Raw genomic sequence first — 227393 nt, 5'->3', positions numbered from 1 at the left:
CTTGTAGGCCGGCGACGGCACGATGCCGCCGGTCTCGCCGATCAGGTCGATGCCGGTCGGACTGCCGAAACCATAGCGGGTCATGTACTGGTCGACCTTGGTAATGCCCATGTCGACGGCCAGCTTGTAGTAGTAGGTATTCACCGATTGGGCGATCGACTTGCGCAGGTCGGTCCAACCGTGCCCACCCCGATGCGAGTCGCCCCAGCCACGGCTGACCCCTGGCAGATAGAACATGCCGGTGGACAATATCTTGTCCTCCGGGCGGCGGGTACCGCTATCCAGGCCCGCCAGACCCATGAACGGTTTGATCGTCGAACCCGGGGCCACGCCCCCCAACACCAGCCGGTTGAATTGCGGCCGCGACGGATCGCTGTTGAGCGCCTGGAAATCCGCGTGGGAAATGCCGTTGACGAATAGATTCGGGTCGTAAGCCGGCAGGCTGACCATCGCCAGGATTTCACCCGTGCGCGGATCGAGGGCGATCGCCGACCCCTGATAGTCGCCGAACGCGGCCACCATGGCGCGCTGCAGATCGGCGTCGATGGAAAGCCGCAGATCGGCACCGGACTGCGCCGGCACCCGGCCGACGGTACGAATCGCACGCCCCTGCACGTTGGTCTCGACCTGCTCGTAACCGATCTTGCCGCGCAGTTGCTCCTCGTAATACCGCTCCAACCCCGATTTACCGATATGGGTCAGCGCCGCATTGCCCTCGCCCAGCGTCTCCAGATCCTTCTCATCGATACGACCGACATAGCCGATGATGTGCGCAAACAGGTCGCCATAGGGATAGTGGCGCGTCAGATACGGCTCCAGCTCCACGCCCGGGAAGCGCCAGCGATCCACCGCGAAACGCGCGCGCTCCTCTTCGCTGACACGCAGTTTCAATGTGATCGGAAGAAAGCTGCGGCTCACCTTGCGCGCGGCCTTGAAGTGCTCGATGTCCTCGGGCGACAGTGCGATGACCTTGCTCAAGGCGGCCAACAGCGCGTCCATGTCCGTCACCTTGTCCGGGGTCACGTCGAGCCTGAACGCGGGGAGATTCTCCGCCAACAGGCGGCCGTTGCGGTCGTAGATCATGCCGCGCCCGGGCACCACCGGCCGCGGCTTGATCCGGTTGGAGTCCGAACGCGTGGCGTAGACATCGTGGTCAAGCACCTGCAGCTTGAAGTACCAACCACCCAAGCCCAGTAATGCCAGCAACACACCCAGGAAACCCAGAGCCGCACGGCGCCGGAACTGCTCGGCCTCGGCATGTGGATTCTTTTGCGCGTGGCGCGTGTTCAGAGCCATGCTACTTGCCCCGACGGCCCAGCCGCAGCCTATCCAGCAACACGAACAACGGCGGCCATAGCAGCATGCCCAACAGCGGCGCCCACCAATAGTTCCAAGGCAGGATCGGCTCGCCGACCGACAAATGCACCGCCGCAGCGACGATACGATCGTTGAGCAGCAACCCGCCGATCACCAGTGCCTGCTGCGACATCGGAAAGAAACGGATACGCGCGCGGAACCGCTGCAGGATGAAACTCAGGATCACCAGCCGCAAGGCCTGTTCGCCCAGCACTCCACCATAAAGTAGATCGGCAAGTACACCAACCACAAACGCGAAACCCAGGCCGATCTTGTCCGGTGTCTCGATCACCCAATACGCCAGCGCCAACGCCAACCAGTATGGCCGTAGCGGCTGTAACGCCAGCGGCAGCGGCATCAGGCCCAGCAGCAAGGCCACAATCACGCTGACCGGCAGAACCCAGCCTCTGGTGCGTAGACGGCTCATGGCTGCGACTCCTGCTGTGCAGGGACTGGCACTGCCGCGGGAGTTGGAGGTTGAGTGCGAACGGGGACCACGGGATGCGGAACGTTGCTTGAGCCTGCGGACTGCAGATTGCCCGTGGAGGACGGAGACAGCGCCGGAGCACGAGAGGAATCTGCTCGCGGAGCATTGCTCGCCGAGACATGGGCCTGGGCCTCAATCGGGGGATTCGCCGCAGCGGCGGATTGAGACTCAGAGGCATGCGTCGCTGGCACCGCGACGCGCCCCGCGTCCTGCTGCCCAGCCGGCATCAACGCAGCTCCCAGCCTCGGCTTGTCAACGAGTCCGGGCTTGAGCAACAACACATCCCGCCCACGATCAAGCTTCGCCGCAGGCTTCAACTCACCGACCAAGAAGGCATGGGTGTCGTCGGGACGCAACGCGGAGATGGTGCCCACCGGGAAACCCGCCGGAAAGCGCCCACCCAGGCCGGAAGTGACGATCTCATCGCCCACTTCGACCCCAGCACTGAGCGGAATGTCACGCAGCTCCAAGCTATTACCGCGGCCGTAGACGATCAGGCGCACACCGTTGCGCGCCACCGTCACCGGCACCGCATGGTCCGGATCGGTCAATAACAACACGGTGGAATGCAACGGGGTCACCGCGATCACCTGCCCCATCAGACCACCAGCATCGATCACCGACTGACCGAGGCGCACGCCATCGCGGCTGCCAGCGTCGAGCACTAGGCGTTGACGGGTCGGATCCAGGTCGATGTCCAGAATCGGTGCCAGTTGCACGTCCAGGCCGCGGTGTTCAGCCACCCCGAGCAGCTCGCGCAATTGCGCGTTGTCCAACGCTGCGGTCTGCAGACGGGTCAGACGCGCCTTGGCGATCAACAACTGGTTACGCAGCGCAGTATTCTCCCTGACTAACTGGGCATGACTGGCGGCATTTTCCTGCACCTGCGTGCCCAACCGCCCGGGCAGGCCGGCCAATGCCCAGATCGGCTGTACCAGCACCGTCGCCTGCCCCCGCAAACGCGCCAGCCAATCGACACGCGTGCCGAGCACAATCAGCACCAGCGCCATCGCCAAGTACGCCAACAGACGCGGTGTACTCGGAGATTCGCCAGAACGGGCAGTGACTGGAGGACCGGCGTAAGGAGGCACGGATCAGAGCCGGAAGTCGAAAAAAAGAAAATCGGAACAACACACCAAGTCAGCGCAACGCGGGCACATGGCCCGGCCAGGATCAGGTGCGCACAGACACGGGACAGTCGGCGGCATCTCTGGGCGAGCACCCAGGACACCCACGCCATGCCATCCTCGCCGATCGCCCATTTCCAGCCTCGGCCATCACTCCGGGGCGAAGAACTCGTTGCCGTGCATGTCCACCAGCTCCAGCGCCCGGCCACCACCACGCGCGACGCAGGTGAGCGGATCGTCGGCGACCTGCACGTGCAATCCGGTTTCTTCGGAAATCAGGCGATCCATATCACGCAGCAGCGCGCCACCGCCCGTCAGCACGATGCCGCGTTCGGCGACGTCGGCACACAATTCCGGCGGGGTCTGTTCCAGCGCCAGCTTGACCGCAGAAACGATACCCGACAGCGGCTCGTGCAAGGCCTCGAGCACCTCGTTGGAGTTGATCTTGATCATCTTCGGCACGCCCTCGGCGAGGTTGCGGCCGGAGATCTCCATCTCCTGCACCACCGACTGCGGGTAGGCGCAGCCGATCTCCAGCTTGATGCGTTCGGCAGTGGCTTCGCCGATCAGCATGCCGTGGTTGCGGCGCACGTAGTTGGTGATCGACTCGTCGAAACGGTCCCCACCAATGCGCACCGACTGCGAGTAGACGATCCCATTCAGCGAGATAACCGCCACTTCGGTGGTACCGCCGCCGATATCGATGACCATCGAACCGCGCGCTTCGGTGACCGGCATACCGGCACCGATCGCCGCCGCCATCGGCTCCTCGATCAGATACACATCACGGGCACCGGCCTCCTCGGCCGACTCCTTGATCGCACGACGCTCGACCTGAGTCGAACCGGCAGGCACACACACCAGCACGCGCGGGCTGGGACGCAAAAAGCGCGACTTGTGCACTTTCTTGATGAAATGCTTGAGCATCGCCTCGGTATAGGTGAAATCGGCGATAACGCCATCTTTCATCGGGCGAATGGTGGTGATGTGCCCCGGCGTGCGGCCCAGCATCTGCTTGGCCTCGGCACCGACTGCCGCCACAGAGCGGGTCCCGCCGATCGCGCGATCCTGGCGCACCGACACCACCGATGGCTCGTTCAGCACGATGCCCTGGCCACGCACGTAGATAAGGGTGTTCGCCGTGCCCAAGTCGATGGACAGGTCGTTGGAGAACATGCCACGGAGTTTTTTGAACATCTGGAAATTGTGTCCTGGGGCCCGCGCCGTCGCCGAATGGCGAAAAAATGGGCAGAAAACTGAAGTCCGCTAGCCTAGCAACCCCCCACGGACCGGGCAAGGAAATTCTGCGGCAAACCGCATACCTAGCAGGCCCTGCAAGGAACACCCCCTCGCGATGGTGGCCCTGCCAAGCCGCAGCCGTTACCCTTTGCGCCGGGGCGATGCCGCGCCTCGCCCGTCTGAATACGGGTTCACCCCCTTCGCCAAGGCCTACCCGATGTCCGTATTGATCTGTGGTTCTCTTGCTTTCGACACCATCATGGTGTTTCCGGACCAGTTCAAGAACCACATTTTGCCGGACAAGGTACACATCCTGAATGTGTCGTTTCTGGTCCCCCGGATGCGACGCGAGTTCGGCGGCTGCGCCGGCAATATCGCCTACAACCTGCATCTGCTCGGCGGCCACCCAATCCCGATGGGCACGGTAGGCGAGGATTTCGGTCCCTATCGGGAGCATTTCCAGTCGCTGGGCATCGACTTGTCTCGGGTCAAAGTGATCGACGGGCTGTTCACCCCGCAAGCCTTCATCACCACCGACCACGACAACAATCAGATCACTGCATTCCACCCAGGCGCGATGATGCGCAGCTACGAAAACCACGTCAAAGACGTGCCAGGGGTGACCCTGGGCCTGGTCGGTCCCGATGGGCGCGAAGGCATGATCCAAAATGCCGAGGAGTTCGCCGCTAGCGGCATCCCCTTCATCTTCGACCCAGGCCAGGCCATGCCGCTGTTCAACGGTGCGGAACTGCGCACCTTCATCGAACAGTCCGACTACGTCGTGGTCAACGACTACGAGTCCAATCTCCTGCAGGAGCGCACCGGCTGGAACGAACGTGACATCGTCTCGCGCGTGCATGCTTACATCACCACGCAAGGCCCGCAGGGTGCGTTGGTGCGCACCCCAGAGAAAACCTACGACATCCCACCGGCACACGAACGCCGCGTGGTCGACCCGACCGGTTGCGGCGACGCCTTCCGCGCAGGAATGATCTTCGGCCTGCAACGCGGCTGCGACTGGCTGACCATCGGGCGCATCGGCAATCTGATGGGCGCGTTGAAAGTGGAACACCCAGGCACACAGAACCAGCGCTTCGACTTCAACGATTTCAACGACCAGTTCAAACAGCAATTCGGCTATACGCTGTAGTCCCACGACGGCAGCGACAGCGGCCATTCACCCAGGACTACCGAACCAAGGCCGAGCACCCTGAGCCATTACATGAGCCATCAAATAATCCAGCATGACAATGCTGACGATCAGAGATAGCTCGCGCAACACATCATGCTACGCCTATTAGATATGGAAATTTAAAATGCAAGGCACAGCATGCTTTGATACTTGATGCCAACACATGTATCAAACATCCACAATAGTCAGTGCTGACACATCTAGCGAGCCAGGGTGCTGAACCACGAGCCACCCTGGCCGCCCCGAAGGTGACTCACCACCATTCGGAGCCACCCAGCATCACATCCAGCGCCACTCCATGACAGGACAACTGGGTAGAACCTCATGTTCAGCCAAGCAAATCCTGGCCAATTCAAGCTCAGCTTTTGACCATTCTGATCACCCAGAAATCGGCTGCCAACTGAGGGTTAAGCAGATAATCATAGGGTATTAAAAAATACCCCTTATCCCCAAGCTCACCCCCCCATGAGTTACGGATACGGAACAGCTGTTTGCTGTCGTCATATCCGACACACAGGACCGCATGCCCCCCCCGACCAGCTTATCTTTCTTCGTTGGCATTGGGATCTGCGTGGCGGGAGGCAGAGCACTATGCAGCCAGTTGTCGTAGAGCTGGAATCCGAACACAAAGGGAGCACCACTGGCAATACATGCTTTCAGGTGAGAAATATCTTGATGGATGCGCTCATAGCGGGTAATGACATACCTGGACGCCTCCTTATAGCATGCCGCATTGGGCATCTCTCTTGCCGGAGCACCCGGAGGGAACACGCCTCCGTCATGCGCAGGCCGCGTATCGTTATACGGCCATTCCGTCTCCTGGCAGACACCGAGTTTATGCAGCACTTTTATCCCGTCGCGCAGCATAGCTCCGGAATCACAATCCACACTACCCTCAATGACGCGCTCGTTGTAGTAAATAAATAGGCGTGATGGAATAAAATCGGGCAACTCATCATGAGCAGCCCTTTCATACTGCACAGCACCTGCCAGGGCATTTGCCGTACAGGAACCAATCCGGCCTTGATCATAAACTGGAAAATCCGGCGCCAGGTCGACAGCAGGTGGTAGCTTACGTATCAAATTCTCATCCGGACTGTAATGAAAGTCGCGAATGTCCGGGATGTCAGCCACATACCCAAGCCGAGATTTTATTCTTCTGGTGAGTTTTTCCACAATTTCCTCGTCATGTTGGCGACGCAAGTAAAATGGTTAGAAATATCTTCCACGAGTTCAGCGATCAGCACCCGCATCATCAGACCCTTCATTCTTCACACTTTCTGAAGAATGCTTTGCATACCGACTTTATGCATAGGTTTTGACAAGTTGAAAGTACACTGCGAACGAGATTAAGACAGGACGGTTAGATCCGAAATTCATTTGCGGTTCTAACCGATCGCAACGATTTTTCGCTTCCCAGGCAGACGTTTTTTCACCAAAGCCAGCGAGCGTCGCAAAGCTTTCCTGCTACGCATCGCGCAGCCTTCTGACTAAAATGCAGATCTGACCAATCCAGACTATGCTTTGCGCCGAAGGCGTCGATTAACGTTCATGCGGAATGTTCCGCCACCCCGCATGACAAACCCATCGCTGCAAGCCTTTCGGACTTTCCGCTGTAAGCCATTGTCTGTGCGAGCGACGCCAGCGCGCACCCGATAGCGCACCTCCGCGACTCCTACAACGTTTTGTGGCCAACAAGTTCTTTTTAAAATCAGCGCTCACACTCAGCGACGCTGCGTTGACGCCGACTGGTCAAGGCCCTGCGATGCTCGCCGATGCAATAGGTCCAACCTAGACGGAGAGCGGTAACATTTCGGTCGCGACTCCTCCGGTATCGACGTGACCAAGCATGACTCGCGGCCGGCATCGGCAAGGCAGAATTTCAGCTCCGGGATCTACGCGCGAAAGCCGGTAAGGACAAGGTCGATTCGAGCGGGGACATGCAGCAGGCGCAGCTTGGACACAAGAACATCCGATGACCGAGCACTACGTGCGGAAGCGCAAGGGCGCACGGACCACGCCTCCGCGGTAATTGCGGAGCGTTCTCCAAATTGCGGAGCGCTGGATTTTGCTGAGAGCCTTGCTCTGTATGGTGGCCGTGATGGATTCGAACCATCGACCAAAAGATTAAAAGCCCCATATTTCAGATTCACCGGGGTCCAGTGAAGTGCGCCACGGAACCTCAAATCGTTGCAGCGCTTGGACTTTCGGTGCACCTGAGTGCATAGTCGTCTGCCGCGTTCCAGCGCGAAGTAGGCACCGAGTAGGCACCCATGGCACAAGGAAGGCAACAACTCACGGCGCGCGGTTTGACTGCGCTCAAGCCCGGCGAATGGGCCAACGATACACGTCCGCACGGCGGCGGGCAGTTGCAGGCACGAAAGCTGGCATCCGGTGCCATTGCCTTCTATTTCCGGTATACGGCCCCTGGCCGCGTACAGGAGCGGCTACCACTCGGCACCGAGTTGACCCTGGCCGAGGCGCGAGCGCGGGCATCGGAGTTGTCTAAACGCTACCAGGCCGGCGACCGCGACCTGCGTGGCGCACTTGAGACGGAACAGCGCGAGACCGAACGCCAGCGTGGTGCAGCGGAAGCAGCACGCGCTGCGAAGTCGTCGGCGACGCTCGGCGCGCTACTGGGCGCATACGTGCAGTGGCTGAAAGACGACGGCAAAATCAGCGCACGCAACACCGAGAACGCAATCCAGCTACATGTGAAAGAGCCATGGCCTGTGCTGTGGAACATGCCAGCCAGCGATGTGAGCCTGGACGACCTGCTGCCGGTGCTCGCTCGCGTTGCCGACACCGGCAAGCTGCGCGAGGCCAGCAAGATTCGATCCTACCTCCGCGCCGCATATGCGGCAGCGATACGAGCGCGCCAGGACGCCCGCGCGCCGGCTGCGCTGCGCGCTTTGGCCGTGTCCAGCAACCCTGCCCGCGACTTGGCGACAATCGAAAGCAGCAGCGCAGCCAGGGATCGCGCGCTATCGGTCGCCGAACTGCGGGCCTACTGGAAGCGCATCGTGAAGCTGCCGGGCGCGCCGGGTGCGCTCCTGCGCTTCCACTTACTGACCGGGGGGCAGCGCATCGCGCAGTTGGCGAGGATGGAAATAGGCGGCCTGGACATTGATACGAGCACGGTCAAGATCCTTGACGGCAAGGGACGCAGGAAGAAGCCGCGGGCGCACTACGTGCCGTTGCTCCCGGATGCTGCGAAAGCGCTGCAGGTCATGCGGGGGGGCGAGCCACTTGGCCCATACCTGTTCACTCTCAGCGAAGGAGCTGCGCCGGCAACCTACGATATGCTGCGCAACCACTTGGATCATGTGGTGGATGCAATGATGGACGCAAAGGAGCTGGGAGGCGGTCGCTTCACACCGGGCGACCTACGGCGCACGATAGAGACAAGGCTGGCTGCAGCCGGACAGAGCCAGGAGGTGCGCGGGCAACTGCAATCACACGGCCTTGGCGGAGTCCAGAACCGGCACTACGACCGCCATGACTACGCCGCTGAGAAGCTGGCCGCGCTTAAGGCATTGCACAAACTACTCACTGGCAAGCCAACGAAGGTGGCGCAGAGGCAGCACAAGGTCGGATGATCCCGGCACCGGCACCGCCCGCATCAACAGGCGGCCAGAGTTGCGTCCAAATATTCCATGGCAGCTTTATATAAAAGCCTATCATGGCAATAAGTAGCTAAAAATACACGTAACTCTTCAATCTTACCGCATGATGGAGATTGTTTTTCTAGAAAAAATGAATCAATAAGCCGCTTTGCCTCTCGCTCAGACTCAATTAAAAAAGTCTGGATTTCACAAAATTCATTTTCCACGATAAACCCCAGGAATTAAACGAGGATAAATAATGCAATTCCCATCATGAACAAATGATGATGTTATAGCAATGTGCGCGGAAAGTTATAGCAATGTGCGCAATAATATATGCGCTAGAATACAGCCTATTAAACACAGAAAATACTGAGCCGGCCCGACGCTGCTCAAGCGCCACGCGGGGTGAGCGGCCATCTATGGCTCCGCGTCCGGCATGGGTAGATTGGCCCAGGTGGCTGGCCGGCTCAATCAGTGGTCACCGCGTCGTGGCGTAAGGATTACCCTACCGCGCCGGCAATGCGCGGTGATCGACTTGTCAGTTTCGTGCCAGGAAAAGGCACATATCCCTATGCAAACAACGACTTGATGGCGGCGATCAAGATCCGGAATCCAAACTGAGTCACTGCCGGCCAGCGCGGCCCTGGATGGCAATTGCGGGCTGCGTCCCAAGCGCTCGGCATAACTCGCCAGGGCTCGGCATGTCCGGGAAGCCCTGCGGCGGATGCCAGCCGGCCCACTGCATCCAGCGGGCGGCAAAGGTGCTGCACACCATCTCGCGATCATCCTCACTTCCAGTTTTGCAACCAACACTGAGGCGCAGCGCGATCTTCAAAATGTCTACCAGGCTGTACTGGATGGGCATGGCCGTGGCGCGATCAAACTGCGCGGGCATGGCTGGGGCCACCGGGCAGCGGTACACATCCACCTCGTAGCCGGCTGCAATGTGCTGCGAGAGCGGTCGCAGCACATTGTGTCGCCCATCCATCTCCACCGAGTACAACCGCCCCTCAACCCACCAGGCAATCCCGATATGCGTGATGGGCGAAAGCCCACCCAGTCCGCCAAACCGCTGGAAGAGGCGTATGGAAAAAGGGAATGCGCCGCGCCCACGCACTCCGAGCACATCGCCTGTGTTGATTTGCGTCCGAACGTTCTGGTAGTTCATGGACTGTCATCTCATTGGGCTGGCTGCATCAATTCGGAAAAAGCGGCTTCGGCCTGGGCCTTCATGCTGTCCAGCACCGCGGCAACCTCATCGGGCGTTTCGGCGGCAGTAACGGAGTCCAGTGCCTTGCGCTTCAAGCCATCGACCAACCCTGCCGCGTGGGCGAAGAAACCAGCATTCTTCAAGACCTTCTGGACGAAGGTGTCAAGCGTTTCACCCTGGATGCCGCGCACCGCTATTTCGGCTTGGAACGCCGCTTTCTCGGCATCGCTGGCCGTCCCCGCGACAATGGACTGTGCAATGCGTAGTTTGTTGCTCCAGCCTGCAATTTCCGCGTCGTCCGGGGTTCCCGCAATCAGCGCACGCTTGGACTTTGCAAAAGCGTTGATGCGATCGACCGCATCGGTCTTTGCTGCCGCCAGCACCGCAACGGGATCGGAGGCTGGGGCCGGGACGACAACCATCTTGCCCTTCACAACGTCGAGCGTTTCACCCGGTGCACGGTTCATCGCATTGGTGAATTCATCCTGCGCGACCTCGATCAGGTCATCGGGCAGTTTTTCGTAGTTGATTTCATCCGGGTAGAAGCATCCGGTTTTTTTGCTGAATCTCATTTCCGCTCCTTAATAGCCAATGGCGATGTAATTCGCCTGAGTTGTGCCAGATGTATATCCACCCAGAACTAAAGTGACATCGCATTGGTGAATTCATCCTGCGCGACCTCGATCAGGTCATCGGGCAGTTTTTCGTAGTTGATTTCATCCGGGTAGAAGCATCCGGTTTTTTTGCTGAATCTCATTTCCGCTCCTTAATAGCCAATGGCGATGTAATTCGCCTGAGTTGTGCCAGATGTATATCCACCCAGAACTAAAGTGAAACAACCTGTTGCGGAAGCACTTGATGCGAATATGCTAGTTGGATAATTACCACTAGATTGCTCTCGCAATTGAGGCGTGCAAGCCAACAATACATTAGGGAAAGCAATAGGAAATGAAACCGCGACGCTTGAAGCAGAAGAGACAACAAAACCCCACTGAATAATAATTCCCCCAGGAAATTTAATATAACCACTTGAAGTCTTCAGGGCCATCCCTGCGCCATTAACAACCTTCCAATTTGCACCATCTGAAACGAAATCCACTGAAACACCAGGCTGCAATACAAAAGTCGATGTCCCAACAGAATTGTTTGGCCCATAAAACGAACCCAAGGCACTGGATACAGTTAGCGCATTTCCCGACTGTGCGTTGTAAAGCGTAATAACCCCACCTGGACATGCTGCAACAGAAGGAAGCTGACAAGTCAGAGAAGACGATCCACTGGACTCAAAGACCCCACCAAAAGCCGAATTTCCAAGTATTTGGTTGGTGTTGAAAATGACATATCCGCTGCGATTACCGATTGCACGCTGCACGAATGCCGTGGTCGCTGAGTTGGTGCTGTTGTCGAACTGTGCAGGGGTCGGAGAAGTAGGGATCGTCGTAAAAGACGGAGCAAGACCCAGCAGCGTCGAATTGACGAATGGCGCACCACTGGCGGTCGAAATATTGGCCGCCGTGATCGCGGTCTGACCATAGGCAACAGTCACAACAAACAGCGCGGTGCAACCAGCGTCGGCGGCAGGCGTAAGTTGCGTACCAGTCGTGGCCGCGATGCCTATCTTCAGCGACACAGCGCAGACGCCCTTGCGCACCGTGTTCTGCGATGTGCCACTGTTGTTGGGGCCGGCATACGCCTGCGGAGGATTGCTGGCGTTGTAGTACGGCAACACGACCGCATTGGTGTCCACGTCCTGATAAGCCGCTTGCACCAGATAGTTGATGCTCTGGCCGCTGGTGGCAGGTGCTGGGCAGCTCAGTGTCAGCGCATCCATGAGCAGACCCTGCTTGAGGAACTGGTGTGTGGTGTCGGCAGACAGCGAGCTATAGGCGGTGCTGTCCAGGTTCTGCAGGCTGTAAATCTCGCCGGGTGCGACTTGCACCTGCATTGAGGTGGGCGCGGTCGGCGTGCAGGCGAGGCCATTCACGAGCGTGGAGGTGCCAAGCGCCGCCGCCGCGAGTTTGCCTAGGCCGATCATGGCAAATCGGTTGGTATCCAGCACGTCAGTCTCCAGTGGAATCTGACCCGGATAAATCATCTTTCTGTCCATTGATGCTCCAGAAGTAAAAAGCCCGCTCAAGGCGGGCTGATGGTCGAAAAGGAAGGTGGAAAATCAGTTGGAGATGCGTGTCCAGATGGTGGTGCCGACCGGCTTCACGCTGTCGATGGCGGCATAGATGTCGCTGTCCGTCACAGCCCCCTGAATCATGTTCATGGAAGCAATCTCGGCTTGTGACGCTCGGCGGTAAGCGCCAGTCGAGATGCCATAACCCGCTACGTTTGGAATGCCTGTGCTTGATGGACGAAAGACCGTCACGAATGCCTGATATGGCAGCAACATGGAACCGTAGCCTCCGGCAACGCCGTACCCGATCAACGGGCCACGGTAGCTACCGGTATCGATCGGTCGCTGCGGCTCGAACACCACCGGGGCGCGACCTGTCAGGTCGGTCAGCACTTTCACCAGTCCGTTTCGGGTCGCCCGCTCACGGAACAGGTTGATGATGATGCGGTTCCGGAACGATGCGTCGGACTGGCCGGACTTGCGCAACAGCGACGAGCCGAAGAAGTCAGCCGCGATCATGTCCAGCCAGCCATCGGTCGCCGTCTTGATGCGGGTTTGCAGCGCCGCATAGACGATCAGCCCGTAGACGAACGACTTGGCATAAGCGAAACCGCGCAGCAGCGAATCGAAGACTGGCGTGCTATCGCTGAACCAGCGGGGGATCAGCGCCTTGATGCGCCCGAAAACATCGCTTTGGTCACCTGTTGCCATATCAAGCCACCGAAACCGTTGCGGCCTTCACAACTTGCTTCGGCGTGGTGGCGATGTCCGCCGTGCCGCCGTTGAGCAGCACCGCCGACACGTTCGTGACACCTGGCGATGCGTCGTAGGCCACCTGCGCCAGCCGTGACCACGCCAGCGGCGTGCCCAGGGGCAGCGAGTTGATGTAGTTGGTCAGCGCCGTGGACACCAGCGAGGCCGTGGCGACGTGGTCATAGCCTGCAGCCGTCGCGATGGTCATACCAACGCTCGCCGGCACCACCACTGGCGCGAACACGCCGAAGGTGCTGGTCAATGGGCGCACTGCGTCGATTGCGTTGTAGACCGTCGCCAAGAGCGTCGATGACGGGTAGCCCGTGCCGTCATCCACGACGAGATAAAAGTACCCGTTCTGCGCGGTGCCGTTGTACTGCTGGTTCTCCACCAGCGCGTAGGTCAGCCCCTGCTTGGGCGACGTGGCCGCATAACCTACCGCCCCCTTCGTCGCCTTCGACAAGCTGGCAACATAGGCGATAAACCGCGTGCGCAGTGCGGCGTCTGACTCGGCGTTCGCGCCGTTGGTGAAGGCTGCCGCGTTTGTCACCGTGTCCACGCCGGGGATGGCTTGGCCCAGGGTGTTGATGCCATTCACCGATGCATTGCCCCCCGTCCCCACCGAGACCGCCACAACAGGGGCATTCACCGAGACATTGCCTGCGGGAATCAAATAGCCCCCCTGTGAAGCGCTGTACGCAGGATTGGTAGTGTCCACGGTCACGGCGTACTGCTGCGTGCCGTCGGCTGTCTGCACGATGGCACCCACCGGCACAACGGCCTGATTCGTTGGCGTGAAGCGCGAGAACGTCACCACACCGCTGGCGGCGTTGGCCGGTTGGCGCTTCAGCCCATAGTCGGCCATCCACGAATCCAGATCGGTGCCTCCGGACGTCGCTGCCCGCGTCGTCGCCAGCAATTGAAGTATCAGGCCCTGCAACCACATGGCCACGGCGCTGTATGCCTCTACAACCGCCCGCAGGATGCTGCCGACGGACAGATCCACCAGCACCTTGCTGGTGCCGCCCTGAATCGCGGCAACTTGCTCCCGCACGAGAGTCTGGAAATCCTTGGACTGCATATCACTTGCTCATGTCGAAATTGAGATTTACCGGCTGGCCGCTGGCCGCGTCGTGGTACTTGATCGAAACCGCGAAGCCGCCGCCACCGCTCACCTGGATGGGTGCCACGGTGATGTCCGGCGCAGGCGACTTGGCGACCGCATCCTCCAAGAGGATCTGGCCCCGAATCAGAGCGCGAATCTTGGGGATGTCAGCAGGCTGGCCTACATACTGGGGAAGCCCAGCGCCGTAGTCCGAGTGGAAAAGGTAGTCGCCGGGGTTCGTCAGCAACCGGCGCAGCACACGCTGCTGTCCGCGCAGCGTGCCGTTGGCCGCTTGCAGGTCGCCGGTGCCGGACGGGGACAGATCGCCTCCCACGTAATGGCTGAGGTCACTCAGGTTCATTGCGGTTTTCCCGTATTGCCGCTACCTGGCTGGACGCCGGCATGCGTGTGGGTCTTGAGGCCAATGCCGTCGGCGGTGACATTGCCCCCGGTCACAGCCACATTGCCCGTGATGTTCACTGGCCCGGAGTGATTCCACTGCGCCGCGCTGCTGGTGATGTTGCCGGTGACGGCCACATTCGCGTTCCCGGCCACCGTCGCATTGAGATCGGCAGCGGTGCGCAGCTCGACGCTGCCGTCGTTGTGGAACTTGAGCAGCGAGCCGGATTTGTGTACCAGCCAGAACTCCCCAGACGGGCACGGCAGTGGACGATCGACATCATTGAAGAACCGCAGGCCGACGCTGCCGACGCCGGCATCGTCCTCCTGAAAATCCACCTCAACCGCATCACCGATCGAAGGCGGGCAGAAAAGCCCCCACCCGTTTCCGACCCACGCCGACTTGAGCGGAATCCAGCCGCTGAGCACGTTGTCCGGTTGCAGCATGACCTTGACCGCGTAGGCGTTCGGGTCGTAGCTGGAAACCACACCTTGCCGCGTGGAAGCCCTGCCCTGCGTAGCCTGCTGCGCTGCTGCTTTCTGTGCGTTGAGCAGGTCGTGCATCATTGCGTCGCCTCAAGTTCAGGTCCCGTGTTCTTCGCCCGGATGTTCATCCGGTAGCCCTCGGTCAAGCTCATGGAGCGCATCACGCTCTCCGGGTAATAGACCTGGTCGAAAGCCGTACCTGTGCCTCGCACCAGCAACGTCTTGGTGCAATCCAGCACGTTGTCGGCGGGTAAGTAGCCCGTCAGCCGCATTTCGTGCGCGATGATCTGCTTGTAGATGCTCTGCGCCCGCTGTAGCGCTTTGTCCTGCGTCAGCCCTGCGATGTTGTAGCGGTACACCTGTGTCTCGGCCCCAGACTGACCCGGCTTCACCGCCTTGGCCGCCCTTGGCCACGATGCCGTGAAGCCCTTCTTCTGCTTGATGTTCCAACTATGCACTTCGACGGTGATGCCCTTGGCGATCGTCAAGGCGCGGGAAAACTGCAGGTCAACAACGTTGGCGACTGAGTGCCCGCGGCCTGCATTCGGGCCATCCCAGGCGATGACATAGTGGTCGGCCTGTTCGCTCGGACGCGCCTCAAAGTGCAGTTCCCGCCCTTTCACGTAGAGTACAAAGTCCTCCACGTTCGCCAGGAACGTCAGTAACTCCCACTCGCTTTGCTGCTGCGTGGTGCTGGCGTGGTCGTCCTTGTAATAGTCGCCCGCCAGTGTCTTGGTGGTCGTGACCACCGGCTTGAGGTTGTGTCGTTTCGCAAGGGTCGTGGCGATCTGGCTGGCGGTCTGGTTGGCAAAGTGCTCGCTGGTCTTGGTGTCGATCAGCGCCGCCGTCAGATCGCGACCAGATAGCTCAATGGTTCCCTTCGTCGGGTCGAAAAACACCTCGTCGGTTTGCCCGTAGATCATGCTGTCCAGTTCGGACGCCGCGAAGTTCTGCGGGTCTGTCGGGATTCCGGCCAGGATCTCGACCAACATGCTCGACTGCGCCGCAAACCAAGCCGCGTCGCGTGTGGCCGGGAGCATCGAGACGACGAACACGACACGGAAGGTGTCCGCACTGCGGTAGGCGTTGTTATCCACCTCCCATGACTCCCATCCGGAAACCAGTTCGCCATTCAACTTCACCTCGCCACGAGGCTGCCGCACGCTCGGCAGCACCGGCAAGGTGTTGAGGTCAGACATTCAGCACTCCGTCGTTCTGGTTACCGTCAGGCGGGATAGTCAGTTGCATCACGCCGTTGATCTGCGGATCTTTCATGCCGTTGGCCTGGGCGATGGCGGTCCACCCCATCGCGTCGCCGTACTCGCTGGCCGCCACCGAGTAGAGGTTCCCGCCTGCTACGACCACCTGCCGGGTGCCGCTGTTGATCGTCCCGATGTTCGTTGCCATGCGGCCAAGCACACGATCAAGGTTGATCAGGTGCGACGACTGGTTCACCGCATTGATCTGGCCGAGCAGCTTGTTGGCCTGCTGCGCGATCGAACTACCAGGCAGGATGCCGCCCAGGGTGGTCACGTTCTGGATCACTGCATTGGTCGATTGCATGAGGATGCCTACCTGCGCCCGCACCCCCGCAATTGGCTGAAGCACACTGTTGCTCGCGCTCTGCGCCGCATGTGCGAAGCTGCTGACTGTGGAAATGGCACTGTTCAAGGTGCCCATCAGCGAGGACAGCGTGCCGTCACCCACCGAGGACGCCAGCCCATTAGCCGCGGTCATGTCATCCGCGATCAACTGGTCAATGCTCGGCGAGGCGATGTAATCCACCGGAGTGGTCAGGTCTTCAACGACCTCGCAGGTGAGGCGATACGGCAGTCGGTAGAACCGTTTGAACTCGCAGTGGAACGACGCTATGACCACCGTGAACGCCAGTTCGTGCCACGAAAGTTGGAGTGGCTTGCCAGCCTTGCGCAAACCGTCAATGTAGAGCGCTCGCTCCATGGCCGTGTCGCCGACGAAGTGCCCGGACCACTCGATGGGCAAAGGCGCTGCGCCCATCGCGTCGATCACGCGCACGCCACCGACCAGTTCATGCACGACCAACCGCTGTTCTCCCCCGAAGGGGATCACCTCCGGAATCTCAAAGCGTGCGAACTGGAAAACGTCTCCCGTGTCCGGCGATTGCAGTGTCAGCGTGGTGTCTGGCTTCATCGTGCATATCCAAGTCCAACCGGCATGGGTGCCCGCGTCGGATCAAACGTCGGCGCACTCGTGCCTGGGCGGTTGGCTTCGCGTGCCTGATACATGCTCGTGCTACGTGCAACCTCACGCCCATCAAGCTGCGAAACCACGGTGACCTGCATCGGCCTCTCGTTTCGAGTGGCAATGTAGGGACTACCCGTCGTTGGCGTTGCTGCGCCGCGCCCATCGCTGGAGTACAGCGGCTTGCTGTTCTCGGCCACCGCCCAGGAATAGGCACCGTTTAAGCCGCTAGACACGGCTTGACCAGCCTTGTCGACCATCCACCCGATGGCCTTGCCGATCGGCGAGTTCGCAATCCAGCCAACAAGCTTCCCGAGCCAGCCGGTGATCGTGTTGTAGATGCCACCGAACTTGTCGGCCACAACATGACCGACGGCTGTGAGGATGACCATACAGAAATCCAATTTCGGCTTCACAGATGCCCACATCTCTTCCATGCGCGATATCAGCCATCGGGCCGAGGCGTGGAACACCGCTTTGATGACTTCCCACACCTTCGTGATGTACGGCCCCACCGTGCTCCAGTTGCGGTACAGCAAATAGGCCGCCAAGGCGATCCCGGCCACGACCAGGCCGATCGGATTCATCAACAGCGCTCGACCAAGGGAAAGCACGGCCTGCCCCACAATGCGCAGACCGATGCCCACGCCTGACATGAGGCCGCGAAACACCAAGCCGACCTGTGTGAATTTCCAGACCACGGAGATAGCCCGCAAAGCCGATGCGAACAGCAACATGCCACCGGCAACCACGGCAAACCCGGACAGTGCCGCAAACCCGACCACCAGCACCTTGGTCAGCGTCGGCCACTCCCGCGCAAACGCAGTCACACGGTCAAGTACACGGATCAGCTTTTCGAGTCCGTTAACCGCCAACGGCAGAATCTTCTCGCCCAGCACCAGCTTGAGGTTCGCAAGCTTCGCTTCATAGTCGATTTCCTTGCCCGCCATACCGCGAGCACCGATCTTCGCCAGATCGTCAATGCCGGCAGCCTGAGTACCGGCTGCCATGTGCTTGTGGATGTTCGCCCGCTCCCTGTACATCGTGTTGAGCAGGTTGCCCCACGTGCGGTTCGAGTACAGCTTGTCGAGGTAGTTGGTCATCTGCTGACCGTCTTGCACGCCTTTACTGCGCGCCTGCGGCAGGACGACCTTTTCCAGATACTCGAACGGGTTCTCGCGGAACATTTGCGCTTGCTGAAGCGCCCCAGGCAGAACTTTTGTGATGTGCCCAGTTTTGCCGTACTTGACCTGGGAACGGTCAATCAGCCCGGACGAAGCCATTTCCTCGGCCACCTGCTGCGTGGTGCGTCCGAGTACCCAGTTCTGGTAGCCGGACATGAGGGAGGTGCCGACCCGCCTGCCGCCCATCTCCTGCATCATGTGCATCATCGTGAAGAAGAAGCCGCTGTCAGACAGCCCCTTGGCCGACACGCCACCTGTCCGGATCAGGCCCAGGTACTCGGACGGCTTCACCAGGCCGTTGGTCGCCGTGTAAGCCTTTGTCATCAGATTCAGCGTCTGGTGGAACCTCTCTTCACTGAATTTCCCGGTAATCGGATCGTTCAGAGCACCGCGCAATTCAGCCACCTTCAGCGCATCCATGAACATGCGCTGCGCATTCTCGCCGTGACCACTGCCGTGGCCGCCCTGGGCCATCACCGACTCAATCCCGAACTTCATGCGCAGCAGCAGGGGCGTCACCTCCTTGGCGTGCTCGAAGTCGCGCAGCACGGACTGGGATTCGGCCAGCATCTTGAGGCTGTCGGTCGCGCTGGCCCCGATGACCTTCTGCGCCTTGGCGTACTTGTCGGCCTGCGCAAGGGCAGCATCACCTACGCCCTGTGCCTGCAGCTTCTGCATTTCGGCCTGATACCTCTTGGCCTCATCAAGCGGAATCTGCAGCAACTTTAGGCCGAAAGCCCCTGCAGCCATAGCGCCGCCGCCCAACAGCGCCATCTTTCCGATGCTCGTCAGCCGGGTTTGCAGTTCTTCCGCGCTCTTGTTGGTTGCGATAAAGTGGCGGGACATGACAGCAAGACCTGCCACGACATTCTCAAGCAATGAGATTCTTACCGCGATTTTATAGGCTTCGATATTCATGAATTTCCTTTACCGCGCACAAGAATGGCTTGCTGACCGAGTGAGTTGGGTGCAATACCCGAGGTTGCGGAGGATCGTGCGCAAACCCGACTGGCAGTCGTACAAAGACAGCGCCATGGTCCAGGTGGACCGAAATAGCTACAAAACCCGACTGTCCTTTGGCGGTGCCGTGCTGCTGTTGATGTACGCAGCACTTGCCATCGTCATTGCCGTCCCGATCATCGTGGTCGGCGGCATCATCGTGTGGTCGGCGATCGTCAGCCTGATCTAAATTTCGTGGTCATATTCGAGTTCTGCTGGGATTGACCCACCACCCAGCAATCCGACCACCAATGCGCCGCCGACGATCTTCCTGATCGACTCGTGGTTGTACTCGACTGCCGGGCCAAGGAACGGACGCGGCGGAATTGTCTCCGTGCCCATTTCCTGATAGACCGCAATGTCGGAGTCGGAGCCGATCGCGGCCTCCAATCCCTTCGTCTCGTGGCTGATGGAGTCGCGCAACTCCCCGCTGCGCAACAGTGGGTCGTTCTCGGTGTAACCCTTGTAGATACGGTCTTCCTTGGTGCTATCGGCAAGCTCTTCCCAGGCGGGGAATGGGCCGATCGCTTCTTGGTACTCGCCGATTTCCTCCTTGGCCGTCTTCTCAATCTTGGCAGCAACGGCATCCAACCCTTTTTCAAGCTGGAAAACCACTCCAGCTTCCAAGACGGTGAGTTGGGTGGCAAAGGCTGCGAGGCTCCCGAACTGTTTCATTGCGTCTTCTCTTTGAAGGTCATGGTCCGAATGTCGAATTCAGCGCCCTGGAACTCGCTGAACTTGATCGCCATCCACTGCCGCCGCACGTCATCGAGCGCGAAAGCCACATCGAACGGCACTCCGTTATGGACGAGCCACAAACACTCGTTTGCGGCTGCGTCCGTTAGGAGTTTTTTAGCTCGTCCTCGCTACTCTGCGCGACCGCCGCGCTCACGAAGTTGGCAGCGATACCGTTCATCGCGGCTTCGTTGCCCTCGTCGCCCAGGCGCAGGTATAGGGCGCGCAGCTCGCCCTCCGTGCTCGGCGTGGCGACCGGCTGGTCATCAATCGCTGCCACGAACTTGAGGTGAGCGACCTCGGCCAAATACAGCATGTTCACCCTCTCGCTACCCGCCGCTTTGGCGAAGTCGAGGTTTGCCAGCGGGTTCGGCTTTTTCAGCCGGATGGTGCGTCCAAGCGAATCAGTGACCGTCACATCCTTGGATGCGGCTTTCACGATCTGTTCGGACGGATTGATAGTTACCTTCGCGCCGCCGATTTCGACGGATTTTTTCTCGGTGCCAGACATTGCAACTCCTTGAGGATATGAAAGGGCGGCTTACGCCTGCTGGATGCGACGCGACGCGACGAAGGAAATCTTCTGATGCACCGGCTTGTCACCAGACCAGTCGCCCGCGTCGTCGTACTTGAGCAGCACGCGCTCATATCGGTATTGCGACACCTGCCCATTGGGTTCCACGATCGTAGTCTGCATGGCGGATGGTGGCTCGTCGGCACCTGCGAAGTAGTTAGCCTCAAGCCTGGCAAAATGCTGATCCAGTTCGGGGCCTCGGCGATCCGAGTCAAAAGATCCGGACCAACCCTCGTAAAAGCGCAGGTGATCCACGATACCGTCGATGCCTTTTATTTTCGTGTCTGTTGTGTCCTGTTTCGACTTGAAACTTGTGACCTTACCCATGTTGAGGGTGCTACCGTCTGGCAAGATGATCACCACCGTGATGTCGCGGCCAACCGAATAACCGTTTTGACTCATGTCACGCTCCTAAAAACAGAAAACCCCGCCAAGTGACGGGGTTTTATTGATGGGGAATTACTGAGGAATCACTGCGGCGTGATGTTGGCGGCGCTGACCTTGACCGACTGACCGCCTTCCACGTTGATGATGAGCTTGGTGATCACCGACAGGTAGGTGATGCGGCAATCGATCTGCATGTAGCCGAGCGCGACGCGGCTGGACGGGTTGTTGTTCTTGTCCAACTGAATCGAGAACGGCTGCTTCTGCGGGGCGTTCACATCGCCGATCATGCTTTGCTGCCAGAGATTGGACATAAAGGCATTCACTGTGCCTAATGCGTCATTTCGTGCCTTTTGGCTTTGCAACTTACCGATGTACAAGCCCATGCCGCTACTCAGGGTATAGGCGATGTAGTTGGTCATCCGGGTGTAATTGTCCCCGTTGATGACAGCATTGGATGAGCAATTCTGACCGATACGCACGCCGAAGCTGTTGCCAGCAGGAATCGGGTTGGCGACCAAGTCGATACCGGCCTGCGCAAGCGTCTGCAGCTCGGCCTGCGAGTAGGTCAGGTTCTGGTAGCTCTTCTGCGTGCCGACGATGCCGTACAGCGGCTTGTTCAAGCTGGATTGTTCCGGTGACAGGCCAGACAAGCGACCGGCCACGAAGCCCTGCGGCGAGATCAGGCGGATCTGGCTGTTCACCGTATCCTGGAAATACACCCAGTCGCCGAACAGCAGTTTCATGGTGTAGGTGTCGATGCCCGCGGCTGCTTTGACACTCACTGCATTGCTGATGGTGTCGCCCACCGGCCCAGTGGCGATCATGTAGACGCCTTCCGACAAACCGAACGCCACCTGCGACGTCCAGGTGGTACTGTCGTCGCAGTCCACCAGCATCGCCACGCTGGCCAATGTGCCACGTAACGCGTACATACCCTTGCGTGGCGTGGTATCGACGCCCACCAAGCTGGCACCGTTGATGTTGGCCGCGCCATCGGTGCCGCCTGCCAGCGTGTAAGTGCCCGCGACCGGAGGCGTGACACCCGCACCAGCAGTCGCCACGACCAACGCAGATCTTCCGCGCAGACCGGAAACGCCGTTGTTGATGGCGTTGGCGATGGCAACCCACAGCGCATTGCCGCTGCCGGTGATGTTGTCGTACACCTCAGGCACCTGGCCGGGTAGCGCCACGACGACCTTCCAGCTATTGGCAGCACTACCGGCAGCCAGCGTCACTTGCAGCGCGTTTCCAAGGGTGCCTGTGTACAGGGCCGTCAAGGTGATGCAGTTGCTTTGCACGACCTGCGATGCAGCCACGTCGGTGCCGTCGGTGACGCGCACACAGCGCATGTTGTTCGCGCCGTTGAGCACCGCAGCCCACACCGCGGTGCCCATGTCGTACTTGCGGGCCTGGATGTTGCCGAACTTCTGGACGAAATCGGACAGGTTACCGACGATGGTGGGCGCGTTGACCGGCCCCCACTGCGCAGTACCAACGACACCGAGGATGTTGGTCGGCAGACCATTGAGGAAATTTTCAGACGGCGGCACGATCTGGACGTACACGTCCGGGACGTAAAGCGCCGTGGTGTTAATTGCACCTTGCTGACTGACTGGCATTGCATGCCCTCCAAAGGGGTTACTGAGAATCCGGTTTGCTGATTGGAAGCACCTTGTTGGGCGTCGGTTCGTCGGGAACCTTGACCACGTAGTGCGCCTGCTCGGAGTCAGAAACCCTCTTGATTTCCTCCTCTATGGTGATTTCGTCGCCCACGGCGTAGCCGCCGAACGGCTGGATGACTTTCAATTTCATGGGGTGCCTATTACGGTGTGATGGTTGTGGTTGCTGACGTTGCCGTGAGCGCGACAGTGACTTTCGACCCAAGTGCCGCGCTGTTCGGATCGCTCACATCAGCAACGCGCTGGATGCTGGTGTCGATCTCCTTGATCGCGTAGCTGGTTTCCGTCTGCGTCGTCGGGTAGTTGACCGCATAGAACAGATCGCGGCGGTAGATGCCCTGTTTCTGATAGTTATCGTCCTGCACGGAATTCACATAGGTCATCACGCCCTGTGAGCCGTCGGCCAGCGTCAAGCGGGTCACCACGGCCAGCGCGCTGTCGATCGCCTTGGCAACTGGGTCACGCTTGTCGAAACAACTGGCCCACACGGTGATCTGAAACGTGCGGGTCTGACGCCGCACCTCTCTGATGCTGACGCCCTGTGTTCCGTCGTTGCTCTGTTCCTGCCAATCGCCATCACCGGCCATCACGGACGTCACCCTGTCACCTGGACGGGGGAACACCGAGATATGCACCATGCCCGAGCGCAAATTGGCATCAAGCTCTTGCGGATTGGGCCAGCCTTGGTGGATTCGGATCGGGCAGCTTCCGACAGACTGCTGCGCGGTGCCGTTTGGGTATGCCGCCTGCGTGATCGCCACAACAAGCGCCTGCCCTACATCTACGATGTCAGCCATCAGGGGTGCATCTCCTGCGCGTCGATGCGCCATCCCATGTCAGTGAGTTCCACGCCCTCGATGACATACCGCTTGCCGAGGTCGTCGGTCACGATGTCGCCGGCGTACAAAACCCCAGGAACCGACGGCGGCAGCAAGATGCGCCAACCCGAGTTATTGACATCTGCCGGCAGACCGATCGCAGTGCGACTCCTACCCCCGAAGAGGATGGAGCACGGCCAACCGACAAACGTCCCGCCATTGCTGGCCGGGTTGATGCCGATGACATCGACAGACTCCGCCGGCGCGTCGCACATGCCGCTGTAACCGACAGCACCAACCACCCCCGCCGTCCCCAGGGGAGCTGGGCGGGAGATCCGAACCGTCCGGTTGCAGTCGATGCAGACAATCGGCAGTAGCTGCTGTTGTGATGCGATGTAGTACGTCTGTCCATCGCTCACACGCACAAGATAGTCGCCGGGTAGCGTCTGCCGCCCGTCGAAATCACCGTGCCAGACGGCACTGCCTGAGCGATCCGCCGCTCTGTAGGTGTTGTCGCCGGCATTGAACGCAGCCTTGAACGTTGCGATCTGGTTGGACAGAGGGTTCGCGGCCTGAGTCGGCCTCATCACCCCATAGTCCAGTCCAAGCCGCAGCGCTACCTTCGCCCGCCCTGCGTAGATCTTTGCCTGGATCTGCTCCCCGTTCATACGACAAGCGCCAGACCGCCGTCGCCCAGATTCGGCCCAGGCGGCACACCGAGGAAAGCACAAAGCTCACGCCGCCAACTGCGGTAGAGCGCCATGCGATCACGCAGTTCGCGCTTGTTGTGCGTCCATACCGCGGCCTGGTCCGTATCCAGATTGGCTCCAACCCCAGGAATCGCGGCCTCCATTGTTGCGAGACTGCCGAGGTAATTCAGGACCACGGCCTGCTCGTCCGGCGTGATGTTTTTGAGCCGGTATTCGAGCAAGCCGTAAGCCTGGAAGAACCTCCAAGACTGGAATCCTTCCGCACCCGGACCGTATGCGGGATAGCCGCAATAGCGTCGGATATCAACGAGATTGGCGTCCGTGAGTGCCATGAAGAAACCTGCTCAGTTGACGGTGACGACGATCCCGTTTGCAGCGCAATACGCAAGGAGAGCCGCATCCGCTACAAACGGCTCACCTGCCCGCAAAGTGATGAGTTGGCCGCGGTAGTTGAAAGACACGTCCGAGGCGACGGTATGGGCCGCACCCGTGACCGACTTAAACGCCGGCCACGGGTTGCGAACTGATGGCACCATTGAATGTGACCGTTTTCGTCTTGGCGGACATATCAGACGTGCTCAATCACGACTGCGCGCTTGTACGCAGCATTGGTTGCAGTACCAAGAGTGGTCGGGCTGGCCGTCGTATCAGACGGGCAGGTAAAGCCACCGATCCAGTACCACGACTGAGCGATGATCTGACCCAGACGGTCCAGCGGCTCGCGGGTACACATCGCGATATCGTCCACCATGTCAACAATGGTGTTGCTGCCAGCAATGTCTGCCGCGGCCATGCCCTCGAAATCACCCTCGATGAGCGCGCCCTGCCCGCAAATGATCGGGCGATGCACAACGGCACCCGGGATGGACGGATGCTGCTGCTGATAAGCCTCATTCGTCGGTACGAAGCGAACACCCAAGAACGGGCTATACAGTTCGCCCTGCATGAAAGCAGCCTTCATACCAACGCCCTGGAAAAGTTGCTTGAAATCGGGATCGGCGAACAGTTCGCGCGAAGACTTCGGATCCAGATAGCCAAGGTAGGCATCGCCGACTGTAGGCACCCCATTCATGCGCAACTGAGCCACCGCATCCAAAATGTTGGACATTGTCAACAGGTCCGTAGCTTGGAGTGCAGCCGTGCTGGCACGACCTGAAGGGCGGAAGACACTCGGCGCGGTCGAAGAAACCACCGCGTTGAGCGCAGCCCCGTCCGGCACCGTGACATTCGTGGAAAATGTCAGCGTGCCGCTGATGCCCTTGGGTGCGGTTGAAGCATTGGAAGCGTCGATTGCCACGCCAGTGAGGCTGTAGCTGCCGGAACCGACAACAACAGTCATTGGATTGGCGGTGCTAACCGGCGTCAGAACTCCATTGTTGAAAACGTACTGGAAGCCGCGCACGTCATCAACCGCGATGGTCGTACCAGCACTGGCAAGCGTGGTACGAACGCGAGTGTTGCCGCCCAGGTAATTGCTGAAAAGCGCGTTTCGAGCAAGTTCGTCCAGGCTGCGTGCTGCCTGCTCACCGTTGACCTTCGCATTCTGCAAAGCGCGTTTCGAGCAAGTTCGTCCAGGCTGCGTGCTGCCTGCTCACCGTTGACCTTCGCATTCTGCAAAAACTGGCTAGCAATACCTACACGGCTGGTCACCATGTTGAGGTCAATCGTGTCGCCGTACATGTTGATGCCAAGCGTGTACTGCTCCACTCCCCAGCCCGATGGAGTCAATCCGTTATCGAGGTTGGTGTTCGTGCTCGGGCTGAGCGGCGTTGTCACTGCGGGCTTGAGGCCGGCGCGGGTCTTTGTGACCGTCTCGCCAATGCCGATGGAAATGGACTCACGATCCGCGATCTGGCGATAACCAAGGCGCGAACGCAGTGCGTCCTGAAACTCACGTTTGAGATAGTTCTGCTGGATGATCGGTTGCAGAGCGGCGGGAAAATTTTGAATTGGCATTGATGGCCTCGGGATCAGGTGATTGAAAGTTCAATCCCCTGGCCGCCCGGACCCGATGGGAGTTATCGGCGAATGCCGATGGTGTTGGTGGTGAATCAGCGTTTGCTGATATGCAATTGCTTCGCGGCTTGCCATTCCTCCGCACTCATCTCCATTGCATTTTTCGGAGTCGGAGGATTTGGATCGGGAGCCCTTCCAGGGTGGGAAGTTGTCGCCGGTTGACCGAACAGATACGGCTTGTCTTTTTTCATCCCCTCCATGAGGGCATCCACACCTTCAAGGGTGCCGTCGTCCTTGAGGGTGACCTTGGAAAGATCGGCCAGCTTCAAGCCGTCGATGTCGATCATGCCTGCCTTCAGCGCAGCGGTTTTCAGTTCAGCACGCACGATGCGATCGTCAGCATCGGCTTTCGCCTTTGCTATCGATTCCTGTGCATTTTTCAGTGCTTTTTCTGCAGTTTCCTCACCATCTTTGGCTTTCGTTCTGTAGTGCGCGCATTCACGACGCAGTTCCTTCACGTAATCCTCGGAGAAGGTTCCCATTTCAGTTGGCGCAGGCGCAGCGGGCGCAGGCGTGTGAGCCGGTGCGGGTGTGGTGCTTGGGTTATCGTTTTGGTTCGTCATCAGGACATTCCATAAAAAATGCCGCCATCTGGCGGCAAGTTGCGAATTCCCGCATCAGGCGGGGTGAGGGGAACGGGTTGCTGCTATTCGTACATCAGTCGCTTGAATCAGAGTTTGGCTTTTGCAGCTTCGGAGTTTCCGCTGCCAGCGCTGGCGGGTCTGCGTCGATCTTTTTCAATTCTTCCTGTGGATCTTCGATGTCGTAACCATCGGCCAACGACTTGACTGCAGTTTCACGCGACAGTAATCCGCCCGTGCGCAGCGTCGTGAGAGTTTCGGCCTCGGTCTGCTTATCTGCGTATGTCGGTGCGTACCAAGCCGGCCAGCGCAGTGACAGCTTCTCCTTCGTGTTCAGTGGCTCGATTTTCTCGCCACCGACCATCAGCGGGTACTTTGTCGATGCCTGCACGATCTTGCGTAGCATCGACAGCAGCGCACCCTCGCCGTAGCTGATACGCAGCTTGTCGGCCAGCCAGATCAATGCCTGGTTCATCAGTTCCATCGCGCGACCGGATTGCGCGGCACTCAACTTGTCGGCGTTCGCTCGGTTGCCATGGATTGACTCAAGAGCAAGTTCGCGCAGCATCCGCACGTAATCGATAACCGCCTGTGCAGCCGTGCCATTGATCTCCAGCATCTTGGCGTCGCCGTCAGCACTGACCACGATCGCATTGCCGCCACCTTTGACGATGCTGCCCTGCTCGTCTATCGCGGGCTCCCTGATCAGGAGCGTGGGATCGGACGAATACTTGAGGCCGCGGCCAGCCTGTGAAAGCTGATAATTGATCTCGATGCTGGTGTCGATCGCATCGTTGAACGTACAGGCACCATCCACGCCGTTGCCGCCCGGCAAGTTCTTCACCCACTCCGCAGGCACGTAGCCAAGCCCGTGCTTCTTGGTCTTGGCGGTATCCACCACCGCCTTGGCCTTGTCGTCTCGGACTTTCCACGGCAAGTACCACGTTTCGGCCTGGTCGTCCCATATCCGCTGAAACCAAAAGTCAGCGGTCAGGTCGTCATCGGCGATTGAGTAACCGCCATCTTTGAGCACCCTGCCCTTGACCTTGTACTTCTCGGTGATCGATGCCAGCGTGTCAGGCGCATCGTCGCGCCAGACCGGCGTCAAGAACTGCGTGTTCTTGGCCTCGAAGAACACGCGACCACTGAGCACTCGCATGAAGATCGCCACCGAGCCAACGGAGCCGATCGTCGCTGCCTCAATCATCACCTCGTTTAGCTTGCTGTCCTTGATCAGTTCGGCCAGCTTGTTGCGCGTGGCCTCGTCCTCGCAATCCACTGCGGGGAAATGCCCCTCGCTGAAAAGCAGTGATACCGAGTCATCCACCACCGTCTTGCACAGCGCGTACTTGACGGATGGGCGGCGGTCGCGCAGCGGAATGTACTCTTCCGCGTCGTTTTTCTCTCTGTGGAAATCATAGGGAAGATGGTCGTACAGCGTACCATCGAGTACCCGTGTCAGCACGTCGATGACGAACTGACGCTCAGGGTAATCCGGATCGCGGACAATCTTTGAAGTGATCGTTTTGAACATCGTCTCGTTGATTCCGGATTACCGTGCCATGTGCGGCACACGCATCGCACGCGCCGGTTCGGGCGGCGAAATGAGTTCTGAAAATGACCTCGAAAGGGCGTCAACCTGGTCATCGAATGCACCGTTCGGGAACATCCGCATTTCGTTGATCAGCGCGTCGTTCCACGGCGCGCGAAGCATGAGCACGTTGCCGACGTTGATCTGCGCCGCCAGCGGTTTGGCCCGCGTCACCTTGTCACCCGATTCCGGGGATGATGTGACTTGGTATCCCGCCAGCTTGCGCGTGAGATAAAGCACCTGGGTTTTCCCGGCCTGCCCAGGGTCTTGCGGCAGACTGATTCGCACCGTACGTCCGTCGCGGGATGCTGTGTTCGTCATCGCCGTATCCCGTTCATCCGCGCCGCAGCGCAGGCGAACCATGTCCGCGATGATGAAACGACCATCCGGCAACTTGCCGAGCTTGCTACCTACTGTGTAATCGCCATCCACCGTCGCGCCAAGATCCCAGCCACGGACCCACTTGATCGATTCCGCTGGTAGCGCGTCGATCACGTTGATCGCGTCGGGCTTGATCTCACCACCCTCGGGCGGCGCGGGACGCTGCCGGTACTGACCTGCGAAAACGTAGGGCGCAGCCCCCTCCATCCGTTGCAAGTCCTCAATGCTGTGTTTCTCCGGCCACAGCGCTGTGCCATCGTCTTGGATCGCCGGCAGACAGACATGCTCCCACGTCTCGCCGTTGCCGCCATCGAGCAGCCAGCCCGCGAGATCGCGCTCATGCAACCGCTGCATGATCAGGATGATCGGCGTGTCCTTGCTATTTTTCCGGCTTTCCAGCGTGTTTTGAAACCAATCGATAACACCCTGCCGAATGACATCGCTCTTTGCCTCGTCAGGCTTGTGCGGATCGTCAATGATGATCGCGCCGCCAAAGCCTTCGCGATGCTTACCCGCACCAAAGCCGGTGATCGTGCCTCCTGCACCAGCGGCATACATCACGCCGCCCTCGGTGGTCGTCCAGTGGCTCTTTGCATCAGAAGCCATACGACAACCGGGAAAAATCCGCTGGTATGCCTCGTGCTGCAGCAGCGACCGAACACCAGCGCTGTTGTTGATCGCCAGCGGCGCGGCATAGCTCGCGTGGATGAACTCCGCATCCGGCGCATGACCCAGCGTCCACGCGATGAAGTTGACCACCGCGATCTCGGTCTTGGAGTACCGCGGTGGCACGTTGATGATCAGGCGCTTGCACTCTCCGCGAAAGACTCGCATGAGCGCGTCGCAGATCACCCGGTGATGCGGCCCCCTCAACCACTTGTACCTGCGCCGCTGGAAGAACATCCAACGCGAGAAAAAGTACAGGTCTGCCTGCGCCATTTCAGCGGCAGCGAATTGTTCATCATCGCTGAACTGGCGCATCATCAAACCTCTTCAGCGATGTTTCTCGCGATCTCCCGGAATTCGGCGGTGGTCATGCCCACACTCTGGATCGGGCCACCGGCAACGCCCGTCAATTCGACACGCTGCGCGTCCTTCCAGCCAGCCTGTGATTTCAGCCAGAAGATGATCGATGTGGTGTCCCCGCCGATCGCCTTCTTGTACAGCGTCTGCGCTACTTTGACGTTTGCCTGCAGCTTCCCCGTGTCAAGTTCAGCCGCGAAGTTTTTGAGCATCGTCGGCTCACTGATTGACTTGCCGCGGGCATCCTTGACGAACATGCAGATGTCCGAGTGACGCACGCCGAATGCGGCCAACTGCATCACTAGTTCCCGCTGCTCCTCAGTAGGACGAAACGCAGCGCGCCCCGCGCCTGGGCGCTTGCCGCCTGATTTACCCTTAACCCCTGGCATTTTTATGTCCCAAATAATCAAATCAGGCCGACGACGTTGCCGCTTACCGTTTGCTCTGCGACTGTGCAGAAAGCTTCTGGCGGATCTTGCGCATGCGCTCATTGCACTCTTTGAGTGATGCAATATTTGCGTCGTAAGCCAGCGAGATGAGGTTGCCGTCAATCTCCGCCGCATGCTTGATCCTGCACGGCACTGTCAGATCAATCAGATCAGACGGCGCTATTGCCGGCACTTCGACGCGCTGGACCAGCGGTACGCACGGGCGGACCTGACCGCAGCCGGCGAGCGACAGCAGCAGGATCGGCAGCAGGCGGGTCATCACTCAGGCAGCCTGCTTGAACGACGCAGCCAGGCTGGACACGATTGCGGAAATCATCGGCCAGATCTCATCGAACGAGCCGACCAGGCTCTGCTCAGTTGCGTATGCCTTGTCCAGCGCATCGCGCACCGCGTTGAGCTTTGTTGCATCATCAAAGCCGGGCATCGCGGCATCGACTTGCTGTATCAACTGAGTCACCAGCGGCAGCAGAGCAGCAACGGCCTGGAGCTTGGCGAAGATCGAATTTGCGGAAACGGACATAGTCATAACCTCATGATGTTGGAGTGGTTGCAGCGCGATCGGCTGCGGTGTTGAAGCAACGAAAAGAGCGCTGAACGTCTTGTCTGTCAGCGCGAAACACACAATCCCGGCGACAGCGACGACGATGCCGGTAAGCTGTAACGCCAACCCCTGGTTGTTGATGCCCGCGACGGCAAGCAGCATCAGCACGTAGCTCAATACCGACGATCTTTCCGTCAGCTTGCCCACGATGCGGGATATCACTTGCGCAGCGCCTGGGCTGATCTTGTGCAACGTCACGGCTTGATCCGCCTGAATTGCTTGAGCTCGCGGATGTCTTGCTCGTGCTGCTCGACTTTGATCTCTGTCTTTGCCAACTCCAGCTTGATCGCCGGCACATCAGCAAGCTGCGTGTTGATCGATTGCAACTGCCGATCCATGCCGACCAGCGTTGTAGCTGTGCTCGCTTGATGCTCAAGCATCGACTGCACAGACGAAACGACCCATCCGCTGCAACTGACGATTGCCGCAACCGCTATGCCAGCCAGCCACCGCTCAATCGGGCCGAGCGTTACTCGAGTGCGCCCGTCATCGCGATCCTCGTCCTGCTGCTTGCTCATCATCATGATGCTGCTGCACGCACTGTATTGACAGCGACGGGATAGACCTCTGCCCAGCGCTCTCTGCTGGGCTTTCCCGGCCGCCAGGCGGCGATGTACTGCTGCCACGCGCCTTGCTCATCTCCAAGCTCCGGCAGCGGCTGCGGCAACGTCATCAACAGCAAGCGAGCAAGTTGCGCCGCAAGTACGTCGTCATACCCAAGCGCAGCGCAGATTGCCTCTGGATTTAATCGATAATCCGGGCAAGGGCCAATCCATGAGTGGTTCACCGCACGTCCGTCGTACCTACATAGACAACTCGCGAGATACGAGCGCGCCAGCAGGCCGCTTACGCCAGCAGGCTCAAACATCCACATGCTGCGCGCCGGCCCCTTGATCTGACGACGATAACGCAGCTCGCTCTCCTGCATCGCAATCGACAGCAGCATTGCACTTGCACGATCAGTCCGAACGGGCATGCCGTAATAGCGGGTCAGATCATCAAGCGCGGGCACGATGATCTGCGTCAGCGCGTCGCTCGGGCTGATCGGCAGCGGAAGTTGAGTCATGTCGATAGCTCTTTTCGGAGTGCAGAAACGCAAAAGCCCCGGCGGGGGCCAGGGCTTGGATAGAACGCGCGCGATTGCGGCGGATTAAAAATGCCCGAGGTGCGAACGCATCTCGGGCATTGGGTTTACAGCGCTGCTTTTTCAGCAGTCAAGCAACGAACGAATTCGCTCGTTCAGATTTTCTGAGCTGCCTTTTCGGCAGTGCAGCAGCGATAGCTACACGCTGCAAGGCAAAAATCCCACAGCAGACGCGCGTATGTCAATCATCTTGTCTACAAAGAGCGCCAAGCACCTGTTGACTGATCCTAATTTTAGGATCAAGCTACACCCATGTCATCAAACACAAGCAGCGGAACTAAGGAGCGAGACATGAGTGCAATTGCCCGCGAAATGAAAGCTATCCAGTCCCTGAGCATCATCCCGAATTGCGGCGGATGCGATGAGGGCAGCATCTGCTTCGAGGTCATTTCAAAAAATGGAACGAAATATAGAGGCGCTGCTGGCAATGAAGATGGCGCATACCGCGTCCAGGGGTCAAAGCTCATTAAGATATACGACGAAGATTATAACGAAGTATACGAATACTTTGTTTGCGAAGCACTACATGCCTGGATTGACCACAGCATTGATGCGCTAGCGAAACACCTGGGCGAAGTGCTTGCGGAGCAGGACAAGCAAGACGCGGAGAACGCAGCCCGCAATCACAGCTTCGACTGAGACGCAAAAAATGAATCTTTCCAGCCTCACAAACTTGCAGCTAGCAAAACTTATACGAGACGCATCCGACGAGCTGACATTGAGGCTCTCAGAACAAAATGTCGAAAGAGTCAAAGCAAAGGAAGAAACTATCTACTTGAGGGAGCCGCCCGAAGATGACAAGGATTTCATCCTCCGCATTAAAACAACAGTTACACGCGGGGGGTATGTCACGGCTAGTGAGCGCTCACGTGTAGCTGACCTCGCGCAAAACTATGCAGCATGGATCAATCGGCAAGGATTACCGACAGATAGCGGGACCGGATCCTGGCGGAAACTAGCTATGAACTCAAGAGTCAAGCCGTCGAAAGGAAAGATAAATCATGCAAACAATACCGGCACAGCAAAACTAGGACGCAACAATGGCAAAGCACACGTTCATCGAGTACGTCGGAAATTACTGGATCAAGGGCAAAGCCGTCGCGGCATACAGAGTTGACGAAGACACTGTGCAATTGCGCGGTGAGACGCCGTCTGGAAAGATCATTGGGATGCCGCGAAACGTATCTAACGATAAGTTTCAGAAGCTGAAAAGCGAATGGTCAGTGGGCGTACTCTCAGTTCAAGAGGCTGAGATTGTTGAGCGCGGGCTTAAGTATCTTGGTGTCGTGTGATGCCAATAGATCCACTGCCGAACAGGCAGACAAGAGAAAATCTCGAAAAAGCAGGCAAACTGCTTTACGGCAGTCGCTGGCAGTCTGATCTTGCTAGAGCGCTCGGAGTCAATGACCGCAGCGTCCGCGCCTGGATGCTGGGAGAGCGCAAGCCATCTACTGAGGTGTGGGCAGATATATGCGCACTACTCCGCGAACGCGAGCAAGAGAGCATTGCTCTACTGCGCGAGCTGGATGCAAGTAGCTAACCCCTAAAACGCAAACGGCCCGCTGGTGGGCGGGCCGTTGGCTGAATTCTTACAGCGTGCCGACTTTCACAGGGTTTTTGTCTAGACGCAACACTTTTAAAGCTTCCCCGCAACGAAGGCTTTCGCGATCGACAAGTAGTCGTAATAGGTCGGTCGCTTGATATCGACACCGATCCTGCGAAGTTTGGATAGCTTTACCTCAATTGGCGCCTTTTTCAGGAAGTATTCACACCGCAGTGTGTGGGCCGGACGCAGATAGCCGGAGGACTCCATGGCCCGTACAGCGGACTCGACCTCGTCGCCTGGCGTGTTGATCAAGATCGGGCGATAGCTGCTGCCGCCCGGCAAAAATCCCTTATGCTCAACAAGCGATTGCAGGACGTTCTGGGTCTGGTAGCCGATGTTCTCGTATCTGCCGCCGCCGTACTCCTCTGCCCACTGCACCAGCCGAGATTCAAGCAATTTCTTATCCATGGTACTTCTCCAGGGTGTTTGGGTCGAAACGGAAGACGGGCTGCTTACCGTCCCAACTGCATGCGCCACGCTGGCGCTCTTCGTGCTGTAGGCAATGCACGATGCCCAGCGTGGTGGCGCGGCAAGTGCAGATACAGCAGTTGCCGTGTCGGCGACGGTCAGCGTCCATGCGCTTGCGCAGGACACGGGCGTGGTTGCGCTCGGCGTAGCGCTCCGGGCGAGTGAGGTCGTCAGTGTTGATCAAGCGACCCGAGCCCCCTGCTCCGTATTCTCGTGATACAGCGCTATCAGCAGCGCGTCGGCGCGGCCATCGTCTTTCTTTCGCTTCAGCGCGGCGGCAGCGGTGGGAAATCGCTGCAGGGCAAGCTGGCGGGCGGCATCCTTTTCTTGACCCAGAAGCCCGAAGCGGCGCTTCCAGACCGCTGGGATGACGCGCGTGTACGAGATGCCGAGCACTTGCAGCACGGCGCGTAGACCGCCGTATGTGTCGCCGAAGCGGAATGCCGATGTGCCGCCGTCGCCTGGGCGAGCGCCGACTTTTTCGATACAGGCCGACACCTGCGCAGCCGGATGCGCAGCGCGCTGCTCGCGTATCCACACTGCAACCGCGCGAGCATCGATTTCGCGCCAGTCACCGACTTGGGCTGTTGGCATGTCGATGATCGGGCCAGCCTCTCCATCGATCAGCGCGGCGAGCGCGCCGGATAGCCCTGGATCGATGCCGATCGTGAGGCGCATGCTCATTTTGCGCTCTTCCACGCCGGGGTTGAGCACTGCGGCGCGGTCTGGATGCCGGGCAATTGCTTGATCCGACCGCCGCGCGCAACGAACTGCTCAACGGTTTCCACTTCGCTGCTGACAGACTTTTTCTTCGCCGCGGGTGCCATGCCGGCGCGGTTGCCCACTCGCTGCAACCGATCCAACTTTTCTGCCGCACGCTCCTCGCGCTGCGTGGCAATCCTCTTACGCCAGTCGATGCGGGACATGCCACTCATATCACCTCATCCTCCTGCGGCCGTCCAACCATTCCCGATAATCCAGATAACCGATGCCTGCGAAAAATGCGCTAGATATCGCCCACAAAAATCCGGCCAAACCTCTGAAACTCATGCCCCAAAGAGCGGTGTTGAAGCTGCAAGCCATGAATGAAAAAAGAAGATAGATAAAACATGCCAGTACAATGCTTGCAACTACGGCAGCCCTGAAATAGCTCATGAATGCTTGCAACTACGGCAGCCCTGAAATAGCTCATGATTCCTCCTCATCAGAATTTGATTCACCAATAGCGAAGGGCTGGATGACGAGGAGCGCTTTATGCAATATCGAGTCATTAAAGTAAGTGAGAATTTTTCCGCTGGCATGATCCAACGCGTGGGCAATTAAGTGCATGCCAGCGATCAACAGCCACGGCGCGGCTACAACAAGTACCGCAGGTATCGAGACCCACCACTGCCAGCGCCGCAAAATTTCTGGAGGGAAATACTTCCGGGTCATCCCTGCGCCTCCTGCACCAACATCCGACGCTCTCGCATCATCCTTGCCGTATCGCGCATATCGATTTCAACGGCACCAGCTTTAACCGCTTTTGCCCGCGCGCTCAATGCAATGTCGTAATGCTCTTTGACTGTGCCTGGGTGCTGTATCCATCGGTGTGCCACGCCGATCCGCTCTGCCATCGCATCCAGTTCTTCGCGACTATCTGCAAGCATGTGACACATAACCATCCTGCCGAATTTTGTGCGCATGTTGTCCACGTAGACGGTCATCCCTGCGCCCCCTTTGCAATTTCGGCGTCGATTGCTGCGTCCAAAACGTCACCGCATAAGTCTCCGCCTAAACTATCAATTACAGACCAGTGCTGATGGCGGCGAAGGTGCTGATACCGCTCTGCATCCCGCTGCGCATCACGGAGCGCACGCAGATGCACCATTGCATGTTGCAGCATGAGTTCTGCGCCGTAATCGTGCGACGCAATGCGCTCCTCGATCTCATCAATTGTGTAAAGTTCGCGCATCTCACTCTCCCTTGCTGTATGTCTTGACGTTGTTTAGCGCATACCACTGGCGCAACGAGTTGAGTTGATCCGCAACTACTCCACCGTCCCTGCTGATTGATCCGTCTGCGTGTCGCTGCGTTTTGCTTGGGCGGTACTGCGGGTTTGTCGTGCGCCAGTCAGGGCGCGATGGCTTGGGCTTCATGCGGCCCTCGCCGTGTGCTGGTCGATCAATGTGTTCTGGAGGTCCAGCAGGTAGTCGTCACGACCGATTTGCTCGCGAAATGCGCGCGGCTGACGCGCGTATGACGGCCCGAACATCGCCTCGCACTGCACTACGGACATGCCGCCGAACGGCTCGCCGCGGTGCGACCAACTGTTGAGGCCGATGGTGTAGTCGTGGCCGCGACGCGGCGCACCGTGCTTGCCGCCAATCGTCATGTGGTGGATCTCGCAGGGGACGTGGCCCAGGCCGAGTGAGCGCGCGACGATGCAGCCGATCTCACGGATCGCATCGAACCGGGCCTGCTGTGCGCGCGTCGGCGCTCCGGTGCTGCGACCGCGTTTCATGCGGCCACCTGCATGCGGTTCGCAGCGCAGCGGCGTGCCAACTCGACCAGCCATTCGGCCAGCGCCGGCGGTGTGTGCTCGCGCTCGGCCTTCGTGATTTCGGACCGGTAGCCGGGCATACCGACCCGTAGACCTCGCCGATTTGTCACCACGCATGGCGCGCGCCCCAACCGCAGGGGGATAGCGGGCACGTCGCCAGGCTCGCAGCCGACGACGTACAGCAGCGTCTTCTTCTCGGCGCGGTGACCAAAATGGTACTGGTCGATGCCAATGGTGAAGCCGCCAATTGAATCGCGGCGCCCTGCACCAGGAAGGCCAGCATGCGGCCACAACCTGGACATCCGCGGGTGCTCCAAGACGCCGCCCCAGCGCTGCACCTGTTCGACCGCCCATGGCGCCAGGTCCTTCTCGCCCGGCAGCGGCTTGGCCAGTCCGCGGAGCGAACCCCATGCGCGGCATGGAGGATGCGCAACCACGGGCATTGCGCCGGCGAACGTGCGCGCGTCGCGCTCCTTGTCGTACACGTCGCAGCCGGGCAGCGTTTTGTAGATGCTGTCGGCGCGAGCGAACAGCACGGCTACATGTTGCATCACGCCGCCCTCCTCTGCTCGCCAGCAACCATCAGCAGATACTCGGCGCGCACGTCGTCGGTCATCGCCGACTGATAATGCTGGTCGATGTGATCGCAGATGCCGAGGAAAAACTGCTCGAACTCAGCGCCGTCCATCTCATCAAACGCGATCGAGCGCGGCACCTGCACCGCGACTTTTCCAAGCACCGGCCCAAGATCCAATTCCATCGGCTCGCAGCAAACGCCGGCCTCGCGCTGTACCTGCTTCAGCGCATCGTGGCTGCCGATATTGCGAAATGCTTCGACGTTATCGACAAGCAGTGCGCCGACCGCATGCGCCAAGCGATGGAACTTCACGTTACGCGGCTTCTTGATCTCAAGCCGCAGTTCGTCGCCGCGACGGTAGCCACGCTCGTGCATCAGCTTCCGGTCGATCGGATGCGCCGCCAGGATGGCCAGGCGCTCCTCGCCGGTATCAAGCACCACCACGCGCTCAACGATTGCGTACACCGGACGACGTGCGCGCTTCGCGCGGACTTTCTTCGCTGCCGGGGTCATGCTCATGCGGCATACTCCAAGTCATCGCTGCGGCGAATATCCTCGAAAGCCATGGTTTCGGGCCGGAACCGGAACTTCTTGTAACCCGTCGGGCCGTGACGGTTTTTTTCGATCAGCACCTCGGCGATGCCCTGCTCTTGGCTTTCGCGGTTGTAAACCTCATCCCGGTACAGCATCAGGATCTGGTCGGCCTCACGGGTCAGTTCGTCGCTGTTGGCCAAGTCGCCGGCATTCGGACGCTTGTCGTTGCGTGTGTCCACGCCCTTGACGACCTGCGCGAGCGCGACCACGGGGATTTGCAGGTCGCGGGCCAGATTCTTCAGTCCACGCGCGACGAGCGACACCTCGGTGATGCGATCTGCACGCGGCACTGTGATCCGCTGTGCGTAGTCCACGAACAGCACTTGGATGCCATGCGCGTGCTTCCACTTGCGGGCCACGCCGACCAATTCGTCCAGCGTCACCGCAGAGCGGTCATAGATCCAAACGGCTCGGTCACGCGCTCGCTTGATTCCATGCGATATCTTGGCCCAGTCCTCTTCGTGGACCGATCCAGAGCGGATCGACTTGGCCGACACGCCAGAAGCAAGCGAAGCGCGGCGAATGCCGATCTGCGCTGCTGGCTGCTCAGCGCTGATAACTCCGACTCGATAGTCAGCCGCCGATGCCGCCTCGGCCAGGCCGAGCATGAACGCTGTCTTGCCCATCGCGGGCCGACCGCCAATGATCGTCAGGTCTGAGTCGTGCCAGCCGCCCAGGATTTCGTCTAACTCACGCAGACCAGTCGTGATACCCGGCAACTTGCCGCCGTTGCTGTACGCCTGCTCGGTAATCGCGAACGCCATCTGCAGAATCTGCTTGCCGGTGAACTCATGCTCTGTCACCTCGGCGTTGAGCGAGAGCAGCGCCGCAATAGCTTCGTTGACTGACTCGGGATCGCGTCCACGCGCACCAGCAAGCAGCCGCTGCCCAATTCCGGCAGCCTCGCGCATCCGCCAGTTCTCGCGGACGATGTCAGCGTAGACCTCAACGCTGCTGCCGTAGATTCCGGCAGAGGCCAGTTCCATCACCGCCACCGCATCGTCCGGCAACGCGTCCATCAGAGTCACGGCATCAGCCGGCTGACCTGAGACGATCGCGTCACGGATCGCAGCCCAGAGGCGGCGGCGAAACGGCGTGGTGAACTGCTCGGCGCAGACCAGCGTCGCCACGTCGTGAAACGCCTCGTTGCGCGCCATGACGCCAGCCAGCACAGCATCCTCGGCATGGGCGGGAGATTCGCTCACAGCGCCCTCCTTCCGCCACCGGGGCGCTGGTCCATCGGGATCACGTTGCCTTGCTCCGGTGGTAACTTCGCCCAGTTCTCGCGGACCGCCTCCATGAACGCCGCGTCCCAGTCGGCGTAGGTGTACCCCTTCGCCGCGGCCTTGGCCCGGAACGATTCGAGGTGCTGGTCAAGTCGCCCATGGCCCTTCTCGGCTGCCCATGACCGAACACGATCTGAAATTCCGAAGTCAGCAGGTAGGGAGGTTTTCGAAGGCGCGCGCTTGCGCGGTTCTTTCTTTTCTTCTCTCTTCTCTTCTTCTCTCTTCTCTTCTAGAGCGTCACTCTTCCGTTCCTGTGACGTCACTGCATCGTCACTGAGACGTTTCCGGTAGGCGCGAGTCCTTGCTGTGCTTGAGTCTGAGGACTTCTGTCGCTCTTCCCAATGCACGATGTTCCAGTGCTTGTCGATGAAACCCTTAGCAATAAAAAGCGCCTTCGTTTCCGCCAATTCTTGTTCCGTGATGCGCAACTGAAATGCGATCTCATCGTCACGAAGCGTCACTGTGACGTCACTGCAACGCATGCAGAACAGCATGACCAGGCGGCGCTGCATCGCCTCGCCCATCATCTGCACCTTGGGGTCAGACGCGAACTCCGAGTACATGCGGAACCACTGGTTAGCCATCACGCCCCCTGCAGAATCAGCAGGCAGCCGGCGATGTGCCAGCGGAATTGAACGATTCGGATAGCGCGTGCGGTAGCGTTCATGAGGCTTGCCTCAGTAGGCCAGCCAGCCGCTCGACCTCACGGCGCGCGCAGCTATCGCTGAGCGCTGTCTGCAAGTCCAGATACTGGCGAAGCAGGTTGGACCCGGTCGCCGCACACAGCGGGCCGACCAGGCGGGACGGGATGGGCCGCTTGCCGGCGCGCAGGCGCGACAAGTAGCCCTCCGACTTACCGACCGCCTTGGCAATGCTGGCGAGCTTGTGCCCGCCTGCCCGCATGGCCACGGCCAGCGCCTGCGATTCCGATTCGATCTGCCGTAGCAGCTTGGCCGGTGCATCCGTCGGTGCGCGATGCACGCCGAATGCCAGCCTCAGTTCCGTCTGTTGATTGCCAGGGGTTGCCATGACTTGCCTTTTCTTGCCAAGCCCGTTCGGGCGAAAAAATGGGCCTGCCCCGCGAAGAGCAAGCCCGCTATGAATTCAGTACGAAATGCCCCGCCCAACGTCGTGACGTTGGCCAGGATTGGAGGGAACGTGTTCGCCGTGCGCTGGTGCAGCGGCAGGCTCGTCGTGCGGATGCTGCGGAGGGGCAGCTAGATGGGAAGCCAGGTCAATCTCGACATGCCAAGTGACGTGCTTAGCGCGAAACGCATTCCTCTTCATCACGTTCGCGAAACGGCGATCAATGCCCAGGAGCCGATCTTGAAATCGGCTCATCTGCTCATCGGTCAGCCGAAGTCGCTGCAACTCCTGCCGCGCCGCGATCCTTGCTGCGCGCTCCATCGCAGCGTCAAGGTTCTCGCGCGATGGCATGTAGTACTCAGGCGGCAGCATCGTCGGCCTCCGGGGGCCAGATATCCGGGCGCAGGTCAGTGAGTCGTACCGCGCCGTCACTGAGCAAGTGCAGTTGACGCACCAGGGCACCGTCGAAGCGCTGTCCTATGCTCATTGCCTTGCGCAGGTATCCGATAGTCGTTCCGGCGCGCTCGGCATACTCCGCCTGCGCTGCTGGGGCGAGGGTTGACAGATAGGCTCGGAGGGTCTTCATCCCTCGATGATACCTTTTGGTAACTACATGTCAATACATTTTGGCAACATACCTCAGAGTAACCGAAAATAACTGCATGCCAGCAGAAGACAATCCCATCGTGGCCGCCCGCCGTAAAAGGCTCAGGGGCTGGATCGCAGACAAATTCGACTCGTCGAGGAAGGCATTCCTCGAGGATGTCGCAAGTCGTGGAAAGTTTCTTGATCCGACTGAAATTTCCAACTTGCAGAGCGGCAAGAGGTCGTTCGGAGAGAACAAGGCCAGGGAAATTGAACTCGCCGCATCTATGCCCGAGGGCTACTTGGTCAGCCCTCTCGCCAATTCCACCCATGCGAATTTGGCCGCGAGCGAGTCAGCAACTGAAGCGCCTCTGCCTGCACTGTTGACCCGCGCCCACAGAATCCTAGCTGCACGTGGGCCTTACAGCCTGGATGATGAACGAGATGCCTATGCTTTTTCGCAGGCATACGTTGCTGCCGCGGTGGAACACCTGAATGCATTCCAGCGCATGGAGGTGGATCGATCAGCAGCCCAGGCGATGCAGCAAGAACTGCGCAAGCAAGCAGGGGAAGATCTAAGCAACAAGCCAGCTGACGCGGAGAGGCGCGGCAAAGTGTCTACGCGACGCACCTAGTCAGGCTGTAATTTCCCCCATATAGCCAAGGGGGAAGCGATGGACCCTTTTAGAAAGAGTGTGCAAGCCTGTGTATGTGCAGGCATCTATTACTTCGCCTTTCGATTTGCCTGGCTGCACTCTGCTGATCAGTTTTTTCTGCCCGCAGGGCTTCGCATAGCATGCCTAATTTTTCTGCCATACCGGATGTGGCCGAGCGTCTTCATCGGGGACGCGGCAGCGATGATTTCTTTTCGAGTACCCTTTGCTGAGGGACAGGGCATCCCAGTATCCTGGGCCTATTGTAGTTCGCTTCTGTTCTCGCCGATCCTCGCGCTAGGGCCACTCGCACTACGCCATTTCTGGCCCATCGGCCACATGCAGGAGAGGAATCTGCCATTCACCCTGCTTGCTCTCGCAATCTGGGGTGTTGCGGCAAACATCGCATTGAATGTGATTCTCTCAGGCCCAGTTGAATCCGCACTCGCCAGTTACTTCTACAAGGTCAGTGCAGGCCAGTATTTGACCTCGCTTACTGCAGTCCTCCCGATCATGTTCTGGCTGCGCCGCGCAGATATCGATAACTGGAAGCCGCTTATCCGTGACGCGCTGCTGTGCGTTGGTGTGCTGCTAGGCACGTACTTCGTTGCCTGCAAAGTTGATGAGCCGTGGCAGCGTTTGACACTACTGGGCATGATGATCCTGCCTACGCTGGCACTCACCGTGTTGCACGGTTGGCGCGGAGCAGCCATTGGCATCGTCGCTGCGAACATATCACTTGGCCTATCGATCCCAACAACCGACATGTTCGGTAACCGAGACCTTGTGGTGTTCGTCGCACAGCAGACCCTTGCTGTGATGGGCACCTCTCTACTGCTGGCTGGCGCATCTATTTCAAAGGAATTCGATCGCAGCCGGCGCATCGCCCGCGGGGCGCGAGAACAGCGAGTGCTTGCCAGGGCAGACCACATATACATGGAGCAATCCTTGCGTGATCGCGCCGAAGCAATCGCAGAAGCTCAACAGCACATGAGCAATGCCTATCGTGAAATTGTCTGCCGCCTTCGCGACGATGGACATTACGCTCTCGCAATGCATATCAATGCGCAGAGAATGGAAAACACGCGCATCTTCTACCAACAAGCAACGGACATCTACCCTTTTCAACTTGAAACTTCCGGGTTGTTCACAGTACTTCAATCGGATGAATTTTCCAGCAAGCTGGCTTGTAATCACGCTGACTTCCGACTAACCGGCTCCCTGTTCGGTCACAGCTTAGCTTCCCAGCTCGTTACGTATAGATGTATCTGCCACGCCATCCAGATTTTGCCATGCTCTGCTTATATGATCTGTGTAAAAGCAGGGAATTCTGATCGTGGGAGGTGGATTGCTGCCGTGGTGAAGCCGAGGGATAAAACAAGCGCCATCCGGACCCTGACAAATTCTTCACGAATGGCGCAGGTGCAACTAGATGCCAAGCTGCAAGCACATGGCGGTCGTCATAAGATCAAGCCTAGAAAGGTAGCAATCCTTCTTGTCGACTCAGATCAAGGCTTATGCAACGGCACGATGATCCAAGAAAGCTTTCCCTTATCCCCTCCCCTCACAACCATGACAATGAAGTCATCTGACCTATAAACCACCTTTCCTGGCATGCTACTAATGCCCATCAGGGGAATGCTGACTCGATCAACATCAGTTCCGATCGGCATTACCCAGGCCGTATCGCCGATGCGGCCGACAGCGGATCGCACGCGTCCTTCGATGTCGTTGATCTGTAGATACGAGATGCCGTCACGCTCGAACCGATAAATTTTCCATGCCGAATCGGTAGATAGGTTTTGCGCTAATGGCTTAGCCTCCCCGAGTCCCGTATTGGTTTTCAGCACAGTCCCGCCAGAAGGACAGCACTGTGCTGCTGCATGGCCGGAAAAGAGCATCAAGCCCGACAATGCGCCTGCTACAACCTGATACTTAGTTAAGCTTTTCATGGATCACTCCGTTTCATCTAATAATAAAAAATTACTATTTATCATAGTATTTTTTGGCGGAATTCAGGAATTGCTCTCCTCATGTATTCATCAAAGAGAGGCACAGTAAAAGCCGTATCTCCATGGTTCGGAGCATAAATCATACCTTTTTTTATCAAAATACTACGTGTTGGAGCAACTGACTCGACCTTCCGACCAAGGCAAGCAGCAATATCTCCGGAACGGTGCGGGCCATGGCCCAATTCCGCCATCGCACGCATATAGGTTTTCTCGGTTGGAGTTAGCCTATCAAGCCTGACCCGAAAAAATGATGCATCCAACTCGGCAATAGCCCTTGTCGTGGCCTCCTCTGCATTATGCAACGTAATTGGACTTGTCGCCGCAGAATCCCATGCATGTTTCCCCCACTCCTGAAGAAAATACGGATAGCCCGATGTTTTATCTAGTATTTCCCGAATTGCCTGCGCTTCAAAATAAACACTTTCCCTTTCGGCGGGAACCCTAATGGCTGCTTCAGCATTATCTTTATCCAGCTTATCTACATGTACAAATTCAAACAACCGTTCTGCATATGACTTGGCATCCCCCATCTGTCCGAGCAACTGAGGCAGGCCAGCGCCGACCATCGTTATAGGCAATTGCAACTGGGATGCCGCATGTAAGGCCATGATCAAAGAAGCAAGTTGCTGCTCTTGAACATGCTGAATTTCATCAATGAAGAGGATAACCGCAGTTTCTTGTTCTTTTGCTGCTCTTCCTACGGCTAACATTAACTCAGTCATATCATGGTCAAGATCCCCGCTATCCGCTATTCCAACTTCAGATGGATGCTCAATCGCAACTTCTATGTCATTAAATTTGACCTTCAAAGCACTGATGAATCCCCGAAATGCTGACACAGCCTTGGCAGTATATTCTTTTGCCATCTCTGTACGAGATAACTGAAGCAATGTCGCCCTCAGGCTTGGGGCTAAAGCAGCCGGCAAGGATCGATTCTCTGGCGCTTCTACTGCTACAGAATATACGCCTGTATCTCTGGCGTTCATCCGAACCCTATTAAGCAAAACTGTTTTTCCAACGCCTCGCAGGCCATACATGACAAAGCTCCTTGCAGCACGTCCGGCCTTTATTCGATGTAATGCAACATCGATGCGTTCGATGAGGCTATTTCGCCCTGCTAGCTCTGGCGGGGGCGTACCAGCACCTGGCGCGTAAGGGTTTGTCTTGGGATCCATAGCATTCTTATCCGACCTTATGATGTATTACACAACCTTATCACACCTTACTACGCCTTAGCGTTCAGCATCCCATGAAGTGATCAGCGAGCAATCGCTGTATTGAGCTATCGCCCCCGGTGGGAGTGACTGGCGTGGTGGCTGCCTGTTTCTCGGTACGGATCGACAGTTCCGGCCTTCCCTGTGTACGGGTTGAAATTGCCTCGCGTCGAATAGTTGTCGAGCTTTGTGTGGTTCGGTGAACTCCTGTAGTGAGGCTGTACGTATGTACCGTTCGACCGGTAGTAGCCGCGGACGTGGACCTGCGCAAATGCCGGGACGCTGGCAAACATCAAGGCTAACGCTAACCAAATTGCTTTCATGTAGCACCTCTCTTCCGCCGTCATTGACTCTCAGATCCTGACGCCTGGGCTGCACTCGCGGCGACAATGGTGCAGCTATCTGCTGTGGGGAACCCGAGGACTTCACCGTTACCTTCGCAAACGGCGGTGATCTTCTGGCCTTTTGATAGGCCGGAAGCGGAAGCCTTGTCGATGCCTTCCAGTTGCACGAAGCCGAAGCCATCCCCGCCTGAAAGGCTAATTGTCGGCTCATCCATGATGTTCGATTCGACTGCATTCACCGTGCCACTGATCTTCAGCGACTTGCCCTTGTATTTGCCATCCGCCGCGATCTCATTTGCTTTGTAGGCACGATAGATCTGTGTGGCGCTGACCTTGATTGCGTCTTCCGCAGGTGCGGCCTTTACATCAGCAGCAACGGCAGCGACAGGCTGCGCGGCTTTTGCTTGCTCCTTGTAATGATCGTATGACCCCTTCGAGATTGAGGCTCCGAAGATGGCAAGACCAACGAAGTAGATGATCGGTGATGCGATGAGGGATGCGAGGAGCTGCCAAAGCCCCTTCATTGCTCCCCCCTTCACCATTGCGACAATAGCCAGGATGAAAGCCACCAAATTGAGTGGGCAGCCAATGAAGATTCCGAGGCCAGGGACGGGTAGAAGGAAACAAATCCACGCGATGGCAAGAAGAATCCATGCCGCTTTGCCTACGGACTTTTGGGGTGGTGCAATTTCTATTGCTGAATTACTCACTTCGACTCCTTTTCCCTTGCCGTCATTGGCCTCGTGATCGTAACGCCAAGGCTACACGCGGGCGCAGACAAGTACGGGCACACCGAAAGAGTGAATGGAAAATTTACGGTTCATAAATTTATCCATGATGGTTACTTTTTAGTATTTACATTGAGTTACTTTTTGGTAACATCCTCCCATCGCCCCAGCCCGGGGCCGGGAGACGAAGATGGACAGCAGCAACCTGAGCTACAAGAACGATCCAGCACTCAAAGCGCTGCATGTAGCGCAAGCCGAGCAGCACGCGGCGCAGGACATGCTGGTTGCCGGCACTTTCGGCGAGGCATGCAATGGCCGGTTCCGTGGCTGTTCGGTGGGCTGCTTTGCTCACGAAATCGACCCGAATAGCAGTTCGTATCACGCAACGGTTGCAGAGGCACGCGGACTGCCGGAATGGCTGATTCAGCTTCAGGATTCAGTGTTCGAGGGACTCCCGGAATCAGAGCGTCCAAGCTTCCACGTTGAGCTTGCAAAGCGTATTCCTGTTGGCGCTGATCTCTCGCGCCTGCCTCACCTGATCGCTATCGCGCGCATCGACAGATTGCTCAAGTTACAGCGTGCCGCGCTGGCCCGCAGCCAGCCGGATCAAGTGCATGCGGCTATCGAACAGGTCCTTGCGGCCCTGGAGACAGGGCGCAGGTTCCACGAGGGCGCAGCAGGAGAGTCGGCGGCGGAGTGGTCGGCGTGGTCGGCGGAGTGGTCGGCGGCGCGGTCGGCGCGGTCGGCGGCGCGGTCGGCGGAGTGGTCGGCGGCGCGGTCGGCGCGGTCGGCGGCGGAGTCGGCGGCGGAGTCGGCGTGGTCGGCGGCGTGGTCGGCGGCGCGGTCGGCGCGGTCGGCGGAGTGGTCGGCGTGGATTGAAGAACGCGATGCTCTTTTCGCAAGTCTTGCGAAATTGGAGGGCTGAGCCATGGCCCGCTACTACACCCGGAATACGCCAACCGAGCGTGTCTGCCCGACATGCCAAGGAGCCGGCGAGCTGATTTGCAACAACTCCTTGGACAGCGATCCGCAGTGCGAATTCGATGTCCCCTGTACGCATCCAGACTGCAACGATGGCTGGATCCGCTGGGCACCGATTGATCCACTTGAGCAGTTGGCCGCAATGCGCCGTTGGCATTTGCGCCGGAGTCCGATGGAGTCGCAGCTTTACCGAGCAGCGTTCACCCGAGCGTTCGCGCCCGTGCTGGGCCGACTCCGGATGATCGAGGCGGCAATCCGCATGGACCTTGCGTGCCGCGAGGCGCTGGCTGCGTGGAGGAATGTGGCATGAGCGGCCAAATCCTGCATTTCCCGTTTCAAGACAGCTACGACAAGTACCAGGCATTGCATGTGCGGCAACTCGCACGCGATATGGGCATCGATCCGAAACAAGCTGAGCGCGACTTCCTCGCATCAGCAAATCTAAAACAGCAGCGCGCAGAAATGTCTGAGCAGGCACGGCGCGCTCGGATGCAGAAAGCAATGGGGGCGCGCAATGGATGACTTCGATAAATCGCAGAAAGAGTATCGCAGAAAAGAACGCAAGGAAAATATTTTGATGATTTTCGCCTCAATAATTGCCGCAGGCATCATCGTCTTTCTGACCATTTGTTTGGTCTTAAATTGGAGTCCGCAATGAATGCAAAAATTAAGTTCGCTGGGTTGTTGGCTCTATCCGTCTTCCTGCTTGACGTGGTCCGCCGCTGCTGGATTGTGGATGCGTGGAGCGCCCTGACGATTTTCTTTGTCTTGGCGGTCTTGTCGCTGTACGCAACTCGCAAGACATGGCGTGCTGCGCGTCGATCACACCTTCCGGCTGACTTCGTGCGGCCTAACTCACCAGATTTTCCCGCACAGCCACGACGCGGCATCCGCTGAACACGATAAATCCCCCGCGAACTGCGCGCGATTCCTTGGGCTGGCCGGAAGCCTCGCAGTACCGGCCCCTCCACCCAACAAAACAAGAGGCTGATTGTGATGACGACGATCCCGATTTCCACCTCTGAACCCGAGGAGTTCCCAGACGTAACAGATCCGAGCGAACCCAACCTACCCGATCCAACCTACCCCTTCGACACAACGCCTTTGGAGTTCTAACAATGGCCCTTCGCATCGTCCGCTCTTCCGACCCAATTAAGGTCACACGTCTGAACCTGTGCATCTACGCAGCGCCAGGATTAGGAAAAACGTCAATCTCGTTCACCGCAGACAAGCCGCTTCTTCTGGATTTTGACAGGGGCGCGCATCGCGCAACAAACCGCAAGGACACCGTGCAGGTGGAATCTTGGGACGATGTTGCCAGCATCACCTCCAACGACCTGGCGGACTTCAATACAGTGGTCGTGGATACTGCTGGACGCGCGCTTGACGTTCTGACCGCAGACATTATCCGTCGCTACCCGAAACTTGGCCGTGGCGGTGCGCTGACCCTGCAAGGCTACGGCACGCTGAAATCCGAATTTGTGGCGTGGCTGAAACACCTAAACAGCCTGGGCAAGGATGTGGTGCTGATCGCTCACATGGATGAGCAACGCAACGGCGACGAGATCATCGAGCGGCTCGACGTCCAGGGCGGCAGCAAGGGCGAGATATACAAGGCCGCCGATGCGATGGGCCGCTTGTCGATCCGCGACGGCAAGCGCGTGCTGAATTTCAGCCCCACCGACGCCGCGTTCGGCAAGAATCCAGGCCAGCTTGACGCCATGGATGTGCCGCGCCCTGACCTTGCACCAACGTTCTTGGCGGAAGTCATTGAACGCATCAAGGAGCGACTGAACGCAATGACGGAAGAGCAGCGCGAGGCTCAAGCTGTGATCGAGAAGTGGCGCGCCAACCTCGCCGACGTTGAGGACGCTCAAGGCATCAATGCGCTGGTCGCCGATGCTGCGAATGCGCCGCTGGCAGTCAAGGCACTCATCAACGACCGCGCGAAGAAGCTGGGCCTAACCTTCGACAAGAGGGTTGGCGAGTACGTCGCGCAGAAGGCGGCATGACCATGCGTGTATCCGCCACCGAGATTGATGCGTTCCGCTACTACCGGGACAACGAAGAAGCCGAGTTGGATCCGCTGCTGGCCCAGCTTCGGCGACAGATGGAGCCAACCGAGCCGATGCTTGCTGGGCGCGCATTCCATAAGGCACTTGAGTTGGCCGAACCAGGCGAAGTCGGTGTGTTCGAGCAGGACGGGTACAGGTTCGAGATCGCAACCGATGCAGATATCGACATACCCGACGTGCGCGAGCTGAAGGCCACACGCGATTACGTGATCGACGGTTTCTCCGTGACGCTCGTCGGCATGGTGGACGCGATCCACGGTCGGCGAGTGGACGACCATAAGACGACGGCGCGATTCGACCCGGAGCGCTTCTTGGACAGCTACCAGTGGCGCATCTATCTGGAGGTGTTCGGTGCAGACGAGTTCCGATGGAACGTATTCGAGTGGAGCAATTCAGAGCGCGATCCGAAGACATATGTCATACGCGCAGTGCATCCGCTGACGATGTACCGCTATCCGGGCTTGGCTGGCGACGTAGAGCGCGAATTGGAGGCATTCGTTACCTTCGCTCGCCAGCATCTGCCAGAGCGGCTTGAGATTGGGGAGGTGGCGTAATGGCACGTGGCATCAACCGCGTCATCCTCGTCGGCAACCTCGGCAACGATCCCGACACCAAGTACACCCAGTCCGGCATGGCCATCACCCGCGTCAGTCTGGCGACAACCAGCGTGCGCAAGGACCGCGACGGCAACCAGCAGGAGCGCACCGAGTGGCACCGAGTGGTGTTCTTCGGAAAGCTGGGCGAAATCGCTGGCGAGTACCTGCGTAAAGGGAGTTCGGTCTACGTCGAGGGTTCGCTGCGCTACGACAAGTACACCGGCCAGGACGGCGTGGAGACGTATTCCACGGACATCGTCGCCAACGAGATGCAGATGCTCGGTGGCCGTGGTGATAGCGATAGCTCATCAGGCGGAAATCGCCAGCGCACGCAGCCGCAAAGACAGCAGTCAACGCCGCAGCCGCCACCGATTGACGACTTCGCAGATGACGATATTCCATTCTGAGGGAACAACATGAACACGAACATCGATGAAGACAAGATAATCGATATCGCGCATGAAATTTATTTTGCCGCGCAGTTATTTAAGCATCGCGGTGAAGGTGTGCTGGATGGAGTTGAGCGTATTTCAAACATACTTACGCGCGAAATTTTTGCAGAAGCTACAGGCGTCAACACGCAAGAAACAGGGCAGAACGACACCCTGGAAACGCTGCTTGAAGCTGCACGCAAGCCTGTTCGGCTGGATGCGGTCGGCGCGCTGGACGGCAAGCTGCGGTGTCTGCAATCTCTGCTGCAGCAGATGAATGCCCAAGATGCTGCTACCGCTATCGGAGAAGCCAGGTCCGCCCTGCCCGCGCAGCAAGAACCGAGCGCATGGATGGTCAGAAATCCATCAGGCTGCGAATGGCCGCAGCGTGAGAAGCCGAAGGTCGTTCCACCTGGCTGGTCGTGCTATCCACTGTACAGAGGTGCATCTGAGGTCAGCAATGAACAAGCCTGATACCACAAACGAATGGCGCGACGCGGAACATCGTATGAAAGTAACGAGGTGCTGTCCTAAATGCAGATCGCGCGATCTAAGTATTGCTGAGGTTTTTGAGGCAATCCTCTTTACGACGGTAAGTGATGGCATGTTATCGAAAAAATCGGATGATCTTGAGACGGGCGACATTCTTGGTATTAGTTGCACGTGTTTAAAGTGCGGACACCGTTGGACGCCACGTGGAGCCAAGCAACTCTGGGACATATGCGATGAACAAGCCTGATACGCCAAAATTCAAACGCGGCCAGCGGGTTGAGTGGAGACTCGGTGAGTGTTCGCACCACCCGAAGTTTCGTGGGCTGATTACTTGCGTCCGTGATCGTTCTGTTTATGTAAGGTTCCCCGGCGCAATCGCTTCGACGAGTTTCTGCGGAGACGCTTTGAAAGCTCTAAGGATCATCGATGAACAAGACTGAAACTCAACGCATGATCGAAGTCATGCAGGCTTATATTGACGGAAAACAGATTGAATGCGGCGATGTCGGATCGTGCTCAGTTTGGACGACCATTAGTGATCCCCTGTGGGACTGGGGCTGTTGTGACTACCGCGTCAAACAGGAGCCGCGCGTTATCTACGTTAATGAGTATAGCGACGGTAGTATTGCTCCTCATGACAATATGGTCAGCGCTGATTGCATGTGCATACATGAAACTGCGGAGGAAGCTAGGCGTGGCGCAAACGACAAAGTATTGCGCGTAGCTGTCAAATATCGGGAGGTCATCGAATGACCAGAAAATTTTATGAGGATCACATGACCCGCGAAGAGCGAAATATCGGAAAGGCAGTAGTGCGGGCCGCCGCCAAACTCCCGCCGGGCTGGAATATTCATATCGTACTGCATCGCGGAAACGCAGATGTGCGTCTGTTTTTGCCACATGGGAAAGAAGTCTTTATCGATAACGATGACAAGCTTTTCAGTGCAGAAATTAACAGCGCTATCGACGCAGCAATGGCAGCACAGACGCAGGAGGTGCGGAATGTCTAAGTTACACGACAGCGTGGCGCGGTGGGAGCGGATGCAGGAAATCACAGATGCAGCGCACAATCACATGCGCGAGCTTCTTAAGCCGATGGTGCAGGCATTAGGCTGTGGCGAGGCCAGAGAGATAACGCAAATAAGGCACAGCACCAAAGAGATAGTGGTTAGTTACGTCAATTATTGGGGCGGCGAAAGGAACTGCTGGGACGTTAGTATCCCAAAGGAAGTATGGGATGCGGAAGACCCTGTTAGCGCAGCACACAAATACAGGGAAGCCCGAAGCAAGGAGGCAGGTATTGCCGAGCGCCAGCGCAAAATTGAGAAGATTCAGCAGTTGACGAAAGAACTCGCGGCTATGCAGAAGCTGGAAGAGCAGGAGGGGTGTGATGAGCATGGCGCAGAGTGAATGGGAAGAACTGGCATCACTGCCACGGGTGATGAAGATCACCGGGATTGCGAAATCCTCAATCTACAACCGCATGCGCGCCGGCACGTTCCCGAAGCCGGTGAAGGTCGGGCGCAGGGCGCTGTGGCCGGTGTCGCGATTGCATGCATGGGTAGACAAAGTCATCGCAGAAAACGATGCCGCCGATAGCTCAAAGGATGTAGGCACCGAGTAGGCACCAAACCCAAGGCCAAGGTTCCTAGCGGGCGGATTTTTCAGCGTAAATTACTGTTTTTATTGGTGGGCCGTGATGGATTCGAACCATCGACCAAAAGATTAAAAGTCTTCTGCTCTACCAACTGAGCTAACGGCCCAAAACAACGCCCCGGCATTGCGCCGGGGTACGTAGTCTACCTCAGTACGGAGCGTTTCGCGAAATCAAACGTAACGAGTCGGATCGGGGATACCAGCATCGGCGAAGCCGGCGGCACGCAAGCGACAAGCATCGCAGTGACCGCAGGCGCGACCGGCGGCGTCGGCGCGGTAGCACGAAACGGTCAGACCGAAGTCCACGCCCAGACGCACACCTTCGCGCACGATGTCGGCCTTGCTCATCTGCTGCAGCGGTGCATGCACGCGCAGCCCTGCGCCCTCCACACCAGCCTTTGTGGCGATGTTGGCAAGGGTTTGGAAGGCATCGATGAACTCCGGACGGCAGTCGGGATAGCCGGAGTAGTCCACCGCATTGACGCCGCAGAAGATGTCCGCCGCGCCCAACACCTCGGCCCAGCCCAATGCGACGGACAGCATGATGGTATTGCGCGCGGGCACATAGGTCACCGGGATACCCACGCCACCGGCATCCGGCACCTCGATGTCGTCAGTCAGAGCGGAGCCACCGATACTGCGCAGATCGATGTTAACGGTCTTGTGCGCCACCACATTCAGGGCGCTCGCCACGCGTGCGGCCGCGTCCAGTTCCGAGCTGTGGCGTTGACCATAGCGCACGCTCAACGCATGCACGGCATAGCCCTGGGCGCGGGCGATGGCGACGACGACGGCGGAATCCATGCCGCCGGAAAGAAGGACAACAGCGTTTTTCATGGGCACGCGGATCCGGGGGAAAAGAAGGAATGCCTGAACACGCGAACGGATACAGATGCACCACCGGCAAACACTGGCCCACGAACAAAGAGCCACCCAAGTCGGCTCACCGCCCCGGCTCGTCGTTCCACAGCAACTTGTGCAACTGCATCTGGAAGCGGACCGGCAGGCGATCGGCGACGATCCAGTCGGCCAGCTCCCGTGCATCCAAGTCGCTCTTGCTCGGCGAGAACCACACCATGCAACGCGCCTGCAGTTGATGCTCGGCAACCAGCGCACATGCCCATTCGTAGTCGGCACGACCGCATAGCACGAACTTGATCTGGTCGCGTGCGGTCAGCAACGGCAGATTCTCCCAACGGTTACGGTGCGCCTCCTGAGAAGCCGGGGTCTTGATGTCGAGCACGCGCGAAACGCGCGGATCGACCTCGGCGATGTCCAGCGCGCCGGACGTCTCCAGCGATACGTCGTAGCCGGCATCGCACAGACTCTGCAACAACTGCAGACAGCGCTTCTGCGCCAATGGCTCGCCGCCGGTGACGCAGACATGACGCACGCCGTGACGCGCCACTTCGGCCAGGATCGCATCGATGTCCCACCACTGCCCGCCATGAAAGGCGTAAGCGGTGTCGCAGTAGCTGCAGCGTAACGGGCAACCGGTCAGGCGCACGAACACGGTCGGCCAGCCGGCGCTGTCGGCTTCGCCCTGAAGCGACAGGAAGATTTCCGTCAACTTCAGTCGTGGGAGTGGGCTTTGGACGATCTCGCTGGGAACGGCGGCCATGGCAGCATCAAAGGTGCTCCCGCGACGGTGGCGGCAGCGTCGGAAGTGATCAGCGCAACTGCTGACCGATACGAATCGACTGCAAACGATCCTGCGCGGTACGCGCGGCATCGGAGCCGGGATATTTGCCGATCACCTGTTGCAGGGTCTGCTCGGCCTCCTGCACACGACCTTCGCCGTACTGCGCAAGGCCCAGCTTGAGCATCGCGCCAGCGGCCTTGTCGTGCGTCGGATAACGGCCGATCAGATCGCGAAACTGAGCCTCGGCCAGATCGAAATTCTTGGTGGCGTAATAGCTCTCGCCCAGCCAGTAAAGCGCGTTGGGCGCATAGACGCCGTTGGGATACTTCTGCAGAAAATTCTGAAACAGGTTGGCCGAATCGGCATATTTACCGGCCTTCAACGCGTCGAAGGCGAGGTTGTAGTTGGTGCGCTCGTCGCCAGTGGCGGCCAACATGCCGGCATCGCCATGCACCGATGGCGGCGACTCGGAGATACTCGCCGGCTTGGTCGCTGGCGCGACAGAAGGCGCCGCCGCATTGGCTGGAGGCGATGACGGACTGGCACCAGCCCCCTTCTCGACCTGGTTCAAGCGGCCATCCAGATCCAGGTACTGGTCCTTGGTCTGCTGCTTGAGTTGGTCGTTTTCGTGTTGCAGTTGTTCGATCGTGGACTGCATCGACTGCATCTGCGTCCGCAGCTGGTTGAGCTGGTTCAGCATGTCGGTGTTGCCCTGGGAATTCATCGCCTGCTGCTCGAGCGCGGAGACGCGGTCGGCCAAGCTTGCACGTTGCGCATGAACCGGCGCGGCGACCACCAGGGTCGCCGCGACGATCATCGATGTCAGAACACCGATACGCATGTCTTACTGCGCCGTGTAGACGATCTCGACGCGACGGTTCTGCGACCAGCAGGACTCGTTCGACTCGGTGCAGACCGGACGCTCTTCGCCGTAGCTCACCACGGTCAGCTGGGCAGCGGAACCACCATTGGCCTGCAACGCGGACGACACGGAGTTGGCACGACGCTCGCCCAGACCCATGTTGTATTCGCGCGAGCCGCGCTCGTCGGTGTTGCCCTGCAAGGTGATGCGCGAGGACGGACGGTCACGCAGGTACTTGGCATGGCAAGCCATGATCGCCTGGAACTCCGGCTTCACGGTGTCCTTGTCCAGATCGAAGTAGACCACACGCTGGCGCAGGCAAGCATCGGTATTCAGATCGCCCGGGCCGTACAGGCCGGAGGTCGACGGACCCGACGGGGTGGTGCTCCCGGTGGTCCCGGTGGTGTCGGTCTGCGGGTGTTCCTTGACCTTCTTCGAGCAGCCGGCCAGGGCTGCGACGGACAACAGAGAAACAAGCAGAACGCGGGTGGTCTTGTTCATGGCGATACCTTGATGGCTCCTGGGCCGATAGGGGGTTCAACAGCGGAATCTTAACATCAATCTTACATGTCAACGCGCGGTGCGATACGGCGACCAAGACGGTTCACGTACATCGCCATCGGCCAGGACCAAACGTTGGCGGACGCGCGCGTCCGCCGAGACCGCGTACAGCACTCCGCGAGTCCCTTCACGTGCGGCATACAGCACCATGCTGGCATTGGGAGCAAAGCTCGGCGACTCGTCCAGCGAGCCGGTGGACAAGGTGCTCCAACGCGGCGACCCGAGGCTGCGGTCCATCATCGCGATCTTGTAACTGTTGCCGCTGCCCTGGGCCACGGCGATCTTTTTGCCGTCGTAGGACACGCTGGCGGTGGCGTTGTAATTGCCTTGGAATGTGATTCGCGTGGCGCTACCGCCGGTCACCGGCACTTGATAAATCTGCGGGCGGCCGCCGCGGTCGGAGGTGAAATAGATGCTATTGCCATCCGGTGCCCAAGTCGGCTCGGTATCGATGCCGAAGTTATTGGTCAGCTGGGTCAATTGCTTGCTCCCCAGATCCATGACGTATATCTCCGGGTTGCCGCTGCGCGACAGCGCCAGGGCCAGCTTTCTGCCGTCCGGGGAGAACGACGGCGCACCATTGATGCCACGGAAGCTGGACACCAGCTGACGCGCACCCGTGGCGATGTCCTGGATATAGATCGAGGAATTGCCGTGTTCGAAGCTGACGTAGGCCAGTTTCTTGCCGTCCGGGCTCCAGTTCGGCGATAGCAGCGGTTCGGCCGAGCGCACGATGGTCTGCGGGTTGTAGCCATCCGAATCGGCCACCATCAGCGCATAGCGCATCGCCCCGCCCTTGCCGCTGGCGGTGACGTAGGCGATGCGGGTCCAGAACGCACCACGCACGCCGGTGATCTTTTCGTAGATCGCATCGGCCATTTGATGCGCGACATCGCGCATCGCATTGGCGCGGGCGGTCATCGCCAGGCCGAGAATACGCTCGCCTTTGGCTACGTCGAACAGTTCGTATTCGACGCGGTAGGCACCCTCGCCCGCGTCCAGCACGCGACCGACCACCAGATAGTCCTGTTTGAGCGCACGCCAGGTGGCGTACTGCACATCGCTACCGCGGGTCGGGCGTTCGACCATCTGCGACTCAGGCAGGTCGCGGAATTGACCGGAGCGATCGAGGTCGGCACGCACCACCGCCGCCACGTCGGTGGAAGGGGCAGCGGCCGAGCCTTGATACGGCATCGGCACGACAGCAATCGGAGTCGCCGACGCATTACCACCCACAATATCGATTTCCAACCCCTTGTCCTGGGCGGAGGCAGTCAGGGGCAGCAACAGGGCAGTCAGAACGGCAAACCAGCGCGGCAATTTCTTCATAGGTCGCTCAGCGGGGATCGGAAAGGCGCAAGAGATAGCAATGCGCAGGTGAATGTATTCGCAATCATGAACCATCGATGTGTGAAGCCGATGGCAGCAGATGGCGCCGTTTCGCCAATCAGGCGCGATCCTGAACGCCGCTAGCCGCCTACGCGCGCCTAGGCACAGCGGCGCCCGCTCAACGATCCTGCGCGGTGAAGTTGAAGGTCAAATCGCGCGCGAACACCGATTCAAACCCGTGATATGGCAGTGGCTGAGCGCGTAGCACCGCCGCCTCGATCGAGCGCCGACCGGCCTCGTCGTAGGGGCAATCGGGGCTGACCTTGGCCTCGATTACTTGTCCACCCACGATCTGCCGGATCGCGATCTTGCACTTCTGCCCCAGCGGCACCGAATCCGGGCGTACCCACTGGCTCAACACCGCCTGTTGTATCGCGGCGGCATACTTGGCCTGCAAATCGGTGTTGTTGCCGTTCTGGCCCGGCGCCGCTTGCGGGGTGTTGGTGGCCGCCGCCGCAGCTTGCTTGGCGCTCAAGTCGGCGATCTGGCGCAGCTTCTGCTGGGTCAGCTGCGCTTCGCGGTCGAGCTTCTCGCGCTGTTTGCGAATCTCGGCGATCTTCTGCTGGCGCTCCTCTTCCTGCTGCGCCGCCAGACGCTGCTTCTGCTCGGCCTCCTGCTGCCGTTTCTGCTCGGTCAGATCGATCTGCTCCTGACGGCGCTTGGCCTCCTGCTCCTGCTTCTCTTTTTCCTGGGAGATCGCGGCACGCGTGGCGCGCTCCTGGTCCACCTTGTCCGGAACCGGGATGAAATCCTGCGCCTTCTGCTGCTGTGGCGTCGGTGCCTGCTGCGGTTTCGGCACGGGAACCGGCTGCGGCGGCGGCACGGTGTCTTCCTCGGCCACCTGCTTGACCGGCTCCGGTAGCGGCTCCGGCAATGGCTTGGGCGCGTCCTGCACGGCTTTCTGCGCCGAGCGCACGTCCGACGCCGAAACCACCAGCGCGGCTTCCACCATCGGCGAGCCAGCCGCCGGCTCCACCTCGCGTACAGGCGACCACCACCAGGCAAGGAAAAACAGCAGCGCGATCAGTACGTGCACCGCCAGGGCCAAGGCGATGCCGAAGATCAGACCATCGCCGTCGTCCTGGAGACGCGGCGGCCGGGAATCGACGTCAGCGTGCATTGTGTCCCGGCTGACTCATCAGACCGACCTTGGGAACGCCCGCCTGCTGCAGCAGGACCATGGTGTCCATGACCAACTGGTAGTTGGAGCTGCCCGGCGCGGCAACGAACACCGGCACGTTCTTGTTCTGGCCGATGAATGCACGCACTTTCGCCTGCAACTCCTCCTTGGCGAGCTTCTCCGGCTTACCGTCCTGCAGGGTCAAGGTGTACTTGCCATCGGCATCGACGGTGACGATGACCGGGTCTTTCTTGCTTTCCACCGAGCGTGCGGTGGAATCGGGCAGATCCACGTCCACGCTCAGACTGAGCAAGGGCGCGGTGACCATGAAGATGATCAGCAACACCAGCATCACGTCGATGTACGGCACGACGTTGATCTCGGATTTGAGTTTGCGGCGCTTGCGGCGGGAAATGGCGGCAGTCATGCGGAAATCCTGTGAGTCGTGGACACGCGGGCGATGCTCAGTCGCCGGTGGCCTGGCGCTGCAGGATCGAGCTGAACTCCTCCGAGAAGGTCTCAAAGCGCACGGCCAGACGCTCGACGCGGGTAGTGAAGCGGTTGTACGCCCACACCGCCGGAATGGCCACGAACAAACCGATTGCGGTCGCGAACAACGCCTCGGAAATACCCGGCGCCACCGCCGCGATACCAGCCTGCTGGCCGCTGTTGATCATGTCGTGCATGGTCACCATGATGCCGAACACGGTGCCGACCAGGCCCACGTAGGGCGCGGTGGAACCGATATTGGCAAGCAGTTCCAGATTGCGCTCCAAACGATCCACTTCGCGCGCATAGGTGGCGCGCATCGCCCGCTGCGCACCTTCCAACTGGATCCGGGCATCGAGATGACGCTTATCGCGCAGACGGGCGAATTCGCGAAACCCCGCTTCGAAGATCGCCTCCAGGCCGCCGATCACGCGATTGCGGTCGGTCGCGCCAGCGTAGAGTTTGCTCAGGTCGGCACCGGACCAGAAGCGGTTCTCGAACGCGTCAGCCTCGCGATTGGCCTGTTTGAACACCCGTCCTTTGCGGAAGATGATGACCCAACTGATCAGCGAGCCGAGCAGCAGCAGCAGCACGATCACCTTGACCGGCAAACTGGCCTTGACCATCAGGTCCAGGTAGTTGATGCCGCCGTGGGCGGCAGTACTGGCGACGGCCTGCGCGGCGGTCTGGGTCACGTCCTGCGGCAGGGTCTCCACCACTGTGTCCTGCAGGGCCAGAAGCAATGCAATCATCCGTCGTTCCTCAGTGATTCGGCTTGAGTGATTTGAATAACGTTCAATGCGGCGTACAACACATCGTCGATGCCGCGAGGACGGAAGCTGCCGGCGCTCAGCGCCGCCACCTTCACCTGCGCATGCAACAACAATTCGCCGTCGCGGTGAATCGACTGGGCGAACAGCAGGCTGGCACGCTTGCATTGCGACAACGCGACGCCCACTTGCAGGGAGTCGTCCAGGCGAGCCGGACGCAAGAAGTCGAGCTGCATCGCGCGCACCGCGAACACCAGATCGTGCTCCAGGCGCAAACGCTCCTGACCGTATCCCAACGCGCGCAGCCATTCCGTGCGCGCACGTTCCAGAAAGGCAACGTAGCGCGCGTGGTAGACCACACCACCGGCGTCGGTATCTTCCCAGTAGACGCGTGTCGGCCAACTGAATAGAGGGCGGGACTCGGGGCCAGCGATACGGGATTCGGTGGTCATGAGCGGCTCCTGGTCGAGGGTGAAGCGCCGATGGTTGTACTAATCGCAGTCCTCGTCCGCATCAGAACAACTCCTCCGAGTCCCGAGCCTCGGTACCAGGGTCCCGCTTGGGTTGCATGCCCAGATGCAGATACGCCTTGTTGGTGGCCATCCGCCCACGCGCGGTGCGGATCAGGTAGCCCTGTTGGATCAGATAAGGTTCGATCACGTCCTCCAGAGTGCCACGCTCCTCCGACAGCGAAGCGGCCAGCGACTCGACTCCAACCGGACCCCCGTCGAAATAGTCGATGATCGTGCGCAGCAGGCGCCGGTCCAGTTCGTCGAAGCCTTCGGCATCCACCTTGAGCATCTGCGTGGCCGCCTGCGCAACCGCCAGGTCGATGTGCCCGCCAGCGCGCACCTGGGCAAAGTCGCGCACCCGCCGCAGCAGGCGATTGGCGATGCGCGGGGTGCCACGCGCGCGCCGCGCGATCTCGGCACAGCCATCGGCGTCGCACGCGATCCCGAGGATGCCAGCGGAACGGCGCACGATCCGCGCCAGCTCTTCCGGCGTGTAGAACGCCAAGCGTTGCACGATACCGAAACGATCACGCAGCGGCGCGGTCAGCAGACCCGCGCGCGTGGTGGCGCCAATCAGCGTGAACGGCGGCAGGTCGATCTTGATCGAGCGCGCGGCAGGCCCCTCACCGATCATGATGTCGATCTGGAAGTCCTCCATCGCCGGATACAGCACCTCTTCGACCAACCACCGGCGACAAACGGTGGATCTCGTCGACGAACAACACATCGTGCGGCTGCAGATTGGTCAGCAGCGCGGCCAGGTCTCCGGCTTTTTCGATGACCGGGCCGGAGGTCACCCGCAGGTTGACACCCAGCTCATTGGCGATGACGTGACTGAGCGTGGTCTTGCCCAACCCGGGCGGCCCGAAGATCAGCACGTGATCCAACGCCTCGCCGCGTGCCTTGGCCGCTTCGATGTAGATCGACAATTGCTCGCGCACCGGCTGCTGGCCGAGATAATCGTCCAGCCGTTTGGGTCGGATGCTGGCCTCGACCGCGTCGTCCTCGCCGGTGGCGTTGCTGGCGATGATGCGCTCCATCAGCGGCACTCGCGACGTGGAGCATGGGTGCTGGCACAGGCTCCGCCCATCGGGCAGATCATCGACGAACGAACAGTGGCGCGGGCACGGATCGGCATGCGTCTATTGTAGGCAAGGACTGCGCGCGCTGCCGCGTTTTCGCATCCCACGCCCAGCCCACTCAGATCTCCACCTGCGCACCCAACTCCACCAGCCGGTTGCCGGGGATACGGAAGAAACCCGTGGCGGGGGCCGCGTTGCGGTGCATGAGCGCGAAGAGCTTGTCGCGCCAGATGGGCATGCCGCGATTGGCGCTGGCAACGATGGTCTCGCGACTGGCGAAGTAAGTGGTATCCATCGGGTCGAAGTACGTCCCGCCCTGGTCGCAGGAACGCATCAGCGCCAGCGGCACATCCGGGGTCTCCATGAAGCCGAAGCGCACATAGACACGGTAGAACTCGTCACCGATGGCATCCATCTTCAACCGCTGCTTGGCGGTCGCATATGGCACCGGCAGTGTCTCCACGGTCAGGAACACGTTGCGCTCGTGCAGCACCTTATTGTGCTTGAGGTTGTGCATCAACGCATGCGGCACCACCATCGGGTCGGCGGTAAGGAACACCGCGGTTCCCGGCACACGCACCGGTGGTGCCAACATCAACCCGGGCAGGAAGGTATCGAGCTTGATGCCGTCCTTGCGGATTTCGTCATGCAGCAGCTTGCGGCCGCGACGCCAGGTGCGCATCAGGGTGAACAGGATCAGGCCGAGCAACAGCGGGAACCAGGCGCCGTCCATGAACTTGATGATGTTGGCGTAGCCGGCGACAAACGGTGGATCTCGTCGACGAACAACACATCGTGCGGCTGCAGATTGGTCAGCAGCGCGGCCAGGTCTCCGGCTTTTTCGATGACCGGGCCGGAGGTCACCCGCAGGTTGACACCCAGCTCATTGGCGATGACGTGACTGAGCGTGGTCTTGCCCAACCCGGGCGGCCCGAAGATCAGCACGTGATCCAACGCCTCGCCGCGTGCCTTGGCCGCTTCGATGTAGATCGACAATTGCTCGCGCACCGGCTGCTGGCCGAGATAATCGTCCAGCCGTTTGGGTCGGATGCTGGCCTCGACCGCGTCGTCCTCGCCGGTGGCGTTGCTGGCGATGATGCGCTCCATCAGCGGCACTCGCGACGTGGAGCATGGGTGCTGGCACAGGCTCCGCCCATCGGGCAGATCATCGACGAACGAACAGTGGCGCGGGCACGGATCGGCATGCGTCTATTGTAGGCAAGGACTGCGCGCGCTGCCGCGTTTTCGCATCCCACGCCCAGCCCACTCAGATCTCCACCTGCGCACCCAACTCCACCAGCCGGTTGCCGGGGATACGGAAGAAACCCGTGGCGGGGGCCGCGTTGCGGTGCATGAGCGCGAAGAGCTTGTCGCGCCAGATGGGCATGCCGCGATTGGCGCTGGCAACGATGGTCTCGCGACTGGCGAAGTAAGTGGTATCCATCGGGTCGAAGTACGTCCCGCCCTGGTCGCAGGAACGCATCAGCGCCAGCGGCACATCCGGGGTCTCCATGAAGCCGAAGCGCACATAGACACGGTAGAACTCGTCACCGATGGCATCCATCTTCAACCGCTGCTTGGCGGTCGCATATGGCACCGGCAGTGTCTCCACGGTCAGGAACACGTTGCGCTCGTGCAGCACCTTATTGTGCTTGAGGTTGTGCATCAACGCATGCGGCACCACCATCGGGTCGGCGGTAAGGAACACCGCGGTTCCCGGCACACGCACCGGTGGTGCCAACATCAACCCGGGCAGGAAGGTATCGAGCTTGATGCCGTCCTTGCGGATTTCGTCATGCAGCAGCTTGCGGCCGCGACGCCAGGTGCGCATCAGGGTGAACAGGATCAGGCCGAGCAACAGCGGGAACCAGGCGCCGTCCATGAACTTGATGATGTTGGCGTAGAAAAACGCGCCGTCCACCGTCAAAAACACCAACGCGAACAGCCACAACAAAGGTGCAGGCATACGCGGATTGGCGCGCGCGTAGATGATCATCAGCACCGTCGTGATCAACATGGTGCCGATCACGGACACGCCGTAGGCCGTGGCCAGCGACGCCGAGTCGCCGAAACCGATAACCGCCACCACCACCAATGCCAGCAGGCACCAGTTCACCGCCGGCACGTAGATCTGGCCGATGGTGGAATCGGAGGTGTGGCGAATGTGCATGCGCGGGATGTAGCCCAACTGCATGGCTTGACTGGCGACCGAATAAGCACCGGTAATCAGGGCCTGCGAAGCGATCACCGTCGCCGCTGTGGCCAGCACGATCATCGGATACAGCGCCCACGCCGGCACGGCCTCGTAAAACGGATTATTGACGGCGGCGGGGTGGCGCAACATCAATGCACCCTGCCCAAGATAGGTCAGGGTCAACATCGGCAACACCACGAACTGCCAGGAGCGTCGGATCGCCTTGGCGCCGAAATGCCCCATGTCCGCGTACAGCGCTTCGCCACCGGTGACCGCGAGCACCACCGCACCGAGGACGAACACCGCATGCCAATTATGTTCGGCGAAGAAACGCATGCCCCACCACGGATTGAGCGCGTACAGCACTTCCGGCGCCTGCACCAGGTTGTAGACGCCGATCGCGCCCAACGCCACGAACCAGACCAGGGTAATCGGCCCGAACGCCTTACCCACGCGCTCGGTACCGAAGCGCTGCCCAAGAAACAGCACCACCAGCACCAGCAAGGTGATCGGCACGACGAACGGCTGCAGGCGCGGCGCGGCCACTTGCAGGCCCTCCACCGCTGATAGCACCGAAATCGCCGGGGTGATCACACCATCGCCGAAAAACAGCGACGCGCCGAAGATTCCGAGAATGCCCACGACGTACATCGAGCGCGAACCGGCGGGCAACGTGCGCTGCGCCAGCGCGGTCAACGCCATGATGCCGCCCTCGCCGTCGTTGTCGGCGCGCATGATCACCGTGACGTACTTGAGCGTGACCACCAGCATCAACGCCCAGAACACCAGCGAGAGAATGCCCAACACCGTGTTGTGATCTGGGTTGAGCCCATAGTGCGGCGAGAACGCCTCCTTGAGCGTGTACAGCGGACTGGTGCCGATATCGCCGAACACCACGCCGATCGCCGTCAGCATCAAGCCGAAACCCGGTTTGGCATGTGGATCGTGACTCCCTGGGCGGGAGGTGGAACTTGGAGAGCTGGACATGGTCACAGAGTAACGCCAGGACGTGAAGAATACGCAGGGGAGGCCGGAGCTGCCGACCGATCAGCGCAGCGCCGACTGCAAAGCCTTACGAATGACCATGGCAACCTCGTCGCCATCGGCGGCGGCATCGCGCGCCATCTTCGCCGCTTCGGCCGGTTTGTAGCCGAGCTGCTGCAACGCCACCGTGGCCTCGGAGACCACGTCGGCGCCTAGCTGCCCGGTGATCGGTGCGCCACCGCTGAAGTCCGCTGCCCGGTCGCGCAACTCCACCACCATCCGCTCGGCAGTCTTCTTGCCGATGCCCGGGATGCGGGTCAATGCGGTGACATCGGCGGCGGTGATCAGCCGGGCGAACTCGTCCACGCTGACCCCGGACAGTACCGCCAAGGCGATCTTCGCGCCGATACCGGTGACCCGTTGCACATCACGAAACAGGCGCCGCTCGCTCTCGCGCAGGAAACCGTACAGCGCGACACTGTCCTCCTTGTGCGCGTAGTGGGTGAACAGGATCACCTCGCGACCGACGTCGGGCAAGTCGTAGAAGGTACACATTGGCGCCTCCAGTTCGTAGCCGACCCCGCCGACGTCGATCACCAGCCATGGCGGCTGTTTGTAGGCGAGGATGCCGCGCAGACGACCGATCATCGCAGCACCCCGACACAATGCGCGAGGTGCGAACACAAATGCGCAACAGCCAACCGTGCGACAGGCAAGGATCGCAAGGCCAGCACCGCATCATGCGCACCCACATCGACCGAGCGGCACGCAGTGCGCCTCCCCCCCATGCGTCCGATTCCGCGATGCTCGCTCATTTTCTACTCCATGCCTGCTGCGCGCCCACGCCCAAGCGTTGCGCAGTGGCACGCACATGCGCATGGGTGATCGCCACCGCCAGCGCATCGGCGGCATCGGCCTGCAATTTCCCGCTCAAGCTCAACATCAACCCGACCATGTGCTGCACCTGTTGTTTCTCCGCCGCGCCCTTACCAACAAGCGCCAGCTTGATTTGCTTGGCGGCGTACTCGTGCACCGGCAGGTCGCGCAGCACCACCGCGCAAATCGCCGCGCCACGGGCATGACCAAGTTTCAGCGCCGCATCGGCGCTCTTGCCCATGAACACCCGCTCGATCGCCACTTCTTGCGGCCGATACTCCTCGATCAGCGCATCGAGTCCGTGCAGCAGACGCTTGAGCCGCTGCGAGAAATCGCCCTCGCCGAGCAACCGCAACGGCGCATGGTAGACGTGCCGAGCACGGCCAGCAGCGTCCACGTCGATGATGCCCACACCTGTGCGCTGCGAACCGGGGTCGATGCCGAGAATGCGAACGTCGCCAGGACTGAAGACCGGCGACGTAGGACGCGAAGGGCTTGCCGCGCGAGGACCGGATGGTGGCAAGGCACGCCACGACGAGGGCGCGTCAGGCGCTGGCAACGCGCTGTATCGCGTCGCGCTCCCGGCAAGCCCACCGGATCCCGGCGAACACACCATCAGCCCCCGCCACTCAATGCAGCCTGATCCACGTTGGAGTAAACGTTCTGCACATCGTCGAGGTCTTCCAGCATGTCCAACAACTTGCGCACCTGCATGCCGGTATCGCTATCCACCGCGATATCGTTGTCGGCGCGAAACGTGATGTCGGCATGGTCGGCAACCAGTCCGGCCGCGTCCATGGCGTCCTTGACCGCCTGGAAGGTGTCCGGCGCGGTCAGCACGTCGATCGCCCCATCCTCTGGATAGACCACGATGTCGTCGGCACCGGCCTCGATCGCCGCCTCGGTGATTTTTTCCTCGTCGGCACCGGCGGCGAAGCTGAGCACGCCCAGACGCTTGAACATGAAGGCCACGGAACCTTCGGTCCCCATGTTGCCGCCGCACTTGCTGAAGGCATGGCGCACATCGGCCACGGTGCGGACACGGTTGTCGGTCAGGCAGTCCACGATCACCGCCACTCCGCCCGGCGCGTAGCCCTCGTAACGGATTTCCTCGTACTCCACCCCTTCCAGCTCGCCGGTGGCTTTCTTGATCGCGCGCTCGATCACGTCCTTGGACATGTTAGACGCCAGGCCCTTGTCCATCGCCACCCGCAGCCGCGGAATTGTTCGACGGATCGCCGCCGCCTGCACGCGCGGCAACGCCGATCTCGCGGATGATCTTGGTGAAAATCTTGCCACGCTTCGCATCGGATGCGTTCTTGCGGGCTTCGATCGAGGGGCCTCTACCCATGGGGCGTTCCGGACATCTGTAAGGACAGACGGCGAATCTTACTCGATTGCGCTGCCACGCCCCATCGCTGTGCGCGATTCATCCGGCGAAGCGCCCGTCGCGCAGGAACGCGGCAACCTGGCGCGCGGCCTGCGAGGAGAGCAAAAGGCCGCTATGACTGGCCCGGACCTGGCAATGGTCGCTGAGCCCCGGCACCCAGGTCTCGGCGAGGGCCACGGTCCCGTCGGAAGCCGGACCCAAGGCAGCAAAACGCATCCCCAACCCACGCGGCAGCGTTCCGGCGATTGAGCCGACCTGCGCTGCGCCATCCCAGCCGCACAGTCCGCGTTGCAACAACGCGGCGCTGCGCCCCAACACCACGCCAAGGCCGCGCTGAACCAAGGCCCCAGCGACAGCACTGCCTGCCAATGGACTGCCAAGACACACCACCCTTGTCACTGGCAGCGCGGGCATCTGGCGCAAGGCATGCAGTGCGATCAGGCCACCCAAGCTGTGCCCGACCAGGGCCACTGGCCCCGAGACCGCCAGACGCGCGATGTGCGCATGCAACTGCGGTAACGCCGCCTCGGCACCACCGAAGACCGTCGAATAGCCGACACAGGTCACCTGGAACCCCTGACGACGCAACCGCAGCGCCAATGGCAACAGGTATGGCCGCGCATTCCATATCCCATGCAGCAACAGCACCTGCGAAGACATGCGCTCAGCCACGAGTGACGCCAACAAGGCAAGCGCCGTCGTCTAGAAAAACACCACAACGATCCTGGCGCAGGTCGCGAGGCATGGCTTGAACCAGGGCGATCTGGCGTACACGCCAAGCGCGACCGTCATTGCACAACCGCTTCATGCGTCTCGATTAGCCACGCAGCGACGGCCTGCGCAGAATGAACTCCAGGTCGCGGACCTGCCCCACCGGGAATTCGTAGGTCCCCACCTTCTCGAAACCGTAGCGCGCATAGAAGCGCTGCGCAGCGAGATTCTCCGACCACACGCCCACCCACAGCGTGCGCGGACCATCGCGCTCCAGCCAAGCCAATGCGGTCTCGAACAGACGACTGCCCCAGCCACTGTTCTGGTAGGCGCGCAGCAGGTACAGCCGCTTCAATTCGCCATCGCCGGGCCGCACCTGCACATGCGGCAACCCGCACGGGCCAGCCGCGGCATGCCCGATCACCGCGCCATCGTGCTCGACCAGCCAGAGCGCATAGTCCGGATGCGTCAACACGACCTGCGCACGCGCGAGCGAATACGCCTCTTCCAGGAAGGCACACAGGTCCGATTCGGGATAGAGATGACCGAAGGTTTCGCTGAACGTCGCCGTCGCGATCCGCGTCACCGCCTCGGCATCGTCGAGCCCGGCGCGGCGAATCCGCACCGCTCAGCGCGCCGTGTGTTCTGCGTCGGAGGCCTCGTCGTCGCTTCCCTCCTCGCCTTCTTCTTCCTCGCCCTCTTCGCCCTCTTCGTCCTCGTCGTATTCCTCGTCCTCGTCTTCCTCGTATTCGTAATCGTCTTCGCCGAAATCCTCGCCATCCCAGCGGCCTTCCGGATCCTCTACGAAGGCCAGCGGTGCGTTGGCGCCTTGACCCACGCGCACCAGCCATCCGCCGAATACGCGCGCACGCTGGGTGACGATGGCATCCACTGCACCGTCATTACCGAGGGTTTCCCACTCCAGATTGAATGCGTTCTCGCTCATGTGACTCTCTTCGCTAAGACAGGTGGATAGATAAAGAAAACTACAGCGCGCGTGGCCGTACCTGCACGTGCACCTCGGCCAATTGCGTGTCGGCAATCGGCGACGGCGCATCGGTCATCAGGTCCTGCGCGCCGGTGGTCTTGGGGAACGGAATCACGTCGCGAATCGACTCGGTGCCAGCCATCAATGCCGCGATACGGTCGATGCCAAAGGCGATGCCACCGTGCGGCGGCGCACCGTAGTTCAGCGCATCGAGCAAGAAGCCGAACTTGGCCCGCGCCTCCTCGACCCCGATGCCCAGCAGCTCGAACACTGCGCTCTGCATGTCCGGACGATGGATACGGATCGAACCGCCGCCGATTTCGTTGCCGTTGAGCACCATGTCGTAGCCACGCGACACGGCGGTCTTGGCATGTGCGCGCAACGTGGCGATATCGTCCACCGCCGGCGCGGTGAAGGGGTGATGCAGGGCCACGTAACGCTGCGCTTCCTCGTCCCATTCGAACATCGGGAAATCGGTGACCCACAGCGGGCGCCAACCCTCGGCGATCAGGCCGAAGTCCTTGCCCGCCTTCAGTCGCAATGCGCCCATGAAATCGGACACTTTGTTATAGCCACCAGCACCAAAGAACACGATGTCGCCGCGAACCGCACCGACGTGGGCAAGCAGCGCGGCGAACACGGCCTCGCTGAAAAACTTCTGGATCGGCGAGCTGATCTCGCCAGTGTCGGCGATCTTGACGTAGGCCAGGCCCTTGGCGCCGTACTTGGCGGCATGCGCGGCGTATTCGTCGATCTGTTTGCGTGACAGGCTGGCGCCGCCTGGAATCCGCAGCGCGGCGACGCGGCCATCCGGATCGTTGGCCGCACCGGCAAACGCCGCGAAATCGCACGCTTTGACCTGTTCGGCCACGTCCACCAACTCAAGCTCGATGCGCAGATCCGGCTTGTCCGAGCCATAACGGCGCATCGCCTCGGCCCACGTCATGCGCGGGAAGCTGGCATCCAGTTCGACATCCACCACATCCTTGAAAATGGCGCGGATCATCGCTTCAACGAAATCCTGCACGTCGCGCTCGCGCACGAAGGCGAACTCCATATCGAGCTGAGTGAATTCGAGCTGGCGGTCGGCGCGCAACGCCTCGTCGCGGAAGCAGCGCGCAATCTGGTAATAGCGGTCGAAACCGGCCACCATCAGAATTTGCTTGAACAACTGCGGCGACTGCGGCAAGGCGTAGAACTCGCCCGGATGCATACGCGCCGGAACCAGAAAGTCACGCGCGCCCTCCGGGGTGGCCTTGGTCAGAATCGGCGTCTCGATGTCCTGGAATCCACGCTCATCCAGGTAGCGGCGCAGCGCCTGCACCAGCTTGATACGCGTGCGCTGCATGCGCTGCATCTCCGGGCGGCGCAGGTCCAGATAGCGGTACTTCAGCCGAGTCTCTTCGCCCGGGTTCTCATGCGCATGGAACGGTAGCGGCGCGGCTTTATTGAGGACGGTGATGGCGCTGGCGATCACTTCAACCTTGCCGCTGCGCAGCTTGTCGTTGACCGCGTGGCGGGCACGCACCACACCTTCGACCTGCAGGACATCCTCGTAACCGAGACTGGCGGCGACCTTGAACACCTCGGCGTTCTCTGGCTCCACCATGACCTGGACGATGCCCTCGTGATCGCGCAGATCGATGAAACACACCCCGCCGAGATTGCGCGCGACATCGGTCCAGCCGGCCAGGGTGACGGTTTGGCCGATCAGCGTCTCATCGACCAGGCCGCAAAAGTGGGTACGCATCGCAAGCTCCAAGCAGGGGGGCGACCGGCGCAGAAGGCACCGGCAAGCCGGATATTCTGCGGCGGCGCGCCGGCCCGGGCAAATCGCCGCTTCCACAACCGGCCTTGGCCGCAAGCGACATCGCCAGCAATGTCACGCCCACGCTGCGTGGAGCCGCGTTGGCTGACGACCCGCCCTGCGAAACAGTGCGGCGTTCTAGGGCGCGGCAGGCTTGGTCGAGACTGCAGGCGCCGAGGCTGGGCTCGACGGCGCAGCCGCTGGCTTCGGCGCGGGCTCGGAGGGTGCCACCGGCTTTGTCTCGCCGCCACTGTCGGATTCGACCAGATTGCGCTTCTTGTCCCCGTCCTTCTTGAAATCGGTCTCGTACCAGCCACTGCCGGACAAACGGAACGCCGGGGCGCTGAGCTGACGTTTGACCGCAGGCGCGGCGCAGGCTGGACAGACTTCCGGATCCGGATCGGACAACTTCTGCAGGCGATCGAAACTGTGACCGCACGCAGCACACTGGAACGCATAAATCGGCATGGCGGCAAAAACGCAACAGGAACGGGAAGGCGAATATGAGGGCCAGCCGCCCACTTTCAAGCACGAAGGTTCAGATGGAGCCGGATGACGACCGCGGCGACTCCTCCGGGGCCTCCAACGGCATGGCCGCCGCGGCCGTCGATGGCGCGGCCGCGGTGACGGCCCGCGCCTGGTCGGACGTCGGCGCGACGTTGGCATGCCCTGGTGCTGCGGAGACGGGCGTGGCCTCGACCAACGTCACATCGAAGGGCATGCGCAACAACAGCGCAGGCAACAACGTGCTCAATGCCGCATACAACAGCAACCCGCCGAACAGCGCATCGGCGATGGCGAAGCGATCACGCAAAATGCCGGCCAGCACCAGAGTGAAAATCAGTGTCGGTGTCAGCGCCAACGAGACCCGCAGACTGCTGCGCGCGTCCTCGCCGAACAGCATCCGCCGCTGCAGCCAGACCATGCCGATGCGTAGCGGCAGCACGCAGACAGTCATTGCCAATCCCAACCCCAGCGCATGCAAGCTCAGCGCCCCGCTCGGCACCTTGGTGCCCGCATTGAAGAAGTAGAACGGCACGAAGAACGAAGCGAACAACCTGACCGCATGCAAATTCTCGTCGGAAGCCAGCAACGGCATGCGCTGGCGCAACAGGCGCGCCACCAATCCCGCGATAAACGCACCGACCAGGTAGTACACGCCCAGCCAGTAAGTGATGTAGGCCGCGATCAGACCCACCATCACCAGCAGCGAAAATTCCGATCCCGGCGCCTGTGGCGCGACCCAACGGCCCAGCCCCACGAACAGCAACGGCAGACCGATCAGCATCGCCGCCAATGCCAGAGTGGAAAGCCCCATCCGCCACGGATCGCTGGCCTGCAAAATCGCGAACAGGGCCGCCAGCGCCAGCAATTCGCCGGCGATGGCCTTGCTGGTGACCCAGAACCGCTCCTCCTCGTCGAGCCCCAGCCTCCCCAGCGACTCGATGATGAACCCCGTGGACGGCGTCAGCAGCGCCAGGGCCAGCAGACCTGCGGCCTGCCACGGCAGCCCGGCATAGCGCCAGCCCAACCAACCGGTGCCGAACAAGGTGCCGCCGCGCACCAGCAGGTGCAGCAGTAACGGCCACAATCCGCGCCGCAACGCCTTCAATTCCACCTCCAGACCCGCGAACAGGAACAGTGAGGAAATACCGAGCGTCGCCAGCAGGCTCACCACTTGGTCATGCGCTTTGGACCCCATCGCCAGCATCGCCACGATGCCGAACAACAGGCAACTCAACGGCGCGGGCATCGCGAAACGCTGAAGCGCACGCGGAATGACCAACAACGCGAAGATCAACAGCAGATAGATCAGTTCGTGAGACATCGAGCAGTCCGTCCTGTCGCGCATACCTTGTCGCGCTCGGCGGCGAGGATGCCGCAGGTGATGTCGCGGATTCGTTTGCGAGGGCAATGGCGATGATGACGCTGCATCCGTGCCCGTGCCATCGCCCCGCACCATCGCGACCGACAGCGCAAGCCTGCGTCGACGGCAGACACGCGACACGCGCTTTCGTCACACCATCCCATCGCCGCGCCACATCAAAAAATTCAGGGAAAACCCGCGAAGCGACCAGCGCATCGACATGCGACATCGCACCGGCGTGGACAACCGCGACAGCCCCTTCATCGTACAGCCCAGTCGCATCGAAGACGCATTCATCGTCGATCCTTCAGCACTGTATCGCCGACCACATGCCAAGCTCCCGCCAGCGGCCTATCATGGTCGGTGCCGCTTTCGTTTCATGCCTGCCATGACCGACCTCACTCGCCGCCGCCTACTCCGCGCCGGCCTTGCCGCCAGCGCCGCCAGCCTGCTACCACCGAGCATCGCGCGCGCCGCCGCGATCGCGCCGGATGTGCGCAGCGGCACCCTGAACGACCTGCAGCACGTGGTGATCCTGATGCAGGAGAACCGCGCGTTCGATCACTACTTCGGCAGCCTGGCCGGCGTGCGCGGCTTCGGCGACCGCTTTCCGATTCCCGCACCGCCATTGCCGGGAACGCCGCCGCGCAGCGTGTGGCTACAGCCCAGCGCCGATGGCCAACGACTGCTTGCACCATTTCCCCTGCACACCGCGCGCGACTTCGCCACCATGCGCGTGCAGGGCACGCCGCATACCTGGCCCAACGCGCAACAGGCCTGGGACCACGGCCGCATGGGCCGCTGGCCAGCGGCCAAGCGCGACCACGCACTGACGCACTACGAACGTGCCGACCTGCCATTCCAATTCGCCCTGGCTGACGCTTTCACCGTATGCGACGCCTACCACTGTGCGATCCAGGCCGGCACCAATCCGAACCGGGTGTTCCTGTGGACCGGGCAAAACGATCCGCACGCACGCGCTGGCGGGCCGGTGATCGCCAACTCGCACGACAATTTCCCGGAACTGGGCGGCGATCCCGACGACTACCGCTGGCACAGCTATGTCCAGGCGCTGCAGCAAGCCGGCGTGTCCTGGCAGATCTATCAGGACATGGCCGACAACTTCACCGACAACCCGCTGGCCGGATTCGCCGCGTTTCGCGCGGCGTGGCGCGGTGCCCCAGGGCACGATCCGCAATTGCGCACACGCGGCGTCGGTACCCGCACCCTGGCGCAGTTGCGCGAGGACGTGCTGACCGCGCGCCTGCCGTCGGTGAGCTTCATCATTGCCGACGCCGCCGGCAGCGAGCATCCCGAACCCTCCAGTCCAGCGCAAGGCGCGGCCTACACCGCGCGCGTACTCGATGCGCTCACCGCCGCTCCAGAGGTCTGGGCGCGCACCGCACTGTTGCTGATGTTCGACGAGAACGACGGTTTCTTCGACCACGTCCCGCCACCCGCACCGCCCTCGCCCGACCCGTCCGTGGCCGGCGGCTGGGCCGGCGCATCCAGCGTGAACACCCATGGCGAATACCACCTGCATCCTGCGCCCGGCGAGGACAAGGTCGATCCGCCGGAACTGCGCGGCCGCCCCTACGGCCTGGGTCCGCGCGTGCCGATGTACGTGATTTCGCCGTGGAGCCGTGGCGGCTGGGTCGATTCGCAGGTCTACGATCACACCTCGGTACTGCGCCTGCTGGAACGCCGCTTCGGCGTCGTCGCCCACGGCCTGACACCATGGCGCCGCGCAGTCTGCGGCGACCTGGTCGATGCCTTCGATTTCCGCCAGACCGACACGCGTCCATTCGTCGCCAGCCTACCCGACGTGCGTGCCGCGGCGGCGCGCGCGGCGACATTGCGCGAACACGCACTGCCACCGACGCCTGCGCAGATACAGGCGCCACGGCAGCCCTTCGGCGTGCGCCGCGCGCGTGCCGTGCCGTATCGCCCCAGCGTACAGTTGCAGACCGACGCCGCGCACCGCACGGTGCGGCTGCGCATGCTCAACAGCGGCGCGGCGACCGTGTTGCACGTGTACGACCGCCATGCCCTGGACGCGATTCCACGCCGCTACACACTCGGCCGCGACGCCACGCTGGAAGGCACCTGGACACTCCACGATGACCACTACGATCTGTGGCTGCTCGGCGCTAACGGCTTCCATCGCCATTACCGCGGCACACACGCCACACCGGCACTGATCGCCGAGGTGGAAGCCGCCACCCCCACGGCCGACACGCTGCGCCTGCGCCTGCAGTCCACTGCGACGCACCCACAACGCATTCGCGTGCGCCCCGGTGCCTACGCCGACGCAATGCCAGCGTTGGAACTGGAACTGGCGCCTGGAAAAACCGTCGAACGACACTGGTCAGCGGCACCGAGCGCCGGCTGGTACGACGTCTGGTTGCTACACGACGACGGCGGCGCGCAACGCCTAGCCGGCCACGTGGAAACCGGACGACCGAGCCATACCGATCCGGCGCTCGGCGGTCCGGCGCGGCTGTACCAGTCCGAGGTGAGCAAGCAACCGGGCTGATTCCAAGGGGTATTGCTTGCTGGCTGACGCGATCACACTTGACTTCGATGCCCGCCGATTGAAGCCGCGCCTACCTCGCCAATGGGCTGACTGCCACCGTGCACGGAATCACCCCGGCCACCACGCCACCACCGCTTGCGCCACGGCTTTCAGCGCCGCGTCGCGTGCATCGCTGTCGACGGTCGCCATGTTCAAATAGGCGGTCAGCAACAAGGGAGCCGACCTGCCCGGCGGCCACACGATGGCGATGTCGTTACGGCTGTCGCTGCCGTTGTTGCCCGTCTTGTCGCCAATCTTCCAACCTGCCGGCAAGCCCGCGCGTAAACAGTCCTCGCCAGTGCGATTGTCGATCATCCAATCGATCAGACGCTGGCGCGAAGCCGGCTGCAACACATCGCCCAACAGCAACGTGCGCATGGTGGTCGCCATCGCGGCGGGCGTGGTGGTGTCGCGCGGATCGTCCAGTGCGAAGCCGTTCATCGATGGCTCGTTACGGTCGGAACGGGTCTGGGTGTCGCCATGCGCGCGCAGGAAGCGGGTCAGCCCCGGCGGATCGCCGACCAAGCGCAACAACAGATTGGCCGCCCCGCCATCGCTGAAGATCATGGCCGCCCGACACAGCGCATCGACGCTGAGCGTGCCACCGACATGCGGCTTGGTCACCGGCGCGTAGGACACCACGTCCGCCGCGCGGACCCGCACCCGCTGATCCAGCCCCACCTCACCACGATCGACCCGCTGCAGCACCGCGGCAACCAATAGAAATTTGAAGGTACTGCATAACGGGAAACGCTCCTGTTCGCGTCGACCGATGCGCTGGCCGGTGCCACTATCGAGCAGATAAACGCCCAGCCGGCCACCGCTGCGGCGCTCGATCTCGGCCAGCCGCTGTTGCAGCGCCAGCGTCTTGTTTGAAAGCGGTTTCCCCTGCACTGCGGCCACCGCCAGCGCGCTTGCGCCCACCCCAACACCTTGCAAGAACCGTCGTCTCGTCAGCATCGTCCACCTCCGTTAGCAGCCCGGATGATGGCCGGCTTGACCCAAGCCGACCAGCGAGGTTATTCCATTACTACCATAAGAAAAATTGATGCCTTGCGATGAGTCGTCCGCATCTGCCGTTGAATGCCCTGCGCGCCTTCGAGGCCGCCGCGCGGCACCAGAACCTGACCCGTGCGGCGGCCGAACTGTGCGTGACCCAAGCCGCGCTGAGCCATCAGATCAAGCATCTGGAAGCACGCCTGGGCGTGGTCCTGTTCCAACGCCTGCCGCGCGGCGTGGCACTGACCGACGAAGGGCAACGCCTGCACCCTGTGCTGACCGAGGCGTTCGACCGCATTGCCGCCACCCTGCAACGCTTTGCCGGCGGCCACTACCGCGAGACCTTGCGCGTGGGCGTCGTCGGCACCTTCGCGGTGGGCTGGCTACTGCCGCGCCTGGAGGCCTTCCACATCGCGCATCCGGACATCGAACTGCGCGTGTACACCCACAACAACCGGGTCGATTTGGCCGGCGAGGGCCTGGATCTGGCGATCCGTTTCGGCGACGGCGATTGGCAGGGCCAATGCGCCACGCCTATCCTGGACGCGCCATTTGCGCCAGTCTGCGCACCGGCACTGGCACACGCCCTGCGCACACCGACGGACTTGGCCGAGACGACGCTGCTGCGCTCCTATCGACAGGACGAGTGGCCGCGCTGGCTGCACGCTGCCGGCGCAACCGAGGTGCAGGCTAACGGGCCGATCTGCGACGCCTCGCTGACCCTGGCGAGCATGGCCGTGGCGGGTCACGGCGTGGCCCTGCTGCCGCTGCGGCTGTTCACGCAGGATCTGGACGCCGGACGCCTGCTGTGTCCGTTCCCGCTCCACATCGACCTGGGCCGCTACTGGTTGACCCGCTTGCGTTCGCGCGCCGAGAGCGACGCCGTCCGGCGTTTGCGCGAGTGGTTGCAACGCGAGCAAGCCAAGACCACAGACTGAGTCCGGGATAACTTCACCGCACGCAGATACCGGCCCGCGCCGATGCCGCCGCCGCTCATGGCGACCGCCTGCCGTCATGAGATCTGCGCCGCCGGATCGCGCCGGATGCGTGCGAGCACCACCCATGACGGTGCCTGCGCGAAGCGATTTAACCGCCGTCGATCAACTCCATCCATGCCTGCTCGGCCTGCGCCAGTTGTTGCGCAGTGGCTTCGCGGTCGCGACCGAGCACCGCCATCTTCTCCGGATCGGCGTAGTGGCGGGGATCGGCGAGTTGACGATCGAGTTCGGCCAGCATCGTCTCCAGCTCGCCCACACGCTTCTCGGCGGCCGCGAGCTTGTGCGGATTTTGTGGCTTCTTCGTCGGCAACGGTTTGACCACTGGCGGCGGAGTCGGCGCGGCCTCGGCCAGCTTCTGCTTGGTGCCTTGCGCGGCAGGACGTGTCCGCAGCCAGGCGGCGTATTCGTCCAGATCGCCGTCGAACGGCTCGACCACTCCATCGGCCACGCGCCAGAAGTTGTCGCAGACCAGACCGATCAGGTGACGGTCGTGGGAGACCATCACGATCGCCCCCTCGAAGTCGCTCAGCGCCTCGGCCAACGCTTCGCGCATTTCCAAATCCAGGTGATTGGTCGGTTCGTCGAGCAATAGCACGTTGGGCTGCTGCCAGGCGATCAACGCAAGCGCCAGACGCGCGCGTTCACCACCGGAAAAACCATCGACCGGCTCGAACGCGCGGTCGCCAGGGAAATTCCACTTGCCGAGGAAATCGCGAAACGCCTGATTGCTCGCTTCCTTGTCGATCTCGCGAAAGTGCTCCATCGGCGACTGGCCTTCGTGCAGCGACTCCACCGTGTGCTGAGCGAAATAACCGATGCGCAGATCCGGATGCGCCATACGCTCGCCGGCAATCGGCTGCAGTTCACCAACCAGTGTCTTCACCAACGTGGTCTTGCCGGCGCCGTTGGGGCCGAGCAGGCCGATGCGCTGGCCAGCCTCCAGACCAAAACCCACGTTGTGCAGAATCACCGCATCACGGCCATAACCGGCCTGCACCTGGTTCAGGCGGATCAACGAAAACGGCAACTTGGCCGGCGGCGCCAGCTCGATGCGGAATTCGCGCTCGGCCCGCACCGCCTCGGTGCCGGCCAATTTCTCCAAGCGCTTCATCCGGCTCTGCGCCTGCGCGGCCTTGGATGCCTTGGCCTTGAATCGGTCGATGAAGCTTTGCAGATGGGCGCGCTCGGTCTGTTCCTTCTCGTGGGCGATCTGCTGCTGGCGCAGTTGTTCGGCGCGTTGGCGCTCGAAATCGGTGTAACCGCCCGTGTACAACTTGGCACCACCGCCATGCAGGTGCATGGTGTGGGTGGCCACGTTGTCGAGGAACTCGCGGTCGTGCGAGATCAGCAGCAACGTACCCGGATACTTCAACAACCACTGCTCCAACCAATACACCGCGTCCAGGTCCAGGTGATTGGTCGGCTCGTCGAGCAGCAACAGATCGCTGGGCATCATCAACGCGCGCGCCAGGTTCAAGCGCACCCGCCAGCCGCCGGAGAACGAGGACACCGCGCGGTGATGGGTCTGCGCCGGGAAACCCAGACCATGCAGCAATTTACCGGCCCGCGCTTCGGCATCGTAAGCGCCGAGTTCGGCCATTTTCGTGTGCGCGGTCGCCACCGCTTCCCAATCTTCGCGCGCGCTCGCCGCCGCTTCTTCGGCCAGGACCGCCGCGACGACGGTATCGCCACCGAGCACGAAGCTCAACGCGGGGTCCGGCAACGACGGGGTCTCTTGCGCGACGCTGGCGATGCGCACTTTGCCAGGCAGGTCGACATCGCCCTTATCGGCCTCCAGCTCGCCCTTCACCGCGGCAAACAAACTGGACTTGCCGGCACCGTTACGGCCCACCACTCCCACGCGATAACCGGCATGGAGAGTCAAATCGACATTGGACAACAGCAGCCGCTCGCCGCGGCGCAAGGCGAAATTACGTAACGAAATCAAGGCAGGGCACTCGGCTAGCGAGGCGGCAGTGTATCCGCTTCGCTCGCGATGGCCCACCAGCGCGGTCGAGCGACAGCCAAAACGAGGGACAGCACCCCCATCCGACCGAGCGTCGCAATTTGTATACACACTCACGTTAAAAAAAGATTTCAATCAGGAGGCTGCCACTGCAGTGCAGCACGCCCCTCTCTTCACGGGAATCCCTCAGCCCCGCCATCCCCCGGCCCACTGGAGTCTACGACCGATGTTGCATCGCCCCGCTCCCCTGTTCAGCGCCATCCTGCTCGTTCTCGCCTCAGGCACTAGCTTCGCTCAAGAAGACCAGGCCCCCAAGACCCTGGACAACGTCATCGTCACCGGTACCCGCATCACTGACCGAACGGTGGCCGAATCGCAGTCGCCCATCGACATCATCAGCCCCGAAGCGCTCCAGGAATCCGGCGCCACCGACCTGGGCAGCGCCCTGGGCAAATTGTTGCCATCGTTGAATTTCCCACGCCCGGCGATCAACGACGGCAACGACGCACTACGTCCGGCAACCTTGCGCGGCCTGTCGCCGGATGCAGTGCTGGTGTTGCTCGACGGCAAGCGTTACCACACCACCTCGTTGGTCAACTACAACCCCTCGGTCGGTCGCGGCTCGGCGCCGGCGGACCTGAATTCGATCCCGGTGTCGGCGATCGCGCGCATCGAAGTGCTGCGCGACGGTGCCTCGGCGCAATACGGCTCGGATGCCATCGCCGGCGTCATCAACATCGTGCTCAAGCACGGCGCCAAACCCGGCAGCAACAACGTCTCGGTCAACGGCGGCATCATGGACAAGGGCGACGGTGCGCAAAACGGCGTGGATGGCTCTTATGGGCTAGCGTTCGGCGGCGCACAAGGCAGCGGCGAGGCCCCCGGCTGGGCACGGCTGTCCTGGAACTACCAGAACGCGATGAACACCAATCGCGCCGAGAACACCAACAAGTCCACCACCCTGGCGGGCGCGAACAATCCCAGCGGCATTCCTTACGAGCGTTACGGCGATCCGGCGGTCAAAACCTATCAAGGTCTGCTCAACTTCGGCTACGCACTGACGCCCAACATCAGCCTGTACGGCTATGCCAATTTCAGCCGCCGGGAAGTGTTGTCCAACGGCTATTACCGCGCGTGGAACAACACCAACCGCAATGTGCAGGCGGTCTACCCCAACGGCTTCCTGCCGCAGATCTACAACCCAGCCAACGACCGTGCTGCGGTCCTGGGCATCAAAGGCAATACCGATAGCGGCTGGAACTGGGACGTCTCCGCCGACTACGGCGAGAACGACGTGACGTTCGATCTACTCAACACCATCAACACCAATCTGTACTGGAGCACCGGCAGCTCGCCAACGCGCTTCAACGCCGGTGGTTTCCGCGCCAAACAGGGCGTATTCAACGCGGACGTCAGCAAATCCTTCGACTGGGGCCTGGCGTATCCGGTCAATCTCGCCTTCGGTGCGGAATATAGGCAAGACAAATACATGGTCGTGGCCGGTACGCCGGCTTCGTATTTCTTCAACCAGAACACCATCAACCCGAACACCGGTAGACCCTATCCGGGTGGCTCACAGGTGTTCCCGGGGCTGGCGCCCGCATTGGCCGGGGACTTCGAGCGACACAGCAAAGCCGTGTATGCCGATCTTGAAACCAACCTGACCGAAAAACTTTCCGGTGGTCTGGCCGCGCGCTACGAAGACTACAGCGACGCAGGCGCGACACGCTCCGGCAAGCTGTCGGCACGCTATCAGATCAACGACGCCTTTGCCTTGCGCGGCACCGTTTCCAATGGCTTCCGCGCACCGTCGCTGGCACAGCAGAACTACACCTCGGTGGTGTCACTGCTGCAGAACGGAAAGTTGAATCAGATCGGCACCTACCGCACCTCCGACCCCGTGGCCATTGCACTGGGCGCAAAACCGCTGGTGCCGGAAAAATCCAGCAACTACAGCCTGGGCGCGGTCTGGCAATCCGGCACGAATTTCAGCTCCACGCTGGATCTGTACCAAGTGCGCATCTATCTGGGATCAAATCCTATACACGGACCAATTGGCACTGGCCGTGCCGATCGGACAGGTCGCTGCGGCGCAGTTCTTCGTGAACGGTGCCACCACCCGCACCCGCGGCATCGATTGGGTGAACAACTATCTGCTCGATCTCGACCAAGCCGGCAAACTCAACCTGAGCTTCAGCGCCAACTACAACAAGACCGAGATCCTGGAAGTCTCCAACCCCAACTTCAGGCGTGCCAGCCAGGGCCTGCTCACTGACGCCACACCGCATACCAAGTATGTCCTGAGCGCCGACTGGAACCTTGCAAACTGGAGCCTGCACGGCGACGCCACCCGCTACGGCGCGATCACCCGCCGCGGCGATAACGCCGACGGCAGCCAGGATCAAGCCTTCGCCGCACGCTGGCTGTTGAACGCGTCCACCAGCTATACCTGGCGCGACATCACCTTCACCGTTGGCGTGGACAACATGACCAACCAGTACCCGACGCGCACGGCATTGAACAACATCTACGACGATCGCCCCAACGGCTTGCAATACTCTGCGCTATCGCCGTTCGGCTTCAATGGCCGTTACTGGTACGGAAAGATCGGCTACCGCTTCTGAGCCACTCCCTGTGCCCCTGGTCGCCCATCGCTGGCGGCCAGGGGCGCATCGGCACGGCGGCGCAGACCCAAGCGCCTGACGGCAATTTCGTCTGCGCCGCCGCCGCTGACGTCGGCTTAGCGGCTAACGATGTGGATCCCCAACAGCGCTGCTCAGCGCACGATGCGCGGACGCGGCGGTTTGCGCTTGCCGAACGGCGGCTGCCCGCGCCAGTAGCGAATCATCAACCAACCGAACAGCATGCCGCCCAGATGCGCGAAATGCGCCACGCCTGGCTCCCAACCGGCGAAGCCCATGACCAGTTCGAGCGCACCGAACACGATCACGAACGTGCGTGCCTTCATCGGGATCGGCGGAAACAGCAACATGACCTGCTGATTGGGAAACAGCATACCGAAGGCCAACAACAGGCCGAAGATGCCACCGGACGCGCCCAGCGTGGGATACGGCGCACTGCCATTGCTCAGCATCCACCAGCCAACCAGCAACTGGCACAGACCGGCACCAATGACGCAGACCAGGTAATAGGTCAAGAAACGTTTATTGCCCCAAGTCTGCTCCAGCGGACCACCAAACATGTACAAAGCCAACATATTGAACAGCAGGTGCGAGAAACCACCATGCAGGAAGGCATAGGTCAGCAACTGCCAGATCTGGAAGCTCTGCCCCGACGAGAAGGGATCGGACAAGCCGATCGGCCATAGCATGAGGGGAGCGAAGGTCGCGGTGCCCAGCGATATCTGCAGCAGGAACACCACGACATTGCTGATCAGAAGCGCTTGGGTGACGGGCGGAAGTCTGGGAAACATGGATCATGTCCGTAGCAAGTTTCCCCATCATAGCCGCTTGCTATTGCGGCCCCCATAACACCGCGTCGAGATCCCGCACTGGCAGCGGGGCCCTCTTCACTCGCCCACCCTGCACCGCCAGGCCTTCGGCACGCAAGCGCTGGCATTGCGCGCGATACCCACGCGATCCCTGCGGGAAGGCGATACTGCCGTCGCTGCGCAGCACCCGGTGCCAGGGCAATGTCGCCTCGGCATGCCCGCCGAGCAAGCGCGCGACCAGCCGCGCCCGTCCCGGCAGCCCAGCCAGCATCGCCACCTCGCCATAACTACGCACCTGGCCGGGAGGAATCGCGCGGATCACCGCCAATATCCGCGCATGGGGATCGGCCACGACCGGCTCCACCACAGCCAACGGCGAACGGCGCGGGTTCATGCCCGCCGTTCCAGCAGCGGCGTTTGACAGGCAATGCAGCGGCGCGAGCGGCATGGATACATGTCGCCATTCCAGGGTGCACGCGCCCAGGGACTGCGCACAGGCGGCACCGTGCTAGGCCGTGTCGAGGCGGCGCAAGGGCTGCCAACGCAGATACGTGGCCGAACGCCACAGCCACTCCACCGGACCGAAGCGAAACCAACGCAGCCACACGTGCGACAACACCACCTGCAGTGCGAACAGCCCGCACGCAAACGGGATCTGCCAGGCACGCGGCAGACGCTCGAAATAACCCAGCCCATAGCCATAGAAAAGCGTGGTGCATACCAGCGACTGCAACAGATAGTTGCTCAACGCCATTCGCCCGGCCGGCGCCAGCCACTGCAACGCTGGCACCGCGCGCAACAACCAGGCCGCATACCCCAACGCCATGAGCCCACTGGCGACATTGGCCATGGCGAACGCGCCGCTCAAGCGCAGGTCCAACCGCGCCGGATCCATCCACGGCTCCAGCCAGAAACTCCACAGCATCAGCGCCAACCCCAGCGGCAACACGCCACAACGCAGTACCGCCAGCAATCGCGCAAACCGCCGCGGCTGCGCGGCCAAACCACTGCGCACGCACCAAGCGCCGAGCAGGAACATGCCGAAGATGCTCGATGCATTGAGCAGCAGCGCGCCAAGGGCATCGAGTAAATCACGTCCGCGCTGCACGGTGGCCTGAATATAGCTGCCATGACCGAACGCCTCGCGCTGCTGCGCCAAGGCTATCGCGCTGCGCTGCACGTGTTCGGCCATGTCGTGCCGCCACCGGACAGCGCCATGCGGGTCGGCCTGCGCCACCGATGCCATGGCACCGATCAGTAACCACAACAATGGCGTAAACAGATAGACCACCAGCGCCATCCACGGCAACCAGGACGTGGGCGCCTCGCGGAACGCCAGCAGCATCACGGCCAGCAAGGCATAGCTGACCAGGATGTCGCCGGACCACAGCAAGAGCGCATGCAGCACACCGATCAACAGCAATGCCGCGCTACGACGCAAGCAATACTCTGCGCTATCGCCGTTCGGCTTCAATGGCCGTTACTGGTACGGAAAGATCGGCTACCGCTTCTGAGCCACTCCCTGTGCCCCTGGTCGCCCATCGCTGGCGGCCAGGGGCGCATCGGCACGGCGGCGCAGACCCAAGCGCCTGACGGCAATTTCGTCTGCGCCGCCGCCGCTGACGTCGGCTTAGCGGCTAACGATGTGGATCCCCAACAGCGCTGCTCAGCGCACGATGCGCGGACGCGGCGGTTTGCGCTTGCCGAACGGCGGCTGCCCGCGCCAGTAGCGAATCATCAACCAACCGAACAGCATGCCGCCCAGATGCGCGAAATGCGCCACGCCTGGCTCCCAACCGGCGAAGCCCATGACCAGTTCGAGCGCACCGAACACGATCACGAACGTGCGTGCCTTCATCGGGATCGGCGGAAACAGCAACATGACCTGCTGATTGGGAAACAGCATACCGAAGGCCAACAACAGGCCGAAGATGCCACCGGACGCGCCCAGCGTGGGATACGGCGCACTGCCATTGCTCAGCATCCACCAGCCAACCAGCAACTGGCACAGACCGGCACCAATGACGCAGACCAGGTAATAGGTCAAGAAACGTTTATTGCCCCAAGTCTGCTCCAGCGGACCACCAAACATGTACAAAGCCAACATATTGAACAGCAGGTGCGAGAAACCACCATGCAGGAAGGCATAGGTCAGCAACTGCCAGATCTGGAAGCTCTGCCCCGACGAGAAGGGATCGGACAAGCCGATCGGCCATAGCATGAGGGGAGCGAAGGTCGCGGTGCCCAGCGATATCTGCAGCAGGAACACCACGACATTGCTGATCAGAAGCGCTTGGGTGACGGGCGGAAGTCTGGGAAACATGGATCATGTCCGTAGCAAGTTTCCCCATCATAGCCGCTTGCTATTGCGGCCCCCATAACACCGCGTCGAGATCCCGCACTGGCAGCGGGGCCCTCTTCACTCGCCCACCCTGCACCGCCAGGCCTTCGGCACGCAAGCGCTGGCATTGCGCGCGATACCCACGCGATCCCTGCGGGAAGGCGATACTGCCGTCGCTGCGCAGCACCCGGTGCCAGGGCAATGTCGCCTCGGCATGCCCGCCGAGCAAGCGCGCGACCAGCCGCGCCCGTCCCGGCAGCCCAGCCAGCATCGCCACCTCGCCATAACTACGCACCTGGCCGGGAGGAATCGCGCGGATCACCGCCAATATCCGCGCATGGGGATCGGCCACGACCGGCTCCACCACAGCCAACGGCGAACGGCGCGGGTTCATGCCCGCCGTTCCAGCAGCGGCGTTTGACAGGCAATGCAGCGGCGCGAGCGGCATGGATACATGTCGCCATTCCAGGGTGCACGCGCCCAGGGACTGCGCACAGGCGGCACCGTGCTAGGCCGTGTCGAGGCGGCGCAAGGGCTGCCAACGCAGATACGTGGCCGAACGCCACAGCCACTCCACCGGACCGAAGCGAAACCAACGCAGCCACACGTGCGACAACACCACCTGCAGTGCGAACAGCCCGCACGCAAACGGGATCTGCCAGGCACGCGGCAGACGCTCGAAATAACCCAGCCCATAGCCATAGAAAAGCGTGGTGCATACCAGCGACTGCAACAGATAGTTGCTCAACGCCATTCGCCCGGCCGGCGCCAGCCACTGCAACGCTGGCACCGCGCGCAACAACCAGGCCGCATACCCCAACGCCATGAGCCCACTGGCGACATTGGCCATGGCGAACGCGCCGCTCAAGCGCAGGTCCAACCGCGCCGGATCCATCCACGGCTCCAGCCAGAAACTCCACAGCATCAGCGCCAACCCCAGCGGCAACACGCCACAACGCAGTACCGCCAGCAATCGCGCAAACCGCCGCGGCTGCGCGGCCAAACCACTGCGCACGCACCAAGCGCCGAGCAGGAACATGCCGAAGATGCTCGATGCATTGAGCAGCAGCGCGCCAAGGGCATCGAGTAAATCACGTCCGCGCTGCACGGTGGCCTGAATATAGCTGCCATGACCGAACGCCTCGCGCTGCTGCGCCAAGGCTATCGCGCTGCGCTGCACGTGTTCGGCCATGTCGTGCCGCCACCGGACAGCGCCATGCGGGTCGGCCTGCGCCACCGATGCCATGGCACCGATCAGTAACCACAACAATGGCGTAAACAGATAGACCACCAGCGCCATCCACGGCAACCAGGACGTGGGCGCCTCGCGGAACGCCAGCAGCATCACGGCCAGCAAGGCATAGCTGACCAGGATGTCGCCGGACCACAGCAAGAGCGCATGCAGCACACCGATCAACAGCAATGCCGCGCTACGACGCAAGAAAAAGCCGGTGAAGGAACCTCGCGCGGTTTCGGCGCGCTGCGCCATGACCGCAAACCCCATGCCGAACAACAACGAGAACAAGGTGTAGAACTTGCCTTGCACCAACACGTACACCAGCGCATCGACAATACGATCCACACCGCGCAGTGCCGGGTCCAGCCCACTCATTGCGGCATCCAGCGGACCAACGAAACCCTCGATGTTCATCAGCAAGATGCCCAGCAAGGCAAAGCCACGCAGCACGTCCAGGGCGACGATACGCTCGGCGGGCGCGATGGGCTGCAACACGGAAGCGGCGGGGGCGACCAAGGCGAGCACCGGACGGGAGAACGGTCATTATCCATCGTCGCGGCAGGCCCGCGACGACACTGACGCCGCCGCGTACGCAGCGTACTGCGGCGGCGGTCAACGGCACCGGATCATCCGGTGCCGCGACGATCAGGAATCAATGCTGGTGGTCGCCATCGGCCTCATCATGCACGTGGCCATGTTCGAGTTCTTGCGCGCTGGCCTCGCGCACTTCGAGGATTTCCACGTCGAAGTGCAAATCCTTGCCCGCCATCGGATGGTTGAGGTCGACGTCGACAACGCTCATGCCCACCTTCTGGACGGTCACCGCGCGCGGGCCGAAGTTGGTCTGCAGGATCACCTGGTTACCCGGCTGCAACTTGGTCGCGCCGAAATGCTTCTTCGGTACGCGCTGGGTCAGGCCCTCGCGACGCTCGCCGTAGGCGTCCTTGGCCGCCACGTCCACGGCGAAGCTGTCGCCGGCCGTCTTGTCCAGCATCGCGCTCTCCAAACCCGGGATGATGTTGCCGTGCCCAACCAGGATCGCCAGGGGATCGCGGTCCCTGGAACTTTCGATCGGCGCCTGACCGACTTCCGAAACGGTGTAGTGGAAACGGACGATGCGGTCTTTTTCGATCTTCATGTGCACTCTGCGCTAGGTCTGCCGGGGCAGATGGAATGGGCGACTTGTCGGCCGCCGGGAGGGCCGCCATGATGGTGGCCTTCTAAAGGTGGCGCATTATCCCGGCTCCATGCACAACACGCCAGTTTCCGCGCATGCACGCCGCGCGCTTCTCAGATGCGCTGTACTGCTGTGCGCGGGGGCGCTGGCCGCCTGCGGCCACCACGCTGCTCGTCAGACACGGCCGGCGCGGGTGGCGGTGCGCGACTGGCCGCAGGTCGTCCCGGCCAACCCAGACGCCGCCAACGCGGTGCTGATCCGCGCCCTGGGCCTGGTCGGCACGCCATACAGCTATGGTGGGAACACCCCAGAATCCGGCTTCGACTGCAGCGGGCTGGTTGCCTACGTCTACCGCGACATGCTCGACCTGCGGTTGCCGCGGACCTCGCGCGAACTGGCCGCCGTCCAGGGGCCGAAGATCGACCCGCAACGCCTGAGCACCGGCGACCTGGTGTTCTTCGGCAGCGCAGGCAGCGTCAGCCACGTCGGCATCTACGTCGGAGAGGGCCGCTTCGTGCATGCTCCCAACACTGGTGGAACAGTGCGTTTGGACTCACTCGACGGACCCTACTGGCGCGATCATTACACTGGTGCTAAACGGGTTTTGCATTAAAATGTGATGTTCATTACTTAAACTGCATTCACAATTACAAAAATTTAACTTTATTTAAACCTTTCCTTGCCCCATCCAGAGGATGATCGTCCATCTTTATGATTCTGTGATCCAAGCGTGACGATTGAAGCCCAGACCTGCACAGGCAAGATTGCTGTTCCCCATCGGACCGCGCTCCGCCTTTTCTGCACCGCCTCGCTCTGTCTCACGGCTCTCCCAGCCTTGGCGCAGTCCCCATCCACCGACACCGTCGTCCGGGAAGCGATCGCACCCTTCGCTCCCAATCCGATACCAGTCTCAACGGTGTCCGTTGCGGTCACTGCTACTGGTAACGTACACCAGACAACGACTGCGACCATCGCCGCCAAGCCGACACCGACAGTGACACCGCAGGCGGCAGCTCCAGCACGCAGCAAGGCAGACATCGCCGCCACCGCCACTCTGGCCGCCCTGCTGCCGCACTTGGCCGGCAACGACACTATCCCGCTCATGGATCGCTCGGCGATGTTCGCCGGTGACATCAGCCGCCTGTTGGCCAACTACGATATCTCCCAACCGACCCTGCATGAAGGCGTCGTTCCGGGCGGCGACAAGGTGCAATCGGTACTCAAGCGCGCCATGGCGCTGCTGGGCACGCCTTACCGCTGGGGCGGCGAGGATACCGAAGGCTTCGATTGCAGTGGCCTGATCGGTTACGTATTCCGTACCGCGCTGGGCATCGAACTGCCCCGCGTGTCGCGCGAGATGGCGCACGAGGCCAATGCCGAATTGATCAAGGACCGCGACGCACTGGCACCGGGCGATTTGGTGTTTTTCGGTCGCAAGGGCCGGGTTGACCATGTCGGCCTGTACGTCGGCGAAGGCCGCTTCCTGCATGCCCCGAGCCGCGGCAAAGATGTGCGCGTGGATACCCTCAGCTCGGGGTACTGGAGCGCCAAGTTCATGCAGGCCCGACGCGTGGCGATGTAAGCCCCAGCACATCTGGTGGACGAAAAGCCGCTGGAGACAGCGGCTTTTTTCGTTATCGCAGCGCCAGCAACGTCAGGAACCTGCGCGGGCAGGCAGACGTTGAGTCACTAACAAAACGACTGCGTCACCGCCGGACGGGCGCGGGCAGTGCTCGGAATCCTCACGTATCCCATCACGGCGGTTGCTGCGCGCTGTCCGCGCCCAGCCGACAGCGACTGGCGACGTTTTGCCAGCCACTCTTCACGCTCCGGTCTAACGCCACACGGAGAAACCCTGGGAATTGGCCCGCTGCGATGGATGCAGCAGCGACACTGCCAGAACCTCAGCTCTGGTAATGAGCGATGGTGTCCTCGATACCTTTGCTCAACTCCATCACCTTCTGGGCGTACTCGGCCAGACGATGATCTTCCGGCGTGTCCGGGTGCCAGGACGGCACTGGGATCGGTTTTCCTTCCACGCCGTCCAGGGCAACGAACACGATGATGCAATGGGTACACAACCGGGCTTCGCCGCCCATCGGATCGCGAGCGCGCACTTCGATCGCGAAATGCATGCTGGTGGTGCCGGTATAGACCAGCTTGGCGCTCACCATGACCATGTCGCTGATCCGGATCGGTGAGACGAAGCGGATACCGCCTACCGCCACAGTCACGCTGTAGTGCCCGCTCCAGCCAACCGCAGCGGCGTAGCCGACCTGATCGATCCACTTCATCACCACCCCGCCATGCACCTTACCGCCGTAGTTGACGTCGATCGGCTCGGCCAGAAAACGAAACGTCAGGTCGCGTTGCGTGCCGCTCATCGGGCCTCCATGAATCAAAAGGAGTCCGCAGTCTGCCATGGGCCGATGCTGCAATGCGAGAACGCGCCACAGCGGCGACCGACAACAGCAAACAGCAAGTTGTCCAGCGCGATGCGCGATTACGCCTACCCGACTGTTCGCGCGTGCGCGATGCACCGCCACGGAAAATACGGCTGCCGTAGCGCAGCGCCTGGCGTTCACTGCGGTGTGCCGCCAGGCGACGACTCCAAACCGACGTTGCTGGAAGCGGCTTCGTACACCTGACGATCGAGCAGGCCAGTTTCCTTGGCGACCAGCACAGGCACCAGCATCTGCCCGGTCACGTTGGTCATGGTCCGCATCATGTCCAGCACGCGGTCGATCGCGTACAGATAACCGATCACCTCCAGCGGCAGATTGGCTGCACTCAGCACAACGGTGGCCATCACCACGGCGGTGCCAGGCACGCCGGCAGTACCGAAGCTGCCCAGCACCGAGGCAATCAGCACCACGAAATACTGATTGGCCGTCAACGGCACCCCCGTGTACTGAGCGATGAACACCGCGCACAGCGCTGGGAAAATCGCACCGCAGCCATCCATCTTGATGCTTGCGCCCAGCGGCACCGCGAACGCGGCATAGTCCTTGTCGACGCCCAGATTGTGGGTGATCGAACGCAACGCCACCGGCATGGCGGCAAAGCTGGAGGAACTGACGAAAGCGACTTGCATCCCGGGCGCAGCACCGCGAAAGAACTTCAACGGATTGAGCCCGTGCACCAACAGCAGACAGCTATACACCACCACGATGTGGAGTGCGCAGGCCAAATACAGCGCCAACACGAAATGACCAAACGGCAGCAGTTTCTGGAAACCATAGCCTCCGACCAGCCCAGCGATCAGGCCGAAGGTGCCCAGCGGGGTCATCTCCAGCACAAGACGCGTGACCTGGATCATGATCTCGCTCATTTGCGTACAGAGCTTGCGCGCCTCGGCCACGCGTGCACCGAGCTTGACCATCGCAAAACCAAGCAATGCGGCGAAGAAGATGACCGGCAGGATCGAGCCGCGCCCGGCCACCAGCACGCTCTCGCCTGCGGCATTGATGTGAGCACCGATGCCAGTCAGCGCATAGAACGGATTGGATGGCACCACATCCAGCAGCACCTGCATCGGGCTGGGCACATCGTGCGGCGCCCAGGCGCTGTCCACCCGTAAGCCGAGGTGACCGGCGCCAGGCTGCAACAACGTGCCCACGGTCAGACCGACGCCCACCGCCAAGGCCGCAGTGACGATAAACCACAGGAAGGTGCGCCCACCCAACTTGGCCACCGACTGCTGCCCATGCAGCGACGCGATCGCGTTGATGACCGCAAAAAACACCAATGGCACCGCAATCATCTTGATCAAGGTGACGTAAAGATCACCCAGCGGCTTGAACCATGTCTCCGCAGCCGGGCCCAGTGCCCAGCCAGCCAACGCGCCCAGCACGAAACCGGCCAACACACGCTGCCAGAATGGGATGCGTAACCAGGCCGTCACCAATCTCATTGACGCTATCCAGAGAACTCTACGATTTCTCACCATAGCGCACCTCGGCGCCGCCGACGATGCCATGGCTTGAACACAGCTCGACCTGACGGCATCAGCACGACTGGAAGCGTGCGCCCCAGCACCATTTTAGGCGTGCGTCCATCCGCACAACGCACTTCGCCGCACGCTCGCTTGCGTCTACAGTGGCGCGATGAGTTCGCGTATGCCCACCCCACCGCTATCCGCCCTCGCCGACGCCTTACCCAATCCAGCGCCAGCGTCGGTGCTGCTCGGTTTCAGTGGCGGCCTGGATTCGACGGTCCTACTGCACGCCTTGGCGCAACAGCCGCACTATCGCCAGCGCGGCCTACGCGCCGTGCACGTGCATCATGGCCTGCACCCCGATGCCGACGCCTGGGCGATGCACTGCCAACAGATCAGCGCGGCTCTGGAAGTACCACTGCAGGTACTCCGCGTAGACGTGCCACGCGATCGCGGCGATGGCCTGGAAGCGGCGGCACGGCAGGTACGACGCGCGGCGTTTGCTCAGGTGATGGCGCATGGCGAATGGCTGGCACTGGCGCAGCATCGCGACGACCAGGCCGAAACCTTCTTACTGCGCGCACTGCGTGCCTCCGGCCTGGACGGCCTGACCGCGATGCAGCCGCTGTCCGATTTCGCCAACGGCAAACTGTGGCGACCGTTGCTGACACTGCCGCGCAGCGCGCTGCACGCCTACGCGCAACAGCACGCGCTGCGCTGGATCGACGATCCCAGCAATGCCGATCCCGGCTTCGACCGCAATTTCTTACGCCTGCGGGTGCTGCCATTGCTACGCCAGCGCTGGCCGCATGCCGACGCCGCACTCGCCCGCAGCGCGCAACTGTGCGCTGAAACCGTGACCCTGCTGGATGCGGACGATCGGGCAACGTTGGACGCCTGGCGGTACACGCCAGGCACCGCGCTGCCGCTGCCACCGCTACGCGCACTCCCCAGCGCACGCCGCGCACGCGTGCTGCGGCGATGGATCCGCGACGCAGGCCTACCGCCACTGCCAGCGGCGGGCCTGGCGGCAATCGAACGCACGCTGCTGCATCCCCGTGCCGACGCCGCCGCCGAATTCGCCTGGCATGGCGCCCGCGTGCGCAGTTGGCGCGAAGCGCTGTATGCCGAATGGGATCCACCCGCATGGCCTGCCGACTGGCAAACCCACTGGGACGGACGCGCACCGCTATGCCTGCCCGATGGCCGCCAGTTACGGTTACAGGCCACCGCGCCACTCGGCTTCGACACACCACTGCTGGTACGACAACGCCGCGGCGGCGAGCGCCTGCAGTTGCCCGGGCGCCACCATTCGCAGGCGCTCAAACATCTGCTGCAAGCTCAGGCGGTGCCGCCGTGGCAGCGCACGCGCTTACCCCTGCTGTTCGACGCAGAACAACTGCTGGCGGCAGGCCCGGCATTGCTCGCCGCGCCACTACACGCCTGGCTGCAGGCGCGTAACGCACGCCTGGTGCTGGACGACCACGCGGCCGCCGCACATTGACCGTATCCCCGGCGCCGCGCACACTTTCGCGATGCCCAAGAAGCCACAACACGACGATGCCTCCCCGATCGCCCGCTTCGAGCAATCGCTCGAAGAACTGGAAGTGCTGGTCGAGAAGATGGAAGCAGGCGACCTGAGTCTGGAACAATCGCTCAGCGCCTACGAACGCGGCGTCGGCCTGTACCGACAATGTCAGCAGGCACTGGAACAGGCCGAGCTGCGTGTGCGCCTGCTCAGCGACCCAGAGCAACCCGACCGCGCCGAACCGTTCGATCCCACCCCGCTCCATGGCGGCTGACGCCCTCTTCGCACGCTGGCGGCAACGGGTTGAAGCTGGCCTGGACGCACACCTGCCCGCAACCGCACAGGCACCACAGCGCCTGCACGCAGCAATGCGCCACGCCACGCTCGGCGGCGGCAAGCGCATGCGTCCGCTGTTGGTCTACGCCAGCGGCGCCCTGTTCGGCAGCGACGCGGCGCACCTGGATGCGCCGGCGTTGGCGGTGGAACTGATCCATGCCTACTCGCTGGTCCACGACGATCTACCCGCCATGGACGACGATGCACTGCGACGTGGCCAGCCCACCGTGCATATCGCCTTCGACGAGGCCACCGCGATCCTCGCCGGAGATGCGCTGCAGAGCCTGGCGTTCGAACTGCTGGCCAAGGCCGATGGCGCCGATGCGGCGCTGCGCGTGCAGTGGTTGCAGACCCTGGCCGAGGCCGCCGGTGCGGCCGGCATGTGCGGCGGTCAGGCCCTGGACATCGACGCCACCGGCAGCGTGCAACCGCTGGCGGATCTGCAACGCATGCACGCCTTGAAGACCGGTGCCCTGATCCGCGCCAGCGTGCGTCTGGGCGCATTGGGCGGCGGCGCCGACCGCGCCGCATTGGACCACCTGGATGCCTTCGCCAGCGCCCTGGGGCTGGCGTTCCAGATCCGCGACGATATCCTTGACGTGGAAGCCAGCTCCGAACAACTCGGCAAGACCGCCGGGAAAGACGCGACCCAGGCCAAATCGACCTACCCGGCGCTGCTGGGCATGGACGGGGCGAAGACCAAGCTCGCCGAACTGGCGCACACCATGCGCGATGGTCTACACGGTTATGGCGCGCACGCCGAACCCCTGGCGACGCTGGCGCAGTTGGCGGTGGATCGCGCGCACTGACTCAACAGCGCCGTCCCGTGCTCGGCAGCCTGCACGCGCACGACAAAACGCAAGCATCGATACGGCCATGCAGCATGCACCGCTGCTCCAGGCACGTCGATACACAAGCCAGCCGACCTCACCCATCTGTGCTGAAAACAACAAAAAAGCCCGTCGAACGCCGGGCCTTCTCGCGAGCGCAGACATTGCGCGTTACTTGATCAACCGCAACGCGAAGGGATAACGATAAGCGACGCCCTCGTAGGCCTTGATGGCGGCGAGGATGCAAAACACCAGATTCAGCGCCCACAGGATCTTCATGCCCACAATGCCGATCAAAATGATGATGAGCACGCTGCAGATCAGGTAACCGATGGCGATGGTGATCTGAAAATTCAACGCTTCCTTGGCTTGGTCGTTGAGAAACACCTTGCTCGGGTTGTCCTTATAAATCAACCAGACGATCAGCGGGACGACGAAGCTGAAGAAGATGCCAGACAGATGGATCATCAAGGCGATGGGGCGATCCTCCTGCGAGCCTGACGAATTCGGTGGCGGCGGTGGCGGAGCGGTGATGTTGTCGAATTCGTTCATCGGTCTTCATTTCCGTCGGTTGTGAAGCGGACAAAACACCAAAACATCAAGACGCCACTCTCGGCGGCGGCAAGCCCGTCGAGGCATGTCTGTGATGCCGAGAATACATCGCGATCAGGATGCCGCGCCGGCCACCGTCATCGCACCGATCAGGGTCGCGCCGATGTGGAGGTGCGAACGCACGTCGATATCGGCTCCCACCGCCTCGATGCGCTCGAACATCTGCCGCAGGTTGCCGGCAATGGTGACTTCATCCACCGGATAGGCGATGGCGCCATTCTCGATCCAGAAACCGCCCGCACCGCGCGAATAATCGCCCGTCACCAGGTTGACGCCATTGCCCATCAAATCGGTGACCAACAGGCCGCGCGGGATGCCCGCGATGATCGTGGCCAGATCCGCCACATTGGCTGCGACCTTGAGGTTATGGACGCCACCAGCGTTGGCAGTGGTCTGCAGGCCGAGCCTGCGCGCCGAATAGCTGCCCAGCACGTAGCGCTGCAGCACTCCGCCACTCACCAGCGGCGCCTCGCGGGTGGCCACACCGTCGCCATCGAAGGACGCCGAGCGCAGGCCGCGACGCAGGTGCGGCAATTCGTCGATCGCGAACCACTCCGGAAACAAACGCGTGCCCGCACTGTCGAGCAGAAAGCTGGCGCGACGGTATAACGCACCACCAGACACCGCCCCCAGCAGATAGCCAATCAGCGAGCGCGCCATCTCCGGCGCGAACAGCACCGGCACCTCGCCGGTGGGTAGCGAACGCGGCTGCAGGCGCGCTACCGTCCGCTCAGCGGCACGGCGACCGATCGCCGCCGGCCGCTCCAGTTCCTCGCGCGCCAGCGCGCTGCTGTACCAACCATCGCGCTGCATGCCGTCACCCTGCCCCGCAATCAGCGCGCAACTGATCGCATGGTGCGTGCTGCGCTCGCAACCGACGAAACCATGCGAATTGGCGTACACCGACAAGCTCTCGCTGCTGCCAACCGAGGCGCCATCGGAATTGCTGATCCGCGCATCGGCATCGCGTCCGGCGGCCTCGCACGCCAGCGCCAGCTCGATCGCCTCCTCCGCCTGCAGCGCCCACGGATGCCAACGATCGAGATCAGGCATCTGCCGCGCCATCAGTGCCGCATCGGCCAAACCGGCGGCGGCATCGTCCTCGGTATAGCGGGCGATGGCGCAGGCCTGGGCGACAGTCGCCTCCAGGCTGGCGTCGTGCAGATCGGCCGTGCTGGCACTGCCCTTGCGCTGGCCAAAATACACGGTGACAGCAATGCCGCGGTCGCGTGTGGACTCCACAGTTTCCACCGCGCCCAGGCGAACGTTGACATCGATACCACGGTCTTCGCTACAACTGACTTCAGCCTGGCTGGCGCCAAGCGCGCGTGCGCGCGCCAGCAAGCGCTCGGCAATGTCGGACAGACGCTCCAGGCGCTGCTGGCTGTCATCGTGGTGCAGGTCGGGGGAGATCGCGTTCAATGCTTTATCCTTGTCATGCGAATCCCTTCGCAGCGGCCCTGGCCTCCATGGCCGGACGTTTAGATGTGATGTTGCAGACTGACCGAGTAGCACGACCATGCGCGGACGCGACGAAGACACCGGTGAATTCCGCGGCGAAAGCCGCAGCCAGCAGCGCCGCGAGGCGCTGGAAGTGCTGAGCCTGGGCGAGAAACTGGTGGCACTGACCCCGGCGCAATTGGCCAAACTGCCGGTTCCCGAATCGCTGCTGCCGCATATTGCCGAGGCCAAGCGCATCACCTCGCACATCGCGCATAAACGCCAACTGGCGTTCCTGGCCAAGCAGATGCGCCGCGAGGACGAGGCGGCGCTGGAGGCGATCCGCGAAGCGATGGACGTGAACAGCGACGGCGCGCGCCGCGAGGTAGCGGCCCTGCATCGGGTCGAAGACTGGCGCACACGCCTGCTCGCCGACGGTGACGCAGCCCTGTCCGCGCTGCTCGCCGAGCACCCCGACGCCGACCGGCAGCGACTGCGCCAGTTGCTGCGCAACGCCAAGGAAGAACGGCTGAAGAACAAACCGCCGCATGCGTATCGCGAGTTGTTCCGGGAACTGCGCGAACTGGTGCTTGGCGCGGGAGCGGACACCGCGCACGCGCAAAGCGCCGGCACGGACGAGGACGTCGAAGACGACGCAGACCGCTGAAACACGGCGGCGACCAAGACGACACCGACCTGCCCGACGGCGACGCGCACGCGTGTGCGCCTGAACACCACGCGCGACCAGCGTAGCGCGCCTCGACAGCGCCGTCGGTCCCGACCCGCCACCTACGACCGCGCAGTTCAGCGCAACGTATATCACGTGCTTTACGCCGTCCCGCCCACGGTCAGGCCATCGATCAGCAAGGACGGCTGGCCCACACCCACCGGCACGCTCTGTCCATCCTTGCCGCACACGCCAACGCCTTCGTCCAAGGCTAAATCGTTGCCGATCATGCTGACCTTCTGCATGGTCTCCGGGCCGTTGCCGATCAGCGTCGCGCCCTTGACCGGCGCGGTGATTTTGCCGTCCTCGATCAGGTAGGCCTCGGTGGCCGAAAACACGTATTTGCCGCTGGTGATATCGACCTGACCGCCACCGAAGTTCACCGCGTACAGGCCTTTCTTCACCGAGCGGATCATGTCCTGCGGATCGTGCTGGCCAGCGCGCATGTAGGTGTTGGTCATGCGTGGCATCGGCAGATGGGCGAACGATTCGCGGCGGCCATTGCCAGTCGGCGCCACGCCCATCAGCCGCGCATTCAAGGTGTCTTGCATATAGCCGACCAACACGCCGTCCTCGATCAACGAGGTGCAATGGGTCCGGGTGCCTTCGTCGTCCACGTTCAACGAACCGCGACGGCCATCCAAGGTGCCGTCGTCGACGATGCTCACCCCGGGCGAAGCCACACGCTGGCCGATGCGACCGGCATAAACGCTGGTGCCTTTGCGGTTGAAATCGCCCTCCAGTCCGTGTCCGACCGCCTCGTGCAGCAGCACGCCGGGCCATCCCGGCCCCAGCACCACCTGCATCACCCCGGCCGGGGCCGGCACCGCCTCCAGGTTCACCAACGCCTGGCGCAGCGCTTCTTTGGCATAGGCTTCCGGGCGACCATCGGCGAACAGCACCGCGTAGTCGTAGCGACCACCGCCGCCGGCATAGCCGGATTCACGGCGTCCTTGCTGCTCGACGATCACCTGCACATTCAGTCGCACCAACGGACGCACGTCGGCAGCGAGCACGCCGTCGCTACGCGCCACCAACACGGTGTCCACACTGCCGGTCAGGCTCACCATGACCTGCTGCACGCGCGGATCGGCGGCGCGCACGAACTGGTCCAGGTGACGCAACAGTTCGAGCTTGCGCGCATGGTCCATGCTATCGACCGGATCCAACGCCGGGTACAGCGCGCGCGCGCCACCGCGCTGCAGCGCCTGCGTCGCTTGCGCACCGCCATCGCGGGAAATCGCCCGCGCCGACCGTGCCGCGGCCAGTAACGCATCGTGGTGGATATCGTCGGAATAGGCGAAGCCGGTCTTCTCGCCGGAGATCGCGCGCACGCCCACCCCTTGCTCGATGGAGTGCGCGCCATCCTTGACGATACCGTCCTCCACGCTCCAGTTCTCGCGGCGCGAATGCTGGAAATACAGATCGCCGAAATCCACACCGGGGCCGAGCAATGTGCCGAAGGCACGCTCCAGGGTGGAGGCATCAAGGCCGGCGGGAAGCAACAGGCGGGTTTCGGCAAGCTGGAGGGTGTGATCGTTCATCGTCTCAACATGAGGGACAGAAGTGCGGAGTGCAAGGGTGCGAAGTACCGCGCGCGTCACGGTGTGGCAGAAGACGCAGGCGGAACGCTTGCCGGAGCGGGAGGACGCGCGGATTCGCGCTCCATCACCTCCACCTTCGGGTCTTTCCATGGCCCGGTGACGCGGTAGGTGCGTGCCCCGATCATGTCCAACGGCTTGCTCAGCACCGCATTGGCGGCCGCGCCAACCGCCGCGCCGAGCGGGCCGCCGGCCACCGCGCCGACCACGGCCAACAAGTTGCCGGACTTGGGATTGACGTCGATGGTCTGGTCAAACTGCTGCGCGCGCAGGTCCGCCTGGCCACGCACCTTGATCTCCGCCGCGGGTCCGTCGATGACCAAGTCGTCGCTGCGCGCGAGGCCAGCGCCAAAGCGGACCTGACCGTCGATACGGTTGAACGCGAACCCCTTGGAAAAGAAATCGCGAAAATCGAACATCAGCCGGCGCGGCAACTGCGCCACGCTGAGCAAGCCGAGCACGCGCCCGGCACCGGGATTCAACTCCAACAACTGGCCATTGCGCACGGCCACGTCGAGCTGCCCCTGCATAGCAGACAACTGCGCCGCTTCCGGATTGCCCGGCCAGGCCGCACGCAGATTCAGGCGCCCCTCGCCACCGCGCAACTGACCGCCGAAATCCAGGCTCTGCATCAGCGCCCCCAGATCCTGGCTCTCCACGCTGGCGCTGAGTTGGGTATGCGCCGCCGCGCCCTTGCCACGCCAATCGCCGCTGATGTCGATCTGCTGTTGGTCCGAGCGCAGGTGTAATTGGTCCACCTGCATACCATCGGCCAGCTTGTGCGTGCGCAGCGAGGCCGCACCGAGATGCATCGCGCCGAAGCGGAGATCGTCCACATCCAACGCCAGCGCCGGGATCGTCGCTGGATCCATGCTGTCGGCAAGCGGCCCGGTCGGCGCTGCGGGCACGCTGCCCTCCGGCGCAGGGGCAGGCGGGGTCGCCGCACGCCAATACACCCGCGCCAAACGCCCACCGACGACACCGCCCTCCTTGCTGGGGACGCTGAGCTCGCCCGACAGCGCCGGGCCGTCCAGGCGCACGTCGATGCTATCGGCCTGCGGCTGTAGATGCAGGCGCGTGTTGTCGAACACGCCGCCAAGCAGTAGCAGATGATCGGCAAGCAGGTCGATCCGGCGCAGCGGCATGGGATCTTCGCCCCCCGGGGCGGCGGTGGCCTTCGGATCGGGGCGGCTGACCAGGCTGATCCAGTCGATCGCGTTCAGCGCCGCGGCATGCCCGCTCACCACCAGGCCGCTGCTGGGCGGCTCGTCGGTGACGTGATCGCTGCCCATCACCACCCTGACCCCGGTCTTGCCGCCCTCGCTGCGCGCGGCCAGCGCCATCAACTTGCCGAAAGCGACCTCGATACGCCCGCTGCCGACCGGCAACGGCACGTTGACCGAGGTCGCCAGTGGTGTCGAGGCATCCTTGTCCATCGGTGCCGGCATCAGTAAATCCGTGCCGACCAGATCCGAATGCAGTTGCAGCCGGGTCGGCGGCTGCACACCGCCATCGGCGGCCTTGGGCAAACCGACAGCGATATCCCAGCGCGAGCGTCCTTCCACATAGGCCTTGATCCAGGCCATCTCCGGCACACGATCGAGCAATTCGTCCACATCCAGCGATGCGCTCAGCGCGGCCTCGAAGGCCTGTTGCCGGTCCAGCACACCATCGCCGGCGCGCAGCGCAAGTTCGGCTGGGCGGCCCTCGTGGACCACGCTCAGCTTCTGCGCGGCGAAGCCGGTACCGCTGTAGGTGGCACTGCCGTGCATGTCGTCGAACGCCACGTCCCAGCGCTTGTCGGCGATGTGTGCGCCGAGCAGGTTCACCGTACCGCGCAGATGATAGGCGCCCACATCGGCATGCAGCGGTTGCAACAGATCGAAGCTGACATCGGCCGGCCCCGACGCACTGAGCGCGTCCAAGGTGTCGCCGTAATGTGCGCGCAGGGGACTCTGCCGCAACATCGCCAGCAACTTGTCCGTGTCGGCGCGGGTGCTGGCCAACACGCTGAGCTGGCCTTCCCTGTAATCGGGCAGGGTCGCCGACATTTGCTCCACCGCCACCCCGCCCATCATGCCGCGACCATGCACCTGGAAGCCGTTGCCGATGAAGGCGACATTGGCGTCCACATGCTCCACTGCCGGCCAGTCCTGGTGAAAGCGCAATTTGGCGTCCTCCACTCGCGCGGTCGCCTCGAAACGGCCATCGTGTTCGACGAAGGGCCAATCGTCGAGATCGCCAGAAATCAGTACGTGGCCATCGTGCACGCGCCCGCCTTGCAGCGCGGCGTCCAACCAATCGGTGAGGGCAGCGGGCATCTTCGAATGGATCCAGAACGTCTTCGCCACCACCACCGGGGCATCCTGGGTGTCGGCGGCCAGATCGATCCACGGTCGCGAGCCGTCGTTCTGAAAGTACAGCCCGCCGCGCACATCGGCGCCGTAGTCGCTGCCCTGCACGCGCAGGCCCGGGGTCGCCACGCGCACGCCATCGTGATCGCGGAAAGCGACAATACGACCAGCCAATTGCACTTGGTGCACCACGCCGAACCCACTGGGCCAGTCCACACGCACCGGGCTGCTGGCATCGAGCACCAGCTCGCCGCCCTGCGCATCGCCTTGGAAGCGACCGCGCAGGCCGCTAACGCCCGGAGACTGCCCAGCCGGTGCGAACGCCAACTCGGCCAGTTGACCCTGTCCGTACAACGCACCGCCCGGAGTTCCGGTCAGTGCGAGCTGGGTCAGTTGCACGCGCGGTCGCGCCAGTTGCAGCCAGGTCCGCAGGCCGGGTGAGAGACGGTCGCTGAGTGCCGCCACGGCAATCAGCGGCGCGGCATCGAGATGATCGCCCAGCACGGAGAAACGCCGCCCGATGGCAAGGGTGAACCCATCCAGGCGCTGCGGCGGCAAGCCGGCTTGATCGATTTGCAATGTCGGCACATCCAGACGCCAGCCGTCGGTACCGTCGATCTGGCGCCACCGCGCCGTTGTCCGCAAGGTGGCGAACACCAATTGCGGGCGTGTACGCCCATCGGCCAACGCGGCACCACGCAGGCGCAGGTCGCGCAAGGCGGCCTGCACCGTCAGAGCGGCGACGCGATGCTGCTGCAATTGCAGCCATGCCTGGATCTCGCCAGTGCCGCCTTGTACCTGGATCCCGGCAACGTGCAACAGGCCCGACCAGACCGCCAGGTCGGTCGGCTTCACGGCGACATAAAGACGACCGCTGCCGCGTTGGCGGTCGATGTTCAGCACTGCGGTCAGTGGCGTCTGCCGCAGATCGCTCCAACCCTGCACACCGACGCGCAGGCGATCACCGTTGACACGCAGACGCATGTCGATCTTCGGCACTTGCACCGCCACGCCCAGACTCGGCGCACTGACTGCCAAGCGCCCACCGATCACCTGCAATTCGCCCAAGCCTTGCAAGCTATCCAGCGGATCGCCGCCCTGCCCGGAAGTCGGCAACCCCTGCACCGACCAGTTGCCGTCGCTGCCGCGCAGCAAGGTCAAGGTCAAACCGCGCAGACGCAACTCGGTGAACGAGCGACCGGGCAACATGCCGGAATACATCGACACCAGGATCTCTGCCTGACCGATACGCACACCGTCGCCGCCACCAATGCGCAAGCCATCCAGGCGTAACAGCGGACCACGCCGGGTCCAAGCGGTCTCCAGCCGATCAAAACGGATGGGGTGACCGGCGCGTGCGCTCAGCCAGGCGGCCACCTGCTGCGGATGCCGTTCCACCAACGGTAACGCCTGACTCAACCCGCCCACCACCAGTGCCACACACACCAGCCCGATCGCCATCGCGTAGAACGCGAAACGGCGTGCCAGACGCAAGCGGCGACGCAACGGTGTGTGCATCAGCAGCCGGGATCCGTCAGCGCCCATACACCACGGCCACGCCAATGGATGCACACCCAGCAGCGCTCTGACTTACCGAGTCCCGGGTCCCGAGTTCCGGGTCCCGCCTGCATCACAGCAACACCACGTCGAATTGCTCTTGGAGATACTGCTCGTCGGCCTGGAAACGAATGGTCTTGCCGAGGAACTCTTCCAGTTCGGCCACCGCCGAGGATTCCTCGTCGGTGATCCGCGCCACCACCTTGGTCGAGGCGATCACCAACAGCCTTGCAGCATCGAACTGGCGCACCGCGCGCGTGATTTCGCGGAAGATTTCGTAGGTGACGGTCTCGGCGGTCTTGATCGAGCCGCGCCCGCCGCATTGCGGACATGGCTCGGACAATTGCCGCTCCAGGCTTTCCACCGTGCGCTTGCGGGTCATCTCCACCAGCCCCAGCGGCGAGAAATCGTAGACCGTGGTCTTGGCATGATCGCGCGACAGCGCCTTCTCCAACGTGCGCAGCACCTGACGGCGATGCTCGGCATCGCTCATGTCGATGAAGTCGATGATGATGATGCCACCGAGATTGCGCAGACGTAATTGCCGCGCCACTGCTTGCGCGGCCTCCAGGTTGGTGCGAAATACCGTCTCTTCGAGGTTGCGCTGCCCCAGGAACGAGCCGGTATTGACGTCGATGGTGGTCATCGCTTCGGTCTGGTCGATGACCAGGTAACCACCGGACTTCAACGGCACCTGTTTGTCCAACGCACGCGCGATCTCGTCCTCGACCCCGTACAGATCGAAGATCGGGCGGTCGCCGGTGTACAGCTCGATGTGCTCGGCCAACACCGGCATGTACTTGGCGACGAAGGCCTGCAGGCGCTCGAAGGTCTCGTTCGAATCGACCTTGACCTTCTCCACGTCCTTGCGGATCAGATCGCGTACCGCACGTAGCGGCAGACTGAGATCCTCGTAGATGATGCTGGCCGGGTTGCCGTCGCGACCACGGCGCTCGACCACGTTCCAGACCCGCGACAGATAGGCGATGTCCTCGGCCAGCGCCTCGGCAGGCTGCCCCTCGGCATTGGTGCGGATGATGTAGCCGAAGCCGCCGTGGCTGGCCGCCAGATCGGCGACCAGCGTCTTGAGCCGCAGCCGTTCGGCCTCGTCCTCGATCCGCGCCGATACTCCGATCACCCGCGACTGCGGCAGCAATACCAGATAACGCGAGGGAATGCTGATCTGCGTCGTCAGCCGCGCCCCCTTGCTGCCAATCGGATCCTTGACCACTTGCACCACGATCTCCTGACCGTCGCGCAGCAGCTCCACGATCGGTACCGCCGCCGGCACCGGCAACGGTGGTGTCTCGTCGGTGTCGCCATTGCAGACTGGCGCCGGTCGCACCACGTCGTTGGCGTGCAGAAACGCCGCACGCTCCAGCCCCACCTCGACGAAGGCCGCCTGCATCCCCGGCATGACCCGCTGCACCTGGCCCTTGTAGATGTTGCCCACCACACCCCGCCGCCAACCGCGTTCGATGTGGAGTTCCTGCAGCATGCCGTTCTCGATGACGGCCACCCGGGTCTCGCGCGGCGTGACGTTGACCAGGATCTCTTGCGACATCAGAGCACTCCGAAGATGCGCAGCAGGTGGAAAGTTTGGTGCAGTGGCAGGCCCATCACGGCGGAGTAGCTGCCGTCCAGGCGACTGACGAAACGTTCGGCACCGCCTTGGATCGCGTATGCGCCGGCACACCCCATCGGCTCACCACTGGCGACGTAATCGGCGATGTCGCGCGCCGACAGCGGAGCGAAAGTCACCGCGGTCGGTACCGACACCAGTTCCTCGCGGCCGGCGCCGACCAGCGCCACCACGGTCAACGTCTGATGGGTGCGCCCGGACAGCGCCGCCAGCATCGCGGCGGCGTCCTCGGCGTCAGCCGGCTTGCCGAACACGCGATCGTCCAGCACCACTTCGGTGTCGGCACCGAGCACCACCGCATCAATCTCCCCCGCCCGCTGCACCAGCCCGGCACGCGCCTTGTCCAGCGCAACCCGGCGCACGTAAGCCTCCGCCGACTCCTCGGCCGCACGCACTTCCGGCACCTCCAGGTCGAGGATCCGGAACGTCGCACCGAGGCGGGTCAGCAGTTCGTTTCTACGCGCAGAACGGGAAGCGAGATACAACATGTCTGAAGGATAACCCGACAGGCATGACTGAACGATCTACGATTGCAGAGCCATCGCCTGACCGCCAGGGAAGATCATCGCGCGTTCATCGTCACGGTAACACTCTCGCCGCATCCTTCGAGGAGAACATCGATGCGTACCCTGCTCCTTCGCTCGCTGCTGCTGGCTCTGTCCCTGCCGCTGGGATGCACAATCACAGCCAATGCGCAACCGGCTACGCCCGGCTATGCCGTGCCCGCCGACGGCACCTTACTCAACATCACCTCGCAAGCCGAGGCCAAGCACGCGCCGGACATGGCCACGTTGTCGGCCGGTGTGGTCAGCCAGGCCGCCGACAGCGGCACCGCAATGCACCAGAACGCCGCACAGATGACCAAGGTCCTGGCCGCGATCCACGCCGCTGGCATCCCCGACAAGGACGTGCAAACCAGCGGCGTCAGCCTCAACCCGCAGTACAAGTACGCCGAGAACCGGGCACCGCAGATCATCGGTTACCAGGCGAACAACTCGGTCCACCTGAAGGTGCGCGATATCGCCAAGCTGGGCAAAGTACTGGACGCTCTGGCCGCACAGGGTGCCAATCAGCTCAACGGTCCGAGTTTCGAGATCGATAACCCGGAACCGCTGTACGACCAGGCCCGCGGCGATGCGCTGAAGAAAGCCCAGGCCCGCGCGCAGAACTACGCCAAAACGCTGGGCCTGCGTGTGCGCCGTATCGTCAGCATCTCCGAAAGCAACAGCGGCGGCGTGCGCCTGCCAATGCCGATGCTGCGCGCGGTGACAATGAATGCGAGAACCGAAACGCCGGTGGTACCAGGCGAGAGCAGCGTCTCGGTCAACCTGGACGTGGTGTTCGAACTGGGCAAGTAAGCTGCTGACTCATTGCATGCCAGATCACGACGGCGCCAGCGGGCGCCGTCGTCGTGTCAGCAAGTAATCCGGCGCAACGCAGGATGCACGCCATGGCAGACCCCCCCTACGAAAACGCCCGCCCCCATCACTGGGAGCGGGCCTGACAGATCGACGTCGAGCCGCGAACGGCGCGATGCCTGGATCAATAGTCGTAGGACAGCGACAACAGCAGGTAACGCGGCGCCTGGAAGTAATTGCCCATGCCATACGTATTGAGCACCGTGTACGGGCCAGACTCCCATGTGGCGTACTGCTGGGTCGGCTTGCGCTCGTTCAACAGGTTGAACACCTGCAACCCGAACGCCAGCTTCTGGTCCGCGAACGCCGGACGGTAGATCAGACCCAGATCGACCTGCTTGGTCCATGGTGTGCGGCCCGCATCACCAGGACGCGAGGGGCTGCCGCCGCAGGTGTGATAGGCCGAGCCGTAACCGACCGGATTACCCGCCGTCGAGCTCTCGTCGGTGCCATTAGCACTGAAGTAACCCAGGCAATCGCGCGGCGTACCGGACTGGATACGCAGGTTGGCCGACACCATCCATTCCGGTGCAACCTGATATGCCCCGTAGACCTTCAACTGATGACGGCGATCATTCGCCAGATAACCGCCAGCCCATGACATCAACGCCGCCGCGTCCCAGTCCTGGGTCTTGGACACATCGGTTTGACCGATATTGGACTTCAACTGACCTTCGGTGTTGCCGAAGTTGCGCGACCAGGTGTAGTCGACACGCGTGCTCCACTTGCCATCGAACGGACGCTCCAGATACAGGTTGACCGAGGCGTAATCACGCTTGGGCGAACTGTCGAAGCCCCAGTCGGATTTGCTCATACTGAAGTTGGTGCGTCCACCGTTGCTATTGGCAAGACTGAAGTTGTTCGTCTTGCCCGGATTGAACAGGATGCAGCCCGGGATCGTGACGGTACTGGGATCCACACCCAGCGATTGCAGCTTGGTGCGCATGCGATCCGGATCGCACACGTCGTCGATGGCCGACTCCAGTTTGCGGTAGGTCGCCTTGGCACCGAAAGCCCACTTCTCGGCGAACGCCTGATCGAAGCCCACGATCAGCTCGTCCTGGTACATCGACTTCAAATCGGTGGGGGTGAAGGTGCGTGGATCCGGCGCAACACCGTACTCGCCATTGGCGGAAACCGGGCCCGGACCCAACGCACGCAGGCCGGTCGGGTTGCCCTTGGCGTCGATGCCGTTATAAGCGAAGTACTCGCTGGTGTAGGTCGACGCCGAAGCACCACGGATCGCGACGCTGTTGGGCAACGCCAGGAAATAGCGACCCAGGTTCGCATAGACCTTCAACGAGGAATCGCCATGCACGTCCCAGGTGGCACCGAGACGTGGCGCCCACTGGTTACCGCTATCGACATAGGGTTTTGCGTCGCTGTTGCTGTTGACGAACTTGTCGTTGCGCAAGCCCAGCGACAACAACACCTTGTCGCTGACCTGCCAGCGATCTTCGAGGAAGTAGGCTTTCTGCTTGACCGACATCGACGTAGCGGTGCTGAAAATCAGCTTGCGCACATAATAACCGTTACCACCGGGGGCACCGACGCCGAGCGCAGAATTGATCGGACTGGCCGGATCTTTTAACTTATTGTAATACCAGGCATAGCCCGGGCCTGTCGTGGACTGACCTTCGTTTTTGGCGGAGTAGTAGATATTGTCGAGACCGAAGGCAATATCGTGGTTACCCAAGTGGTAATCGAAGTCTAGACGCAGACCGCGGGTTTTGTCCTGACCATCGCGCTTGTTGCGCGAACCCTGGTTGTTATAGATCGGCTGACCGCCAGTAATCGAGGGATCCTGGAAGACCTGACCGCTCAGATAGGGATCCGGACTGACGATGCCAGGATAATCCTTATTCTCGAAGGTGCTCTTGCCGTAGGTCGCATTGAAGGTCAGATCGTCGGTCAAATAGCTGGTGTACTTGCCGATGTAATAGGTGCTGTCCTGCTTGACGATATTCGGCGCGACCATCGAATTGCGCGCGCCCTCGGACAGCGTGGCGTAGTCGAACGCATTGTAGTAGCCGCCGGTGCGGTCGTTGCTCTTGATCCCGGTCAGCTCGAGCAGGTTACTGTCGTTGATGTTCCAGTCGATCTTCGTATAGACCTTGGGTTTGCTCTCGTCGGAATGGTTGCGCGCCACGACGCCAGTACCTAACGAATTGATCGAGGTACCGTCGGACGAATTGGTCGAGATACCGTCGATTTTTTCCTGCTCGACCGCAGCGAACAGGAACAGACGATCCTCGATCAACGGGCCGCCAGCGTAAGCGCTGTACACGTTACTCCAGGTAGGATTGTCCTTGCCCGAGCGATACAGCGTACCGGCCAGTGCCGGTTTCTGATACGCATAGCCGCTGGGCAGGTTGTCATTGGGGTAGTACACGTCCTTCGGTGACTCGGAGGTACCGCGTGGACGCCACAGCACCTGCCCGCCAAAGTGCCATTCATTGGTACCGCGCTTACCGATCTGGTTTATCACGCCACCATCGGAGCGGCCATAACGCGCACTGTAGCCGCCGGTATAGACCTCCTGCTGGTCGATCGCACCATAGGGAAGGCTCACGCCGCCGATGTTGTCGAGCGGATTGCCGGTGGAAAAACCGTTGACGTAATACGCATTCTCCGACACGCCAGAACCACCGAAGGACACGGCATTCCCATTGTTAAAATAGCCGCTACCAGAAACGGCACCGGGTGCCAGCAAAGCAATCGCTTCCGCCGAGCGCGCCAACGGCAGACGCTGCAACTGCTCAGCGGTGATGACCGTGCGCGAGTCGACCGTGGTGACGTCCACCGGCGCCACATTGCTGGCGTTGACCGTCACCGCATCCAGCGTGGAGGTGCCATCGGCTTTAGCGAAGGAGACTTCAGTTCCCGAATTCACCCGCAAACCGATGCCCTTGCGTGTATCGATGGCATGACCATCCTTGTTCAAGGTGACGGTATAGGTTCCTACTGGCAGCGAGCCGATATTGAAGCGGCCGGCACTATCCACCGGGACGGTGCGCGTGAGTCCGGAATCACTCTGGACGGTAATGGTGTCACCCGACGGGGCCGCGCCATAGATGGAACCCGTCGTACTCTGCGCATGAACAACCCCTTGCGTCAGGGCCGCCGCCAGAAACACCGCCAATACGCTTGGACGCACGACACAACGCGGATGGTGCTTGGACATCTATCTCTCTCCCAGAGTAAGTAAGGAAACCTAGAAAAACCTCAGCCGCGCAGCAGCGAGGGGGCAAGAAGCTGACGTTTTATGGACAAATTTGTTTCAAGAAAAACTTTCATTAACAGGTGATTAATTTAGAGCAAAATCTAGACAAATTTGCAACTCCTATCTCATGACTTCCGAACAAAAATCAGCTAGACCCATAAAGGTGCAGAACGCCGCAGCAATCGGCATTTCGCACCATCGCGAGGCATTGAGTGATGAATACGTGGCGTGGGCTCGGCCATGGGATGGGAGCGGCGGCCACGGCAGGCCCAAGGTGAGCAACACAGGATGCAGCGCGGATGCACGCACGCAGCACCACAGGACGTAGCGATAGCGCCTACATCATCTGTCAGCGGAATCCGGCAGAACGGGCGATATGCTGACGAAAGCGGGCACACGAAAGCCGCGTGCATCTTTGCCGCGCATGGCTCGCGGCAAGACACACACTCACCATGATGGTGCGCTCAGGCGCGATGGTAGGGATGGTTGGCCAGCATCGCCGCAGCACGGTACAACTGCTCGGCCACGATCAGCCGCACCAGCATGTGCGGCAGGGTCAGCGGCCCCAGCGACCAGGATTCATCGGCAGCCGCCAGCACCTGGCTGCAATGGCCCTCGGGACCACCGATCAGCAACGCCAGATCGCGGCCCTGCCCACGCCAGTGTTCCATCCGCTGCGCCAACTGTTCGGAACTGTGCTGCTTGCCGGGCACATCCAGCGCAACCACCAACGCACTCTTGGGCAATGCCGCGAGCACACGGCGCCCTTCATCCTCGATCGCGCGTTGCGCATCGCGGCCCTTGCCGCGCAGTCCTGGCTCGATTTCCACCAACTCCAGCGGCAGCCAGTGCGACAGACGCTTGCGGTATTCGGCAAAACCCTGGGCTACCCAGGCCGGGGCACGTTCACCGGTGGCGATGAGGCGCGCCTTCATCGCCGCAAGCCGACCATGCACACCATCAGCGTTCGCACGCGAACATCGCGTCCAGCATGGCTGCGGCGCGCGCCTGTTCCTGCATGTGCGCACGCTGCCATTTGAGCCATTGCTTGAACGTGGCAGGCTGCCGAACAGCGGCACATTCGTCGGCGTAGTCGCGGCACTCCTGCTGCAACTGGCGCTTGATCTGCGCCATCAACGCGTCCAGACGTTGCGGTTGCAGTCGGCGCGCTTCGGCCAGGCCGTAGCGGCCCATGAAGGCATCGACCAACTGCGCCAATTCCTGTTCGATTTGCTTCAACTGCGCGGCCAGCATGCTGTTGTAGTCGCGAATCTGTTGCTCGGCCATGGCAGCGACTCCGGCTTGATCGAGTTGACCAATCTCCAGTTGCAATTCCAGCAGGGCCAGCAGATCGTCATCGCGATAGGCACCGTTGAGCCGCTGCATCAGCGCGGTCTTGCGTTCGCGCTGCTGCGGGTCCGGCTCACGATCCGGATGCAGCGCGGCGACCAGATTGCGGTACAGCACGCGCAAGGCCTGTTGCGGATCGAGCAGCGGGCCCGCCGACGCCTTGCGCACACCGGCACGACGTCCCTTGGCGCGCTGCTGCGCGCGCCCAGCCGCATGCGCCTGCTGCTCCTGCACGCGTTGCTGGATTTGTGCATACAGAGTCTCGGGAGACTGGACATGCTCCAGCTCCTCCTCGGTCAAGCCGAACTGTGCGCCGATCAACGACTTCAACCTCGCATCGGACTCGGCCACTTGCTGTTCGAAAGCCACCTCACTGTGGCGGTCATAGACCGATTTCAGATCGTCGAAACCACCTTCCTCGATGAGCAAAACGGCGAGTTCGCAGATCGCATCGGACAGATCGGCCCGGTCGCGCTTGCTCAGTTTGTAGGCGACATACGCTGCATCCAGTTCCAGCACCAGTTGCGCCTGCGCCGCATCGCGCGCTTGCAGCAATGGCTCGACCTGTTCGTGATAGCGCTGCTCCCAACGCGGCAACGCTTCGTGCCAGGCACGCAATTGCAGGCGGGTTTTTTCAAGACGTTCGACCAGCGTATTGAAGCGCTTGCGTGCCGGGGTCGGGCGTGGCTCGCCCTCGCTCGCGCGTAGCCGCACAACGGGCAGTATCTGGCCGCCAGCGGCATGCAGGCCGCTCTGGCGTTTAGGCATCGCGGGCCGCATGCTCGTCGGCATCGCTCGGCGGCTGGTCGCCAACCGTCCATAGCCGTTCCAAAGCATAGAACTCGCGCACGCGCGGCAGCATCACATGTACCACCACGTCGCCGAGATCGACCAACACCCATTCGGCTTCGCGTTCGCCTTCCACGCCCAGCGGCATCAGCTCCAGACGCTTGGCGTACTTGACGACTTCATCGGCGATCGACTTGACGTGGCGCGTGGAGGTGCCGGAGACGATCACCAGGTAATCGGTGACGCTGGACTTGCCGCGCACATCGATTTCCACCACGTCCTTGGCCTTGAGTTCCTCCACTGCCTCGCGAACGTGGGCAAGCAGGACTGGCAGCGGTGGCGGTGGGTTGGGAACTTGGGTCTTGATAACGTGGGCTTGACTGGACAAAGCGGCGAACTCGATGGAATGGGAAAAGTATAGGGGAGCCTGCGACGAAGCGTATTCAGCCGACTGTGGCGGCATCTGCCGCATACAAACGGTGAGTGCGGATGTAATCGGCAACCGGCGCCGGCAGCAATGCCTGCCAATCACCGCCAGCGGCCAGGCATGCGCGCACTTGGCTGGCCGATTCGCTACGCAGCGGCTGCCGCAGACACCACAACAGGCCACCCGGCGCAGCGGCCAACGCCTGCGGCGAAGCAGCCCAACGCCCAGCCAACGCCTGCGTCAGTACTGCCGGCAGTGCCTGCTCCCAGCCAGCACCAGCACGGTCGGCAACGACCAGATGGGCCGCATCGAGCAGCGCGCGCCATTCGCGCCATCCGGTGAAGCCGACCAGGCTGTCGGCACCGATCAGCAAAGCCAGCGGTGCGTCGGCGCCGAGTTGAGCACGTAGTTCGCGCACCGTCTCGATACTGTAGGACGCCACCCCGGGCTGAGCCAAGGCGCGGCGCACTTCGCGCAGATCCAGCAGCACCTGCGGCTCATCGGCGATCGCCAGTGCCAACATCGCACAGCGCTGCTGCGCAGTGGCGCCCGGCGCGGGGCGATGCGGCGGATCGGCGGCTGGCATCATCCGCACGGGGACGCCAAGCGCATCGCGCGCGGCACGGGCGATCGCCAAATGTCCGTTGTGGACCGGATCGAACGTGCCGCCATAGATGAGGTGCAACCCCTGCGTGGCAGAGCCCGATACGCCTGCCGCAACGACATCCGCACAGCGATCCGGCGATGCGCGGGTCACGACGCCTGTGGTGTCGGCGCCCGCGACGTTCGTGCTTTCGGGAATCCCGCTCTCCCGGGTCTGCAGTGCCGGGTCCCGGGGCCCGGCTTTCATACCACCAACAACCGCACCGCACGCGCCTCGGCGACCGCCAGCAACAGGCGTTCCAGCGCGACCCAGGCATCGCCATCGGCACGCCCCTTGGCGATGCGGTCGATACGTCCAGCCTCGACGACGAAGCGCTCCCAGCGACGCGGCGCGCCATGGCGTTGCAAAGCGCGCTTGAACGGCGCCTGCCGCGCTTCCCAAATGCCCTGCGCCTTCATCTCCGCCGCCAGATTGCCACCAGCCGCCTGCACCTTGGCCAGCACCGCCGTGCGCAGCAGTTCCTTGATCAGAATCGGTAGCAACGCCGCCACCGCCTCGCCTTCGGCGCGCAGACCGGCGAGCATGCGCCGCAGCGCCGACGCCTGACCGCCCAAGGTGGCCTCGGCCAGCCGAAAGACGTCATAGCGCGCCGCATCGGCGACCAGCGACTCCATCGCCGCCACGTCCAGCCCCTGTCCATCACTCAACAAAGCCAGCTTGTCGATTTCCTGCGCCGCCGCCAGCAGATTGCCCTCGACCCGCTCGGCCAGCCGCTGCACCGCGCCGGCATCGGCACGCAGGCCCTTGCCGCGCAAGCGCCGCTCGATCCAATCGCCCAATTCGTGCGGTTTGATCGACCAAGCCACCGCGATCACGCCGATGCGCCCGACCGCGTCAGCCCATTTACCCTGGTGCGCCTTGCTCCACTCATTGCAGGTGATCAGCAACACCACGTCCGGCGGCGGATCGGCGCAGAACGCGGCGATCACCTCGCCCCCCTCCTTGCCGGGCTTGCCGCTGGGCAAGCGCAACTCGATCAGCCGTCGCGGACTGAACAGGCTGGGGGAATTGAAGCTGGAATAGAGTTGGTCCCAGTCGAAGTCGCGTCCATCGGCATCGAACACCTCGCGCTCGCCGATGCCGGCGGCGCGCGCACGGGCACGCACCGCATCGGCGGCCTCCAGCACGCGCAAGGTCTCCGGGCCGGCGATCAGGTAGACCGGATGCAGCGGCTGCGTGGCAGGCTGGGCGAGCAGTTGTTCGGGACGCAGTTCCATGACGACAGCCTACGCCGTAGCGGTGTGGCGCACGCAACCGATCATCGGCACGGCGACGACGCCAGGCATTGCCTGCACCGCGCGCAGCGGCGAAAGCCGGCAGACGCTCAAGGCTGCGGCGAAGGCGCCGGCTTGCCTTCGACCGGTGTACCGGTGACGGCTGGCGGCGCAACGTTGTTCTTGCCCGCGCGCACTTCCGCACGCACCACGCTGTCGATCCGGCGCAGCATCGAGGCCGACATCTCCCGACGCAACTCGTCGGCAAGGATCTCGCGCTCGGTGGTGGTGCCGGTGGCATCGGTGGGTGGCGCCACGTAGTCGCGCGACAGCTCGATCACCTGCTGCGGCACCAGCACGCTGCCGTCGGCCCGGCGGAACAGGAAGATCGCCGCATAGCGCAAGCTGTACTCCTGCGCGCGGCCCTGGGCGTCGAGCGCGATCGGCAAGTCGCCCCAGCGCTCGGACAGCACTTCCAAGCGCGCCACGTCCGTGTCGACGTCCTCCGGCGCGATCTGTGCACCGGCGGCGCGCAGGCCGCGCTTGAGCAGCTTGGCCAACTCGCTGTAGGGCGCCGAGGACACCACTTTCACCGCGTGCGTATCCGCCGGCAGGGTCAGCTTGTCGCGCAGGTGGAAGCCGCAGGCCGCCAGGGAGACTACGAAGACAAGGGCAAGCAGGAGTCGGGTCATGGACACAGTCTGGAGGAGCTGATGGGGCGCGGCAACAGGAAGCTAGCCTGCCCGATGGCGCGTGAACGCGGGTTGAGACACGCCGCGCCACGCGAATGCGGCCAAGGCACGCAAACCTAGCGCGACAGCGCCCGCGCCGCGCGGACTCACGCCACCACCAGATTCACGATCTTGCCGGGCACGATGATGATCTTGCGGATGCTCAGACCTTGCAGAAACTTGGCCGTGTTGGGCTCGGCTTGCGCCAGCGCCTCGATCTGCTCGCGCGCGGTGTCCGCTGCCACGTCGATCGTGCCGCGCAGTTTGCCGTTGACCTGCACCGCCAGGGTCACCGCCTCGCGCACCAGCGCAGCCGGGTCGGCGTGCGGGAACGGCACATCTTCCAGCAGCGTCGGCGCGTGGCCCAGCACCTGCCACAAGGCATGGCTGGTGTGCGGAGTGATCGGATTGAGCAGCAGCACCGCCGCCTCCAACGCCTCCTGACGCACTGCGCGGCCCTGCGCACTGGCATCGTCGAACTTGGCCAGCGCATTGGTCAGCTCCATCACCGCCGCGATCGCGGTGTTGAAGCTGTGGCGGCGACCATAGTCGTCGGCGACCTTGTCGATGGTCTCGTGGGTCTTGCGCCGCAGCGCCTTGTGTTCGCCTCCCAACGCGGCCGGGTCCAACGCAGGGGCCGTGCCATCGGCGGCATGCCTGTGCACCTGCGCCCACAGCCGGCGCAGGAACCGCGCCATGCCGTCCACACCGGCCTCGTTCCACTCCAACGACTGCTCCGGCGGCGCGGCGAACATCGAGAACAAGCGCACCGTATCGGCGCCGTACTTGCCGACCATCGCCTGCGGGTCCACGCCGTTGTTCTTGGACTTGGACATCTTTTCGGTACCGCCGATCAACACCGGCAGACCGTCGCCCTTGTGGATCGCACCGATCATCCGCGCCTTGTCGTCGCGCTGCACCTCCACATCGGCGGGGTTGATCCAGTCCTTGGAACCGTCCGGATTCTGCCGATAAAACGTCTCGGCGATCACCATGCCTTGGGTCAGCAGATTGGTCGCGGGCTCGTCGCTGTCCACCAGACGCGCATCGCGCAACAGCTTGTGGAAGAAACGGAAGTACATCAGGTGCAGAATCGCGTGCTCGATGCCGCCGATGTACTGATCCACCGGCAGCCAATAATTGCCGCGCTTATCGACCATGTCCTTGGCGCCGGGCGAGGTGTAACGCGCGTAGTACCAGCTCGACTCCATGAAGGTATCGAACGTGTCGGTCTCGCGCTCGGCCGCGCCGCCGCACTGCGGGCAGGTGGTCTTGCGCCATTGCGGGTCGGTCTTCAGCGGCGAGCCGGTGCCGCTCAGGGCGACGTTCTCCGGCAGCAACACCGGCAACTGATCCTCCGGCACCGGCACCGCGCCGCAACTGGGGCAATAAATCACCGGGATCGGGCAGCCCCAGTAACGCTGGCGGCTCACGCCCCAGTCGCGCAGGCGATAATTGACGCGCCGCTGGCCTTGCCCCTTGCGCTCGAAGCGCTCGGCCAGGGCTTCGAAAGCGCCCTGGAAATCCAGCCCGTCGAACTCGGACGAATTGATCAGCTCCAGCGCGCGGGTCTTGTCGCCGTACCAATCCTGCCAACGGCTCGGATCGTAATGGCGCTCGTCGTCGTTACGCGGGGACTTGAGCGCGATCACCTGGCGGATCGGCAGCGCATACTTGTTGGCGAATTCGAAATCGCGCTGATCGTGACCGGGCACCGCCATCACCGCGCCGGTGCCATAGCCCATCAGCACGAAGTTGGCGACCCAGACCGGCACGCGTTCGCCGCTGATTGGATGCACCGCGGTCAGGCCGGTGGCCATCCCGCGTTTTTCCTGGGTTTCCAGCTCGGCCTCGGAAACCCCGCCTTGTTTCAGTTCGGCCAGCAACGCCGCCAACTGCGGATTGGACTTGGCCGCATGCAGGGCCAGCGGATGCTCGCTGGCGATGGACACGAAGGTCACGCCCATCAGCGTATCCGGACGCGTGGTGAACACCCGCAGCGGATCCAATGCACTCCCGTCGGCATCGTGCACTTCGAACTGGATCTCCAGCCCCTCGGAGCGACCGATCCAGTTGCGCTGCATGGTCTTGACCGATTCCGGCCAGCCCGGCAACTGATCCAGGCCATCGAGCAGTTCCTGCGCGTAGTCGGTGATGCGCAGGAACCATTGCGGGATCTCGCGCTTTTCCACCAGCGCGCCGGAGCGCCAGCCGCGACCGTCGATGACCTGCTCGTTGGCCAGCACCGTCTGATCGACCGGGTCCCAGTTCACCACCGCGTTGCGGCGGTAGGCCAGGCCCTTGCGCATCAGCCGGGTAAACATGCGTTGCTCGTGCACGTAGTACTCGGGCCGACAGGTGGCGAATTCGCGCGACCAGTCGATGGCGTAACCCAGCGACTTGAGCTGACTGCGCATGTGCGCGATGTTGGCGTAGGTCCACTGCGCCGGGGCGGTCTTGTTCTTGATCGCGGCATTTTCGGCCGGCAGGCCGAACGCGTCCCAGCCCATCGGCTGCAGCACGTTCTTGCCGTTCATGCGCTGATAGCGACTGATCACATCGCCGATGGTGTAGTTGCGCACATGCCCCATGTGCAACGCCCCGGACGGGTACGGCAGCATCGACAGGCAATAGAACTTGGGCTTGTCGGAGGTCTCATCGACCTCGAAGGCACGGGTGGTGTCCCAAAACTGCTGGGCGGCGGATTCGACCTGCTGCGGATCGTAGACGGGGGGCTCGACGGCGGACATGGAAACGGACAGGGCCAGGCGGCAACAAAGCAGCTAAGGGTACCGTAGCGCGGCAAGCCGCTCCAATCCCGCACGACAGACGGCAGCCACACGGCAGCACAGCACCGACGCCTCGCTCACCACAGCATGACAAGTTTCCACGGCTCAGCGGCGCTGCGGTGGCGCCTGCGGGCCAGGCCAGCAGGCCAATAGCGCCAGCCATCCCCACCACAGTATGAACACCAGCCGTTGCGCCAACGGCGGCGACAACAGTCGATCCAAGGCGAAGGCACCCAGCGCGGCCAACAGCGCAACCGCCAGCGCGAAGGTCGCCCAGACGCGCGCGGCGGGATCGCGATAGGCACCGACGCCCAACAGCGCCGCCGACGCCACCAGCGCCACCACCCACAGCAGCCAAGCACTGGCGTGCATTTGCGTGGCGCGCGACTCCAGATCGAGCGGATCCAACGGCAACAGGCCGATGCAGGCAAACGCAAGCCCGGCCAGCAATAACACCTGCCCGCCCACACGCAACGACCAGATCGCGCCACGACCAGCCTGCAGCAGCAGACGCAGCGCCAGCACAATCGCCAACGCACCAGGCAGCACGAAGGCCAGCAGATTGAAGGCCCAGGCATGTGGAATCCCGCGCGCACCCAGCAGGGCCAGCGGATGCGACCACGGTAAATAGCCGGGCAACGCCATGCCGAACCCCACCATCGCCACGACCGCGCCGAGTGCCAGCAAGGGACCGACCCAGCGCAGCACGCATGCGTCCATCTTCGTCATTGCTCGCTCCCGCGCCCTACGCCGCCACTAGCCGAATCCGCATAGTGTGGCGGTTGTCGGTCGCCCCGACATCACATGACATGCCGCGACCGCTCTTGCATCGGCGCGGAGCTGCCACCATGAAGAAGCCAACCTCCTGCCTGACACTGATGCCTCTATGTCCGACACGCCCTACGTTTTCGACGCCACGACCGAGACCTTCGAAACCGAGGTGCTGCAGCATTCCTTGCAAACCCCGGTTTTGGTGGACTTCTGGGCCCCCTGGTGCGGCCCGTGCAAAACCCTGACCCCGATCCTGGAGAAGCTGGCCGCCGAGTACAACGGTGGCTTCGTGTTGGCCAAGGTCGACGTAGACAAGGAACAGCAGATCGCCGCGGCGTTCCAGATCCGTTCGGTGCCGACGGTGTTCCTGGTCAAGGACGGGCAACTGGTCGATGGTTTCCCCGGCGCGCTGCCGGAGGGTCAGTTGCGCGCGTTCCTCAAGCAGCACGGCATCGAACCGCTGGCGGCACAGGACAGCCCCGAGCAGGACGACGCCCCGGCTACGGCGCTGGACCCGCATGCCGAGGTGCACCGCCTGCGCGAGGCGGTAGCGGCCGAGCCGGACAAGGAAGAACTGAAGCTGGATCTGGCCCTGGCGCTGATCAAGACCGGCGCTGTCAGCGAGGCCGAGGCGCTGATCGATGCCCTACCAGCCAACCTGGCGACCGACGAACGCGCGGTGCGAGCGCGGGCACGGCTGGGCTTCGTCAGCGCGCTGCAGTCAGCGCCGCCTTCAGAGGCATTGCAGGCTGCACTCGCGCAGAACCCGAACGACCTGGCGGCACGCCATCTGTTAGGAGTGCGGCATCTGGTCGACGGCGACGACGAGGCGGCACTGGAGCACTTCCTGGAAATGCTGCGGCAGGACCGCAACTTCGCCGATGGACTGGCAAAAAAATCGCTCATCGATGCGTTCCGGGTCATCGAGGATGCGGATCTGGTCGGGCGCTACCGGCGCAAGATGTCGGCCTTGCTGTTTTGAAGCCCACCGCATGACGCGCCGTCGGCGGGAATGCCCGCGCGGGCGGTGATGCCGCTGTACCGACGCACGGCATGCCCGGCCTGGCCGCGCGTCCATTGCCAAGCGAATAGTTGCGCGTGGCATGTTGGCGGCGCGCACGCGAAAGCTGCTGTAGATCAACCGCAAACCGTCGAGTCGAGCAATCAACGCTGACCGAACGATATCTCCACGGACGCCAGTGCCCTGCGACTATCCCCGCAGGCACGACGCTCCACTACACTAGGGGAATGTCACCCGACCCCCAAACATCGTCTCCGCGCCCGTCCCTGCAACGGCTCTTCCTCACCGGCCTGCTCACCCTGCTGCCAATCTGGCTGACCTGGGTGGTGGTCAAATTCGTGTTTGTACTGCTGTCGGGCATCAGTAGCCCGTGGGTCGTGCCGCTCTCGGCACGCATTGCCGCCTCGTTCCCGCAGGCACTGGGCTGGGCAACGGCACTGTGGGTGCAGGACACCATCGCGCTGATCGCCACGCTGGCGGCGATCCTGCTGGTCGGTATTCTCAGCCGGCGCATGATCGGGCAACGCCTGCTGGGCTGGTTCGAGGCGGTGATGCGGCGCATTCCGCTGGCCAGTGTGGTCTACGACAGCGCACGCAAGCTGCTGGACATCCTGCAGACACAGCCCGGCAGCACCCAACGCGTGGTGCTGATCGACTTCCCCCATCGCGATATGAAAGCGGTGGGCCTGGTGACGCGGGTGATCCGCGAGCAAGAAAGCGGCCGTGAATTGGCCGCGGTCTACGTGCCGACCACGCCGAACCCGACCTCCGGCTATCTGGAAATCGTCCCGGTAGAACGGCTCACCCCGACCGACTGGAGCGTGGACCAGGCGATGAGCTTCATCATTTCCGGCGGCGCGGTCGCCCCGGACAGCGTCCCATTCACCCGCACCATGGACCGTTGACATGCGCACTGGCACGCTAGACGATCGCGCCGTTCGACTCTTCATCGCACTGGCCGCGTTCTTCTGCGTCAATGCAGCGCTGGCCGAATTCATCGGGGTCAAGATCTTCGCCCTGGAGGATACGCTCGGCATCGCACCGCTGAACTGGAACCTGTTCGGCCAGAAAGGTTCGATGAACTTCACCGCCGGCACCCTGTTGTGGCCACTGGTGTTCATCCTCACCGACACCATCAACGAGTTCTTCGGTCGCCGCGGGGTGCGCTTCATCTCCTGGCTGGCGGTGGGGTTGATCGGCTACGGCTTCCTGTTCGCGTTCGCCGCGATCGCATTATCACCGGCCGGGTTCTGGGTCAGCGCGGCGCAAAACCAAGGCGTACCGGATTACCAGGCCGCATTCGCCGCCGTCTTCGGACAAGGGTTGTGGACCATCGGCGGCTCGTTGGTCGCGTTCATGGCCGGTCAGTTGATCGACGTGGCCGTATTCCATCACATCCGCAGCAGCACCGGGGAAAAACACGTTTGGTTGCGCGCCACCGGCTCCACCGCCGTGTCGCAATTGATCGACAGCTACGTGGTCATCTACATCGCGTTCGTGCTGGGTCCGCAGCACTGGTCGATTCCGTTGTTCCTTGCGGTGAGCACGTTGAACTACATCTGCAAGTTGGTGCTGGCGATCGTGCTGCTGCCACTGCTGTATCTGATGCGCCGCCTGATCACCGATTACCTGACCCCCCAGCGGGCCGAACAGTTACGCGAGGAAGCCGCAGCCGATTGAGGCCGTCCCCTCTCCTATCGCCGCGACGCGTCACCGCTGCGATCCGGATGGGATATCCACCCTCGCTTGTCGTTGGAGTCCGCAATGCCATCCCGATTTTCCCGTCTATTGTCCCTCGCCATCGCCGCCGCCCTGAGCCTATCGCTGACGGCAACGGCGGACGCGACCAAGAAAAAAACCGCTAAACAGCACACCACGCAAACCAAGTCCAAAACCAACAAGACGCACAAGGCGCGCGCAGTGACGCATGCCCCGGCTCCGGTAGCGCTGACCAAGGCCCAGCGACTGAATCGCCTGTACGACGACTACTGGGAAGCCTCGCTCAAACAAAACCCTCTACAGGCGACATTCCAGGGCGACAGTCGCTACAACGACCAATTACCTAACTTCCTCTCGGCGGCCTTCCGCCAGCAATCGCACGACTTCACCGTGGAGTGGTTGAGCAAAGCCGAGGCGATCGGCAAGGACGGACTCAGCGGGCAGGACCTGCTCAGCTACGAGATCTTCGTCAGCGACGCGCGCAACGCGCTGGAGGCAGAGAAATATCCGAGCTGGATGCAGCCGGTGAACCAGTTCTACAACGTCGGCAGCATCATGGCGATGCTCGGTTCCGGTACCGGCGCGCAACCCTTCCATACGGTCAAGGATTACGACAACTGGTCGCGACGCGCACTCGGCATCCCGACACTGTTCAACCAGGCCATCGCCAACATGCGCGAAGGCATGCGGGCTGGCGTCGTGCAGCCACGCGCGCTGATGGAGAAAGTCCTGCCGCAATTGGATGCGGTCATCAAGCCCAGCGCCGAGGAGAGCCTGTTCTGGGGGCCGGTGCGCAATCTGCCAGCGGACATCCCGGAAGCCGACAAACAGCGCATCGCCGCTGAGTACAAGCGCATGATCGAGTATCGGATCATGCCCGCTTATCGCGCCCTGCGTGGCTTCATCGCCACGCAATACCTGCCGGCCACGCGCGGCAGTGCCGGCATCGGCGCGCTGCCCAATGGCGAAGCATGGTATGCCCACGATGTGCGCCAGAGCACCACCACCGATCTGACCCCGGCGCAGATCCATCAGATCGGCCTGGACGAGGTGGCACGCCTCCAGGGCCAGATCCAGATGGTGATGAAGCAGATCCGTTTCCGTGGTTCGATGCAGAAGTTCTTCAAATCCATGCAGAACGACAAACGTTTCACTTTCAAGAGCGAAAACGAACTGCTGGACTATTACCGCAACCTGCAAAACAAGGTGAATGCGGCGATTCCACCGATGTTCACGCTCATGCCGAAAGCCAGACTGGAAATCCGCCCGATGGAACCGAATCGGGCGCAATCCACCGCTGGCAACTCGTATATGCCGCCCAGCGAGGACGGCCACCAACCCGGTATTTTCTACGTCAACACGTCCGACCTAACCAATCGCAAGAGCTGGGATGCAGAGAACCGGTATCTGCACGAGGCCATCCCCGGCAACCACTTGCAACTGGGCCTGCAGCAGGAATTGACGAATCTACCCAGGTTCCGCCGTTTCGGCGGCGAGGCCTCCTTCATCGAAGGCTGGGGCATGTACGCCGAATCCTTGGGCAAAGACCTGGATCTGTATCAGGACCCTTACGACTATTTCGGTTATCTGCATGATGAGTTATGGCGCGCGATCCGACTGGTGGTGGATACCGGTCTGCACAGCCAGGGCTGGACCCGCGAGCAGGCGATCACCTACATATTGGATAACTCGGCCATCAGCCGCACCGACGCAGAAGCCGAGACCGAGCGCTACATGGCGCTTCCCGGGCATGCGCTGTCCTACAAGATCGGCGAGATGAAGATCATGCAACTACGCGACAACGCACGCGCGCAGTTGGGAAGCAAGTTCGATATTCGCCAATTCCACGCCGAACTCCTGAAGGATGGCTCGATGCCGCTGAACGTACTACAGGAAAAGATGGAGCGCTGGGTGGCGAGCAAGAAAAACTGAACGCCACTCGGACAAGAACCGCTTAAGCCGTAGAACGACTCAACCGTGCGGCATCGCCAGATGCCGCGCCAACTGCGCGATCTGCTGCGGCGTGGTGCGGCAACAGCCGCCGATCAGACGCGCACCGGCCTGACGCCAGCGATCCACGTGCTCCACTAAAGCGCATGCGGCAGTCGCATCGGCACTCCAGCGTTTGTCACTGGCGTCGTAGCGTTCCCCCGAGTTCGGATACACCACCAACGGCAAGCGCGTCAGCGTGGACAGATACTCCAGCGCCGCAGTGGCGAGCGCCGGTGCGATGCAATTGACGCCCAGCGCAACGACCTGCGGATGCCCGTCGAGCAAAGCCACGGTCTCGCGCAAAGCGGTGCCATCGCTCAAATGGGTGGCATCGCGCAACGTGCAGGCGAACCAAGCAACACTCTGCGGAAATTGCTCCAGCAACGCCAGCAAGACGGCGATCTCGGCCTGCGATGGCTGCGTTTCGAACGCCAGCAGGTCTACTCCCGCAGCCACCAGCGCGGCGATGCGCGGATGGTGGAAATCGCGCAGGCGCGCAGAGGCGACAACATAATCCCCGCGATATTCCGAACCATCGCCCAGATACGCGCCATACGGCCCGACCGAACCGGCAACCAGTAACGGGCCGGCCTGCGGATGCGCCGCGCGGTAATCCTGCCGCGCTTGCTGCGCCAGTTCCGCGCTGCGCGCGATCAATCGCTGCGCCTGCAACGGGTCGATGCCACGCGCGGCAAAACCCAGTGTGGTGGCCTGATAGCTTGCGGTGATCGCGCACTGCGCGCCGGCAAGGAAATAGTCCAGGTGCACTTGGCGAATACGTTCCGGCTGCTCCAGCAGCACCTTCGCCGACCACAGCGGATCGTCGAGATCGCAACCACAGTACTCCAGTTCAGTGGCCAACGCGCCATCGAGTACGATGCACTGGTGCTGCGCCAACAGCGCGGACAATGGATTGTGCGGCATGGGCATGTCCTCGCGCGATACCTGTCAGTGCAGTGTCGCAGATTGCACCGGGCCGGTCGCGCCGCTGCCATAGGCGCGGCGCGCATCCAACGCATACGCCACCCCGAACATGCCGCAATGCGGATTTCCAATACCTGCAACGCAGAGATACATTCTCAGCGTGGCCGGCATGGTGTCAGCCACTCCGGACATCCCTGGGAGGGGCCCATGTCGACCATCTTCAAGACCCTGATATTGACCTTGGTACTGAGCATCGCGCTATCAGTCGCACACGCCGCCGACACCTCGCCCGTCGGTCGCTGGCAGACCATCGACGACACAACCGGCAAACCCAAGTCAATCGTACAAATCACACAAACGGCCGATGGCACGCTGAGCGGCAAGGTGAGCGAAATCCTGCAATCGGACCGTGGCCCGAACCCGATGTGCAACGCGTGCGAGGGCGAACGCAAGGACCAGCCGATCAAGGGCATGACCATCCTGTGGGGACTCAAGCCCGACGGCACGGCAGTGTGGGACGGCGGCTCCATCCTGGACCCGGTCAAGGGCAAAATCTACAAAGCCAAGATCACCCTGAGCAAGGACGGCAAGCAGTTGCAGATGCGTGGCTACATCGGCATCGAGGTATTGGGTCGCACGCAGACCTGGATCAGGCAATGACGCCGCGACACCGACGCGCACCGCGACACGGCTGAGCCGCAAGCGCGCACGGACACGCCAGCGCACCCACGCATCCCCTCGAAGGCGCCCGCACAGGCGCCTTTTTTGCTGCTCGGAGCGTCGAACTGTGACGCTTGTGCATCATGCCTCCCCAAACCCGACATCCCAGCGTGCATGCAATAATCGCCCTCCCCCAAATCGCCGGCCGCCATGACCCGCACCGCTCTCGTCACCACCGCTCTGCCCTATGCCAACGGACCGTTGCATCTGGGGCATCTGGTCGGCTACATCCAGGCCGACATCTGGGTGCGTGCGCGGCGATTGCAAGGCGACCGCGCCTGGTTCGTCTGTGCCGACGACACCCACGGCACGCCGATCATGCTGGCGGCGGAAAAAGCCGGGGTCACTGCGGAAGATTTCATCGCCAGCATCCAGGCCAGCCACGAGCGCGATTTCGCCGCGTTCGGCGTCGCCTTTGACCACTACGATTCGACCAACTCCGCAGCCAACCGCGCACTGACCGAAGCGTTCTACGCCCGCCTCGACGCTGGCGGCCATATCGCACGACGCTCCATCGCCCAGTTTTACGACCCGGCCAAGGGCATGTTCCTGCCCGACCGCTACATCAAGGGCATCTGCCCAAACTGCGGCAGCGCCGACCAATACGGCGACAACTGCGAGGTCTGCGGCGCCACCTATGCGCCAACCGAACTCAAGGAACCGAAGTCGGTGATCTCCGGGACCACGCCGGAGCTGCGCGACTCGGAACACTTTTTCTTCGAAGTCGGACGCTTTGACAGCTTCCTGCGCGACTGGCTGGCCGGCGATGTCGCCCTGCCCGGCGTCAAGGCCAAGCTGATGGAATGGCTGGACAGCGAAGGCGGCCTGCGTGCTTGGGACATCTCGCGCGATGCACCGTACTTCGGCTTCCAGATCCCTGGGCAGCCAGGCAAATATTTCTATGTGTGGCTGGATGCGCCGATCGGCTACCTGAGCAGCTTCCAGACCCTGTGCGCACGCCTGGGCGAATCGTTCGAAGCGCACCTCGCCGCTGGCAGCAGCACCGAACTGCACCATTTCATCGGCAAGGACATCGTCAACTTCCATGGCTTGTTCTGGCCGGCGGTGCTACACGGTACCGGCCACCGCGCGCCAACCCGGCTGCACGTCAACGGCTACCTGACCGTCGATGGCGCCAAAATGTCCAAGTCCCGCGGCACCTTCGTCATGGCCCGCACCTACCTCGATGCGGGCCTGGAACCGGAAGCGCTACGCTACTACTTCGCCGCCAAATCCTCCGGTGGCGTCGACGACCTCGACCTGAACCTCAGCGATTTCGTGGCGCGGGTCAATGCCGATCTGGTCGGCAAGTTCGTCAATCTGGCCAGCCGCTGCGCCGGCTTCATCGACAAGCGCTTCGGCGGCACGCTCGCCGACACGCTGCCCGATCCAGCGCAATACGCCCGCTTCCTCGCCGCATTGGCGCCAATCCGCGAGGCGTATGCGCGCAACGACCCGGCCAGTGCCATCCGCCAGACGATGGCGCTGGCCGACGAAGCCAACAAATACATCGACGAACACAAGCCGTGGGTGCTGGCCAAGCAGGACGGCGCCGACGCCTCGCTGCAATCGGTGTGCACCCAGGGCTTGAACCTGTTCCGGGTACTGGCCGCCGCGCTCAAGCCGGTGCTGCCACGCACGTGCGCCGAGGCCGAGGCGTTCCTGGTCGCGCCGCTGGGCACCTGGGACGCACTGCAGGCGCCGCTGCTGGCACACGCGATCCAACCTTACACCCCCCTGTTCACCCGAATCGACCCCCGCCTGATCGACGCCATGACCGACGCCTCCAAGGACACCTTCGCCCCTACCGCTAACGCAACGACACCCGCCGCCAAGCCAACCGCGCCTGTCGTGCCGAACACCGCAGCCGCCAGCCCCGCGACCGGCCCCGCACTTGTCGGCATGGACGATTTCGCCAAGCTCGACCTGCGGATCGGCAAAGTGCTGGCCTGCGAATGCGTCGATGGCTCGGACAAGCTGCTGCGCTTCGAACTGGATGCCGGCGCACTGGGCAAGCGGCAGATTTTCTCCGGTATCCGCGCCAGCTACGCCGAACCGGACAAACTGGTTGGCCGCAGCGTGGTCTTCATCGCCAACCTGGCACCGCGCAAGATGCGCTTCGGCATCAGCGAAGGCATGATCCTATCGGCCGGCTTCGATGGTGGCGCACTGGCCTTGCTCGACGCCGACAGCGGTGCGCAGCCGGGCATGCCGGTGCGCTGAGTGCGGGCGGCAGCGCACATCGGCGCCGCCGCGCCCGCCCATCCGTCCCTGCCCGTGTCGCTCCCGCATCGCAGATGACCACACCCAGCGCACTGGCCCTGTTCGACTTCGACCACACGGTCACCAGCGGTGACAGCTACTCGGGCTTCCTGCGCCGCGTCGCCACACCCGCGCAGCAGGCCAGCGCGCGTTGGACGATCGGACCATGGCTGATCGGCTACCGGCTCGGCCTGGTCTCGTCCGTGGCGATGCGCGAACGGGCCACCCGTCTGGTGTTCGCCGGGCGTGCCGCCGAGGAGATCGCGACACAGGCGGCGGCCTACGCGCAGCAGGCGCTGCCGCCGCTGTTGCGAGCGCAGATGATGCAACGCATCGACTGGCATCACAGACAAGGCCACCACGTCGTGCTGGTCTCCGCATCGCTGGACCTATATCTGCGGCCATGGTGCGCGCAACATGGACTGGCACTGATCTGCAACCGCCTGGAAGCGTGCGATGGTCGCCTGACCGGGCGCTACGCCGACGGCGACTGCGGCCCGCACAAGGCCGCACTGGTCCGCGCGCGCTACACCCTGTCCGCCTATCGACGCATCTATGCCTACGGCGATAGCCGCGAAGATCGACCGATGCTGGCATTGGCGCACGAGCGCTGGTACCGCGGCCGCCGCATCGCCTGATGCCACACTCCTGGGCATCGTGGCGGCCATTCGCCCCATTGCCACGGACGCACCTCATCGCGTCGCGGACAGCCGTCCAGGCCGCGATCAAGGCCCGCGCAGATCGCGCCTGACAGCGACGGCGAGCGGGTTACACTAGCCTTGCCCATCCCGGTACGACCATGCTGCGGTCGTGGTCCTGGTGCGCTCCACCCGACGCCCTGCATCGGGCAAACCCTTTCGCCATGCATCCCGCCCAAGACGCCCTGCTCGAACGCCTGGACCGCTTGCTGCCACAGACCCAATGCGGCCAGTGCGGCTTCGATGGCTGCCGCCCCTACGCCGAGGCCATGGCGCGTGGCGCGGCGCAGGTGGACCGTTGCCCGCCCGGCGGCGACGCCGGTGCGCGGGCGCTGGCACGGGTACTCGGCACTCCCGCGTTGCCCTATGACCGTCGCCGCGGCACCCACACACCGCCGCAGGTGGCGCTGGTGATCGAGGCCGACTGCATCGGCTGCACCAAATGCATCCAAGCCTGCCCGGTGGACGCCATCGTCGGCGGCGCCAAACACATGCATACGGTGCTGGCACCGCTGTGCACGGGCTGCGCACTATGCCTGCCGGCCTGTCCGGTGGACTGCATCGTACTGCGCTGAACACCCCCGTGAGCCGCACGGCCGGCCTGCGCATCCGGATCGGTGGCCGCCGCGTATGTCCTAGTGTCATCCCAACGGAGCGCCGTCCATGCAAGCGTCGACCGTTTCCTTCAGGTCTGTCCATCCACATCATGCGTTCTACCTGGCCCTGAGCCTGGCCGTGTGCGCCCTGGTCGCCGCCGCACCGGCACGGGCGATGCTGCACTACGAGGGCCAGGCCTACGCCGCCGACGGCAAACAACTGCTGTACCGCGAGAGCCACTGGGTGCGTGAAAACGGTGCGCGACTGGTGCTGTACCAGTGCCCCAACGGCGCTGCATTCGCACGCAAGCGCGTGGCCGATGGCGGCATTGCCCCCGATTTCGAACTGGTGGACGCACGCAGCGGCTATCGCGAAGGGGTCCGCAGCACCGGCAACGGCCGCGAGATGTTCAGCCAGGTCAAGGGACAGGCCGAGCACCACGCGGCGCTATCTTCCAGCGCCGATGCCCCGCTGGTGATCGACGCCGGGTTCGACGCCTATCTGCGCCAGCACTGGGATACCTTGGCCAGCGGCAAGCCGGAGCGCATCACCTTCGCGCTGCCGAGCAGCCAGCGCACGCTGCAATTTCAGATCACCCCCGGCGCCGCCGACGCCAACGTGCAGCATTACACCCTGGGCCTGGCAGCCTGGTATGGCGGCCTGCTGCCCAACATCAACGTCGCCTACGCGCGCCAGGAGCGGCACCTGCTCGAATTCAGCGGTGTCGGCAACATCCGCGATGCGCGCGGCCGCTACCCGCAGGTCCGCATCACCTTCCCTGATCGCCTACGCGGCCAAGCCGACGCAGCCTCCTGGGACCAAGCGCTGCAACAACCTCTGGTCACACAGTGCAACGTACACTGACCCGGACAGGCGCCGCGTTCACGGCAAATTCCGCTGCGAAGGCGACAACCATGCCACCGCATCGCCCACCCATCGCTGAGAATTCCCTATGGCAAAAGCATACCTGTGGTTCAACGCCGCGCTCTACGCACTGCTGGCCCTATGGTGCACCGTCCTTCCAGCGTCAACCGCAGTGGCGGTGGGCTATGTGGGCCTGGACCGCTCCGGTCAGTCCGAATACCTGGTCATCTACGGCGGTCTACAGTGGGGAATGGCGTTCCTGTTCGGCTACTTCGCCCGCAGCGGACAACTGCGCAACGGCCTGCTATTGGCCTTGGCGTTCTATGTGCCAATCGTGCTGTACCGCAGCGCCAGCCTGCTGCGGCTGTGGCCGGTCGGCACGACCACCACCGGCCTGGCCGCGTTCGAGATCCTGCTCCTGCTCGCCGCAGTCGCGCTCTGGCGCCGGCAGCGCGCATGAGCGACGCACACGTCGAAAGCCTGTAGCATCGCGGCAACATTCGCCACCGTTGGCCCACATGATCGAAACGCCCGATCACGACGAAGCAGGACAATTGTTGCTGGCCACCGCGGCCGGCGACAGTACTGCATTCGAACGTCTGTACCGCACCACCTCCTCGCGTTTGTTCGGCGTGTGCCTGCGCATCGTGCCGCAACGCGCCGAGGCGGAGGACGTACTGCAGGAGGTATTCTCCGCCGTCTGGCGCAAAGCAACCCAGTTCGATCCGCAGCGGGCACGCGGCCTGACCTGGCTCACCATGATCGCCCGTAATAAGGCCATCGACTACCTGCGCGCACGAGCGCCGACGCGGCAGTCGGTGGCACTTGAGGAGGCAGGCGAACTACCCGAGGACGGCCGCGACCCGCTGGCCGAAACCGAATGGCGCGTGGCTGGGCGGCGCCTGGACCTGTGCATGGGCGAACTGGAGCCACCGCGCGGCGAACTGATCCGCACCGCATTCTTCGAAGGCATCACTTACGAAGAACTGGCCAATCGCAGCGGCACCCCACTCGGGACGATCAAGAGCTGGATCAGGCGCAGCCTGGCGAAACTGAAAGCGTGCCTGGAACAATGAACACCTCCCTGCCCGATCCGCAAGAAACCCTGCCGCCGCGCGACGTGCTGGCCGGCGAATACGTGCTGGGGGTGCTCGACGCGCAGGAACGCCGCGCCGCCGAACAGCGCATCGATAGCGACCACGCCTTCGCCACTGCCGTGGCGCAGTGGCAACAGCACCTGATGCCACTGGCCGACGAAATCGCCCCGGTTGCGGTTCCCGAACGCGTGTGGGTGCGCATCAGCGCCTCGCTGCACCTGGATGCGCCAGCGCCGCGCACACGCGCTGCCACCGCCAGTGTGTGGGATAACGTGCGCACCTGGCGCTGGCTCAGTGCCGGCGGCTTCGCCACCGCCGCCGCCTGCCTGTTCGCCTTGATCCTGGCGCGCGCACCGCTGCCACCACAGCACCAGACGGCATCGCCTGTCGCGACAACAGCGCGGACCAACGCCAGCGACATTGCGATGACCTCCACGCTGATGCAAGACAACGGCAAGCCCGGTTACGTGGTGCTGATGGACGCCGACAAACGACGCATCACCATGACCCCACTGGCCGGCGCCCACGCTAGCGGACGCGTGCCGGAGTTGTGGCTGATTCCAGCCGACGGCAAGGCCCGCTCGATGGGCGTGTTCGACGATATGCAGACCCGTGTGGCACACATTCCGGAAAAACTGATGCCCTTGCTCAGGGAGGGAGCCTTGCTGGCGGTGACCATGGAGCCGCCCGGCGGGGCACCCCACGGCGTTGCTACCGGCCCGGTGGTCGCCAAGGGCGGCATCAGCAGCCTGCGTCTGGTCCCTTAAACGGCATCGCGCGTCGCCGCGACGGTGCCGAGTCGCACAATCAACGTCTACGATTTCCCTGTCCGAGCAAGGAAGCTTCGCCTTGGTGCAGATGTGACCATCGCAATAGCATACTCACTCAACCAGCCCCCTGTTCAGACAGCATCCTCGCCACTGTCGGCCACTGCCTTCGTCTGATAGATGCTGTCAATCGACCGTCGCGGAAGGCAAAGGCCCATGCGGCAGTCAACATAGAAACCCCTGCAAACCAGGTCACGCAGGTGCATCCGTTCTATCGGTTCGGTCGTATTTTTTCCCGAGCCCCTAATGAGATGCCCTTGTGCCGAGATCCTTTGCCGAGCATCCCCCCATTTCGACTGTCGCGTCGCGGCGTGACCACGTGCTGCGCACGCTACGCCAGTGGTTCGACAGCAATGCGCAGGTCGAGTTGGACCCGGCCCGCGCCGACCGCATCGACTGGCTGCGCGCGGCCCCCTATATCGGCCTGCACCTGGCCTGCCTGGGCGTATTCTGGGTCGGTGTGTCCGGATGCGCGTTGGGTGTGGCGCTGGCCCTGTACGCGGTGCGCATGTTCGCCCTCACCGGCTTCTACCACCGCTATTTCGCCCATCGTGCGTTCAAGACCTCGCGCGCACTGCAGTTCTTGTTCGCCGCGCTCGGCGCCACTTGCGTACAACGCGGGCCACTGTGGTGGGCAGCGCATCATCGCAATCACCATCGCCACACCGACACCGCGGCCGATCCGCACTCCCCGCGTCAGCATGGGTTCTGGTGGAGCCATAGCGGCTGGTTCCTGACCCCACGCGGTTTCCGCACCGACTGGGAAGCGATTCCCGACTTGCGTCGCTTCCCGGAACTCCGTTTCCTCGACCGCTTCGACCTAGTGCTGCCGGTGCTGCTGGCACTGGCACTGTTTGCGCTCGGCCAATGGCTGCATCGGCATGTGCCGCAACTCGGCACCGACGGCTCGCAGTTGCTGGTGTGGGGCTTTTTCGTCTCCACCGTGGCCTTGTTCCATGCGACCTTCACCATCAACTCGCTGGCGCACCGCTTCGGCAGCCGCCGTTTCGACACCCACGACGACAGCCGCAACAATCTCTGGCTGGCGCTGCTGACCTTAGGCGAGGGTTGGCACAACAACCACCACCATTTCCCCGGTGCGGCGCGCCAAGGCTTCCGCTGGTGGGAAGTGGATGCCACCTGGTACGGCCTGAAGGCCATGGCGTGGATCGGCCTGATCCGCGAACTCAAGCCGGTACCGACCGGGCTGCTGCGTGCGAAGGAACGGGCACAATGAGTAATATCGCGGTGGTGGGCTCGGGGATCGCCGGCCTCGGCGCGGCATGGCTGTTGTCCCAGCGCCACGAGGTGACGTTGTACGAAGCCGCCGACTACCTCGGCGGACACACCCATACTCATGCCATCACGCTGGACGGCGTGGAATACGCGGTGGACAGCGGCTTCATCGTATTCAATCCACAGCATTATCCACTGCTGAGCACGTTGTTCACGCAACTGGGCGTGGCGTCGCAACCGACGACCATGAGCTTCTCGGTACACGAAGCGCGCACCGGCCTGGAATACAACGCCGGCACGCTCGACGGTCTTTTCTGCCAGCGTCGCAACCTGCTCTCGCCGCGGTTCTGGCGCATGCTGCGCGACTTGCGCAGGTTCTACCAGCACGCACCGCAGGTTCTGCACGACCCCACGCTGGCGCAACTCACCTTGGGCCAATTCCTGCAACGCCACGGTTATTGCGACGTATTCCGCGACGCACACCTGGTGCCGATGGCCTCGGCGCTGTGGTCTTCACCATCGCGGCAGATCCTCGACTTCCCCATGCGCCAGTTGATCGGCTTCATGGCCAATCACCACATGCTGCAATTCAGCGGCCGCCCGCAATGGCAGGTGGTGCGCGGTGGTTCCAACACCTACGTGCGTGCGCTGCGCAAACGCTGGCGGGTACGCGAGCGTATCGCCACCCCGGTGCGCGCAGTGCAGCGTTTGGCAGCGGGCGGCATTTCCGTGCAGACCGATGCCGACACCGAGCACTACGACGCGGTGGTACTGGCCTGCCATGCCGACGACGCATTGCGTCTGCTGGCCGACCCCAGCACTGCCGAAACCGACATCCTCGGCGCACTCCATTACCAGGACAACGAGACCGTCCTGCACACCGACGCAAGCGTTCTGCCACGCGATCCACGCGCCTGGGCCGCCTGGAACGCGCACGTGCCAGCCGATCCGGATGCACCGTGCACGGTCAGCTACTGGATGAACGCACTGCAGTCGATCGAAGCGCCGCAGCCATTCATCGTCAGCCTCAACTGCAACGACGCGATCGATCCGGCCAAGGTTCTCAGACGCATGCGCTACCGGCATCCGCTGCAAACGCCTGGATCGGTCGCGGCGCAGGCGCGCAAGGGCGAGATCCAAGGCCAGAACAACACCTGGTTCGCCGGTGCCGGCTGGGGTTTCGGTTTCCACGAAGATGGCCTGCGCAGCGCTGTCGAGGTCGCCACCGCGCTCGGGATCTCATGGCCATGACCGCGCTACCGCGTGCTTCCGTGTCCGCCCCGCCGGCTGGCGCCGTCTCGACAACGCCGGCGGTGGCGGTCACGACCCACACCGGATTGCACAGCGCGATATACACCGGCTGGGTGCGGCACCGACGGCATGCGCCCAAGGCACTGGCGTTCCGCTATCCGCTGTTCCTGATGTATCTGGACTTGGGCGAACTAGACCAGGTTTTTACACGGCGTTGGCTGTGGTCGGTGGGCCGCCGCAATCTGGCCGAATTCCGCCGCAGCGATTATCTCGGCGACCCAGCACAACCCCTGGACGAAGCGGTCCGCGACCGCGTGCAACAGCACACCGGCGAACGCCCACTCGGCTCGGTGCGCATGCTCACCCACCTGCGCTACTTCGGCCACTGCTTCAATCCGGTCACGTTCTACTATTGCCACGATGCGCAGCAGCGCCTGCACAGCATCGTCGCCGAGATCACCAACACGCCATGGCGACAACTGCCATACCTACGTGCTGCCGCTGACCCAAGCGCATCACCACGGCAGCGTGCATGCCTGGCGCTTCGACAAACGCTTCCACGTCTCGCCGTTCATGGCGATGGCGCACACCTATGCCTGGCGCTTCAGTGAGCCTGGGCAAGCACTGCGCGTACACATGGACGTGCTCGATCCAACGCCCACAGCGCGGCGCTTCGATGCCACCTTGGTATTGCAGCGGCGCAAGATCGACGGCACCAACCTGGCGAGGGCATTGCTGCGCTATCCGGCAATGACCCTGCAGGTGCTGGCCAAGATCCACTGGCAGGCACTGCGGCTATGGCTGCGCGGCAATCCAGTGCATGACCATCCCGACCTTTCCACTCAGCGAGAATGCCAATGAACGCTCCGCACGCATCCTCTTCCGCCAACACGCTGATGGCCGCCACGCCGCCGCCACGCGGTTTTGACCGGTTCCTGCGACAGCGCCTGCTGGCTACGCTGGACGGTGTGCGCGACGGTCAACTGCGCATCGAGGATGCCGGCACGCTCACCACCCTCGGCGATGCTGGCCGCACCACACCGGAGAGCTTGCACGCGCATCTGCGCATCCACGACCCACGCTTCTACCGCCAGGCCGCGCTGAACGGCAGTGTCGGCGTCGGCGAAGCCTATATGGACGGGCTGTGGGACTGCGACGATCTGGTCGCACTGGTACGCCTGCTGGTGCGCAACCGCGACCGCCTGGATGCGATGGAGACCGGCCTGGCCCGGTTCGGCGGCATGGCCATGCGCGGTCTGCATGCGCTCGCGCGCAACACCCGTGCCGGCAGCCGTCGCAACATCGCCGCGCACTACGATCTTGGCAATCGGTTATTCGAGTTGTTCCTCGACAAAAACCTGATGTACTCCTCGGCGCTGTTCCGCGACAGCGATGCCGCCCTCGGCGAAGCCGCACTGGAACGCGCCGCCGAGCGCAAGCTGCAGCGCATTTGCGCCAAACTGGACCTGCAACCGCATCACCACGTGATCGAGATCGGCACCGGCTGGGGCGGATTCGCGCTGCATGCGGCCAAGCACCACGGCTGCCGCGTCACCACCACCACCATTTCGCGGGAACAGTACACTCTGGCGCGGCAACGCGTGGAGGCCGCCGGGCTGTCGGACCGCATCGAAGTGCTATTGCGCGATTACCGCGACCTCGACGGGCACTATGACCGACTGGTGTCGATCGAAATGATCGAGGCGATCGGCCATCAGTACCTGGACACTTACTTCGGCAAGGTCGGCGCACTGCTCAAGGACGACGGCCAGGCGCTGATCCAGGCGATCACCATCGAAGACCACCGCTACGCGCAGGCGCTGAAGTCGGTGGATTTCATCAAACGCTACATTTTCCCGGGCAGTTTCATCCCCTCGGTGGCAGCGATGACCGGCGCGGTCGCGCGCGCCAGCGACCTGCGCTTGTTCAACCTGGAAGACATCGGCCCCAGCTACGCACTGACGCTACGCGCCTGGCGCGAGCGCTTCATGGCCAAGTTGCCGCAAGTGCGTGCGCTCGGCTACGACGAGCGTTTCATCCGCATGTGGGAGTTCTATCTGGCGTACTGCGAGGGTGGCTTCTTGGAGCGTTCCATCGGCGACGTGCACCTGTGGCTGAGCAAGCCGCTGGCGCGTCCGGCGCAGTTCGCACCGGCATTGGCGGGCGAGGAATGAACAATCTGGTCAACTACCTTGCCCTGCAAGGGCTGTGGTTGGCCGCAGTGGCCGGTGCCAGCCGTGGCATGGTCTGGGCTGGCCCAGCCGCGTTGGCGTTGTTCGCGCTGTACCAGTTGCATCAGCGCCGCCGCGCGCACGGCGATGCGACGCTGATGGCACTGGCGCTACCGCTGGGTGCCAGCGTGGACGCGGTGTTGCGTGCCGGTGGCTGGGTCCGCTATAGCGCCGCGCCACCAGCGCCATGGCCACCGCTGTGGATTCTGGCGCTGTGGGCCGGCTTCGCATTGACGTTCAATCACTCGCTGGCCTGGGTCATGCGTCATCCCTGGCGCGCGGCGCTATTCGGTGCCACCTGTGGCCCACTGGGCTATGTGCTGGCTGCGCACGGCTGGCACGCAGTGACATTGGCACCACCACTGCCGCATGCGCTGCTGGCGCTGGCGCTGGGCTGGGCCATCGCACTGACGCTGTTGAGTCTGGCGACACGGCGTTTCGCAGCGAGCGCAGCGGCGGCAAGGCACATCGCAGGAGCGGCGCAATGAACGCCTGGCCGCTGCTGCACGTAGGCATATTCACCACACTGATCATGCTCGCCGGCTGGGCCTGGCAACGGCACAGCCGCAACGCTGGCGTAGTGGACGTGCTATGGGCGACATGCATGACGCTGGCGGCGGTGTATTGCGCCTGGCGCGCGGACGGCGCGGCGTTGCCACGCGTGCTGACGGCGGCGATGGGTGGTCTGTGGGGCGCACGTCTGGCCTGGTATCTGGGCGTGCGTGTGTTCGGCGATCCGCACGAGGATGGCCGCTATCGTGCGCTGCGTGAACACTGGCAAGACGACCAGCGACTGTTCCTGGCATTCTTCCTCGGCCAGGCGCTGGTGGTGGTGGCGTTCGCGGTACCGCTGTCGGTGGCCGCGCACAATCCGCAGCCACAGTGGAATGTATGGACCACGTTGGCACTGGCCACTTGGCTACTGGCGGTCGGTGGCGAAAGCCTGGCCGACCGGCAACTGGCCGCGTTCCGCGCCAATCCAGCGCACCGTGGCAAAACCTGCCGCCAGGGTCTGTGGCGCTACTCGCGGCACCCCAACTACTTCTTCGAATTCGTGCATTGGTTCGCCTACGTCTTTCTGGCGGTCGGCAGCGGTGCACTGTGGGTCGCGATAGCCGCACTGGGGCCGCTGTTGATGTTCGGTTTCCTCTACCGCATCACCGGCATTCCCTACACCGAAATGCAGGCACTGCGTTCGCGCGGCCACGACTATGCCGATTACCAACGCAGCACCAGCGCCTTTTTCCCCTTGCCGCCGCGGCACTGAGCCCATTTCAGGAGAAATACAGATGTCCAGCACGATCACCACCTCGTCCCCTACCGCCTTGCCGGCCGAACCCCTGGCAACGCGACTGGCCGAATCCGGCCTACTGCCTGACACGCTGTTGCGCGCCGCGATGCGTCGGCTGTGCACGCAACGCCTGCACGAGGAGCGCGCCGGTGGCGCCGACGCCGCCTGGGAACGCCAGCGCAAGTTCATCGCCTCGCTACGCGACAGCGCCATCGCGATCGAAACCGACGCGGCCAATCGCCAGCACTACGAGGTACCACCGCGCTTCTTCGAGCTATGCCTGGGCAAGCGTCTGAAGTACAGCAGTTGCTACTGGGATGCGAGCACCGCCGATCTGGATGCCGCCGAGGAGCGGATGCTGCACTTGTACACCGAACGCGCCCAATTGCGCGATGGCCAGCAAATTCTGGAATTAGGCTGCGGCTGGGGCTCGCTGACGCTGTGGATGGCCGAGCAGTACCCTGGTGCGCGCATCACGGCGGTGTCCAACTCGCGCCCGCAACGCGAACACATCCAGGCGCAATGCCGTGCACGCGGGCTGGACAACGTCAAGGTCATCACCCACGACGCCAATACGCTGACCCTGCCCGCCGCCAGTTACGACCGCGTGGTCTCGATCGAAATGTTCGAACACATGCGCAACTATCGCGAGCTGCTCGCGCGAATCAGCCACTGGCTGGTACCGGGCGGCCAGTTGTTCGTCCACATCTTCTGTCACCGCGACCTGGCCTACCCATTCGAGGTGCAAGGCGAGGACAACTGGATGGGACGGCACTTCTTCACCGGCGGACTGATGCCGGCGGCCGATACCTTGCTGCAGTTCCAGGACGATCTGACCCTCGATCAGCGTTGGCTGCTGTCCGGCCAACACTACGAGAAAACCGCCAACGCCTGGCTACAGAACCAGGACCGGCACCGCGAGGAACTGATGCCAGTGCTGGAGGCCACCTATGGCGAGGATGCCAAGATCTGGTGGCAACGCTGGCGCATGTTCTGGATGGCCTGCGCGGAATTATTCGGCTACGAACAAGGCCAGCAGTGGGGCGTGGCACATTACCGATTCGTGCGCGGCTGAGAAGCCGCAACGCGCGGCATGGTGTCCGGACCGAACCGCCATCGAACGCTGGCAATCCAACATGGCCGCCATTGCAGTGAGCGCCCGCAGGTTTGGCCGCAATCGCATGCTGTCTTCCGCCACGCGGGCAGCCTCGGCAGCGACGCGCCACCGGCAATGCGTCGCCACCGAGGTGACTGCTGGGCATGACTGCTCACGCAGCATGCACCAGCAACTCCACAGGCGACTGCCGCGCCACCTATACCGCAGCGGTGACGACGATTTCGATCTTCCATTGCGGATTTGCCAATTTGGCTTGCACAGTGGCACGCGCCGGCGTGTTGGCTGGACTGACCCAGGCTTCCCAGACTTTGTTCATTTCGGCGAACTCGGCAAGATCGGTCATGTAGATCTCCGCACGCAGGATCCGACTTTTATCGGTGGCGGCAAGGGCCAATAAGCGATCGATCGCCTCAAGCACCTGACGGGTCTGGCCGGCGATGTCGGCACTGGCGTCGTCGGCGATCTGGCCGGCGAGATAGGCAACGCCGTTGTGCACGGTCATCTCCGACATACGTGGGCCGGTATCGAAACGCTGGATCATGGTGCAGTGTCCTGAAGTGGAAATATCTGGCCATTGTCGCGCGATTGCGTCGCGGCTGCAGGCGACGGTCGCCACAGGCGATAGGCGACCAACACCAGCCACGCCAGGATCAACACGATGGTCAGTTTTTGAGTCAGCCCGCGCAGCGGCGTGCGCCATAGCACATGCAACCACATCGCCGCGAACGCCGCGAACGCCAATCCCTGTGCAATTCCCGCGCTGCGCTGCCACACGAGCTGCCGACGCAACCAGGCGCTCTGCAACAGCATCGCGCTGGTCATGCACAGGAACGCGGCCTGCGCCGATAAGGCATGCACCAACGGCGCAAGCAGCGGGGCTTGCTGCGGCAGGTAACTTTCCCCGATCGCGAGCACACACAGGCCCAGGGCCGCCACGACGAACAACAACACCGGTGCAGCGCTACGCGTTCGCGACGGTGCCTGCGCATACAGCCCGGCGGCCAGTATCGCGATTGCGGCGGCCAACAGGACATAGGCGATCCTCAACAACAAGCCACCTGGGCCATGCAGGTACAAGCTCAGCGTGGCCTGCTGCCAGTGCAGATCGACGCGCGTGGCCTGCAATCCCAACGCCACCCCAAGAAATAGCAAGGCAAAGACCAGCGCCACCGCAGCGGCCAAGCGCGACCAGCGCGGCGGCAAGACGGGGCGAGACAAGGCGGATACAGGCATCGCGGCTCCAGATCGCGCAAAAGGAAGAAGGTACCGCAGATCACGACCGGCACCACCGATACCGCAGCATAGACGCCGTGCCCACGTGCCATTCCACTATCATGCGCATCGTCGGCATGCTGGTACAGCGCTGGTCAACCTGTATCACGATGGACCGTCTCTCCCGTGCCGCTTGCAGTTCCGCCCTGACCCCGTGGCATGCTGTCCGCTCTGCGCCACCATTCTCTTCTGCCCACACCCACTCGCAATGACCGACGCCGCGTCCTCCGCTTCCTCTGTCTCCGGCTGGCGCCGCGCGCTGCCGGTACTGGCCAGCCTGACGATCCTGGCCATGGCGCTGCATGCGCTGGACAGCGAATTCAGCACCCATGGCTATAGCGCGATCCATCATGCGTTCAACCAGCTCGGACTCAGCCAGATCGTGCTGACCCTGCTGCTGGGGCTGAGCAGCTATGCCTGCCTGATCGGTTTCGATGCAATCGGCCTGCGCCGCAGTGGTCGCACCCTGCACCCGATGCGGATCAGCGTCACTGCGTTCCTGGCGCACGCGGTCGGGCAGACGCTCGGCTTCGCCGCGTTGACTGGTGGGGCGGTGCGCCTGCGCGGATACGGCCGGGTCGGTTTGAGCCTGGCCGAAATCGGCCAGGTCGTGCTGATGAGCACACTCGGCTTCGTGTTCGGCGCCTGGCTGCTGCTGGCGCTGGCGCTGACCCTTGAACCGGACGCGGCCGCACTGGCCTTGCCGGTCGGCGCATCGGCGGTACGCGCCATCGGTATCGCCCTGCTGCTCGGCTTCGCCGCGATGCTGCTGCTGGCAGGACGCGACGGGCGCACACTGCGCTGGCGCGAGCATGCCCTCTGGCTGCCAGACCGTCGCACCACCTTGGGCGTGACCTTACTGAGCGTGGTCGAACTGGGACTGGCCAGCGCCGCGTTCTACGTGCTGTTGCCGAACGAATCGGGGATCGAGTACGTCGGCTTCGTCGGCCTGTATCTGGTCGCGGTGGTGGCTGGCCTGGTCTCTACCGTGCCGGCCGGCCTGGGCGTGTTCGAATGGAGTCTGCTCAAGCTGCTACCTGGCGTCGCGCCGGCGGCGGTACTGGCTGCGGCACTGATTTACCGCGTCACCTATTACGTGGTGCCGCTGCTGCTCTCGGTGCTGATGGCCTCGGTTTCCGGTCTGCGCCGGCCGCTGGTCGCCAGTGCCGGGGGCGTGCGCGTCGCTTGGCGCACGCTGCGTCCGTGGCTGCCGCAGATCATCGCCATCGCGGTGTTCGCGGTCGGTGCAGCGTTGGTCATCGACGGCACCCTGCCCACCCCGAAACGGCGCCAGGGCGTGGCGCCATTGTCGATTGTGGAAACATCGCACCTGCTGGCCAGCCTCGGCGGCGTGGTCCTACTGCTGATCGGCCAGGGCCTGCAACGGCGCAGCCATTCGGCCTGGATCGTCGCCATCGGCATCTGCGTGCTGTTGCCGTTACCGGCGTGGCTACGTGGCGGCCATGTCTCGGTGGCGTTGTCCTCGCTGGTGGCGGCAATCGGCCTGTGGGGGGCGCGACGCGAGTTCTATCGCGAGGGCGCACTGCTCGATGAAGCGTGGTCGTGGCCCTGGCTGCGCAACCTGGGACTGGTGCTGATCGCCACCGTGTGGCTGCTGTTTTTCGTCTACAGCCACGTCGAATACCAAAACGAACTGTGGTGGGAGTTCGCCACCTCGGCCAATGCCCCGCGTGCGCTGCGCGCAGTGCTGTTGGTCAGCGTGGCGGTGGTGGTGTTCGGAATGGCGCGGTTGCTGCACAGCACACGTTCGCCATTGCCGTCCGCCGATGCAGCGCAATTGGACGCACTGATGCCCGTATTGGCCGACGCCACCGATACTCAGGCCTGCCTGGTCATGACCGGCGACAAAGCACTGCTGCCGTGCGAAGACGGCCGCGGTTTTGTGATGATGCAGCGCTACGGCGGCTCGCTGGTGGCGATGGGCGACCCGGTGGGGTCGCCGGACATCGCCCGTGCACTGATCTGGCGTTTCCGCGAAGAAGCCGATCGGATGGGCCTGCGCCCGGTGTTCTACCAAGTGGGCGAGCAACATTGGCAGACCTATCTGGATCTGGGCTTGACCCTGGTGAAGCTGGGTGAGGAAGCGCTGGTCTCGCTGGAAGATTTCCATCTGGAGGGGCGTGAGCGTGCCGATCTACGCCAGGCATGGAACCGTGGCAAGCGCAGCGGGCTGAGTTTCCGCATCGTTCCACCCACCGACGTCGATACGCTGATCCCGGTCCTGGCCAACATCTCGCAACAGTGGTTGGAGGAAAAGGCAGGTGACGAAAAAGGATTTTCTCTGGGCAGCTTCGATCCGGACTATCTGCGTCGGTTCCCGATCGCGTTGGTGGAGTGCGAGGGCAAGGTCGTGGCCTTCGCCAACCTGTGGCATGCAACGGCTGGCAAGGAATTGTCGGTGGACCTGATGCGGCATTTGGCCGACGCCCCCAAAGGCACCATGGACTTCCTGTTCATCGAACTCTTCCTGTGGGGGCGCGACCAGGGCTACAAGCGCTTCTCGCTCGGCATGGCGCCATTGTCGGGCCTGGCCCAGCACCGTCTGGCCGGACGCTGGAACCGCTTCGGCAACCTGATCGTGCGCCACGGCGAGCGCTTCTACGGCTTCAGCGGGCTGCGTCGCTTCAAATCCAAGTTCGCCCCGACCTGGCGCACCCGCTACCTGGCAGCTCCCGGCGGCATGCACCTGCCAGCCGCACTACTGGACGTCACCCGACTGATTTCGCTCGACCCGCGCAAGCCGGAGTAAAGGCTGGAGTGGGGACAGCGACATGGCGTGGCGCACCCGCAAATAGCGCTCAAACGAGGCGATGAAAAAATCGGCGACGCTTGCGCAAAAAGCGTCATGTTGTGACTTGGGATATGACGGCCTGCTTGTCTACGGCCAGTGCGGCGCGGCGCGCGACGCTCCATCGGTAAAGCGTCGCAGCGCGCGCAGCGCCTGCCTTAACGCTGAGGCGATGCCAAGCGCTTACGAAACCACCAACATCGCGCATGCCAAACGTTGGCGGCACACTTCCACAACAGCAGCTCAATTCACCCGCTGCAGAATCTGCTTGGCGAGTGCCTCATAGTCGCCCTCAAAGTGATGGTCGCCAGGAAGTTTGACCGACTGCACCCGCCCCTTCGGCAAGCCTGGGCACAACGCATCATCGTCGTCTTCGCCGTAGATGCACAAGGTCTGCGCTGGGGGCATCTTCGCCACTTCCGGAGCGATCGGCAGGCCATCGTCGTCGCCGGAGCCGATCCAATTGGAAACGTGGAACTCGTAGTCGGCTGTCTTGCCTATCGACAGCAACGCCGTCAGCCTGACCTGGTCCTGCATCGGCTCGGGTAATTGGTTGTAGGCAGCAGGCAGCACATCCGCGCCCTGCGAGAAGCCGATCAAGACCACCTTCCCGCGCTGCCACAATCGACTGTAGTGACGGTAGATGCGATCCAAGTCGGCGGCAAAACCCTGCGGAGTACGTTCGCTCCAGAAATAACGCAGCGAATCGACACCCACCACCGGGATACCCGACTTGGCGAGCGCACCAGCAACTTGCTGATCGAGCCCTGCCCAACCACCATCGCCGGAAACAAAAATCGCGAACACATTATCGTTCACCGCGTTCGCCGCGGACGGGCTGGCCGCCACCTCGACCACAGGCAGGCCAGCGAGGTCGGCCGGAATCGGCGGCAAACTCACACCTGGCCGCGCACCCAGCGAACGCGCCGCTGCGCGCAAACCCGGCAGCGCGTCGCCACTGACGCTACGGCGGAACTGACGTGCCTGCGGCACTTTTTGTATAAACGTATCGCTTTGCTGGCGACAGCGATGCTGAGCTTGGGTATCGAGCGCGGCCAGCCACGGCACCGGCAAACTGGTCGGCTGCAGCGCACGCGCCGGCGCGGCGATGCCGGCACCGCAGATCTGATCGTCGAGAACCTCCACCGGACAGAAATCCTCCGTCATCAGGCCCGCCAGCACGTGCTTGGGCGCTTGCGCGGCCATCGCATAGGCCAATGCGGCGCCATCGCCATCGCCAACCAGCAACGGCAAACGGTAGGTCGGCACGTGGAAGTAGGCCTGCACGTAGCGCGAGAAGTTTTCCACGTCGCCAGCGGAGAAGTCGCAGGTGCCGTCGATCTTGGCCAACACCGCCTGCAGGTGCGCGCTATCGATCAGCACGACCATCGCGCCATCCTGACGCAGGGCCTCGACTTGCCGCATACGTTCGGCGTCGCCGCGCTTGCCGCCAGCGAACCACAGCACCACACGCTGCGCATCGCCCTTGGGCAACAGCACCGGCACTTTCTCGAAGCGACCGTGACTGAGCTTTTCCGGCACGGCCACCGGTACACCGGAGGGTGCGTTCGGTGGCACCGCAGGCACAGCCGGGGCCGACGCAGCCAGCATCGGCGCCAACAGTCCGCTCAGTCCCCATCCCCATCTCCAACCGCTACGCGTTTGCATCATCCGGCAATCCTGAAAAAGCACGCTAAAGATAATCCCGAACCGCAGCGGCGCGAAGCGCAACTTACGACCCGGTTCATGCAAGGCACGGCAGGTGGGCAACCATGCCTGCCCACCTGCCGCCGGGTCAGCCATCCACGACCGCCTCGGGATGGCGCAAGCGCCACTGCGCCAACGCTTGCCGATAGCATGCCAATTGATCGCTGTAGAGATCATGGACGCACAGCGGGCAGCCGCTGTCGCAGCAGTCGCCCAGGGCTGGGGGCGAGGGCGGTTGCGGCTGGGGATCGGCGCAGGCATTGAAATCGGACATCGGACAAAAGCACTCCACAATGGCAGGCCGCGCTCGGCAGGACGCAGCCCATTATCGCAACTGCAACGGCGGGGAACCGTCACGACCACGCAGCCAAGCATGCGACATCGGTTGGCACACGCCGCCACACCGTCGCGTCGCGCGCATTAGATCATTCGCTCGGCCAGAGGATTCCGAGTACTCGTACGACCCGTCACTGCCCGCCGACAACGCAGCAGTGTTGTTAGCGACTGTGATGCAAACGCTTGCCCCGCGCTCGCCCATGACAGATGTAGATGCAACCCTGGCATCGCGAAGCCTGCGCAGCAGATGCGTGCGACCAAGCAAGACCCATGCCCGTCATGGGCCGCCCCGCACTAATCCGCGCAAGGGGATGTTGCGCATCCAAGCCCGCCACGCCACGCTTGCATCCCCCTCGTGCAACAGCAACGCACTGTCCCACCAAACCGACGCGAAATCGGCGCAGCCATCCCCATCTCGACAATCTGCAAGCGCTGAAAGCGCCGCGCTGCAGGCACCTTGGCCCACCCACACAGAGGAATCCCGATGACCGAGACCACGTCCCCGTTGTTCAAGCCACTGCGCCTAGGCGCAATCGCACTGGCCAACCGCATCGTGATGGCGCCACTGACCCGCAACCGCGCCGAAGGCGAGGACCGACTGCCCAGCGCACTGGCCGCCGAGTACTACGGCCAGCGCGCCAGCGCCGGCCTGATCGTGGCCGAAGCCACCCAGATCACCCCGATGGGTCAAGGCTACAAAGATACCCCGGGAATCTACAGCGACGCGCAGGTTGCAGCCTGGAAGCCGATCACCGATGCCGTGCATCGAGGCGGCGGCAACATCGTGCTGCAGTTGTGGCATGTCGGCCGCATCTCGCATGTCAGCCTGCTGCCGGAAGGCGCGGCACCGGTGGCGCCCAGCGCACTACGCGCCGATGCCAAGACCTATACCGCCGAAGGTTTCACCGACGTATCGACACCACGCGCACTGCGCCTGGACGAAATTCCCGGGCTGATCGAGGACTACCGCCGCGCCGCGCGCAACGCCATCGCCGCCGGCTTCGACGGCGTGGAAGTGCATGCGGCCAATGGCTATCTGATCGACCAATTCCTGCGCGACGGCAGCAATCACCGTGACGACGCCTATGGCGGTAGCATCGAGAACCGCACACGGCTACTGTTTGAGGTGGTGCAGGCGGTGGCGCAGGAAATCGGTGGCGAGCGCACTGGTGTGCGTCTATCGCCGGTCACTCCGGCCAACGATGCGCACGATAGCGATCCACAGCCGCTGTTCGAACGTGCGGTGGAACGCCTGGACCCGCTGGGCCTGGCCTTCTTGCACGTGATCGAAGGCTCCACCGGCGGCCCACGCGACAACATCGCCTTCGACTATGCCGCGCTACGTGCCAAATTCCACGGCCCTTGGCTGGTCAACAACGGCTACGACAAGGCCATGGCAGAGGAGACGATTGCATCAGGCCGCGCCGACGCGGTGGCGTTCGGGCGTCCCTTCATCGCCAATCCGGACCTGGTGGAACGCCTGCGCCGCAACGCTCCGCTGAACACGCTGAATGCAGACACGCTCTACGGCGGCGGTGCCAAGGGCTACACCGACTACCCAACGCTGGACTGACCGATGCAGGCGGCGACGCAGCGTTGCCGCGGCGGCACTCGGGCATTGCACGGGAAACACCTTGTCGTAGCAGTTCTCCAACCTGTTCAAGTGACCCGATCCACCGCGCACAGTACCTGGCTGGCACTCCCCGCGACCCGCTATCGCGGGGAATGCCTTCGGCGTGGGCGAAGCGATCGAGCAGCGCCACGACAGCGCCTGGCCTTGCCAGCACATGGACCACCGACACCGATCGCGCGCATGACCGACGACGCTTGCATCGCCGCGTCGCTTGGCACACAGTGCGCGCCCGTCCCGTTCCCGGCAACGCCATGCGACTCGGCATCGACTTTGGCACCAGCAATTCCGCCGCCGCCGCAGTGATCGACGGCCGCGTGGTGCAGATCGGCTTCGGCGATCAACTGCAGTTCCGCACCACGGTTTACTTCCCCGAGGCAATGCGCGACCCGGCCGATTTCGACCTGACTCCTGCGCTGGAACAACAGGTGCAGGAACTGATCGACGCCGGTCACCGCGATACTGTCGCCGCTGGACGCGAACGCAGCCGTGATGCACTGCGCCGCGATGCGATCCGGGTGGTGCGCCGGCAATGGATGGAAACGCAGATACGCGAACCGCGCAGTTCCGCAGCACTGCTGCAGAATGCGGTCTACGGCGATGCCGCACTGGAGGCGTATTTCGTCGAGGGAGAAGGCAACCTGGTGCAGAGTCCCAAATCAATGCTGGGCTACAACCTGCATCCGCGCGCACGCCAGACCATCGCCGGCATTGCCGCGCACATCCTCGAACACATCCGCCTGACCGCCTCGCAACAGCTCGGCATGCAGGTACGGCGCGCCCTGCTCGGCCGCCCGGTGCAATTCCGCAGTTCGATCGGCGAAGCCGGCAACGCGCAAGCGCTGGAGATTCTGCATGGTGCGGCGATCACCGCCGGCTTCGACGATGTGGCGTTTCTGGAAGAACCGGCCGCGGCGGCCATGCACTACCACGCCGTCACCCGCGAGCGACACGATGCGGTGGTGGTGGACATCGGCGGCGGCACCACCGACATCGCCCACGCCAGCGTCGGCGGCGACGCCGCGCCGCAGGTCCATCGCGCCTGGGGCATCGCCCGTGGTGGCACCGACATCGATTTGGCGCTGAACCTGGCCAGCTTCATGCCGCTGTTCGGCCGTGGCATCACCCGAGTCCCGTCGCACCACTACGTGGAGGCGGCGATGGTGCAGGACACCACCCGCCAGCGCGACTTTCGTCAACATCGCTACGACGCGGTGCCATCGCCCTACGACACGCGCTTGCAAGCCTTGCAGCACGCTGGCAACACCGCGCGCCTGTACCGCGCGGTGGAACGCAGCAAGATCCGTCTCAGCGACGCCACCCAGCACAGTGAAACTCTGGAATACATCGAAACCGGGCTACAGGTGCAGGTGTGTGCCGAGGAGTTATCGCAGGCCGCCGGCAGTTATCGTGACGCGCTGGAAACACTACTCGCGCAGGTACGCCAGGAGATCGGCGGCGATCCGACCGCGGTCTTTCTGACCGGCGGCATGTCGCGCGCCAACGATTTGCAGCGACTGGTCGCCGCCGCATTCCCACAGGCGCGTCTGGTCCATGGCGATCCCGCGTTCGGCGTGGTGCAGGGCCTGGCGCTGGCCGCAGCACACGGCTGAGCGGCAACCCCGCCCATCCCTCGGCCGCCACATCAGCGCCAAAGCCGTTATCCCGCAAGAAGGCGGAAGCGTGGTCCGGGATAAGCCAACCGCGTTCATACGTGCCCGTCACGACTGGCGTAATATGCGCTGATACGCCTCAGCATCACGTCATTACACGCGTCTCGTCCGGCCCTTCCTTATCTGTCGCCCGACTCGCCCCATTTCTCGCGCCAGCCTCTGCCCTATCGCCGAGCCTGCCCCATCGGGAGCGCCCGTGTCCGTCGTTGTTTACACACCGCACCAACCTGCCTCGACGGATCACGCCACCGCTTCCTGTGCGTCCAGTGGTGACCATCCATGAAGACGCCACCGGCACCGCCGCGCAGTAGCGAAACCAGCATTTCTTGTGAGCGCTGCGATGCGATTTGCTGCCGTCTGACCGTGCTGCTGATGCCCGATGACCAAATCCCCCAACACCTCACCGAGTACACCCGCGACGGCCTGCTCGCAATGGCCCGCGACGAAGAGGGCTGGTGCGTGGCCGTGGATAGCAAGCGCATGTGTTGCTCGATCTACGCGCAACGCCCAACGGTGTGCCGCAAGTTCACGATGGCAGGTCCGTACTGCCGCGACATCCGCCGCATCCACAACGACCAGTTGCGGCGTGGCATTCCGTTGACAATGTACTGACTTGAGGAATTCGAGCATGGCACGTCCCATCAGCAAGACCACTTCGTCCAGCAACAAGCTCGGGCGCGGCGCCAATGCCGTCGACAAGACGCAGAAGGGTCTCAGCCGCGAGCGTATCGAGGCCGATATGGCCGCCTTCCGCAAGGCCGGCGGCCGCATCGAAGTGCTCGGTACCACCCGCGTGCTGAAGAAAGTCGACGAACTCCAAGCCAGCTAAATACGCCGGTACTATGCACGGCCTTCACAGCGACTGCGCATACTTGTCGCTCTCTGCGGCCATCACGATCCAGTATGATACTGCGCTCTGCGTCCGCGGAACTGGGCCAACCTGCGTGCGGCAACTGCCGCGGCGCAGAGCCATTGGATTTCGCCGTGCACACGGCATTTCAGCCGATCGTCGATGCCTCCACGCGCACGATCTACGCCTACGAGGCGTTGGTCCGCGGCGAGGACGGCAGCAGCGCCGCGACCATGCTGGAGCGTATCCAGCCTGAGCAGCTGTATCGCTTCGATCAGACCTGCCGTATGCAAGCCATTACCAGCGCGACTCGCCTGGGCCTGAGCACGCGCCTGTCGATCAATTTCATCCCCAACGCGATGTATGAACCGGCGACCTGCATTCGCCCGACTCTGGCCGCCGCCGAGCGCTTCGGCATGCCGGTCAGTGCGTTGATCTTCGAACTCAGCGAATCCGAACACATCGCCGACCTACCCAAAGTGATGCGGATCCTGAACCACTGCGCGGAGCGTGGCTTTCTCACCGCGATCGACGATTTCGGTGCCGGCCATTCCGGTCTCAACTTACTCGCCGATTTCCAACCCCACTTAATCAAACTGGACATCGGCCTGGTCCATGGGATCGATACCAGCACAGCACGTCGGCACATCGTCGGCGGTATCGTGCAAATCGCCGCCGCACTCGGCTGCACCGTGCTCGCAGAAGGCGTGGAAACGCCTGCCGAGTACCATGCCCTGCGCACGCTGGGAATCGACCTATACCAGGGCTACCTATTCGCCAAGCCCGCATTGGAAGCGTTGCCGCGCATCCCCGCCGCACTGTGGAAACGCCTGGAAAGCACAGGCTAAACGTATTGCCGATCAGCCCCATATCGGCGCATGCACTTGCCCGCGCCAGCCCGGCTTGCGAGCATCGGTTCTGCTCTACCTTCCCGCGAGGCTGCGATGCCCTGGCTAGACCCCATACTGCCTCCCTGGATTCAGCATTGGCTGGATCCGACCGCACCAGGTGTGCAGCAGATCGTGATAATCGCGCTCGCCGCCTGGCTGCTGCGTGCCCTGCTGCGTCGGCTGATCCGGCAAGTGAGTGAACACCATGCACTGCCACCTGAGCTAGTGATGATCGCACGCCGCGGCAGTGGCTTGGTGATCTACAGCACCGCGCTTTTGCTGATCCTGGATCGCCTGGGAGTGTCGGTCACGGTCCTGTGGACCGCCCTCACCGGTTTCGCTGCAGTCGCCGCAGTGGCGTTCTTCGCCGCCTGGAGCGTGCTCTCCAACATCTTCTGCACGCTATTGATCTTCGCCACACGGCCGTTCCGCTTGCACGACCATATCGAACTACTGGAAAACGGCGAGAAGCCTGGACTGCAGGGCGAGGTGATCGATATCAACCTGATCTACACCACCTTGCGCGAACACCGCGATGGCGGCGACAGCGTGCTGCAGATTCCCAACAGCCTGTTTTTTCAGCGCAGTACGCGCCGTTGGCGTGGCCATCCAGCACCGCCGAGGCTGGACTGAAAGACGTGCCATTTCAGCGTCACTGCCGCTGCTTGCAAGCACACCGAGCTTGTCACCGCTGCACTCGTTGCCATTGCTCCCTCTGCGATCCCACAAAGCGCGTTCATGCATCACGCTCGCTGATCCGCACACTTACCAGATCAGATCGTCCGGTACTTGGAACCGGCTGTAGAACGGATCGTCCTCGCCACTGGCCAGCGGCGCCGCCAACGCATCGAAGACGATCGCCGCCGGATCACGGCTGCTGACCTTGTCCATCACCGCGCGCGGAATCGGCACATAGCCCGCTTCCAGCCGCGCGATCACCACGCTGCCGGCGATCAACTGTGCGCGCAACGCCGCATCCACCCGCAACCGCTGGATCTTGCCGGCGTCGGTGAAGTGATAGTCGATTTCGCCATCGGCGTTGAGCTTGTGGTTGTCCACGATCTGCCGCGCCTGTGTGCGCCGCTCCTGCGCCCGCAGTTGCGCATTGCGCTCGGCGGCCAGAGCGCGGTCGCGCTCCACCCGCTCCTGGCGCAGCCGCTCGTTCTCTACTTGCTCGGCACTGGGCGGCGGCGGGGACTTGCCCTGACGCGCCTTGGCCTGTTCGCGCGCCACCTGGGCCACCTGGCTCTTCTTCACCAAACCGGCCTTGAGCAATTGCTCCTGCAAGGGATTGCGCATCGAAACCTTCCGCGTAGGCGCTATCTAGATATCTAGAAGCCGAATGATACCCGCTGCACGCTTTAGCATCAGCCACAGGACGCAAGCAGATGACGTGAGCGCCGTGCGCCAATTCCAATGCCGCCGAAAAAGCGTCCACCGCAATCTCTTGCATCCACCCACGATGCGCTCGCATCGTGCCCGCTCCGATTGGTGTTTGATCTGCGCCAGCAGCTCGTCCGGTTGAATCCAGTCCGGCATCGGAATCCGGCCGCGTGGCGGGACAACCGCCGCGCCCGTACACTGCTCGACCACCGATTGCAGCGCCGCCGATGTCCGCCCCCGTTCGCCTCGACAAATACCTCGCTGCCATGCTGCCGTGCTCGCGCGGCGAAGCGCAGCAGTACATCGAAGGCGGCTGGGTCAGCGTGGACGGCATCGTGGTCGAGACACCCCAGGCCAGCATCACCACACAGCAAGTGACGCTGGCACCCGATGCGCAACTGGGAGCCGACGACGCGGCCACTTTGCTGCTGCACAAACCCGCTGGACTAACGGTGGCACAAGCGCTGGCACTGGCCAGTCCCACGACGCGCAGCGTGCTCGATACGACCGACAGGCGCATGCTCAAACGCCACTTCCTGCGCCTGAGCATGCCCTTGCCACTGGAACAGGAAGCCAACGGGCTGCTGGTGCTCAGCCAGGACCGCCGCGTGCTGCGCCGACTCAACGAGGACGCGGCCACCATCGAACAGGAGTTCGTGGTCCAGGTGCGCGGCGACCTGCAGCCCTATGGCCTGCACCGGCTCGCCCACGGTCTACGCCATGGGTCGCGCGCACTGCCCCCCTGCAAGGTCAGCTGGCAGAACGAGGACAGCCTGCGTTTTGCGATCAAGCACGTGCAACCCGGACAGTTGCATGACATGTGCGCGCAAGTGGGGCTGGAGGTGGTCGGATTACGACGCCTGCGCATCGGTCGCATTGCGCTGGGCAAACTGGTGCCGGGCGAGTGGCGCTATCTGCCAAACAGCGAGCGCTTCTGAGGCGCGCCGGCACAGCAGATATCCGCACCATCTCGGCAACTATGGCGGCGCGCACGACTCAGCCCAGCATGCGCGCCACCCACGCTCAGCGTTTGCCCAGCGCGCGCTGGATCGCCTGCTCGGCCAACGGCGCCATCAGCGCATAGCCGGCACTGTTGGGATGCACACCATCAATCGCCACGGTTTTATCCATGCCGCCCTCGCGGTTGCTCAAGGCGCTGTAGTAGTCCAGATACACCGCCCCCTGGCGCTGCGCGTACTCCCGCATCCAGGCATTGAGCGCGCGGACCTTGCCCGCAGGTTGCAAACCCGGTCGCCACGGATAGTCACTCACGGGCAACACCGATGCCAGCACCACCTTGATGTGATTGGCCTGGGCCAACTCGGTCATCGAACGTAGGTTGTCCTCGATCATACTCAGCGTGGAAAGCCCGGTATTACCAGCCAAGTCGTTGGTTCCGGCCAGGATCACCACCACCGCCGGTTTCAGGTCGATCACGTCCTGACGCAAGCGCACCAGCATTTGTGCCGTGGTCTGCCCGGAAATACCGCGGTTGACGTAGCCGGATTTGCCAGGGAAAAACTGCGTCCCTTCCGCGCGCCCCCAGGCATCGGTGATGGAGTCGCCATAGAACACCACACGCGGCACGCGCATGGTCGGCGCGGCAAGAGCGGCGTTGTCGGCACGATAGCGTTGCAATTGCGCCCAATCCAACAAGCGCTGCTGCATCTCCACCACGTCGCTGGGTTTGAGCGCGTCAGGCGCACGCGTGTAGACAGGATCGACCTTGCCCTCCAGCGCGGCGACAGGCGCCGGTGCGGCGTATACGGCATCCAGCGTCGTGACGCACAAGGCAAGGACAACACACAACAACAGCGGGCATTTCATCGTCGGACTCCGTTTGTCGATCTCAGTAGAGAGAAAGTGTAAGCAAGACGCCATTGCCCCGATGCCGCATTGCCGCAGCGATGCGGCGATACAAGCGCGATGTCGATCCCACCGCGCGTTCGGCCATCGCTCACAGCAAACGCCATGCGATGGATCGATGTTGCATATCGCAAGCCGGCGTCTGCGTGCGCTTACCTGGACACAACGTGAGTCGCACAACGACGACCATGCGCGTTGCATCACGCAAATGCAGAAGGGATGACACCGAGAAGAAGGCACCATCGTTTTTCGCTATCGCCGCAACCTTATTTTGATCGCTAACTTTCCCGTAAGTACATGACATTCAAGGATTTCCACTCATAGGATGACAAGGGAAGTGACGGGGGGATCCCCACTCTCATTTTTAAGGACACCCAATGAAAATCCTTGCTGCACACCGGAACCAGCACCGCCCGCGACTGGCTCTGCTGACAGGCTTGATGCTCAGCGCGCTGGCGATGACGCAATCTGCAGGCGCCACGCCTGCATCAACGAACACCGTCGCGACAAATGCGTACTGGCCTGTCGATGGTGCTCCGTTCGCCACCCACACCCTGTGGGACAGTGCCGGCGGTGGCTTTCTCAACACCCGCTTCGCACCCGGTGAATGGCAGATCAACCCGTTCAATGCCGCGAATCTGAAGATCGCCTGGACTTTCGCCACACAGGGGGATGTCTCGGCCACGCCCACCGTACAGGGCAAAGCACTGTACGTGCCGGACTGGGGTGGCGAGCTCTATCGCATCGACACCGACCTGGGCACAGCGGTCTGGCAGGTCAAGCTGTCGGACTACACCGGCATCGCCGGTTCGCTGTCGCGCAATAGTCCGGCGATCGCGCGCGACCGCATCCTGGTCGGCGACCAGGCCAGTGGCACGGTGCTGGCGATCGACAAGGAAACCGGCAAACTGCTGTGGAAGACCCTGGTCGAATCCAACCCGACAGCACACATCACCGCCTCGCCGGTGGTCTACGGCGACCGCGTCTACATCGGCGTGTCCTCCGGCGACTGGACCACGTTGACCCCTGGCTACAAATATTCCTTCCGCGGCAGCGTGGCCGCGCTGGACCTGAAGACCGGTGAAGTGCTGTGGCGTTTCCAGACCGCGCCCGAAGGCTACACCGGCGCTTCAGTATGGGGCACACTGGCGATCGACCCGCTGCGCCAGCGCGTATACGCCACCACCGGCAACAACTACTCGATACCACTTGATGTCGCCACCTGCGTCAAAAACGCCAACGACGACAAGGACGCGCAGTTGGCATGCATGGCTCCAGACAACTATGTCGACTCGGTGCTGGCGCTGGACATGAGCAGCGGCAAGCCGGTGTGGACGCGTCGCATGCAAGGTGCGGACGTCTGGTCGCTGTCCTGCCTGTACGCGCCTACCAACGGCCTGTGCCAGGATCCGCAGGGACCGGATTACGACTTCAGCGGCGGCGGCGCCAATTTGTTCATCGCGATCCGCGACGGCAAGCCACAGCCACTGGTCGGCGTCGGCCAGAAGAGCGGGGTCTACTGGGCGCTCGATGCCAACACTGGGCAGACCGTGTGGTCGACGCAAGTCGGCCCCGGCGGTATCAACGGCGGCATCGAATGGGGCTCCTCGGTGGACCCGTTCAAGTCACGTGTCTACGTCGCCATCAACAATAACTTGCATAGCAGCTACACGCTGGCGCCTGGCAATATACCGAGACCTGGAACGCCGGCTCCTGGGCCGCGCTCGATGCAGCCACCGGCAAGATCGTCTGGCAAATCAAGGTACCGGGCACCGATCCGGTCAGTCCCACATTCGGCGCAGGTGGTCGTGGTCCCTTGGCCTCCTCGCCGGGGCTGGTGTACGCAGGCTCCATGTCCGGCACGATGAACGTGCTCGACGCACAAACTGGCGCTACCTTGTGGAGCTTCGATGCCGGCGGTTCGGTCGCCAGCGCTCCGGCCATCGTCGATGGTGCGGTGTACTGGGGCGCAGGCTACAGCCGCTTCAACTTCGGCACCGGGGTCAACAAGCTGTACAAATTCGTCCCCGCAACGATGCAACAGCATCACTGAGCACGAGTAACCCAGCCTCTACAGCACCGAGACCTGGAACGCCGGCTCCTGGGCCGCGCTCGATGCAGCCACCGGCAAGATCGTCTGGCAAATCAAGGTACCGGGCACCGATCCGGTCAGTCCCACATTCGGCGCAGGTGGTCGTGGTCCCTTGGCCTCCTCGCCGGGGCTGGTGTACGCAGGCTCCATGTCCGGCACGATGAACGTGCTCGACGCACAAACTGGCGCTACCTTGTGGAGCTTCGATGCCGGCGGTTCGGTCGCCAGCGCTCCGGCCATCGTCGATGGTGCGGTGTACTGGGGCGCAGGCTACAGCCGCTTCAACTTCGGCACCGGGGTCAACAAGCTGTACAAATTCGTCCCCGCAACGATGCAACAGCATCACTGAGCACGAGTAACCCAGCCTCTACAGCAAAACACATGTGGCCCCTCCTGTGCAGGCAGGAGGGGCTTTGCATTCGTCATCGCGTGCATCGGCTGATTCGCTCGGAAGGGTTGCGTGCGAGCGAACGTGATCCAGAACACACAACACTACGCTTTGCTGGCGAGGACGGTCGCGTGTTCGAACAGAACGGTAGCGACTTCACCAGTCCCACTTCTGGATGGTCAGCGGCGGTCGCTGGCCCGCGCATGCTGGTAGAGATCGAACTAGCGAAAGGCCAGTCCCCGCAGAACCTCGCATTGAAAATCCCGAAAATCTCGCACATGGACATCAGCCCTGTCGCCAGCGACACGACGATAAAGACGATGACCGACGATAGCGAATCGTGCCAACATGACATCGTTTGCCGCGCCAATCCGACACCCGGTTTCACCTCGGCCACCAAAGCAGTGGCCATTATGCTATTCACTATCGACAAGGGCACCTATTTATGTACCGGCACCCTGCTCAATAACAGCAACACACCGAAGAAATTCCTGTTCTGGACCGCCGCGCACTGCATCAGCAAAAAATCCGTCGCAAATACCGTACAGGCCTACTGGTTCTAGCAGACAACTAAGTGCGGGGGCTCAAAGATCAATCCGGACTACATCACACTCAACGGTGGCGCCTATCTGCGCTACACCAACATCACCCGCGATACGTCATTGCCGGAGCTGAAAAATGCACCACCGAGCGGGGCATTTTTCGCTGGCTGGAGCAGTGCGGCGATCAGTTCGATCGGCACCGCAATCGAAGGCATCCACCAACCCAGAGGCAGTGTGAAGAAGTATTCGCTGGGCAATATCACCGCCCTATCCAGCTCGTATTTGCACAAGTCACCGCTGTACCAGGTGATATGGAATATCGGCGTTACCGCACCCGGCTCATCTGGTTCAGGCCTATTCACTGTCAACAGCAATGGAGATTATCAGTTGCGCGGCGGCCTGCTTGGCGCCGATTCATTCTGCAACAAACCGAACAATCCAGATTATTACTCGCGTTTATCGGACGTGTATCCATTGATCAAGCAGTATCTGGGGCAATCGGCCAAAGTCCGCTGGTCTGGGGCATTGCTGTTTTTGCGCCAAGGTAGACCGGGGCTCAACTGAGAGCGGCTCACAACACGAATGCGCCGCCACCAAACGGGGCGCACGGAGCTCGGAATCTTCATGCACCACGCGGACACCACGGCTCCTGCGCGCCATCCGCACCCGCCTGGCGGCGGCTGGCAACGTTTTGTTCACCACGCTAGGCGAAACCTGCATTTACTGGCGCACGAAGGCCATTACATCGTCAACGAGCCTAGCTTCCAGGCTTCGCACAATCGCTTGACGCGTGCCGCAAACGCGAAGGACACAAAAAATATGCCCACAAAACACCATCGCGACGAGGACTGACTTAGGCTGCAAACGCACATTGAACATAGCGACAGCAATGGCACCCATCGGGCAACGCACCGGATGGTCCCTCCTCCGACTGACGTAATCAGCAATCAGGATGATCCATGAATCGAAGACATGCACTGTCTATCGCATTGCTCGCCAGCATCGCTGGCCTGTCTTCAAGGGCTATCGCGCATCCTCCCCCATTGGCCGACGAGATGGATTCCGCACCGGTCGAAACTGCACCGAACATCGCGGCGCTGGGTGGAGCGGAACTGCATAGCGTCGCCGCAGATAGTACGCCCCCACCCACCCTGATCGCATTGCCCCCGCCCGACAACGTCAACACCGCTAGAATTCAGCAATTACGTGCACAACAAAGCAAACAGGGAAAGCCACTGCAAATCGGTTTCTCCCGCGATATCGTCAAACCGGATATCGACTTGCGCCATCTCAACTGGCAGACACTGTCCAACGGCGCGCAGGCAACCAGCTTCCAGATCACCTCCACCAATGCCGCAGCGCTGCGCGTGGCACTGCAACTGGGTGGCAGCGGCGCTCAGCCCGGCGATCCGAGCCAAGCGACGCTACGCTTCGCTGGCCAGGATGGTCGCGTATTCGCACAGAACGGCAGCGATTTCGCCGGCAGCACGCCTGGCTGGTCGGCCGTGGTCGCCGGTGCGCGCATGATGGTGGAGATCGAACTAGCCAAAAGCCAGTCTCCACAGAACTTCGCACTGAAGATGCCGAAGGTATCGCACATGGAGATCAGCCCTGTCGCCAACGACGCGATGATGCAGCCAATGAGCGGCGAGAGCGGCGCATGCGAGCACGACCTCGCGTGCCGCACCCATCCGACGCCCGGCTTCATCACTGCAGCCAGGTCGGTGGCACGCATGCTGATCACCAATCAAGACGGCTCCACCTTCACCTGCACCGGCACGCTGCTCAACAACCGCAATACGCCGAAGAGGTTCCTGTTTTGGACTGCGTCCCACTGCATCAGCACCCAGGATGTCGCCAACACCCTGCAGACCTATTGGTTCTACGACGCTACCACCTGTCATGGCTCCAAGATCAATCCGGAATACGCCACGCTCAGCGGCGGTGCTTATGTGCGCTACACCAACGATACCCGCGACGTGTCCTTGCTGGAGCTGAAAATCGCGCCGCCGAGCGGAGCATTTTTCGCCGGATGGAGCAGTGAGGCGATCTATTCGACCGGCACCCCGATCATCGGCATCCACCATCCCCAAGGCGACGTGAAGAAATATTCGCTGGGCAACGTGACCGCCCTGTCCCGTTCATTCGAAAACAAGTCGCCGCTGTACCGCGTGGAATGGAAGGCCGGTGTCACCGAGGATGGCTCGTCCGGTTCGGCCCTGTTCACAGTCAAAGATAACGGCGCTTACCAATTACGTGGCGGCCTGTTCGATGGCGGCTCGTCCTGCAAAACGCCGAAAGAGCCGGATTACTACTCGCGTTTCTCGGACGTGTATCCATCCATCCGGAAATACTTGAGCAGGTAAGCCAGCAGCCGGGAATACCGCACTGCTGTTGCTGCACTAGGACAGGCTGCCTCAACTTGGCCGCCTGTCGTTTTCTCACCCCGCCAATCGCGTAGCGAGTACACTGCCTCTCTCCCACCGACAAGCAGACATCACTTGGCCAAGCCCAACTACTCCTTTGAAAAACGTCAGCGCGAACTGGCCAAGAAGAAACAGCAGGACGAGAAAGATGCGCGCAAACGCGAAGCGCGCGACGCCGCCAAGGCTGCCGCAAACGCCAGCGAGACGCCCGACAGCACCACCTGATGCGCAAGCTGGATCCGGTGCCATCAGCACCACGTCGCGCGCTATCGCAAGACATCGGCGCTCGGTCGCTGGACGCTGTCAACATGCAAGAGCACCACGAGAAGCGGACTGAGCGACTTGCTGGTTATTGCGACCATCGCGACACTTCCAGCATGGCAGATCGCAACGAGTTCCCTGCCACAGCGCAAACGGAACCGTTGCGAAAGCAGTGACGCCTCCATCGCCAGTGCGCTCACTCGTGCCGCAACACCAGCAACCAATCCAGCGCCAGCATCAGCATCAGCGACAGGCCGACCAACGGGAACAGCACACCGCCGAGCGCCAACAACGCAATCACACCGCGCAAGGTGCGCCGGTCAGGCGGTGGCGGCACACCCAGCGCACCGGCTGGACGCCGCTTCCACCACATCGGCACGGCACTCACGCACAGCACCACGATGCCAAGGCACGAGGCAATCAAAACCACCTGATTGAACCCTCCATACTCCTGGCCCATGTGCACGTTGATGCCCCACTCCAGTGCCTTGGCCAGTGGGCCATAGTCGGCGTAGCACATATCCAGCAGGACCTTGCCGCTGTACTGATCCAGATGAATCACGCGCTGCTGCGCCAAGTCAGGCGGATATACCGAGGCGGTGTACACGCCACGAGGACCACGCGGCAAGGCCACGCTGTAACCGGCGGCGATACCACGGTCTCGAAAGTGGGCAACCGCCGCGTCCAGACCAATCGCAGTGGCGGGCGGGCTGGCAACGGTCATCGCGGCACTTGCATCCTCGGCCCGGCGCATCGCATGCGCAGTCGTCGGCACGGCTGACGGCAACATCGATTCCGGCACGCGCGCCTGACGCAGCGACCAGGCGGGCACCTCGGTCTCGCCCAGGCGCTGCGTGGACATCGGCAGATCCACCCGTAACCCGGCCGGATAACCGTAGTGATGGCCATTGGCGAGCCGGTTGACCTGCGCGCCCCAGAACCACGACCACGGCAATCCGGTCAGCGCCAAAAACAACAGCATCGCGCCGACGACACTACCGGTGAGCGCATGCACATCGCGCCAGAACCGCCGCTGTGGCGGCCGTCCGCGTACCTGGGTCACACCACCACGACGCCCGCGTGGCCACCACAGATAGATCCCGGTCAACACCAGCAGGATCGCCCAGCCCGCGACCACTTCGATCAACGCTCTGGCGAACCAGCCGACGTAGTCGAGGCTGTGCAAACGGCGGATCGTCCAGGACACAGTGCCATGCTCGGGCAAACGACCCAACACCCGCCCCCGATACGGATCCACGTACACCACCTGGTGACGCCCATCGGCGGCGGCAACGGTCACTTCCGCCGAAGCGGCGGGCCGCACCGGCGTGGTGTAGCGCAGCACCTGCCCCGGCTGCACCGCCAACGCCGCATCCAGCAGCCGCTGCGGCGGCAACGCGTGTGCGTCAGCGGGCACCATCACTGTCTTCAGCCCGCGATGGAAATAGCCGTCGATCGGCTGCTGGTAGACGAATGCCGCACCGGTCAGCGCCAGCCAGACCAGAAGCGGAAGCACCAGCAAGCCAGCGTAAAAATGCCAGCGCCACACCGCACGGTAAAACCGCGCGGTTGGTACAGCCTCCGCCATCATGGCGCGTGTCATCACCAACCCCAGCTCAAGGTGACGTACAGGGCGCGGCCGTCGCCGGGCGATTGACCGGAGGAACCGCTGTCGTACCAGACATAAACGTAGTGGCGATCGGTCAGGTTCTTCAACTGCACGGAAATCTCGCGCTGCGCACCCAAGTCCCAGCTCGCCCCCAGATTGGCCAACGCATAACCGCCGTAGCGACCCAGCGTATTGCTTCGCTCAACGTAGTAATCGCCCTGCGCGTTGCCCCATGCCGAGAGCTTCAAACGTGATGTCGCCTGCCAGTCGAAACCGGCACTGGCCAGAAAGTGCGGCACGTTTTCGATCTCTTTACCACGTGTCATCGGCGCACTCGGGTCCGGGGTCTCGATCAGCGCACGTTGCCGCGAATATGCCAGCCACAGCATCCAGCGCGCGTCCGGATGCAAGTTCAGTTGCGCGTCCCAGCCACGGCGCAGGGTCTTGCCAACGTTACCGACCTCACCCGTGCCGACGCTGCCGTTGACGCCTAAGATGGTGGCCACTTCGTCGGAGGCACGCTGTTCCCAGTACGCCACACGCGCGTCCCAACGCTGTTGCGCACCGACGAACTTCAATCCGGTCTCCCAGCCGTCGTTGAACGACGGCGCCAGATCGCGCGACTGGGTGCGATAGGCACCATTGCCGCTGCCGATCTGAAAACTGCGACCGATGTTGGCGTAGGCACTGGTTTGCTCGGTCAGTCTGTACACCGCGCTCAACTTGGGTTGCCGGATGGTGCCGTAGGCGTAGGCCGGATAACGCGCTCCACTGGACAGGTCGCGGAACTGCCCACCTACCCAATCCACACGATAACCGGGCACCAGTTGCAGACGCGCACTCGGGCGCAGCACCGCCTGCACGTAGACGCCACGCGTGTGCAGGTCGAAATCCCAGTCGCGCAATGGCATCGTGCGTACCCGTGCCACAGTGCGATAGCGTTGCGAGGTACTGTCCTGCCATTGACCATCGACTCCGCCCTCCAGCGCGAACGATTCCGCCCAATCCACCTGCGGCACCCAACTGAGCTTGCTCAGGAAGCCACGCTGGGTTTCGTCGGTATCGCGTTCCTGTTGCGCGCTAGCCGCAGTGAAGCGCACCCACCGCCGGTTCTGGTAGCGATTCCAATACAGCGTCGTACTGCTCTGCACGGTATCGCTCAGGCGCGCATCCAGGTGCAGCCCGACTTGCCCGGTCTGACGCGCGCTACGGTCATCGCGCGCGTAATCCGGCGAACTGCGCGGCGCGCTCTGCGCCGTGGCGGCATCCAGATACCCTGCCTCCAATGCCGCATCGTCGTAGTAACGCGCGCTGAGCCCGGCACGCCAACGCGCATCCGGGTCGGTATAGAACCACTTGCCGGCGAACGCGCGTTTGCGCGCGTCGTCATGATCGCGGTAACCGTCGCTATCGCGCCAGGCGGCGAAGTAGTTCTGGCTCCAGCCGCCATGCTCGATGCCCTGCAGCGCCTGCACCTCGCGGGTACCAAAACTGCCGACGGTGACGCTGGCATGGCCATCGTTGCCGCCACTGCGCGTCAGCACTTCCACACTGCCGGCGATGGCGTTCAGGCCATAACGCGGATCGTTGGTGCCGCGCACGATTTCGAGCGCGGCGATCTCCAACGGAAACACCGCATCCAGGTAAGGCATGGCGCCGTTATTGTCGTTACTGGGAATGCCATCGATCAGCAACTTGACCGCATTGACCCGACCTTCGCCGTTGAAGCCACGGAAAGAAAACCGACCGCCCTCCACTCCCATTTTGAACTGAGTGACTTGCACACCAGGCGCGCGCAGCAGCAGTAACGACGTGTTATCGACCTGCTGATCCTGCAGCAGATCGCCGTCGAGGATGTCCACGGAACTGAACACGTTGCGCGCACTGGAACCAACGGCGAGTGGCGAGGCGGCCTGGACCTTGCCCAACGTCAACACGGAGTCGCCGGCAGCCACTGGCAGTGCGTCGACCTCGGCATGAGCAGGGGCGAGCACCGCGACACAGACACAACAACACGCCGCCGTCGGCATGGAAAGAAAACGCATCATCGATGACTCCATCGATACAAAGGAAGGACGTGCCACGACAACGTCGCAGCACGGAAACAACCAACCTGTGGATCAACAGAACAGCGGGGGGCCGCGTGCGGGGTGTGCGCAACGCAGGTCGGCCGCAGCGAAAACACTGCGTACAGCCACGTCCGGAACCGGGCTGCAGCGCCAGGGCAACAATGCCAGCAACAGCGCCACCCACGGCAGCAGACGCGCGACCAGCAAGCAGTAATCGCAAGCCGGCGCGTGCGCCAGCCCAGCGTCATGGTGATGCCCGTCCTCGTCCTGCGCCGCTAGCACACTGCCCGCGCGCCCCGGCAGGCGCAGGCCGCTGCTGGTACACAACGCCTGGCCCTGCAACGTCACTTCACTTGAGAGCGCCTGCTGGCAACGACTGATCAACGGCGCCAACAGCAACAACCCGACCGCCAACACGGCGAGGGCGGCATACAAGGATGATGGCTGGCGGAAACGGAACATGATCCCAGTCTAGTCCACGCTCACCAGCACGCCAACGCGACGCGTGGTCGCAGCCCGCGCGGCAACCGCCTATCGACGCTCCCCACACAACACGGCGCGCATGCGCGCTTCACCGACACCCGTGAGACGAAGCATCCGCTGGCGTATGGCCTGACCAGTACGAAACGCAGGCCACCCGCGCCAGTCACCCAGGGCACGATGCCAGCAGCACCGCGCGCGATACCCTAGACTTGGCCCCCTATGCCGTCGGACCGCGCCGTATGTCCACCAACGAATCCGCCGTTCTCCCTGTTCATTGCGCCATCAAGCCGCACAACGAAGTGCTGCGTTTGGATGCACTGCACAGCTACGCGATCCTGGATACGCCACGCGAACCCGCTTTCGACGATATCACTCGGCTGGCCGCACTGATTTGCCAAGCTCCAATCGCTGTCGTCAGCCTGATCGACAGCGAACGACAATGGTTCAAGAGCGAGGTCGGGCTGGGCATACGGGAAACCCCACTGACCATCTCCATGTGCGCGCATGCGCTGCTGGAAGACGATCTACTGCTGGTGCCGGACACACGCGAAGACCCACGCTTCGCCAACAACCCCCTGGTAACCGGCGAGATGCACCTGCATTTTTACGCGGGCGCATTGTTGAAGACCTCCGACGGTCTCCCCCTGGGCACAGTGTGTGTGTTGGACCATCGCCCACGGCACCTCTCCTACGAACAGATCGAAGCACTGCGCGCATTGGCACGGCAGGCGATGGCACAACTGGAACTGCGCAAGGCGCTGCATCTGGCGCAAGAGTCCAACCACTACCGCAGTCGCTTGCTGGCCATCGCCGGCCACGACCTGAAAGCGCCCTTACGCACCGCCTCCTATGCACTGGCCAAGGTGCAACGCCAACTCGGCGACGCCGGCGCGTTGCCGTTGGATGCCGCCCGCGCCGCCTTGAACCAGGTGGCGACCGGGCTGGATACGCTGGCCACCAGCGCGGCCAGCGGCGAGTTCAGCCTGCCGACCTTGCACTCCCTGCCCCTGGCCGAGGTGCTGGCACCGATCCTGGAAACCTGGCGCCCCCAGGCCAAAGCCAATGGAGTGCAACTGCGCAACGTGCCGACCACGCTGCGCGTACACAGCAACGCGCCGCTGCTGTCCACGTTGTTGGGCAATCTGATCGGAAATGCAGTCAAGTACACCGCGCATGGCAAAGTCCTGGTCGGCTGCCGTCGGCGCGGCGACACGGTGGCCGTGGAGATCATCGACCGCGGTATCGGCATGGATCCAGACAGCCTGCGCACCCTGTTCCAGGCCTTCCGTCAGGCCGATCCGCGCAGCGATGGACTCGGCCTTGGCCTATGGATCGTGCGCCGGGCAGCGGACACCCTCGGGTGCAACGTCGAGGTTCGCAGCCGCCAAGGGCACGGCAGCCGTTTCACAGTGAAGCTACCAGCAAAGACAGAACGCTGAGCCACCGACGCGGCGACAACGTCAGTCGATGCGGGCCTGAGTCAGCGCTTCCCAGCGTGGCGGCAACGGCCAATCCGGCGGTTGATTGCCCTTCATGACCCGGCGCAGGTCACGTGTATCGATTTGCGGAGCAAGCGCATGCACCAGCTCCAAGGCATAGTCGCGCAACACGCGATCGCGCGGTAGCACGGCCCAGGCGATGCATTCGGGAATCTCCGCCGGCGCCGGCCATGCACGCAGATCCGTGTCGTTGGCGCCGACTGCCATCTCCGCCAGCAAGCCAACACCCAGCCCGGTACGCACGTAGGTCTTGATCAGATCCGCATCGAGCGCGGTCAACGCAATACTCGGCTCCAAGCCAAGGCCAGCGAATGCGCGCCGCAACGAAGATTCGGCACGGACCGAGGATTCGTAACTGATCAACGGCTGCGCCGCCAACGCCGCCATGTCCGGCGCCCGCGTCGGCACATCCAACGTGTGTCCGCGCGGTACCAGCACCAGGCGCCGCCAGCGGTATAACGGCACCGCGATACCAGCACCCGGCGCATTGCCTGCCGTGCTGACGATGGCGATGTCGGCATCCCCCTGGCTCAGCAGATCCAGCGCAGCGCTCTCGGCAGCCTGCTGCAAATGCACGCTGACCTGCCGATAGCGCTGCTTGATCCTCGCCACCGCCGGCGGCAGCACAAAACGCGCCTGGGTATGCGTGGTGATGAGGGTGAGCTGGCCCTGGCTCTGGCGACACTGGTTAGCGGCATAGGTGCGGATATTGTTGACCTCGGCCAGCACCGCGCGCGCGCGCGCGATCACCTCCCGACCTGCCGCAGTCACCGCCTCCAGACTACGCCCCTTGCGCACGAACAACAGAAAACCCAACTCGTCCTCGAGTTGTTTGAGTTGCTTGGACAACCCCGGCTGCGTGGCATGCACGCGCGCCGCCGCCAACGTGATGTTCAGATCGGCATCGACAATGGCGATGAGGTAACGAAGCTGGATCAGTGTCATCGGAACAAAGGCAAGGCGACATCTGGTGGAGGAATCACGACTGTAGTGGAAATCGGCCTCAGCTCATAACCGAGGGCAATATGCCCGGACAGAAGATGATTTCCCGCCATCAGGCACGCACGCTAAGGTCGTCGCTGCTTTGCCTATCTCGTTGCTTTCCCTATCTCTCGTATTACGCTTCAGCATGCGTCCTTCTGTGATTGCCACAATCATGACCATGCGCAGTCGCTGGGCCTGCACCGCAAGGCCGCGCCGGATAGACTGCCCGAGAGCGCATTGGCACGGGAACAACGGATTGTGGCCGTGTCGCGGGCGCATCTGCAGGCTGGCGGCGCCACTCATGCACACCGCCTGACCCGCCCCCTTCCGGAGACACTGCACATGGCGATCTACGACAACATCCTCGACACCATCGGCCACACGCCAGTGGTCAAGCTGCAACGACTGGCACCGAAGCACATCAGCCTGTACGTCAAAGTCGAAGCGTTCAATCCTGGCGGCTCGGTCAAAGACCGCCTTGCCCTGGCGATCGTGCTCGACGCCGAGGCGCGCGGCCTGCTCAAACCCGGTGACACCATCGTCGAGGCGACCTCCGGTAACACCGGCGTGGCCCTGGCGATGGTCGCTGCCGCTCGCGGCTACAAGTTTGTCGCGACCATGGTGGAGACCTTCTCGATCGAACGGCGCAAGTTGATGCGCGCCTATGGAGCCAAGGTGATCCTGACCCCGGCCGCCGAACGCGGCAGCGGTATGGTGCGCAAAGCAGAAGAACTCGCCAAGGAACACGGTTGGTTTTTGGCACGGCAGTTCGCCAACCCGGCCAATCCCGCCTACCACCGCAACACCACCGCTGCGGAGATCCTGCGCGATTTCGCCGGCCGCCGGCTGGACCATTTCGTCAGCGGCTGGGGCACTGGCGGCACCCTGACCGGCGTCGGCGAAGTGCTGCGCATCGCACGCCCGCAGGTGCGCATCATCGCCAGCGAACCGGCCGGCGCGGCCATGCTGCAAGGCCAGGAATGGAAACCGCACAAGATCCAGGGTTGGACACCCGACTTCATCCCCGAAGTCCTCAACCGCTCGGTGTACGACGCGGTACTGAGCGTGGAGGACAACGCAGCCATCGCAGTCTCACGCCGCCTCGCCGCCGAGGAAGGCATTTTCACCGGCATTTCCGGTGGTGGCACCGTCGCCACCGCATTGCAGGTGGCCGAAACCGCCACGCCCGGCGCGGTGATTCTGGCGATGCTACCGGACACTGGCGAGCGCTACTTCTCCACACCGCTGTTCGCCGACATCAACGAAGGCAGCGACGACGACTGGCTGGCCGGGCTGCCGTAATCGCATCAACCGTGTTGCATGCCACAGTGCGGCATGCAACACGGAGGATTGCCCATCTTGGTTAGATGCCAATGCCCGCTCGATCCGCGGCGGGGTCAGGTCCAATCACCGCTAGCCTGTGCCAGCTTCGTCTTGACTTGGCAAAGCGCCACCATGACCGCCGACTTGCGCCGGACAATCCAACACTCGATCCGCTTCTCCTGCATGACTCAAGTCATCGGTGTCTGCTTCGAAACGTGACACCCACGCAGGATTTCAGCGGGTCATTACATCGGCGCACAATTGATTTAAGATGCCGTATCGCGACGATCAGGGCCAGTTCCGAAACCGTCGCGTTTTTTCGTTTTGCGCCACTTAAACTAGGCAAGTTCCTGGAAACACGGTATTTGACACCTGTAACGCCAGCGGAGCCCCCATGCTTTTCGAAACACTTGCCACCAGCGGCCACGAACAAGTCGTCTTCTGTCACAACCACGATATCGGCTTAAAAGCGATCATCGCCATCCACAACACCGTCCTTGGCCCCGCGCTGGGCGGCGTGCGCATGCGTCCCTACGCCACCACTGAATCGGCGCTGCAGGACGCACTGCGGCTCAGCCGCACGATGACCTACAAGAACGCGCTGGCCGGGCTGAACATCGGCGGCGGCAAGGCCGTGATCATCGGCGATCCGAAAACCGATAAATCCGAGGTGCTGCTGCGCGCTTTCGGTCGCTACGTGGATTCACTGGGCGGGCGCTACATCACCGCAGAGGACGTGGGCACCGACGTCAACGACATGGAGCAGATCTACCTGGAGACCGAATACGTCACCGGCGTGCATCAGGTCCACGGCGGCTCCGGCGATCCGGCCCCGTTCACCGCCTACGGTGCGCTGCAGGCACTGCTGGCCTCGTTGCAACGTAAATTCGGCCACGAAGAAATCGGCAAGATCAGCATCGCGGTGCAGGGTCTGGGTCACATTGGCATGGAGTTGGTGAAGCTGCTGAAGGAACGCGGCGCCAAGCTGTACGTGACCGACCTGGATCCGGCACTGGTCGAGCGCGCAGTCGCCGAATACGGCGCCGAAGCGGTGACGCCCGAGGAAATCTACGACGTCGCCGCCGACGTACTGGCACCGTGCGCGCTGGAAAACGCCATCGACGAAGCCAAGCTGCCACGATTGAAGGCGAAGATCGTCTGCGGCACCGCCAACAACCAATTGACCAGCGCCGCCGTGGGCGAGGAACTGCATCGCCGCGGCATCCTCTACGCGCCGGATTACGCGGTCAACGCCGGTGGCGTGATGAATGTGTCGCTGGAGATCGACGGATACAACCGCGAACGCGCGATGCGCCTGATCCGCAGCATGTACCACAACCTCGGCAAGATCTTCGACCTGTCCGAGCGCGAGAATATCCCAACGCAACAGGCTGCCGACCGCATCGCCGAAGCACGCATGCAAGCCATTGGCAAGCTCAAACTCCCACTGGGCCGCACCGTACCGCGCTCGATGGGGCATCTGCGCGGCGAATAATTCGCACCGCCAATGGCGCAAAGCCTCGGCCGGATCGCGGCCGACCGAGGTCACCACAAGCATCTTGACCCACGCGCCGATACGCCAACGCACTGTCACGGTCCGCACCGGAACAGCGCGATCCAAATCCCTCGGCAGCGCACTGCCGCCCGGGGTCAGAACCCCAGGCGGTAGCGCAGCGAGAACACGTGATCGTCGCCGCGCGGACCGAAGCGTTGGTCGTAGCCCAGCCCGAGGACCGAGGTGTTCCAGTGCGTCTGCAGGCTCGCGCCGAACAGACCACCGGCGCGTGCCGGTTGCAGATCGACCAACGGCGCCCACGCGTCCACGCCGACAAAGCGGGCCTGGCGATCCAATCCCTGCGCGGCCAGGGTCTGCTGCCACTCGGCATAACCCTGCAGCGACCAGCCATGGCCGCCAACGCCAGTGCGCAGACCCGCCAGCGCTTGGCTACGCGAGGAAGACGCGGCATCGGCCATGAGCCCGAATCCGTCACCGCCCTGCTCGTGGAAACCATCGCTGTCGATGCGGCTGTAGTCGGCGCCGACATACGGCGTCAGCCAAGCCGGGCCACGGCCCAGGCGATAACCAATCTCGACACTGCTTGAGAGGAAGCGCCCGCTATAGCGACTGGACGCATCGGCAACGCTATCGCCAAGCAGCAGACTGCGATCGAGCTGGCGGCGGTATTGTCCACTACCCAGTTGCGCCAACGCATACGTGTTGCCGGACATGGCACCGAAATACGCCTGACCCTGCACCTGACGATTGCGACTACGATCCAGGCGACCGGCATCGTTGGCGTGACTCTCGCCGAAGGCGACACCGGCCACCGTATGCTCGCCAAGACGCATATCCTGACCCATCAGCCAACCATCGAACTGGAACTGACTGCCGGCAAAGCTGCCCTGCCCGGTCTCGCCCAGTTGCTGACTCCAGGCACCGACCGCACGCGGCCGCGCGACCAGCAGATCGAACCGGCTGGACAGTGCGCGCCGCTGCAGATCCATCGTGTCGAATGTCATCGCACCGGCAGCGGCGTGGGCTTCGCCGGACAGACTGCGCAAGGTTGCCGTGGCCGCCGCCACCGTCGGCGACTGCTGTACCGCGCCAGCGGCTTTCAACAAGTCACCATCGACCGTCGCCGGTGCCTTCTGCAGTTGCGTATTGAGTCGCGCGAACGCCGCATCCACACGGCTGGCCGAAGCCAGGGTGGCCGCATTGTTGACGCCGAAAGCAGCCGCAGCCGCGGTGACGCTCAACGACTGCAGCGTGATCGAAGCACTGGTGGCATCGTAGGACAGCGACGCGGTCACGAACACGTTCGACGGCGAGGTCACCGACGCGAACGTACCGGTCAAACCACCGCTGGCTTCCAACACCTTGTAGGCGGTGTTATTGGCCACGTAGTCGTGCTTGCCCAGCACGTACAACGCACCGCCCTGCAAGGTCGCAGTGCCGCCGGCCGAGAGCTTGTCGCCCACCAACAGGGCCAACCGACCATTGCTGGCCTGCACGTAGCTACCGCTCAGGCTCAAGACCGCCGCCCCGACCTGGAAAGTACCGGCATTGACGACATTGCCGCCCAGCGCCCCTGTCCCGATGAAAGTGGCGCCATTGCTGATCGCCACGTTCGAGTTGCCCAGGCTCGCCGCGCTGAGCGTTCCACCTTGTACCTGGGTATCGCCGCTGTAGGTGTTGTGCGTACTGCTCAAGGTCAAGGTCCCGTTGCCCTGCTTGATCAGGCCGCCACTACCGGAGATATCGTTGGCCCAGGTCGAACCGCCATCGAACGCGACAGTGACATCGCCCCAGTCGAACCGGGCCGGCCCCTTCACCGCCTTGCCGATGTTGAGCAGGCCGTAACCGAACACGGAGTCCACCCCGGGCGCGCCCAGGTCGGTGGCGGTGCCGAGCAGGGTCTGCCGGACCAAATCGTTGGTGAAGTACGGGAAGGCCTGCCACACCAGCGTCGCCGCGCCGGATACCAACGGAGTCGCGAACGAGGTACCGCTGCCGTAGTAGTAGGTTGGACTGGAGGTGGACGTGGTCGCTTTCGGATCGACGAACACTTCGGTGCCTGGCGCAACCAGGCAATAACGCATCGCCGCGCCGCAAGCATTGGAATAGGAGGCTAACTGCGTCCCGGTCGTCGAATCCACTGCAGCCACCACCAGCCAGCCGCGCTCCAGGTCTGCGGCCGGAAGCGTCCCGCCGGGTCCAGGCTGGCTCGGCAACGAGGCGATGTCAGACGGCGTGGCCTTGGACTCGTTGCCCGCCGCGAACACCACCAAACCGCCGTTGCCATGTACGAACGGACGGTAATCATCGGCGATCGCGTTGGTCGCGTTGGGATCGGTCCAGTAGACCCCTCCCCAGGAATTGTTCATCACCTTGACCCCGGCATTGATCAGATCCTGGTGCACGCCGCTTAAGCCGAGCCCACCGCTGACCTGATTGCCACTGCCGCTTCCATCATCCTTGGGCTGGGTGTCGGAGATGATGCGCGCCGACACGATCTGTGCGCCTGGCGCGATGCCGCCCGGCCAGGCACCGACTGGCTTACCAGCGGCGAGTTGAGAGACGGTGGTGCCATGGCCGACGACATCGTCAACGTTGACGTTGTTCTTGGACGGATCGACGTACACAAAGTTGGACACCACACGTCCGGCCAACGCCGGATGGTCGCGGTTGACCCCGGTATCGACGACGCCAATGCGATAGCCGCTGCCGTCGTAGCCGGCCGCCTGTGCCGTCAGGGCATTGGTCAGCACCAGATGCGCGTCGAACGCCGGTTGTGGCGGCGGCGGCGGAGAATTTGGCGGCGGCGGAGGAGGAGGAGGTGGTGGTGGTGGTGGCGAGTTAGGCGGCGGATTGCCGCCGTGGACCATGGGACTGCCGCCGCCATGCCCACCACCACAAGAAGTCAACGCAACTGCAACAGCGGCCGCCAGCAGCGACCGCGCCATCAATGTCCGCATATTGTTCCCCTTTGCCCTGAGCCGCGCGTCAATGCGCGCACTGATATTGAGTCGTCGCTCAATTAACAACAACCAACGCCCCACGTGAACCGCAACGAACTCTACACCGAAATGGCACACTCGCGACGATGCACAATCCAAACTCGGATTGGCATTGGCAGCAGCCGCAGTGCGACCGATAATCGATACCACCTATCCCCCAAGGGTTTGACATGACCGAGATCGTCATCGCTGCGGCCAAGCGCACTGCCATCGGCGCCTTCCTGGGCCAGTTCAATGGCGTCCCCACGCCAACGCTCGGCGCCGCCGCCATCCGCGCCGCGCTGGAGCAATCCGGCATCGCCACTGTCGACGTCTCTGAAGTCATCATGGGCTGCGTGCTTCCGGCCAACCTCGGCCAGGCGCCCGCGCGGCAAGCCGCGCGCGCAGCCGGCCTATCCGACGCCACCGGCGCGACCACCATCAACAAAGTCTGCGGCTCGGGCATGAAGGCGGTGATGCTGGGCCACGATCTGATCAAGGCCGGCTCGGCCAGCATCGTCGTCGCCGGCGGAATGGAATCGATGAGCAACGCGCCGCACCTGCTGCCCAATTCGCGCATCGGCAACCGTTACGGCAATTTTCAAGCGATCGATCATATGGCCTGGGACGGCCTGACCAATCCCGACGACGGCCAAGCCATGGGCGTGTTCGGTGAAGCGACAGCGGAGAAGTTCGGCTTCACCCGCCAGGACCAGGACGCGTTCGCGATCGCATCAGTCACCCGTGCACAGGCCGCGCAGCGTAACGGTGCGTTCGATGCCGAGATCGTTCCGATGCGCATCGCCACCCTTAAGGGAGAAGTGCAGGTCGCCAGCGACGAACAACCGGATAAGTCCGACATCGCCAAAATTCCGACCTTGAAGCCAGCGTTCAAGAAGGATGGCACGGTCACCGCCGCCAGTTCTTCCAGTATCTCCGACGGCGCGGCAGCACTGGTGCTACTCGGCAGCGACGATGCCGCACGACGCGGCATCACGCCGCTGGCGCGTATCGCCGGCCACGCGACCTTCGCGCAGGCACCGGAATGGTTCACCACCGCACCGGTCGGCGCGATCCGCAAGCTGCTCGACCAGGTAGGCTGGAGCCTGGACCAGGTCGATCTGTTCGAAATCAACGAAGCCTTCGCCGTGGTGGCAATGGTACCGATCAAGGAACTGGGCATTGACCACGCCAAGGTCAACGTCAACGGCGGGGCCTGCGCGCTTGGCCACCCCATCGGCGCGTCAGGCGCACGGTTATTGGTGACATTGCTAAATGCGTTGCGCAACCGCGGCGGCCGCCGCGGCATCGCCACCCTGTGCATCGGCGGTGGCGAGGCGACCGCAGTCGCCATCGAATTGATTTAATTAGAGTTAACCCCTGCAATACAAAAATGAATGCGCACACGCTTGACAGCCGACTTTGGCTTGTCATCATGTGAAGGGCGCGCACTCGCGCGTTGCCTAACTAAACGACGAGGATAGACACAATGAGCATCAACAAGCTGCTGATCGCAATGGCGCTAGGCCTGGCCCTGGCCGCGTGCTCGAAGCAGGAGCAGGCCCAGGACGCCGCGGCTTCCGCTAACCAGTCCGCCACCGAAGCGCAGGCTGCTGCTGACCAGTCCGCTGCTGCCGCTGCCCCGACCGCAGACGCCGCCCAGGCCGCTGCTGACACCGCCGCGACCGCTGCCAACACTGCTGCCGATGCCTCGGCCGCCGCCGCCGCTGCCCCGACCGAAGCCGCTGCCGACAAGGCTGCCGACACCGCCAAGGCTGCGGAAGCAACCGCTGACAAGGCCAAGGAAACTGCCGAAAAGGCCAAGAAGTAATCACTTCTCGCTTCAGGCAAGTCTGAGAAAGCCGCTGGTTGACCAGCGGCTTTTTCTTTGCCAAGCAATTTAATACCGATCCACAGAAGCCGCTATCGTCTGGGCTACTGCAACAGCTTTGCGGCAGCAACAAAAATTGCCACGCGATCCTCGTTGGCATCGACCTCGCACCACGCGTTCGCTATCGACCATTGCGCCAACCACGGCAACGCCCACCACCACCAATCCGCTCAGCGACATGCCGACGCACTCCGGATCATCTGTGGCAGGACCTGCCTACGGCGACACAGATTTCTGAATGTGAGCACGCACCTACACCTCGCCTTGACGCAGACTGCATGCCGTGGCAACCATGCTGCATCAGGCACCATGTCGACCGAGAACGCGCATGAACAAAACAACAATTTTGACCGTGTTAGCCGTGCTGACGCTGACCGCCTGCCAAGGCCCGGAAGCACAACAAGCGCAGCGCGACGCCAAGGCCGCCGCCGAGGAAACCAGTAAAGCCGCAAAGGAAGCCGCAGACCAGGTCGCGCAGACCGGACGCCAGGTCGCTGCCGACGCCCGCGACGCCGCGCATCGCGCGGCCAACTCCGAGTCGGTGCAAGATGCCACGGCCGCAGCCAAGGAGATGGCCGCCGATGCCAGCGAGGCCACCGCCGAGGCTGCAAAAAAAGTTGCCGAAAAAGCCCGCGAAAACGCCGACGCAGATCCGCATAACGCTCACCGAGAACATCACTGAGCTGCGCCCGCGCCCGCGCCTTCACCTGCGCGGACGAGGGAGCGCAGATTTTATGCGACGGCCAGCATCCGGCGGCCTTTTTTCGTGACATAGGCCGAATGTGGTTCACGCGGAGCGCTCACTTTGTCAATGTCGACTCTTCATCGCGTGCAGGCCAGAACCCGTTTTGCTCTCCTCTTCTCGGCCACGGTATTCGTGGTGATCGGGTTTGGGGTGTTCTCGGGTGCGCAACATGCGCTTTCCAATGCCGCGCTGGTCGCGCATACGCACGAAGTGCTGCGCAACATCGACGAGGTGCAGTCCACGCTGCTGCTGACCGAATCTTCCTTGCGCGGATACGAGCTGACCAGCAACCAAGCCTATCTGAGCACCTACCGCGACAGCGCTGAGCGCGTACCGCGGCAACTGGCGCAATTACGCGCATTGGTGGCGGATAATCCGGTGCAGATCGCCAACCTCCGCGCCCTGCAGCAACTGGCGAACACACGCCTGACGCAGATGCGACAGTTACTCGACATCTACCAGCGTACGGGCCTCATCGGCCTGCAGCGCGCGATGGGCACGGAAGTTTTCCAGAATTCCAGCGCGATCCGCGATCATATGCAGCAGATGATCGAACTGGAGCAACGATTATTGCAAAGCCGTGATCGCTCCAACCAACGCAACTCCGACCTGCTGTTGGGTCTGGCGCTGGCTGGCATTCCATTCGGCCTGGGCAGCGTCTGCGTGGTCTACGCGCTGTTGTTCCGCGAATTGCGCAACCGCAGCGCGGCCGAACAGGCCGCTTCGGTCGCCAACGAAAAGCTGGAAGCCAGCATCCTGGAGCTTGAGCGCACCAGTACCGACCTCAATGCACTCAGCCGCTACTCCGGCCTGCTACAGAGCTGCATGGATCCGACCGAGGCATTGGCAGTGACTACGCGCCTGCTTGCCACATTGATACCCAATAGCGGCGGCAGCATCTATCTGCTGCGCGCCTCGCGGGACAAAGCGGAGCAGATCGTCACCTGGGGGCAGTCGCCAGTGCGCAGCGAAGTGATGGTGGCACCGCAGGATTGTTGGGCGCTACGCCGCGACAAGAGCCACTTCGTCAACGCACAGCGGCACGACTCGGCCTGTACGCATATGCGCGACGATCCACAGAACATCGCCGCCAGTACCGCCTGCATTCCGTTGTCGGCGCAGGGCACGCAGTTGGGCTTCGTTTTCCTGGCGGGCGCTGGCCCCGGCCCACTGCCGCGCATCGCCATCGTCGAAGCCGCGGCCGAGCAGTTGTCGCTGGCACTGAGCAATCTGCGCCTACGCGAGTCGCTGCGGCTGCAATCGATCCGCGACCCGCTCACCGGCCTGTTCAATCGCCGCTACCTGGAAGAGTCGTTGCAACACGAACTGGCCCGCTGCGAACGCCATTCGATGCCACTGTCGCTGCTGATGCTGGACGTGGATCACTTCAAACAATTCAACGACCTGCATGGCCACAGCGGCGGCGACAGCCTATTGGCGGCGGTCGGGCAGATGCTGTCCTCGCGACTACGGGGCGAAGACATCGCCTGCCGCTACGGCGGCGAGGAATTCACCGTGATCCTGCCCGAAACCAGCCCAGAAGAAGCACTGGGGATCGCCGAGCACATCCGTGCCTGCGCCCAACAAATCAATGCCAATCTGGACGGCAAAGCATTACCTGGGGTTACGCTATCGATCGGACTCGCCAGCTACTCACGTGACGGCACCGTCGCCACGACCCTGTTGCGCAAAGCCGATGCGGCCCTGTACCGGGCCAAGCGCAGCGGTCGCAACCAGGTGCAACAGTACGATTCGGCACTGGATGACGCCGACTGAACCGCGCTTTCACGAGCGTGACGGAGGCGTCAATTGGCGATAAAAGTCACAAAATCGACGCGATAGAGCAGCCATAGTGGCGTCTTCCCCCGACTGGAGACGACCACCATGTCCATTTGGAAAGATCAGAGTTCAACGCGCAAGGACGGCCTCCCCCCCGTCCCCGGCAACGGTGCCGTGCCAGCGGATTCACACCCCGCCAGCGACGCACTCAGCAACGAACCGCTGACCAGCATTACGGCAGCCGCTCCCACACCAACCCCCGCCCCTACCCCTGTCCGCTCAGCGGCACCGGCAGCCAAGGAATCGCTGATCGCCGCCGACATCAGTATCGAAGGCAAGATCGAAGGCAGCGGCCATATTCGTATTGCCGGCAAGTTCAAGGGCGACGTCAACGTGCAAGGCGATCTGACCATCGAGACCGGTGCCAAGCTGAGCGGCGGCGTGCGCGCCGAGAAGGTCATCATTGCGGGCGAATTGGAAGGCAATATCGAATCGGCTTCGCGGGTGGAACTACTGACTTCCGGCGTGCTGATCGGCGATGTGAAAGCCGGCTCACTGACTGTCGCCGCCGGCTCGCGGATGCGCGGCCAGGCCGACTTCGGTTGGGATGACGACAAGCATGGCCGCAAGTCGGCCAAGGCCACGGAGTCTGACACCGGCGCATGAGTAGTCCGCGTCCTGGTACCCCGGGGGCGACCCGGACCTGCCCGCACTGCAGGGCCACGATCCTGGAAAGTGCCAGCGTCTGCCCGGCGTGCAAGCATCATTTGCGCTTCGACTCGGCGGTGCTGCAGCAATCGGCACCGTCGGCGATGGTACCGCTGCGCGTAGACGGCACCATCCGCCATCCCGCAGATGGCACCGCGTGGGAGTACAGCGTGCTGGTGAGTATTCGCAACGGCCGCGGCGAGGAGATCAAGCGCCAGTTGGTCGGGGTCGGAGCCATGCTCAATGGCGAGGAACGCACGTTCACCCTCTCGGTGGAGGCGACTCCAGTGAAGAACGGCAAACGGGGGAAACTCTAGGAGCGAGCGGTGCCATCCGCCGGGACGCATGGGGATAGCCCAGAACCACGGTGATGTCCTGTTGGCAAAGGACCAGACATCGCCATTGCCCAGCACGGAAAAAACAAACGGAAAATGGGGCCTTGCATCCTGAGCCAAAGGGTATTGATCAGCCCGCACAGCGAACACCTGCTGTGCGGGCAGCTAAGATCCCCACTTAAACGCACTCAGGTCAGATGCTAGCTGGTTCGGTGAATGGCGCTACGCCAATGTTTTCGCAGTTCACCGCCTGCATTACGTGGACACTGCCGTAAGAACGGCTACTCACTTGCGTCGAAGATGCAGAACTTGCATTGCTGGATGCACTGCCGTCGCCAGGCGATTTCGCCACGACCTTGCCCGTGCGTTTACGCTGTGTCATCAAGAACCAAGCCTCTGCCAATCACAACTGCACTCAGCGCATCGGCTCGACGGGGCTCGCATCCGGGATCATCGCGATGCTGGATAAAGACGCTGCTGCTTCGCTCAACGACTGCAAGAATTCCGGCTCAAGCATCAGCTTGCCGAACCAACCACGCTGGGTCCCCGTGAGCACGCGCAGCATATGCCCACGGCCACCAGGGAGGCGCCCTGCGGGCAGCAGGCCGATGTCACGCACCCGCGCGGCAAGGTCGCGCTCGGACTGGAACAGCGGCGTCAGCCAACGGCTCCAGAATTGGTAGACCGCCACATGCGCCTGACGTTGCGCCTGATATTGAGCCAGCGCCACATCCAGATCCGGCGCCTCGCGCAGACAGACGCTCAACGTCCAGGCATCCATCAGCGCCATATTGACTCCCTGCCCAAGTTGCGGACTCATCGCATGCGCGGCGTCGCCAACCAACACTAGACGGCCACGGTACCAATGCCGCTGCACCGTATCGCGATAACTGGCGCGTGCCAGTTGTGTCGGCACCTCCACCTGCGCCAGGCGCTCACGCGCCTGCGGCCATAACTGCGCCACCTCCTCCAACCAGGCGGGCATGCCACGCGTCCGCCAGGCGTCGAAATCCGCAGTAGGCAAGCTCCAGAAGAAACTCAAGCGTGGCTCGGCATCACCCGGTCGTGTGCCAACCGGCAACAGGCCGATCATCTTGCGCGCGGCCACGTAGCGCTGGCGCAGTTCATCGGCGAAAGCCCAGTCGCCGTGTGGCAACAGGCACCACAATGCACCCCACGGATAGGCGCGATCCAAGCGCGTGCCCTGCACCTGTGCACGCAGCGCCGAGGCTGCGCCGTCGCTGGCGATCACCAAATCAAACGGGCCATGCCAGTGACCGCGCTGATCCTGCACCCGGCGCAGGCCATCATCGATCGCCACAATCTGCGTGTCGCGCTGCAGCTCGGCGTCGCCATCCCACGCCTGAGCCAGCAACGCGAACAACGCACCGCGCTGCATGCCCAGCCCGAACAGGCACGCATCCAGGTCGCGATAGCGGATGTCCATCACCGCACGGCCGCCGGGTGTCTCGCCATACAGACGCCGCACTGGCGCGCCGTAGACCAACGCCTGCTTGAGCAGACCAAGCCGCCACAGCACCTGCAACCCAGTCGGTTGCAGCAGGAAGCCGGCACCGACCGGACCCGGCTGCGGCGCACGCTCGAATACCTGCACTCGGTGACCATCGCCCGCCAGCAGCAACGCCAACGTCTGACCCGCCGTACCATAGCCGACGATGGCGATCTGCATCGCGCGTTTCATCGTATCCACTGAAACCGGAAATCCCCATCAAGACCACACATATTGCAAGAAACCCGGTTGCAGCGGGATTCAACACAAGCCGAATCTACGTAAACGCTGACTCAATCGGCATGACATCAGGAGTGAGCCACCCGCAGTAGGCAAGCTCCAGAAGAAACTCAAGCGTGGCTCGGCATCACCCGGTCGTGTGCCAACCGGCAACAGGCCGATCATCTTGCGCGCGGCCACGTAGCGCTGGCGCAGTTCATCGGCGAAAGCCCAGTCGCCGTGTGGCAACAGGCACCACAATGCACCCCACGGATAGGCGCGATCCAAGCGCGTGCCCTGCACCTGTGCACGCAGCGCCGAGGCTGCGCCGTCGCTGGCGATCACCAAATCAAACGGGCCATGCCAGTGACCGCGCTGATCCTGCACCCGGCGCAGGCCATCATCGATCGCCACAATCTGCGTGTCGCGCTGCAGCTCGGCGTCGCCATCCCACGCCTGAGCCAGCAACGCGAACAACGCACCGCGCTGCATGCCCAGCCCGAACAGGCACGCATCCAGGTCGCGATAGCGGATGTCCATCACCGCACGGCCGCCGGGTGTCTCGCCATACAGACGCCGCACTGGCGCGCCGTAGACCAACGCCTGCTTGAGCAGACCAAGCCGCCACAGCACCTGCAACCCAGTCGGTTGCAGCAGGAAGCCGGCACCGACCGGACCCGGCTGCGGCGCACGCTCGAATACCTGCACTCGGTGACCATCGCCCGCCAGCAGCAACGCCAACGTCTGACCCGCCGTACCATAGCCGACGATGGCGATCTGCATCGCGCGTTTCATCGTATCCACTGAAACCGGAAATCCCCATCAAGACCACACATATTGCAAGAAACCCGGTTGCAGCGGGATTCAACACAAGCCGAATCTACGTAAACGCTGACTCAATCGGCATGACATCAGGAGTGAGCCACAAAACGCCGCGAATCGCCGCGAATCGCTATCGGGCCGGCGCGGACAGCGTGCAGGCAGCGTAACGAAGCCTATCACCCACGCGCCAGCGCACCGATCAACTCCGGCAACCCCACCGAAGCTGCGTCCACATTGGCCAGCACCTCGGCCAGCGTGATTTCCTCTGCATCGCCGCAACCGGCCGCCCAGTTCGCCACGATCGCCAGGCAGGCGTAGTCCAGGCCAAGTTCGCGCGCCAGACCTGCCTCCGGCATGCCGGTCATGCCAACCAGATCGCAGCCATCGCGGCGCAGCCGTGCAATTTCAGCGATGGTCTCCAGGCGCGGCCCTTGGGTGGCACCATAGCAACCGCCATCGACCAACACGGCACCGCTCACGCGTGCGGCAGCCAATATCTTGCTGCGCAGCAACGGCGAATACGGGTGGCCGAAATCCACATGCAGCACCTCGCTGCCCGGCTCCTCGCATAGCGTGGAGATACGCCCCCAGGTGTAGTCGATCAACTGATCCGGACACGCCAACACGCGCGGACCGAAACGCTCGGTGATGCCACCCACCGTGTTCAATGCCAGCACCCGTGTCGCGCCGACGTGTTTTAACGCGGCAAGGTTGGCGCGATAGTTGATCTTGTGCGGCGGCAGCGCGTGACCTTCGCCGTGGCGGGCCAGGAAGGCGATGCGCTGGCCGAGCAGTGTGCCGATCCGCAGTGGACCGGATGGGCTGCCGTAACGCGTGTCGACTTCGCGGGTCTCCACCTCGTCCAATTGTGCGAGCTTATAGACGCCGGTGCCGCCGATGACGGCCAATGCGATGTGGTCCATGCCAATCCTCTTGCAGAACGTGAGCGCGCCGACGGCCAAACGCCGACGCCCAGGGCGATGCGCGGATCGCGCGCTATTGCTTCATCGCGTAGATCGCAGGCAAATTACGCAGGCCTTCGTTGACGTCCATGCCGAAGCCGAACACGTAACGATCCGGCACGTCCACGCCGCTGTAGTCAGCACTCAAGCCGTCGACGCAGCGGTCGTGACGTTTGACCGCGAGCGCCGCGATACGGACGTCGCTGGCACCCTGCTCCAGGCACCATTGGCGCACCGCCAGCAGGGTCAAGCCTTCGTCGAGAATGTCATCCAGCAGCAGCACGCGGCGACCGTAGAGCGCGGTGGCTGGGCGATGCTTCCACACCAACTCGCCGCCGACGGTTTCGCCGCGATAGCGAGTGGCATGCAGATAATCCAATTCCAGATCCTGACCACGGCGACCCAGTTCCAACGCCAATTGCCCGGCAAACGGCAGTGCGCCATGCATGATGGTCAGGTAGACCGGAATATCGCCGCGGTAGTCGGCGGCAATGGCATCGGCCATGCGCGCGATGGCCTGATCGAGCTGCGGACGATCGACCAGCAGGTCGGCATGGGCATGGACCTGGGCGATGGTGAAGGTAGACATCAGGCGATTTTCCCGAGAGTGGAGAGCAGATGGGCTTGGGTGTGGCCGTAACGGGTATCGGCCAGCAAGCCATCCCAACCGAGGCCGCCGCGACCGATCAACCCGAGCAGCGCAGCGGTATTGCACGGACGATCACGCACGGCCAGCAACGACTCTGCGACCAGTTCCGGATGGCAGACCAGAACCACATCGCAGCCGGCGTCCAGATGCGCGCTCACGCGCGCAGCGACGCCGCCCACGGCGAATGAAGCGGCCATCCCGATGTCGTCGGAGAACACCACGCCACGGAAGCCGATTTCCTGACGCAGGATCTGCCCAATCCAGCGCGACGAATAGCCAGCCGGCTCCGGTGCCACCTGCGGGTAGACCACATGCGCCATCATCACCGCATCGGCACCGGCGGCGATGCCGGCGGCGAACGGGACCAGATCTTCCTGAAGCAGCGTGTCCAGCGCGCGCGGATCCTCGGCACGGTCGACGTGGGTGTCTTCCCGCACCGTGCCGTGGCCTGGGAAGTGCTTGAGCGTAGCGCCCATGCCCACGCTGTGCATGCCACGCACGTAGGCGGCGACAAAGGCGGCCACCACGTGCGGATCGTCGCTGAAGGCCCGATCACCGATCGCGTGATTGCCGCGCGCCAGATCCACCACCGGGGCGAAACTCAGGTCCACGCCACTCGCACGCACCTCGCTGGCCATCAGCCAGGCATGCTGCTCGGCCAGTGCGAGGGCGGCTTCGGGATCGCGCGCATAAAGCGCACCTAAGCTCTGCAGCGGCGGCAATGCGCTGTAGCCTTCGCGGAAGCGCTGCACGCGACCGCCTTCTTGATCCACACAGATCAGCAGCGGCCGTGGCGCAGTGGCGCGGATCGCCGCACTCAGTTCAGCCACCTGCGTGCGCGAGGCGAAATTACGTTTGAACAGGACCACGCCGGCCACCGCGTCATGCTGCAGCCAGTCGCGTTCTTGCGCGGTGAGTTCGGTACCGGCAACGCCGATCGCGAGCATGCTTGGATCTCCTGCCAGCGCTGTGGGAGCGCGTCTGGGCCGGTATTGTCGCAGATGCCGAAAGCGGCAACAGGACAACCGGATGAGCAACTAGGGCGCGCAGGCATCCGCGCCGCAATCGCGTCCCGATGCAGAGGCATCCGGCAACAGACCACGCAAGGTCGCAGCGAACACCTCCGGCGGCTGCGCCCCCTGCAGCGCCTGGCGGCCATCGATGACATACACAGGCACCGCGTCAATCCCCATCTCCTGCGCTTGCTGCAACTGCGCCTGGATTTCGACCAGACCCTCGTCACCGTCCAGCAACGCCTGCACGCGCGCTGGCGGCAGGCCACCGGCGGCGCCAGCATCGAGCAATGTCTGCGTCTGGGCCAGATTGCGGCCCTGGGCGAAATGCGCGTGGAACAGCGCTTGGGCAACCGCATCGGCGTCGCCCTCGCGCGCGGCCAGCCACAACACCCGATGCGCCGGCAACGTGGTCACTCGCACCTGACCACGCCCAAAATCCAACGGCAGGCCATCGGCACGCGCAGTGGACTGGGTCTGCATCAAAATCTGCTCGGTCCGCGCAGGACCACCGAACTTGGACGCATAGGCCTCGCGTAGCGGCACCGGCGTGAAATCGGCCTCGGGATCGATCAGATACGGGTGCCAGTGGATGTCCAACGCCGCTGCATCGGCGCCGAGCAGCGCGATACCCTGTTGCAGGCGACGCCGCCCGATCCAACACCAGGGGCAGACCACGTCGGACCAGATATCGATGCGCATTGGAAAGCCTCGAAACTCATACACGATGGGATGCGAGACAGCATACGACATTGCACGACGACGACGGTTGCCGAAGCACCGTCGCCGTTTTCTACATACAACTCACAAGATTCCACCCTGCGACCAGCGACAAAACGGATGCGCGGCCAGGGCGGCGTTGTAGTAACGCCGATCATCAGTGACCTCGACACCGATCCAGTCGGGCCTGGAGAACACCTCATCGGGGCTATCCAGTTCAATCTCGGCCACGACCAGGCCTGCGTTATCGCCAAGAAACTCGTCCACTTCCCATAGATGCCCCTGGTGTTGCACCAAATGCCGACGCTTGTCGATCAGCCCGCCCACGCATAACGCCAACAATGCGCGTGCATCGTCCAACGGCAACGGATATTCGAATTCCTGGCGGGTATGCCCCAACTCGCGTGACTTGAAGTTGAGAAATGCCTGCTCGCCCTGTACGCGCACCCGTACCGACGCCTTCTCCGCCCCACTGGCCAGCGCCACTGGATCGTTGAGGTAGCCCTGCGCCATCGGGATGACGGCATGCGTCATCGTGCGCCAGCCATTGCAGGCAACCAGAAATTTACGTTCGATTTCGATCGGCATGATGGGACACTCGCGAAAATGGGGAGAGTGAGACGAGTCAGTGATGCGCACAGCTACAACGTGATCAACTGATTTGACGAAGACGAAAAAACACTACCGCCGTACAAACCGCCCTTCCACACACCGCGAGAAATCTAGCGCTCGAATACCGCGATGCTTTCCACATGCGCGGTATGCGGAAACATATCCATCGCTCCCGCCGCCTTCAACACGAAACCCTGCGTATTGACCAAATAGTTGGCGTCGCGGGCCAGCGAGCCAGGATGGCAGCTCACATAGACGATGCGCTGAAACTGCGTCAGCGGCAGTTGCTGCAGCACCTCCAGCGCACCGGAGCGCGGGGGGTCGAGCAGCAGCTTGTCGAACCCCTGGCGCATCCACGCTGCCTGACGTTGATCCTGGGTCAGGTCGGCAGCGAAGAACTGCGCGTTATCCAGACCATTGCGCTGCGCGTTTTCGCGCGCGCGCGTCACCAGCCCGGCATCGCCCTCCACCCCCACCACCTCGCGCACTGTCCGTGCCAGCGGCAAGGTGAAATTCCCCAGGCCGCAGAACAAATCCAGCACCCGATCGTCCGATTGCGTATCGAGCAAGGTCAACGCATGCGCAATCATCTGCTGATTGAGCGTGGCATTGACCTGGATGAAGTCCAATGGCCGGAACGCCAACTCCACGTCCCACTGCGGCAACCGGAACGACAGTGGCGCCGCGTGCGGATACAGCGGATGCACGCTGTCCACACCGACCGGTTGCAGGAAGATGGCGAAGTCGTGTTCCTGAGCGAAAGCGATCAACGCAGCCTGATCATGTTCGCTGAGCGGCTGCATATGGCGAAAGGTCAGCGCCACTGTGGCATCGCCGGCGATGAATTCGATCTGCGGAATGTCGCGCTTGCCGTCCAGGCGCTCGACCAGCTCGGCCAAGACCGCGATCTTGAGCCCAATCTGCGGAATCACCGTATGGCACACCGACAGGTCGGCGACGAAGCGGGGATCCTGCTCGCGAAAGCCGACCAGGGTCCGGTCCTTCTTCTCGACGCGGCGGACCGAGAAACGCCCCTTGCGGCGATAGCCCCAGGACGCGCCCGACAGCGCTGGCAGCACCGTCTGTGGAGTGACATGCCCGATGCGCTCCAGGTTGTCGGTCAGCACCTGCTGCTTGGCGAGGATCTGCTGGTCCTCGGCCAGATGCTGCAACACACAACCGGCACAGACACCGAAATGCGGACAACGCGGCGCGACCCGCTGCGGCGAAGCCTGCAACACCTGCAGCGTGCGCGCCTCATCGAAATGGCGGTTACGGGCCGTGGGCTCGGCGAGAACGGTCTCCCCAGGCAGCGCGCCGGCGACGAAGGCCACCTTCTCGCCCTCGCGGCGGGCAACGCCGCGACCATCGTGGCTCAGGTCGGCGATTTCGGTCTGGAAAGGGGTACGGTCGAGGCGGTTTCTGGATCGGGCCACGTGGCGATTGGCTGCGGGCTGAAAAGGGCGGCCATTGTCGCAGATGACCAGCGCAGGGATTGACTTGCACTGGTCACAACGACGCGGCACAGTGGCGCAGCGTCTGGGCAGACGCTACTACGATGTACCAACGCCGCATGGAGGCAACGAAAGATGGCATCGAATCAGGACCCTGTGACGCGACTGTTGCTGGTCGAAGACGACCCGATCAACCGCGCCTTTTTTCATGTAACGCTGGAATCCCTGCCGGCACAGATCGACCTGGCCGACTCCGTCGCCACCGCTCTCGCCCTGGCGCGAGTACGCGACCACGATCTGTGGCTGATCGACGCCAACCTGCCCGACGGCAGCGGCACCGAGCTATTGCAGCAGTTGCAGCGGCAGTGCCCCGGTACACAGGGCTTGGCACACACCGCCGACGCCAGCGCGACTCTCAGCGAGCAACTTTTACGCGCCGGGTTCGCCGAGGTGCTGTTGAAACCTCTAAGTGCAGAGCACCTGTTGCAACGCGTGCGCTGGCTGCTCGCGCGCGAGCACGCCACCAGCGCCCCGTCCGCCCTGGACTGGGACGAAAACAAGGCCCTTGCCGCGCTCAACGGCGAACACGCCCACCTGATCGCACTACGCGAACTGTTCCTGGCGGAACTGCCCGGCGCCCGCGACGCGGTCGCCTCGGCACTGCAACTCAGCGACGCGCAAGCGGTACGCGGCCACCTGCACCGCTTGCAGGCCAGTTGTGGTTTCGTCGGCGCCACGCGGCTGGCGGGTGCGGTACGCCAGTTGCACGGCGACCCCACCTCGACACAGGCGCAGCACCAGTTCAGCGAGGCCGTGGCGGCGTTGCTGCATTAGGTCTGGATAGCCGACTTGCGGCGAGATGCGTGCATGGACGTTCGCTCGCCCCAGCGATGGGACAGGATGCACTACCACACGAACAGTGGATAAAAACAACACTGAGCACTGTCTTGTGGACGCGGACAGCGCGCAGAAACCGCTGGGAGACATGAGGACACCGGGCACTGCCCGCATTTCATCGGCGAGGAGGCAGTCGTTTTGTGAGCGACTCTTTTGTCGGCAGGAGGACACCAGCATACGCGCCGGCACAGAATCGGCGTTCCGACCGATCCAGGCACCTGCTTCGCACAGACTGCCATGCTCGCTTGTGCTGGCTGCGTTATTTCCCTTGCCCGCCACGACGTCCCAACCACGTTAGGACTCTGGCGTTCCCATTGCCAGATCCGACGATGCGCCTCCCAGCGGGATCGGCTTGCGCAGTAGATCCTCGAGCATTTCCCACGACTTCAAACCACGCCCGCCGAGGTGATGCAACAGCACCACACGCATGCTGCGACGCAAGCCGGGCAAGTCCTCGGCGACCGGCGGGGTATCGTCCGCCAATGCCAACAGCGCACGTCCGGTGGCCATACCGCTGCGCTGGTCGTGGCCGTGATCGCGCAGCAGTCGCCTTGGCCCGTGTTCGGGATCGAGCGCGTAGCGCGCCGCCGGATCGATTGGTGTGCCGTCGCCGTCGTGGCGCAGGTCGAACCATACCCCCAGCGCCTCCAGCAAATCGCGCTCGAAACACCGCAACGACCAGGCCAATGGCGCCTCGGCGGCCAGACGCGCGCGGACGCGTGCGTAGGCCAGGTACACGTCCGGTGCCGGGTCGTCGCGCGGCGCCAGGCGCAGGGTCAGTTCGTTGATGTAGAAGCCGGCGAGCATCGCCTCGCCGCTGAGTCGCGGCGCCGTGTCCAGCGGTTCGGCCGCACGCAGCTGCGCCAGCTCGCCACGGCGCTGGGCACTGAAGCGGATCGACTGCAGCGGTTGCAATGTCGCACGCAACGCTTGTTTTTTGGGCCCCTGCACGCCTCGTGCCAACACACCAAGCCGGCCGTGGTGAACGCTCAGGATTTCGAGCAACAGGCTGGTCTCACGCCAGGGACGCGCATGCAGCACAAAGCCGGGTTCGTGTTCTATCAAAGCCGGTTCTCGGGACCCGAGAACCGGGACGCGGGAAAAGCAGCAATCAGACGCCGGAAAGCGCGCGAGCAACCGCGACCAAGAACGCGATTGCCGTGGATTTCTCCGATTAGTGCAGCGCGCGGTCGCAATGACGGGACGCGCTCATGGCGGGATGCACGCAAAAAAACATGGCAGAAACCGCTGCCTAGGCTTCTCCCGGGCCCCGGGTCCGGCGTCCCGCGTCCCGGCTTCATTCGTACCCGAACGCCTTCAGCGCCGCTTCGTCGTCCGACCAGCCCTCGCGCACGCGGACCCAGGTCTCCAGGAACACTTTGGCACCGAACAGGCGCTCCATCTGCTGCCGGGCCTTGGCGCCGATGTCCTTCAGGCGGGTCCCGCCCTTGCCGATGACGATCGCCTTTTGGCCTTCGCGCTCGACCCAGATCACCGCGCCGATGCGCAACAGTGCGCCATCCTCGGCGAAGCGTTCGATCTCCACCGTGGTGGCATAGGGCAGTTCCTCACCGAGCTGGCGCATCAGTTGCTCGCGCACCAATTCCCCGGCCAAAAAGCGCTGACTGCGGTCGGTGATCTCGTCCTCGCCGAACATCGGCGGTGCTTCGGGCACCAGCGCCAGCAAATCGCGCACCAACGCATCCGTGCCTTTGCGCTTGAGCGCGGAGACCGGATGCACTGCGGCGAAACTGCGGCCTTCGCTGACCTGCCGCAGGAATGGGAGCAACGCGGTTTTGTCCTTGAGCCGGTCGACTTTATTGACCACCAACACCACCGGAATTCCAGCATCGCCGAGAACGTTGAATGCCAGGGTGTCTTCTTCGTCCCAGCGTCCGGCTTCGATCACCAGCAGGCCGGCATCCACGCCTTCCAGTGCACCACGCGCGGCGCGGTTCATCACTCGGTTCATGGCGCGCTTGTGCTCGCGATGCAGACCCGGCGTATCGACCAGCAGCAATTGCCCAGCAGGAAAACTGGCGATGCCCAACAGCCGGTGTCGCGTGGTCTGCGGCCGGTTGGAGACAATACTGACCTTGGCGCCAACCAGGGCGTTGGTCAGGGTGGACTTGCCCACGTTGGGGCGGCCGATCACCGCCACGCTGCCGCTACGGTATGGAGTCACTGCGTCGTTCACTTGCTCGAATCCAATTGCTCGATGACAGCGGCGGCGGCCTGTTGTTCGGCCAGCCGTCGCGAAGTGCCCTCGCCCTCGGCGACGAGGACAGGCTCGGTGAGTACACAACGTACACGGAATCGCTTGGCGTGCTCGTCGCCAGTCTCGCTGATCAACTCGTAGGCCGGCAACGCCCGCTGCCGCGCCTGCAACCACTCCTGCAGGCGGGTCTTGGCGTCTTTCTCCGGCTTGCCCACCGGCAACGCCGCCAACCCGCTCTCGAACCAGGGCAGGATCCTCGCACGGCAAGCCTCGAAGCCAGCGTCGAGATAGATCGCCGCGACCACCGCTTCGAGCGCATCGGCCAGGATCGAATCGCGCCGATGCCCACCGGATTTCATCTCGCCAGGCCCCAGGGTCAGACGCTCGCCCAGTTCCAGTTGCCGACCAATCGCAGCCAGCGATGCCTCGCGCACCAATTCGGCGCGAGCGCGAGTCAGCGCACCCTCGTCGGCCTTGGGCCAGCGCTGATACAGCGCCTCGGCGATCAGCAAGTTGACGATGCTATCGCCAAGAAATTCCAGCCGCTCATTGTGCGGTGCGCCGGCGCTGCGGTGGGTCAGCGCCTGCGCCAGCAACTGCGGCTGGAGGAAATGGTGACCGATGCGGTCACCACGCAGCACGGTTTTACTGCCCACCACGCGTCGTCAGATCCTGGGTTGCGTCGAACTTGCCGACCACGTCCAGGTTAGCGATCAGCGGACGGCGCACTTCGTAGCCCACGTGCATTTTCACACCTGTGTCGGTACGTTCGAATGTGACGTCTTCAGGCTTCACGTTGTCCGCGTTACTGATATCCAGGCGACGAAACAACGACCTCTTCGCCTCTGCCGGATCCATCTGCGCACTACCAGGTTCGGCCGCGAGCCCCTTCATCGCCGAACGCACAGCGTAGAACTCCAAGTACATCGGAAACAGCTTCATGCCGATGTAGATGAAGAATCCGACCACCGCCAACACGACCGCGAACGAGGTCAAGGTGATCCCACTTTGTTTATTTTGCATCGCGTTTCCCCTCACGCACGTTACTGGATGACCGTTCCGATCCGCGACGGATCGAAACTGCCGTTACACAACCACCCTTCGCAATTGAACCAGATCAAGAACGCCTTGCCACGCAGGTTTTCCTCGGGCAGGAAGTGGGTCTGGGTCCAAAAGCGGCTGTCTTCGCTATTGTCGCGATTATCGCCCATCACGAAGTACTTGCCCGGCGGCACCACCCAGTCGCCCTGGCCGGCCGGCATATTGCGACCCAGCCACTCCAGCTCGGTGTGGGTCCGACCCGGCAGGTACTCGGTGAGCAAGGTCGCACCGGTCATTTCCACGCCTTTGCCCTTACCCACGTATTCGCCGATGACCTTGTACTTCATCGGCGCACCGTTGATGTACAGGGTGTCGCCGTGGAAGCCGATATGATCGCCCGGCAGGCCAATGATACGTTTGATCCAGTTCTCTTCCATATTTTGCGGTGGATTGAACACCACCACATCGCCACGTTTGGGCTCGCTCACTGGAATCACCTTTTTGTTGGTGATCGGCAAACGTAAACCGTAAGCGAACTTATTGACCAGGATGAAATCCCCGATCAACAGATTCGGCATCATCGAACTGGAGGGGATCTTGTATGGCTCGGCGATGAAGCTACGCAGGATCAACACCACCGCCAACACCGGGAAAAACGCCCGCGAGTAATCCACGAGCACCGGCTCGGTGTCGAGCAAATTGGCGCGCGCGGCGCGGCGCTTGGCGAAAAATAGCTTGTCGAGCAACGTCACGATGCCAGTGGCGAAGGTCAGGACCACCAGCGCGATTTCAAACCATTTCATTCTGCTTCCTTCGGAACGGGACGAGCAGCCAGTGGCCGCGACAAAACGTGGAGGGAGTGACGACGCCAAAGCCCGGTCGATCCAGACCGTTTGCACGGCCACCGGCACCCTGCGCCATGACTTATTTGTTGTCCATCTGCAACACAGCCAAGAACGCTTCCTGGGGAATTTCCACGCGACCGACCTGCTTCATGCGCTTCTTGCCTTCCTTCTGCTTTTCCAGAAGTTTCTTCTTGCGCGAAACGTCGCCACCATAGCACTTGGCCAGCACGTTCTTGCGCATGGCCTTGACCGTGGTGCGCGCGATGATCTGCGAGCCGATCGCCGCCTGGATCGCCACGTCGAACATCTGCCGTGGAATCAGATCCTTCATTTTCTCGCACAACTCGCGACCACGCCGGTCGGCATGGCTGCGATGGGCGATCAACGACAGCGCATCGACCTTGTCGCCATTGATCAGGACATCCACGCGCACGAACGGACCGGCCTCGAAACGCACGAAGTGGTAGTCCAGCGAAGCGTAGCCACGGCTCACCGACTTGAGCTTGTCGAAGAAATCCAGCACCACCTCGGCCATCGGCAGCTCGTAGCTGATCTGCACCTGGCTGCCCAGATAATTGATGCCGATCTGGCTGCCGCGCTTCTCTTCGCACAGCTTGATGATGTTGCCGATGTATTCCTCGGGCGTGAGGATATTCGCGCGGATGATCGGCTCGCGGATTTCCTCGACCATGTTCAACTGCGGCAGCTTGGCCGGGTTGTCCATGTTGATGATCGCGCCATCGGTTTTCAGCACTTCGTACACCACCGTCGGCGCGGTGCTGATCAGATCCAGGTTGTATTCGCGCTCCAGACGCTCCTGCACGATCTCCATGTGCAGCATGCCGAGAAAGCCGCAGCGGAAGCCGAAGCCCATCGCCTCGGAACTTTCCGGCTCAAAGCGCAGCGCCGCATCGTTCAGGCGCAACTTGTCCAGCGCCTCGCGCAGGTTCGAATAGTCCTCGGCATCGACTGGAAACAGGCCGGCGAACACCCGTGGCTGCATCTCCTGGAAACCCGGCAGCGGCTTGGTGGCCGGGTCGCCGGCCTGGGTGAGGGTGTCGCCGACCGGCGCGCCGTGCACGTCCTTGATGCTGGCGGTGACCCAACCGACCTCGCCGGCGGCCAGCTTCGGCAACACTTTGCGTTTTGGCGTGAACACACCGACGCTGTCCACCTGATGGGTGCGGCCGGTGGACATCACCAGCAGCTTGTCGCCGGCCTTGATCTCGCCCTGCATCACCCGCACCAGCGAGACCACGCCCAGGTAATTGTCGAACCAGGAATCGATGATCAACGCCTGCAACTTGTCGGTGTCGCGCGGCACCGGCGGCGGAATGCGCTGCACGATGGCCTCCAGCACATCGCGCACGTTCAGGCCGGTCTTGGCGCTGACCGGAACCGCGTCGGTGGCGTCGATGCCGATCACCGCCTCGATCTCGGCCTTGGCCCGCTCGATGTCGGCGGTCGGCAGGTCGATCTTGTTCAACACAGGCACCACTTCCAGGCCCTGCTCCACCGCGGTGTAGCAGTTGGCCACCGATTGCGCCTCGACCCCCTGCGCCGCGTCCACCACCAGCAGCGCGCCTTCGCACGCGGCCAGCGAGCGGCTGACTTCGTAGCTGAAGTCGACATGGCCCGGAGTATCGATGAAGTTCAAGTGGTACACCTGCCCATCCTGCGCGGTGTACGGCAGCGACACGGACTGGGCCTTGATGGTGATCCCGCGCTCGCGCTCGATCGGGTTGGAGTCGAGCACCTGCGCCTCCATCTCGCGCGCCTGCAGGCCGCCGCACAGTTGGATGATGCGATCGGCCAAGGTCGATTTGCCATGGTCGACATGGGCGATGATGGAGAAATTGCGGATGTTCCGCATCGAATCAGAGGACATGAGGTGGGCGGCGGCCAGAACCGTCGTCAGGATAACGGGGCATTATCGCACGGCCGGCGGCAGACGGTCGCCGACCGCATCCAGCCCCGGGAACGGCCCATCCTGGACCGCCCCCGGAACACCGCCCAGCCGCAGCCGGGGGCCAGACTCAGCCGCCGGCACGCACCGCGACGAAGCTGGTGGTGTTGCGGTAGCTGATCAGCAGCATCACCACATCGCCCTTCTTGTAGCCGCTCAGTTGCTGGTTCAGCGCGGCCACGCTCCCGACGGTGGCGCGCCCGACCTGCAGGATCACCATGCCCGGGACCAACTGCGCGTCGCGAGCCGAACGGCCTGTCACTGCAGTGATCCGCACACCCTTGCCCGGCTCCAGACCCAATTGCTTATGCGTAGCGGCATCCACATCGGCCACTTCGATGCCCAGCAACGCATTGGCGCCACGAGCCGGGGCGGCATTGTCGGCCCCTGCACTACGCGCGTTGGCGGTGCGGTCGTCGGTCAGCGCGGTCAACTGAACGCTGATGTCGCGCGGCTTGCCGTCGCGCAGAATGCTCAGACGCACCTTGGTGCCAGGCGGCAACAAGCCGATCATCGGCGGCAGGTCGCTGTAAGACTGAATATCCTTGCCATCGATGCTGCGGATCACGTCACCCACCTCGACCCCGGCCTTGGCGGCCGGACTGCCGACCGGGATATTGTTGACCAGCGCGCCGCGGGTATCCGGCAGCCCCAGGCCCTGCGCCTTCAGACTGTCGATCGGGCCCACCTGCACGCCGAGCATGCCGCGACTGACGTGCCCATGGGCCTTGATCTGCTCGGCCGCACTCATCGCCAGGTCGATCGGGATCGCGAAGCTGATGCCCATGTAGCCACCGGAGGCGGAGAAGATCTGCGAATTGATGCCCACCACTTCGCCGCGGGTATTGAGCAACGGGCCGCCGGAGTTGCCTTGATTGATCGCCACGTCGGTCTGGATGAACGGTACGTAGCGCTGATCGGCGTAGGGATTGCTGCGGCCGGTGGCACTGACAATGCCTGCGGTGACCGAATGATCCAGACCGAACGGCGAGCCGATCGCCACCACCCACTGACCGGGCTTGAGCAGGTTGGAATCGCCGATCCGCACCGTCGGCAGGTTCTTGCCGTCGATCTTCAGCAACGCCACGTCGTATTGCTGGTCGCTCCCCACCACCTTGGCGGTGAATTCGCGGCGGTCGGTGAGTTTGACCTTGACCTCGCTGGCACCCTCGACCACGTGATGGTTGGTCAGCACATAGCCGTCGGAGGAAATGATGAAGCCCGACCCCATGGAACGGCCAGCGGGCGCACCATCGTCATCGTCCGGCGCACGCCCGCGCGGCTGTGCAGGCATGCCCGGCATGCCGTCCGGCCCGAAGAAGCGGCGGAAGAATTCGGGAATCTGGTCGTCGTCGGGCATACCGCCATCGGAGCGCGCAGCGGCGGCGCGACGGCTGATGGTGGATTCGACATTGACCACGCCGGGCCCGACCTGCTCGACCAACCGGGTGAAATCGGGCAGGCCACCGACCAGTTGTGGCGCTGGCGCCGCCTGCGCGGCTGGCGGCGGCGCGGTGGACGCACTGGGTGCGTGCTGCTGCGCGCAGGCGGCCAACGGCAGGGTCAGGGCCAACAGGCCCAGTAGATGGTGGCGGATACGGTGAGTCATCGGACGCGAGCCTCCGGTTCGGAAAGAGGAAAAACGAGGGGGACGATGCCGCAGTCAACGCGCGCCGGGACGAAGCCAGGACTCCGACCGACGCACGCGATCAAGGCTGTTGCGCAGGTGGCGAAGCGACAGCCGCGCCTGCGGACACCTGCGGTTCGAACGGGTAAAACGCCGCCGAGGAGTTGCCTTGACCAGGAAAACTGGCGGTGAACTCGCTGCCGGAAGCTGCCTGCGGCAGCTTTGAGCGCGGCCAAGGTCGCGGCTGCAAGGCGGGCGTCGCATGCCCGAATGGATCGCCTTCGCGCTGCGCAATCGCCGTCGCAGCGACTGCAGGAACGGCAAACGAGGGAGCGGCCTGCACCGGCGCGGCGACCGCAGGTGTCGCGACGGCAACCGCACGCGCGGGATGCTCAAGCGCAACGGCGGCGGCGGCACGCTCCACTTGTGCACGGCGCATCTCATCGTCACGGGCCTCGGCCTCCTGACGTCGATGGGTTGCGATCGCCAACGCCGGGGCAGCGGCAACAGCGGCGGCGAGATCGCCCTGCGGATCGACCGGCGTCGGCCGGGGCGCAGGAAGCCGCGACGGCGATGCAACGACCGCAGACGCCGGCGTGACCGCGCTGGCGACCTGCGCCGGCGGCACTGCGGCGGGCACGTCGGGCAGACGCTCGCCGGTCACGAATAAAGCAAGCCCCGCGACCGAAGCGGCCAACGCCACACCGCCGCTCCAGCGCCATGTCCGACGCTTGCCGGCGGCACCGAGCCGACGGGCGTGCACTTGCTGCGATGCCTCGGCCGCGACCGCCTCACGCACACGGGCACTGAAATCCGCTGGCGCCGGTACGCTGACGCGACCACGCAGGATCTCCCCGCACAATTGCCAACGCTCGTGGCAGCCGGCCAATTCCTCATCGTGCTGCAACCGACGCAACACGAAGCGCGCCTCGTCAGCCGGCAACTCGCCATCGATCAAGGCGGACAACTGCTGCCGGTAATGCAGTTCGAACTTGTCCGGGACCACAGTGCCGGGAGGCGGCGTGGGCTGGGGAAAAGACGTGTTCTCGGTCATACGCGGTGTCGCTCACGGGTGGCGCTGTCGGTATCCAACAGGGGACGAAGTTCGGCGTCGATGGCTTCACGCGCACGGAAGATGCGCGAACGCACCGTCCCGATCGGGCAACCCATCTTCTGCGCGATATCCTCGTAACGCATGCCGTCCACCTCGCGCAGGGTGATGGCGGTACGTAATTCTTCCGGCAGGGCATCGACCGCCTGCATCACCGTGCGTTCCAACTCGTGACGCATCAGCTCGCCTTCTGGCGTATTGGTGTCGCGCAGACGCGCGCCGCTGTCGAGCTGCTCGGCATCGGGGACATCGATATCGTCGGTGGGCGGCCTGCGTTTATGGGCAATCAGGTAATTCTTGGCGGTATTCACGGCGATCCGGTGCAACCATGTAGAGAACTGAGCATCGCCGCGGAAGCTTCCTATCGCGCGGTAAGCGCGAATGAAACTGTCCTGGGCCACGTCCTGACATTCGCTCCAGTCGGCGATGTAGCGCCCGATCAGGCCGACGATCCGGTGCTGGTACTTGCGCACCAGCACATCGAACGCCGCGCTTTCGCCGCGCTGCACACGCCGGACCAGTTCCGAGTCCAGCTCCTGGGATGTTTCGACATCGGCCATAACGGGCCGCACTCCTGTCAGCCCAACCTACGTCGGACCGTATGACCGCCAATTCGGGGGTGATGGCGGTACGTAATTCTTCCGGCAGGGCATCGACCGCCTGCATCACCGTGCGTTCCAACTCGTGACGCATCAGCTCGCCTTCTGGCGTATTGGTGTCGCGCAGACGCGCGCCGCTGTCGAGCTGCTCGGCATCGGGGACATCGATATCGTCGGTGGGCGGCCTGCGTTTATGGGCAATCAGGTAATTCTTGGCGGTATTCACGGCGATCCGGTGCAACCATGTAGAGAACTGAGCATCGCCGCGGAAGCTTCCTATCGCGCGGTAAGCGCGAATGAAACTGTCCTGGGCCACGTCCTGACATTCGCTCCAGTCGGCGATGTAGCGCCCGATCAGGCCGACGATCCGGTGCTGGTACTTGCGCACCAGCACATCGAACGCCGCGCTTTCGCCGCGCTGCACACGCCGGACCAGTTCCGAGTCCAGCTCCTGGGATGTTTCGACATCGGCCATAACGGGCCGCACTCCTGTCAGCCCAACCTACGTCGGACCGTATGACCGCCAATTCGGAAAAAAGTTCAGCGGCCCCCAACGGACCACCACCCCACCACGTTAACCAGAAGTCCGTTAGGCTGGCGCAAGACCAGCGCTCGCAAGACCCGCGTCAATGCCGATGCTTTGGATTTGACGCGATGGAAACGACCTCTGGATGATAACGGCCTTCTCCATACACACACGAATGGTCCCCCCATGCTCTCAAGCTTCGATGGGCTCCGATTCAGTCACTGGCAAGCGGACATCCGCGACGACGGGATCGTCGTACTCAGCCTCGATCGCCAGGACGCGCCCGTCAATGCGCTGTCGCAAGCCGTCTTGCTGGAACTGGACGAGCTGCTCGACCGCATTGCCATCGATCCGCCCAGGGGCGTGGTGATCCGTTCGGCCAAGTCCAATGGCTTCATCGCCGGGGCCGACCTCAAGGAGTTCCAGGAATTGGACCGCCGCGGCACCGTCAACGACGCGATCCGGCGCGGCCAAGCCACCTTCCAGAAGCTGGCGGAACTCCCCTGCCCCACCGTGGCGGCGATCCATGGCTTCTGCATGGGCGGCGGCACCGAGATCGCGCTGGCCTGCCGCTTCCGCGTCGCTTCCAACGATGCGTCCACGCGCATCGGCCTGCCCGAGACCAAACTCGGCATCTTCCCCGGCTGGGGCGGCAGCGCACGCCTGCCGCAGCTGATCGGCGCACCTGCGGCGATGGATCTGATGCTCACCGGGCGTACCGTATCGGCAACAGCGGCGCGGACGCTGGGCCTGATCGACAAGGTCGCCGCGCCAGCGGTGCTGACCGATCACGCGGTGGCGCTGGCGCTGTCCGGCAGCGCACGGCCATTGCCGCAACGTGTCACTGCCTGGGCCACCAATACCTGGCTGGCGCGCAAGCTGCTGGCACCGCAGATGCGCAAGCAGGTCGCGCGCAAGGCACGAAAAGAACACTACCCAGCGCCGTATGCGTTGATCGACGTATGGGAGCGTAACGGCGGCAGCGACATCCAGACACGCCTGGACGCCGAACGCAAAGCGGTGGTCAAACTGGCCGGCACCCCGACCGCGCGCAACCTGATCCGCATTTTCTTCCTCACCGAACGACTCAAGTCGCTGGGCGGCAAGGAACACGGCATCGGCCACGTACACGTGATCGGCGCTGGCGTGATGGGGGGCGACATCGCGGCGTGGTCGGCCTACAAAGGCTTCGAGGTGACCCTGCAGGACCGCGAACAGCGCTTCATCGACGGCGCGCTACGCCGTGCCGGCGACCTGTTCACCAAGCGCGTCAAGGACGACAGCAAGCGCCAGGAGGTGGCGGCCCGCCTGAAGAGCGATCTGAGCGGTGATGGCGTGTCCACAGCCGACTTGGTGATCGAAGCCATCATCGAAAACCCGCAGGCCAAGCGCGACCTGTATCAAACACTGGAACCACGGATGCAGCCCAACGCGCTGCTCAGCACCAACACCTCCTCGATTCCGTTGAGCGAGTTACGCGAACACCTCCAGCGCCCGGCACAGTTCGGCGGCCTGCATTACTTCAACCCCGTGGCGCAGATGCCATTGGTGGAAATCGTCTGCCACGACGGCCTGCCGACGGAAAATCAAAAACGCCTGGCCGCATTCTGCAAGGCGATCGACAAGCTGCCTGTGCCGGTCGCCGGCACGCCGGGATTTCTGGTCAACCGGGTGCTGTTCCCGTACATGCTGGAAGCGGCCACCGCGTATGCCGAAGGCATTCCCGGCCCTGCGATCGACAAGGTCGCGGTGAAGTTCGGCATGCCGATGGGCCCGATCGAACTCCTGGACACCGTCGGCCTGGACGTGGCCGCTGGCGTCGGCGCGGAGCTGGCACCGTTCCTGGGGCTGCCGATTCCGGCGGCGCTGCAGACGGTGGAGCCGGGCAAGCGCGGCAAAAAGGACGGCAAGGGCCTGTACGTCTGGGAAAACGGTCGCGCCAAAAAACCCGAATTATCCAACGACTACCGCGCGCCGGACGATCTGGAAGACCGCCTGATCCTGCCGTTGCTCAACGAAGCCGTTGCATGCCTGCACGAGGACGTGGTCGCCGATGCCGATCTATTGGATGCCGGGGTGATCTTCGGCACCGGCTTCGCGCCGTTCCGTGGCGGCCCCATCCAACACATCCGTGCCACTGGTGCCGACACCCTGCTGGCACGCTTGCGCATGCTGCAAGCGCGCTACGGCGAGCGCTTTGCACCGCGCCCAGGTTGGGACTCGCCGGCATTACGCGAAACGGTGGTTTGAGATTCCACCAAGCCCACATGTTTGCAAACGCGAGGGACTGTCGCGGGTGCGTGGATTGAAGTTTGTCATTGAACCGTTGGGCGATCTCGCGACGCATGTCGCGCACTGACTCCCAACTACGTTGATCGCGACGCAACGCAGTGGAAACCGTGCGCGGCTACTGCCACACAACAGAGCAATTCAAATATGCGGAGGCGTCTGCGCACGACCATGCCGGTGGTCGTGGTCGTGGTCGTGGTCGTGGTCGTGACCATCATGGTCGTGGTCAACGCTCGCCGCCGGAGTACCGCACGGTGCCGCACCGCAGTGACCGGCCTCCATCTGCAAGGTGATGTGATCGATACCGAAACGTTCGTGCAACTCATCGCGCAAACGCGCACGCAACCCATCACCATCGATGCCCTGAGCAAACACCACATGCGCCGTCAACGCCGGCGTACTGGACGCCAGCGCCCAGATATGCAAATCATGCACGCTCGCCACGCCCGGCACCGCATGCAGATGACTGCGCACCGCCGCCATGTCGACGCCGTTGGGCACGCCTTCCAGCAGCACATTGACCGCCTCGCGCAATAGCACCCAGGTCCGCGGCAGCACCCACACCCCGATGAGGATCGCCAGGACCGGATCGATCCATTTCCAGCCGGTGAGACGGATCGCCAACGCGCCGACAATCACCGCCACCGAACCGAGCATGTCGCTCCACACTTCCAGATAAGCGCCTTTCATGGTCAGACTATCGCCACTGCCAGCCTTGAGCAGGCGCATCGCGATCAGGTTGACCAACAAGCCGAACGCGGCGATGCCGAGCATGCCGACTGTCGCGATCTGCTGGGGTTGATGGAACCGCTGCAACGCCTCCCACAAGATATAACCGGCCACCACGAACAACAGCGCCGCGTTGACCAGCGCCCCCAACGCTTCCAAGCGCACATAGCCGTAGCTGCGCCTGGCATCGGGCGGACGCCGACTCAGCCGCACCGACACCAAGGCAATCATCAACGCCAACGCATCAGTGGCCATGTGCGCGGCATCGGAAAGTAACGCCAGGCTATTGGTGACAAGCCCCCCGACCACCTCCACCATCAGGAACATGGCCGTCAAACCGAGAGCCCACCATAAAGGCGCTTCGTGGCGGATCTGAGTCGGCGCGTGGTTGTGGTCGTGTCCCATGGAACACCTGGCAACGAAGCGATAAAGAAAAGTGGACACCACCATACGCCGGCGCCAACACGGAGACTATTACACCCTGGCGGCGATGCCATGCGCCGGAATGTACTTGCGAGACAACGAATATGCGTTCGCGGTCAGGGCAGCCAGCGCAACAGCAGCACGCTGATACTCGCCAGCGCCAACAACGACAACGCCCCAGCCGCAAGCACTCGACCGCCGGAGGCCAACATCGCCCGCAGGTTTACCGACAACCCCAAGGCCGCCATTGCCAGCAAGGTCAGCAGAGAAGAGCCCGATTGCGCCACGTCCACCAACAACGCCGGCAGCAGTCCGCACGCACGTAATCCCATCATGCCGATAAAACCGAACACGAACCACGGCACCAGGGCATGGAGCGGTCTGCGCTGCGTCTGTCGGCGGCCACTGAGTACACCCAGCAACAGCAGCACCGGCCCCAGCATCACCACCCGCATCAACTTGACCAGCGTACCGACCTGAGCGCTGACGGCACCGACCGGCAGGGTCGCCGCCAGTACCTGCGGCACCGCATACACGGTCATGCCGGCCAGGATGCCGTAGTGGTGCTGATCCAGATCCAGCAACGGCACCGTCAGCGGCAGCACCAGCACCACCACGATGCCGAGTGCCGCGGTGAATGCGATCGAAGCGGCCACGTCCTGCGAATCGGCATCGATGACCGGCGCGGCCGCCACGATCGCCGAATTACCGCAGATCGCGTTGCCGCAGGCCACCAACGTCGCCAGGCGCGACGGCAGGCCAAACGCGCGGCCGATGCCGTAGCCGATCCCGATGGCCAACAGTACGACGACGGCAATCGTGAGCAATAACCAGCCGCCAGCCGCACCGATGGCGGCAAGGCCGACGGTGGCCCCGAGCAGCACGATGGCCAGTTCCAGCGGCAATTTGGCGGCGAAAGCGATTCCGTCATGAACGCACGATGGCAGCGTGCATGCGGTACGCAGCAACGTGCCGAGCACGATCGCAAACACCAGCGCATCGATCCACCGCCGCCCCAACCACTGCAATTGCGCCCACTCGACCAACCACGCCAACAGCGCAATGACCACCGCCAACGTGACTCCTGGCAGCAACCTTCTGACGTTCCATCCCATCGTGTACATCGTGCCGCTCTCCTCGGAATGACGACAGGATGTGCCCATGTACCCTTCTGATCTATCGGATAATTTTGCACATTTTATCCGTAGACTCAATTTCCAAGCGCAACACCCAGCAATCACGTCGGGTGTTGGCATTGGGAATGCAATACCACCATTTGAGTTGCGAAGAACACGCGTTGCTGCAGATCGAACTCGGCAACGGTGCGAACATCCGCTCCATCGCGCGCCGACTCTGACTCTGACGAGGTGCATCTACGTTATCGTGTGACGTGACACGACAGAACGCCTCTGTGCGCACCGCCAGTCTCGCGGCCAAGCGCTATCGGCAGCGTCGCCGCGCCTGCGTTTTAAGCACATACTTGCTGAGGGTAATGCGCCATGCACCTTGGCAACGCGGGAGCGATGAGAATATCAACGAAATACTGCGTCAATTCATGCCCAAGGGAGCGGACATTTCCAAGGCAAGCCAGGAATATCTCAATAATGTCGCTGACCTGATGAACACTCGACCACGCCAGAAGTCCGTCTGGAAGACACTAAATCAGACTCAGGAAGAAGAGATCGCTCAATTCAACTTACGTGTTGCGCTTGCAAGTTAAGAATACCCTAAGAACTATACTTGGCGCAGCAGAAAGCGCAGAGTAAGGGGCAATCTTCGGCGCAGGCATCGGTGAAGTCATTGGTACTGCAATCGTAATAATTACAGGAAATTTTAATTTTTTCAAACGCCGCAGCCCCCCAAAAAAAACCAGTCATCTTGAGGAAAATTCATGAATAAAATAAAAAGCATGAGCTGGCGCATACAGAGCGCCGACCGTTATAAAATGGCTTTCTATATCAGCCTGTTACTTGTTGGAATTACGACACTGCTGTTCCTTCCTGAACATAGCAGCTTCCGCGGGGCATCTATCGGTTACTGCATCGGACTAATCGTGCATCTTCGCATAACCTGGATTTCCCGCACCCAAATTGGGCCAGAATCATTAAATCACACGAAAGAGACTATTTACAAACTTGGATATTCTCAAGCCAAGCATGATATCTGGGTTCCACGGCTACATAGATTACTTAGATTTGATGCTCAAAATATCATTTTCAAAGAAACCAAATCCGGGGTAATGGTGACTGGACCCGCTTACATGTTGAAGAAAATTGCAAAATCAATAAACGACATAGCACCAGAAATTAGTCAAAATGATTAATCGCCCAAAGCGACAGCGACTTAGCCTCTCAAATACTTAGAGCTCCCCGATACCTACTGGCATCACTGCTCGACATGAAAATTCAAAACGTGAGATTCGACACACTCTTGTTTCTTGACACCTGCAAATTTAATGTTTATTAATGATTGCGAAGGGGCAAATGTTGGTCCGCTAAGACGCCCAACTCCCTCCAAAACTACTCTTAGCCGTTTCGAAGGATCGAGCGTCGCATGTTTGAATCCATCTCCACGCTATTGCTTGACGGCCTTCTCTTGGCCATGCCGATCATCGGCATCGTCCGGCTTCGTGGCGTCCGGCTCAATTGGGTGACGCTGGCTGCCATCCTCGCGGCGATGCTCAGCACACGCGGCATCCAGGCAGCCACCGTGCTACCGCAGCAGGCGTTACCGATCTTGGAGGCGGCGTTGATCGGCACATTCACCCTGCTCGAGATGATGGTGTCCGCACACCACACGGCCCGCAACACCGATCAAGGAAACACCCCATGACCCTGTTCCGCCAGGAAGTGCTGTAAGCACGCCGGAACAGTTGGCTGGGCGGCATCTCCTTGGCGCAGCCCGTGCGGGTATGGGTACTTGCCAGCGCCGCCGTCATCGTGGCGGCATCCGTCGTGGTCTTCTTGTCCATGGGCACCTACGCCCACCGCTCAACGGTGACCGGGCAACTGGTGCCGATCAAGGGCCTGGCCACGGTGATGGCGCCGGCCACCGGCGTCGTGAGCCGACTGGAGGTCAGCGAAGGGCAACGGGTCAAGGCCGGGCAGATGCTCGGCGTGGTCACGGTTCCGCGCGCGACCCTGGGCAGCGGCGACACGGAAGCGGCACTGCAACACCAATTGCGTCAGCGCGGCGAAGGCTTGAAATCGTCCGAGCAAGCGCAGTTGCAGCAATTGGATGCGCAAGAGCAGGGCCTGCGTGCGCAGTTGGCCAATCTGCGCCAGGAATTGGTGCAGGTGGACGCAGAAATCGCCACCCGTCGCAACCAGATCGCCCTTTCCAATGAGGTGCTGCAACGCTGGCGCCAATTGCAAGACAACAAATACGTCAGCGTGCTGCAAATCAAGCAACAGGAATCCAGTGCGCTGGAATACACCAGCCAGATGCAGGCCTTGCAGCGGCAGGCGACAGAGATGCGACGCAACGCGGCGCAGATCGAACAACAACTGCGTGTGTTGCCGGGGCAGCGCGGGGGCGTGCAAGCCGATTATCGACGGGATGCGGCGGTGGTGGAACAGGAACAGGTGCAAACCCAGGTCAGTGGCGCGTTAGTGGTGACGGCGCCCGTGGCAGGCGTGGTGGCCACACAGATGGCAAAACCAGGGCAAGCGATCCAACTCGGGCAGCCACTACTAAGCGTGGTGCCGGGCGATGGACGCCTGGAAGCCGAATTACTGGTCCCCAGCCGGGCCATCGGCTTTATCGCTCCCGGGGATACCGTGCTGCTGCGCTATCAAGCCTTCCCGTATCAGAAGTTTGGTCACCAGCAAGGCCGCCTGAGCCGGATCAGCCGCAGTGCGCTGAGTTCGAGTGAGTTGGGTGCGTTGATCGGCAATGTCCAGCAGGGGGAGCCGTATTACCGCGTCACCGTTGCGCTGGGGCGGCAAAGTGTCATGGCCTACGGCAAGCCCGAAATGCTCAAGCCGGGGATGCTGTTGCAGGCCGACATCATCGGCGAGCGGAGAAAGTTGATCGAATGGGTGTTTGAGCCGTTGTTGTCGCTTGGCAGATGATTGGTTTCGAAATGAGAATTTTCTCAGGAGAATTGCGATTCAAAACTGAATTCACCGATTAATTTTTTGGGAAAAACCCAAAATCCCGTGACGGAGGGGTGCTGCGTCGACTTAACAAGGATATTACAATGCGTGAATTGACTGCTGTGGAAATGATGGAAGTGAGCGGCGGATTCGATCCCGTCGATGCTGCAGTAGGCGCTGCCTCTTCATCATTGGGTCGCAGTGCTGCAACAGCTATAATTGGCGGTTTTCTTGAAGGACTTGAAGTCGGAAGCGTTGCCGGTCCAATCGCAATGATTGGTGGCGCAGCAGTGGGAGCCGGCATCGGAGTAATATGGTATTATACTACACCGGCATCTTAACCAGTAGCAGTGGTCCTCCAATGCGAGGGCCACTTAAAAATGGAGGAAATAATGGCTCCAATTAAAGATTTCCGCTGGGAATTAAGCCTTAAAAGAAGATTTATCCCCTTTCAGTCGATCAGTCAAGTAGCAAGCTTTTTTTTCTATCTTTTCTTCGCTGAAATACTTGTTTTTGCCCTAATAGAAATCCTCCCTGGAGATATTGAGGACAAGATATTCATAATGGCCCCATCCATTTTCCTATCTTTTTTCCCACTTTACGAAGTCATCCCCAAAAGCTTTATTGTCGAAGGAATGAGCGCCAATGAACTCTGCCATAAAGTTCAAGGGAAATTGGATAAGCTTGGATACAAAAAGTGCGAGGAACAGGCTGGATTTATATACCTCAGCAAACTCCCCAAGATTATATCATGGAAAGAAAATTCAGTGAAATTAATCGACGTAAAAGATGGCTGCAAAGTTATCATACCAAAATTAATCTCCAAGAAAGTCCATGATTTTTGCGCAGAATTAGCTTGAATTTTAATGCATGAAATTCAATTTCGAAAATTGAACTTTGACAACATAACTTTTAGGTATGTTGCCATCCAAGGTACGCACACATGGTTAGACTTGGCTGACATCGTAATGGCGATTGGGGAGCAATTTCCACGCGCCATTTCAGGAATCCAAGAATGAACAATATTCTTCCGCTCTTAGCTGCACTATTCGTATGCTTACTGACGACGATAGCTTCCGCACTCCTTCATGAAAACCTCATCATTCGTTGCCTCGTTATTTTTGTTGGCGTTATATTTTCATTATTAATATATAAAAAAATTTCTGGAAATCCGCCCCATAGTAAACCTTAAAATTTAATGGTTATAGAACAAAATGCATGATTTGATTTTTCATCTCAACCTCGTCGGCACACGATCTTTGTCGGATATCGCCTGGATGCCTTATAGAGCCAGGCTAAATCGAATAGTTCGGTTTTTTCTTAATCAGATTAATTGACTACAAGTTCAATAGCGCAGTTCCACGCATTGGAAATATGCATCATGCATTGGAATTCAGACGAGAGTTTTCCCCGTGCACCAGACAGATGGTCAGCATGGCGACCACCTTGGGGACGTCGATTAGAGGGTGAATCCGCAGTACGACGCGCGACCTGGCAATGGCATCCATTCGACCCGATCATCGTGTCGATCCCGGGCGAAAAGTCGATGCTACCCCCTGTTTGCTTTGCACGCATGGCACCTCAAATTCAAAAAAGAATGCTCTCCCAATTCCTTGTATTATTTTCCCTGATGTCATGCATGGCACTAGGCTTCGCCATTGCAAGCTTCAAAACCGATGGCACTTATTTCATCAAAGCAAGCGCAGCAATCACGTTATTCGCAATATTCTTAATCTCTCAATATCTACTTATTTTCCGAAAATTATCGAGCCTGCGCGAATACTCTCGATTCTCCGCATGGTGTTATTTACAGGCGAGCAAGCAAATACTTTCAATCGCCGTCATGATGATAGCGATCGGTGGAATTCAGCTCTACCTTCAGACGCGCACCGGTAGCCTCTTCAATCTGATAGAGCAGTACGGGCTTGTTTTCCAAGATGCGCCGCACCAACCATGGCGCTATCTCAGCGGGCCTTTCCTGCATTCCGGTGTTGCACACTGGGCCGCTAACTTTTCTTTACTCATGGTTGCAGCCGGGCTTTCTTTCTCGCTTGGCCGGGCGCTGGTTATCTGGATACTTTTCTTATCCGGAGTATTATTGCCCGCATTTTTGTTGACATTCCTCCCACATTGGGTCGGCTCGGATGCGTTCCTTGGCATCTCCGGCGGAGTATTTGCATTATATGGATGGATTGTCGGCATCTCGCTACGCAATCGTCAGATATTCCCGCCTGCCCTCTGGTGGATGTTTGCATATTTCGCATTGGCAACGATGTTGGCTTCCTCATTGCTCTCTCCTCGCACGAGTTGGTTTGCGCATGCATCGGGTTGGCTGTTGGGGCTTGTGATTGGCTTATTGGAGATAGGGTTCAAGCATGAGCTTCCGTGTTGCACACTGGGCCGCTAACTTTTCTTTACTCATGGTTGCAGCCGGGCTTTCTTTCTCGCTTGGCCGGGCGCTGGTTATCTGGATACTTTTCTTATCCGGAGTATTATTGCCCGCATTTTTGTTGACATTCCTCCCACATTGGGTCGGCTCGGATGCGTTCCTTGGCATCTCCGGCGGAGTATTTGCATTATATGGATGGATTGTCGGCATCTCGCTACGCAATCGTCAGATATTCCCGCCTGCCCTCTGGTGGATGTTTGCATATTTCGCATTGGCAACGATGTTGGCTTCCTCATTGCTCTCTCCTCGCACGAGTTGGTTTGCGCATGCATCGGGTTGGCTGTTGGGGCTTGTGATTGGCTTATTGGAGATAGGGTTCAAGCATGAGCTTAAAAAACCAATACTGGCATCTTCAGAAACTGGAGCGATCTGAGCGATGAAAGCGATTGTACAAGCAGAAGCAAGCGAATGCGGGCTGGCTTCATTGGCGATGGTGGCGTCGGCGCATGGCATGCAACTCGGCCTGCCGGAATTACGCCGACGCTTCCACTTGTCGCTCAAGGGCATCAAGCTCAACCAGTTGATCGAGATTGCCCAGACGCTGGGCTTCTCCACTCGCCCACTACGGCTGGAGATGGAACAACTGGATCAACTCGCCCTGCCTTGCGTCCTGCACTGGGATCTCAACCACTTCGTGGTACTTGCTAAGGTTGGAAAAACCAAAGCGACGATCCTCGACCCGGCCATCGGTGAGCGTAGGTTATCGCTCCAAGAGGTGTCCCAGCACTTTACCGGCGTGGCGCTGGAACTGACGCCAACTGCCGAGTTCAAGCAGCACAAGGCAGCCCCTTCCATTTCCGCGCGCCAACTCACCGGCCCCATCCGTGGGCTGTGGAGTGCGCTGTCGCAGATCGCGCTGTTGTCGATGGCGTTGCAGGTCTTCGTCATCCTGGCGCCGTTCTACACGCAATGGGTGGTGGACCAAGTGCTGGTGTCGGCGGACCGCGATTTACTCGTGGTGCTGGGGCTGGGTTTCGGATTGGCGCTGCTGCTGCAAGTCGGCATTGGCCTGTTGCGTGGTTGGTCGGTGGTGTATCTCTCCTCCAGACTCGGATTGCAGTGGATGGGCAACGTGTTCGCGCACCTGCTCAAGTTGCCGCTGGATTTTTTCGAAAAACGGCACCTGGGCGATGTCACTTCACGCATGTCTTCGGTGCAGACCATTCAACACACGCTCACCACCAGCTTCGTCGAAGCGATGATCGATGGGGTGATGGCGATGGTGACGCTGGTGCTGATGCTGGTTTATAGCTGGAAGCTGGCATTGGTGACGCTGCTGGCGGTCGCGTTTTATCTTGGTATCCGCGCCATTGCCTATCGGCCCATGCGCGACCGCACCGAACAACAATTGGTGGCCGCGGCCAAGCAACAGACGCATCTGCTGGAATCGCTGCGTGGCATGCAAAGTTTGAAAGTGGCCGGTGAAGAATCAATGCGTCGTTCCACTTACGAGAATTTGCTCAACGACACGGTCAATCAGGACGTGAAACTGGCCCGCATGTCGCTGGGCTTCAGCACAGCCAGCCAGTTGGTGTTCGGCCTGGAGCGCATCGCGGTGATCTGGATCGGCGCGCGGTTGGCGCTGGACAACGTGTTTTCGGTCGGCATGTTGGTTGCCTACCTGGCCTACAAGGATCAGTTCGCCACGCGCGTGAGTGGATTGATCGATAAATGGATCGAGTTCCGCATGCTGCGTCTGCATGGCGAGCGGCTGGCCGATATCGTGTTGACTCCTCCGGAGGAGCATCACGCACAACCGCACGCACTACCACCCGCCGAGCCACGCATCGAGGTGGAAGGATTGTCGTTTCGCTACGCCGACGGCGAGCCGTGGGTGGTCAAGGACTGCTGTTTCACCATTACGCCGGGAGAATCGGTGGCCATCATTGGCGGGTCTGGTTGCGGCAAGACAACGCTGGTGAAGCTGTTGCTAGGGTTACTCACGCCCAGCGCGGGGACGATCCGTATTGGTGGGCACGACCTGCACAAGCTCGGCCCACGCACAGTCCGCAGCATGGTCGGCGCGGTGATGCAGGACGACCAATTGTTCGCGGGCAGCATCGCCGACAATATCCGTTTCTTCCAACCGGATTCGGATCAAGACAGGATCGAGGCGGCGGCGCGCCTAGCGGCTGTGCATGAGGACATCGTGGCGATGCCGATGGGCTATCACAGTCTGATAGGCGACATGGGAAGCTCATTGTCGGGCGGTCAGAAGCAGCGGTTGATCCTGGCGCGCGCACTGTATCGGCAGCCGAAGCTGCTGTTCCTCGACGAGGCCACCAGCCATCTGGATGTCACCCGCGAGCGCTTGGTGAACGAGGCGGTGAAGCACTTGCAACTGACCAAGGTGATCGTGGCGCACCGCCCTGAAACCATTGCCAGTGCTGACCGCGTCCTGCTGATGGAGCATGGACGGATCGTGCAAGAATTAAGGCCGCAGCAATCGCCTGAGATGTCACGTTTTGAAGATCAGGTCTTCAGTGCTTGAGTAAAGGTAGCAATAGTGGAATGTTCGATTTCCGAGCGTGCCCACTGCATTGCAGTGTTTTGGATTTTATTGAAACATGGAATTGATATGTATAAATTAAAAAATATTCAATACAGCCTTTGCTTGGTCAGTTTAGCCATTTTAATGACCTCCACGAAATCGAGTGACTGGTGCAAATTTTACGCAATATTAGCATTGCCACCATTTTAATGACCTCCACGAAATCGAGTGACTGGTGCAAATTTTACGCAATATTAGCATTGCCAGTAGTAACAATATGGTTTTTATGCTCGAAGTTTTCCAAGAAAATTCAATGGAAGAACTAGTATTCCCTGAAAAACCGCGCATCCACACCAACACTAAGCCTTTTGTGCAGCACAAGGCATGTCTGAATTGCCAGTTTCTGTTAGGGAATGCCTGAACAACTCTCCCTGATCCTGCGACAATCGCATCGAGGCAACGGGACAATCACGATGCAACTTTCCTTCGGCGACGCGGAGTACAACGGCAAGCGCAAGCGGACGCGGCGCGAGATGTTCCTGGCGCAGATGGATCAGGTGGTGCCGTGGAAGGGTCTGCTGGCGCTGATCGAGCCGCATTCTCCGAAGTCGGGGCAGCCGGTGCGTCAGCCGTATCCGATGGAGACGATGCTGCGCATCCACTTTTTCTTGAAGGACGGCGAGCGCGATCCGGACATGCGCCAGACCAAGAAGGGCAACCAGTACTTCTTCGGGATGAAGGCGCACATTGGGGTGGACGATGAGTCGGGCCTGGTCCACCACGTGGAATGCACGGCGGCCAACGCAGCGGACATCACGCAGGCGCACAAGCTCCTGCACGGCAAGCAGGACACGGTGTGCGGGGACAGTGGCTATACCGGGCTGGACAAGCGCGAAGAGATGAAAGGTAAGCGCAAGTTGCGCTACCTGATCGCCGAGAAGCCCTCGAAGCTGAAGCAGATCACGAGCAAACGCGAATTGAAGTTGGCCAAGCGGTGGGAGCACACCAAGGCCAGCCTGCGCGCGAAGGTGGAACATCCGTTCCGGGTGATCAAGCGTCAGTTTGGTTACGTCAAGGTGCGCTATCGCGGCCTGGCGAAAAACACCGCACAGGTATTGACGCTGTTTGCACTGTCGAACCTGTGGCTCAAGCGCAAACAGTTAATGCCTGTTGCGGGAAAGGTGTGCCTGTCACCCAGGCAATACGCCTGAAATACGCCGGAAACGGCGAAAAACCGAGGATCTGAGCGTGCTCAGCTCAGTCGATGTGGCTTGCTTCATCTTCAGGCCGCGTTGATCAAACCTTCCCTAACCGGGACAACCACAAACCGGCTGGTGGCTCGACGACACGGCCCACACGCAGGTGCCGATATTGCCTGCAGCGCTGGATACTCGGGTGGAATCGCTATGCGCTTACCGTGCCCCGGCAAGCGCGCAGGCGAACCCCGCGTGCAACAGGAAAACTGCGGCTTAGGCTCGGCAGCGCACAGTGCCTGCGGCCATGGCCGGAAGACTCACGCAACCGCTGACAGAAAGTATTGAAAGTAGTAAAGAGCGTGTCATACGAAGTCCTCGATCATGGATGAAAACGCGATGCAGGCGTCCGATCATCCGTTGCGCTGGGCCAGTGTCGGCCACCGCCGCAATACGGAAGGAGGCAACCAATCATCATCCACACAGGGAGCGCGGCGCGCCCGAGCTATGCCGTCGCCCGCCGACCTTCGTGCTCATGGCACGCGGCGCATGGCTAGCTTATGTGCCACCCTCAGAATTACTGGTGCCGAACCCTGCGCGAGAATCGGCACGCCGCCATGAATCGCTACTCACGGAATCCAGGACAGCAATTGCTCCAGCCGCACATGCGGATCGTCTTGCTGCAACAGCAACAGGCGTTGCCGTTCGTCAATCGGCAGCAGTTCGGCCAGACGCCAGCCGACCCAGGCGGCCTGATCGAGCAGGCGCGCACCGGGCACCGGATACACCGCAGCCGCCTGGTCCAACAGACTCTCCAGCAGCGTCGCCAGCAACGCATGCTGCGGACGCAGTTCGTCGTCGTGATCCGGTTCGCACCACGCCACATCGCCAATCACCAGGCCGTTGTCGCGGGTCCAGTGACGCGCTACATGAAAGCGCCGCGCGCCGCGCAGACTCAACAGCAGCACGCCATCGGGGCCGACATCGAAATCGACGATGCGCGCCTCGGTGCCGAACTCAGCAGGTAACGCTGCGGCACCAGTCTCACTGCCATGGAGGATCAAGCAAACACCGAAACCGCTGTCTTGACGGCCACACTCGCGGACCAAGTCGAGATAACGCGGTTCGAACACGCGCAGCTTCATCCAGGCGCCCGGTAGCAGCGCCTTATGCAGCATGAACAGCGGCAGTGTCGTTCGCTCCGCGCTCACTCGCACACTCCGCTGCGTTCAAACAGGATCATTGAAGCGCCGACAGAAAGCGCCGCGGCGCGCCATCGAAACCACCGTTGGACATGAACACCACATGGTCGCCCGCGCGCGCCTGCGCCTGCAGGACAACCAGCAACGCGTCCACGTCGGCGGCGACACACGCCTGACCGCGCACTGCGGCGATCACCTTGGCAGCGTCCCAGGCCAGTTCTGGACGCTGCAGGAACACCACCGCATCGGCCACCTCCAGCGACGGCGCCAGCGCGTCGGCATGCGCGCCCAAGCGCATCGAATTACTGCGCGGCTCCATCGCCACCACGATACGCGCCGCACCGACCCTGGCACGCAATCCTTCCAAAGTGGTGCGGATCGCGGTGGGATGATGGGCGAAATCGTCGTACACGGTGATGCCCTGCGCCTGACCAAGCACTTCCAGCCGCCGCTTGACACTACGAAAACGCGCCAACGCGGGTATTACCTGCGCAGGAGCCACGCCAACCGCATGCGCCGCCGCCAAAGCCGCCAGCGCGTTCATCACGTTGTGGCGACCGAGCAAAGACCATTCGACCACGCCCAATGGCTGGCCTGCATGCAGCACCGCAAAACGGCTGCCATCGGCGGCAAGTAGACGCGCGCTCCAATCGAATTCCGGATCCAAGCCAAAGCGCTCCACTGGTGTCCAGCAGCCCATCGCCAGCACCTCGCGTAGATGCGCGTCCTCGCCGTTGACGATCAGACGGCCACGGCGCGGCACCGTGCGCACCAGGTGGTGGAACTGACGCTGGATCGCGGCGACATCGGGAAAGATATCGGCGTGATCGTATTCAAGGTTGTTGAGGATCGCCACCAGCGGCCGGTAGTGCACGAACTTGCTGCGCTTGTCGAAGAAGGCGGTGTCGTATTCGTCGGCCTCGACCACGAACAACGGCCGCTGCGGGGCCGCGACACGGCCGCCCAGGCGCGCCGACACGCCGAAATCCTCGGCCACTCCGCCGATCAGGAACCCCGGCTCGCGACCGGCTGCCTGCAGTAACCAGGTCAGGATGCTGGTGGTGGTGGTCTTGCCATGGGTGCCCGCCACTGCCAGCGTATCGCGCCCGGGCAAGACCTGCTCGCTCAGCCACTGCGCCCCGGACATGTAAGCGCGCCCAGCATCGAGCACCGCCTCCACGGCGGGGTTGCCGCGCGAGAGCGCATTGCCGACGATCACCTGCGCGCAGTCGGCATCGATGTGCTCCGGCAGGTAGCCCTGCTTCAAGGCGATACCCAATTGCTCCAACTGCGTGGACATCGGCGGATAGATCGCCTGGTCGCTGCCCTCGACCACATGGCCGAGTTCCCGCGCAAGCGCGGCGACACCGCCCATGAACGTACCGGCGATGCCGAGAATATGGATCTTGCTCATGGACCGATTGTCGCCGATCCCCCGACCCACGCAAACTGGCAAATCGTCTGAGGCGGTGGCGACTGCACAGTGGCAGCATGCGGATGCGCCATGCACAAGCGAACAGGCTCAGCAGGCGCTCGCATTATCCAGCCACACTGCACGCGACGCGACCCGATACGACGATCTAGCGCGGCAGCGGCCGGCACGGCAGCCCGCGAGGTTGCCGGCGGACGGGCATCGAGCGCGTCCGCAGACGTCACTGCGCTGGTGCCTCAGCGGCCGATCGCGGCCAGAATGCGGGCGAGGACCTCGTCCAGCGAGCCCACACCATCCACGCGCGCGAGCTTGCCGCGCTTATCGTAGAAGCCGATCACCGGCGCCGTCGAATCGTTGTACACCTGCAATCGTTTGCGCACCGACGCGGGATTATCGTCCTCGCGGCCCTCGGCCTTGGCGCGGCCAGCGATGCGTTCCACCAGCAGATCGGTGGCGACGTCCAGCTGCACCACCGCGCCCAGCGGTTGGCCGAGTCTGGCCAGCAATTCATCCAGCGCGCCCGCCTGGGCCAGATTGCGCGGATAACCATCGAGGATGAAGCCGTTGCGCACATCCTCGCGACTCAGGCGCGATGCCAGCATGCCCAGCAGAATATCGTCGGAGACCAGGTCGCCGCGCGCCATGACTTCTTTGGCTTGCACGCCCAGCGGCGTGCCGGCGGCCACTTCCGCGCGCAGCAGATCACCGGTGGAAATGTGCGGAATCTGCAGTGTGTCCTTCAGGCGGGCCGCCTGCGTGCCCTTGCCCGATCCGGGCGGTCCCAATAGAACCAATCGCATCAACCTGACTCCTCAAGGAAATTACCGTGCATGACCGGCAGCGTTAGACTCGCAGGCCAACGCTGCGCCGCAAGCCTCCCAGCTTACCGCATCCGGGCAATGTCCCGACAATGTCCCCACCCAGGAGCGACCCTCGACCATGGCCCAAGGCACCCTGCTCTACGCCCAATCCGGCGGCGTCACCGCCGTCATCAACGCCAGCGCCGCCGCCGTGATCGGCGAGGCGCGGGCGCGCAAGGTCAAGGTACTGGCCGCGCGCAACGGCATTCTCGGCGCACTGCGCGAAGACCTGATCGACACCTCCAAGGAATCGGCGGCGGCGATTCGCGCGTTGACACACACCCCCGGCGGCGCCTTCGGCTCGTGCCGCTACAAGCTCAAATCGCTGGAAGCCGATCAGGCCAAGTACGCGCGCCTGCTGCAGGTGCTGCAGGCACACGATGTCCGCTACTTCCTGTACAACGGCGGCAACGATTCGGCCGATACCGCGTGGAAGGTCGCGCAACTGGCACAGGCCTTCGGCTATCGCCTGCATTGCATCGGGGTGCCCAAGACCATCGACAACGACTTGGCGCTAACCGACACCTGCCCAGGTTTCGGCTCGGCGGCCAAATACACTGCGGTGGCGGTGCGGGAAGCCGCGCTGGACGTTGCCGCCATGGCGGCAACGTCGACCAAAGTCTTTGTCTACGAGGCCATGGGCCGGCACGCCGGCTGGCTCGCCGCCGCCGCCGGACTGGCCGCGCAATCGCCGGAGGATGCGCCGCAGATCATCCTGTTCCCCGAGCGTGCCTACGACGAAGCAGCCTTCCTGGCACAGGTACGCAAGGTGGTGGACCAGGTCGGTTGGTGCGTGGTGGTCGCCAGCGAAGGCATTCGAACCGCAGACGGGCGCTTCGTCGCCGATGCGGGCGGCGGTACCGACGCGTTCGGGCACAGCCAGCTCGGCGGCGTGGCGGCGTACCTCGCCGGCAAGGTCAAGGCCGAACTCGGCTACAAGGTGCACTGGGCCCTGCCCGACTACCTGCAACGCTCGGCGCGCCATATCGCCTCGCGCACCGATTGGGAGCAGGCGCAAGCGGTTGGCAAGGCGGCCGTGCAATTCGCCCTGCAAGGCATGAACGCGGTGATGCCGGTGATCGTGCGCAGCAGCCAGACGCCTTACCGCTGGAAGATCGAGGCCGCGCCGCTACGCAAGATCGCCAATCATGAGAAGAAAATGCCGGCCTCGTTCCTGCGCAAGGACGGTTTCGGCATCACCGAGAAAGCGCGCCGCTATCTACAACCACTGATCCATGGCGAGGCGTCGCTGCCCTATGGCAACGATGGCATGCCCAAGTACGTGACACTGAAGAACGTGGCGGTGAAGAAAAAACTACCGCTCTGGGAAGGATGACGCCAAGTCCGATGCCATCGGGCACGCACAGACGAACCATCCACCATCCATAGGCTGACGAGGCCAGCCCACCAGCAGTGCCGCCCAGCGCAGGCGGCATCTGCTGGAGCAAGACGTCGGTGCGGAGCACCTGCATCAAACCAACCCACTCAGTGGCATGCACTGCCTTCCAGGGTCATTTGCGCGGTGAACTCCGGTATCTGCGCAATTTTGCCGGCGTCCGCCTGCTGCTTGGCCTCTTGCAGGTAGATCCGCGACTGGCCCTGGCCATCGCGCTCGGTGTTCAGCGCGACCGGCTTGCGCCAGACCCGCACCACCGCCTGCTGCGTGGGACAAGCCGCACTGGGGACGCGGATCAGATCGTTGAACTTCCAGCCGGTCGCTTCGCTGGGCTTGGCCTGGTCGAACTCCACCAGCTTGGCGCGCGGCTGGCAGGTGGGGCTGCTGCGCACTGCCGAAAAGCGATACGGCTGTGCGGCATCGCCGGTGTATTGGCCTTCGAAACGCGCACAGGCCTCGGGAATCTGCCGGATCGTGTGCACTACGCCCACGGCTTGCGGCGCGCCGACGGAGCGCTGCAATTCCGGAGTGGGGTCGGCAGCGAGCGCACTCAGGGGCGCCAATAGGCACAGGCTCAAGGCCAGCGTCGATCCGCATGTGCGCAGGGAAAGCATGGATTGCATCGAATTGTTCCTCGGAAGCGATGCGCCACGCTGCCATGCGTCAACTGAACCCAATGCCAAAATGCCACGTCCCGGCGGGTTGCTGGCGGCCTAGCGGGGCCAGGCGCATACTCGGGATGCTCAAGCCAGGTCGGGATGACCAGCCGCGCCAGCGGCACCTTACGACTGCGGAATCGTTACATGTTGACGTTCCTGCGGTGGGTTCCCACAGCATGTCCAGCGCTTGGGCGTCATCCACATCCTTGGGAGGGGTCATGTTGGAACGATATGCGGTGACCGTGGCATTGGTGTGCGCAGGTCTGGCGATCCTTTATGGCATCGTATCCACGCGCTGGATCCTGGCACAACCCGCCGGCAACGAACGCATGCGGCAAATCGCCGATGCAATCCAGGAAGGCGCACGCGCCTACCTCAACCGTCAGTACCTGACCATCGCCATCGCCGGTGGAATCTTGTTGGTTCTGGTCGGGGTGTTCCTGAGTTGGTACACCGCTGGTGGCTTCGCCATCGGCGCGGTGCTGTCTGGGGTCGCCGGCTACATCGGCATGAACCTGTCGGTGCGCGCGAACGTGCGCACCGCCGAAGCGGCACGGCGCGGACTAGGCCCGGCGATGAACGTCGCATTCCGCGGCGGTGCGATCACCGGCATGCTGGTGGTGGGGCTTGGATTGATCGGCGTGGCCGGCTATTACGGCACGCTGCAATGGCTTGGACATGGCGTCGCCGACAGCCTGCATGCTCTGGTCGGGCTGGCCTTCGGCAGTTCGCTGATTTCGATCTTCGCGCGCCTGGGCGGCGGCATTTTCACCAAGGGCGCTGACGTCGGCGCGGACCTGGTGGGCAAGGTCGAGGCCGGAATTCCCGAGGACGACCCACGCAACCCCGCGGTGATCGCCGATAACGTCGGCGACAATGTCGGCGACTGCGCCGGCATGGCCGCGGACCTGTTCGAAACCTACGCCGTCACGCTCATCGCGACGATGCTCCTGGGCGGTCTGATGGCAGTGGAGGCAGGACGCAACGCCGTGCTGTATCCGCTGGTCCTCGGCGGTGTGTCGATCGTGGCGTCGATCGTCGGCACCTTTTTCGTGCGTGTGCGCCCGGGCGGCTCGATCATGGGCGCGCTGTACAAGGGCGTGGTGGTGTCGGCGGTGCTGGCCGCACTGGCGTTCTGGCCAGTGACCCAGCAATTGATGGGCGATACCGTGGCCGGCGTCGGCAAACTCTATGGCTGCGCCTTGATCGGGCTGGCACTGACCGGCCTGATCGTGTGGATCACCGAGTACTACACCGGCACCCAATACGCGCCAGTGCAACACGTGGCCGCGGCCAGCACCACCGGCCACGGCACCAACATCATCGCTGGCCTCGGCATTTCGATGAAATCCACCGCATTGCCGGTGATCGCGGTGTGCGTGGCGATCTGGGCGGCGTTCGCGCTGTCGGGCCTGTACGGCATCGCCATCGCCGCAACCGCGATGTTGTCGATGGCGGGCATGATCGTGGCCCTGGACGCCTACGGCCCGATCACCGACAACGCCGGCGGCATCGCCGAGATGGCCGAGTTGCCGCCAGAGGTGCGTGCCGTCACCGATCCACTGGATGCGGTCGGCAACACCACCAAGGCGGTGACCAAGGGCTATGCGATCGGTTCGGCGGCGCTGGCCGCGCTGGTGCTGTTCGCCGACTACACGCACAACCTGCGCGCCGCGCATCCCGGCGAGGATTTCGCCTTCGACCTGTCCGACCACACCGTGATCATCGGCCTGCTGATCGGCGGGCTGATCCCCTACCTGTTCGGCGCGATGGCGATGGAGGCGGTGGGCCGTGCGGCAGGCGCGGTGGTGGTGGAAGTGCGGCGCCAGTTCCGCGAGATCGCCGGCATCATGCAAGGCACCGGGAAGCCGCAGTACGACCGCGCGGTGGACATGCTGACCCGTTCGGCGATCCGCGAGATGATCGTGCCGTCGCTGTTGCCGGTCGCGGTGCCGATCGTGGTCGGACTGCTGCTGGGACCCCGCGCGCTCGGCGGACTGCTGATCGGCACCATCGTCACCGGCTTGTTCGTGGCGATCTCGATGACCACCGGCGGCGGCGCCTGGGACAACGCCAAGAAGTACATCGAGGACGGCCACTTCGGCGGCAAGGGCAGCGAGGCGCACAAGGCTGCGGTCACTGGCGACACTGTCGGCGACCCGTACAAGGACACCGCCGGCCCGGCGATCAACCCGCTGATCAAGATCATCAACATCGTCGCACTGCTGCTGGTACCACTGTTGTAGAAGGCCTCACCATGATCGGCCGCAGCCAACATGCGTCGGTTATGGCGACAGGCAGTCCATCAAACCATCGTTGATGCTGCGCCGCTGATGCGGCAACGGCGCCAGCAACGGCCGCTGGCCTGCCAGCGCCTTGTACAACGCCGCCAGACGGGTCTGCGGCAGCAGGGGCGTGGTGCATTGCCACAGCCGCGCATCGACCAGCACCCGACCGGTGTCCGGGTCGATGCTGGCCTCGCTGGCGCCGAAAGTCCACACGCATTGCCCGATCACCCCATCGTGCTGACGCACCGAGCAGCGGTAGCGCAACGGCCGGTAGGCGCTGTAATCGCCCGCGCAAAAAGTGTCACCGCACAACCGCTCGAAATCGTGGGCCAATCGCTGCTCCAGATCAGCGAATGCCTCCCCGCCCTCGCCCGGGCCGGGATAGTCCATCGCGTCCACGTAAACCGGTTGCACCTGTGCCGCATTGCAAGCCCGCGCACCAGCACAGACCAGCACCGGCACCGCCAGCAGCAGCCCTAACAAATACCGAACTGCGTTCATCGCCTTGTTCCGATAAGGAGGGGACAGACAGCGTGCCGACCGCACGGTGCTAGCGCCATCGGACTATCCCGCATCGGCTCGGGGCCGCAATCCGAACAGAGTGTGGGAATCTCCCCAGGCCCAGGGACTCTGCATTGCAACAATCAAGCGACTAGAATGCGGGTCCTTTTCAAGAAGCCACTCTACTGGAGCTCACCCATGGGTCTGGAACTGGTCAACTCCGGCAAGAACCTGCCGGAAGAAATCAACGTCGTCATCGAAATCCCTAAGGACTCGGAACCGGTCAAGTACGAAGTGGACAAGGCCAGCGGCGCCATCTTCGTCGACCGTATCCTGTCCACGCCGATGCGCTATCCGTGCAACTACGGCTACGTCCCCAACACCCTGTGCGGCGACGGCGACCCGGCCGACGTGCTGGTGGTACTGCCGTTACCGCTGGTGCCCGGCTGCGTGGTGCGCTGCCGCCCGGTCGGCGTGCTGAAGATGAGCGACGAGGCCGGCAGCGACGAGAAACTCCTGGCTGTGCCGGTGGCCAAAGTGTTCCAGGGCTATGCCCATATCGAGGACATCTCTCAGGTATCGGGCCACTGGATGGAACGCATCGGCCACTTCTTCGAACACTACAAGGACCTGGAAAAAGGCAAGTGGGTCAAGCTGGATGGCTGGGGCAACGCCGCGGAAGCCAAGGATATCCTGCGCGCTGCCGTCGCTCGCTTCGACGCTAACGCCTAAGCAGAGGTCGCGGCTGGATCGTCAGGTTCCGCCGCGACCAATGCCATTTCACGTTTTGCCATCGCCGACAAAGAAGTGCCGGAGAGTTTTGGAGTAAATTAGGCAACGGAATGATCGCACCGGTCGGGGACGATCCGGTTTTTTCGGGGTAAATTCACTTGCGCATCCTATTCGTCGGCGACGAAGCGAGCCTTCCGGCTGAAATCACGGAATACCTCCGCGATCTTGACGAGGGTTGGCAAGTCCAGAGCGCGGCGGATGGCAATACCGCCATCGCGGTGGCCGCCACCGTGCAATTTGACGCGGTGATCGCCGCGCCGACGCTACCGGACCTGACCACCGCCACCCTGCTCGGCCAGATCCGCACGCTGAGCCCGGAAACCATCCGCATCGCGCTGATTGAAGCCGAACAGAGCAATCGCGCGCCGCCAGCACGGATCATCGGCGTGGCGCACCGTTTCCTGCCACTGCCGCTATCGCCGGAGCTACTGCTGGAGGCGATCACCAACCTCGAAGAGCTGCGAGAGCTGCTCGGCAATAAGCGACTACGCACCAGCATTGGCCGTATCGATAAGCTGCCGACACCCCCACATCTGTACCTGAGCCTGATGAGCGCACTGGAACAGGACGAAGGCAGCGATGCCGCCGTTCTCTCCAAGTTGGTCTCGGGCGATCCCGCCATCGCGGCCAAGGTCCTGCAATTATGCAATTCGGCCTTCTTCTCCAACGGCCGTACCATCTCCGATCTGCGTACTGCCGTTACTCGGCTGGGTATCGCCACCCTGCGCGATTTGATACTGGCCAGCGAGGTATTCTCGGTACAGACGCTCTCCAACGCCGATCGCAACGCGCTGCAACAACGCTCGCTGCTCGCATCCAAATTGGCGTCGAAGATGCTGCCGGCATCCAGCGCCGAACTCGGCTCGACTGCGGCATTGCTGGCCGACATCGGCATGCTGCTGCCGGGCATCCGCGACGAGTACAAACCACTCGTGGATGCGGACGACATGCGTCCAGGCCATACCGAGGCTGGCGCCTACCTGCTAGGTCTGTGGGGCCTGCCGATGCCGATCATCGAAGCGGTGGCGTTCCACCGCCAGCCACAGCGCTCCAGTACTCGCAGCTTCTGGATCACCGGCGCGGTCCACGTGGCGATGGCGCTGGCCAGCGGCACGGAGGTAGACGAGGACTACCTCGCCAAGACCGGCGTCCTCAATAAGCTACCGAGCTGGCAGGAGCATGCGGAAAACCTGATGGGAATGGACTCGGCATAACACCCCGGCAGTCGTGGATCGCACCACGCACGCCAACGTATAAGCGACTCGTCATCGACACCGGTCTGGTCGACACGCCGACCAGACCTCACTGCCCGCCGCGCGTCGGTCACGCACTACTCGGCCTGATATACCTGTGCCCCGGCGGCACGGAACTGCGCTGACTTTTCCTCCATACCCGCCTGCAGCGCCGCCTGCGCATCGACACCATGTTCGGCGGCGTAATCGCGCACATCCTGGGTGATCTTCATGGAGCAGAAATGTGGCCCGCACATCGAACAAAAATGCGCCAGCTTGTGCGCATCCTTGGGCAATGTCTCATCGTGGAATTCACGCGCCTTCTCCGGATCCAGCCCAAGGTGGAACTGATCGTCCCAGCGGAACTCGAAGCGCGCCTTGGACAAGGCGTTATCGCGCACCTGCGCGCCAGGGTGCCCCTTGGCGAGATCGGCGGCATGCGCGGCGATCTTGTAGGCCATGATGCCATCGCGCACGTCCTGACGATTAGGCAAGCCGAGGTGTTCCTTCGGCGTCACATAGCACAGCATCGCCGTGCCGAACCAACCGATCATCGCCGCGCCGATCGCGGAGGTGATGTGGTCGTAACCGGGCGCGATATCGGTAGTCAACGGACCCAGCGTGTAGAACGGCGCTTCGCCGCATTCGCGCAACTGCTTGTCCATGTTCTGCTTGATCAGCTGCATCGGCACATGGCCGGGGCCTTCGATCATGGTCTGCACGTCGTGCTTCCAGGCGATTTTTGTCAGTTCGCCCAACGTCTCTAGTTCGCCGAACTGCGCCGCGTCGTTGGCGTCGGCGATACATCCCGGACGCAGACCGTCGCCGAGCGAGAATGCCACGTCGTAGGCTTTCATGATGTCGCAGATTTCCTCGAAGTGGGTATAGAGGAAATTCTCGCGATGATGCGCCAGACACCATTTGGCCATGATCGAACCGCCACGCGAAACGATGCCAGTGACGCGCTTGGCGGTCAGCGGCACGTAGCGCAACAACACACCCGCATGAATGGTGAAATAATCGACACCCTGTTCGGCCTGTTCGATCAACGTATCGCGGAAGATCTCCCAGGTCAGCTCCTCGGCGCGGCCATCGACTTTCTCCAGCGCCTGATAGATTGGCACCGTGCCGATCGGCACCGGCGAATTGCGCACGATCCACTCGCGGGTCTCGTGGATGTGCTTACCCGTGGACAGGTCCATCACCGTGTCCCCGCCCCAGCGAATCGCCCAGACCAATTTTTCCACTTCCTCGGCGATGCCGGAGCTGACCGCGCTGTTGCCGATGTTGGCATTGATCTTGGTCAGGAAGTTGCGACCGATAATCATCGGCTCGCTTTCCGGATGGTTGATATTGCACGGCAGAATGGCGCGACCGCGGGCGATTTCGTCACGCACGAACTCGGGGGTGATGACCGCAGGGATACCCGCACCGAATGCCTCGCCGGGATGTTGCACACGCAGTTGCGCATCGCGCACCGATTCCAGCCGCTGGTTCTCGCGGATCGCGACGAACTCCATCTCGGGAGTGACGATGCCGCGCCGCGCGTAGTGCATCTGGGTGACGTTGGCACCGCCCAGCGCACGCCGTGGCAGATGCCGCGCGGGGAAGCGCACGGCCTGCAGGCGGGCGTCACCCTCGCGCTCGCGACCGAAGTGGGAACTGAGCCCGGCCAAGCCAACGGTATCGCCGCGCTCGGCGATCCAGCCCGCGCGCAGCGGCGCCAGACCCGCGCCGAGGTCGATTCGCGCCTGCGGGTCGGTGTAGGGGCCGGAGGTGTCGTAGACGGTCACCGGTGCGTTCTCCTCGCCGCCGAACACGGTGGGGGTGCGGGTCAGTACGATCTCGCGCATCGGCACCTGCAGGTCCGCACGCGAACCCTGTACGAAAATCTTGTGCGAACCGGGGATGGGGCGGGTGACTGCGGCGGACAGGGTATCGGTCTGCTGCTGCAGCGGATTGGGCATGGCGTTCATCGGCATTCGTCCTGGTTCGGGTGACCCGCGACGGGCGCGGAACGGGCGCGAGCGAACTCGCATCTGGGACGAAGCGGCGGCGCGGGTCCATTGGCAACGGGATGAGGCCGACAGCGGACTTGCGAAGCTTCCCTACGCCGGTCTCAACCGGATCAGGTTCGAAGGGACTGTCTCAACCGCAGCCTGGGCCAACGGTACCCCCACTTCTGACGCTATTAGACCCGTTTCCGGCGCGAGCGCCAACCGGCCTCATTTCGAGAGCCTGCACACAGGCAACCTTTTGTGTCAGCACTGCCACATACGGTGGGTCGGCGACAAACTCCGACCACCTGGCCGATCTAACCTGGCCACACGAGCATTAGGAAGTCTCTCTCATTTGCCGCCAGCACCACTGGCGGCATTTTTTTCGCCGCCACCCGGCACACAGGCTCACTCCAGCGCGTAGGCCACGCGCAGCCCGCCCCAATGGCGTCCACGCGCATAAACCGGCACCGACAAGTCGAACAGGATCTGCCCGGTATCGCGCCGATACACCTGCAACAGATACGGCTCGGTATGACGACCGACAGTGCGGCCAACGCGGTCGGTGAAGATGCGCTTGGTCCGGTTACCGACCAGATCGCGGGCGCGGTCGCCACTGAGCGGTTGGCTGAAACGCAGGTTGTGCGTTGGCACGTAGCCATCCACGTTGGCACAGATCGCGAACACGATCCAAGGATGCGCGGCCAACAGCGGCTCCTGCAACGGCGGCAGCAACTCGTCGCATAACGCATCGAAAGCAGTGTTGTACTTTGCAGGATCCACCCCCTTGATCGGGGTGTAATCGGTGCGACAAACTCCGACCACCTGGCCGATCTAACCTGGCCACACGAGCATTAGGAAGTCTCTCTCATTTGCCGCCAGCACCACTGGCGGCATTTTTTTCGCCGCCACCCGGCACACAGGCTCACTCCAGCGCGTAGGCCACGCGCAGCCCGCCCCAATGGCGTCCACGCGCATAAACCGGCACCGACAAGTCGAACAGGATCTGCCCGGTATCGCGCCGATACACCTGCAACAGATACGGCTCGGTATGACGACCGACAGTGCGGCCAACGCGGTCGGTGAAGATGCGCTTGGTCCGGTTACCGACCAGATCGCGGGCGCGGTCGCCACTGAGCGGTTGGCTGAAACGCAGGTTGTGCGTTGGCACGTAGCCATCCACGTTGGCACAGATCGCGAACACGATCCAAGGATGCGCGGCCAACAGCGGCTCCTGCAACGGCGGCAGCAACTCGTCGCATAACGCATCGAAAGCAGTGTTGTACTTTGCAGGATCCACCCCCTTGATCGGGGTGTAATCGGTGGAAAACAGCGCCTCTTCGGCGATACGGCCACGCGCGAGCGCAGCCTCGAACGCCTGACCGATGTGCGCGGCGGTCGCTGTGGCCAGATCGCGCACGCGCGCATGGCGCGGCTGCCGCATCGGATCCTCCGGCAGGCGAAATAGATTCACGCAGTCGTACAACGTGGCGCTACTGGTCGCCAGCGCCTCACTGCGCTGCACCACGCTTGCAGCATGCTCCAGGTTGCTGCGACTGAGTCCGACCAGGTGTTCGACCGCACGATCGATGCCGCCGATCTCTCCGCTTTGCGCAGCGACGCGGCTTGCCACCGCCTCCATCGCTGCGCTGGCGCGGCCGAGCAACTCGCCGATACCACCAAGCACTTGCTCGGTGCGTTGCGCCGAAACCGCACTGTCCTGCAAGGCGGTGCCGGTCTCGCCGATGATGACGCGCACATCGCGCGCGGCATTGGCGGCACGCTCGGCGAGCTGCCGGATCTCGGTTGCGACCACGGCAAAACCGCGTCCGGCCGGACCGGCATGCACCGCCTCGATGCTGGCGTTGATCGACAAGATATTGGTCTGGAATGCGACCGAATCGATCACTTGGATGACTTCGTTGGCGCGTGCAGAGCGCCGCGCCACCTCTTGCATCGCCTGAGCCAAGGTACGCGCCGCCTCCACGCCCTGCCGCGCGCTATCGTCCGCACTGGCCGCCACCGCGATCACCGTGCGCAGCTCCTGGTCCATCTCGCGCAGGCCCTGCAACAGCCGGCGCGTCGTGGACACCACCGTCTGCAGCGCATCCAACTGTGTCTGCGACTGCCGCGCCAGTTCGTCGTTCTCGGCGACCACGTGCGGCACATCGGCCGCGATCTGCAGCGACAATGCCACCGCCTGGCGAATCGCCTCCGCCAGGTTTCCAAAGCCGGCAGACAAACGCCGGGCCAGGATGTCCTGAGCCTCGGGCTCGGACAACGGCGTGGATAGCCCAAGATCCAGGTCGCAGCCGGTCAGGTGCTCGCCGACACGTTCCAGCAGCGCCTGCGCTGCGTCCCCCTCCTGAACGTGCTGCGCGACCGCCTGCAACGCCGGGCTGATCGCGCCTTGGGCCTTCCCAGCGCCGAGCAAGGCGACATCGCGCAGCAACGCGGCGGTCTCCGGATGCGGCAACGACAACAACCAGCCCTGTCCATCGCGATCGCGATCGCACTGGTAGCGCACACGCCGCGACGGATCGTTGCCGGGCGCCAACCAACTGCCTTCAGAGCCGACCAACGCCGCAAGCGGCAGCCCCCAGACCACCTCGCTGGACGCACCGAGCAACGTATCGGCCGGGATCCCCAGCAGATCCAGCGCAGCACGATTGGCGGCGCTGACGCATCCGTCCGGGTCCAGCCGTAGCAGGGCGATCGGAGCATCTGGCAAACCGGCAGGCGGCAAGGCACCGGCATCCGGACTGCGTGAGAACAAGGCCATCGTCGTCTCCCTCGGCGCTACCGCCGATTTTAGCGACTTTCACACCGACGCCGCAGCGGCGGCCGCTGCAATCGGGATTGACGTCATAGCCGCGGTGACAATCAGGTACAGCCACAAGCGCGGCACATCGCCTGCCCGTCGCGATCGCGCGGACCGACTGTTTCCGCGCAATCGACGCGCTCCGCATCGCGTGCGCACTCCGTTTCATGCGCAACCATGCAGCATTGGCGCGGTTTTCGGCAGATTCACTCGCAGATACGCCTAGCCTGGTTGACAGGCGCGTAAAGCACATGGTTATCTCGCTAAATGTTGCGATACCACACCAGCCCGAAGCCGCCTCATCAGCCCGCCGCGCCTCGCGCGGACGTTGCGGCCTCGCTCCTTGTACTCGTGCTTATTAGCTCGCCCACATCTGCGGGACGAACTGGCATTTAAGCGATCAAGCAGCCAGGATTCGATCAAACCCCGCACTGGCAACGGCGCGGGGTTTTTCATTTCAGTGACCACAAACGCAAAGATCCTTTCCACTCCACCCCCTTCGAGGATATCCGCATCATGAGCAGTTCCGCCCAGCCCACCACCAAGATCGCCATCGTCGGTTACGGCAGCCAGGGACGCGCGCACGCGCTGAACCTGCGCGAGTCCGGCTTCGACGTCACCATCGGCCTGCGTGCCGGCGGCCCGACCGAAGTCAAGGCACAGGCCGATGGTTTCGTGGTGAAGCGCCCTGACGAAGCGGTCAAGGATGCCGACCTGGTCGCGGTACTGACCCCGGACATGGTGCAGAAGAAGCTGTACGAAGAAGTGCTGGCACCGAACATGAAGCAGGGCGCCTGCCTGCTGTTCGCGCACGGCCTGAACGTGCATTTCGACATGATCAAACCGCGCGCGGACCTGGATGTGGTGTTGGTCGCGCCCAAGGGTCCGGGCGCGCTGGTGCGCCGCGAGTACGAAATCGGCCGTGGCGTACCGTGCATCTGGGCGGTGTATCAGGACAAGAGCGGCAAGGCCGAGCAACTCGCGCTGGAGTACGCCGCTGGCCTGGGCGGCGCACGCGCCAACCTGATCAAGACCACCTTCAAGGAAGAGACCGAAACCGACCTGTTCGGCGAGCAGGCGGTGCTGTGCGGCGGCGCATCGGCGCTGGTACAGGCTGGCTTCGAAGTGCTGGTGGAAGCCGGCTATCAGCCGGAAATCGCCTACTACGAAGTGCTGCACGAATTGAAGCTGATCGTCGACCTGTTCTACGAAGGCGGGATCACCCGCATGCTCGAATTCGTCTCCGAGACCGCGCAGTACGGCGACTATGTCAGCGGCCCGCGGGTCATCGACGCGGCAACCAAGGCGCGCATGCGCGACGTGCTGACGGACATCCAGAACGGCACCTTCACCAAGAACTGGGTGGCCGAGTACAACGCGGGCTTGCCGAACTACACCAAGTTCAAGCAGGCCGATCTGAACCATCCCATCGAAGCGGTCGGCAAGCAGTTGCGCGCCAAGATGGTCTGGCTCAACGGCGAGGCCGCGGCCAAACCGGCCGCTGGCAATACCAAGGCCGCATAAACCGCGGCTCCCCCACCCGCTTCCACCGAAAGGTCGCCACGTATGAACTCCTCCGCTAAAGGCACGCCCCCCCGCAACGGCGCGCGCTGGCTGACGCAGGCCCTGGAAGCCGAAGGCGTGGACACGCTGTTCGGCTATCCGGGCGGCACCATCATGCCGTTCTACGACGCATTGGTAGACAGCCAGCTCAAGCACATCCTGGTCCGCCACGAACAAGGCGCCGCGCTCGCCGCCAACGGCTATGCCCGCGCCAGTGGTCGGGTCGGGGTGTGCGTCGCCACCTCTGGTCCAGGCGCATCCAATCTGGTTACCGGCATCGCCGATGCAATGCTCGACTCGGTCCCGATGATTTGCCTGACTGGACAAGTCGCCACGCCACTGCTGGGCACCGACGCGTTCCAGGAACTGGACGTGTTCGGGCTGACCCTGCCGATCGTCAAGCACAGCTTCCTGGTGCGACGCGTGGACGACCTCCCACAGGTGCTGCGCGATGCGTTCCGTATCGCCCGTGAGGGGCGCCCGGGACCGGTGCTGGTCGATCTACCCAAGGACGTGCAACTGGCCGACGCATCGCACCTGCCGGACCACGTGCCTGCCGAGGTGCCAACGCTCCCGGCGCCGCGCGACAACGTCCTGGCCGACGCGCTGGCCGCGATCGCCGGCGCCGAAAAGCCAGTGATCTACGGTGGCGGTGGCATTGCCCTGGCCGATGCGGTGGACGCATTCCGCCAGTTCGTGGACGTCACCCGCATTCCCACCGTGTTGACGCTGCGCGGACTGGGTGCGTTGCCACATGCACATCCGCACTACCTGGGCATGCTCGGCATGCATGGCACCCGCGCCGCCAACATGGCGGTGCAGCAGTCGGATCTGCTGATCGTGGTCGGCGCCCGCTTCGACGACCGCGCCACCGGCAAACTGGCCGAATTTGCGCCATTCGCGCGGATCATCCATCTGGATGCCGATGCCTGCGAGATTTCCAAACTGCGTCAGGCCGACATCGCCATCCCCGGCGATGTGGCCCAGGCGCTACGCGCGCTGAGTGCGGCGACCAGCACCTGCGAAGCCTGGCACGCGCGCTGCATCGGCAATCGCGAGAAATTCGGCGTGCGCTACGACGCACCTGGCAATGACATCTACGCGCCAGGCCTGCTGAAACGGCTGAGCGAACTCGCCCCGGCCGACACGGTCATCGCCTGCGACGTCGGTCAACACCAGATGTGGGTGGCCCAGCACTGCCGCTTCAATCATCCGCGCAATCACCTGACCAGCGGTGCGTTGGGCACCATGGGCTTCGGCCTGCCGGCGGCGATGGGCGCGCAATTCGCCTGTCCGGACCGGACCGTGGTGCTGGTCAGCGGCGACGGCAGCTTCATGATGAACGTGCAGGAGCTGGTCACCATCGCACGCTGCAAACTGCCGGTGAAGATGGTACTGCTGGACAACAGCTCGCTGGGCATGGTACGGCAGTGGCAGGAGTTGTTCTTCGCCGAGCGCTACAGCGAAATCGATTTGTCCGATAACCCGGACTTCGCCGCGCTGACGCAGGTCTTCGGCATTCCGGCCAAACGTATCACCGCGCGCAACCAGGTCGAGGACGGACTGGCCGAGCTTCTGGCGCACCCAGGCCCGGCGCTGCTGCACGTGGTCATCGACGCACGCGCCAACGTATGGCCACTGGTGCCGCCAAATTCCGCCAACAGCACCATGCTGGACAGCAATCCCGCGAACCAGCGCCAGGAGGCACCGCATGCGATACCGGCTTGACCTGGTGCTCAAGCCCATCGACGGCGCGCTTCTGCGCGCCATCGGCATGGCCGAACGGCGTGGCTTTGCCCCGGTATCGATCAACGGCGCACCTGTGGCGGAGGACGCAGGCCGCTGGCACCTGCAACTGGTGGTGGACGGCAATCGTCCCGGCGAGACGCTGCGGATGCAGATGGAAAAGGTCTACGACTGCGAATCGGTACGCGTGACCGCGCTGGATGCGGCGACATGAACGTATCGGGATCCACGCACCGGGACGTGGGACGCGGCGACGGCCCTGGCAACGTGCAAGCGGCTGCCTCCATCTCCACGGTACGGCAACAGCGCGCGGCGGCGCACAAGCGCTTTTCGACATGGAGGTCTCTTCTTCGCGCTTGCCTCTCGTCCATCACATCCTGCGCCCTGCAGCGCACATCCCGCCGCCATGTCTGATACCAGTCGCCCCGCCGCGCAGGAGTCGGACACCGACCATGTCGCGGTCAGCGTGGCGGACGTGCTGGCCGCACAGGCGCGGTTGCGCCGCTACCTGACGCCAACGCCGGTGCATTATGCCGAGCGCTTCGGGGTGTGGCTGAAGCTGGAAAACCTGCAACGCACCGGCTCCTACAAGGTACGCGGCGCACTCAATGCGCTATTGGCCGGGCTGGAGCGCGGCGACGAGCGCGCGGTGATCTGCGCCTCGGCCGGCAACCATGCGCAGGGCGTGGCCTGGGCCGCGCACCGCCTGGGAGTGCAAGCGATCACCGTGATGCCGCACGGTGCGCCGCAGACCAAAATCGCCGGCGTCGCGCACTGGGGTGCCGCCGTGCGCCAGCACGGCAACAGCTATGACGAGGCTTACGGCTTTGCCCGCGAACTGGCCGAGCAAAATGGCTACCGATTTCTGTCCGCGTTCGACGATCCAGACGTGATCGCCGGCCAGGGGACCGTCGGGATCGAACTGGCCGCACATGCCCCGGACGTGGTGATCGTGCCGATCGGCGGCGGCGGCCTGGCCTCCGGCGTGGCCCTGGCGCTGCGCTCGCAAGGCGTGCGCGTGGTCGGTGCCCAGGTCGAAGGCGTGGATGCGATGGCGCGCGCGATCCGTGGCGACATCCGCGCGCTGGAGCCTGTCCCCACCCTGGCCGACGGGGTCAGGGTTAAAATCCCTGGGCTGATCACCCGTCGGCTGTGCGCCAGCCAGCTCGACGACGTGGTGATCGTGCGCGAGGCGGAACTGCGCGAAACACTGGTCCGCCTGGCGCTGGAAGAGCACGTCATCGCCGAGGGCGCTGGCGCGCTGGCGCTGGCGGCCGGACGCCGCGTCAGCGGCAAGCGCAAGTGCGCCGTGGTGTCCGGTGGCAACATCGACGCCGGCGTGCTGGCGACGCTGCTGTCGGAGGTGCGTCCGCGCCCGCCGCGCAAGCCGCGCCTACGCAATATCGAACGACTTCGCAATCAACGTCCCGCCCCACGCGCACCCGCCCAACTCGCCTCGCCACCGCCCCACCATCCGCTAGCCACCGCCTCCGTAGAGGAACCCATCTGGTGAACACTTCAGCCTCTCCTCAGCCCCCCCGCATCCGCATCTTCGACACCACCCTGCGCGACGGCGAGCAATCCCCGGGCTGCAGCATGACCCCGCAACAAAAGGTGGTGATGGCACGCGCCCTGGCCGAATTAGGGGTCGACATCATCGAGACAGGCTTCCCGGCCAGTTCGCAGTCCGACCGCGAAGCGATGGCGCTGATCGGCCGCGAGGTGCGCGGCTCGACACTGGCGGTGCTGTCGCGCTGCCTGACTGCGGACATCGAGACATCGGCACGCGCACTGGAAGCGGCGGCCCATCCCCGCCTGCACGTCTTCCTCTCGACCAGCCCACTGCACCGCGAACACAAGCTGCGGATGAACCGCGAGCAAGTGCTGGAATCGGTGCGCAAGCACGTGGCGCTGGCGCGCAACTACGTGGACGACGTGGAGTTCTCGGCCGAGGATGCCACCCGCACCGAGGAAGACTTCCTGGCCGAGGTCGCCAGCGTGGCGATCGCCGCCGGCGCCAGCACCATCAATCTGCCGGATACGGTCGGCTTCACCACACCCGAAGAGATCCGCGGGATGTTCGAGCGGATCATCGCCCACGTCCCCGGCGCCGACCGCGTGGTATTCAGTACCCACTGCCATAACGACCTGGGATTGGCCGTGGCCAACTCACTGGCCGCGGTGGAAGGCGGTGCGCGTCAGGTGGAATGCGCCATCAACGGTATCGGCGAGCGCGCCGGCAACTGCGCGCTTGAAGAAATCGCGATGGCGCTGAAGGTACGCAACGCGTTCTACGAACTGGACACCGGCATCAACACCCCGCGCATCGTCTCCACCTCACAATTGCTGCAGCGTCTGGTCGGGATGCCCGTGCAACGCAACAAGGCGATCGTCGGCAGCAATGCCTTCGCGCACGAATCGGGCATCCATCAGCACGGCATGCTGCGCCACCGCAACACCTACGAAATCATGCGTCCGGAAGACGTGGGTTGGGAATGCTCGCAGATGGTACTGGGGC

218 protein-coding genes, 1 tRNA gene, 1 other RNA gene, 14 pseudogenes and 1 riboswitch (2 of these 235 cut by a window edge) are annotated in these 227393 nt (G+C 62.4%); of the genes and pseudogenes, 91 read left to right on the top strand and 143 right to left on the bottom strand.

All coding sequences use genetic code 11. The features are described from left to right. From mrdA to XANALMUS060_RS01300, 4 genes are all read right to left on the bottom strand, one after another. Nucleotides 1–1296: the 5' portion of a penicillin-binding protein 2 gene (gene mrdA / locus XANALMUS060_RS01315; RefSeq protein ID WP_045736817.1), read on the bottom strand. Its footprint begins 765 nt before the window's first position; only the first 1296 of its 2061 coding nucleotides appear in the window; its start codon is at nt 1294–1296; its stop codon lies off the left edge, out of view. A 1-nt stretch (nt 1297) separates the two neighbouring features. Next, nucleotides 1298–1783 (bottom strand): rod shape-determining protein MreD, encoded by a 486-nt coding sequence (mreD, locus tag XANALMUS060_RS01310; RefSeq protein ID WP_045736816.1) that lies wholly within the window; start codon nt 1781–1783, stop codon nt 1298–1300. Next, entirely contained in the window at nt 1780–2934 is a 1155-nt protein-coding gene (mreC, locus tag XANALMUS060_RS01305; RefSeq protein WP_045737068.1) for a rod shape-determining protein MreC, read from the bottom strand. Before mreC ends, mreD begins: the two co-directional genes overlap by 4 nt. A gap of 186 nt (nt 2935–3120) precedes the next feature. Continuing rightward, a complete protein-coding gene (locus XANALMUS060_RS01300; RefSeq protein ID WP_045728244.1) occupies nt 3121–4167 on the bottom strand; it encodes a rod shape-determining protein in 1047 nt (348 codons plus the stop codon). 259 nt (nt 4168–4426) lie between these two features. Here XANALMUS060_RS01300 and XANALMUS060_RS01295 point away from each other — a divergent pair, with 259 nt between their 5' ends. Further along, the gene (locus XANALMUS060_RS01295; RefSeq protein ID WP_045728245.1) at nt 4427–5359 is read left to right on the top strand and encodes a carbohydrate kinase family protein; all 933 of its coding nucleotides are present in this window, start codon (nt 4427–4429) and stop codon (nt 5357–5359) included. A 400-nt stretch (nt 5360–5759) separates the two neighbouring features. On the opposite strand, the gene XANALMUS060_RS21705 is transcribed toward XANALMUS060_RS01295, so the two are convergent. Together XANALMUS060_RS21705 and XANALMUS060_RS01290 are read right to left on the bottom strand one after the other, a co-directional pair. Further along, nucleotides 5760–5888, bottom strand: a complete 129-nt coding sequence (locus XANALMUS060_RS21705) for a hypothetical protein (RefSeq protein WP_235430317.1) — start codon at nt 5886–5888, stop codon at nt 5760–5762. Continuing rightward, complete coding sequence (locus XANALMUS060_RS01290; protein WP_235430294.1) at nt 5831–6577, bottom strand: C1 family peptidase; 747 nt, start codon at nt 6575–6577, stop codon at nt 5831–5833. Before XANALMUS060_RS01290 ends, XANALMUS060_RS21705 begins: the two co-directional genes overlap by 58 nt. A 1097-nt stretch (nt 6578–7674) precedes the next feature. Here XANALMUS060_RS01290 and XANALMUS060_RS01285 point away from each other — a divergent pair. Beyond that, nucleotides 7675–9000, top strand: a complete 1326-nt coding sequence (locus tag XANALMUS060_RS01285) for an integrase family protein (protein ID WP_082064777.1) — start codon at nt 7675–7677, stop codon at nt 8998–9000. A gap of 23 nt (nt 9001–9023) precedes the next feature. Here the strand turns inward: XANALMUS060_RS01285 and XANALMUS060_RS19460 are convergent, their stop codons facing one another. From XANALMUS060_RS19460 to XANALMUS060_RS01240, 11 genes are all read right to left on the bottom strand, one after another. Beyond that, complete coding sequence (locus tag XANALMUS060_RS19460) at nt 9024–9233, bottom strand: hypothetical protein (protein WP_152640355.1); 210 nt, start codon at nt 9231–9233, stop codon at nt 9024–9026. 398 nt (nt 9234–9631) lie between these two features. Continuing rightward, nucleotides 9632–10177: a hypothetical protein gene (locus XANALMUS060_RS01280; protein WP_045736814.1), complete on the bottom strand. Its 546-nt coding sequence runs from the start codon at nt 10175–10177 to the stop codon at nt 9632–9634. Between the two features lie 11 nt (nt 10178–10188). Beyond that, a complete protein-coding gene (locus tag XANALMUS060_RS01275; RefSeq protein WP_045736813.1) occupies nt 10189–10791 on the bottom strand; it encodes a hypothetical protein in 603 nt (200 codons plus the stop codon). A gap of 194 nt (nt 10792–10985) precedes the next feature. Next, nucleotides 10986–12326 carry a hypothetical protein gene (locus XANALMUS060_RS21080; RefSeq protein ID WP_200893988.1) on the bottom strand — a complete coding sequence of 447 codons (1341 nt, stop codon included), beginning with the start codon at nt 12324–12326 and terminating at the stop codon, nt 10986–10988. Nucleotides 12327–12389: 63 nt separating this feature from the next. Next, nucleotides 12390–13052: a hypothetical protein gene (locus XANALMUS060_RS01270; protein WP_045736812.1), complete on the bottom strand. Its 663-nt coding sequence runs from the start codon at nt 13050–13052 to the stop codon at nt 12390–12392. Nucleotide 13053: 1 nt separating this feature from the next. Beyond that, complete coding sequence (locus tag XANALMUS060_RS01265) at nt 13054–14175, bottom strand: baseplate J/gp47 family protein (protein WP_045736811.1); 1122 nt, start codon at nt 14173–14175, stop codon at nt 13054–13056. A gap of 1 nt (nt 14176) precedes the next feature. Beyond that, the gene (locus XANALMUS060_RS01260) at nt 14177–14560 is read right to left on the bottom strand and encodes a hypothetical protein (RefSeq protein ID WP_200893987.1); all 384 of its coding nucleotides are present in this window, start codon (nt 14558–14560) and stop codon (nt 14177–14179) included. Next, nucleotides 14557–15162 (bottom strand): phage baseplate assembly protein V, encoded by a 606-nt coding sequence (locus XANALMUS060_RS01255; protein WP_052688070.1) that lies wholly within the window; start codon nt 15160–15162, stop codon nt 14557–14559. The genes XANALMUS060_RS01260 and XANALMUS060_RS01255 overlap by 4 nt, the downstream gene beginning before the upstream one ends. Further along, the gene (locus XANALMUS060_RS01250) at nt 15162–16283 is read right to left on the bottom strand and encodes a hypothetical protein (protein ID WP_045736809.1); all 1122 of its coding nucleotides are present in this window, start codon (nt 16281–16283) and stop codon (nt 15162–15164) included. The genes XANALMUS060_RS01255 and XANALMUS060_RS01250 overlap by 1 nt, the downstream gene beginning before the upstream one ends. Continuing rightward, nucleotides 16276–17253 (bottom strand): hypothetical protein, encoded by a 978-nt coding sequence (locus tag XANALMUS060_RS01245; protein ID WP_045736808.1) that lies wholly within the window; start codon nt 17251–17253, stop codon nt 16276–16278. Before XANALMUS060_RS01245 ends, XANALMUS060_RS01250 begins: the two co-directional genes overlap by 8 nt. Then, entirely contained in the window at nt 17250–19406 is a 2157-nt protein-coding gene (locus tag XANALMUS060_RS01240) for a hypothetical protein (protein WP_152640354.1), read from the bottom strand. Before XANALMUS060_RS01240 ends, XANALMUS060_RS01245 begins: the two co-directional genes overlap by 4 nt. A gap of 76 nt (nt 19407–19482) precedes the next feature. Between XANALMUS060_RS01240 and XANALMUS060_RS01235 the strand changes: the two genes are divergently transcribed. Next, nucleotides 19483–19677 (top strand): hypothetical protein, encoded by a 195-nt coding sequence (locus tag XANALMUS060_RS01235; protein WP_045736806.1) that lies wholly within the window; start codon nt 19483–19485, stop codon nt 19675–19677. Here XANALMUS060_RS01235 and XANALMUS060_RS01230 read toward each other — a convergent pair. The 18 genes from XANALMUS060_RS01230 to XANALMUS060_RS01155 form a co-directional block, all read right to left on the bottom strand. After that, on the bottom strand, nt 19674–20162 hold the full coding sequence (locus XANALMUS060_RS01230; protein ID WP_045736805.1) for an HK97-gp10 family putative phage morphogenesis protein: 489 nt from the start codon (nt 20160–20162) through the stop codon (nt 19674–19676). The genes XANALMUS060_RS01235 and XANALMUS060_RS01230 overlap by 4 nt on opposite strands. Before the next feature lie 166 nt (nt 20163–20328). Continuing rightward, entirely contained in the window at nt 20329–20733 is a 405-nt protein-coding gene (locus tag XANALMUS060_RS01225; protein WP_045736804.1) for a hypothetical protein, read from the bottom strand. Nucleotides 20734–20763: 30 nt separating this feature from the next. Continuing rightward, complete coding sequence (locus XANALMUS060_RS01220) at nt 20764–21198, bottom strand: hypothetical protein (RefSeq protein WP_045736803.1); 435 nt, start codon at nt 21196–21198, stop codon at nt 20764–20766. A 68-nt stretch (nt 21199–21266) separates the two neighbouring features. Then, a complete protein-coding gene (locus tag XANALMUS060_RS01215; RefSeq protein WP_045736802.1) occupies nt 21267–22802 on the bottom strand; it encodes a tail protein in 1536 nt (511 codons plus the stop codon). A 19-nt stretch (nt 22803–22821) separates the two neighbouring features. Continuing rightward, the gene (locus XANALMUS060_RS21075) at nt 22822–22995 is read right to left on the bottom strand and encodes a hypothetical protein (protein ID WP_200893986.1); all 174 of its coding nucleotides are present in this window, start codon (nt 22993–22995) and stop codon (nt 22822–22824) included. A gap of 10 nt (nt 22996–23005) precedes the next feature. Then, the gene (locus tag XANALMUS060_RS01210) at nt 23006–23659 is read right to left on the bottom strand and encodes a hypothetical protein (protein ID WP_152640353.1); all 654 of its coding nucleotides are present in this window, start codon (nt 23657–23659) and stop codon (nt 23006–23008) included. Further along, complete coding sequence (locus tag XANALMUS060_RS01205; RefSeq protein WP_045736800.1) at nt 23659–24348, bottom strand: hypothetical protein; 690 nt, start codon at nt 24346–24348, stop codon at nt 23659–23661. The genes XANALMUS060_RS01210 and XANALMUS060_RS01205 overlap by 1 nt, the downstream gene beginning before the upstream one ends. Next, complete coding sequence (locus tag XANALMUS060_RS01200) at nt 24345–24722, bottom strand: hypothetical protein (RefSeq protein ID WP_045736799.1); 378 nt, start codon at nt 24720–24722, stop codon at nt 24345–24347. Before XANALMUS060_RS01200 ends, XANALMUS060_RS01205 begins: the two co-directional genes overlap by 4 nt. Nucleotides 24723–24958: 236 nt before the next feature. Then, entirely contained in the window at nt 24959–25792 is an 834-nt protein-coding gene (locus XANALMUS060_RS21070) for a hypothetical protein (protein ID WP_200893985.1), read from the bottom strand. Then, nucleotides 25753–26346 (bottom strand): hypothetical protein, encoded by a 594-nt coding sequence (locus XANALMUS060_RS21065; protein WP_200893984.1) that lies wholly within the window; start codon nt 26344–26346, stop codon nt 25753–25755. Before XANALMUS060_RS21065 ends, XANALMUS060_RS21070 begins: the two co-directional genes overlap by 40 nt. Before the next feature lie 95 nt (nt 26347–26441). After that, the gene (locus tag XANALMUS060_RS01190) at nt 26442–26969 is read right to left on the bottom strand and encodes a phage scaffolding protein (protein WP_045736798.1); all 528 of its coding nucleotides are present in this window, start codon (nt 26967–26969) and stop codon (nt 26442–26444) included. Between the two features lie 94 nt (nt 26970–27063). Then, nucleotides 27064–28521 (bottom strand): phage portal protein, encoded by a 1458-nt coding sequence (locus tag XANALMUS060_RS01185; protein ID WP_045736797.1) that lies wholly within the window; start codon nt 28519–28521, stop codon nt 27064–27066. 18 nt (nt 28522–28539) lie between these two features. Beyond that, nucleotides 28540–29940, bottom strand: coding sequence for a phage terminase large subunit (gene terL, locus XANALMUS060_RS01180; RefSeq protein ID WP_045737066.1), 1401 nt, complete (start codon nt 29938–29940; stop codon nt 28540–28542). Between the two features lie 2 nt (nt 29941–29942). Further along, entirely contained in the window at nt 29943–30281 is a 339-nt protein-coding gene (locus XANALMUS060_RS01175; RefSeq protein WP_052688068.1) for a hypothetical protein, read from the bottom strand. A gap of 133 nt (nt 30282–30414) precedes the next feature. After that, entirely contained in the window at nt 30415–30690 is a 276-nt protein-coding gene (locus XANALMUS060_RS01170; protein ID WP_045736795.1) for a hypothetical protein, read from the bottom strand. Between the two features lie 3 nt (nt 30691–30693). Continuing rightward, nucleotides 30694–31230 (bottom strand): hypothetical protein, encoded by a 537-nt coding sequence (locus XANALMUS060_RS01165; protein WP_045736794.1) that lies wholly within the window; start codon nt 31228–31230, stop codon nt 30694–30696. After that, nucleotides 31227–31556 carry a hypothetical protein gene (locus XANALMUS060_RS01160; RefSeq protein ID WP_045736793.1) on the bottom strand — a complete coding sequence of 110 codons (330 nt, stop codon included), beginning with the start codon at nt 31554–31556 and terminating at the stop codon, nt 31227–31229. The genes XANALMUS060_RS01165 and XANALMUS060_RS01160 overlap by 4 nt, the downstream gene beginning before the upstream one ends. Then, nucleotides 31553–32098 (bottom strand): hypothetical protein, encoded by a 546-nt coding sequence (locus XANALMUS060_RS01155; RefSeq protein ID WP_052688067.1) that lies wholly within the window; start codon nt 32096–32098, stop codon nt 31553–31555. Before XANALMUS060_RS01155 ends, XANALMUS060_RS01160 begins: the two co-directional genes overlap by 4 nt. Nucleotides 32099–32467: 369 nt before the next feature. Here XANALMUS060_RS01155 and XANALMUS060_RS01150 point away from each other — a divergent pair, with 369 nt between their 5' ends. Together XANALMUS060_RS01150 and XANALMUS060_RS19455 are read left to right on the top strand one after the other, a co-directional pair. Then, nucleotides 32468–32815, top strand: a complete 348-nt coding sequence (locus XANALMUS060_RS01150; RefSeq protein WP_045736792.1) for a hypothetical protein — start codon at nt 32468–32470, stop codon at nt 32813–32815. A gap of 10 nt (nt 32816–32825) precedes the next feature. Then, nucleotides 32826–33293 carry a hypothetical protein gene (locus tag XANALMUS060_RS19455; RefSeq protein WP_152640352.1) on the top strand — a complete coding sequence of 156 codons (468 nt, stop codon included), beginning with the start codon at nt 32826–32828 and terminating at the stop codon, nt 33291–33293. 519 nt (nt 33294–33812) lie between these two features. Here the strand turns inward: XANALMUS060_RS19455 and XANALMUS060_RS17385 are convergent. From XANALMUS060_RS17385 to XANALMUS060_RS01070, 15 genes are all read right to left on the bottom strand, one after another. Further along, nucleotides 33813–34190, bottom strand: coding sequence for a hypothetical protein (locus XANALMUS060_RS17385; RefSeq protein WP_052688066.1), 378 nt, complete (start codon nt 34188–34190; stop codon nt 33813–33815). Further along, nucleotides 34183–34434, bottom strand: a complete 252-nt coding sequence (locus tag XANALMUS060_RS01130; protein ID WP_045736789.1) for a hypothetical protein — start codon at nt 34432–34434, stop codon at nt 34183–34185. Before XANALMUS060_RS01130 ends, XANALMUS060_RS17385 begins: the two co-directional genes overlap by 8 nt. Further along, nucleotides 34431–34934: a hypothetical protein gene (locus XANALMUS060_RS01125; RefSeq protein WP_161795366.1), complete on the bottom strand. Its 504-nt coding sequence runs from the start codon at nt 34932–34934 to the stop codon at nt 34431–34433. The genes XANALMUS060_RS01130 and XANALMUS060_RS01125 overlap by 4 nt, the downstream gene beginning before the upstream one ends. After that, complete coding sequence (locus XANALMUS060_RS01120) at nt 34931–35185, bottom strand: hypothetical protein (protein ID WP_045736787.1); 255 nt, start codon at nt 35183–35185, stop codon at nt 34931–34933. The genes XANALMUS060_RS01125 and XANALMUS060_RS01120 overlap by 4 nt, the downstream gene beginning before the upstream one ends. A gap of 253 nt (nt 35186–35438) precedes the next feature. Next, the gene (locus XANALMUS060_RS01115) at nt 35439–35684 is read right to left on the bottom strand and encodes a hypothetical protein (RefSeq protein WP_045736786.1); all 246 of its coding nucleotides are present in this window, start codon (nt 35682–35684) and stop codon (nt 35439–35441) included. After that, entirely contained in the window at nt 35681–35956 is a 276-nt protein-coding gene (locus tag XANALMUS060_RS01110; RefSeq protein WP_045736785.1) for a DUF4031 domain-containing protein, read from the bottom strand. The genes XANALMUS060_RS01115 and XANALMUS060_RS01110 overlap by 4 nt, the downstream gene beginning before the upstream one ends. Continuing rightward, nucleotides 35953–36204, bottom strand: a complete 252-nt coding sequence (locus XANALMUS060_RS19445; RefSeq protein ID WP_152640350.1) for a hypothetical protein — start codon at nt 36202–36204, stop codon at nt 35953–35955. Before XANALMUS060_RS19445 ends, XANALMUS060_RS01110 begins: the two co-directional genes overlap by 4 nt. 180 nt (nt 36205–36384) lie before the next feature. Further along, the gene (locus XANALMUS060_RS01105) at nt 36385–36753 is read right to left on the bottom strand and encodes a Ref family recombination enhancement nuclease (protein WP_045736784.1); all 369 of its coding nucleotides are present in this window, start codon (nt 36751–36753) and stop codon (nt 36385–36387) included. Continuing rightward, on the bottom strand, nt 36750–37328 hold the full coding sequence (locus tag XANALMUS060_RS01100) for a hypothetical protein (RefSeq protein WP_235430292.1): 579 nt from the start codon (nt 37326–37328) through the stop codon (nt 36750–36752). The genes XANALMUS060_RS01105 and XANALMUS060_RS01100 overlap by 4 nt, the downstream gene beginning before the upstream one ends. 14 nt (nt 37329–37342) lie before the next feature. Beyond that, complete coding sequence (locus tag XANALMUS060_RS01095) at nt 37343–37888, bottom strand: hypothetical protein (protein WP_045736783.1); 546 nt, start codon at nt 37886–37888, stop codon at nt 37343–37345. Further along, nucleotides 37885–39168, bottom strand: a complete 1284-nt coding sequence (locus tag XANALMUS060_RS01090) for a DnaB-like helicase C-terminal domain-containing protein (RefSeq protein WP_235430290.1) — start codon at nt 39166–39168, stop codon at nt 37885–37887. The genes XANALMUS060_RS01095 and XANALMUS060_RS01090 overlap by 4 nt, the downstream gene beginning before the upstream one ends. Beyond that, nucleotides 39165–39812: a hypothetical protein gene (locus XANALMUS060_RS17380; protein WP_152640349.1), complete on the bottom strand. Its 648-nt coding sequence runs from the start codon at nt 39810–39812 to the stop codon at nt 39165–39167. Before XANALMUS060_RS17380 ends, XANALMUS060_RS01090 begins: the two co-directional genes overlap by 4 nt. 100 nt (nt 39813–39912) lie before the next feature. Further along, the gene (locus tag XANALMUS060_RS01080) at nt 39913–40278 is read right to left on the bottom strand and encodes a hypothetical protein (RefSeq protein WP_045736782.1); all 366 of its coding nucleotides are present in this window, start codon (nt 40276–40278) and stop codon (nt 39913–39915) included. A 75-nt stretch (nt 40279–40353) separates the two neighbouring features. Then, nucleotides 40354–40707 (bottom strand): hypothetical protein, encoded by a 354-nt coding sequence (locus XANALMUS060_RS01075; RefSeq protein WP_045736781.1) that lies wholly within the window; start codon nt 40705–40707, stop codon nt 40354–40356. Next, nucleotides 40694–40921 (bottom strand): hypothetical protein, encoded by a 228-nt coding sequence (locus XANALMUS060_RS01070; RefSeq protein ID WP_045736780.1) that lies wholly within the window; start codon nt 40919–40921, stop codon nt 40694–40696. The genes XANALMUS060_RS01075 and XANALMUS060_RS01070 overlap by 14 nt, the downstream gene beginning before the upstream one ends. 76 nt (nt 40922–40997) lie before the next feature. On the opposite strand from XANALMUS060_RS01070, the gene XANALMUS060_RS17375 reads away from it, so the two are divergent. Together XANALMUS060_RS17375 and XANALMUS060_RS01060 are read left to right on the top strand one after the other, a co-directional pair. Beyond that, nucleotides 40998–41555 carry a hypothetical protein gene (locus XANALMUS060_RS17375; protein WP_052688063.1) on the top strand — a complete coding sequence of 186 codons (558 nt, stop codon included), beginning with the start codon at nt 40998–41000 and terminating at the stop codon, nt 41553–41555. Between the two features lie 39 nt (nt 41556–41594). Next, on the top strand, nt 41595–43172 hold the full coding sequence (locus XANALMUS060_RS01060; RefSeq protein WP_082064771.1) for an MASE1 domain-containing protein: 1578 nt from the start codon (nt 41595–41597) through the stop codon (nt 43170–43172). Here the strand turns inward: XANALMUS060_RS01060 and XANALMUS060_RS18095 are convergent. The 3 genes from XANALMUS060_RS18095 to XANALMUS060_RS17370 form a co-directional block, all read right to left on the bottom strand. Continuing rightward, nucleotides 43082–43525, bottom strand: coding sequence for a hypothetical protein (locus XANALMUS060_RS18095; RefSeq protein WP_082064768.1), 444 nt, complete (start codon nt 43523–43525; stop codon nt 43082–43084). The genes XANALMUS060_RS01060 and XANALMUS060_RS18095 overlap by 91 nt on opposite strands. A gap of 41 nt (nt 43526–43566) precedes the next feature. Continuing rightward, nucleotides 43567–44760, bottom strand: a complete 1194-nt coding sequence (locus XANALMUS060_RS01055; protein ID WP_082064765.1) for an ATP-binding protein — start codon at nt 44758–44760, stop codon at nt 43567–43569. A gap of 382 nt (nt 44761–45142) precedes the next feature. Next, on the bottom strand, nt 45143–45853 hold the full coding sequence (locus XANALMUS060_RS17370) for a hypothetical protein (protein WP_152640348.1): 711 nt from the start codon (nt 45851–45853) through the stop codon (nt 45143–45145). Between the two features lie 208 nt (nt 45854–46061). On the opposite strand from XANALMUS060_RS17370, the gene XANALMUS060_RS20435 reads away from it, so the two are divergent. The 11 genes from XANALMUS060_RS20435 (at nt 46062) to XANALMUS060_RS00995 (ending at nt 52070) form a co-directional block, all read left to right on the top strand. Then, entirely contained in the window at nt 46062–46796 is a 735-nt protein-coding gene (locus XANALMUS060_RS20435) for a hypothetical protein (RefSeq protein ID WP_052688061.1), read from the top strand. A 362-nt stretch (nt 46797–47158) separates the two neighbouring features. Then, a complete protein-coding gene (locus tag XANALMUS060_RS01035) occupies nt 47159–47374 on the top strand; it encodes a hypothetical protein (RefSeq protein WP_045736776.1) in 216 nt (71 codons plus the stop codon). A 132-nt stretch (nt 47375–47506) separates the two neighbouring features. Then, nucleotides 47507–47749, top strand: a complete 243-nt coding sequence (locus XANALMUS060_RS19435) for a hypothetical protein (protein WP_152640346.1) — start codon at nt 47507–47509, stop codon at nt 47747–47749. Between the two features lie 221 nt (nt 47750–47970). Further along, complete coding sequence (locus tag XANALMUS060_RS01030; RefSeq protein ID WP_045736775.1) at nt 47971–48864, top strand: ATP-binding protein; 894 nt, start codon at nt 47971–47973, stop codon at nt 48862–48864. A gap of 2 nt (nt 48865–48866) precedes the next feature. Then, complete coding sequence (locus tag XANALMUS060_RS01025) at nt 48867–49481, top strand: hypothetical protein (protein ID WP_152640345.1); 615 nt, start codon at nt 48867–48869, stop codon at nt 49479–49481. Continuing rightward, entirely contained in the window at nt 49481–49930 is a 450-nt protein-coding gene (locus XANALMUS060_RS01020) for a single-stranded DNA-binding protein (RefSeq protein WP_045736773.1), read from the top strand. Before XANALMUS060_RS01025 ends, XANALMUS060_RS01020 begins: the two co-directional genes overlap by 1 nt. Nucleotides 49931–49939: 9 nt before the next feature. Next, nucleotides 49940–50428, top strand: coding sequence for a hypothetical protein (locus XANALMUS060_RS01015; protein ID WP_045736772.1), 489 nt, complete (start codon nt 49940–49942; stop codon nt 50426–50428). A gap of 444 nt (nt 50429–50872) precedes the next feature. After that, a complete protein-coding gene (locus tag XANALMUS060_RS01010; protein ID WP_045736771.1) occupies nt 50873–51199 on the top strand; it encodes a hypothetical protein in 327 nt (108 codons plus the stop codon). A 23-nt stretch (nt 51200–51222) separates the two neighbouring features. Then, nucleotides 51223–51456, top strand: a complete 234-nt coding sequence (locus XANALMUS060_RS01005; RefSeq protein ID WP_235430288.1) for a hypothetical protein — start codon at nt 51223–51225, stop codon at nt 51454–51456. Further along, entirely contained in the window at nt 51449–51856 is a 408-nt protein-coding gene (locus XANALMUS060_RS01000) for a hypothetical protein (RefSeq protein ID WP_045736769.1), read from the top strand. Before XANALMUS060_RS01005 ends, XANALMUS060_RS01000 begins: the two co-directional genes overlap by 8 nt. Continuing rightward, a complete protein-coding gene (locus tag XANALMUS060_RS00995; RefSeq protein WP_045736768.1) occupies nt 51837–52070 on the top strand; it encodes an AlpA family phage regulatory protein in 234 nt (77 codons plus the stop codon). Before XANALMUS060_RS01000 ends, XANALMUS060_RS00995 begins: the two co-directional genes overlap by 20 nt. A gap of 63 nt (nt 52071–52133) precedes the next feature. Here XANALMUS060_RS00995 and XANALMUS060_RS00990 read toward each other — a convergent pair. The 23 genes and pseudogenes from XANALMUS060_RS00990 to XANALMUS060_RS00880 all read right to left on the bottom strand — a co-directional run bounded on the left by XANALMUS060_RS00990 (nt 52134) and on the right by XANALMUS060_RS00880 (nt 71307). Next, nucleotides 52134–52209 (bottom strand) — tRNA-Lys (locus XANALMUS060_RS00990). Between the two features lie 64 nt (nt 52210–52273). After that, nucleotides 52274–52939, bottom strand: coding sequence for a 7-cyano-7-deazaguanine synthase QueC (queC, locus tag XANALMUS060_RS00985; protein ID WP_045728251.1), 666 nt, complete (start codon nt 52937–52939; stop codon nt 52274–52276). A 106-nt stretch (nt 52940–53045) separates the two neighbouring features. Next, complete coding sequence (gene queE, locus XANALMUS060_RS00980) at nt 53046–53723, bottom strand: 7-carboxy-7-deazaguanine synthase QueE (protein ID WP_045736767.1); 678 nt, start codon at nt 53721–53723, stop codon at nt 53046–53048. A gap of 49 nt (nt 53724–53772) precedes the next feature. After that, entirely contained in the window at nt 53773–54585 is an 813-nt protein-coding gene (gene ybgF / locus XANALMUS060_RS00975; protein ID WP_045736766.1) for a tol-pal system protein YbgF, read from the bottom strand. Between the two features lie 3 nt (nt 54586–54588). Next, nucleotides 54589–55107 (bottom strand): peptidoglycan-associated lipoprotein Pal, encoded by a 519-nt coding sequence (gene pal / locus XANALMUS060_RS00970; protein ID WP_045728254.1) that lies wholly within the window; start codon nt 55105–55107, stop codon nt 54589–54591. Between the two features lie 69 nt (nt 55108–55176). Next, a complete protein-coding gene (gene tolB, locus XANALMUS060_RS00965) occupies nt 55177–56496 on the bottom strand; it encodes a Tol-Pal system beta propeller repeat protein TolB (RefSeq protein ID WP_045728255.1) in 1320 nt (439 codons plus the stop codon). Nucleotides 56497–56674: 178 nt separating this feature from the next. Further along, nucleotides 56675–57676, bottom strand: a complete 1002-nt coding sequence (gene tolA / locus XANALMUS060_RS00960; protein WP_045736765.1) for a cell envelope integrity protein TolA — start codon at nt 57674–57676, stop codon at nt 56675–56677. Continuing rightward, nucleotides 57666–58103: a protein TolR gene (gene tolR, locus XANALMUS060_RS00955; protein ID WP_045728257.1), complete on the bottom strand. Its 438-nt coding sequence runs from the start codon at nt 58101–58103 to the stop codon at nt 57666–57668. The genes tolA and tolR overlap by 11 nt, the downstream gene beginning before the upstream one ends. Before the next feature lie 37 nt (nt 58104–58140). Then, nucleotides 58141–58917: a protein TolQ gene (gene tolQ, locus XANALMUS060_RS00950; protein WP_045728258.1), complete on the bottom strand. Its 777-nt coding sequence runs from the start codon at nt 58915–58917 to the stop codon at nt 58141–58143. After that, on the bottom strand, nt 58914–59387 hold the full coding sequence (gene ybgC, locus XANALMUS060_RS00945) for a tol-pal system-associated acyl-CoA thioesterase (RefSeq protein ID WP_045736764.1): 474 nt from the start codon (nt 59385–59387) through the stop codon (nt 58914–58916). The genes tolQ and ybgC overlap by 4 nt, the downstream gene beginning before the upstream one ends. A gap of 61 nt (nt 59388–59448) precedes the next feature. Next, nucleotides 59449–60487: pseudogene (ruvB, locus tag XANALMUS060_RS00940) on the bottom strand (Holliday junction branch migration DNA helicase RuvB). Nucleotides 60488–60647: 160 nt separating this feature from the next. Then, nucleotides 60648–61283: pseudogene (locus XANALMUS060_RS00935) on the bottom strand (KUP/HAK/KT family potassium transporter); the annotation flags it as partial. 2 nt (nt 61284–61285) lie between these two features. Further along, nucleotides 61286–61636 (bottom strand): annotated as a pseudogene (locus XANALMUS060_RS00930) (AAA family ATPase); the annotation flags it as partial. A 160-nt stretch (nt 61637–61796) separates the two neighbouring features. Continuing rightward, on the bottom strand, nt 61797–63638 hold the full coding sequence (locus XANALMUS060_RS00925; RefSeq protein WP_235430316.1) for a potassium transporter Kup: 1842 nt from the start codon (nt 63636–63638) through the stop codon (nt 61797–61799). Between the two features lie 132 nt (nt 63639–63770). Next, nucleotides 63771–64355 carry a Holliday junction branch migration protein RuvA gene (gene ruvA, locus XANALMUS060_RS00920; protein WP_045736760.1) on the bottom strand — a complete coding sequence of 195 codons (585 nt, stop codon included), beginning with the start codon at nt 64353–64355 and terminating at the stop codon, nt 63771–63773. A 163-nt stretch (nt 64356–64518) separates the two neighbouring features. Beyond that, entirely contained in the window at nt 64519–65031 is a 513-nt protein-coding gene (gene ruvC, locus XANALMUS060_RS00915; protein ID WP_082064830.1) for a crossover junction endodeoxyribonuclease RuvC, read from the bottom strand. Nucleotides 65032–65198: 167 nt separating this feature from the next. Beyond that, nucleotides 65199–65934, bottom strand: a pseudogene (locus XANALMUS060_RS00910) (YebC/PmpR family DNA-binding transcriptional regulator). Between the two features lie 78 nt (nt 65935–66012). Beyond that, a complete protein-coding gene (locus tag XANALMUS060_RS00905) occupies nt 66013–66633 on the bottom strand; it encodes an alpha/beta fold hydrolase (protein ID WP_045736758.1) in 621 nt (206 codons plus the stop codon). A 157-nt stretch (nt 66634–66790) separates the two neighbouring features. Continuing rightward, entirely contained in the window at nt 66791–67309 is a 519-nt protein-coding gene (locus XANALMUS060_RS00900; RefSeq protein ID WP_045736757.1) for a GNAT family N-acetyltransferase, read from the bottom strand. 3 nt (nt 67310–67312) lie between these two features. Next, nucleotides 67313–67630: a hypothetical protein gene (locus XANALMUS060_RS20430; RefSeq protein ID WP_045736756.1), complete on the bottom strand. Its 318-nt coding sequence runs from the start codon at nt 67628–67630 to the stop codon at nt 67313–67315. A gap of 40 nt (nt 67631–67670) precedes the next feature. Beyond that, complete coding sequence (aspS, locus tag XANALMUS060_RS00890) at nt 67671–69422, bottom strand: aspartate--tRNA ligase (RefSeq protein ID WP_045728268.1); 1752 nt, start codon at nt 69420–69422, stop codon at nt 67671–67673. A 195-nt stretch (nt 69423–69617) separates the two neighbouring features. Continuing rightward, entirely contained in the window at nt 69618–69947 is a 330-nt protein-coding gene (locus XANALMUS060_RS00885) for a zinc ribbon domain-containing protein (protein ID WP_045736755.1), read from the bottom strand. 70 nt (nt 69948–70017) lie between these two features. Then, nucleotides 70018–71307, bottom strand: a complete 1290-nt coding sequence (locus tag XANALMUS060_RS00880) for a cation:proton antiporter (protein WP_082064827.1) — start codon at nt 71305–71307, stop codon at nt 70018–70020. Between the two features lie 427 nt (nt 71308–71734). Here XANALMUS060_RS00880 and XANALMUS060_RS00875 point away from each other — a divergent pair, with 427 nt between their 5' ends. Further along, a complete protein-coding gene (locus tag XANALMUS060_RS00875) occupies nt 71735–73882 on the top strand; it encodes a phospholipase C, phosphocholine-specific (RefSeq protein WP_045737056.1) in 2148 nt (715 codons plus the stop codon). Between the two features lie 108 nt (nt 73883–73990). Here the strand turns inward: XANALMUS060_RS00875 and bla are convergent, their stop codons facing one another. Continuing rightward, on the bottom strand, nt 73991–74881 hold the full coding sequence (gene bla, locus XANALMUS060_RS00870; protein ID WP_045736754.1) for a class A beta-lactamase: 891 nt from the start codon (nt 74879–74881) through the stop codon (nt 73991–73993). 98 nt (nt 74882–74979) lie between these two features. On the opposite strand from bla, the gene XANALMUS060_RS00865 reads away from it, so the two are divergent. Then, a complete protein-coding gene (locus tag XANALMUS060_RS00865; protein WP_045736753.1) occupies nt 74980–75858 on the top strand; it encodes a LysR substrate-binding domain-containing protein in 879 nt (292 codons plus the stop codon). Nucleotides 75859–76006: 148 nt separating this feature from the next. Here XANALMUS060_RS00865 and XANALMUS060_RS00860 read toward each other — a convergent pair whose 3' ends face one another. Continuing rightward, nucleotides 76007–77866 carry an ABC-F family ATP-binding cassette domain-containing protein gene (locus XANALMUS060_RS00860; protein ID WP_045736752.1) on the bottom strand — a complete coding sequence of 620 codons (1860 nt, stop codon included), beginning with the start codon at nt 77864–77866 and terminating at the stop codon, nt 76007–76009. A 244-nt stretch (nt 77867–78110) separates the two neighbouring features. Here XANALMUS060_RS00860 and XANALMUS060_RS00855 point away from each other — a divergent pair. Continuing rightward, a pseudogene (locus XANALMUS060_RS00855) lies at nt 78111–80508 on the top strand (TonB-dependent receptor). Nucleotides 80509–80660: 152 nt separating this feature from the next. Here XANALMUS060_RS00855 and XANALMUS060_RS00850 read toward each other — a convergent pair. From XANALMUS060_RS00850 to XANALMUS060_RS00820, 7 genes and pseudogenes are all read right to left on the bottom strand, one after another. Further along, nucleotides 80661–81317, bottom strand: a complete 657-nt coding sequence (locus XANALMUS060_RS00850) for a rhomboid family intramembrane serine protease (RefSeq protein ID WP_045736751.1) — start codon at nt 81315–81317, stop codon at nt 80661–80663. A gap of 40 nt (nt 81318–81357) precedes the next feature. After that, nucleotides 81358–81729, bottom strand: a complete 372-nt coding sequence (locus XANALMUS060_RS00845) for an MGMT family protein (RefSeq protein ID WP_045736750.1) — start codon at nt 81727–81729, stop codon at nt 81358–81360. A 114-nt stretch (nt 81730–81843) separates the two neighbouring features. Then, nucleotides 81844–82776, bottom strand: a pseudogene (locus XANALMUS060_RS00840) (DUF418 domain-containing protein); the annotation flags it as partial. Between the two features lie 225 nt (nt 82777–83001). Continuing rightward, nucleotides 83002–83658: a rhomboid family intramembrane serine protease gene (locus XANALMUS060_RS00835; RefSeq protein ID WP_045736751.1), complete on the bottom strand. Its 657-nt coding sequence runs from the start codon at nt 83656–83658 to the stop codon at nt 83002–83004. Nucleotides 83659–83698: 40 nt separating this feature from the next. After that, complete coding sequence (locus XANALMUS060_RS00830) at nt 83699–84070, bottom strand: MGMT family protein (protein ID WP_045736750.1); 372 nt, start codon at nt 84068–84070, stop codon at nt 83699–83701. 114 nt (nt 84071–84184) lie between these two features. Beyond that, nucleotides 84185–85408, bottom strand: coding sequence for a DUF418 domain-containing protein (locus XANALMUS060_RS00825; RefSeq protein WP_045737054.1), 1224 nt, complete (start codon nt 85406–85408; stop codon nt 84185–84187). Between the two features lie 157 nt (nt 85409–85565). Continuing rightward, nucleotides 85566–86051: a peptidylprolyl isomerase gene (locus tag XANALMUS060_RS00820; RefSeq protein WP_045736749.1), complete on the bottom strand. Its 486-nt coding sequence runs from the start codon at nt 86049–86051 to the stop codon at nt 85566–85568. Nucleotides 86052–86160: 109 nt separating this feature from the next. Here XANALMUS060_RS00820 and XANALMUS060_RS00815 point away from each other — a divergent pair, with 109 nt between their 5' ends. Both XANALMUS060_RS00815 and XANALMUS060_RS00810 read left to right on the top strand, forming a co-directional pair. Continuing rightward, a complete protein-coding gene (locus tag XANALMUS060_RS00815) occupies nt 86161–86703 on the top strand; it encodes a C40 family peptidase (protein ID WP_045736748.1) in 543 nt (180 codons plus the stop codon). 117 nt (nt 86704–86820) lie between these two features. Beyond that, nucleotides 86821–87672 (top strand): C40 family peptidase, encoded by an 852-nt coding sequence (locus XANALMUS060_RS00810; protein WP_045736747.1) that lies wholly within the window; start codon nt 86821–86823, stop codon nt 87670–87672. 322 nt (nt 87673–87994) lie between these two features. Here the strand turns inward: XANALMUS060_RS00810 and XANALMUS060_RS00805 are convergent, their stop codons facing one another. Both XANALMUS060_RS00805 and XANALMUS060_RS00800 read right to left on the bottom strand, forming a co-directional pair. Continuing rightward, a complete protein-coding gene (locus XANALMUS060_RS00805) occupies nt 87995–88474 on the bottom strand; it encodes an acyl-CoA thioesterase (RefSeq protein ID WP_045728282.1) in 480 nt (159 codons plus the stop codon). A gap of 197 nt (nt 88475–88671) precedes the next feature. Then, complete coding sequence (locus tag XANALMUS060_RS00800; RefSeq protein ID WP_045736746.1) at nt 88672–90003, bottom strand: dicarboxylate/amino acid:cation symporter; 1332 nt, start codon at nt 90001–90003, stop codon at nt 88672–88674. A 205-nt stretch (nt 90004–90208) separates the two neighbouring features. On the opposite strand from XANALMUS060_RS00800, the gene tilS reads away from it, so the two are divergent. The 3 genes from tilS to XANALMUS060_RS00785 are packed head-to-tail and all read left to right on the top strand — an operon-like array spanning nt 90209 to nt 92700. Then, nucleotides 90209–91531: a tRNA lysidine(34) synthetase TilS gene (gene tilS / locus XANALMUS060_RS00795; protein ID WP_045737053.1), complete on the top strand. Its 1323-nt coding sequence runs from the start codon at nt 90209–90211 to the stop codon at nt 91529–91531. A gap of 31 nt (nt 91532–91562) precedes the next feature. Then, nucleotides 91563–91829, top strand: coding sequence for an exodeoxyribonuclease VII small subunit (locus tag XANALMUS060_RS00790; RefSeq protein ID WP_045728284.1), 267 nt, complete (start codon nt 91563–91565; stop codon nt 91827–91829). Continuing rightward, a complete protein-coding gene (locus XANALMUS060_RS00785; protein ID WP_045736745.1) occupies nt 91819–92700 on the top strand; it encodes a polyprenyl synthetase family protein in 882 nt (293 codons plus the stop codon). Before XANALMUS060_RS00790 ends, XANALMUS060_RS00785 begins: the two co-directional genes overlap by 11 nt. A gap of 192 nt (nt 92701–92892) precedes the next feature. Here XANALMUS060_RS00785 and XANALMUS060_RS00780 read toward each other — a convergent pair whose 3' ends face one another. Both XANALMUS060_RS00780 and pmbA read right to left on the bottom strand, forming a co-directional pair. Continuing rightward, nucleotides 92893–93273: a DUF4870 domain-containing protein gene (locus tag XANALMUS060_RS00780; RefSeq protein ID WP_045736744.1), complete on the bottom strand. Its 381-nt coding sequence runs from the start codon at nt 93271–93273 to the stop codon at nt 92893–92895. 114 nt (nt 93274–93387) lie between these two features. After that, on the bottom strand, nt 93388–94755 hold the full coding sequence (gene pmbA, locus XANALMUS060_RS00775) for a metalloprotease PmbA (RefSeq protein ID WP_045736743.1): 1368 nt from the start codon (nt 94753–94755) through the stop codon (nt 93388–93390). 97 nt (nt 94756–94852) lie between these two features. Between pmbA and yjgA the strand changes: the two genes are divergently transcribed. Then, nucleotides 94853–95440 carry a ribosome biogenesis factor YjgA gene (gene yjgA / locus XANALMUS060_RS00770; RefSeq protein ID WP_045736742.1) on the top strand — a complete coding sequence of 196 codons (588 nt, stop codon included), beginning with the start codon at nt 94853–94855 and terminating at the stop codon, nt 95438–95440. Between the two features lie 161 nt (nt 95441–95601). Here the strand turns inward: yjgA and tldD are convergent, their stop codons facing one another. From tldD to XANALMUS060_RS00750, 4 genes are all read right to left on the bottom strand, one after another. Next, complete coding sequence (gene tldD / locus XANALMUS060_RS00765) at nt 95602–97044, bottom strand: metalloprotease TldD (protein ID WP_045736741.1); 1443 nt, start codon at nt 97042–97044, stop codon at nt 95602–95604. Nucleotides 97045–97100: 56 nt separating this feature from the next. Next, nucleotides 97101–100973 carry a YhdP family protein gene (locus tag XANALMUS060_RS00760; RefSeq protein WP_045737052.1) on the bottom strand — a complete coding sequence of 1291 codons (3873 nt, stop codon included), beginning with the start codon at nt 100971–100973 and terminating at the stop codon, nt 97101–97103. Nucleotides 100974–101085: 112 nt separating this feature from the next. Continuing rightward, the gene (rng, locus tag XANALMUS060_RS00755; RefSeq protein ID WP_045736740.1) at nt 101086–102576 is read right to left on the bottom strand and encodes a ribonuclease G; all 1491 of its coding nucleotides are present in this window, start codon (nt 102574–102576) and stop codon (nt 101086–101088) included. Further along, entirely contained in the window at nt 102576–103142 is a 567-nt protein-coding gene (locus XANALMUS060_RS00750; RefSeq protein WP_045736739.1) for a Maf family nucleotide pyrophosphatase, read from the bottom strand. Before XANALMUS060_RS00750 ends, rng begins: the two co-directional genes overlap by 1 nt. Nucleotides 103143–103274: 132 nt before the next feature. Here XANALMUS060_RS00750 and XANALMUS060_RS00745 point away from each other — a divergent pair, with 132 nt between their 5' ends. After that, nucleotides 103275–104012 (top strand): SIMPL domain-containing protein, encoded by a 738-nt coding sequence (locus XANALMUS060_RS00745; RefSeq protein ID WP_045736738.1) that lies wholly within the window; start codon nt 103275–103277, stop codon nt 104010–104012. Between the two features lie 184 nt (nt 104013–104196). Here the strand turns inward: XANALMUS060_RS00745 and XANALMUS060_RS00740 are convergent, their stop codons facing one another. The 9 genes from XANALMUS060_RS00740 to XANALMUS060_RS00700 all read right to left on the bottom strand — a co-directional run bounded on the left by XANALMUS060_RS00740 (nt 104197) and on the right by XANALMUS060_RS00700 (nt 115988). After that, nucleotides 104197–107256, bottom strand: coding sequence for a TonB-dependent receptor (locus tag XANALMUS060_RS00740; RefSeq protein WP_045736737.1), 3060 nt, complete (start codon nt 107254–107256; stop codon nt 104197–104199). 503 nt (nt 107257–107759) lie between these two features. Further along, a complete protein-coding gene (gene rlmH, locus XANALMUS060_RS00735) occupies nt 107760–108230 on the bottom strand; it encodes a 23S rRNA (pseudouridine(1915)-N(3))-methyltransferase RlmH (RefSeq protein WP_045736736.1) in 471 nt (156 codons plus the stop codon). A gap of 25 nt (nt 108231–108255) precedes the next feature. Next, on the bottom strand, nt 108256–109413 hold the full coding sequence (locus XANALMUS060_RS00730; RefSeq protein WP_045736735.1) for a molecular chaperone DnaJ: 1158 nt from the start codon (nt 109411–109413) through the stop codon (nt 108256–108258). Further along, nucleotides 109406–109822, bottom strand: coding sequence for a ribosome silencing factor (gene rsfS / locus XANALMUS060_RS00725; protein ID WP_045737051.1), 417 nt, complete (start codon nt 109820–109822; stop codon nt 109406–109408). Before rsfS ends, XANALMUS060_RS00730 begins: the two co-directional genes overlap by 8 nt. Before the next feature lie 55 nt (nt 109823–109877). Continuing rightward, the gene (gene nadD / locus XANALMUS060_RS00720) at nt 109878–110711 is read right to left on the bottom strand and encodes a nicotinate-nucleotide adenylyltransferase (RefSeq protein WP_082064760.1); all 834 of its coding nucleotides are present in this window, start codon (nt 110709–110711) and stop codon (nt 109878–109880) included. After that, the gene (gene holA / locus XANALMUS060_RS00715; protein ID WP_045736734.1) at nt 110708–111742 is read right to left on the bottom strand and encodes a DNA polymerase III subunit delta; all 1035 of its coding nucleotides are present in this window, start codon (nt 111740–111742) and stop codon (nt 110708–110710) included. Before holA ends, nadD begins: the two co-directional genes overlap by 4 nt. Nucleotides 111743–111849: 107 nt before the next feature. Next, complete coding sequence (gene lptE / locus XANALMUS060_RS00710; protein WP_045736733.1) at nt 111850–112431, bottom strand: LPS assembly lipoprotein LptE; 582 nt, start codon at nt 112429–112431, stop codon at nt 111850–111852. Nucleotides 112432–112577: 146 nt separating this feature from the next. Continuing rightward, on the bottom strand, nt 112578–115220 hold the full coding sequence (leuS, locus tag XANALMUS060_RS00705; protein WP_045736732.1) for a leucine--tRNA ligase: 2643 nt from the start codon (nt 115218–115220) through the stop codon (nt 112578–112580). A 144-nt stretch (nt 115221–115364) separates the two neighbouring features. Further along, nucleotides 115365–115988 (bottom strand): DUF998 domain-containing protein, encoded by a 624-nt coding sequence (locus XANALMUS060_RS00700; protein WP_045736731.1) that lies wholly within the window; start codon nt 115986–115988, stop codon nt 115365–115367. Nucleotides 115989–116145: 157 nt separating this feature from the next. Here XANALMUS060_RS00700 and trxA point away from each other — a divergent pair, with 157 nt between their 5' ends. From trxA to XANALMUS060_RS00680, 4 genes are all read left to right on the top strand, one after another. Further along, nucleotides 116146–117012 carry a thioredoxin gene (gene trxA / locus XANALMUS060_RS00695; protein ID WP_045736730.1) on the top strand — a complete coding sequence of 289 codons (867 nt, stop codon included), beginning with the start codon at nt 116146–116148 and terminating at the stop codon, nt 117010–117012. 266 nt (nt 117013–117278) lie between these two features. After that, complete coding sequence (locus XANALMUS060_RS00690) at nt 117279–117956, top strand: DUF502 domain-containing protein (RefSeq protein WP_045736729.1); 678 nt, start codon at nt 117279–117281, stop codon at nt 117954–117956. A gap of 1 nt (nt 117957) precedes the next feature. Next, nucleotides 117958–118731 carry a queuosine precursor transporter gene (locus tag XANALMUS060_RS00685; protein WP_045736728.1) on the top strand — a complete coding sequence of 258 codons (774 nt, stop codon included), beginning with the start codon at nt 117958–117960 and terminating at the stop codon, nt 118729–118731. An 84-nt stretch (nt 118732–118815) separates the two neighbouring features. Then, nucleotides 118816–120702 carry a DUF885 family protein gene (locus XANALMUS060_RS00680; RefSeq protein WP_045736727.1) on the top strand — a complete coding sequence of 629 codons (1887 nt, stop codon included), beginning with the start codon at nt 118816–118818 and terminating at the stop codon, nt 120700–120702. 39 nt (nt 120703–120741) lie between these two features. Here the strand turns inward: XANALMUS060_RS00680 and mmuM are convergent, their stop codons facing one another. Beyond that, nucleotides 120742–121686 (bottom strand): homocysteine S-methyltransferase, encoded by a 945-nt coding sequence (gene mmuM, locus XANALMUS060_RS00675; protein WP_045736726.1) that lies wholly within the window; start codon nt 121684–121686, stop codon nt 120742–120744. 24 nt (nt 121687–121710) lie between these two features. Further along, on the bottom strand, nt 121711–121857 hold the full coding sequence (locus tag XANALMUS060_RS20425; protein ID WP_161795365.1) for a hypothetical protein: 147 nt from the start codon (nt 121855–121857) through the stop codon (nt 121711–121713). A gap of 36 nt (nt 121858–121893) precedes the next feature. Here XANALMUS060_RS20425 and XANALMUS060_RS00670 point away from each other — a divergent pair, with 36 nt between their 5' ends. From XANALMUS060_RS00670 to XANALMUS060_RS00600, 15 genes and pseudogenes are all read left to right on the top strand, one after another. Beyond that, nucleotides 121894–122346 (top strand): DUF2147 domain-containing protein, encoded by a 453-nt coding sequence (locus XANALMUS060_RS00670; RefSeq protein WP_045728305.1) that lies wholly within the window; start codon nt 121894–121896, stop codon nt 122344–122346. 210 nt (nt 122347–122556) lie between these two features. Continuing rightward, complete coding sequence (gene metG / locus XANALMUS060_RS00665) at nt 122557–124629, top strand: methionine--tRNA ligase (protein ID WP_045736725.1); 2073 nt, start codon at nt 122557–122559, stop codon at nt 124627–124629. A 74-nt stretch (nt 124630–124703) separates the two neighbouring features. Continuing rightward, nucleotides 124704–125306 (top strand): HAD family hydrolase, encoded by a 603-nt coding sequence (locus XANALMUS060_RS00660; RefSeq protein ID WP_045736724.1) that lies wholly within the window; start codon nt 124704–124706, stop codon nt 125304–125306. 224 nt (nt 125307–125530) lie between these two features. Further along, entirely contained in the window at nt 125531–125941 is a 411-nt protein-coding gene (gene rnfB / locus XANALMUS060_RS00655; RefSeq protein WP_052688059.1) for an Rnf electron transport complex subunit RnfB, read from the top strand. An 88-nt stretch (nt 125942–126029) separates the two neighbouring features. Then, the gene (locus XANALMUS060_RS00650; protein WP_045736723.1) at nt 126030–126827 is read left to right on the top strand and encodes a hypothetical protein; all 798 of its coding nucleotides are present in this window, start codon (nt 126030–126032) and stop codon (nt 126825–126827) included. An 88-nt stretch (nt 126828–126915) separates the two neighbouring features. After that, nucleotides 126916–127287, top strand: coding sequence for a hypothetical protein (locus XANALMUS060_RS00645; protein WP_045728309.1), 372 nt, complete (start codon nt 126916–126918; stop codon nt 127285–127287). A 58-nt stretch (nt 127288–127345) separates the two neighbouring features. Continuing rightward, nucleotides 127346–127903, top strand: a complete 558-nt coding sequence (locus tag XANALMUS060_RS00640) for a sigma-70 family RNA polymerase sigma factor (RefSeq protein WP_045736722.1) — start codon at nt 127346–127348, stop codon at nt 127901–127903. After that, on the top strand, nt 127900–128691 hold the full coding sequence (locus XANALMUS060_RS00635; RefSeq protein ID WP_045736721.1) for an anti-sigma factor: 792 nt from the start codon (nt 127900–127902) through the stop codon (nt 128689–128691). Before XANALMUS060_RS00640 ends, XANALMUS060_RS00635 begins: the two co-directional genes overlap by 4 nt. A gap of 319 nt (nt 128692–129010) precedes the next feature. Continuing rightward, nucleotides 129011–129988 (top strand): acyl-CoA desaturase, encoded by a 978-nt coding sequence (locus XANALMUS060_RS00630; protein ID WP_200893983.1) that lies wholly within the window; start codon nt 129011–129013, stop codon nt 129986–129988. After that, a complete protein-coding gene (locus tag XANALMUS060_RS00625; RefSeq protein ID WP_045736720.1) occupies nt 129985–131238 on the top strand; it encodes an FAD-dependent oxidoreductase in 1254 nt (417 codons plus the stop codon). Before XANALMUS060_RS00630 ends, XANALMUS060_RS00625 begins: the two co-directional genes overlap by 4 nt. Before the next feature lie 86 nt (nt 131239–131324). Further along, a pseudogene (locus XANALMUS060_RS00620) lies at nt 131325–132099 on the top strand (DUF1365 domain-containing protein); the annotation flags it as partial. A 35-nt stretch (nt 132100–132134) separates the two neighbouring features. Then, nucleotides 132135–133412: a cyclopropane-fatty-acyl-phospholipid synthase family protein gene (locus XANALMUS060_RS00615; RefSeq protein ID WP_045737047.1), complete on the top strand. Its 1278-nt coding sequence runs from the start codon at nt 132135–132137 to the stop codon at nt 133410–133412. Beyond that, nucleotides 133409–133957 (top strand): DUF2878 domain-containing protein, encoded by a 549-nt coding sequence (locus XANALMUS060_RS00610; RefSeq protein ID WP_045736719.1) that lies wholly within the window; start codon nt 133409–133411, stop codon nt 133955–133957. Before XANALMUS060_RS00615 ends, XANALMUS060_RS00610 begins: the two co-directional genes overlap by 4 nt. After that, a complete protein-coding gene (locus XANALMUS060_RS00605) occupies nt 133954–134736 on the top strand; it encodes a DUF1295 domain-containing protein (RefSeq protein WP_045736718.1) in 783 nt (260 codons plus the stop codon). The genes XANALMUS060_RS00610 and XANALMUS060_RS00605 overlap by 4 nt, the downstream gene beginning before the upstream one ends. Nucleotides 134737–134758: 22 nt before the next feature. Beyond that, nucleotides 134759–135835: a cyclopropane-fatty-acyl-phospholipid synthase family protein gene (locus XANALMUS060_RS00600; protein ID WP_045736717.1), complete on the top strand. Its 1077-nt coding sequence runs from the start codon at nt 134759–134761 to the stop codon at nt 135833–135835. Between the two features lie 238 nt (nt 135836–136073). Here XANALMUS060_RS00600 and XANALMUS060_RS00595 read toward each other — a convergent pair whose 3' ends face one another. Together XANALMUS060_RS00595 and XANALMUS060_RS00590 are read right to left on the bottom strand one after the other, a co-directional pair. Beyond that, nucleotides 136074–136418 (bottom strand): RidA family protein, encoded by a 345-nt coding sequence (locus tag XANALMUS060_RS00595; RefSeq protein ID WP_045728317.1) that lies wholly within the window; start codon nt 136416–136418, stop codon nt 136074–136076. Further along, complete coding sequence (locus tag XANALMUS060_RS00590; protein ID WP_045736716.1) at nt 136415–137110, bottom strand: DUF998 domain-containing protein; 696 nt, start codon at nt 137108–137110, stop codon at nt 136415–136417. The genes XANALMUS060_RS00595 and XANALMUS060_RS00590 overlap by 4 nt, the downstream gene beginning before the upstream one ends. Before the next feature lie 247 nt (nt 137111–137357). Here XANALMUS060_RS00590 and mprF point away from each other — a divergent pair, with 247 nt between their 5' ends. Continuing rightward, nucleotides 137358–139919, top strand: a complete 2562-nt coding sequence (mprF, locus tag XANALMUS060_RS00585; RefSeq protein ID WP_045736715.1) for a bifunctional lysylphosphatidylglycerol flippase/synthetase MprF — start codon at nt 137358–137360, stop codon at nt 139917–139919. A 282-nt stretch (nt 139920–140201) separates the two neighbouring features. Here the strand turns inward: mprF and XANALMUS060_RS00580 are convergent, their stop codons facing one another. After that, nucleotides 140202–141629, bottom strand: coding sequence for an AcvB/VirJ family lysyl-phosphatidylglycerol hydrolase (locus XANALMUS060_RS00580; RefSeq protein ID WP_152640343.1), 1428 nt, complete (start codon nt 141627–141629; stop codon nt 140202–140204). A gap of 124 nt (nt 141630–141753) precedes the next feature. Continuing rightward, complete coding sequence (locus XANALMUS060_RS00575) at nt 141754–141939, bottom strand: oxidoreductase-like domain-containing protein (protein WP_045736714.1); 186 nt, start codon at nt 141937–141939, stop codon at nt 141754–141756. Between the two features lie 546 nt (nt 141940–142485). Here XANALMUS060_RS00575 and XANALMUS060_RS00570 point away from each other — a divergent pair. From XANALMUS060_RS00570 to XANALMUS060_RS00545, 6 genes are all read left to right on the top strand, one after another. After that, nucleotides 142486–143574 carry an alkene reductase gene (locus XANALMUS060_RS00570; protein WP_045736713.1) on the top strand — a complete coding sequence of 363 codons (1089 nt, stop codon included), beginning with the start codon at nt 142486–142488 and terminating at the stop codon, nt 143572–143574. 311 nt (nt 143575–143885) lie between these two features. Further along, nucleotides 143886–145244 (top strand): Hsp70 family protein, encoded by a 1359-nt coding sequence (locus tag XANALMUS060_RS00565; protein ID WP_045736712.1) that lies wholly within the window; start codon nt 143886–143888, stop codon nt 145242–145244. A 339-nt stretch (nt 145245–145583) separates the two neighbouring features. Then, on the top strand, nt 145584–145916 hold the full coding sequence (locus tag XANALMUS060_RS00560) for a YkgJ family cysteine cluster protein (RefSeq protein ID WP_045736711.1): 333 nt from the start codon (nt 145584–145586) through the stop codon (nt 145914–145916). 16 nt (nt 145917–145932) lie between these two features. After that, nucleotides 145933–146133, top strand: coding sequence for a hypothetical protein (locus tag XANALMUS060_RS00555; RefSeq protein ID WP_045728323.1), 201 nt, complete (start codon nt 145933–145935; stop codon nt 146131–146133). Between the two features lie 74 nt (nt 146134–146207). Further along, complete coding sequence (locus tag XANALMUS060_RS00550) at nt 146208–147002, top strand: EAL domain-containing protein (RefSeq protein WP_045736710.1); 795 nt, start codon at nt 146208–146210, stop codon at nt 147000–147002. Nucleotides 147003–147098: 96 nt separating this feature from the next. Then, on the top strand, nt 147099–147677 hold the full coding sequence (locus XANALMUS060_RS00545; RefSeq protein ID WP_045736709.1) for a mechanosensitive ion channel family protein: 579 nt from the start codon (nt 147099–147101) through the stop codon (nt 147675–147677). Nucleotides 147678–147809: 132 nt separating this feature from the next. Here the strand turns inward: XANALMUS060_RS00545 and XANALMUS060_RS00540 are convergent, their stop codons facing one another. Further along, on the bottom strand, nt 147810–148343 hold the full coding sequence (locus tag XANALMUS060_RS00540) for a DUF2058 domain-containing protein (RefSeq protein WP_045736708.1): 534 nt from the start codon (nt 148341–148343) through the stop codon (nt 147810–147812). Between the two features lie 311 nt (nt 148344–148654). On the opposite strand from XANALMUS060_RS00540, the gene XANALMUS060_RS00535 reads away from it, so the two are divergent. Continuing rightward, nucleotides 148655–149365, top strand: coding sequence for an rRNA pseudouridine synthase (locus XANALMUS060_RS00535; RefSeq protein WP_045736707.1), 711 nt, complete (start codon nt 148655–148657; stop codon nt 149363–149365). 85 nt (nt 149366–149450) lie between these two features. Here XANALMUS060_RS00535 and XANALMUS060_RS00530 read toward each other — a convergent pair whose 3' ends face one another. After that, a complete protein-coding gene (locus tag XANALMUS060_RS00530; RefSeq protein ID WP_045736706.1) occupies nt 149451–150254 on the bottom strand; it encodes an SGNH/GDSL hydrolase family protein in 804 nt (267 codons plus the stop codon). 479 nt (nt 150255–150733) lie between these two features. On the opposite strand from XANALMUS060_RS00530, the pseudogene XANALMUS060_RS00525 reads away from it, so the two are divergent. From XANALMUS060_RS00525 to XANALMUS060_RS21060, 6 genes and pseudogenes are all read left to right on the top strand, one after another. Beyond that, a pseudogene (locus XANALMUS060_RS00525) lies at nt 150734–152346 on the top strand (PQQ-binding-like beta-propeller repeat protein). Nucleotides 152347–152368: 22 nt separating this feature from the next. Beyond that, nucleotides 152369–152734 (top strand): annotated as a pseudogene (locus XANALMUS060_RS00520) (PQQ-binding-like beta-propeller repeat protein); the annotation flags it as partial. Nucleotides 152735–152874: 140 nt separating this feature from the next. Continuing rightward, nucleotides 152875–153786, top strand: a pseudogene (locus XANALMUS060_RS21700) (serine protease); the annotation flags it as partial. Nucleotides 153787–153939: 153 nt separating this feature from the next. Beyond that, a non-coding RNA gene (locus XANALMUS060_RS18075) (sX9 sRNA) lies at nt 153940–154015 on the top strand. A 259-nt stretch (nt 154016–154274) separates the two neighbouring features. Further along, nucleotides 154275–155681, top strand: coding sequence for a trypsin-like peptidase domain-containing protein (locus tag XANALMUS060_RS00505; protein WP_045736703.1), 1407 nt, complete (start codon nt 154275–154277; stop codon nt 155679–155681). Between the two features lie 135 nt (nt 155682–155816). Further along, nucleotides 155817–155966: a hypothetical protein gene (locus tag XANALMUS060_RS21060; protein WP_200893982.1), complete on the top strand. Its 150-nt coding sequence runs from the start codon at nt 155817–155819 to the stop codon at nt 155964–155966. Nucleotides 155967–156198: 232 nt separating this feature from the next. Here XANALMUS060_RS21060 and XANALMUS060_RS00500 read toward each other — a convergent pair whose 3' ends face one another. The 3 genes from XANALMUS060_RS00500 to XANALMUS060_RS00490 all read right to left on the bottom strand — a co-directional run bounded on the left by XANALMUS060_RS00500 (nt 156199) and on the right by XANALMUS060_RS00490 (nt 160142). Beyond that, nucleotides 156199–157593, bottom strand: a complete 1395-nt coding sequence (locus tag XANALMUS060_RS00500; RefSeq protein ID WP_045737045.1) for a PepSY domain-containing protein — start codon at nt 157591–157593, stop codon at nt 156199–156201. Between the two features lie 11 nt (nt 157594–157604). Continuing rightward, a complete protein-coding gene (locus XANALMUS060_RS00495; RefSeq protein ID WP_045736702.1) occupies nt 157605–159659 on the bottom strand; it encodes a TonB-dependent receptor in 2055 nt (684 codons plus the stop codon). Nucleotides 159660–159731: 72 nt separating this feature from the next. Further along, nucleotides 159732–160142, bottom strand: coding sequence for a DUF2946 family protein (locus XANALMUS060_RS00490; RefSeq protein WP_045736701.1), 411 nt, complete (start codon nt 160140–160142; stop codon nt 159732–159734). Between the two features lie 260 nt (nt 160143–160402). On the opposite strand from XANALMUS060_RS00490, the gene XANALMUS060_RS00485 reads away from it, so the two are divergent. Beyond that, on the top strand, nt 160403–161602 hold the full coding sequence (locus XANALMUS060_RS00485; RefSeq protein ID WP_045736700.1) for a HAMP domain-containing sensor histidine kinase: 1200 nt from the start codon (nt 160403–160405) through the stop codon (nt 161600–161602). A gap of 21 nt (nt 161603–161623) precedes the next feature. Here XANALMUS060_RS00485 and XANALMUS060_RS00480 read toward each other — a convergent pair whose 3' ends face one another. Next, nucleotides 161624–162607, bottom strand: a complete 984-nt coding sequence (locus XANALMUS060_RS00480) for a LysR family transcriptional regulator (protein WP_045736699.1) — start codon at nt 162605–162607, stop codon at nt 161624–161626. A 381-nt stretch (nt 162608–162988) separates the two neighbouring features. Between XANALMUS060_RS00480 and cysK the strand changes: the two genes are divergently transcribed. Both cysK and XANALMUS060_RS00470 read left to right on the top strand, forming a co-directional pair. After that, nucleotides 162989–163948: a cysteine synthase A gene (gene cysK / locus XANALMUS060_RS00475; protein ID WP_045737044.1), complete on the top strand. Its 960-nt coding sequence runs from the start codon at nt 162989–162991 to the stop codon at nt 163946–163948. 415 nt (nt 163949–164363) lie between these two features. Continuing rightward, nucleotides 164364–165464 (top strand): Glu/Leu/Phe/Val dehydrogenase dimerization domain-containing protein, encoded by a 1101-nt coding sequence (locus tag XANALMUS060_RS00470; RefSeq protein ID WP_045736698.1) that lies wholly within the window; start codon nt 164364–164366, stop codon nt 165462–165464. Between the two features lie 155 nt (nt 165465–165619). On the opposite strand, the gene XANALMUS060_RS00465 is transcribed toward XANALMUS060_RS00470, so the two are convergent. Continuing rightward, nucleotides 165620–168445, bottom strand: coding sequence for an autotransporter serine protease (locus XANALMUS060_RS00465; RefSeq protein WP_045736697.1), 2826 nt, complete (start codon nt 168443–168445; stop codon nt 165620–165622). 212 nt (nt 168446–168657) lie between these two features. Here XANALMUS060_RS00465 and XANALMUS060_RS00460 point away from each other — a divergent pair, with 212 nt between their 5' ends. The 6 genes from XANALMUS060_RS00460 (at nt 168658) to XANALMUS060_RS00435 (ending at nt 173906) form a co-directional block, all read left to right on the top strand. After that, nucleotides 168658–169833 (top strand): thiolase family protein, encoded by a 1176-nt coding sequence (locus XANALMUS060_RS00460; RefSeq protein ID WP_045736696.1) that lies wholly within the window; start codon nt 168658–168660, stop codon nt 169831–169833. Nucleotides 169834–169955: 122 nt separating this feature from the next. Continuing rightward, entirely contained in the window at nt 169956–170297 is a 342-nt protein-coding gene (locus XANALMUS060_RS00455; RefSeq protein ID WP_045736695.1) for a hypothetical protein, read from the top strand. A 388-nt stretch (nt 170298–170685) separates the two neighbouring features. Further along, nucleotides 170686–171039: a hypothetical protein gene (locus XANALMUS060_RS00450; RefSeq protein WP_045736694.1), complete on the top strand. Its 354-nt coding sequence runs from the start codon at nt 170686–170688 to the stop codon at nt 171037–171039. A gap of 129 nt (nt 171040–171168) precedes the next feature. Next, nucleotides 171169–172878: a diguanylate cyclase gene (locus XANALMUS060_RS00445; protein WP_045736693.1), complete on the top strand. Its 1710-nt coding sequence runs from the start codon at nt 171169–171171 to the stop codon at nt 172876–172878. Nucleotides 172879–172986: 108 nt separating this feature from the next. Then, entirely contained in the window at nt 172987–173547 is a 561-nt protein-coding gene (locus tag XANALMUS060_RS00440; protein ID WP_045736692.1) for a polymer-forming cytoskeletal protein, read from the top strand. Beyond that, entirely contained in the window at nt 173544–173906 is a 363-nt protein-coding gene (locus tag XANALMUS060_RS00435) for a hypothetical protein (RefSeq protein ID WP_045728341.1), read from the top strand. Before XANALMUS060_RS00440 ends, XANALMUS060_RS00435 begins: the two co-directional genes overlap by 4 nt. A 433-nt stretch (nt 173907–174339) precedes the next feature. On the opposite strand, the gene XANALMUS060_RS00430 is transcribed toward XANALMUS060_RS00435, so the two are convergent. The 8 genes and pseudogenes from XANALMUS060_RS00430 to rlmD all read right to left on the bottom strand — a co-directional run bounded on the left by XANALMUS060_RS00430 (nt 174340) and on the right by rlmD (nt 181867). Beyond that, nucleotides 174340–175626 carry an NAD(P)/FAD-dependent oxidoreductase gene (locus XANALMUS060_RS00430; RefSeq protein ID WP_045736691.1) on the bottom strand — a complete coding sequence of 429 codons (1287 nt, stop codon included), beginning with the start codon at nt 175624–175626 and terminating at the stop codon, nt 174340–174342. Nucleotides 175627–175758: 132 nt separating this feature from the next. Continuing rightward, nucleotides 175759–176448: pseudogene (locus XANALMUS060_RS00425) on the bottom strand (NAD(P)/FAD-dependent oxidoreductase); the annotation flags it as partial. A 203-nt stretch (nt 176449–176651) separates the two neighbouring features. Beyond that, nucleotides 176652–177404, bottom strand: a complete 753-nt coding sequence (locus tag XANALMUS060_RS00420; RefSeq protein ID WP_200893995.1) for an S-methyl-5'-thioinosine phosphorylase — start codon at nt 177402–177404, stop codon at nt 176652–176654. A 67-nt stretch (nt 177405–177471) separates the two neighbouring features. Beyond that, on the bottom strand, nt 177472–178026 hold the full coding sequence (locus tag XANALMUS060_RS00415) for a hypoxanthine-guanine phosphoribosyltransferase (RefSeq protein ID WP_045736690.1): 555 nt from the start codon (nt 178024–178026) through the stop codon (nt 177472–177474). After that, nucleotides 178026–179033 carry a beta-N-acetylhexosaminidase gene (gene nagZ / locus XANALMUS060_RS00410; RefSeq protein ID WP_045736689.1) on the bottom strand — a complete coding sequence of 336 codons (1008 nt, stop codon included), beginning with the start codon at nt 179031–179033 and terminating at the stop codon, nt 178026–178028. The genes XANALMUS060_RS00415 and nagZ overlap by 1 nt, the downstream gene beginning before the upstream one ends. A 90-nt stretch (nt 179034–179123) precedes the next feature. Next, on the bottom strand, nt 179124–179801 hold the full coding sequence (locus XANALMUS060_RS00405; RefSeq protein WP_045736688.1) for a DsbA family oxidoreductase: 678 nt from the start codon (nt 179799–179801) through the stop codon (nt 179124–179126). Between the two features lie 102 nt (nt 179802–179903). Continuing rightward, on the bottom strand, nt 179904–180407 hold the full coding sequence (locus XANALMUS060_RS00400; RefSeq protein WP_045728347.1) for a CYTH domain-containing protein: 504 nt from the start codon (nt 180405–180407) through the stop codon (nt 179904–179906). 134 nt (nt 180408–180541) lie between these two features. Then, on the bottom strand, nt 180542–181867 hold the full coding sequence (gene rlmD, locus XANALMUS060_RS00395) for a 23S rRNA (uracil(1939)-C(5))-methyltransferase RlmD (protein ID WP_045736687.1): 1326 nt from the start codon (nt 181865–181867) through the stop codon (nt 180542–180544). 153 nt (nt 181868–182020) lie between these two features. Here rlmD and XANALMUS060_RS00390 point away from each other — a divergent pair, with 153 nt between their 5' ends. Then, entirely contained in the window at nt 182021–182719 is a 699-nt protein-coding gene (locus XANALMUS060_RS00390; RefSeq protein WP_045736686.1) for a response regulator, read from the top strand. Nucleotides 182720–183076: 357 nt separating this feature from the next. On the opposite strand, the gene recO is transcribed toward XANALMUS060_RS00390, so the two are convergent. From recO to rpoE (XANALMUS060_RS18070), 10 genes and pseudogenes are all read right to left on the bottom strand, one after another. Then, complete coding sequence (recO, locus tag XANALMUS060_RS00385; RefSeq protein ID WP_045736685.1) at nt 183077–183847, bottom strand: DNA repair protein RecO; 771 nt, start codon at nt 183845–183847, stop codon at nt 183077–183079. Nucleotides 183848–184079: 232 nt separating this feature from the next. Beyond that, complete coding sequence (gene era, locus XANALMUS060_RS00380; RefSeq protein WP_045728353.1) at nt 184080–184979, bottom strand: GTPase Era; 900 nt, start codon at nt 184977–184979, stop codon at nt 184080–184082. Further along, nucleotides 184976–185656 (bottom strand): ribonuclease III, encoded by a 681-nt coding sequence (gene rnc / locus XANALMUS060_RS00375; RefSeq protein ID WP_045729177.1) that lies wholly within the window; start codon nt 185654–185656, stop codon nt 184976–184978. The genes era and rnc overlap by 4 nt, the downstream gene beginning before the upstream one ends. Beyond that, on the bottom strand, nt 185646–186023 hold the full coding sequence (locus XANALMUS060_RS00370; RefSeq protein ID WP_045736684.1) for a DUF4845 domain-containing protein: 378 nt from the start codon (nt 186021–186023) through the stop codon (nt 185646–185648). Before XANALMUS060_RS00370 ends, rnc begins: the two co-directional genes overlap by 11 nt. Before the next feature lie 20 nt (nt 186024–186043). Beyond that, nucleotides 186044–186844, bottom strand: a complete 801-nt coding sequence (gene lepB / locus XANALMUS060_RS00365; RefSeq protein ID WP_045736683.1) for a signal peptidase I — start codon at nt 186842–186844, stop codon at nt 186044–186046. Between the two features lie 121 nt (nt 186845–186965). Further along, nucleotides 186966–188759 carry a translation elongation factor 4 gene (gene lepA, locus XANALMUS060_RS00360; RefSeq protein WP_045736682.1) on the bottom strand — a complete coding sequence of 598 codons (1794 nt, stop codon included), beginning with the start codon at nt 188757–188759 and terminating at the stop codon, nt 186966–186968. Nucleotides 188760–188922: 163 nt separating this feature from the next. After that, complete coding sequence (locus XANALMUS060_RS00355) at nt 188923–190461, bottom strand: DegQ family serine endoprotease (RefSeq protein WP_045736681.1); 1539 nt, start codon at nt 190459–190461, stop codon at nt 188923–188925. 100 nt (nt 190462–190561) lie between these two features. Continuing rightward, on the bottom strand, nt 190562–191533 hold the full coding sequence (locus tag XANALMUS060_RS00350; RefSeq protein WP_045736680.1) for an RseA family anti-sigma factor: 972 nt from the start codon (nt 191531–191533) through the stop codon (nt 190562–190564). Continuing rightward, entirely contained in the window at nt 191530–192150 is a 621-nt protein-coding gene (gene rpoE / locus XANALMUS060_RS00345; RefSeq protein WP_045736679.1) for an RNA polymerase sigma factor RpoE, read from the bottom strand. Before rpoE (XANALMUS060_RS00345) ends, XANALMUS060_RS00350 begins: the two co-directional genes overlap by 4 nt. 58 nt (nt 192151–192208) lie before the next feature. Then, nucleotides 192209–192664 (bottom strand): annotated as a pseudogene (gene rpoE, locus XANALMUS060_RS18070) (RNA polymerase sigma factor RpoE); the annotation flags it as partial. Nucleotides 192665–192901: 237 nt separating this feature from the next. Between rpoE (XANALMUS060_RS18070) and XANALMUS060_RS00335 the strand changes: the two are divergent. Further along, complete coding sequence (locus XANALMUS060_RS00335) at nt 192902–194965, top strand: 3-hydroxyacyl-CoA dehydrogenase NAD-binding domain-containing protein (protein WP_045736677.1); 2064 nt, start codon at nt 192902–192904, stop codon at nt 194963–194965. 180 nt (nt 194966–195145) lie between these two features. On the opposite strand, the gene XANALMUS060_RS00330 is transcribed toward XANALMUS060_RS00335, so the two are convergent. Continuing rightward, the gene (locus tag XANALMUS060_RS00330; RefSeq protein ID WP_045736676.1) at nt 195146–196138 is read right to left on the bottom strand and encodes a cation diffusion facilitator family transporter; all 993 of its coding nucleotides are present in this window, start codon (nt 196136–196138) and stop codon (nt 195146–195148) included. Between the two features lie 134 nt (nt 196139–196272). Continuing rightward, a complete protein-coding gene (locus XANALMUS060_RS00325; RefSeq protein WP_235430286.1) occupies nt 196273–197319 on the bottom strand; it encodes a putative sulfate exporter family transporter in 1047 nt (348 codons plus the stop codon). Nucleotides 197320–197654: 335 nt separating this feature from the next. On the opposite strand from XANALMUS060_RS00325, the pseudogene XANALMUS060_RS21695 reads away from it, so the two are divergent. The 10 genes and pseudogenes from XANALMUS060_RS21695 to XANALMUS060_RS00295 form a co-directional block, all read left to right on the top strand. Continuing rightward, nucleotides 197655–197876, top strand: a pseudogene (locus XANALMUS060_RS21695) (IS30 family transposase); the annotation flags it as partial. 171 nt (nt 197877–198047) lie between these two features. Then, nucleotides 198048–198479 (top strand): hypothetical protein, encoded by a 432-nt coding sequence (locus XANALMUS060_RS19415; protein ID WP_152640339.1) that lies wholly within the window; start codon nt 198048–198050, stop codon nt 198477–198479. 230 nt (nt 198480–198709) lie between these two features. Then, nucleotides 198710–198988 carry a hypothetical protein gene (locus tag XANALMUS060_RS00320; protein ID WP_045736674.1) on the top strand — a complete coding sequence of 93 codons (279 nt, stop codon included), beginning with the start codon at nt 198710–198712 and terminating at the stop codon, nt 198986–198988. A 44-nt stretch (nt 198989–199032) separates the two neighbouring features. Beyond that, nucleotides 199033–200229, top strand: a complete 1197-nt coding sequence (locus XANALMUS060_RS00315) for an HlyD family efflux transporter periplasmic adaptor subunit (protein WP_235430315.1) — start codon at nt 199033–199035, stop codon at nt 200227–200229. Nucleotides 200230–200357: 128 nt separating this feature from the next. Continuing rightward, a complete protein-coding gene (locus XANALMUS060_RS19410; RefSeq protein ID WP_152640338.1) occupies nt 200358–200594 on the top strand; it encodes a hypothetical protein in 237 nt (78 codons plus the stop codon). A 51-nt stretch (nt 200595–200645) separates the two neighbouring features. Continuing rightward, nucleotides 200646–201113: a hypothetical protein gene (locus XANALMUS060_RS00310; RefSeq protein WP_152640337.1), complete on the top strand. Its 468-nt coding sequence runs from the start codon at nt 200646–200648 to the stop codon at nt 201111–201113. Between the two features lie 662 nt (nt 201114–201775). After that, nucleotides 201776–202660, top strand: coding sequence for a rhomboid family intramembrane serine protease (locus tag XANALMUS060_RS00305; RefSeq protein WP_235430284.1), 885 nt, complete (start codon nt 201776–201778; stop codon nt 202658–202660). Further along, entirely contained in the window at nt 202629–203075 is a 447-nt protein-coding gene (locus XANALMUS060_RS18060; RefSeq protein ID WP_082064747.1) for a rhomboid family intramembrane serine protease, read from the top strand. Before XANALMUS060_RS00305 ends, XANALMUS060_RS18060 begins: the two co-directional genes overlap by 32 nt. Nucleotides 203076–203078: 3 nt before the next feature. Next, nucleotides 203079–205193: a peptidase domain-containing ABC transporter gene (locus XANALMUS060_RS00300; RefSeq protein WP_045736671.1), complete on the top strand. Its 2115-nt coding sequence runs from the start codon at nt 203079–203081 to the stop codon at nt 205191–205193. A 473-nt stretch (nt 205194–205666) separates the two neighbouring features. Next, nucleotides 205667–206404, top strand: a complete 738-nt coding sequence (locus tag XANALMUS060_RS00295) for an IS5 family transposase (protein WP_045737041.1) — start codon at nt 205667–205669, stop codon at nt 206402–206404. A 611-nt stretch (nt 206405–207015) separates the two neighbouring features. Here XANALMUS060_RS00295 and XANALMUS060_RS00290 read toward each other — a convergent pair. The 3 genes from XANALMUS060_RS00290 to XANALMUS060_RS00280 form a co-directional block, all read right to left on the bottom strand. Then, nucleotides 207016–207597 carry an LON peptidase substrate-binding domain-containing protein gene (locus tag XANALMUS060_RS00290; RefSeq protein WP_255352336.1) on the bottom strand — a complete coding sequence of 194 codons (582 nt, stop codon included), beginning with the start codon at nt 207595–207597 and terminating at the stop codon, nt 207016–207018. Between the two features lie 28 nt (nt 207598–207625). Further along, a complete protein-coding gene (gene mpl, locus XANALMUS060_RS00285; protein ID WP_045736670.1) occupies nt 207626–209002 on the bottom strand; it encodes a UDP-N-acetylmuramate:L-alanyl-gamma-D-glutamyl-meso-diaminopimelate ligase in 1377 nt (458 codons plus the stop codon). A 254-nt stretch (nt 209003–209256) separates the two neighbouring features. Further along, complete coding sequence (locus XANALMUS060_RS00280; RefSeq protein ID WP_045736669.1) at nt 209257–209820, bottom strand: adenylate kinase; 564 nt, start codon at nt 209818–209820, stop codon at nt 209257–209259. 139 nt (nt 209821–209959) lie between these two features. Here XANALMUS060_RS00280 and XANALMUS060_RS00275 point away from each other — a divergent pair, with 139 nt between their 5' ends. Further along, nucleotides 209960–211216: a 6-phosphofructokinase gene (locus tag XANALMUS060_RS00275; RefSeq protein ID WP_045736668.1), complete on the top strand. Its 1257-nt coding sequence runs from the start codon at nt 209960–209962 to the stop codon at nt 211214–211216. Between the two features lie 149 nt (nt 211217–211365). Here XANALMUS060_RS00275 and XANALMUS060_RS00270 read toward each other — a convergent pair whose 3' ends face one another. Continuing rightward, entirely contained in the window at nt 211366–211899 is a 534-nt protein-coding gene (locus XANALMUS060_RS00270) for a hypothetical protein (RefSeq protein ID WP_045736667.1), read from the bottom strand. Nucleotides 211900–212153: 254 nt separating this feature from the next. On the opposite strand from XANALMUS060_RS00270, the gene XANALMUS060_RS00265 reads away from it, so the two are divergent. Continuing rightward, nucleotides 212154–214181, top strand: a complete 2028-nt coding sequence (locus XANALMUS060_RS00265) for a sodium-translocating pyrophosphatase (RefSeq protein ID WP_045736666.1) — start codon at nt 212154–212156, stop codon at nt 214179–214181. Between the two features lie 39 nt (nt 214182–214220). Here the strand turns inward: XANALMUS060_RS00265 and XANALMUS060_RS00260 are convergent, their stop codons facing one another. Further along, complete coding sequence (locus XANALMUS060_RS00260) at nt 214221–214724, bottom strand: hypothetical protein (RefSeq protein WP_045736665.1); 504 nt, start codon at nt 214722–214724, stop codon at nt 214221–214223. Between the two features lie 198 nt (nt 214725–214922). Between XANALMUS060_RS00260 and ppa the strand changes: the two genes are divergently transcribed. Both ppa and XANALMUS060_RS00250 read left to right on the top strand, forming a co-directional pair. Next, on the top strand, nt 214923–215456 hold the full coding sequence (ppa, locus tag XANALMUS060_RS00255; RefSeq protein ID WP_045736664.1) for an inorganic diphosphatase: 534 nt from the start codon (nt 214923–214925) through the stop codon (nt 215454–215456). Between the two features lie 152 nt (nt 215457–215608). Beyond that, entirely contained in the window at nt 215609–216730 is a 1122-nt protein-coding gene (locus XANALMUS060_RS00250; RefSeq protein ID WP_235430314.1) for an HDOD domain-containing protein, read from the top strand. Between the two features lie 116 nt (nt 216731–216846). Here the strand turns inward: XANALMUS060_RS00250 and thiC are convergent, their stop codons facing one another. The 3 genes and pseudogenes from thiC to XANALMUS060_RS00235 form a co-directional block, all read right to left on the bottom strand. Continuing rightward, nucleotides 216847–218724 carry a phosphomethylpyrimidine synthase ThiC gene (gene thiC, locus XANALMUS060_RS00245; RefSeq protein WP_045736662.1) on the bottom strand — a complete coding sequence of 626 codons (1878 nt, stop codon included), beginning with the start codon at nt 218722–218724 and terminating at the stop codon, nt 216847–216849. A gap of 111 nt (nt 218725–218835) precedes the next feature. Further along, nucleotides 218836–218936: riboswitch (TPP riboswitch) on the bottom strand. Between the two features lie 217 nt (nt 218937–219153). Further along, a pseudogene (locus tag XANALMUS060_RS00240) lies at nt 219154–219555 on the bottom strand (methyl-accepting chemotaxis protein); the annotation flags it as partial. Nucleotides 219556–219670: 115 nt separating this feature from the next. Continuing rightward, nucleotides 219671–221527, bottom strand: coding sequence for a methyl-accepting chemotaxis protein (locus tag XANALMUS060_RS00235; RefSeq protein WP_045736660.1), 1857 nt, complete (start codon nt 221525–221527; stop codon nt 219671–219673). A gap of 555 nt (nt 221528–222082) precedes the next feature. Here XANALMUS060_RS00235 and ilvC point away from each other — a divergent pair. From ilvC to XANALMUS060_RS00210, 5 genes are all read left to right on the top strand, one after another. Next, nucleotides 222083–223090, top strand: a complete 1008-nt coding sequence (gene ilvC, locus XANALMUS060_RS00230; RefSeq protein WP_045736659.1) for a ketol-acid reductoisomerase — start codon at nt 222083–222085, stop codon at nt 223088–223090. 42 nt (nt 223091–223132) lie between these two features. After that, nucleotides 223133–224857, top strand: a complete 1725-nt coding sequence (ilvG, locus tag XANALMUS060_RS00225) for an acetolactate synthase 2 catalytic subunit (protein WP_045736658.1) — start codon at nt 223133–223135, stop codon at nt 224855–224857. After that, nucleotides 224841–225089, top strand: a complete 249-nt coding sequence (locus XANALMUS060_RS00220) for an ACT domain-containing protein (RefSeq protein ID WP_045736657.1) — start codon at nt 224841–224843, stop codon at nt 225087–225089. The genes ilvG and XANALMUS060_RS00220 overlap by 17 nt, the downstream gene beginning before the upstream one ends. 192 nt (nt 225090–225281) lie before the next feature. Continuing rightward, the gene (locus XANALMUS060_RS00215; protein WP_045736656.1) at nt 225282–226388 is read left to right on the top strand and encodes a threonine dehydratase; all 1107 of its coding nucleotides are present in this window, start codon (nt 225282–225284) and stop codon (nt 226386–226388) included. Further along, nucleotides 226385–227393, top strand: the 5' portion of a protein-coding gene (locus XANALMUS060_RS00210; protein ID WP_045736655.1) for a 2-isopropylmalate synthase. It continues 551 nt past the right edge of the window; the window shows 1009 of its 1560 coding nt (coding positions 1–1009); it begins with the start codon at nt 226385–226387; its stop codon lies beyond the right edge, outside the window. Before XANALMUS060_RS00215 ends, XANALMUS060_RS00210 begins: the two co-directional genes overlap by 4 nt.

The organism is Xanthomonas sp. MUS 060 (assembly GCF_000963215.1).
Classification (GTDB): domain Bacteria; phylum Pseudomonadota; class Gammaproteobacteria; order Xanthomonadales; family Xanthomonadaceae; genus Xanthomonas_A.
The sequence above is the reverse complement of the archived record's forward strand: the minus strand, read 5'-3'. Positions and strand labels throughout refer to the sequence as shown.

Bases quoted from the DNA above. Each gene is read 5' to 3' on its own strand.
- nadD (WP_082064760.1), bottom strand. From the start codon at position 110,711: ATGAAAGCCGGGCCCCGGGACCCGGCACTGCAGACCCGGGAGAGCGGG.
- XANALMUS060_RS01105 (WP_045736784.1), bottom strand. From the start codon at position 36,753: ATGAAACGCGGTCGCAGCACCGGAGCGCCGACGCGCGCACAGCAGGCC.
- XANALMUS060_RS00820 (WP_045736749.1), bottom strand. From the start codon at position 86,051: ATGAAGATCGAAAAAGACCGCATCGTCCGTTTCCACTACACCGTTTCG.
- XANALMUS060_RS00440 (WP_045736692.1), top strand. From the start codon at position 172,987: ATGTCCATTTGGAAAGATCAGAGTTCAACGCGCAAGGACGGCCTCCCC.
- XANALMUS060_RS01240 (WP_152640354.1), bottom strand. From the start codon at position 19,406: ATGAATATCGAAGCCTATAAAATCGCGGTAAGAATCTCATTGCTTGAG.
- trxA (WP_045736730.1), top strand. From the start codon at position 116,146: ATGTCCGACACGCCCTACGTTTTCGACGCCACGACCGAGACCTTCGAA.
- XANALMUS060_RS00800 (WP_045736746.1), bottom strand. From the start codon at position 90,003: ATGAGATTGGTGACGGCCTGGTTACGCATCCCATTCTGGCAGCGTGTG.
- XANALMUS060_RS01205 (WP_045736800.1), bottom strand. From the start codon at position 24,348: ATGAACGGGGAGCAGATCCAGGCAAAGATCTACGCAGGGCGGGCGAAG.
- XANALMUS060_RS00650 (WP_045736723.1), top strand. From the start codon at position 126,030: ATGCAAGCGTCGACCGTTTCCTTCAGGTCTGTCCATCCACATCATGCG.
- XANALMUS060_RS00450 (WP_045736694.1), top strand. From the start codon at position 170,686: ATGAACAAAACAACAATTTTGACCGTGTTAGCCGTGCTGACGCTGACC.
- XANALMUS060_RS00415 (WP_045736690.1), bottom strand. From the start codon at position 178,026: ATGTCTACCTTCACCATCGCCCAGGTCCATGCCCATGCCGACCTGCTG.
- XANALMUS060_RS00685 (WP_045736728.1), top strand. From the start codon at position 117,958: ATGCGCACTGGCACGCTAGACGATCGCGCCGTTCGACTCTTCATCGCA.
- XANALMUS060_RS00605 (WP_045736718.1), top strand. From the start codon at position 133,954: ATGAACGCCTGGCCGCTGCTGCACGTAGGCATATTCACCACACTGATC.
- XANALMUS060_RS00730 (WP_045736735.1), bottom strand. From the start codon at position 109,413: ATGCCTAAACGCCAGAGCGGCCTGCATGCCGCTGGCGGCCAGATACTG.
- XANALMUS060_RS01125 (WP_161795366.1), bottom strand. From the start codon at position 34,934: ATGAGCATGCGCCTCACGATCGGCATCGATCCAGGGCTATCCGGCGCG.
- queC (WP_045728251.1), bottom strand. From the start codon at position 52,939: ATGAAAAACGCTGTTGTCCTTCTTTCCGGCGGCATGGATTCCGCCGTC.
- XANALMUS060_RS00320 (WP_045736674.1), top strand. From the start codon at position 198,710: ATGTTTGAATCCATCTCCACGCTATTGCTTGACGGCCTTCTCTTGGCC.
- XANALMUS060_RS19415 (WP_152640339.1), top strand. From the start codon at position 198,048: ATGAATAAAATAAAAAGCATGAGCTGGCGCATACAGAGCGCCGACCGT.
- XANALMUS060_RS00595 (WP_045728317.1), bottom strand. From the start codon at position 136,418: ATGATCCAGCGTTTCGATACCGGCCCACGTATGTCGGAGATGACCGTG.
- XANALMUS060_RS00390 (WP_045736686.1), top strand. From the start codon at position 182,021: ATGGCATCGAATCAGGACCCTGTGACGCGACTGTTGCTGGTCGAAGAC.
- XANALMUS060_RS00645 (WP_045728309.1), top strand. From the start codon at position 126,916: ATGGCAAAAGCATACCTGTGGTTCAACGCCGCGCTCTACGCACTGCTG.
- XANALMUS060_RS00845 (WP_045736750.1), bottom strand. From the start codon at position 81,729: ATGAACCCGCGCCGTTCGCCGTTGGCTGTGGTGGAGCCGGTCGTGGCC.
- cysK (WP_045737044.1), top strand. From the start codon at position 162,989: ATGGCGATCTACGACAACATCCTCGACACCATCGGCCACACGCCAGTG.
- XANALMUS060_RS01215 (WP_045736802.1), bottom strand. From the start codon at position 22,802: ATGCCAGTCAGTCAGCAAGGTGCAATTAACACCACGGCGCTTTACGTC.
- bla (WP_045736754.1), bottom strand. From the start codon at position 74,881: ATGCTGACGAGACGACGGTTCTTGCAAGGTGTTGGGGTGGGCGCAAGC.
- XANALMUS060_RS00625 (WP_045736720.1), top strand. From the start codon at position 129,985: ATGAGTAATATCGCGGTGGTGGGCTCGGGGATCGCCGGCCTCGGCGCG.
- XANALMUS060_RS01075 (WP_045736781.1), bottom strand. From the start codon at position 40,707: ATGCTGCCGCCTGAGTACTACATGCCATCGCGCGAGAACCTTGACGCT.
- tilS (WP_045737053.1), top strand. From the start codon at position 90,209: ATGCCCACCCCACCGCTATCCGCCCTCGCCGACGCCTTACCCAATCCA.
- XANALMUS060_RS00905 (WP_045736758.1), bottom strand. From the start codon at position 66,633: ATGTCTTCGCAGGTGCTGTTGCTGCATGGGATATGGAATGCGCGGCCA.
- XANALMUS060_RS00505 (WP_045736703.1), top strand. From the start codon at position 154,275: ATGAATCGAAGACATGCACTGTCTATCGCATTGCTCGCCAGCATCGCT.
- XANALMUS060_RS01295 (WP_045728245.1), top strand. From the start codon at position 4,427: ATGTCCGTATTGATCTGTGGTTCTCTTGCTTTCGACACCATCATGGTG.
- mmuM (WP_045736726.1), bottom strand. From the start codon at position 121,686: ATGCCGCACAATCCATTGTCCGCGCTGTTGGCGCAGCACCAGTGCATC.
- mprF (WP_045736715.1), top strand. From the start codon at position 137,358: ATGACCGACGCCGCGTCCTCCGCTTCCTCTGTCTCCGGCTGGCGCCGC.
- XANALMUS060_RS01280 (WP_045736814.1), bottom strand. From the start codon at position 10,177: ATGAACTACCAGAACGTTCGGACGCAAATCAACACAGGCGATGTGCTC.
- ybgC (WP_045736764.1), bottom strand. From the start codon at position 59,387: ATGACCACCGAATCCCGTATCGCTGGCCCCGAGTCCCGCCCTCTATTC.
- lepB (WP_045736683.1), bottom strand. From the start codon at position 186,844: ATGAAATGGTTTGAAATCGCGCTGGTGGTCCTGACCTTCGCCACTGGC.
- XANALMUS060_RS00610 (WP_045736719.1), top strand. From the start codon at position 133,409: ATGAACAATCTGGTCAACTACCTTGCCCTGCAAGGGCTGTGGTTGGCC.
- XANALMUS060_RS00740 (WP_045736737.1), bottom strand. From the start codon at position 107,256: ATGTCCAAGCACCATCCGCGTTGTGTCGTGCGTCCAAGCGTATTGGCG.
- XANALMUS060_RS21065 (WP_200893984.1), bottom strand. From the start codon at position 26,346: ATGCCAATTCAAAATTTTCCCGCCGCTCTGCAACCGATCATCCAGCAG.
- XANALMUS060_RS01035 (WP_045736776.1), top strand. From the start codon at position 47,159: ATGAGCGGCCAAATCCTGCATTTCCCGTTTCAAGACAGCTACGACAAG.
- XANALMUS060_RS01220 (WP_045736803.1), bottom strand. From the start codon at position 21,198: ATGAGTCAAAACGGTTATTCGGTTGGCCGCGACATCACGGTGGTGATC.
- XANALMUS060_RS00880 (WP_082064827.1), bottom strand. From the start codon at position 71,307: ATGTCTCACGAACTGATCTATCTGCTGTTGATCTTCGCGTTGTTGGTC.
- XANALMUS060_RS00435 (WP_045728341.1), top strand. From the start codon at position 173,544: ATGAGTAGTCCGCGTCCTGGTACCCCGGGGGCGACCCGGACCTGCCCG.
- nagZ (WP_045736689.1), bottom strand. From the start codon at position 179,033: ATGCTCGCGATCGGCGTTGCCGGTACCGAACTCACCGCGCAAGAACGC.
- XANALMUS060_RS01080 (WP_045736782.1), bottom strand. From the start codon at position 40,278: ATGGCAACCCCTGGCAATCAACAGACGGAACTGAGGCTGGCATTCGGC.
- XANALMUS060_RS01245 (WP_045736808.1), bottom strand. From the start codon at position 17,253: ATGAAGCCAGACACCACGCTGACACTGCAATCGCCGGACACGGGAGAC.
- XANALMUS060_RS00830 (WP_045736750.1), bottom strand. From the start codon at position 84,070: ATGAACCCGCGCCGTTCGCCGTTGGCTGTGGTGGAGCCGGTCGTGGCC.
- XANALMUS060_RS18060 (WP_082064747.1), top strand. From the start codon at position 202,629: ATGAGCTTCCGTGTTGCACACTGGGCCGCTAACTTTTCTTTACTCATG.
- XANALMUS060_RS01225 (WP_045736804.1), bottom strand. From the start codon at position 20,733: ATGTCTGGCACCGAGAAAAAATCCGTCGAAATCGGCGGCGCGAAGGTA.
- XANALMUS060_RS01265 (WP_045736811.1), bottom strand. From the start codon at position 14,175: ATGCAGTCCAAGGATTTCCAGACTCTCGTGCGGGAGCAAGTTGCCGCG.
- XANALMUS060_RS17380 (WP_152640349.1), bottom strand. From the start codon at position 39,812: ATGTACTCGGAGTTCGCGTCTGACCCCAAGGTGCAGATGATGGGCGAG.
- pal (WP_045728254.1), bottom strand. From the start codon at position 55,107: ATGAACAAGACCACCCGCGTTCTGCTTGTTTCTCTGTTGTCCGTCGCA.
- XANALMUS060_RS01070 (WP_045736780.1), bottom strand. From the start codon at position 40,921: ATGAAGACCCTCCGAGCCTATCTGTCAACCCTCGCCCCAGCAGCGCAG.
- aspS (WP_045728268.1), bottom strand. From the start codon at position 69,422: ATGCGTACCCACTTTTGCGGCCTGGTCGATGAGACGCTGATCGGCCAA.
- XANALMUS060_RS00780 (WP_045736744.1), bottom strand. From the start codon at position 93,273: ATGAACGAATTCGACAACATCACCGCTCCGCCACCGCCGCCACCGAAT.
- XANALMUS060_RS00460 (WP_045736696.1), top strand. From the start codon at position 168,658: ATGACCGAGATCGTCATCGCTGCGGCCAAGCGCACTGCCATCGGCGCC.
- XANALMUS060_RS00430 (WP_045736691.1), bottom strand. From the start codon at position 175,626: ATGAAACGCGCGATGCAGATCGCCATCGTCGGCTATGGTACGGCGGGT.
- XANALMUS060_RS01115 (WP_045736786.1), bottom strand. From the start codon at position 35,684: ATGACCCGGAAGTATTTCCCTCCAGAAATTTTGCGGCGCTGGCAGTGG.
- ilvC (WP_045736659.1), top strand. From the start codon at position 222,083: ATGAGCAGTTCCGCCCAGCCCACCACCAAGATCGCCATCGTCGGTTAC.
- XANALMUS060_RS00480 (WP_045736699.1), bottom strand. From the start codon at position 162,607: ATGACACTGATCCAGCTTCGTTACCTCATCGCCATTGTCGATGCCGAT.
- XANALMUS060_RS00575 (WP_045736714.1), bottom strand. From the start codon at position 141,939: ATGTCCGATTTCAATGCCTGCGCCGATCCCCAGCCGCAACCGCCCTCG.
- XANALMUS060_RS00660 (WP_045736724.1), top strand. From the start codon at position 124,704: ATGACCACACCCAGCGCACTGGCCCTGTTCGACTTCGACCACACGGTC.
- XANALMUS060_RS00865 (WP_045736753.1), top strand. From the start codon at position 74,980: ATGAGTCGTCCGCATCTGCCGTTGAATGCCCTGCGCGCCTTCGAGGCC.
- tolB (WP_045728255.1), bottom strand. From the start codon at position 56,496: ATGAAGAAATTGCCGCGCTGGTTTGCCGTTCTGACTGCCCTGTTGCTG.
- XANALMUS060_RS00590 (WP_045736716.1), bottom strand. From the start codon at position 137,110: ATGCCTGTATCCGCCTTGTCTCGCCCCGTCTTGCCGCCGCGCTGGTCG.
- XANALMUS060_RS20430 (WP_045736756.1), bottom strand. From the start codon at position 67,630: ATGAGCGAGAACGCATTCAATCTGGAGTGGGAAACCCTCGGTAATGAC.
- holA (WP_045736734.1), bottom strand. From the start codon at position 111,742: ATGGAACTGCGTCCCGAACAACTGCTCGCCCAGCCTGCCACGCAGCCG.
- XANALMUS060_RS00805 (WP_045728282.1), bottom strand. From the start codon at position 88,474: ATGAGCGGCACGCAACGCGACCTGACGTTTCGTTTTCTGGCCGAGCCG.
- XANALMUS060_RS00455 (WP_045736695.1), top strand. From the start codon at position 169,956: ATGAGCATCAACAAGCTGCTGATCGCAATGGCGCTAGGCCTGGCCCTG.
- XANALMUS060_RS00745 (WP_045736738.1), top strand. From the start codon at position 103,275: ATGCGTACCCTGCTCCTTCGCTCGCTGCTGCTGGCTCTGTCCCTGCCG.
- rpoE (WP_045736679.1), bottom strand. From the start codon at position 192,150: ATGGCCGATGTCGAAACATCCCAGGAGCTGGACTCGGAACTGGTCCGG.
- XANALMUS060_RS00295 (WP_045737041.1), top strand. From the start codon at position 205,667: ATGCAACTTTCCTTCGGCGACGCGGAGTACAACGGCAAGCGCAAGCGG.
- XANALMUS060_RS00530 (WP_045736706.1), bottom strand. From the start codon at position 150,254: ATGAAATGCCCGCTGTTGTTGTGTGTTGTCCTTGCCTTGTGCGTCACG.
- XANALMUS060_RS00580 (WP_152640343.1), bottom strand. From the start codon at position 141,629: ATGATGCAAACGCGTAGCGGTTGGAGATGGGGATGGGGACTGAGCGGA.
- tolR (WP_045728257.1), bottom strand. From the start codon at position 58,103: ATGACTGCCGCCATTTCCCGCCGCAAGCGCCGCAAACTCAAATCCGAG.
- lptE (WP_045736733.1), bottom strand. From the start codon at position 112,431: ATGACCCGACTCCTGCTTGCCCTTGTCTTCGTAGTCTCCCTGGCGGCC.
- thiC (WP_045736662.1), bottom strand. From the start codon at position 218,724: ATGAACGCCATGCCCAATCCGCTGCAGCAGCAGACCGATACCCTGTCC.
- XANALMUS060_RS00750 (WP_045736739.1), bottom strand. From the start codon at position 103,142: ATGTTGTATCTCGCTTCCCGTTCTGCGCGTAGAAACGAACTGCTGACC.
- XANALMUS060_RS00680 (WP_045736727.1), top strand. From the start codon at position 118,816: ATGCCATCCCGATTTTCCCGTCTATTGTCCCTCGCCATCGCCGCCGCC.
- XANALMUS060_RS01175 (WP_052688068.1), bottom strand. From the start codon at position 30,281: ATGCAGTTGGCCGCATTCGGCGTGCGTCACTCGGACATCTGCATGTTC.
- XANALMUS060_RS01185 (WP_045736797.1), bottom strand. From the start codon at position 28,521: ATGTTCAAAACGATCACTTCAAAGATTGTCCGCGATCCGGATTACCCT.
- XANALMUS060_RS00400 (WP_045728347.1), bottom strand. From the start codon at position 180,407: ATGCCGATCGAAATCGAACGTAAATTTCTGGTTGCCTGCAATGGCTGG.
- XANALMUS060_RS01095 (WP_045736783.1), bottom strand. From the start codon at position 37,888: ATGAGCATGACCCCGGCAGCGAAGAAAGTCCGCGCGAAGCGCGCACGT.
- ybgF (WP_045736766.1), bottom strand. From the start codon at position 54,585: ATGCGTATCGGTGTTCTGACATCGATGATCGTCGCGGCGACCCTGGTG.
- tolQ (WP_045728258.1), bottom strand. From the start codon at position 58,917: ATGATTGCATTGCTTCTGGCCCTGCAGGACACAGTGGTGGAGACCCTG.
- XANALMUS060_RS01055 (WP_082064765.1), bottom strand. From the start codon at position 44,760: ATGGATCCCAAGACAAACCCTTACGCGCCAGGTGCTGGTACGCCCCCG.
- mpl (WP_045736670.1), bottom strand. From the start codon at position 209,002: ATGAGCAAGATCCATATTCTCGGCATCGCCGGTACGTTCATGGGCGGT.
- XANALMUS060_RS00370 (WP_045736684.1), bottom strand. From the start codon at position 186,023: ATGCAAAATAAACAAAGTGGGATCACCTTGACCTCGTTCGCGGTCGTG.
- XANALMUS060_RS01005 (WP_235430288.1), top strand. From the start codon at position 51,223: ATGACCCGCGAAGAGCGAAATATCGGAAAGGCAGTAGTGCGGGCCGCC.
- XANALMUS060_RS00570 (WP_045736713.1), top strand. From the start codon at position 142,486: ATGACCGAGACCACGTCCCCGTTGTTCAAGCCACTGCGCCTAGGCGCA.
- terL (WP_045737066.1), bottom strand. From the start codon at position 29,940: ATGCGCCAGTTCAGCGATGATGAACAATTCGCTGCCGCTGAAATGGCG.
- XANALMUS060_RS00330 (WP_045736676.1), bottom strand. From the start codon at position 196,138: ATGGGACACGACCACAACCACGCGCCGACTCAGATCCGCCACGAAGCG.
- XANALMUS060_RS00325 (WP_235430286.1), bottom strand. From the start codon at position 197,319: ATGGGCACATCCTGTCGTCATTCCGAGGAGAGCGGCACGATGTACACG.
- XANALMUS060_RS00260 (WP_045736665.1), bottom strand. From the start codon at position 214,724: ATGAACGCAGTTCGGTATTTGTTAGGGCTGCTGCTGGCGGTGCCGGTG.
- XANALMUS060_RS00465 (WP_045736697.1), bottom strand. From the start codon at position 168,445: ATGCGGACATTGATGGCGCGGTCGCTGCTGGCGGCCGCTGTTGCAGTT.
- XANALMUS060_RS00300 (WP_045736671.1), top strand. From the start codon at position 203,079: ATGAAAGCGATTGTACAAGCAGAAGCAAGCGAATGCGGGCTGGCTTCA.
- XANALMUS060_RS00220 (WP_045736657.1), top strand. From the start codon at position 224,841: ATGCGATACCGGCTTGACCTGGTGCTCAAGCCCATCGACGGCGCGCTT.
- XANALMUS060_RS01230 (WP_045736805.1), bottom strand. From the start codon at position 20,162: ATGAAACAGTTCGGGAGCCTCGCAGCCTTTGCCACCCAACTCACCGTC.
- XANALMUS060_RS00850 (WP_045736751.1), bottom strand. From the start codon at position 81,317: ATGTTTCCCAGACTTCCGCCCGTCACCCAAGCGCTTCTGATCAGCAAT.
- XANALMUS060_RS00235 (WP_045736660.1), bottom strand. From the start codon at position 221,527: ATGGCCTTGTTCTCACGCAGTCCGGATGCCGGTGCCTTGCCGCCTGCC.
- XANALMUS060_RS01150 (WP_045736792.1), top strand. From the start codon at position 32,468: ATGAGTGCAATTGCCCGCGAAATGAAAGCTATCCAGTCCCTGAGCATC.
- XANALMUS060_RS19455 (WP_152640352.1), top strand. From the start codon at position 32,826: ATGAATCTTTCCAGCCTCACAAACTTGCAGCTAGCAAAACTTATACGA.
- tolA (WP_045736765.1), bottom strand. From the start codon at position 57,676: ATGCACGCTGACGTCGATTCCCGGCCGCCGCGTCTCCAGGACGACGGC.
- XANALMUS060_RS00600 (WP_045736717.1), top strand. From the start codon at position 134,759: ATGTCCAGCACGATCACCACCTCGTCCCCTACCGCCTTGCCGGCCGAA.
- XANALMUS060_RS20435 (WP_052688061.1), top strand. From the start codon at position 46,062: ATGGACAGCAGCAACCTGAGCTACAAGAACGATCCAGCACTCAAAGCG.
- XANALMUS060_RS00355 (WP_045736681.1), bottom strand. From the start codon at position 190,461: ATGACTCACCGTATCCGCCACCATCTACTGGGCCTGTTGGCCCTGACC.
- XANALMUS060_RS00785 (WP_045736745.1), top strand. From the start codon at position 91,819: ATGGCGGCTGACGCCCTCTTCGCACGCTGGCGGCAACGGGTTGAAGCT.
- XANALMUS060_RS00405 (WP_045736688.1), bottom strand. From the start codon at position 179,801: ATGCGCATCGATATCTGGTCCGACGTGGTCTGCCCCTGGTGTTGGATC.
- XANALMUS060_RS00500 (WP_045737045.1), bottom strand. From the start codon at position 157,593: ATGATGGCGGAGGCTGTACCAACCGCGCGGTTTTACCGTGCGGTGTGG.
- XANALMUS060_RS00640 (WP_045736722.1), top strand. From the start codon at position 127,346: ATGATCGAAACGCCCGATCACGACGAAGCAGGACAATTGTTGCTGGCC.
- XANALMUS060_RS00280 (WP_045736669.1), bottom strand. From the start codon at position 209,820: ATGCGATTGGTTCTATTGGGACCGCCCGGATCGGGCAAGGGCACGCAG.
- XANALMUS060_RS21080 (WP_200893988.1), bottom strand. From the start codon at position 12,326: ATGGACAGAAAGATGATTTATCCGGGTCAGATTCCACTGGAGACTGAC.
- XANALMUS060_RS01190 (WP_045736798.1), bottom strand. From the start codon at position 26,969: ATGACGAACCAAAACGATAACCCAAGCACCACACCCGCACCGGCTCAC.
- XANALMUS060_RS01260 (WP_200893987.1), bottom strand. From the start codon at position 14,560: ATGAACCTGAGTGACCTCAGCCATTACGTGGGAGGCGATCTGTCCCCG.
- XANALMUS060_RS21075 (WP_200893986.1), bottom strand. From the start codon at position 22,995: ATGAAATTGAAAGTCATCCAGCCGTTCGGCGGCTACGCCGTGGGCGAC.
- XANALMUS060_RS00490 (WP_045736701.1), bottom strand. From the start codon at position 160,142: ATGTTCCGTTTCCGCCAGCCATCATCCTTGTATGCCGCCCTCGCCGTG.
- XANALMUS060_RS19445 (WP_152640350.1), bottom strand. From the start codon at position 36,204: ATGCGCGAACTTTACACAATTGATGAGATCGAGGAGCGCATTGCGTCG.
- XANALMUS060_RS01210 (WP_152640353.1), bottom strand. From the start codon at position 23,659: ATGGCTGACATCGTAGATGTAGGGCAGGCGCTTGTTGTGGCGATCACG.
- XANALMUS060_RS00485 (WP_045736700.1), top strand. From the start codon at position 160,403: ATGTCCACCAACGAATCCGCCGTTCTCCCTGTTCATTGCGCCATCAAG.
- XANALMUS060_RS01155 (WP_052688067.1), bottom strand. From the start codon at position 32,098: ATGACTCAACTTCCGCTGCCGATCAGCCCGAGCGACGCGCTGACGCAG.
- XANALMUS060_RS01015 (WP_045736772.1), top strand. From the start codon at position 49,940: ATGAACACGAACATCGATGAAGACAAGATAATCGATATCGCGCATGAA.
- XANALMUS060_RS00835 (WP_045736751.1), bottom strand. From the start codon at position 83,658: ATGTTTCCCAGACTTCCGCCCGTCACCCAAGCGCTTCTGATCAGCAAT.
- XANALMUS060_RS00565 (WP_045736712.1), top strand. From the start codon at position 143,886: ATGCGACTCGGCATCGACTTTGGCACCAGCAATTCCGCCGCCGCCGCA.
- mreD (WP_045736816.1), bottom strand. From the start codon at position 1,783: ATGAGCCGTCTACGCACCAGAGGCTGGGTTCTGCCGGTCAGCGTGATT.
- XANALMUS060_RS01300 (WP_045728244.1), bottom strand. From the start codon at position 4,167: ATGTTCAAAAAACTCCGTGGCATGTTCTCCAACGACCTGTCCATCGAC.
- XANALMUS060_RS01025 (WP_152640345.1), top strand. From the start codon at position 48,867: ATGCGTGTATCCGCCACCGAGATTGATGCGTTCCGCTACTACCGGGAC.
- XANALMUS060_RS00790 (WP_045728284.1), top strand. From the start codon at position 91,563: ATGCCCAAGAAGCCACAACACGACGATGCCTCCCCGATCGCCCGCTTC.
- XANALMUS060_RS01170 (WP_045736795.1), bottom strand. From the start codon at position 30,690: ATGACCCGCCTGCTGCCGATCCTGCTGCTGTCGCTCGCCGGCTGCGGT.
- XANALMUS060_RS01020 (WP_045736773.1), top strand. From the start codon at position 49,481: ATGGCACGTGGCATCAACCGCGTCATCCTCGTCGGCAACCTCGGCAAC.
- XANALMUS060_RS00470 (WP_045736698.1), top strand. From the start codon at position 164,364: ATGCTTTTCGAAACACTTGCCACCAGCGGCCACGAACAAGTCGTCTTC.
- XANALMUS060_RS00615 (WP_045737047.1), top strand. From the start codon at position 132,135: ATGGCCGCCACGCCGCCGCCACGCGGTTTTGACCGGTTCCTGCGACAG.
- leuS (WP_045736732.1), bottom strand. From the start codon at position 115,220: ATGTCCGCCGTCGAGCCCCCCGTCTACGATCCGCAGCAGGTCGAATCC.
- XANALMUS060_RS01110 (WP_045736785.1), bottom strand. From the start codon at position 35,956: ATGACCGTCTACGTGGACAACATGCGCACAAAATTCGGCAGGATGGTT.
- XANALMUS060_RS20425 (WP_161795365.1), bottom strand. From the start codon at position 121,857: ATGCCGGCCACGCTGAGAATGTATCTCTGCGTTGCAGGTATTGGAAAT.
- lepA (WP_045736682.1), bottom strand. From the start codon at position 188,759: ATGCGGAACATCCGCAATTTCTCCATCATCGCCCATGTCGACCATGGC.
- rnfB (WP_052688059.1), top strand. From the start codon at position 125,531: ATGCATCCCGCCCAAGACGCCCTGCTCGAACGCCTGGACCGCTTGCTG.
- tldD (WP_045736741.1), bottom strand. From the start codon at position 97,044: ATGAACGATCACACCCTCCAGCTTGCCGAAACCCGCCTGTTGCTTCCC.
- XANALMUS060_RS00445 (WP_045736693.1), top strand. From the start codon at position 171,169: ATGTCGACTCTTCATCGCGTGCAGGCCAGAACCCGTTTTGCTCTCCTC.
- XANALMUS060_RS00495 (WP_045736702.1), bottom strand. From the start codon at position 159,659: ATGATGCGTTTTCTTTCCATGCCGACGGCGGCGTGTTGTTGTGTCTGT.
- XANALMUS060_RS19435 (WP_152640346.1), top strand. From the start codon at position 47,507: ATGAATGCAAAAATTAAGTTCGCTGGGTTGTTGGCTCTATCCGTCTTC.
- XANALMUS060_RS00560 (WP_045736711.1), top strand. From the start codon at position 145,584: ATGAAGACGCCACCGGCACCGCCGCGCAGTAGCGAAACCAGCATTTCT.
- XANALMUS060_RS00690 (WP_045736729.1), top strand. From the start codon at position 117,279: ATGTCACCCGACCCCCAAACATCGTCTCCGCGCCCGTCCCTGCAACGG.
- XANALMUS060_RS17385 (WP_052688066.1), bottom strand. From the start codon at position 34,190: ATGGATAAGAAATTGCTTGAATCTCGGCTGGTGCAGTGGGCAGAGGAG.
- rng (WP_045736740.1), bottom strand. From the start codon at position 102,576: ATGTCGCAAGAGATCCTGGTCAACGTCACGCCGCGCGAGACCCGGGTG.
- XANALMUS060_RS00540 (WP_045736708.1), bottom strand. From the start codon at position 148,343: ATGCGCAATCCCTTGCAGGAGCAATTGCTCAAGGCCGGTTTGGTGAAG.
- XANALMUS060_RS00885 (WP_045736755.1), bottom strand. From the start codon at position 69,947: ATGCCGATTTATGCGTTCCAGTGTGCTGCGTGCGGTCACAGTTTCGAT.
- XANALMUS060_RS01060 (WP_082064771.1), top strand. From the start codon at position 41,595: ATGGACCCTTTTAGAAAGAGTGTGCAAGCCTGTGTATGTGCAGGCATC.
- XANALMUS060_RS01270 (WP_045736812.1), bottom strand. From the start codon at position 13,052: ATGGCAACAGGTGACCAAAGCGATGTTTTCGGGCGCATCAAGGCGCTG.
- metG (WP_045736725.1), top strand. From the start codon at position 122,557: ATGACCCGCACCGCTCTCGTCACCACCGCTCTGCCCTATGCCAACGGA.
- XANALMUS060_RS00335 (WP_045736677.1), top strand. From the start codon at position 192,902: ATGCTCTCAAGCTTCGATGGGCTCCGATTCAGTCACTGGCAAGCGGAC.
- XANALMUS060_RS00815 (WP_045736748.1), top strand. From the start codon at position 86,161: ATGCACAACACGCCAGTTTCCGCGCATGCACGCCGCGCGCTTCTCAGA.
- XANALMUS060_RS00350 (WP_045736680.1), bottom strand. From the start codon at position 191,533: ATGACCGAGAACACGTCTTTTCCCCAGCCCACGCCGCCTCCCGGCACT.
- XANALMUS060_RS01200 (WP_045736799.1), bottom strand. From the start codon at position 24,722: ATGGCACTCACGGACGCCAATCTCGTTGATATCCGACGCTATTGCGGC.
- XANALMUS060_RS01000 (WP_045736769.1), top strand. From the start codon at position 51,449: ATGTCTAAGTTACACGACAGCGTGGCGCGGTGGGAGCGGATGCAGGAA.
- XANALMUS060_RS00760 (WP_045737052.1), bottom strand. From the start codon at position 100,973: ATGCACACACCGTTGCGTCGCCGCTTGCGTCTGGCACGCCGTTTCGCG.
- queE (WP_045736767.1), bottom strand. From the start codon at position 53,723: ATGGCCGCCGTTCCCAGCGAGATCGTCCAAAGCCCACTCCCACGACTG.
- XANALMUS060_RS01285 (WP_082064777.1), top strand. From the start codon at position 7,675: ATGGCACAAGGAAGGCAACAACTCACGGCGCGCGGTTTGACTGCGCTC.
- XANALMUS060_RS01255 (WP_052688070.1), bottom strand. From the start codon at position 15,162: ATGCACGACCTGCTCAACGCACAGAAAGCAGCAGCGCAGCAGGCTACG.
- XANALMUS060_RS17375 (WP_052688063.1), top strand. From the start codon at position 40,998: ATGCCAGCAGAAGACAATCCCATCGTGGCCGCCCGCCGTAAAAGGCTC.
- XANALMUS060_RS00635 (WP_045736721.1), top strand. From the start codon at position 127,900: ATGAACACCTCCCTGCCCGATCCGCAAGAAACCCTGCCGCCGCGCGAC.
- XANALMUS060_RS00700 (WP_045736731.1), bottom strand. From the start codon at position 115,988: ATGACGAAGATGGACGCATGCGTGCTGCGCTGGGTCGGTCCCTTGCTG.
- XANALMUS060_RS00555 (WP_045728323.1), top strand. From the start codon at position 145,933: ATGGCACGTCCCATCAGCAAGACCACTTCGTCCAGCAACAAGCTCGGG.
- XANALMUS060_RS00310 (WP_152640337.1), top strand. From the start codon at position 200,646: ATGGCTCCAATTAAAGATTTCCGCTGGGAATTAAGCCTTAAAAGAAGA.
- XANALMUS060_RS00925 (WP_235430316.1), bottom strand. From the start codon at position 63,638: ATGCTGACGGCGATCGGCGTGGTGTTCGGCGATATCGGCACCAGTCCG.
- ppa (WP_045736664.1), top strand. From the start codon at position 214,923: ATGGGTCTGGAACTGGTCAACTCCGGCAAGAACCTGCCGGAAGAAATC.
- XANALMUS060_RS19410 (WP_152640338.1), top strand. From the start codon at position 200,358: ATGCGTGAATTGACTGCTGTGGAAATGATGGAAGTGAGCGGCGGATTC.
- XANALMUS060_RS00875 (WP_045737056.1), top strand. From the start codon at position 71,735: ATGACCGACCTCACTCGCCGCCGCCTACTCCGCGCCGGCCTTGCCGCC.
- XANALMUS060_RS00215 (WP_045736656.1), top strand. From the start codon at position 225,282: ATGTCTGATACCAGTCGCCCCGCCGCGCAGGAGTCGGACACCGACCAT.
- XANALMUS060_RS01160 (WP_045736793.1), bottom strand. From the start codon at position 31,556: ATGATGATGAGCAAGCAGCAGGACGAGGATCGCGATGACGGGCGCACT.
- ruvA (WP_045736760.1), bottom strand. From the start codon at position 64,355: ATGATCGGTCGTCTGCGCGGCATCCTCGCCTACAAACAGCCGCCATGG.
- XANALMUS060_RS00270 (WP_045736667.1), bottom strand. From the start codon at position 211,899: ATGCAATCCATGCTTTCCCTGCGCACATGCGGATCGACGCTGGCCTTG.
- rlmH (WP_045736736.1), bottom strand. From the start codon at position 108,230: ATGAAGGCGCGCCTCATCGCCACCGGTGAACGTGCCCCGGCCTGGGTA.
- XANALMUS060_RS00995 (WP_045736768.1), top strand. From the start codon at position 51,837: ATGAGCATGGCGCAGAGTGAATGGGAAGAACTGGCATCACTGCCACGG.
- XANALMUS060_RS01275 (WP_045736813.1), bottom strand. From the start codon at position 10,791: ATGAGATTCAGCAAAAAAACCGGATGCTTCTACCCGGATGAAATCAAC.
- XANALMUS060_RS01030 (WP_045736775.1), top strand. From the start codon at position 47,971: ATGGCCCTTCGCATCGTCCGCTCTTCCGACCCAATTAAGGTCACACGT.
- XANALMUS060_RS00670 (WP_045728305.1), top strand. From the start codon at position 121,894: ATGTCGACCATCTTCAAGACCCTGATATTGACCTTGGTACTGAGCATC.
- XANALMUS060_RS00535 (WP_045736707.1), top strand. From the start codon at position 148,655: ATGTCCGCCCCCGTTCGCCTCGACAAATACCTCGCTGCCATGCTGCCG.
- XANALMUS060_RS01250 (WP_045736809.1), bottom strand. From the start codon at position 16,283: ATGTCTGACCTCAACACCTTGCCGGTGCTGCCGAGCGTGCGGCAGCCT.
- ilvG (WP_045736658.1), top strand. From the start codon at position 223,133: ATGAACTCCTCCGCTAAAGGCACGCCCCCCCGCAACGGCGCGCGCTGG.
- XANALMUS060_RS00550 (WP_045736710.1), top strand. From the start codon at position 146,208: ATGATACTGCGCTCTGCGTCCGCGGAACTGGGCCAACCTGCGTGCGGC.
- XANALMUS060_RS00275 (WP_045736668.1), top strand. From the start codon at position 209,960: ATGGCCCAAGGCACCCTGCTCTACGCCCAATCCGGCGGCGTCACCGCC.
- XANALMUS060_RS18095 (WP_082064768.1), bottom strand. From the start codon at position 43,525: ATGAAAAGCTTAACTAAGTATCAGGTTGTAGCAGGCGCATTGTCGGGC.
- XANALMUS060_RS00545 (WP_045736709.1), top strand. From the start codon at position 147,099: ATGCCCTGGCTAGACCCCATACTGCCTCCCTGGATTCAGCATTGGCTG.
- XANALMUS060_RS01120 (WP_045736787.1), bottom strand. From the start codon at position 35,185: ATGAGTGGCATGTCCCGCATCGACTGGCGTAAGAGGATTGCCACGCAG.
- yjgA (WP_045736742.1), top strand. From the start codon at position 94,853: ATGCGCGGACGCGACGAAGACACCGGTGAATTCCGCGGCGAAAGCCGC.
- XANALMUS060_RS01010 (WP_045736771.1), top strand. From the start codon at position 50,873: ATGAACAAGACTGAAACTCAACGCATGATCGAAGTCATGCAGGCTTAT.
- XANALMUS060_RS00265 (WP_045736666.1), top strand. From the start codon at position 212,154: ATGTTGGAACGATATGCGGTGACCGTGGCATTGGTGTGCGCAGGTCTG.